Source organism: Chromatiaceae bacterium, assembly GCA_024235395.1.
Lineage (GTDB): Bacteria > Pseudomonadota > Gammaproteobacteria > Chromatiales > Chromatiaceae > Thiosocius.
The window spans coordinates 920,384-1,151,069 of sequence record JACKMK010000001.1; the positions used below are offsets into that span (position 1 = coordinate 920,384).

Sequence of the window (230,686 nt, forward strand, 5' to 3'; positions counted from 1 at the left end):
GCGGCAGGTTCAGCTCGGCCGTCTCGTAGGTCGTGAAACGCTCCTTGCAGACCATGCACTCACGACGTCGCCTGACCTGATCGCCGTCACCGTGGAGGCGCGAGTCGACGACCTTGGTATCCTGGGCGCCGCAGAATGGACAGCGCATGGATCAGCCCCCCCGGGCGCGGTGCGCACCACGCCGGCTGAATCGGAAGCAGGCAACGCGACCGCCGGGGCCGCCTACCTGCTGAACAGACGAGATTCGCCGCACAATGCCGTCCCAAGTGACCTGCCTGCCCGCAGCTCCCGTTATTTATAGACCGGATTCCTGGCGCAGACGTCCAGCACCTTGGCCCGGATGCCCTCGATCACCGCGGTATCACCGCGCGCATCGATCACGTCGCACATCCAGCCGGCCAGATCGGCGCACATCTGCTGATCGAAACCGCGGGTCGTGACCGCCGGAGTGCCGACCCGTATGCCGGACGTCACGAACGGTGACTGCGGGTCGTTGGGCACGGCGTTTTTGTTCACCGTGATGTTCGCGGCACCGAGCCAGGCGTCGACATCCTTGCCGGTCAGTCCCGCCTCGATGAAACTGACCAGGAACAGATGGTCGTCGGTCCCCTTGGACACGACGTCGTAGCCGCGCGCCATGAACACCTGGGCCATCGTCTGGGCATTCCTGACAACCTGCTTCTGATACTCCACAAATGCCGGCTCCATCGCCTCCTTGAATGCGACCGCCTTGGCGGCAATCACGTGCATCAGCGGTCCGCCCTGGCCACCGGGGAACACCGCGGAATTGAGCTTCTTCTCGATCTCCTCGTTGGCCTTCGCCAGGATCAGACCGGCACGTGGTCCGCGCAGCGTCTTGTGGGTCGTGGTCGTCGTGACATCGGCGATCTGCACCGGATTCGGATAGACGCCCGCAGCGACAAGGCCGGCGACATGGGCCATGTCGACGAACAGATAGGCACCGACCGCGTCGGCGATGTCGCGAAAACGCTGCCAGTCGACGATCCGTGAGTAGGCGGAGAAACCGGCCACGACCATCTTCGGCTTGTGCTCGTGCGCCAGCCGTTCCACCTCGTCGTAATCAATCTCGCCCGTGTCCGGGTTCAGGCCGTACTGCACCGCGTGATAGATCTTTCCGGAGAAATTCGGCTTCGCACCGTGGGTGAGATGCCCGCCATGCGCCAGGCTCATTCCCAGTACGGTATCACCCGGCTGGCACAGTGCCATGTACACCGCGGAGTTGGCCTGCGATCCGGAGTGCGGCTGCACGTTCGCATAGTCGGCACCGAACAGCTGCTTGGCGCGCTCGATCGCCAGCTGCTCGGCCTTGTCGACGTACTCGCAGCCGCCGTAGTAGCGCTTTGCCGGGTAACCCTCGGCGTACTTGTTGGTCAGCACCGAACCCTGCGCCTGCATCACCCGCGGGCTGGTGTAGTTCTCGGAGGCAATCAGCTCGATATGCTCCTCCTGGCGCCGCTCCTCCGCCTGGATGGCGGCGAACAGCTCGTCATCGTAACCCTCGATACGCATCTCTTTGCTGAACATCAGCCACCTCTGAACGCCTGGAAATACAAATGCAAACGGCCCCTGTTCGGGGCCGCCGGCCGGGACAGCCTGAAAGGCCCCGGAAAAGACTGGGAAGTCTGCTGGACGCGCGTGTCAGCGTCAAGCCGCCAGCGCGCTGCCGGACGGACCCCCGAAACGAAAAAAGGACAAGTGGCGCGCTTCGGCCACTTGTCCTTTTGCGAATATGGGGTGGACGATGGGGCTCGAACCCACGACCACTGGTGCCACAAACCAGGGCTCTACCGACTGAGCTACGTCCACCATTGCGACCGGTTCAACACCACGTCGATGCCCAGTACCGATCCGACTGGACCTCGTCTCGCCCCGCGGCGGATTTGGCGCCCCGAGGAGGATTCGAACCCCCGACCTACGGATTAGAAGTCCGTTGCTCTATCCAACTGAGCTATCGGGGCCGAACTCAGAAATCTTCCCGCATTTGGTCGGGGTAGAGAGATTCGAACTCCCGACATCCTGCTCCCAAAGCAGGCGCGCTACCAGACTGCGCTATACCCCGGTACAGTTTCCGCCAATTTGCGAAGGCGCTGAATGATACGTGGCGCGATCAATTCGGTCAATTAACCCCGGCGGTTTTGCTATCATCGCCGCTCGCCGCACGGCCAGCACTCCAGGAATCCCATGAGCGCACAGATCCTCGATGGCAAGGCGATCGCCGCCGAACTCCGTAACACCATAAAAGACCGGGTCGACGCGCGGCTCGCCGCGGGACAGCGCCCGCCCGGGCTGGTGGTCGTACTGGTGGGCGAGAATCCCGCGTCGCAGGTCTACGTGCGCAACAAACAGAACGCCTGCCGGCAGGTCGGTTTCCATTCCGAGCTGTTGCAGCTCCCCGCCGAGACCCGGCAGGAAGAGCTATTGGCGCTGATCGACCGCCTGAACGCGCGCGACGACGTCGACGGTATCCTGGTGCAGCTGCCGCTGCCCGACCAGATCGACGCGGAAGCGGTCACCGAACGCATTCTGCCCAGCAAGGACGTCGACGGCTTCCACCCGTACAACATCGGCCGACTGGTACTTCGCCAACCCCTGTTGCGGCCCTGCACCCCCAAGGGCGTGATGACGATGCTTGCGCATACCGGTATCGACCTGGTCGGCAAGGATGCGGTGATCATCGGTCAATCGAATATCGTCGGCCGGCCCATGTTCCTCGAGCTGTTGATGGCGCGCTGCACGGTGACGATCTGCCACAGCAAGACCAGGGATCTGCCGGACAAGGCGCGCTCAGCCGATATCCTGGTCGTCGCGGTCGGTGTCGCAGAACTCGTCAAGGCGGATTGGGTCAAGCCAGGGTCGATCGTGATCGACGTCGGGATGAACCGCCGCGAGGACGGCGGCCTGTGTGGCGACGTCGACACCGCAGCGGTCGCCGAGGTCGCGAGCTGGATCACGCCGGTCCCCGGCGGCGTCGGCCCCATGACGGTCGCCACCCTGCTGGAGAATACGCTGCTCGCGACGGAACTGCGCGACAGCGGTGGCGATCAGGCGACCACCTGACCGGGCACACTGCCGGCCGCAAGCTGTTGATTGCTGGTCGCCCTGTCGGTCAATTGCTCGACCGGCTCACCGAGCTTGCGCACTGCGATCCCCATATGCGTCGATACCTTGATCGCATCACCGCGCCAGTCCAGCTGTTCGCTGTGCAACAGGGTGCTCAACCGTCGGCAGAACGCCGCCGCCTGCTCGGCATCCTCGCAGTGCAGAAACACCGAGAACCCCTGTGCATCCGGCTCGACCGGAAGGTCACAGTCGCGCGTCTGGCTGGCGATATGCCGGCCGGCCGCCGCCAGGACCTTGTCGGCCGCCGCCGCGCCGTAACGCCGCCGCACGTCCTCGATCGAGTCCAGTCCCACCCGAACCAACGCCAGCTGGCTGCGGCCATTACGGTCGTCACGCGCCATCAGACGCGGCAGCGCCTCGTCGACATAGGCCGCGGTGAACAGGCCGCTGAGCGGGTCGCGCAGCGCCGACTGCGGCGCCTTGCGGCGCGATCGCCACGACAGCGAGACCGCCAATGCGACCGACAACGTCGCGAGGACCAGGGTGATCGGCGTCGCGATGGACTGGCCGATCGGTGCCGGACCGTAGATCGCTGACCCCGCGGCCTTGTCGGGCGAACCTGCGAACCACCCGCCGACCAGGTAGCCGACCAGGCCGATCCCGGCGAACGCCAGCAGGAGTGCAGGCCGGGAGACCGGCAGGGGGCGAGTAGCGGCGCGATTTTCCACTGTGAGGTCCTGTGAACGTCTCGGTCGGTTCACGACCGATGCCCGATCTAGCGGCGCGTGCGGCTTTTTCTAAACCTCTGGCAGTCTGTGTACAATCGCGGCCTCGCAAAACACGCAGCACCCGGCAGGCAGCAATGGCCCAGTACATTTTCACCATGAACCGCGTCAGCAAGATCGTGCCGCCGAAACGGCAGATCCTGCGCGATATCTCGTTGTCGTTCTTTCCGGGTGCCAAGATCGGCGTGCTCGGCCTGAACGGCTCGGGCAAGTCTTCGCTGTTGCGCATCATGGCCGGCGTCGACACCGAGATAGACGGCGAGGCCCGCCCGCAACCGGGCATCAACATCGGTTACCTGCCGCAGGAACCGCAGCTCGACGCGAGCAAGGACGTGCGCGGAAACGTCGAGGAGGCCCTGGGCCACATCAAGTCGGCGATGACCGAGCTCGACCAGGTGTACGCCGCCTATGCGGAACCGGACGCCGACTTCGACGCCCTGGCCAAACGTCAGGCGGAACTCGAAAACATCCTGCAGGCCAGCGACGGCCACAACCTCGAACGCCAGCTGGAGGTCGCCGCCGATGCACTGCGCCTGCCGCCCTGGGATGCCGATGTGAACACCCTGTCGGGCGGCGAACGCCGGCGAGTCGCGTTGTGCAAGTTGCTGCTGTCGAAACCGGACATGCTGCTGCTGGACGAACCGACCAACCACCTGGACGCCGAGTCGGTGGCCTGGCTGGAGCGCTTTCTGCACGACTATCCGGGCACCGTCGTCGCGGTCACCCACGACCGCTACTTCCTCGACAACGTCGCCGGCTGGATCCTGGAACTCGACCGCGGCCATGGGATCCCCTGGGAAGGCAACTACTCGTCGTGGCTGGAGCAGAAGGAGAACCGCCTCGAGCAGGAGCAGAAGCAGGAAGCGGCCCGTATCAAGGCGATGAAGGAAGAACTCGAGTGGGTGCGGCAGAACCCGAAGGGTCGCCAGGCCAAGAGCAAGGCGCGTCTGGCCCGTTTCGAGGAACTGCAAAGCAGCGACTTCCAAGCGCGCAACGAGACCAACGAGATCTATATCCCGCCCGGCGAACGCCTCGGCGACCTGGTGATCGAGGCCAACGCCCTGGTGAAGGGCTACGGCGAGCGCCTGCTGTACGACGGCCTCAGCTTCAACCTGCCGAAAGGCGGGATCGTCGGCGTGATCGGTCCGAACGGCGCCGGCAAGACCACGCTGTTCCGGCTGCTGACCGGCCAGGAGCAACCGGACGGCGGCGAACTGCGTGTCGGACCCACCGTGCAACTGGCGTACGTCGACCAGAGCCGCGATGCGCTCGACGGCAGCGAGACCGTGTGGGAGGAGATCTCCGACGGCCAGGAGATCATCACGGTCGGCAGGTTCCAGATGCCGTCGCGTGCCTACTGCTCGCGTTTCAACTTCCGTGGTTCGGATCAGCAGAAGAAAGTCGGCGACCTCTCGGGCGGCGAACGCAACCGCGTGCACCTGGCCAAGCTGCTCAAGTCCGGCGGTAATGTCCTGCTGCTCGACGAACCGACCAACGACCTCGACGTAGAGACGCTGCGCGCCCTCGAAGAGGCGCTGCTCGCGTTCCCGGGATGCGCCGTGGTGATCTCGCACGATCGTTGGTTCCTCGACCGCATCGCGACCCATATCCTGGCCTTCGAGGGCGACTCGCAGGTAGTCTGGTACGAAGGAAACTTCGCCGACTACGAAGAGGACAAGAAGCGCCGCCTCGGTGAAGACGCGGTCAATCCGCATCGGATCAAATACCGGCGAATCCACGCCTGAGCGCGTCGACGCGTCGGCATCCCACAAGAGCAGATCGCGCACCCTGGCGGTTCGAGCGACCGCCGCAGCCGCGCGGGATTGAATCAGTAAAGGAGGTTCCAGTGAGACCGTCTCGGCCGGCCTGGCTTTGGATCGTGCCGTGGCTGTTGGGCACCGGCTGTGTCGCGGCAACGGAACCATCCGCCGGGGACAGCGCGGATTGGCAGCCGCGATTCGTACCGCGCGGCGAGGTGCATGCACAGCAGCCCGGCAACCTGCATCTGGTCAGCGTGCTGGCGCCCGACGGCGCGCCCTACCCCGGCACCCAGTTCAGCGTGCTGCGCGAGGAGCCCGATGCGTTCGGCAAGACGCGGTTCCGCGTAATGGCCGCGTCCGGGCCACACGACCAGGCCGCATTCGACCTGGCCCCGGGGCGGTACACGGTGCAGGCGCGCAACGGCGCGGTGACCGTGGAGCACAAGGTCGAGATCCCCCCCACCGGCGGTCTCTCCGCTCAGGTGGTGCTGAATGCCGGCGAACTGCATCTGGGTGCCTTGCTGGCGCCCGACGGGCCGGCGGCCGCGGAGACCTGGTTCCGCGTGTCGCGCGACGAACTCGACGCCTACGGGCGCCAGACACGGGTGCAGATCGCAGGCAACGGCTATGCCCAGACGTCGAGTTTCGTCTTGCCGGCCGGCGTTTACACCGCCGAGGCCCGCTACGGCGATGCGCTGGTCGAGGCACAGGTAGAGGTCGCGGCCGGCCAGGTGGTGACCCGGGAACTGGTCCTGAATGCCGGGCGCCTGGATCTGAGCAGCGCGCTGACCGAGCACACCATCGCACCTCGACCGACGCACTATACGATCTATCGCATCGGAGACGCGGGTGAGGCGTTGCGCAGTGTGACCGATGCCGACGCCAGCGAGCCGATCGGTTTCGTATTGCCGGCCGGCCGCTATGTGGTGCGCGCCTCGGTCGATCTGGCATCGGTCGAGGTGCCGGTGACGATCGACGCCGGCGAGACGACGATGGCCGACCTGTCGCTGAACGCCGGCGAACTGCTGGTCTATGCGATCCTCGCCGGCGACACCGATCCCTTGCTGAACGCCTGGTTCATGATCGAAGCGGCCGACAGCCCACCTGGATCGCGAACGGGCGCGGACGAGGTGCGCGGACCGGCGCACAACGCGAGCTTTGTGGTACCGGCCGGCCGTTACCGGGTCAAGGCCGGGATCGGCGAGAGCGAAGGGACCGAGGAGGTGGTGATCGAGCCCGGCGGTCGGCACAGTCTTGCGATCAGCCTGGATGCGGCGCGCGTCGTCCTGCGCCTGTCGTCGCCATCGGACCCTGCGCCGATGCCGTACACCTGGTTCTCGGTATACCGGATCGAACGCGACGCACGGGGTGCCGAGTGGCGTCGGCGCGTCTACAACGCCGGCTACTTCCCGGAAACCGAGATCGTATTGCCGGCCGGCAACTACCTCGCAGTGGCGCGCAGTTACACGGGCCGCGGTGAACGGACGTTTCGGGTGGCCCCGGGCGAGACCCTGGAACTGGGGATCACCGCCGATACACCTGACCGTGAGGAGCTCGCGACGCGCGCCGATTGACGCGATGGCGCGGATCCGAGCAGCGACCTACCGGGCGCTACCGGTCCGCACGGCGGTCGCGTTGTCACTCCGCGGCCCGCGGCACCAGATCCGGCGGCATATAGCCATAGGGGGCGGCGTAGTACGGGATGTGACTGTTGTACCCGTAACCACTGCCATAGCCATTGCCGTAACCGTTGCCATAGCCACGCCCTTCGCCGCGGAATCGCGCGGTCATGTTGAAGTCGAACGTGAAATCGGCCTCGGCGTCCCCACTGCCGACCGTGTCGGCATATCCGTTGCCGTAGCCATTGCCGGCGCCGTAGTTCGAGCTGTCGTTCCAGCCCCAGAACGCGCTCGCCTGGGCCGAGGCGATCAGCGCCGCGATTGCGATTATTTTTTTCATGCTTAAATCCCCGAATCAGTTTGCCAGTGGCGACCGTCCAGGGGTCGCTGTCAGATGTTTCAAGTATATAAGCATTTACTAAAATTGCAACCCTTTTAGTGCGCCGCAGCATCGCGGCCGGCAGCCGTCATCAACATGGCAGCGAGATTGACAAATGACTGAACAAAAAGATTTTTTTTCCCGCGCCAACCGATTGCTCGAGCGTTGGGAGGCGCTCCAGGCAGGCCATGCGACTCCGCCCGATTGGGCGCATCAGGCATTCCGCTGGCGACACGACCACTACGGCATGCGGCTGCTCCCGGTCCGACATCCGCACCGCGTACAACTCGACGACCTGCTGTGCATCGACCGGCAAAAGGCCGAGGTGGTCCGCAACACGCTGCAGTTCGTGCAACGGCGGCCGGCAAACAACGTGCTGTTGTGGGGTGCGCGCGGGACCGGTAAATCAACCCTGATCAAGGCCGTCTTCAATGCGTTCGTCGAGCGCGGTCTGCGCCTGATCGAGGTCGAAAAAGAACACCTGGTGGACCTCGTGGAGATCGTGGATCTGCTCGAGGGACGCGAGGAACGCTTCCTGCTGTACTGTGACGACCTGTCGTTCGAGGCCGACGATGCCGGATACAAGGCACTCAAGGCGGTCCTCGAGGGTTCGATCGCCGCGCCGGCCGACAACGTGCTGATCTACGCGAGTTCGAACCGTCGCCACCTGCTGCCGGAGATGAAGGCGGAGAACCAGGACGTGCACCTCGTAGACGGCGAGATCCATCCGGGCGAGGCGATCGAGGAAAAAGTCTCGTTGTCGGAGCGCTTCGGACTGTGGCTGTCGTTCTACCCCTACACGCAGGACGACTACCTGACGATCGTCGAACACTGGTTGCAGAAACTCCACGCGGGTAGCTGCAGTGACGAGCAGATGCGGCTTGCGGCGCTGCGCTGGGCGGGCCAGCGCGGCTCGCGCAGCGGCCGGGTGGCCCGCCAGTTCGCGGTCGATCAGGCGGGGCGCCATGCCTGAGTCGCCACTCGTCGTGCGCCGGGTGGACTTCGCCGATCCGCACGACACCCGTGACTACCTCCATCTGCTGGATGCCTATGCGCGCGACCCGATGGGAGGCGGTGCGGCACTCAGCGACACCGTGCTCGAACGCCTGCCACGGGACCTGCGCCGGCATCCCGGGGCCTATTGCCTGATGGCCGAACAGGACGGGGAGGCGGTCGGATTCGCGACCTGTTTTCTGGGGTACTCGACGTTTCTCGCCCGGCCCCTGTTGAATATCCACGATATCGCGGTATTGCCCGAATGGCGCAGGCTCGGCGCCGCACGGCACCTGATCGCGGGTATCGAAACCCTGGCACGGGAACTCGACTGCTGTCGGATCACGCTCGAGGTCCGTGAAGACAACGCTGCCGCGCGCCGCCTTTACCAGGCCACCGGGTTCGAACCCGCCGAATGCAACCAGTTCATGCAAAAGCCGTTGTGAGCCGGTCGCAGACAAACAAACGCCCCGCATAGCGGGGCGTTACTCCATCCTCCTCTGGACTTGTTCTTACGCTGGCCAGTCCATGAGTGGCATGGAGTATAGACGGCGATTTTTAATCAAAAAAATTAGCGAGCATTAATAGGCCGCCCGTTCCACCCGACGCGCGTGAGCAGCCTGGGACGCCAACGTACGGCGAGCAGCAGCGCGAGGATACCCGCGTAGATCAGGGGCTCCAGCAGATCGGCTTTGACCAGCCAGATGTAGTGCAACACCCCGAGCACGCCGGCGGCGTACACGGCGCGGTGCAACGTCTTCCAGCGTCGCCCCAGTCGACGCATCATGCCGCGGGTCGAGGTCAGCGCCAAGGGCACCAACAACAGCCAGGCGATGAAGCCGACCGTGACGTAGGGGCGCTTCGCGATGTCGGCCACCATGTTGCTCCAGACGAGTTCCTGATCCAGCCAGATCCAGACAACGAAATGCAGACTCGCGTAGAAGAACGCAAACAGGCCGAACATGCGTCGGAAGCGGATCCATGCGGCGCTGCCGGTGAGCAGCCGCAACGGCGTCATCGCCAAAGTGACAAGCAGCATGCGTAACGCCCAATCGCCGGTCGCATGGGTCACGTGCTCCAGCGGGTTGGCGCCCAGATCTCCCTCGACCGCACCCCACAACAGCCATGCAAAGGGCGCAAGGGACAGTATGAACACCACCGGCTTGGCCACGAAGCGCAGCCAGGTTTCTCGTTTCTCCGCCATGGCTGTCAATAGAATTTGTGCAGGTCCATGCCCTTGTACAGGCCCGCCACCTGTTCGGCATAGCCGTTGAACATCAGCGTCGGATGTTTGCTCGCGAACAGGCCTTCGCCGATATGGCGCTCCCGTGCCTGGCTCCAGCGCGGGTGGTCGACCTCGGGATTCACGTTCGCATAGAACCCGTACTCGTCGGGCGCCATCTTCCACCAGGTCGTCTCGGGGATGGTGCGCGTGAAGCTGATGCGCACGATCGACTTGATGCTCTTGAACCCGTACTTCCACGGCACCACGAGCCGCAAAGGCGCGCCGTTCTGGTTCGGCAACAGTTCCCCGTACAGGCCGGTCGCCAGGATTGCCAGCGGATGCATCGCCTCGTCGATGCGCAGGCCCTCGCGGTACGGCCAATCGAGCACCGCGCGCCGCTGTCCCGGCATCTGTTTCGGGTCGTAGAGCGTCTCGAATGCGACATATTTCGCACTGGACGTCGGTTTGAACCGTTTGAGTAGCTCACCGAGCGGGAAACCCACCCACGGCACCACCATGGCCCAGGCCTCGACGCAACGCAGTCGGTAGATACGTTCCTCCTGCGGCAGTGTCTTGAGGATGTCTTCGATGCCGATCTCGCCAGGTGCCTCGCACTCACCGTCGACGACCACCGACCAGGGGCGGGTGCGCAGCGTGTGGGCGTTGTCTGCCGGATCACCCTTGCCGGTACCGAACTCGTAGAAATTGTTGTAGCCGGTGACGTACTCGTATTCGGTGGGCTGCATGCCCTCGCCGATCCCGCTCTTCACGAGGTCCTTGATCGGCGTGCCATGCGCCTCGCTTTTCGCCAGTGCCGAGGCGGGCCCGGCGACGGCGCCGAGCCCCAGTGCAGCGGCCGCCTGCAGGAACTCGCGGCGCTTCAGGTAGATGCCGCGGTCGGTAATCTCGGAGGGTCGAATGTCGCTCGGTTTCTTGATCAGCATCGTTTCGCATCCAGTGGGCACTGTCAGTTTAGACCGGCCATCCACGGCAGGCATTTCATCGCTTGTCCTTGGTTTGCTCACGGTTATGTCGGCTGGATACGAGAATCGGGACCATCGCGGCGACGAAGGTCGCCACCATCGACGCATCGCGCGAGCCACCGTACGCCAGCACCGCAAAGCCGGCACTGCCCCCAAGTAGCACCGACAGCAAAGCTACCCGCAGCGTTCGACAAGACCTGCAGCGATTCATCGGCCTGGTCCCCGACTTGAGCCATCCGTCCCGTCATAATAAAAAGGACGTATGGAAGATTGCACCGGTGTCGCCACCGAGCGCTGTTTCGGCCAGCGCATGTTCAACCCGTTTCGGGGCGTGATGCACACGGTCACTACCCGGTGGGCGGATGCGGTGACCACAGACGGGCGCAACTGGACGCTGTATGTGCGCGGCGAGTGTCTGTATGACGATCCGACGGCGCTCGAACAGGCCGAGATCAAGGTCCCCGATGTGAAATTCGCGACCTGGTCGACCGAGACCGGGCTGCGGCGCGCACCGATCCGTTTGCCGACCTTCGATGCCCGCGTCCGTGCAGAGGGCGAACACCTGCTGGCGGCCGTGATGCGCCGCGCCCCGGAACTGCCGTTCCCGCTCGCCGACCGTTTCGAGCTATGGCTCACCCATGCCGGCACCGGCCTGCCCCTGGCGCTGATCGGCAGCCATTGCGCGGGTGATCCGCACGAGCCGCCCGTGGCGGCGCGCTGGACGCCCGGCCGCGCCTGCCTGGCGCAGCTGCCGGAGGCCCGGCAGCTGCACGCCGCGATCACAGCGCTCGCCGGACGGGAGCCACGCGCTGTGTGGTTCGAACGCCATGCCGATGGCAGCGGCCGTGCCCTGACAGCGGAAGCACTACAGCCGGGGAGCGGCGATGCGCAGCGGCTGCCTGATGGACGTTTTGCGACGCTGTTCGTCGACCCCGAGGCACTGATGCCGGAGCAAAGGGAGTGGCTCACCGCGGTCCACCACTGGCAGGCGCCTGCACTGCTGCAGTTGCCGGGTCTCGCCATGGCGCAGCGCGCCGCGTTGGAACGGGAGGCCTGTCGCCATGCCGAGCGCGTCGCCGAACAGCTGCCGCTGTATCCGCAGGTGCTGGACCGTGCGGCGATCACCGCGGCCCTGGTCGAGGCGCGGCTGCGCCGCACCGGCGGCCGTCCTTCAGCAAAGATCGCCGACGACAACAACTGGTCGCCGGATTATCTCGAGATCCCCGAATAACGCCGGACATGCGCGGTCCCGATCCGCCCCCATGCCGATCACTGGCCCAGGCCGCTGGTGAACAGCAGGGAGATCAGACGTTCCACGGGTGCATTGTCATCGGTGAGCAACGGTATCGCGTCCAGTGCGGCGTCGTTCGAGGCCAGGCGGTCGGTGATCCGCGTCCAACTGCGCGCCGGCCGGGTCACCGCGCGCAATCGGTCGCGTGGTCCCTCGCGGTCGACAGAATGATTGGTGGCGCTGATCACGTAGGTCACCCGGGTCGGCCGCAGCGGCACCTCGTGCAGCCATACATCGACCTGCGTAAATGCCGTGCGCAGGGTCTTGAGCAACGCCTGCGCCAATCGCCCGTCGGGATACACGTCGACCAGGTTCAGCACGTAGATCCCGTCGTCGTGCAGACGACGCCGGACCAGGTCTGCGAACTCCGCGGTCAACAGATGATAGGGCGCCGAGATATCGTGGAATGCGTCGCCGACGATCACATCGAATCGCTGCTGTTCCGGCAGCCGGCGCAGAATGGCACGCGCGTCACCGTGCACGACGTGCATGTCCTGGTCATCGAGAAACAGCCGCTCGCGTGCGGTTTCGGTCACGACGGGATCCAGTTCGGCAACCGTGATGTCCACCGCCATCGACGACAACCACAGCGCGCGCGGCTGGGTGTAGGCGCCGCCACCGACGAAGAAGGCGCTGAGACTCGCCTTGTCATGATGATGGCGGCACATCAGTTCCTGCATCAGCTGCACATAGGGCGCCTCGAGGAAGGTGCCGTCGTTCTCGACATTGGTGCCATGCATCAGATGGTCGAGCACCAGGCTGCGCATCCGACCGAGTGCCGGGTGCTCGCCCTCTTCGATCGTTCGGATGCAGAAATAGCTGCTCTCACGCTCACAGGGTGACGCCAGCGCCGGGTGCAGCAGGGTGCCGATACACAAAGCAGCGGCCAGCAGCAGCGCAAGCAGGCTCAGCACCCCCTCGCGCGGGTTGTGCCGGGGCCGGACGAACACGAGTCCGCTGATCAGCAGGGCCACGCCGCTGACCAGCACCACGTTGCGTGAGCCCAGCGTCGGGATGAGCCACCAGGCGGCGGCGAAGGTGCCGACAATGCTGCCAGTCGCACTGAGCGCATGCATCATGCCGACGATATGGCCGGGCTGGGTACTGTGCGCGAGCGCCAGCGTGGTGAGCAATGGCGTGACGATACCGATCAACAGCGCCGGGACCAGGAACAACGCCAGCACCAGCACTAGGCTCGAACTCATGATCGACAGGGTGAACTGCTGAAGGGCGCCGGCGGTCAACCACAGCAACAAGGGGATCAGCAGCGCGGATAGCCCGGCCATGATCAATACACCACCGGCTGCCGCGGCGCTCGCCCTGCGGTCCGCCCAGACCCCGCCGAGCGCGTTGCCGATCGACAGCCCGGCCAACACGATGCCGATGACCGCCGACCAGGTATACAGCGACACACCGACATGCGGGGCGATCAGACGCGCCGCGACGATCTCGAGGATCAGCAGCAAAGCCGAGCTGATGAATACGACCGCCGCATAGACGGCGATGCGTCTGCGATCGGCGTTCACGGCCGGGCCCGGCGAATCGCTGCACGACGCCGGCGCGCCGATTCAATAGTGTGGCGGCGTTTCGTCATGCGCATTGGCATCGAGCAGTGCCGGCCGCAGTTCGCGCAGTAGTTGCTTGACCTGCGCCAGTTCGGCCTGCAGGTCCGCGATCACCCGGTCCTGGCGCACGACGCTCTCGTGCAGCGCCTCGATGGCCAGTTCCTGGTGAGTGATACGTTCCTGCAGATCCTCGACCTGGTCCGGCTTCATCCGATCCACCGCCGCGCATTGCGGAACAACCGGCGCCAGGGCGCATCCTCCAGCCAGCCGTCCGGGTGCCAGGAGTTCTGCACCGCGCGCACGACGCGTTCGGGGTGCGGCATCATGATCGTGACGCGGCCATCTGCGCTGCACAGGCCGGTGATGCCGCCAGGCGAGCCGTTGGGATTGGCCGGGTAACGCACGGCAGATTCGCCGTTGTTCTCGATATAGCGCAACGCAACCTGGGGCACGACCGAACCGAGTTGCTCTGCGCTGGCAAACTCGGCCCGCCCCTCGCCATGCGCGACCACGATCGGCAGACGCGAGCCCGCCATGCCCTCGAGCAGGATCGAAGGTGTCGGCTCGACCTCGACCATCACAAAGCGCGCCTCGAACTGCTCGGAACGGTTGCGCACGAAATGCGGCCAGTGCTGCGCCCCCGGGATCAGCGACTTCAGGTTCGACAGCATCTGGCAGCCATTGCACACCCCCAGGGTGAAGGTGTCTTCACGCTCGAAGAAGGCACTGAACTGATCACGTGCGCGGTCGTTGAACAGGATCGACTTGGCCCAGCCCTCCCCCGCACCCAGCACATCGCCGTAGCTGAAGCCGCCGCACGCCGCCATGCCCTGGAAACCGTCCAGGCTGACCCGGCCGCTCAGGATGTCCGACATATGCACATCGACGCATTCGAAGCCCGCCTTGTTGAACGAAGCGGCCATTTCCACCTGCCCGTTCACGCCCTGCTCACGCAGGATCGCCACCCGCGGGTGACGCGATTCGGCGAACGGCGCAGCGATGTCGTCGTTGTGATCGAAGCTGAGAGACACCGACAGCCCAGGATCCGGCGCGGCGATACGCGCGTGCTCCTGCGCGGCGCATTCCGGGTCATCGCGCAATGCCTGCATGCGCGAGGTGGTTTCCGACCAGGCCTGATGCAAGGTCACGCGGCTCGCTGCAAACACCTCACGCTCGGCATGCGCGATGCGGATGTCGGCGCCGTCGTTCACCGTGCCAATGAGCTGACAGCATGCACCCAGTCCGGCACGCTCGAGCAGATTCAGCACATCATCGCTGTCGCTGTGGCGCACCTGCAGCACTGCGCCGAGTTCCTCGTTGAACAGCACGGACAGGTCGTCCCGGGCCAAGCCTGCCAGGTCGATATCCAGGCCACAGCGACCAGCGAACGCCATTTCGCACAGGGTCGCGAGCAAGCCGCCGTCAGACCGGTCGTGGTACGCGAGGATCAGTCCGTCGCGATTGAGGTCCTGAAGTGCGGCAAACAGGGCCTTGAGCAACGCGGCGTCATCCACATCGGGCGGTATGTCACCGATCTGTCGATAGACCTGCGCCAGCGCCGAACCCCCGAGGCGGTTTCTGCCCCGTCCCAGGTCGATCAGCACCAGATCGGTATCGCCGGCATCTGTGCGCAGCTGCGGCGTCAGGGTCCGGCGCACATCGACCACGGGCGCGAACGCCGAGACGATCAGCGACAACGGGGCACTCATCTCGCGCCGCTCACCCTGGTGCTGCCATACCGTCTTCATCGACATCGAATCCTTTCCGACCGGGATCGCGATGCCCAGTGCCGGGCAGAGTTCCATGCCGACGGCATGCACGGTCTCGTACAGGCGTGCATCCTCACCGGGGTGGCCGGCCGCCGCCATCCAGTTGGCCGACAGCTTCACATCGGCGAGACGCCCGATCGCCGCCGCAGCGATGTTGGTCAAAGCCTCGCCGATCGCCATGCGGCCGGACGCGGCAGCATCCAGCAGTGCCAGCGGCGTGCGCTCACCCATGCTCATCGCCTCGCCGCGATAGCCGTCGAAATCGGCCACGGTAACCGCGACGTCGGCCACCGGCACCTGCCAGGGACCCACCATCTGGTCGCGCGCCACCATCCCGGTGATGCTGCGATCACCGATCGACACCAGGAAGGTCTTGTTGGCAACCGTCGGCAACCGCAACACCCGCCCTACCGCCTCAGCGACAGTGACACCGTCCAGTCGCAGTGCCTGCAGTGACGGCTGGCTGCGCGCGACGTCACGCTGCATGCGCGGCGGCTTGCCGAACAGCAAGGACATCGGCATATCGATCGGGTTGGCGGCGAAGTGCCGGTCACCCAGTACCAGGTGCTGTTCATCGCTCGCCTCGCCGACCACCGCATACGGGCAGCGTTCGCGTTCGCAGATCGCCTCGAAGGCCGCGAGGCGGTCACGCGCCACGGCCAGCACGTAGCGCTCCTGCGATTCGTTGCACCAGATTTCCATCGGTGACATGCCGAGATCGTCGTTGGGCACCTCGCGCAGTTCGAAACGCCCGCCGCGTTCACCATCGTGCACCAGCTCGGGCAGCGCATTCGACAGCCCGCCGGCCCCGACGTCGTGGATAAACAGGATCGGGTTGTCGCCACCGTGCTGCCAGCAGCGATCGATGACCTCCTGGCAGCGTCTCTCCATCTCCGGGTTGGCGCGCTGCACCGAGGCGAAATCCAGGTCCTCTGCCGAGGTACCGGAGGCCATCGACGACGCGGCACCGCCGCCGAGCCCGATCAGCATCGCCGGACCGCCAAGGACGATCAGCGGTGTGCCGGCGGGAAACGCCTTCTTTTCGACATGACCCGCCCGGATATTGCCGAGACCGCCGGCAAGCATGATCGGCTTGTGATAACCACGCAGTTCATCACCCTGAGCCGCAGGCACTTTTTCTTCGAAGGTACGGAAGTATCCAAGCAGGTTGGGACGGCCGAACTCGTTGTTGAATGCCGCCGCACCGATCGGGCCTTCGAGCATGATGTCGAGCGCGCTGACGATCCGGCCCGGCTTGCCGAAGTCCTCTTCCCACGGCTGCACAGCGCCGGGGATGCGCAGGTTGGAAACCGAGAAGCCGCACAGCCCGGCCTTGGGTTTGGCGCCGACCCCGGTCGCACCCTCGTCACGAATCTCGCCGCCTGCGCCGGTCGCCGCACCCGGGTCGGGCGAGATCGCGGTCGGGTGATTGTGGGTCTCGACCTTCATCAGGATATGGATATCCTCGTCATGCCGACCGTACGCCCCGGTGAGGGGATCCGGGTAGAAGCGGTAGCCTTCGCTGCCGCGGATCACCGCCGCGTTGTCCTTGTATGCCGACAGCACATCGTCGGGCGACTTCTCGGTGGTATTGCGGATCATCGCGAACAGCGAATGCGGTTGCGCCTCACCGTCGATGGTCCAGCTCGCGTTGAAGATCTTGTGCCGGCAATGCTCCGAGTTGGCCTGCGCAAACATCATCAGTTCGACGTCGCTGGGATTGCGGTGCAGCGCACTGAAACTCTCGACCAGGTAGTCGACCTCGTCATCCGACAAGGCCAGCCCCAGCTCGCTATTGGCCGCCAGCAGGGCGGTACGCCCCCCCTGCAACACATCGACCTGCCGGAAAGGCCGCGGTTCGGCGTGCCTGAACAGTACGGCAGCCGAGTCCAGGTCCTGCAGCACCACCTGGGTCATACGGTCGTGAAGCTGCGCGGCGATCGCGGCTCCGCCCACATGGTCGCCCGCGTCGACCCAGTAGGCGATACCACGCTCGATCCGGCGGATCTCGCTCAGACCGCAATTGTGTGCGATATCCGTGGCCTTGCTCGACCAGGGAGAGATCGTGCCGGGCCTTGGCACCACCAGAAACAGCTGTCCGTCTTCACCCGGCTCACCATGTGCCGGACCGTATTCGAGCAGACGCTGCAGAACGCCGGCCGCGGCGTCGCCCAGATCGGCATCGACGTCCACGAAATGCACGAACTCGGCACTGACACGCACACCGGGTCCTGCCACCGGCACCAGGCGGTTCAGGATCTTCTGCAAACGGAAATCGGAGAGAGCGGGCGCGCCGCGCAGTATCAGCATGGGAACCCCAGAAACTTCAGCCAGGATGGCAAGCCTAAAATGATACTGCAGCGCGATCGACGCGTCAGGACGAGATCGCGAACCAACCGCTGGCCTGATCCTGGATCAGCAGGCTGAGACAGGCACCAAGATCCGCGGACACGCCCTCCAGTGCCTGCCGCGCCAGTTCCGGCGAGTTGTTCCTCTCGCTCAGGTGCGCCGCCACCAGGTGGCGCAGCCGGCCGTGGTTGATGCGGCGCAGAAAATCCGCCGCCTGGGTGTTGTTGAGATGACCGTACAGGCCGCCGACACGGGCCTGCAGGCTGGGCGGATACGGACCGCTGGCCAGCATTTCCAGGTCGTGATTGCATTCGAGCAGCAGGGCGTCGACCCCATCAAATGCCTCAACCACGCGCGGGGTGATGCTGCCCAGGTCGGTCAACAGGCCGAGACGCTGGCCGGCATGGTCGAATACATACTGTGTGGGCTCACGTGCATCATGCGGCACCGGGACCGGCGTGATGGCCAACTCGCCGATCCGGAACCCACCAGCATGGCCGGCAAACAGATTGAGACTGCTGATGGCGCCGAAATCCGCCGCACGCCAGGTACCGTGGGTCATCCACACCGGGATCCCGAAACGTCGCGCGACCGCACCGACGCCACGCATGTGGTCGCCGTGCTCATGGGTTACCAGGATCGCGGTCAGAGCGGTCGGGTCGAAATCAAGCCGGTGGCATCGCGACACGAATTCGCGTGCCGCGAAACCACAATCCACCAACACCCGAGTCGTCCCCGCCTCGATGACCGTCGCGTTACCGCGACTGCCGCTGCCCAGCGAGGCAAAGCGAAACGCCATCCGGGATCAGCGTATCTGCTCGTTCAACAGTGTAAGGATGCGAATCGATGTGGGCGACGCGTCCGGCTCACCCTTGTCGTTGGCCACGGTCACCACGGTGCGATCGCCATTGTCGCCGACCTTCACCTGATAGCGGTTGACCTTGTCCACATCCTTGTCGTCGCCCCAGAACTTGAGACTCGACAGCCAGCCCTCGTCGGCGTCCTCTTTCGAGGGGTCGTTGTAACGCACGTAGTAGATGCCTGCCGAGCGATCACGGTCCTCGACTGCAAAGCCGCCCCGGTCGAGTGCCAGACCGACCAGGCGCCAGGAGCGGCTGAAGGTGTCGTCGATCAGCAGCTGCGTGCCGGTGCGCGTATTAAGCAGCTGAGAACGGGTCTGCTGGCGCTGACCGCCTGCAGCCAGTTGGGCCTGGGCCCGCTCATCCAGCGCACCGAGGTACACCATCAGGCGACGCAGCATCTCGGCCTCGAGCTGCGGATCACGTTCACGCGGCACCCAGACGGTGCGTTCGGTGGTTCCACCCGAGCCCTGGATAACCTGCTCTTCCATACCGAAATGGGTCATATAGACCTCGGTCCGGCCATCCGTCGAACGCTCGAGGCGCACCCGGTACTGGTCGCGAAAACCGGTCTCGTAGAGGCCATCAAGAGTCTTGCGTATTGCGTCGGTAACGAAATCCCGACTGATATTCGCCCGGTTCTCAATCCACGCAGTGCGCATGATGCCCACGGTCGGATCCTGTTCGAGCATCAGGATGCCGGCTTCCTGCCAGAAATCGACCACGCGTTGCCAGACTTCTTCGACCGAGCCGGTAACCACCAACCACCGAGAATCACCGTCACGCCGGACTTCAATGTCCTTGACCGCCGGCAGCACACTGCCCGCCACCGCCACACGTGTGGCGTCGTCGGCACCACGCAGCTTGCGATCGGTCAGGTACTCGGAATAACTGGTCGACACGCCGCCGATGCTGTCTGGCACGCTCATGCGGTCATTGATCCGGTCAGATGTCAGGTCGGGTGGCAGTTCGAGGTTGCGATCGGCCTGGGTCTCGCGCTTGTATTCAACCGCCTTGTCCGGCAATACGTCATCGACGTTGACGCTGCTGCAGGCAGCGATGCCGACAGCAAACAGGGCCAGAAGCGAGTTACGAGACAACTTTTTCATCATTATCAAGGATCCTGCAGCGCCAGCCCGGAGCGGCGCGCGTTCGACGCAGTCTAAAGGATACCGGCCTGCTGCATGGCTGCACGCAGTTGCCCGTGGAAGCTTTCTGAGAACCAGGTCAGCGGCAGGCGAATACCGCGTTCGATCAGGCCCATCTCGGCCAACGCCCATTTGACCGGGATCGGATTGGCCTCGAGAAACAGGTCCCTGTGCAGGCCCGCCAGGGGTGCATCCAGCTGCTCCGCCCGGGCACTGTCCCCGGCGAGTGCGGCCGCGCACATCGCGTGCATGGCGGCCGGTGCGATGTTCGCAGTGACCGAGATGTCACCATCGGCGCCCAGCAGGATGGCCTCGCGGGCCGTGGCATCGTCACCGCTGTAGACCGCGAAACCGGGTGGCGTCAGCTCTCGCAGGCGGGTGATCCTGTCGAGCTGTCCCGTCGCCTCCTTGACCCCGACGACGTTGTCGACCTGGGCGATGCGCGCGACCGTTTCGGGGAGCATGTCGACCGCGGTGCGCCCGGGCACGTTGTACAGGATCTGCGGGATGTCGACCGCCTCGGCGACTGCCTTGTGATGCAGGAAAAGCCCTTCCTGGGTCGGCTTGTTGTAATACGGCGTGACCAGCAGGCAGGCATCCGCACCGGCAGCCTTGGCACATCGGGTCAGTGCAATGGCCTCGCTGGTGGAGTTGGCCCCGGTACCGGCGATGACCGGGATACGGCCTCCGGCCTGATCCACCGCAACGGCGATGGCGGCACAATGTTCGTCTTCATCGAGGGTGGCCGACTCGCCCGTGGTGCCGACAGCGACGATCGCGTCGGTACCCTGCGCCACATGCCAGTCGATCAGGCGCCGGAACGCCTGCTCATCGACCCCGCCGTCGGCGTGCATTGGGGTAACAATCGCGACCAGACTGCCCTGGATCATCCGCTGGCTCCGATGGAAATCAAGCGTTTGATTCTATCGCGGCGCGTTTTGGCGTGCCAAGAAACATTCAGCCGCGGCGGCGATTCGATGCCCCCATTAATATGGTCAGCTTGAGGGTGGCCGCCCGTGCCAGTAGAAACGAGCGATCAGCAACGGAGATTTGAATCGGCATGAGCGAATCCGGCGAAAACGTACGCGAAATCAGGATCAACCCCATAGTCCCGACCGAGTCGGTGCTGGTCGCCACCGCCCGCGGCATGCGCCCGAAAAACGCCGAGAAACGTGTCGAACGCGATACCCGCGCGGTCGTAGAGACCTGCCCGTTCTGCCGTGGCAACGAGGAACGCACCCCACCACAGATCAAATCCTACCCGGAGGGGGATGAATGGGCGATCCGGATCGTGCCGAACCTCTATCCCGTTCTGGGTGACGACCGCGCACAGTCGAACATCGCCTTCGGCCTGCAGCAGGTGATCGACGGCTATGGCCGACACGAGGTGGTGATCGACAACGCCAGCCACGGGATCGCCCTGCACGAGATGACTCAGGCGCACCTGGCGGACCTTTTCTCGGTCTACCAGCAACGCATGGCCGAGTTGTACGCGTCTGACCGCCGCCTGAAATATGTCTTGGTGTTCAAGAACTTCGGCGCTGCCGCCGGGGCCAGCATCGCGCACACGCACAGCCAGATCATCGCCACACCGGTGGTGCCCGAAAACGTGCAGAACGAGGTCCAGCACAGCCGCGAATACCACAGGAAGCTGAACCACTGCGTGTTCTGCTCATTGATCGACGAGGCCCTGACCTACGAGGCGACGATCTACGATCGAGATTCCGGGCAGATCCGGCGCAAGATCAATGTCGGGCAATACGTCGTCGAGCGTGGCAAGCACTTCGTTGCGATCAAACCTTTTGCCAGTCGCTTCGAGTGGGAGATCCATATACTCCCGCTGCAGCATCAGGCCGACTTTCTCAAGGCCAACCGTGACGATCTCGACGATTTCGCCCGCGTGCTGCGCCGTACGATGGCCCGTCTCGACAAGGTGGTCGGTGGCGTGCAGTACAACTTCTTCCTCCACTCGGTGCCGCATGGCAGCGAGTACGACGACTGCCAGGACAGCTATCACTGGCACCTGGAGATCTGCCCACGCACCAGTATCCCTACCGGGTTCGAACTGGGGTCGGGCCTGTTCGTCAGCACGGTCAGCCCTGAAGCAGCGGCCCAGGCCCTGCGCGACGCCGATATCGGAGACGCCTGAGGTCCACAAGCGCTTCCGCTACCACGAGGCGAGACAAGGGGCGAACGCAGCAGTACACTGGCGCCCTTCCACTTTCAGCACGCCACCCTTTGCCTGCCATGCCTGTCAAAAACAGTCACCTCGTCATTTCAGCCCTGGGAAAAGACCGTCCGGGCATCGTCAATCAGCTTTCAAAGGCGATTTACGAACTCGACTGCAACATCACCGACAGCCGCATGACGGTTCTGGGCGGTGAGTTTGCGATCCTGCTGCTGGTCTGTGGGCCCTGGAATCGCCTGGCGAAACTGGAGGACCAGGTGCCGGAACTCCAGGAACGCCTGGACCTCACGATCAACACCAAACGCACCGAGGAACGGACGGGCAACGCCAATCTCCTGCCCTACGGTGTGGACGTGGTATCGCTGGATCACCCGGGGATCGTGTACAGCCTGGCCAGTTTCTTCTCGGAAAAGAACATCAATATCGAAGATATGACCACCAGTTCCTATGCGGCCGCACATACCGGAACACCGATGTTTTCGGTACGAATGAGTATCGGCATCCCGGCCGACATCCACATCGCGGCACTGCGTGACGAGTTCATGGATTTCTGTGACAGCATGAACATCGACGCGGTGCTCGAACCGATCAAGGGCTGAAACGCACAGGAGGCCTGACATCCATGGCTGACGCCGTTGTTGGCAAGAAGGTACCCGACCTGACACTCCATCTGACCGGAGATCGACGGGTGAAGCTCTCCGATTTCGCCGGCAAGCCCCTGGTGTTGTACTTCTACCCGAAGGCGAGCACACCGGGCTGCACTCAGGAAGGGCTCGACTTCAGCGCCGCGATCGCGAAGTTCAGACGGCAGTCCTGCGCAATCCTCGGCGCCTCGCGCGACAGCCTCAAGGCACAGGATAACTTCAAGGCCAAACAGTCGTTTGCGTTCGACTTGGTATCGGACGGCGATGAAGCGCTGTGCAACGCCTTTGGCGTCATCAAAATGAAAAACATGTATGGCAAACAGGTGCGCGGCATCGAACGCAGCACCTTTCTGATCGGCGCCGACGGTGTGTTGCGCCAGGAATGGCGTGGCGTGAAGGTCAAGGGTCACGTCGAGCAGGTGCTCGATGCCGTCAAGGCCCTGAACAAGTAACCCTTCGGATTCCACCCTGCGGAGCACCATGGGCATCAAATCGCGCCACGACAAGAAGATCTTCATTCTCGACACCAACGTGCTGATGCACGACCCGACCTCGATCTTTCGCTTCGCCGAACACGATATCTTCATCCCGATGGTGGTCCTCGAGGAACTGGACCGGGCCAAGAAGGGCACGTCGGAGGTTGCGCGCAACTCGCGCCAGGTCAGCCGCTTCCTCGACGAACTGATGACCTCTGCGTCCAAGCAGGACATCGACTCCGGACTGCCCCTGCCGTGTACCGCGAAGTTCCGCAACGACGTGGTCGACGCCGATTGCGGCCACCTGTTCTTCCAGACCCAACTGCAGCCCAAGCAGCTGCCACAGACCCTGCCCGGCAATACGCCGGACAACAACATCCTCGGCACCGCCCTGGCACTGGCCGAGATGGCGCCGAAGCGCCATGTCACCCTGGTATCGAAGGACATCAACCTGCGAATCAAGGCGGCGGTGATCGGCATCCACACCGAGGATTACCACAACGACCAGGTCCTCGACGACGTCAACCTGCTGTACAGCGGCGAATCGGAGCTGCCTGGTGATTTCTGGGAGAGTCACAGCAAGGACATTGACTCGTGGCAGGAGGACGGACACACCTACTACCGGGTCAAGGGGCCTGACACGGCCAAGTGGTATGTCAATCAGTGCCTGTACATGGAGGGCGAACAGCCGTTCGAGGCGGTCGTCCGCAGCAAGGACGGCGACGACGCAATCATAGAGATCGTCAAGGATTTCCGCTCCAGCAAACACGCGGTCTGGGGCATCAGTGCACGCAATCGCGAGCAGAACTTCGCGCTCAACCTGCTGATGGACCCATCGATCGATTTCGTCACCCTGCTCGGTACCGCGGGTACCGGCAAGACGCTGCTTGCGCTGGCGGCTGGCCTTGCCCAGGTCCTCGACAAGAACCGCTTCCGCGAGATCATCATGACCCGTGTCACCGTGCCGGTCGGCGAAGACATCGGCTTCCTGCCAGGTACCGAGGAGGAAAAGATGACGCCGTGGATGGGAGCCCTGATGGACAATCTCGAGGTCCTGACGCAGACAGAGGGTGGCGAGTGGGGCCGCGCGGCCACCGACGACCTGTTGCGCTCACGGATCAGGATTCACTCCCTGAACTTCATGCGCGGACGCACCTTCCTGAACAAATACATCATTCTCGATGAGGCGCAGAACCTCACGCCGAAACAGATGAAGACGTTGATCACGCGCGCCGGGCCGGGGACCAAGATCGTGTGCCTGGGCAACGTCGCACAGATTGACACGCCTTACCTGACAGAGACCACGTCGGGCCTCACCTATGTGGTGGACAGATTCAAGAACTGGCCGCACGGCGGACATATCACGCTGCTGCGCGGTGAGCGCTCGCGTCTGGCCGATTTCGCCTCGGAGGCACTGTAAGACACGAGACGCTGTCCGGCGTCAGGCAGCCGAGGCGTTGGCGACGTGCTCCCTGAGCGCCTGTTCGGCGACCTGATAGGCAGCTTCGACGGCGCGGAACGCAGCCGACGCTTCAGACAGGTTGCCACCCCGCGCCAGTCGCTCCGCCTCGCGCGCCAGCTCCGAAAGTTGCATGGCACCGACATTGGCGCTGCTGGATTTGAGTGAATGCACCGGGTTGACCAGCGCCTCGACGCTGCCCCGGTCGATCGCCGCGTGCCCATCAGCAAGCAGTTTCGGCGCATTGCGCAGATAGGTGCGCAGCAGACTCAGATAGTCGTCTTCCATGATCTCCTGCAGTTCACGCAGTACGCCCTCGTCGAGAACCGGATTCATCACCTTCTCCTGCTCCTGTTTGACCGGTGCATTCAGGGCCGCCCGCTGAGGCAGCTTCGCCGCTGCTGTGATCCAGCCGGCAACACAGTTACGCAATTCGTCGAGACTGACCGGCTTTGCCAGGTAGTCATCCATACCCGCATCGATGCACTTCTCGCGGTCGCCCTCCATCGCGTTCGCCGTCATTGCGATGATCGGCGTCGGCGCACGGCCCTCGCCTTTCTCACGCTGCCGGATCCTGCGCGTGGCCTCGTAACCATCCATCACCGGCATCTGGCAGTCCATGAAAATGATATCGAAGCGCTGGCTGTCGAACTGTGACAAAGCCTCGCTGCCATCAGTCGCAGACACGCAACCCAGGCCCAGCTTCGACAGGGCCTTGCGCACCACACCCAGGTTCACCGGATTGTCCTCGACCAGCAGCACCTGGCCGGAAAACTCGCCGCCCCTCACCACTTCAGGCATCTCGTCGAGAGAGACGTCCCACGCCGAGACGTTCAGGTCATCATAGATCTCTTCCGGCCGGAGTTCCGGATTCCCAAAATGGCGACTCTCGACATCGAACAGGCGGTGCAATACGCGCCGCAGCGGCTCTGGACGCAGCGCATCGGTCAGCACCAGTACGCCGAATTCACGTTTGATCTTCTGCGCCAGCGCGTCCGAGCGCACGGCAACGACAATGTTGATGCGTTTGAGGGCATCGACACTGCGTATCTCGGCCAACAAGCCGGGTAAACGATGTTCGATACCGGTGCCATCGATCAACACCAACTCGTAGACCCAGCTGTCACCCAGCATTGCCGAGGAGCGCAGCTTGGATACCGCATCCGCAGGTTCAATCGTGGCCTCTTCGACCACCCCCCAACTGCGCAGATTCTGTGCAACGCGCGCTGCATTCTCGGCATCCGCTATCAGGGTAAGGATACGTACCCCCTGCAGGTTGCGACGTGCCGAAGGCACCTCCATCACCGATTTGCGCAACGGCACCAGGAACCAGAACGTCGAACCCTGCCCAGGGGTCGAGCGCACACCGATTTTGCCGCCCATCAGTTCGACCAGGCGCTTGCAGATGACCAGCCCGAGACCGGTACCACCATGCTTGCGCGTGGTCGAGGCATCCGCCTGGGTGAACGACTGAAACAGACGATCGGCGGTCTCCATCGACATACCGATGCCGGTGTCGGCCACCGCAAACAGCAACTCGACCTCCTTCTGGCTCGTCTGACCACGTGACACCTCCACCCGGATGCCGCCTTCCTCAGTGAACTTGATCGCGTTGCTCACCAGGTTGATCAGGATCTGCCGCAGGCGAATCGGGTCGCCGCGCACCACGTGAGGCACGCTTTCGGCGACACTCGCACTCAGCTTCAGGTTGTGATTGCGCGCACTGCCGCTCATCAGCTCTGTTACCGAGCCGACCAGATCGCGGACATCGATCTCAATCGACTCCAGCTGCAGCTTGCCGGACTCGACCTTGGCGAAGTCGAGGATGTCGTTGATGATGCGCAACAGGTGGCGCGACGAACTCTGCGCCGTGCGCACGAACTTCTGCTGCTCGCCGTTCAATGGCGTGTCGCGCAGCATTTCCAGAATCGGCAGGATACCGTTCAGCGGGGTGCGGATTTCGTGGCTCATCGTCGCCAGGAACTCGGTCTTGGCACGGCTGGCGTCCTCGGCGAGGTTGAGTATCTCGGCGAGTTCGGCCTCCAGGGTCACCCGCCGGCCTTCGGCCTCACGCAGGCGGGCCTCATCGTCGTCGAGACGGCGCTGCAGTTCGGACGCCTCGAACCGCTGGTAATGGAGGTCCGCCGCCGTCAACTGTATACGCCGCGCGTAGAGGGCCGCCATGCCGGCCAACAGTGCCAGCGCCCCCCACACACCGGCGGCGAGTATCAGCTCCTGGAGCGGTTGGCCGGAAACGAACACCAGACCGAGCGCGAATGCCAATTGCACCAGCAGTTGCGTGATCAGACACGACACACTCGACAGGTTCGGCAGCAGCGAGATCGCCAACGCCAGGCAGACGATCGCCAGCAGCCGGCCTTCGAGGGGATCGAAGGTCATCGAAACCGCAAGCGCGAACGCCCAGGCGGCACTGCTGAGCGCCATTACTGCGGTCACGAACATTCGCCAACGGGCCACCGAATGGCGACTCAGCAAGCGCCGGCCGAGTACCGGCCCCCCGAAGGCGGCGAGTAGCGCGGGTGCCGTCGCCCATCCCAGCCAATAACTGTCCAGCCGCGTCTCGGCAGTACCCAGCCATGCAACCAAGGCGGTGAGAATCAGCAGGGCGCCGCCGGCAAAACCAGCCAGCCAGGCCGCACTTCTGAGGCTGTCCACGTCCAGCAGACCGCGCAGGGCCTGGGCGCCGATCTCGGCTTCTGTCGGGTCTCGTTCTGGCGCCACGCTGGTCTGTCGACCTCCCCGGCCGGGCAAATGGGATAGGCGCCATTGTGCAATCTAAACAGCGCTTTAGCAGGAATGATTGTGGCAGACTATGCACAGATAGCATATCGTTGAACGAAAGCCGCCGATGCACCCGGGGAGGTCCCGGCGCAACCCAAGCTCAGCGTGCAGGAGAATCGAATTCGATGGCGCCACCGCCGGACGTAACACCAGGCAGTCACGAGGTGGGGCGCGACGCGTTCGTCCAACAGTTGCCGAAACGTATCGCCGCGGTCGAAGATATCTGGTCCAGGCTCGAGACGGGACCCTGGGACGCGAGCCAGCTCACGGCGCTGTACGAGCGGGTACGCGAGATCTCCGAGTCGAGCCGTCTCTATTCGCTGTTTCAGCTGAACGAGAGCGTTTTCTCGCTCGAGGTCTACCTGAGTTCTTTCGTCGGCTCGGATATTCGGCCCGGTGCGGCCCAGATGGACGCGATCGCCGGGCTCGTTCGCGCGCTCAAGACCTCGGCCAACGTGACCACCGCGGTGGAACATCGCGCGGACGCCTCTCCGGGCGAGGCCGCGATCTACGTGCTCGGCGACGCCGAAGGCATCACTACCGGGCTGGCGACGGCACTGCGTGGCCTGGGATGCGACGTCCAGTACTTCTCGGACACCGCGGCGCTGGTCAGCCAGCTGCAGCCACGCCTGCCGAAACTGATCGTCGCCGACACGGCGATGCTGCCCAAGATGCAGCCGCTGTCCGCAGAGTTGATCCGTCTGCGCACCCACATGTCGGTCGAGATTCCACTGATATTCATCAGCGATTCCAGCGCCCTGCAGCTGCGTGTCGATGCGATCCGCGCCGGCGGCGATGGCTATTTCGTAACGCCGTTGGATACCGATGCGGTCGCATTGCGACTGCGCGAAATGGCAGTGCCGAGCGACCAGCGGGCATTCCGTGTCGTGGTGGTCGAGGACGACCCGACGCAGGCCGACTTCGCCGCATCCATATTGCGCAAGGCCGGCGTGGAGGTGCTGCAGGTTACCGAGCCGGTCAAGGTCATCGACAGCCTGCGGACCTTCCGGCCCGACCTGATCCTGATGGACATCTATATGCCGGAGGTCAACGGCATTGAACTGACGACGATCATCCGCGACCACAAGGAATTCGTCGCCGTACCGATCGTGTTCTTGTCCGGTGAGCAGAACACCGACAAACAGCTGGATGCGCTGAGCGTCGGCGGTGACGATTTCATCGCCAAGCCGATCCGTCCAAAACATCTGCTGGGCATAGTGCAGACCCGGATCCGCCGCGCACGCCAGATGTTGAGTGCGACGGGCCAGCCGCGCAAGCATGACCGCGTCACGGGACTGTTCTCCCGACAACACCTGCTCGATCGGACCGCCAGCCTGATAGATGCCGGCGTACATCGTCCCCCTGCAGCGGTGATCGTCGTGCAGCCCGACGACCTCCAGCGCCTGCAGGAAAGCATCGGTGTAGGCGGCGTCGACCACCTGATGTCGGAGATCGGCGCTGTGATCGCCGACGAGTCGGACGACACCGATCTCGCCGCACGCATCGACGAACACAGTTTCGCCGTGCTCAGCAAGCGCGATGACGACGACGCTATCGTAGAGCTCGCCGAGCGCATCCTGCTGCGGATCGCCGAGCATGAGTTCGCCGATCATGCGAACAAGACGGCCAGCGCCGGCGTGTGTTTCATCGATGACCGGCTGGAAGACGCAAATGGCGTCGTCAACCGCGCCAAGACGGCTTGCGAAGAGGCCGCCGTGCATGGCGGCAACAGAGTCCACACCCACCGTACGGAGAGTGACAGTCAGGAGATCCTGGCGATCCCGGAAAACGACATCGCGCTGCGGGTCAAGGCTGCGCTGCGCGACGAAGGGTTCATCGTCCAGTACCAACCGCTGCTGGACCTGCAGACCCGCGGAAGCGAGAACTACGAGATCGTGCTGCGCCTGCAGAATGCGCAAGGTGATCTGATCGGCGATCAACAGCTGGTGGAAGCCGCGGAAATCGCGGGCGTCTGCGAACAGCTCGACCAATGGATTCTGGAACGCGCCATCGACTTGCTGAAACAGCGTCGGGATACCGGCCGGCGCACGCGGATATTCGTCCGCCAGTCGGCACGCAGCGCGCTCGATGCCAACATGCCCGTTCAGCTGGAAGGGCGTTTGCGAACCAAGCAGATGGTCGGCACCGGTTTGGTGATCGATTTTCGCCTGCCCGATCTTTCCCACGACCTCAAAGTCGCCCAGCAAAACATCAAAGCCCTTCGCCAGATGGATGTCGAAGTCTCGTTGTCACACTTTCCCGAGAAAGACGCCGCATTCAAAGTGCTGCGGTTTCTGCAGGCACGCTACATCAACATCGCCCCCCGGCTGCTGAAGGCCGACCGGGAAACGATAAGCAGCGTCATTCGGCAGGCCCACCAGGCCGCGGCGAAAGTGATCGTCTCCAACGTCGACGACCCGCGCAGCATCGATCTGCACTGGTCGTCCGGTGCGGATTTCCTGCAGGGCAACTTCATCCAGCGCCCGCTGGAAAACATGGACTACGACTTCAGCCAGGTGGTGATCTGATGTCCGTCCAGGCGCATCACCGGGCCTCCGGCTTGCGCCATTGGCGGATCATGCGGCCCGTGCGTGAGGCATGCAGGCTGCAGCACCGTTCCGCGAGGCAGTACAACTGCAAGTCGGGACGCTGAGGCGTGCTCGACCCGCGTACCATCGCAGTGCTCGAGCGGCAGTACCCGCAGATCGCCGCAGACCCCGATCTCCTGCACGAGTGCGCCACTTTCGGCAGCTTGATACGACTGCCGAAGGGCCACAACATCTGCCACGAGGGCGACCGCTGCAGTCATCTCGCTTTGCTCACCCTCGGCTCGGCGAGGGTGTTCAAGCTGGCCGAATCGGGGCGTGAGATCACGCTGTATCGCATAGAACCCGGCGAGTGCTGCATCCTCACGGCGTCGTGCATGCTCAGCGGCCGCGACTTTCCCGCGAACGCGAGTGCGGAATCCGAGGTCGAGGCGGTCGTCCTGCCGGAGACCCAGGTTCACCGCTGGATGAACTCATCGGAATCCTGGCGTCGCTTCCTCTGGAACCTGTTGGCGGTGCGGCTCGGCGAGGTGATCGGCCTGGTCGAGGAGGTTGCGTTCCGCCGGATCGACCAACGCCTGGGCGAGTACCTGACCAACCTGGCTGGCGAGAAAGGCGGCGTCATTCAGGCGACCCACAGCCAGATCGCGGCGGATCTCGGCACCTCGCGCGAGGTGGTCAGCCGAGTGCTCAAGGACTTCGAGATGCGCGGTCTGCTGCGTCTCGCCCGCGGGCGCATCGAACTCGAAGATCCAAGGACGCTACGCACCGGCCTCGGGTCTTTGTGACTATGTCACTGACGGAAAGGGTCGATCGCCCTAATCTAGCGACACAATCGCAAATCCGTGACGTCAGGAGGTCACTATGGGCAAGAACGTGGGTACTGTGGATCGCATCATTCGGGCGGTGGTCGGTATCGCGCTGATCGCGTGGGGCTATACCACGCAGAATTGGCTTGGCGCGATCGGTCTGGTGCCGCTGTTCACCGCACTGGTCGGCTGGTGCCCGGCCTACCTGCCATTCGGCATCAAGACCAACAAGTCTTGAGTCACCTGGCGTGACCCTCGGCGGCAAAGGCCGCCGCGGGTTGCGTTGCGTCAGGCAGGGCTCGCCACCGACCGCGTTGCCGGCCAGGCGCGCAACACCGCGTTCACCAGGGTCGCCAGCGGGATTGCGAAAAACACCCCCCAGAAACCCCACAGGCCGCCGAACACCAGGATCGCAACGATGATCGCGATCGGGTGTAGGTTCACGACCTCACCGAACAACAGCGGCACCAACACGTTGCCGTCGAGCGCCTGGATCACGAGATAGGCGACACTCACCCAGATGAAGTCGGATCCCCACCCCCACTGGAACCAGGCCACCAGCACGACCGGGAAAGTCACCACCGTGGCACCGACATACGGCACGACCACCGAAAGACCGACCAGCACCGACAGCAACATCGTGTACTGCAGGCCGAAGAACGAGAATGCCAGCAGCGTTGCCGCCCAGACGATGATGATCTCCCAGAACTTGCCGCGCACGTAGTTGGCGATCTGGCGGTCCACCTCGCGCCACACCATGTCGGCCAGGTGTCGCTCGCCCGGCATGAATCCACCGATCCAGCGCATGATGATGTCCTTGTCCTTCAGAAAGAAGAACACCAGCATCGGCATCAACACGAGATACACGACAATCGTCAGCACGCCGACCACCGACGATACCGACATGCTGAGCACCTCCTGACCGTAACTGCCGATCTCCCGGCGAGCCGCGTCGAGAATCTCTTGTGCCTGCTGCGGCGACAGCACCTCCGGGAAGCGCTCCGGCAGCGCCATCAATGCCTTCTGGCCGACACCGATCATCGCCGGCAACTGCTGTATCAACTCCGTCACCTGGCGCGACAACAGCGGCAGCAGGCCGAACAGGATCAGGGTCACGAACAGCATGAACGCGAAGAACACCAGGGTCACTGCGATCCACCGCGGCACTCCCCGATCCTCGAATACGACGACCAGGCCCTCGAGCAGATAGGCGATGATCGCACTGGCGATCACCGGGGCAAGCATGTCGCCCATTGTCAGCACGACCGCGAACCCGATCACCAGGACCAGGGTCAGGAACACGATCTGCGGGTCGGAGAAGGTTCGGCGGAACCAGTCAGTGATCAATCGCATGCGCTTGCTCTGTGCGGGGCTTCGAATCCACCCGGTTGACTTCCACGGCAATCATTGCCGAGCGGTGCCGTCCGCAGGTACCACAGGCGCCTGTCATCGGCTGGTGAGCGACTCACCTTCAGGACGATTTTACGCGTTCGTAGTGTCGACGGAAAACGACCTCGAGTTCATCGATCACCTCGACCGCCGGCCTGCCCTGCATCACATGGGCGGTCATCAATGACGACGTCTCATGCAGCAAAGCATCCTTGTCCAGCATCGGGAAGCTGGCCGACAGGCGGCGGATCGCCGCGATCACGCTCTCCGATGCGGGTCGCGGTATCTCCTGTGGCTGCGCTTCCGGCGGTTGCTCCACCGCTCCGTCTGGAGCGCGTTGGGCGAGAAACTCGGCATAGCTCAGCAGCCCCTGGCGGTCGGCGTCACTCAGTTTGCGAAATAGATTCAGCAAATGCTGCTGTTCAGCAGGCAACTGGAGCTTGGGTGGAAGCATGCGCCTTGGGCCGGTCTGCGCGGAACGCTCAATCGTCCCGGTGCGCCTTGCAGTAGGCGCGTGCAAACTCGAGCAGTTCTTCCATCACGCGCACGCGGAACTTCTGCTTTTGATGGACGAACGAAAACGGCCGTTCCAGCGGCGGATCGAGGTCGATCGCCACCAGGGTGCCGAGACGCAGCTCTTTCTGTATGGTCGCATTGGAGACGACCGAGATGCCCATGCCGGCCTCGACCGCACCTTTGACCGCCTCCGGACTGCCCAGCTCCATCGCAACGTCCATGCAGGTCTGGCAACGCGAAAGGCGACTCATGTACTCGGCGATGACCTCGCGCGTTCCCGATCCCTCCTCCCGGCAGATGAACGGGTATTCGAGGAGTTCCTCGAGCGTGATGGTCTCGAGACTGGACTTGGGGTGGCCCGGCGGCACGATGGCGACGAGGTTGTCCCGCCGGCACTCGTCGACCACCAGGTTCTTGTTGCTGACGGGGGCCTCGACGACCCCCAGATCGATGGTGTTGTTCTCGACCATCGACACGATGCCGTCGGTGTTCGACACCTTCAGGTGGATGCTGACATCCGGATATTTGGCGCGGAAGTCGCCGAGCAGCGCAGGCAGCATGTATTCGGCGATCGTGGTGCTCGCCCCGATGGTCAGCGAGCCGCTGATCTCGCCGGTCATTTCGCGGACCGCATTCTCCATCTCACCGTACAGCTCGAAGATCTTGTCCGAGTACTCGTATACGCGGGCTCCCGCTTCGGTCAGGCTGATGCGGTTGTGAGTACGATCGAACAGGCGCGTGTTGAAATACTCCTCCAGCTGGCGCACCTGGAAGGTCACCGCCGGTTGGGTCATGTGCAGGGTCTCGGCCGCCTTGGTAAAGCTCAACAGACGGGCCACAGTATGGAAAACTTGCAACCGGCGGTCGGCCATGACTCAAGTGCTCTCAGTGGATGAATAAGCGAGTTTTATATTATAGCCAGTTAATACTTCAAAGTCTGCGGCGCCAGACGATACCTGTCGCAGCGATCCAAAACCCGACCCGCTGCCGAATTCCGGCGCACCTGTATGGCATTTGCCCGCCTTATCGCCTAGCCTCTCGCGTTGAGCAGGCAGCCGGCTCTAGGGATTAAGACCTGCCAGTCACTTTCATCGGAGGGTAGAAGATAATGTTGCAGAGGTTTCCAGTCAGGCCCGCCGCAGGTCCTTTGTTCACCACGGCGCTGGTCGCACTGGCCGGCAGCCAAGGACTATACGCCGCTGGGTTTGCGCTGATCGAGCAGAGTGTCCCGGGGATGGGTACCGCCTATGCAGGTGCTGCCGCGAGCGCCGATACGGTGGATACGCTGTATTTCAACCCGGCGGGCATGACCCGGCTACCGGGCACCCAGGCGGGTGCCGGGGTTCACCTGGTGCTGACGAACAACGAGTTCAAGAACGAAGGCAGCACCTTCTCGCCGCTGGTCGGCGGCGCCCCGATCAACGGCGACAATGGCGGCAACGCCGGCACATCGGCAGGCATCCCGCACCTGTATCTGACCCACGAACTGAACGACAGGGTGTGGCTGGGCATGGCGATCAACGTCCCGTTCGGCCTGGCAACCGAGTACGACGACGACTGGGTCGGTCGCTATCACGCGATCCACTCGGAGGTCGAGACGATCAACCTGAACCCCTCGATCGCATTCAAGGCGACCGATCAACTGAGTCTCGCGATCGGCGTCAGCGCGATGTATCTCAAGGGCGAATTCACCAATGCGATCGATTTCGGCACGCTGAACCAGATCCCGGTCTCGCTGGGTGGACTCGGCGGTCTGCTCGGACCGGCCGGCCCCGGACAGTTCGACGGCAATATCAAGATCGAAGGCGATAGCTGGGGCTGGGGCTACAATGCGGGTCTGCTGTACGAGTTTTCGCCCGGGACCCGGGTTGGCCTGCACTACCGCTCCGAGGTGACCCAGGATATCAAGGGCGACGCCCATTTCGGGCTTCCGAACCCGGCGCTGGGCGCCGTGTTCTCCAACACCGATGTCGAAGCCAGCGTGGACCTGCCGGCCTCCGCGTCGTTGAGCGCCTACCATGAGCTGAACAACGAGTGGGCACTGTTGGCCGACTATACCTGGACCGGCTGGAGCAGCATCCCGGAACTTCGATTCGACTTCGACAACAACCTGCCGGACGGTGTCACCACCTTCAAATGGAAAGACACCAGCCGCGTTTCGCTCGGCATGACCTATCATCCGGGCGGCGGGCGCCTGATCTACCGATTCGGTGCGGCCTATGACGAATCGCCGGTCCGCAGCGCACAGGACCGTTCGCCGCGCCTGCCGGACGCCGACCGGCTGTGGGTGGCACTGGGCGCCAGTTACCAGGCGACCGACAATCTCGCGATCGACGTCGGTTACGCGCACCTGTTCGTCAACGATCCGCGCATCTCGAAGACCGGCACCGAGCCCGAGGACGTGACCCGTGGTGCCTTGCGTGGCAGCTACGACTCGAGTGTGGACATCCTCTCGGTCGAGGCGCGTTACATGTTCTGAGGAAACCACCGCCACCTGGCCGGCGGCGTAGCAGCGCCGCCCCCGTCGGCCAATCGGTGCAACACACAAACGAAGACCCCCGCCTTACGGCGGGGGTCTTTGTGCGATCGGGTCCCGCGGCTGGGCGCGGTCAGGCTCGATCAGATGTAAAGGCAGATGTCCGACTGTCCGGCGAACTCGAAGAAACGTGCGGCGCCGGCAAACTCTACGCCTTCGATGAACGCCGAAGGATCCATGTCGAAGAGATCGACAGTCATCTGGCAGGCAATCAGCCTCACCTCGGCCTCCTGACAGAGCTCGCGCAGCTCCTCCAGGCTGGCCACGCCTTTGCTGGCCATCTTCTTCTTCATCATCGAAGTCATCATCGCTTCCATGCCCGGCAAAGCCGTCAGCAGGGTCGGGAACCACTTGTCCATGCCCATCGGCATCGGCATGCCCGGATTGCCCAGCGGTGTCACCTTGAGATCAAGGTCTTTCTTCAGCAGTTGAAGACCGTAGAAGGTGAAAAAGATTTCGGTCTCGTAGCCCAGTGCGGCTGCGGTCGAAGCGAGAATAAACGGCGGATACGCCCAATCCAGAGAACCCTTGGTGGCGATGATGGCGAGTTTCTTTTCATCCATCTGTACACCCTCCTAACGTCGGGAAATTTGATCTGCCCCAGAGCCTGGGATCAGGCCTTTTTGATGAGGAACTGGAATTTGCCGCCCTCTTCCTTGGATTCCATCAACTCGTTTCCGGTCTGACGGGCGAATGCCTCGAAGTCTTTTACCGAACCCGGGTCAGTCGCGATGATGTGCAAAACCTTGCCCGACTCCATGCCGGCCAGGGTCTTCTTCGCACGCAAGATCGGCAGCGGGCAGTTCAGGCCGCTTGCGTCCAGTTCTTCGTCGAAATCAGCCATGGGCAACCTCCAGGATGCTCTGTTGTCGTTGTCTTGAAAAAGCGGTTGATCCTTATATTCGAACCGACTAAGAAACGCAAGGATCCTGTCAGCCCCGCGCCCCGCGGCCGAACATCAAATCATGTGCGCACGCGGCTGATGCTGCGGTGCAGCGATATCGAAGCCGAGACGCGCCCAGGCGATGATGCCGCCACGCAGATTGACGACATTGCCGACACCCTGTTGACCGAGGAAGTTACAGGCATGATAGGAGCGTGCGCCGCTGCGGCAGTACAGCACGACATCTTTGTCTTTCGGCAGATCGTGCATCCGCAAAGGAATAAGATGCATAGCGAGATGCTCGGAATTCGGCAACACGCCCTGCGCTACCTCGGCGTCGCTGCGGATATCGATCAGCGCGATATCTTCTCCGGCATCGATGCGCGCCTTGAGATCCGCTGCATCAATTTCTTTAACAAACATCGCGACCTCGCAAGATTGTTGGGGGTCAAATGATCGATGTAGTATATTAATGAATCCTCATATAGTCAATCCGACGCACGCCGGACGACATTAACCGTGACGTAGCCAGGCCACTATGCAACATCTACCCATATTCCTGTCCGTGCGCGATCAGCGCTGCGTGGTGATCGGCGGCGGCGAGATTGCGACCCGCAAGGTCGTGCAGCTGATGCGCTCCGGAGCAACGGTGCACGTCATCGCCCCGCAGTTGTGCCCGAGCCTGGCCAAGTTTGCCGGCGAAGGACGCCTGGAACACGTCGCGCGCGCCTACCGCGAGGGCGACCTCGACGGTGCCTACCTCGCATTCGCCGCGACAGACGACGAGACGGTCAATCAGGCGGTCGCCGTGGAAGGCGAACAACGCCGGGTGCCGGTCAACGTCGTCGACAACCCCGAACACGGCAGTTTCATCATGCCCTCGGTCATCGATCGGTCGCCCGTCGTCGCCGCGGTGTCCACCGGCGGTGCATCGCCGGTGCTGGCCCGCTTGATCCGGTCACGCCTCGAATCGGTGATCCCGGCCGGCTACGGCCGTCTCGCCGAACTCGCCGGCCGTTTCCGCGATCGCGTCAAACAGATGATCGCCGACCCCGCCGATCGCCGGCGTTTCTGGGACTGCATCCTGCAGGGTGGGGTCGCCGAGCGGGTGTTCTCCGGTCATATGCACGAGGCCGAGTTGCTGCTCGAGCGGGAACTCGACCAGGCCCGGGAGCATGCGGGCATGGGCGAGGTCTACCTCGTCGGCGGCGGACCGGGCGACCCCGACCTGCTCACGTTCCGCGCGCTGCGCCTGATGCAGCAGGCCGATGTCGTCGTCTACGACCGCCTGGTTGCCAAGGCCGTGCTCGAGATGACACGCAGCGACGCGGAGCGCATCTACGTCGGTAAGGAACGCGACAACCACGCGATGCGCCAGGAAGAGATCAACCAGCTCCTGGCCGACCTCGCGAAGCAAGGCAAGCGCGTCGTCCGGCTGAAAGGCGGCGACCCGTTCATCTTCGGACGCGGCGGCGAAGAGATCGATACCCTGGCCAGCCAGGGTGTGCCCTTCCAGGTGGTGCCCGGCATCACCGCGGCATCCGGCTGTGCAAGCTATGCCGGCATCCCGTTGACGCACCGGGACTATGCGCAATCGGTGACCTTCGTGACCGGCCACCTCAAAGACAACACCATGAACCTGAACTGGCCGCAGCTGGTGCAGCCGAATCAGACCGTGGTGTTCTACATGGGCCTGAAAGGGCTCCCGGTGATCAGCCGTGAACTGCAGGCCCACGGCATGCCGGGGGACACGCCCGCGGCACTGGTCGAACAGGGCACGACCCATCAGCAGCGCGTGTACACCGCAACGGTCGAGACCTTGCCGGGTCTGGTGGAGCGGGCGAAACCGAAACCGCCGACGCTGATCATCGTAGGCGAGGTCGTACAACTGCACGGCAAGCTCGCGTGGTACAAGGCACCGGAACGCTCGGAACTCGGTGCGACGACGCCGATCACTCCGGGAACGGAGCTCTGATCCAGCGAATCATCCGCCGGGCAAGGTGTTTCATTTCCCCCGCCAGCCCGCTGGCCGCAGCTGGTCGGTACGCAACTTGGGTGTGAAATAGACGTCTGCATTGTCGAGATCGACATCTGTACCAGCATCATCGACCAGCGGTTGTTCGTAGTCCTTCCAGCCGCGCAGCCCGGTCTTCAACGACGACACATTGGTGTAACCCAACAGCTGCATCGAATGTGCCGCGAGCACGCTGCGGTATCCGGAGCGGCACACCACCACGACTTCCCGCGAGCGCGCTTCGACCAACTCGGGTTCGGTCTCTTCGTAGTCCCATTCACAGGCCGATTCCAGAATGCCGCGCGGGACATTGAGCGAACCGGCGATGTGCATCGCCTGGTACTCGTATGGCTCGCGAACATCGACGATCAGCAGATCCGGATTCTCCTGCAGGCGTTCCTCGAGATCCCACGGCATGATCTCCCTGACCTCGGTCAGGCAGTCACTGACAAGTTCCAGAAAGTGTTTCATTTATCGCTCCAGACAGCGGAGTGCCGCGGGTCAGCTGGATTCACCGCCACGACCACAGATGTTTTGTTCCACGGCAATCACGGCCGCCTCGACACGCGAATGCACGTCGAGCTTGCGCAGTATTGCCTTGACGTGCAGTTTCACGGTGCCGTCCGAGATGCCGAGATTGCGCGCGATGACCTTGTTGCTCTGCCCTTCGGCGAGGTGGCACAGGATCTCGAGTTCACGCGGTGTCAGCTCGGCCAGTGAGCGCTGATTCGGTTCGTCCGCAGCCTCGCCCTGCACCGCCTTGGCGAGCACGATCGTCAGTTCGGGAGCCACCACCGTCTGTCCGGCGACGATGTCGTTCATCGCCTTTATCAGATCATCGGGTTCCATGTCCTTCAGCAGGTACCCGCGCGCTCCGCTCTGCAGGGCGCTGACCACGTCCGCCTCCTCGCGACTGGTGGTCAGGATCACCACCGGCATCGAAACCTGACGGCGGCGCAGTTCCTGCAGCACCTCGAGGCCGGACATCGTGGGCATGCGCATGTCCAGCAGCACCACATCCGGTGTCTTCTCCTCGACCCATTTGATGCCCTGTTCACAATCGCCGACCGCAGCGACCACCTCGATCCCGCGTCGTTCGAGCAACTCGCTCAGCCCCATGCGAAAAAGCGCGTGATCGTCGATCATCAAGACGCGCATCAGCTTATCCAACGTTGCTCGGCCGGCTGCCGGTTGGGCTTGGGCTGATAGAACAGTTCCACGCGGGTTCCCTCTCCCACCTCGCTTTCGATGCGCAGATTACCACCCAGGCGACGCGCCCGCTCCTCCATGATCGACAGGCCGATGTGCTCGCCCGGGCGGCCGCGTTTCGCCGCGTCTTCGAATCCGACGCCATCATCTTCGACCAACAGGCTGTAGGGCCCGCCACTGCGACAGCTGAACAACACCCGCACCGTATGGGCCTGGGCATGCTTGCGGATATTCGCCAGACATTCCTGGGCGATGCGCAGAACCTGCATCTCCTCGGCAGACGACAGGTTGGGTTCGCGACATTCGTTCTGGAACAGCACGTGGATTCCGGTCTCCCTGCCGAAACGATCGACCTGCTTTTCCAGTGCCGAGATCAGACCGCGTTGATCGATCGGTGCACGGAAGCTGTTCAACAGCTCCCGCAGTTCGGTATGCGCCTCGTCCAGTCCCGCACGGATGCGTTGCGCATCCTTGGACGCTGCCTGGCTGCCGCCGTCCTGGTGCAACAGGTCCTCGAGCAGACGCACCTGAAACCGCAGGCTGGCCAGGGTCTGCGCCAGGGAATCGTGCAGCTCGTGGGCGAGCGTCGTACGCTCCTCCATGATCGACAGGCGGCGTGCCTCCTGGTCGGAGCGCTGTTTCGCGACCGCCATGCCGAGGTGGCTACCGACCGTCTGCAGCAGCTCGAGTATGTCCTCGCGACCGGAGATACCCGGCCGGTGTACGAAGACGTTGTACATGCCGAGCAGCTCACCGTGGTAGTCGAGCGGCACCGACAGCAGCTCGATCTCGGCGGCACCGAACATCGCGCGTTTGAGCTGCCGCACGCAGTGCCGCGCCGGATTGTCGCATAGCACGTCACCGGCGGAGAGCGCCTTGCCGCATACGCACAGGGTCAGTGGCAACATCTCGCGCTCGCGCAACACTTCGTTGTTGACGCCGATCGATCCGATCACGCGCATGCTGCCATCGCCCTGTTCCAGGCGCACGGTGGCGGCCACACCGTTGACCATCTCTTTCAGAACCCGCAGGTAGCGCAGCAGCAGGTCCTCCAGATCATGCGCCTGGTTGATGCTCGCGGCGACCTCGTAGAGGATCTTCAAGGACGCCGTCTTTTGCGCCAGACGCGTGGTGTGCCGCGAGACACGGTTGTCCATGTCCTCGTAAAGCTCACTGAGTTCTTCGTTGAGACTGTCGATGTCGCTGACCATGGTCCCCAGGACGCCGCTGCCGTCGAGCGACAGACTGGCCCCGGGTTCTCCGGCGCACACGCGCGACACGGCTTCCTCGAGGCGTGCGAGCGGTTCGATCAAGTCGCCGCGCAGGCGGTGCAACCCGACCAGGAATGCGAGGCATGCGACGACCACCGCGATCGCCAGTGCGCCGAGCGACAGGCGCGTGTCGCCGATCCCGGCCGACAGGGCCACCGTCGCCAGCAACGCGAGCCCCAGGGCGCTGCCCAGTACGACCAGTGGAGCCAGTAGGCGGGCACCACTGAATATCCGCTGGATACGCCCGCCTATGCTCGCGCCGCGCGGGGGTTCGGTCACGTCTGCCGCGGGCTCTGCGTTGGTATTCATTCTCACGACAGTTCTCACGTTAGCAGGCCCGCACGCTGCAGCGCTGTGCGCATCGCGGCGCGGCGCGCGAGCGCGAGCGCGGACCCCAGCGCCTTGCCGCTCAGCCCCGGTTCGGCCAGGTCTTCCCGCCTGACCGCGCGTGCCGCCACGAACGCCGTACGCAGCATCGCACCGAGCCGCGGATCGTCGAAGCGCGCCTCGCACACCAGGATCTCGGCCGCATTGTCGGCCTGTCCGTCCAGAGCGCGCCATTGCCGCGCCAGGTCGAACAGCGCATCGATGTCGGCATCCCGCGCCGCCGCACAGGCATCACGGGCCACCACGCTGCGCCGCAGAAGCTGCGTGGTGACACGATCGGCACAGATGCCGGTGGCCAGCGACTGCGCATCGCTGTCGGTATCGACGCACTCCGCCAGTGTCGCGGCAAGCCGCACACCCGGGTCGGCGCTACGCGCTGCGATGCGTTTCAACGTCGCCACCGGCGCGCTGTCCGGCGCCGCAGCATGCGCTACCGTCTCACCCAATGTCGCCGCGAGCCGGGGGATCAACACCCCCAGCGCGCCACAGCGGTGCAGTACCTCGAAGAACCGCCAGGGCTGCGCGGTCTGCATCGCCTTGAACATCTCGCGCCAGAGTCGCTCGCTGGTCAGTTGCCGCATGTCGCCCCTTTCCACCATCTGGCACATCAGACGATGCGTCGAATGCGCGACGTGGAAACCGAACTGTCCCAGCTTCGCGGCAAACCGGGCGATGCGCAACACCCGCAACGGATCCTCGACGAACGCCGGAGACACATGCCGCAACAACCCGGCTGCGAGATCCTCGCGCCCGCCGAACGGATCGACGACGTCACCCTGTTCGTCCTGCGCGATCGCGTTTACCGTCAGGTCGCGCCGGCGCAGGTCCTCTTCGAGGGTGACGTCCGGGCCCGCCTCGACGGAGAAACCACGATAGCCGGCACCGGTCTTGGTCTCGCGACGCGCCAGCGCGTACTCCTCGCCGGTCTGGGGGTGGCGATACACCGGAAAGTCCGGGTCGGCGGCGACATAGCCGGCCGCCCGCATCGCCGTCGCGTCGGCACCCATCACAACCCAGTCGCGCTCCACCACCGGCAGACCCAGCAGACCGTCGCGCACCGCACCACCGACGAGGTAGACCTTCACAACCGGCCTCCGCCGGCCACCCGGTCGCCCGGCCGCCGGTCGGCATTACACGCCAGAAACGACCTCGCACCCGGACTCACGACGCCTCCGTGGCAGGGTTCAACACGGCCTCTTCCCGCTCACGGCGCTGCAGTTCCCACATCTCCCGGTAGACCCCGTGTGCGGCCAGCAGCTGGGCATGGCTGCCACGTTCGATCACATGCCCGCCCGACATCACCAGGATCTGGTCCGCGTCGACCACGGTGGAGAGACGGTGCGCGATCACCAGCGTGGTGTGCCGCGCCGCCACCTCGGCCAGGGTCTCCTGGATCGCCTGCTCGGTGCGTGTATCGAGCGATGAGGTCGCCTCGTCGAAGATCAGGATCTGCGGCTGCTTGAGTATCGCGCGCGCTATCGCGACGCGCTGCTTTTCGCCGCCGGACAGCTTCAAGCCCCGTTCGCCGACCACGCTGTCCCAGCCGTCCGGCAACCCCTCGATGAAATCGAGGATATGCGCCATCTTGGCGGCATGGCGCACCTCCTCTCGGCTCGCACCCGGTCTTCCGTAGGCGATGTTGTAATAGATGCTCTCATTGAACAGCACGGTATCCTGCGGGACTATCCCAATCGCCGCGCGCAGGCTGTCCTGGGTCACCTCGCGCACATCCTGTCCGTCGATCGTTACTGCACCGGCGTTGACGTCATAGAAGCGGTAGATCAAACGGGCCAGGGTCGATTTGCCCGCTCCGCTGTGTCCGACAACCGCCACTTTTTTGCCCGCAGGCACCTCCAGATCGAGGCCGTGCAGGATCCGCCGTTCCGGCTGGTAGCCGAAATCGACCCCGTCGAATCGGATACTGCCACCGCTGACGACCAGGTCCCGTGCGCTCGGCGCGTCGGTGATCTCGGGTGCGCGCTCCAGCAGTTTGAAGATCAGATCCATGTCCGCCAGCGAATACTTGATCTGCCGATACACGATGCCCAGGAAGCCGAGCGGAATGAACAGCTGCAGCAGGAACGCATTCAACAGCACCAGGTCACCGATGCTGATCTCACCGGCGACCACGCCGCGCATTGCCAGATACATCACCAGGGTCACCCCGAGCGCGATCACCGCTCCCTGGCCGAAGTTGAGGATCGACATCGAGGTCTGGCTCTTGACCGCCCAGCCCTCCCAATCCGCGAGGGTGCCGTCATAGCGGGCCAGTTCCATGCGCTCGTTGCCGAAGTACTTGACGGTCTCGTAGTTGATCAGGCTGTCGAACGCCTGGGTGTTGGCCTGCGAATCCAGCCGGTTCATGAAATGCCTGAAATCCATGCGCCACTCGGTGATCGCAAAGGTCACGAGCACGTACACCACGACCGAGCCGAACATCGCCAGCGCAAAGGCCGGCGCATAGTCACGCAACAGTATGAACGCCACCAGAGTGAACTCGACGAGGATGGGAAGTACGCTGAACGCCATATAGTTCAGGATCTGGCTGACCGATCGGGTGCCGCGCTCGAGGTCTCGGCTGACTGCGCCGGTCTTGCGATCGAGATGGAAGCGCAGCGACAGCCGGTGCAGGTGTTCCAGCACCCGGGTCGAGAGGCGGCGCATCGCCCGGTAACGCACTTTCGCAAACACCACGTCGCGCAGTTCGTTGAACAGCGACGCACTGAGCTTCAGGGCGCCGTAGGCGACCAGCAGGGACACCGGCAGCACCGCGGCGAGTACCGCAGGGTCGTCCTTGGCGTGTTCGAAATGCTCGACGATGTGCTTGAGCACGACCGGCACCCCGACATTGGCCACCTTCGACAGTATCAGGCAGCCCAGGGCGAACAGTGCGCGGCCGCGAAACTCCCACAGAAACGGCAGCATCCCCTTGAGGTTGTGCCAATCCCGGCGATCCTTGTGGACTTGAGGCGCACTGCCCCCCATATTCATCATGATAGAATTCTCAGCAATTTCAGAAGGTTCGCGCCGGGCGCAACCAGCTTAGCAGAGTCACCGGGATGCAAAAGCCTCCAATCAACGACCCTTTGAGCAGCTGCAGCAGCTCCGAACCCTTCGCGCTGCAGGTGATCGGCGACAGCATGGAACCGGAGTTTCCGGACGCCTGCATCGTCGTGATCGAACCCACCGACTGGTGTCAGCACGGCATGTTCATCATGGCGCTGGTCGAGGGCGTACGCTGGTTCCGCCAGTACCTGAAGGATGCCGGGGGCGAACGCCTGGTGGCCCTCAACGACCTCTACCCGCCGATCGACCTGACCGGCCTGGATTGGAAGGTCGAAGGCATCATCATGCAGCGCACGCTGCGCCGCCACCAGACACCGTCCGGCCGACGCGAGGTCAAACACTATAAATACGCCTGAGCGATGCCCGCCACCACGCCGGCCGCGGAAGCGAATTGCCGATGCCGATGCCGATGCCGATGCCGAAATCAGACCCGGCGCGAGCGACGCAGCGCCCTGGGAACCTAAACATCTTCAAAACAGCGCCTCGTTCGTGCGAGCATTGTCCGGCACAACCAGATCCGGAGTGATGATGCCGTTTCGCAAGATCGTGCTTTTCGCCGCTTTGGCAGGTACCCAGGTCGCCGCTGCCGACATCTCCGCAGTGACCTCGGATGGTCGCGCCGTCACGCTGCGCGCCGACGGCACCTGGTCCTTCGTGACCGAACCCGGGGCACCTGCAGTGGATGGCCAGCACCTGGCCAAGCTGACCCTGGAACACAAGGTGAACCTCGCGCGCGGCTGTCGCCTCGGGCTGCGTCTGCAAAACGACCTGTCCGACCAGATCCGCACCATGGTGCTGCGTTTCACCGCTTTCAAGGAAGACCAGATCGCGTTCGAGACGGTCAGCCGCGGCTATTCCTATATCAAGCCGACCGCGTCTCAATACCAGGAGATCAGTTTCCGCGGAATCGACTGCGACGAGATACGTGCCGTCGAGGTCAGCGCCGCCCGCAACTGCCATGTCGGCGATCTGACCAAGTACACCGCCACCGCCGAGCACTGCCTCAAGTTGATCGACGTCGCACCCAGCTCGATGCTGCCGATCCACAAGGAAAAGGGCGAATGAGCCTAGTGCGCCGCTTCCAGCCGACGGCAAAGTAGATCGATCAACCTCGGATGCTCGCCGATCAACGGCGAGATCACGATGCGCAGTCCGGGATGTTCCGACTGCGCGTCGGCACAGATCTCGGCGACGTCACCACCGGGACCGGCGTGGCGTCCCGGGCCCAGGAACATCATCGCAACGACCACCGCCGCTTCGGGTTCGGCGGTGGCGATGTCCCTGAGCAGATGGCCCAACAGCGGCCCGTTGAAATCGTACTCCGCACCCGGACGGCGTTCCATGACCGCCTCGGCCAGCCGCACCCCGCGCGGGAGACGCGTGCACAACTGCGACGCGGTTATGTTACGAACCGCGGTGACGTCGGGCGACGGAGAACCATGGTCGACGAGCACGACGTGGGTCGGGTCGTCACCCAGCCGGGCACCGGCCTCCGCGATATGTTGTTCGAGTATCTCGACCAACAGCGGTTCACCCTCGGGCAACGGCACCAGTTCGTCCGCGACACGCAGGTCGAAGGCACCGAATTCCCCGGTCAGTTCTGCGACCAGCTGGGGTACGTAAGCGGTGAGTGCACGGCTCTTGCCGAACAACAGCGGGAGCAGGATGAAGTCGCGGCGCCCAGCAACCAGCCGATCGCGCAGCACGCCAGCCAACAGCTGCGCCGGCCGCCCTTCCAGGTCCGCAGGGGGAATCTTGTCCGCGTGCTGCAAGGACACCGCGTGGACGGGCTCACCACAGGCCGTACTCAAAGCGTTCGCGATCGCACGCAGGCGGAGTGTCGCCGCCGCACGCTTCGAACCGTTGTCGACCAGCAGGATATCAGCTTGGGACATGCCTCCTCCAAGACCAGGCCGTCGAACCGGCACGCGATACACCGACCAGCGGGTGCCGACCGGCCCGATTGTCCGCCATGCACCCCGCGACGTTTAACCCGCAATGCACAATGTTGTATCGCATGCAGACCCGGCACGGGACGGTAAAATGCCGAAAATTTTGTTTTGGAAAGGACCATGACACAGCAAGAGACGTACACCCGCGCGGTCGCGCTGATCGATGCCGCGAATGCCCAGGATCCGAATTCGGAGTCGGCCGAGGGACGCGACTGGCCAAAGGAGCTGTTGTACTCGATGCGCATGTCCGAAATGCTCGAGCGCTATGCACCGGATGCCGACGACGCACAGAAGCTGGCGATCCGCGCGCAGCATATCCAGCGCTGGAAATCTCCCCGCAGCGACTTCCCGGAAGGTCGCCAGGGCTACCTGCAGTGGCGCACCGGCCTCTACAAATTTCACGCCGAGACCGCGGCCACGTTGCTCGCCGAGGCCGGTTACGACGAGCAGACGATCGAGCGGGTGCGCCAGGCCGTCGGCAAACGCGCACTGAAGGTCAACCGGGACACGCAGCTGCTGGAAGATGTCACGGACCTGGTGTTCATCGAGCACTACATGCTCGCGTTCGCCCAGAAACACCCGGAGTACGACGAGGCCAAGTGGCTCGACATCGTACGCAAGACCTGGAAGAAGATGTCGGAAGCTGCACAGCAGTTCGCGTTGTCGGGCAAGATCCGCCTACCCGAACCCCTGATACCGCTGATCCAGAAGGCGGTCTCAGGCGCCTGAGTCGGGCGTGCCGCGGCGCACGCGGCACCGGGGTCGCTGTCAGCCGAGGCTGGCCAAAGGTGCTGCGATCACCAGCAGCAGTGCGATTACGACAAAGCCGCTGGCTGCACCCAACACGCGTTTCGGATTGATCGGGCCGCTGTGTGACCGCCATGCCAGGACCATCGCGAGCAATGCGATGGCGATGCCGATGGCGTCGGTGCGCGAAGACAGCAGGGACGCGGCCAATGCGCCGAGAAACACAATGAACAGCCAGCGCGCAACCCGTACGGTACGCGCCGCGCCGAAACGGACCGCGAACGACAACTTGCCAGCGGACCGGTCGGTATCGATCTGCGGCGGTTGGTGCGACAGCAGCAGGGCCACCGCGAGCGCCGCGAATGCGAGCATGCCCGCGACCATCTCCGTTCCGACCCCCAGTCCACCCACCAGCCACAGGCAGCCGAACACACCCGGACCGTAGCAGATACCGGTCACCCACTCGCCGAGATGGGTGTACGACAACGGCCGTGGACCGGCGTTGTACAGGTAGCCTAGCCCCACCAGCGGCAACGCCACCCACAACAGCCACCACTGCTCGCGCAACCACAACACCGCCAGGCCGAGCAGGCCACCCGCGAGCAGGCTCGCCGCACCGTGCCACGATGCGACACTCGGACGCCCCCGATGCACGCGAACCCAGGAGTCGTGTTTTTCGACATCGGCACCAAGCCGCCAGTCGGCGGCATCGTTGAACAGGTTGATGGCGTGCTGCAGCAGGACCACGGCGACCGTGGCAAGCGCGACACCGAGGGGATCCGGCACCGACCATTGCGCGAGCAGCGGCACACCCAGACCCGGCAGTACCGAGACGAGGTAGATCGGTGGGTTCAATGCCAGGCGCCACGAGACGACCGGCGGCGCCGCCCGCTCGGCCGACATCTCAGGCATCACCGCCCCCGTGCGTCATTCCCGACCCAGGCTCTTGGTCGCAATCTCGTAGACATCCTTGGACACCCTGGCCGCGACGATGCGTTCCAGCACCGCGCGCATGCGGGCCTGGCGGGCCTCGTCGTAGCGTTGCCAACGCGCCATGGCACGCAGCAGGCGCGCAGCGATCTGCGGGTTGGCAGAATCCAGGGCCAGGACCTGCTCGCCGAGGAATTCATAACCGCTGCCGTCGGCGGCATGGAAGCGAACCGGGTTGGCGCCGGTGAAACTCCCGATCAGCGCGCGCACCTTGTTCGGATTGCGCATCGAAAAAGCCGGATGTTGCATCAAGTGGTTTACCTCGGTGAGCACATCCGGACGGTCGGCCATCGCCTGTACCGCGAACCACTTGTCCATCACCAGCGGGTCGTTGCGCCAGCGCGCCTCGAAATCCGCGAGGACCCCGTCGCGCGCGGGATGGCCGCTGTCGGCGAGCAAACCCATCGCCGCCATCACGTCGGTCATGTTGTGCTGTCGCCGGTACTGCGCTTCACACAGATCACCACCGGCGGTGCCGCCGGCCGCAACCAGATAGCCGAGTGCACGGTTCTTCAGGCTACGCCGACCGATCTGCTCGGGCACCGGCCGATACGGCTCGTTGTCCTCGAGACGCCGGTAGAGTGCGAGCAGTTCGCTACCCAGGCGTGTTCCGACCGCGACACGCAGGGTTTCGCGCGCCAGGTGCAGCGCATCGATGTCCACCACCGGCATGAAGTCACCGAGATAGCCGATCGAGGGCAGGCTCAGGACCTCCGCGATCAGCGCGGGCTCGGCATCCTGACTGGACAACGCAGCGTGGATCGCGGCGACCAAGCCGTCCGCGACATCCATTTCGGTGCCTTCACGGTAGTCCTGGACCATGCGCAGTATCACCCGCCGGATCAGGGTCTGAGCCGCATCCCAGCGATTGAAGCCGTCGCCGTCATGCGCCATCAGGAACATCAGCTGCTCGTCGCTGTAGTCATAGTCGAGCTTGACCGGCGCGCTGAAACCACGCAGCAGCGACGGCACGGGCAGTTCGTTTACCCCGTGAAACACGAAACGCTGGCGTCCCTCGGTGAGTTGCAGCGTGTGTTCCGTCGAAGTCTGCTGCGGGTCGCCGAGATGAACGGCGAGGTCGTGTCCGTCGGCACCGACCAGCGCGGTCACGACCGGCACCAGAAACGGTGGCTTGTCGTGCTGGCCCGGCGTATCCGGAACCGATTGTTCAATGTCCAGCGTGTAGGTAGCGGCCTGCGCATCGTAGGCCGTCTGCACACGCAGCTGAGGCGTTCCGGCATAGTCGTACCAATGCTGGATCTGCGCGAGGTCGCGACCCGAGGCATCCGCCATGCAACGCACGAAATCCTCGGTCGTTACCGCCTGACCGTCGTGCCGCTCGAAATACAGATCGGTGGCCTTGCGGAAATCGGCGGGCCCCAGCAGATTGGCCTGCATGCGCACGACCTCGGCGCCTTTTTCGTACACCGTCACGGTGTAGAAGTTGTTGATCTCGATATACGCAGCCGGCCGTATCGGATGCGCCATCGGCCCGGCGTCTTCGGCGAACTGATGCGCACGCAACAGCCGTACGTCTTCGATGCGCTTGACGCCGCGCGCACCCATATCGGCCGAGAACTCCTGGTCGCGATATACGGTGAAGCCCTCTTTCAACGACAACTGGAACCAATCGCGGCAGGTGATGCGGTTGCCGGTCCAGTTGTGGAAGTACTCGTGCGCTATCACGCCTTCGATGCCGAGAAAGTCCTGGTCGGTCGCCGTGTCCGGGCGTGCAAGCACGAACTTCGAATTGAAGATGTTGAGCCCCTTGTTCTCCATGGCCCCCATGTTGAAATCGTTGACCGCAACGATGTTGTACACGTCGAGATCGTATTCGCGCCCGTACTTCTCCTCGTCCCAACGCATCGCATTGCCCAGCGAGCGCAGCGCGTGCTCGCAACGATCGATGTTTTCCGGTTCGACATATACGCGCAGCCGCACTGCGTGTCCCGAAGGTGTCTCGTGACGGCCCTCGACAAAACGCAGGTCGCCGGCGACCAGGGCGAACAGATAGCTGGGTTTCGGAAACGGATCGTCCCATTCCGCATAGTGCCGGCCGTCCGGCAGCTCGCCCGCCTCGCGCGGATTGCCGTTCGACAACAGCACCGGGAATGCAGTCTTGTCCGCCTCGATGCGCACCGTGTAGCGCGCCATTACGTCGGGCCGGTCGATGAACCACGTGATCTTGCGAAAACCTTCCGGCTCGCATTGGGTGCAGAAGATTCCGCCGGACCGATACAGTCCCTCGAGCGCGGTATTGCGCTCGGGCGCGATGCGCACCTCGGTTTCCAGCACGCAGGCCTCTGGCGGATCGAACAGTGTCAGGGACTCGCCATCGATCCGATAACGCTGGGTCGACAGCTCGCTGCCGTCAAGGCGCACCCAGACCGGTTCGAGGCCCTCGCCGTCCAGGCGCAGCGGCCCCCCCGGTCCCAGTGGATTACGCCGCAATGCCAGGCGGGCAACCACCCGGGTACCCTGTTCACGCAGGTCGAACGTGAGATCCGCGGTATCGACCAGGTAGGACGGCGGCTGATACTCGGACAGTTTGATGGTGCGCGGCGAGGCCTCTTTCATCTCGATTCCAGTCTAATGAATTGGGTCGACCGATCGATGATAACGACCGGCCTGCAAGCGGCCAAATGCCGCCAACCCCTGACATGGGATGGGTAAAGACCCCGGTTTCACGGCCGGGCGCCGATTGTTACGATGCACCATCAGCCAAAGGAGGACACAGCATGCCGGAGATCATCATGTACACGACCGGGATGTGCCCTTACTGTGTGCGGGCCAAGATGTTGTTGCAGCGCAAGGGCATGAACTGGGAAGAGAAGCGCATCGATCTCGACCACAGCCTCATGGGGGAAATGATGCAGCGCAGCAAACGCCGCACCGTGCCTCAGATCTTCATCGACGACTACCACGTTGGCGGCTACGACGACATGGCGGAGATGGACGCGATGGGCCGGCTAGACCCGATGCTCGGCCTGGCGCCGGCAGGCCTGCCCGGTGATGCCGCACATACCCTGGACGCGTCCGAGGACGCACCTACCTGAATCCCTGGACGAGCGGGCGCATGCCAGACAACGGCGAAAAGATGCGCCTCGACAAATGGCTCTGGGCGGCCCGGTTCTACAAGACGCGTTCGCTGGCCGCGGAGGCCGTGGATGGCGGCAAGGTGCATCTCAACGGGCAGCGCAGCAAGCCCGGCAAGGAGGTGCGGATCGGCAGTCGGTTGACGATCAGCAAGGACGGCCTGGAATGGCAGATCGAAGTCGCCGTCCTCCCCACGCAGCGCCGCCCCGCCGCCGAGGCACGCGATTTCTACATCGAGACCGACCAAAGCCGGCGCAATCGCGAACTGGCCAGCGAGGCACTGAGGGCGGCCCGCCTCGCCACGCCTCTGCAGACCGCGACCAAACCCAGCAAACGGGACCGCCGGTTGATCCACCGCTTCAAACAGGATCGCCAGTGAAGACCGCGGCATGGTGCTGCGCCGGGCGCGGCGGGTACGACCCGCACGCAGAGATCAACCGTCATCCACGCCCGTTTCAACGGCAATCCCGGCCTCGTGCCTGACCCCGATGGATCAGGATGCCTTTCGCCAGACCTACCGCGAAGTCAACGAGGTGTATTGCGCGTTCGAAAAGAGCGTGCTGACCAACGAGTGCGGCTGCCATTGCGCCGAGCGGTTCTGTATCGCGGAACGTGAAGGTGTGCATTGCCGCTGCGCACCGAGCCAGGCGCGCTGTCTGCGCTGGCTGGAACTGCTGCGCGAACAGGCGCGCTTCGCGTTGCGCACAGAGGAAGAACGCAGGATGTTGCCGCACGGCAAGGCGATCCGCCTGCAGGTGGGCGGGATGCGGGGCCTGCTGCGACTGCTGGACGACTCGGTGGAACACACCATCGGCGACATCGATGCCGTGCTGGGCGCGGCGGCTTCCCGCTACGGCGCCTTGGAGAAGGTACCGTTCTCGGAGATCATGCGTGACGTCGTGGCCTACCAGGTGCGCAGACGCTCACGACGGCGCCGGTGAATCCGGGCGTCCCGGTCATCCCTGACCGGGCCACGGAGGTGTAGGACGCCGGTCTATTTCGACAGCGACGTGAAGGTATTGCCGACCAGCGGCTGTGCATCGATCTGCGGCACGTGGCACTGGGTGCAGAAGTGGCGACTTCCGGCCGGATGGTCGAGTTTCTTGCCGTCGCGATCGACGAAATGCGACTCGCCCATCTCAACCGACTTGGCCTTGTCCTTGCCGGGCTGCTTCATGTGGCAGTCGAGGCACTTGTTTTCCTTCAGGTTGATCGTGTAGTCGTCGTTCCTGTGCGGGATCAGCGGCGGCTGCTGCTTGAAGGTCCGGTCGATGTTCTCTTTGTCGTTGATGAACCGCTCCATCTCCGGTGGCGGTGGTTCTCCTCCGGGTATGGCCGCAGCACCACGCAGTGAAGCGATTTCAGCCGTCGCCTGACCGGCGAGTCCGGCCAGAAAGACCGAGAACAGGAAAACAAGATAGACAGACCGCTTCATGACGACACCTCACTTTTATGGTTCACGCCGGTTACCGCTTGGCTTGCGTTGTTGGAAAATCGCGTACTGAATGCAAAGACATCACGCGCGCAGACATCGATGCAGCGACCGCAGTTGGTACAGTGGCCCGACAGGATCACGGGCCCGTTGCCCTTTTCCGCACCCTTCAGTGCCGGTCGGATCACCTGGTGTTCCGGGCATACCGCGAAACAGTCCATGCAGTCGTCGCACTGCTCGCGTTTCAGCGCCGTGACGCGCAGCACCGCGCCTTCGCCGAGCAGTCCGTAGAAGGCACCGACCGGACACAGATGGCCGCACCAGGCCCGTCGGCCGACAAACAGATCGAGCAGGAAGACCGCGGCCACAATGCCCCACGCGAGGCCCATACCGAATACCAGGCCGCGGTAGACCATCGACACCGGGTTGATCAGCTCCCAGGCGATGCTGCCGCTGATCCAGGAGACGACCAGGACCGCACCGAGCAACCAGTAACGGGTCTTCTCCGTGAAGTGCGCCCCGCCCTTGATGCGCAGTTTGCGCCGCAACCATTCCGCAGCGTCGGTGACGATGTTCACCGGGCACACCCAGCTGCAATACACGCGCCCGCCCACCACCAGGTAGAACAGCAGAACGATCAATCCGCCTATCAACGCGGCACTGGCCGGCATGTGTCCGCTGAACAGCGACTGAAGCAATACCAGGGGGTCGGAAAGCGGCAGGGTGTCCAGCGTCAGGCTCGATGCGAGGTTGCCCTTGACGATCCAGGTACCAAACCAGGGCCCGGCCAGAAACAGCGCCAGGATCAACAGCTGGGACAGGCGTCGCAGGATCAGAAAACGATGCGCCTTCCACCAGCCGTTGACCTTGATCGCCTCGGCGCCTGGGTTGCCGCCGGGTTCCATCAGAGGCCTCCCTTGCGGTTCAGCGTATCCAGCGGATTGGCTGAAAACGGCGAGGCCGGCGGTTCTGGCGCCATCGGACGCGGCGGCGGCGACGGCATCGCCGGTCCCTCACCCACGATCAGCCCACGACCGCCATGCTCGTAACGCACGCCGCCGGGCAGGTTGTACTCGTGCGGCAGGTCCGGCGTGACCAATGCCTTGCCGGCCTCGGCCTTCTGCTCCCAGCCCAGCCTGTAATGGCGACCCAGCATGCCCTTCGCGAGGGCGATCGGAAATACCTTGATGGCCGCCTCTTCGAGGATGCAGGCCTTTTCGCATTTGCCGCAGCCGGTGCAGGCGGCCGAATGCACGACCGGAATGAAGAACGCGTGCTTGCCGCTGCGTGTGTTGTGCTGGTAGTCGAGCGTGATCGCCTCGCCCCGCACCGGGCAGACATTGAAACAGACCTCGCAACGCAGGCCCTGGAATGCGATGCAGGCCTCGTGGTCGACGACGACCGCGAGGCCCATACGCGCTTCGTTGATATCCCGCAGTGCTGGATCGAGCGCGCCGGTCGGACATGCCTTGACGCACGGGATGTCGTCGCACATCTCGCACGGCACCTCGCGGGCCTCGAAATACGGCGTGCCGAGTGCGACGTCGTCGCCCAGTTCGGCCAGTTTCAAGGTGTCGTAGGGGCAGTCGCGGACGCACAGGCCGCAACGGACACAGGCCGCCTGGAACGACTGTTCGTCGGCGGCGCCGGGTGGCCGGATTGCGGTGGCCGGCAGTGCCCGCGCCTGCCGCTGATAGACACCCAGGGTGACGGCAACCAGTCCGACGCCCACGGCGGTGCGCAGCGTATCGGCGAGGAACCGCCGACGCGCCGTATTCACGCCACTGGTGTCTTTGTCGCTCGTGCTCATCGCGTCACCCCCACACCGGTTCGGGGCCGCGCCGGCGGCCTCCGAACCCTGCGCATACCGCTCAGGCCGGCATCACCTTCACCGCGGTCTTTTTGAAGTCCGTTTCTTTAGACAGCGGGTCGGTCGCATCCAGCACCAGCTTGTTGACCAGGCGGCCGGCATCGAAGAAGGGAACGAACACCATACCTTCCGGCATCTTGTTACGCCCCTTGGTCTCCACGCGACACACGATCTCACCGCGCCGGCTGACGATCTTCGCCGCGTCGCCGCGCTTCAGGCCGCGCTTCTCGGCGTCTGCCGGGTTCATGTAGACCAGCGCGTCCGGAGCTGCGCGGTACAGCTCGGGAACGCGACGCGTCATCGAGCCGGAATGCCAGTGCTCCAGGATGCGACCTGTGCCCATCCACATGTCGTACTCGGCGTCCGGGGCCTCCGCCGGCGGCTCGTAAGGTGCCGAGATGATATTGGCCCGTCCGTCCGCATTGCCGTAGAACGCGACCTTGGCGCCCTTGGGCACGAACGGGTCATAGCCCTCGCGGTAACGCCACAGCGTTTCCTTGCCGTCTACCACAGGCCAGCGCAGGCCGCGCGCCTTGTGATACTGGTCGAACTCGGCGAGGTCGTGGCCCTTCTTGGGCCCCTGGGTACCGAAGATCCGGTACTCCTCGTACAGACCCTTGTGCAGATAGAAGCCGAAATGCGCCATCTCGTCGTTTTCGTAGACGTTGCCGCGGTCGTCGGTCACCTTCTGCGTCGGATACTTGTTGACCACGCCATTCGCATACAGCACGTCGAACAGGGTCTTGCCGCGGTACTCGGGCATTTTCGCCAGCAGTTCTTCAGGCCAGACCTCCTCCGTCTTGAAGCGCTTCGAGAACTCCACGAACTGCCACAGGTCGGAACGTGACTCGCCCGGCGCCCTGGTCTGCTGGCGCCAGAACTGGGTGCGTCGCTCGGCATTGCCGAATGCACCCTCCTTCTCGGCCCACATCGCGACCGGCAGGATCAGGTCGGCCGCCATCGCCGACACGGTCGGATAGGCCTCCGACACGACGACGAAGTTGGCCGGGTTGCGCCAGCCAGGGTACATCTCTTCGTTGACGTTGGGTCCGGCCTGCATGTTGTTGTTGGTGGTCACCCAGTAGCAGTTCAGCTTGCCGTCTTTCAGCATGCGGCTCTGCAGTACCGCGTGGTAACCGACCTTGCCCGGCAGCGTACCCTCGGGCAGCTTCCAGACCTTCTCGGAGAAATCACGGTGGGGCTTTTTCGCGACCACCAGGTCGGCCGGCAAACGGTGCGCAAAGGTGCCGACCTCGCGCGCGGTACCGCACGCGGACGGCTGACCGGTCAGGGAGAACGGGCCGTTGCCCGGCTCGGAGATCTTGCCGGTCAACAGATGCACGTTGTACATCAGGCCGTTGACCCAGACGCCGCGCACGTGCTGGTTGAAGCCCATGGTCCAGTACGACACGATCTTTTTGCTCGGATCGGCATACAGCTTGGCGAGCCGCTCGAGGTTCTCGACCGGCACACCCGAAAGCTCCGACACGTACTCGGCGGTGTAGGGTTCCAGGTCTTTCTTGTACTGCTCGAAATCGATCTTCGCGAGCTTGCCCTTGCCGGCGTTCTTCGCCGCCTGCTCACGCGGGTCGTTCGGGCGCAGACCGTAGCCGATGTCGGTCGGGGTCTTGGTGAAATTGACGTGTGCGTTGACGAAGTCCCAGTTCACCGCATCGTGCTGAACGATGTAGTTCGCGATGTAGTTGAGGATCGCCAGGTCGGTCTGTGGCTTGAAGATCACACCGTGATCGGCCAGTTCGAAGCTGCGATGTTCGAAGGTCGACAGTACGTGCACCTCACAGCCCGGCTTGGTCAGGCGCGTGTCGGTCAGGCGCGACCACAGCACCGGATGGTTCTCGGCCATGTTCGAGCCCCACAATACGAAGGCGTCGGCGTGTTCCAGGTCGTCGTAGCAGCCCATCGGCTCGTCGGAACCGAAGGCACGGATAAAGGCACCCACCGCCGAGGCCATGCAATGCCGCGCGTTCGGGTCGATGTTGTTGGAGCGGAAGCCGGCCTTGTACAGCTTCGACGCCGCATAGCCCTCGAACACGGTCCACTGGCCGGAACCGAACATGCCGACGCGCGAGGTGATCTCCTCCGGCGGCTTGCCCTTGTTTTCTTCCATGCTCTGCTTGATCGCGGCCTTCCACTTGTCGGCCATGACATCGAACGCCTCGTCCCAAGATACCGGCTCGAAATCACCCTCCTTGTCGTACTTGCCGTTCTTCTTGCGCAACAGCGGCTGGGTCAGGCGGTCCTCGCCGTACATGATCTTCGACAGGAAGTAACCCTTGATGCAGTTCAGTCCGCGGTTGACCGGCGCGTCCGGGTCGCCCTGGGTCGCGACGACACGGCCGTCCTTGGTGCCCACCAACACCGAACAACCCGTGCCACAGAAGCGACATGGTGCCTTGTCCCAGCGTACGCCGCTGTCGTCGTCCGTTTTGGCGATCGCCTGAACCCCGGGGATCGTGATGCCGGCGGCGGCCGCCGTGGCGGCAATGGCGTTGGTCTTGATGAAATCGCGACGTGACTGTTTCATTGTACGGACTCCTCCGGCACGGATTCTGTGTCGATATGGTGGTAGACGAGAGACGACGAAGCGACGCCGTCGAGGGTGGCCAATTCGTTCATGCGGTCGGCACATTCACGATATTCGCTGCCCTCGATGGTGACGACCATGCGGCCGCCGTCGTTAGCATGCAGTTCTACGCCGGCCATGCCGCCGATCGCGTGCGCGACCTTGGCGACATGTTCCGGACGGGACATCAGCAACACGCCGCAGACGTGGTACTCGTTCATGCCGCCTCCTGGATCTGGATGACATGGGTTGGACAGATGGCGATACAGCTGCCGCAGCCGTTGCACAGCGCCGGATCGATCTTCGGCACTGCCCGCCCCCCGGGCTGCAGCTGAAAACGGATGGCACGCGCCTCGCATTCGTCGCCGCAGGCACGGCACGTGATTCCCTGTACGCTCAGGCACGTCTCGTCGATCGCCGCCCGCAAACGCCATGGCGGGTCGAGTCGCCGGTCCAGGGCACCGTATTCGCAGGCATCGACACAGGCGCCGCACCAGCTGCAGCCGCCCCGTTCGAAATCGACTGTCGGAAATCCACCATCACCGGCCACGAGGATTTTTTCCTCGCAGACCTTGATGCACGCGTCACAACGGCGACAGCGTTCGTCGAACGCCGCAACTGCCCACGGCATCCGATTCTCGATGGTTCGACGACTGTATTTAAAAAAAGCCCTTCGCGCGGCGTTGATTGTTGTCATCGCGTTCGTCAGACGGTGTCTGCCCGCTAGCAGGGACCCACAGCCTAGACCCGGGGCCGCGCAGGAAACTTGATGACGGTCAAGTTTGGCCTTCGGCTTTTTGACCACCGTCAAGTCGACACGATTTATGTCGGCCCGGCTTTTTCCCGTCCGACTGGGACGCGCGTCAGAAATCGGGTGGCTGCAGGCAGGTCTCGGCCACCACACTCAGTGCGTCGCGGTCCCGGATGGTCACCCGGCTGCCGGCCACCCGGATCATCCCGCCATCGGTCAGCGACTTGATGATCCGTGAGAAGGTCTCGGGTTTCACCGACAGCCGCGACGCGACAATCTGTTTGGCAACCGGCAGATCGAAGCTGTCCGCATCCATCGGCGCGTGCTGCACCAGGTAGGCGGCGACACGGCAGGTCGCGCTGTGCAGGCTCAACTCGTCGATCTCGCGCAGCTGCGCCCTCAGGCGCTGACTCATGCTGCCCATCAACACGAAACAGGTCTTGACCGAATCCTTCAGCATGTTCGCAAAGTCGACCGCGTCGATGCTGACGACCGTGCTCGACTGCAGCGCCTCGGCACCCACCGGATAATGTGGCCGCTCCAGGAACATGAGCGCCTCGGCGAAGGTGTTGCCTGGAGTGACCACATCGATCACCTTCTCGTTGCCTGCCGGCGACAGCCGGAACAGCTTGATCTGCCCGGACGTCACCAGATAGAAGCGGTCGGCGACGTCACCCTGTTGGAACAACGCATCCCCCTCGCCGAGCCGGATGCGCACCGCATGCGCGTCGACGCGTCGCAGTTGCTCTTCGTCGAGGTCCGCAAACAGAAAGCAGGTTCTCAATTCGTCGATCACGGGCACACTCCGCCGCATCCGGGTTTCAAGGGTCCGACATTGCTCGAGGTTAACATCCCGCCGCCGGCCGTGGGACAGGTACCCGACCCTCGACCGGCACCGGGGCTCAGCCCGTGTTGCCGGCCGCCCCGTCCAACCGACGGATCACCGACTGCCGAAGCCTCGCGGCACCGAAAAGGGCGTGCGCCAACAGGGCGGCACAGGCGATCAGAAAGCCCCCGCCGAGGTGCGCCGACAACGGCAGCACCGCCCCCATCGAAACCGCGACCAGGGCGGCCGTGAGCGAGATCGCGATCGCGTACGCCAACCCGTCCGGCAGCAAGTCGCGCAGACGCGGCAAGGCCACCTGGGAATGCCCGCCTGCGAGGCGGCGCTGCTGCAGGTCCAGCCAACTCAGGAACGGTACGATTTTGACCAAGGAACCGATCACGAAACTCAAGGCCCCGCCGAGCAACAGCACACCGACGACGCTTTGCGCGTCACCGAGCAACCAGACCACGAATGCCGCATAGACCGCGACGTGGCCCAACTGCCAAAGCCACAGGCTCGCATCGCGGCGCTGCCGCAGGCGCCGCTGTTCATGCCACATCGCGCCGATGTTGAACGACAGATGGACGAGGAACAGGGCGCCGACCGCAATGCGCAACCACGATGGCGCCTGCAGCAGCAACCCGAGGCCGGTCATCAACAACAGCCCAAACACGCCGAGCGACAGCAGTCGCTTGGTCCCGCTTTTGAAGGCTGGAGCGACGTAGAACAGCGGGATGATCTCCATCCCGATGCCGGCCAACAGCAGACCCAGCCACCCGGCCAGGCCCCAGGTGGCATGGGTATCGACCCAGAGTGGGTAGTCCGGCACCGCCAGCAGGCCAAAACGTGCCGCGACGAGCGTCAGCCCCATCCCGACGGTCACCGCCAACGCGAGTACCGCGAGACGCACAGTCCACAACGTCGGCGATCGGCCGGCGGCGCCTGCCAGTGCATGCAGCGATGCCGCCAGAAACACCAGCAGCCCGGTACCCGCCACCAGGCCGCCGCCGAGCAGCAGGCCCCGACCATCGAACAGGAAACCGCTGCCGACCAGCAGGCTGCCGAATCCGAGGCATCCCACGGTAACGCCCGCGGTCAGGCCCGGGCGTGAATAAGGGGCACCCAGCAACACTGGAGCGATCTGCAGAAGCGCGCCGCACATCACCGGCGCCAGGGCACCGAGGACGACGAAGTGAGTTGCCGCCAGCGCGGCCGGATTCCAACGCGAACTCAAGACTTGGTCCCCGTGCCAGGCGAGGGCCAGCCCGGCAAGGCCGAGGAACACCGGCATCAGGTAGAACAGGCCCAGCGGCGCCTCGATCGGTGGTGACTTGTCGGGCGCCAGTCCGGCGAGATTCACTGCCCGACCCCGCCTGCCTCCGCGCCGCCGGGTGCCGGCATGTCGGCCGGCCAGATCACGATCTCGATCTCCCCCGGCGCCAGGTGCGCCGTCTCCCAGCGATAGCCCATGTCCCGCAGCATCGGATAAAGCGGTACCGGGTCGCGACGATGTCTGACCTTCAACCAGTCACCCGGTGCGAGGTCCGCCAATGTATCGAGGATCTGTTCAAGCGGCTCGGGTGGTTCCAGTGCGCTGACATCGATCACCTGTTCCATCACATCTGCTCCTTTTCCAAACCCTTCCCGATCAGGCGTTCGTGCGAAAGCACCTGGTCGGCGATCGGGTAGAGTACGTTTTCTTCTTTGGCGTTGTGCTGCTGCAACAGCAGCAGGATGATGTCGACGGCCTCCGCGACGCCATTCGCATCGCGCTGATCGAGCGCATCGCGAAACTGGGCGAACAGCTCGCGCAACTGCTTGTGCTCACTGCGCATCACGTCGATCGGCGCCGCCGCGCCGGGCTGCGCCTCGGCGAGGGCCGGAAACAGCGTCAGCTCCTCGAATCCGAAATGGGCCTCGGTGTCGTCGACAAAGCGTTGTGCACGCTGCGTGGCAGCCGCCCAGTCACCCCGTTGCACCGCACGCTCCGCCTCGACCAACCGCGCATCGCAGGCGCGATGCTGTGCACCCAGGGTTTCACGGAACGACATGGCAATCTCCGGATCATTGCGACCCCGCACATCGTCCACAGTGGCCACTGCACCTCCTTGACTTCGGTCATGTCGACACCCTGCTTGCGCCGAAATCCCGCGCGACATGACCTGGATCGAGGCGGATTCCGGCGATCTCCCGCAGACTTTCATCAGGCGAGTATTCGGCGGAGGTGACGACCATGACTGCGGGCCGCCTGCTGGTGTTGTTTTGCGGTGTCCTGTGCGGCCTGCCACCGATCGCCGCAGCGTCGCCGCCGGTGGCGACCACATTGCGCTTCGCGACGGCCTGTGCGCATTGTCACGAGGGCGAATGCAGTGGACGCCTGAGCTTCGCACGGCGTCCCGAGACGGCCTACACGCATATCCGCCAGTACGCCGGCCCGGTCGACGACGCCTTTGCCGGATCGCTGTACGCGGCCCTGGAGCGGATGAAGGCGGACTGTAGCTACCCACCGGTGCCCGTCCCGACGCTCGTGCAGACGCTGACCGGCGACGATCTGCTGGCCTATCGCGACAGATGGAGCGCCGACTACTTCCTGCCGCTGGGCGACCTGCCCGCCGGTCGGTACCGGCTGCGTCTGGACCTCGACGGGTCGGGGTCGGTCAGGGTCGAACTGATCGACGCCGAATTCGACCCACTGCTCGATCAGTGCATGAGTGCCACCGGCCACGGGCTGGAAACCACCCTGAACCTGACCACCCGGCATCCGCATTTCCTGCGGCTGCGGCCACGCGCGACGCTGCAGATTCTCGGCCTGCAGATCTCCCCAGACGGGCCGGACGAACCGCCGCGGGATCCGTCGACGCCTTAGCCCGGTCGACCGTCGATGCGCATACGCAACAACATCGGCACGTGCGCATAGGCGAACAGCGCGAAAGCGATCACCCACAGCGTGCTCGACAGATCGACCCACATCGCGTAGCCGGACGCGAACCAGGCGGTACCGAACACCCGCATCAGGGCCGCGACATTGGCCGCGACGAAAGCGGCGACGACCGGTCGGTCGACGTCGATCGGGCGACCGGTATGGCCGCGTGTCACACGCGCCATCATGCCGAGCGTAAAGACTCCGATCGCCCCGGCGGTCAGCGCATGCAACGCCGAACTGCCTGGAAAGGCACCGAAACCGCTCAGACCGACGAGCGCCGCGCCGAGTGCCAGCCAGGCATACCCGAGATGCAGTACCCACAGCACCGGGATCTTGAATACCCGCCGATCGAACCAGCCACCCAGCCGGATCGCCTGAAGCGACGCGACCGACAACCAGAGCGCACCCAGCGCGGCCGCCGGTACAAGCGCCGACGCCTCGCCGGCGGCGATCAGGCCGAGGCCGACGAAGGTCAGCGTCTCCACCCAGGCATATCGCTTCGGCTTGAACCCGGGGACCACGTTTTGCGTGAAAAACGGCATCACCCGGCCGCCGACCAGGGCAATCAACAGCAGGACGAGTTCCACCATCACCCGGCGCATGTCGCCGATGCCTTCGACCACGCCGAGCAACTGCAGATGCGAAAACAGGTTGGCCAGCGCCATCGACAGCAACAGGGGCACGAATACCCGGTTGACCTTGTTCTGCCCCTGCCACAGCGGCGCATACAGACTCCAGGCGACCAGCGGCAGGAACGCGACGTCGACCAGGGGCACGACCCAGGTCGGCACACCACCCAGCCACGGCAGCAACCTTCCCAACAACCAGAGCACGGCCAGCAGACCGAGCCGTCCACCGGTCCAGGTCGGCGCACCGGTCCAGTTGCGCACGGCCGTCAGCAGGAACCCGGCAATCACCGCCGCCGCGTAGCCGAACAGCATCTCGTGGCCATGCCAGGCGACCGCTCCGTAGTACGCGGGGGCGCTGACCCTTTGGTGCCAGATGCCGCCCCACAACAGCATCAACAGCACTGCCGCGACGCCGGCCAACAGGAAGAATGGCCGGAAGCCCAGCGCAAGTGGCGCCCAGCCATTGACCGGCACGGGTCGAGGCGGCGTTTGTTTGAGCATATCCATGGCGGAGAGCTTGCGCAGACCGGGTCACGGCCTCCTTGACTATCGTCAATAGCGCGGCGGTCGGCTCAGGCGGTCAACTGCGCGTACAGCAGTGGCAGGCGTTTGGGCAGCTCGGATGGCTTTCGTATCACCACATAGCCGGCGTTGCCAAACAGGTGCGGCAGGTAGTCGTTGCCCTTGGCGTCGATCGTCACGCAGAACGGCTGCAGACCGAGGTGGCGCGCCTCGCGCACGGCCTCAAGGGTGTCCTCGATCCCGTAGCGCCCTTCGTACTTGTCGAGATCGTTCGGCTTGCCGTCGGTCAACAACAACAGCAAGCGCCGGCCGGCCGGTTGTTCGGCCAGCAGCGAGCTGGCATAGCGGATCGCCGCCCCCATGCGGGTGTAGTAACCGGGTTTGATCGCCTCGATCCGGCCACGCACCCGGTCGCCATAGCGCTCGTCGAACGCCTTCAGCGTATGCACACGCACCGGATCGCGGCGGCGGGACGAAAAGCCGTAGACGCCGAACCGGTCACCGGTCGCATCGAGCGCCTCGGAAAACAGGTATAGGCTGTCACGGATCACATCGATCACCCGGTGGTGGTCGTTCACCCAGGTATCGGTCGACAGCGACAGGTCGGCCATCAACAGGCACGCGAGATCACGCGCGCCGCTGCGCATGTCGCGGTACAGCGCATCCCCGCCGGTCGGGCTGCCGGCGCGTCGATCCGCGGCGAATCGCAGGTAGGCGTCGAGATCGACCTCCTGTCCATCCGGCTGGGCGCGCCGCCAGACGCGGGCAGGCGCCAATGCCTGAAACTGACTGCGCAGCCGACGCGCTATGCGACCCAGGCGTTCAGGCAGGGCACGTGGCGGCGCATCGGCGGCGAGCATCGGGACGATACGGCACTGATCGGCCAGCAGCGCCTGCCGCTTCCAGTCCCATTCCGGCAGGCGTATCCCCTCGCCGATCACCAGATCGTCCTCGGCCTCGGCCGGAAGATCGAGATCGAACCTGAGCGTCGCCGCGGCGCGCCGTGCATCGCGGCTGACCGCGATCCGGTCGATGTCGCGCGCCACCGCCTCGGCGCGATCGAGATCGTCCTCGTCCTCCGAACCGCGGTCGACGTTGACGAACTCACCCAGGGTGAAGATGTTTTCCATGCGTACCGTGATCAGGCCACGATCGCTCTCCGGTGTCGCGACCCGTTCACCCTGGCGACGCAGTTGATCGACATCGCGGCGTTGCTGCGGGTCACCGCCGTCGCTGCGGTCGGGGCCGTCCGGCGCGCCGGCCATGGCCCCCGGCGACTGCGGATGCAACCACAAGGGCACCGCGGCCGGCGGCCGGCGTGCCGAAGGCAGTTCGGCGACACTCCCGGGTGCGCGCAGCGCCGCCCGTACCGCCCGCTCCGCCGCCGCCTCGGCCGCCGGCAGGGAATCCGGAGACGGACGGGTATCGATATGCGCCTCGGCCAACCGTTGGTAGCGTGCGGCCAGGCCGGGATAGCGCTGCAGCGCCGATCGCGCACGCTGCTGGTTGGCGTGGAACCAGTCGCCCCGGTCGCCCTCCTCGGCGACCGCCATTGCGGCGAGCCACAGGTACAACTCGCGATTGAGCGTGCGCGCCGGCAGCCAGTCGATACGTGCCGGCAGGCGCAGGTAGCGCTCGTCGCGCCATGCCAACGCGAGCTTGCGGTGACTGCCCGCGAGGCGTTGCAGGAAGCCGCGCCGGGCGCGGTTTTCGATCTGTTCTGCGGTCGTGACCTGCAGGCCGCCGTCACCGCCAAGCGCGCGGAAGAGTACACCCACGGTGCGTTCCACCTCCCGCAACTCCACCGCGGCCTCCGGGAAGCTGCGGTCTGCCAGGCGGGTAACCAGGCGGTGCCAGAGTTCGCCGACGTGCTCTTCCAATCAGCGTTCCTCCACCGCGATCCTGCGTGTCGCGTGCCGTGGCCCGCCGTCAGGTACACGCGGAGCACTCGCCGATGCCGGCCGTCCGGTGACCACCGGCAGGGCCTCGTGTCCATCGACCCAACGCAGCAGACTGGCATCGGCGTCCCCCCCCTGCACCGTCGCACAGGCCGAAATGCATTGTGCGCACTCGGTGCAGGTGAACATGCGGCGCTTGATGGTGCGCGGCTTCAGGCGCATGGGACAGACGTTGTCACAGGCGTTGTTGCACTCCCGGCACAGGGTCGCGCGTCCGGCGTCGAAACCGACCACCATCGCGCGGTCGTTGGCCATCCACGACAGGCTCTGGAACAACCCGACCGCACAGCCGAAACGGCAGAACAGGTGTCGCGCCAGCAGAAATTCGATGCTCAGTGCGATGCTGGCGGCACCGATGAACAATCCCTGGCGCAGCGTCAGCTCGCCGTGCACCAGGTTGCGATACACCTCGGCGGGCGGCAGCAGATAGGTCAACAGCACAACCGCCCACAGCAGCGCAAAGCCGAACACCGCCAGCAGTGTAGGCAACCAGTACCAGGCATTCGGCACCTCGCGCGCACCGTCGGGCTGGACCTGTGGCAGCGGTCGACGCTCCCAGACACTGGGCCGGCCACTGGCGCGGCGCATCAGTCCGTTGATCATCTCGACCACCGAGAAATGCGGACACAGCCAACCGCAGTACAGGCGGCCATAACGCCAGGCGATCCACAGGAACAAGGCAGCCCCGCCAAACAGCGGCAGGAAGCCGCGCCAGAACAGGTTGAACGCGGCCCCGAGCGGGCTGCCGACGCCGCCGATGAATGCGTCGATACCAAGGGTCCAGTCCATACCCAGCAGGATTGCGTGCCCGCGGTGCAGGTCGATACGCAGGATGTCGAGCGGCGGCGCCAGTACGAACAACAGAAAAAAGCCGACCTGGAACGCCAGACGGCGACGTTGCAGACCACTGCGCCGCATGCCCGTGTTACCGCGTCACGCACGCGGTCGGCAGCGGACGGCCAACCAATGGAAAACGCCAGCACTGTCCGGACATCGCCTTCGCCAGACCGAAGGCCCCGAACATCACCAGCATCGAGTGAAACAGGGTGAAATAGATGATCACGATGACCCAGAGATGCGGTCCCTGGTAGCCGCCCAGCAGCAGGATCAGACCGTTCACGACAACCAGCAGGATACCCGCCCAGACGCTACCCGAGAGGGTCTGTGCCAGGTGGGCCGCCGCCAGCGGCGGCGTCGAGCCACGGTTGCTCCACCACAGCCATACCAGGGCGGCAAAACCGAGTCCGGGGGCCAGCAACAGGTTGACCAGGTACAGGCTCTCCGCGGCGACCGCGATGCCGACGCCCTCGGTCAGCTCAGCCGAGGCTGGCATCGATCACCTCCATCAGTGCGCCCAAGGTCTCATCGTCGTCGCTCAGTGGCTCGACCAGCGCCGCGCGACACGCCTCGCGCACGTCGAATCCACCTTTGATGAGCGTTGCCGCATACACCAGCAGGCGCGTCGAGGCGGCCTCTTCGAGATCGTGGTCTTTGAGCGCCCGCAGCGCACCGGCCAGGCGTACCAGCTGCTCGGCATGGGTGGCGTCGATGCCGCTCTCGCCGATCAGTACCTCGCGTTCGAGCGCGGGTTCGGGAAAATCGAAGCTCATCGCCAGAAAGCGTTGCCGGGTGGATGGCTTCATCCCCTTGAGCAGGTTCTGGTAGCCCGGGTTGTACGACACCACCAGCATGAACTCCGGTGGCGCACGCAGCGTCTCGCCGGTGCGTTCGAGCGGCAGGATGCGTCGGTCGTCAGTCAGGGGATGCAGCACGACCGTGGTGTCCTTGCGCGCCTCCACGACCTCGTCCAGATAGCAGATCGCCCCCTCGCGCACCGCACGGGTAAGCGGTCCATCGCACCAATAGGTACCGTGATCGCCGATCAGATGACGCCCGACCAGATCCGCCGCGGTCAGATCGTCGTGGCAGGCGACGGTGTAGAGCGGTCGCCCGAGACGGGCCGCCATGTGCTGCACGAAGCGGGTCTTGCCACAACCGGTCGGCCCCTTGATCAATACCGGCAGCTGGTTGCGCCAGGCCTGCTCGAACAACGCCATCTCGTTGCGCTGCGGTCGATAGAACGGCAGCTCGACGTCGTCCGGACTTTCCACTCTGGTTTGCATATCCACAATCCTAGCCCCGATAGCTCAATACGAAAGCCAGCGTGATCAGCGCTCCCGGAATCACCAGCCAGATCACCACGACCCAACGCCACACGCCGCGAAGGCCGCGCAGCCCCATGAACCAGTCCGCCAGCAGATGCCCCTTGAACAATGCGAACGCCAGCACCATCAGCGCCAGGCCGAGCCCACCCAGACCGGCCCGGCCTATCCCCCAGGTGATGCACGTCAGCACGACGAGGACCGCGTAGACGGCAGTGCAGGGTCGAATCAGCCGACGCGGAGAAGATCCGGTATTCATCGCATCACGTAGACCAGCGGGAACAGAATCAGCCAGACCAGGTCGACCATGTGCCAGTAGCTCGCACCGGTCTCCACCCCGGTATGCTCGTGTCGACTGTAGCCGCCGCGGCGCGCCTTCACCGCCACCGCGGCGAGAATCACCATGCCCAGGATCACATGCATGAAATGAAAAAACGTCAGCGATAGATAAAACATGTAGAAGGTGTTGGTGCTCAGATTGACACCGGCGGCGATGTGATGGGCATACTCGGCGCTCTTGACGACCAGGAACAGCCCACCCATACCAACCGCCGCCCACAACCAGCGGGCGCACAGCTTGTTGTCGCCCTCGCGTGCCGCAACCACACCACGCACCACGAAGTAGCTCGACGTCAACAGCGCCAGCGTATTGATCAGGGCGGCATCGCGGTTCAGCGTCGACTGATAGTGGTTGAACAACTCGACATGCTGCAACCGCGTGAACGCATAGGATGCGAAAAACACCGCGAAGACCAGCAATTCCGCGAGGATGAATATCCAGATGGCGAGGTCGCCGGGTGGATATCGCGTGCCGGTCGCCTCGTCGGGTGACGACAACTCACTCACCTCTTGCGGTTTGATCGGGTCTTCCGCTGAAGACATTGCCCAGGCCTTGAAAAAAAGCCAGCCTCGCGGCGTCGACTGCTCGGCTGGCATCAGGAGACGGGTGTAGAACACCACTTGAGGAACACATTTCCCACAGGGCGGGCATCTCGCGACACCCGCCCCGTGTCGGTCAGGCGGCCGCCTCGGCCCCCAGCGTTGCGGCTTCGGGCTCTTTCGCACCCACGAAGAAGCTCATGATGTACACGACCAGGCCAATCAGGAAGATCACGCCAGCCAACTCGCGCATCCAGTAGAACAGGGCGATCTTGTCCTGGACCACCATGAACGGCAACGGATCACCACTGAAGCGCTGCAGATAGACCTGCAAAATCCCGGCGGCCGTGAGGAACAGGGTGATGAACACGATCGACACTGTCATCAACCAGAACGACCACATCTCGAGCACCTGCGAACGCTCGCTGTTCGCGGCCGTTCGCCCACGCAGCATCGGCATCGCATACGAGATCATCGTCAGGACGATCATCACGTAGGCGCCATAGAACGCCATATGCCCGTGCGCCGCGGTGATCTGGGTACCGTGCGTGTAGAAGTTGACCGGCGACAGAGTGTGCAGGAAACCCCAGACGCCTGCGCCCAGAAACGCCATCACCGCAGTGCCCAGGGCCCACAGGACCGCGGCCTTGTTGGGATGATTGCGACGCCGGCGGTTCACCATATTGAACGCAAACACGGTCATCATGAAGAACGGAATCGGCTCGAGCGCGGAGAAGATCGATCCCCACCACTGCCAGTACTCGGGCGCACCGATCCAGTAGAAATGGTGACCCGTTCCGATGATGCCGGTGATCAGGGTCATCGCGATGATCACGTACAACCACTTTTCGATCACCTCGCGGTCCACCCCCGTGGTCTTGATGAGTACGAATGCCAGGATGGAACCGAGAATCAGCTCCCATACGCCTTCGACCCAGAGATGCACCACCCACCACCAATAGTACTTGTCCTTGGCGAGGTTGTCCGGGTTATAGAACGCAAACAGGAACAGCAACGCGAGGCCGGTCAATCCGATCAGCAGGACCAAGCTGACAACCGTCTTGCGGCCCTTCAGTATCGTCAGGCCGACGTTGAACAGGAACGCCAGGGCGACGACCACGATGCCGAGCTTGGTGATGGTCGGCTGCTCCAGGAATTCGCGGCCCATCGTCGGCAACAGGCTGTTGCCGGTCAGTTCCGCAAGCCCGGCGTACGGTACCAGCAGATAGCCCAATATGGTCAGGGCACCGGCGATCAGAAAGATCCAGAACATCAGGATCGCCAGCCCGGGACTGACCAACTCGCGCTCGGCCTCTTCAGGTACCAGATAGTACGAGGCGCCCATGAAGCCGAACAGCAACCATACGATCAGCAGGTTGGTGTGCACCATGCGTGCAACGTTGAACGGAATCTCGGGGAACAGAAAATCCCCGACCACATATTGCAGACCGATGATCAGGCCAAACAGGATCTGACCAACGAACAGGCCAATGGCTGCAATGAAATACGGTTTGGCGACCGCTTGTGACTTGTATTGCATCGTTACATGAACTCCCCGTTGATCAACCCTGAATGTTCGGCGGCCAGTTGGCCGTGTTGATCTCTGATACGTATTTCAGGAACTCGGCGATCGCGTCCAGTTCTTCGTCGGTGAAGTTGAACTGCGGCATGCTGCGACGTCCGGGGATACCGTCTTTCGGTCGACTCATGATGAACGCCTTGACACCTTCCTTGCCGCCGTAGCGCTTGTGGACGTTGCCCAGCTCCGGCGCGAAATAGGCGCCCTCGCCCAGCAGCGTGTGGCAACCAATGCAGTTGTTCTCCTCCCACAGGCGTTTGCCCTCAGAGACCTTTTCGGTCAGGTTCTGGCGGTTGTCACGCTCGGGCCAGGCCGTGTGCGTGTCGAACGTCAACGCGAGAAATAGCAAGATGAAAAACGCGCTTCCACCGTAAAAGATGTTGCGCGCCATGGCTTTGGTGAAAGCCTGGGACATGACATGGACCTCCGCTCAATGTGACCACGTGGCGCCATTTCAGGAGGCGGAGGCGCATCCGACCTTGATATTGGTCAAGCGCGACACCAGACATTGCTTCAGATCAACTGTGGAGGTCTAATAGCGGCAATTGCGACACACTTTTCGGCGTCCGCGCACAGGTGTTGAAAACCGATCTGCAGAAAGGCTTTATGTTCGCGCGTCTCGACGACGACCAGCTCGAGCGGGTCGCTAGCCGTGCCCGCCGGGTACACCTGGACGAAGGCGAGATACTGTTCCAGCAGGGCGACCCCGCAAACCGCTTCTTCATGTTGCTCAGCGGTCAGGTGAAACTGTTCCGCCTCAGCCCGCGCGGCAACGAGAAGGTGATCGAGATCGTCACGCCTTGCAGCACCTTCGCCGAGGCGTTGATGTTCCTGGATCGACCGAATTTCCCGGTCGGCGCGCAGGCATTGCAGCCGGCCAACTTGATCAGCGTCGACAACATCGACTTTGCGCGGATGTTGCGGGAATCGGTCGATACCTGCTTCATGCTGCTGGGCGACATGAGTCAGCGTCTGCGTGGCCTGATCAGGGAGATCGACGACCTCAGCCTGAGCAGCGCGACCTGCCGAGTGGCCGGCTACCTGCTGACCAAGTCGGAACCGAATGACGGGACCTTCGATCTCGCGGTCCCGAAACAGACGCTGGCATCGCGACTCTCGGTGAAACCCGAGACTTTTTCCCGGATAGTGCGCAATCTCAGCGATCAGGGACTGTTGGCGGTACGGGGAAGCCGGGTCGAGATCAGCGATCGAATCCGCCTGCAGGAGATCGCCGAGGTCTGCGGGCAGACCGACGACTCCCTGGCCGACACCTTCCACTACCCGTGTCCGCCGGCGAAACCGCGCAGCTGACCGATGTCGTGCCGCTGACCTGAGCCCCTGCCGCATGTCGACACCCGCCAGTCCGTTCGACCTCTCCGACGATCGTGCCTACCGCGCCTGGCGCGAACGCAAGCTGGCCGGTGCGCCGCAGACGATCGACGACCTGGTTGTCGAGGTCGGCGACCCGCGCCGGCTCAGCGCCGCCGAGCACGGCGCGCTGCTGCAACGCTGCCGGCAAGCCAACATGGCGATCTACGCGAGCCGCCTGGGCGCACGTGAAGGCACCGATATCGCGCGCGGCTGCGGCGAACAGTTCGGGCTGAGACGACTCGATCACAACCGTGGTGCCGAGGCCGACGCAGTGACCGCGCTGACCGTGCAGGACGATGCCCTGCACACCCCGTACATCCCCTATTCGAACCGCGCGATCCACTGGCACACCGACGGCTACTACAACCGCCTCGACCGGCAGGACCACGCGCTGCTGCTGCACTGCGTGCGCCCAGCGATGCAAGGTGGCGAAAACGCCCTGATGGATCACGAGATGGCCTACCTGCTGATGCGCGATGCCGAGCCTGGCCACGTCCGGGCGCTGATGCAGGAAGACGCGATGACGATCCCGAAACACGTGCTGGACGGCGTCGAACTGCGCCCGGACCGCACCGGGCCGGTATTCATGGTGACCGCAGACGGACACCTGCACATGCGCTACACGATGCGCAAGCGCCATGTCGTGTGGAAGGATGACCCCGAGGTCCGGGCCGCCGCCGCCTGGCTCCAGGCACTGCTCAACGGCGATTCACCGTACGTCTATCGCGCGACGCTTCAATCGGGTTGGGGACTGCTCAGCAACAATGTGCTGCACGATCGCTCCGCGTTCGAGGACCACCCGGAGCCGTCCGGGAAGCGGCTGCTGTACCGCGCACGCTACTTCGACCGCATCGCCGGGACCTGAGCCGTCGGCACCGGTCACGCGCTACGGCGCTCCGGTGCCGGACGTTCGCAGAAGGGCCCCTCAGAACTCTTCCCAGTCCTCGCCGTCATCCACGGCGGACGCGGGCGCCGGTTTTGCGGTCGCGACGCGTGTGGCCGGCGGCTTCGGTTTGTGGGCCGTAGCCGGCCGCTTGGTCGATACCTGCGGCCGCGGCTCGGCCGCTGCCCGTGCCTTGGGCGCCGCCACCGGCTCGGTACGCGCCGACGAGCCACGCGTGCGGAAGAAGCCGATCAACGACTGCATTTCGCGTGCCTTCTCGTCCAGGGATCCAGCGGCCGCGGAGGTCTGCTCGGCGAGTGCCGCGTTCTGTTGCGTCACCTCGTCCATGCTGTTCACGGCCTTGTTGATCTGGTCGATGCCGGACGACTGCTCGACGCTGGAACTGGAGATCTCGGCGACCACGTCGGCGACCTTCTTGATGCTCAGCGCGATCTCTGCGAGCGTATTGCCCGACTGGTCGACCAGCTCGGTACCTCCGTGGATCTTGTTCACGGAATCGTTGATCAGATCCTTGATCTCGCGCGCCGATTGCGCCGATCGCGAGGCCAGGTTGCGCACTTCGGTCGCGACGACCGCGAACCCGCGCCCCTGTTCACCGGCCCGTGCCGCCTCGACCGAGGCGTTCAACGCGAGCAGGTTGGTCTGGAACGCGATCTCGTCGATCACCCCGATGATCTCGGCGATCTTGTTCGAGGAACTGTTGATTTCGCGCATCGCGCTGATCGCCCTGCCGACCACCTCGCCGCCATCCTCGGCCTGTTCGCGCGCGGTATGCGCCGCCGTGTTCGCCTGCTGGGCGTGGTCGGCGTTGGTGCGCACCGCCGCCGCCAGCTGTTCGACACTCGCTGCCGTTTCCTCGAGACTGGCCGCATTCTGCTCGGTGCGCTGCGACAGATTGCTGTTGCCCGAAGAGATCTCGCCCGCGGCGGTCGATACGCTGTCGACCGATTCGCGCAGATTGCCGATGATCTCCTCGAGGCGTGCAATAGTGCCGTTGATACCCTCTTTGACCTTGCCGAAACTGCCCTGCAGGTCGCGGCTGATCGAGTGGGTCAGATCGCCCTGCGCCAGCCTGTCCATCACCTCCGCGATGTCTTCGAACGAAGTATCGACCGCTTCGATCAACTCGTTGACACCCTCGGAAAGGCGCCGGAAGAACCCATGCTTGCCGTCGATCACGATGCGCCGGCCCAGGTCGCCGCGGCTCGCCGCCGCGACGATGTCGTCGATCTCGTTCTCCACCGAAACCTCTTCGGTGCGATCCATCCATTCGACCGCGATGCCGAGTTTCTCGCGCCGGTCGTTGTGGACCGGGTTGGCGATGACCTTGATCGTCCGTTGCCCGTACTCGACGACCGCCTCGTTCCTGCGATCGAGAGAGCCGAGCAGCCGCTGCTGATTGACCTGCGCGTTACAGAAGCGCGTAACCGGATTGCCGACGATCCGCGCACTGTCGAAGCCCGGCAGCACCGCACGCAGGTCGCCCTGCAAGTCGTCGAACAGGCGATGCGCGGCCTGGTTCAGGTAGACCACGTTGAGTTCCGTGTCGGCCATCATCACGCAGCTCGAGACGTTGTCGAGTGCGTTCTTGATGCGGGTGTTCTGCGCCGCGAGCACCCTTTCCTCTGCGAGGTGTTCGCGTTCACGCTCGGCCGCAGCCAGCTGCTCGGTGAGGTCGGTCCACTCGATCGCGGTACCCAGACGCCCACCACTCGCATCCGTGACCGGATTCACCACTGCGCGGAAAGTACGCCTGCCGGCCTCGACCTGGGACTCGTGCGTCTGGCCATCGCGGCCCAGCACGCCGCCACCGCCAGTGCGGGTCTGCAGGATGCCGTCGACCGGCCGTCCCATCAGCGCCTTCGCATCGAACCCCGGGATCACCTCGCGCAGATCCGGTGCCGCGTCACCGAACATCCGCTCGACCGATTCGTTCAGGTAGATCACCTTGCCACCGTCGTCGGCCACCATCACGCTGGTGCTGACGCAGTCGAGCGCGGTCTTGATGCGCAGGGTCTCCTGGGCGGCCTTGCGGTCGGCGGCGATCCGCGCACGCAGATTGTCGCGCATCGACACGATACTCGCATAGATCCCGGTGCGGCGTTTGCTGCCCTCGTCCTTCAGACGGGCATCGAGCTCACCGTGCGAGATCTGATCGGCGATCTGGGCGATGTACAGCGGGTCCCCGCCGAGCTGGCGCAGGATGTTGCGCGCCAGGACCCAACCGATCAACAGCGTGATCGCGATCCCGAGGACCGAGATCGAAAGGTTCACCGCCAGCGATGCCGCAGCGGTTCTCGAGATCGCCGCGGCGGCGCCCTCGAGATCGGCCGCCAAACGGTCTTCGACCTGTTTCAGCAGGTTGATCTTGGCGGTCTGCATCTTGAACCAGTACACCGCGTCGGTCGCGAAGCCACCGGTCTCCGCGTTGCCGGTCGCGACCTGGCGCATGCGCTCGGTCTCGCTGACGGCTTCCCCGGTCAGGGTGTCACGCAGGAACTGTTTGTGGTCGTCGCTGGCCAACGACAGGAACACGTTCATGTAGTTGTCCTGGGTCGTCTGCAGCCCGAGGAACCGGTGGAACATACCGGGTGCGAAACGGTCCTGGGCGAAGGTGTTTGACAACACGGCACGTTCGATTCCCGCGCGTTCCTTGGACTGCAGGAAGTTGGCGTATGCGACCGTCATCACCGCGAGGTGCTCATCCGGGCTGACTTTCGACATCTCCGAGATCAGGTCGAGAAAGTGCCCGTTCATCCCGGTGTAGTAACCGAGCGCGTCGGCGAGCGGCAGTTCCAACCGGTCGATCAGCTCACGTTTCGCGGCAATCTGGCCGAGTTCCAGCAACACCGCTTCCAGTCCCTGCTGCAGGCGGCTGCCGTGTACCTGTGCGTCGAACCCGTTCAGGTACTGTTCGAGCACGCCGATCTTCGCGTCGGTGTGCGTGCGCTGTTCCGCCAGCTCCTTGCCGAACTTCGCACCCCTGCTACCCAGGAACCCGGCACTCGCACCCCGCTCCTTCTGCAACTCGTGGACCAGCGCGCTGACACGCGTCCCCAGCGCGGCCAACTCGGACAACCGCTCCGCACTGCCGCGCAGTTCCCAGGAGGCACGCGTCTGGGTGATCGAGAAATAGCTGACCATGAGCAGCGGTACCAGCACCAGCACGAACAGCTTTTGATTGAGCTTCAACTTTTCCAGGAACTGCACCGGTGTCCTCCAGGGTGGTCAAACGGGTGTCTTGCACGGACCACCGGGATAGCGGCGGCGGCGGGGATTTTTTGAGCGCGACGAAGCCACCGAGGTACGCGAGCGCGTGACTCCACGGTGGCGTCGAACGGCGTTCCGAACGCCGCCCGTTCGGGGGACGGATGGGCCATGCGGAAGCAACTTGATCCAGATCAAAAACGACAAAAAGAGGCGGTACACTCGACGCGCTGGGTGCTATAAGAATCCCCACTCAACTGCGGTATCTCCAGACCATGCAATCGCCTTCAAGCCGTCGTCTGCAACCACGTCGGCGGTGCCGGTGACCACCCGGCAGACCACCACCGCCGCGGACCTTTCGTGCAGCGACGACTGCGGGCTCTGCTCGCGCTATGACAGCTGCCTGCTCGCAAGGCTGCCGCGCGACGCCGAGAAACGGTGCGGCGCTGCGATTCGGCGGCGTTTCGGACTCGACTGCGGCGGTCGGCTGTACCGACGCGGTACGCCGTTCGATTCGTTGTTTCAGGTCTGCAGCGGCTCCATCAAGACGCAGCGCGAGACGCCCGACGGCAACCTGGTGGTCACCGGCTTCTACCTGCCCGGCGACCTGGTCGGTATAGAAGCGATCGCCGATGGCCATTACCCGAGCGATGCGCTGGCGACCCACAACACGGTCGTGTGCCAGCTGAACTTCCGGCATCTGATGTCGGAATGCTCCCATGCGCCCGATCTGCAGCACTGGTTGATATCGCGCATCGCCTACCACGTGCGTTTGCGGGACAACGATCTGTCCTGGGCCGTCGGACTGCAGACCCAACAGCGGGTATTGCGTTTCTTTATCGATCTCTCGAACCGGATCGGCAGCGATGCGTCGACGCCGCGAAAGGCGATCAGCCTGCCGATGAAAAAACAGGACATCGCCCGCTATCTGCATATCACGCCCGAGACCCTGAGTCGCAGCCTGGCGCAGCTGCGCGAAGAAGGCCTGCTGGAGCTGGATCGCGAACGCTACCAGCTGCCCGATCGCGACCGGGCACTGCGCGCGACCCAGATCTGATACCGGTCCGGCCGCGCTACCCCATGGCGCCGCCACCCCTTGCTTTCGCACCCGCGCGGCGCAACAAGCAATAGACGAACGACTGGACCTCGCCCGCCGGCGTGCGATGCATCTCGCGCTCGCTGCCGAGCAGGTCGAACCCGCTGGCGAATTGCGCGGCGAGTTCCTCGGCGCTATAGCGCATCACCGGCAGACCACTGCAACGCCGGGGGCCATCTTCGGCAAACGTCGCGATGATCAGGTGACCACCCGGTGCGACCGCGTCCCATGCCTGCGCGACATACGCGGCCCGTTTCCCCGGATCGGTCAGAAAATGAAACACCGCGCGGTCGTGCCAGACGGCGAAGTACGCCGATGGGAGTGCGACGCTGCATGCATCGCCTGCGACGAAGTGCACCCGCGCAGCGTCCTCGCCCAGCGACGTACGCGACAGATCCAGTGCCGCCGTCGAGAGGTCGAGCAGCCACAACTCACGAAACCCGCGCGCGAGCAGGTCCGCCGCGAGGGGGCTGGTGCCGCCGCCCACATCGATCAGTGGCGCGTCAGACGCCGTACCGCTCGCGTCGATCAATCCCAGCGAGCGTCGCGCATGCGCCTGGTACCAGCTGAGCCCGTCGGGCTCACGGCCCTGGTAAACCGCGTTCCAATGTCCGCTTTCGTCCATGCGAGACAGCCTAGTCCGCATCACGCCAGGGTGCACCCGGACCGGCGGTCGAGATACGCAGGCGCGCGGGCCCTGCCCAGGTAGGCGGGTCGCCTGCCAGCTCGGCGTCCAGTACCTGCTCGGTACGACAACGCTGCAGCGTCACCTCGGCCACCCCCGCGTGGTTCAGCTCGTCGATCAACTGGTCGAGCCGCTCCGCCGGCAACAACCGCCCCGGCACCGTGACCCGGACCTCGTGCTCGACACCGCTGGCCTGTAACCATCGCAGACTCTGCCAGGCACGCTCGCCGCTGCCCTGCACGCCGGTCAGTGCCGGGTAGTCGGGCACCGCAGCCTTGATATCCAAACCCACCCAATCCACCAGTGGCAGCACGGCGCCCAGCCGCTCGGGGTAGCAGCCGGCAGAGTGGAGACCGACCTTGAAGCCCATCGCACGCACACTGCGGATCGCATCGGCGAGCGCTCGCTGTGCGGTCGGCTCCCCACCGGAGAACACCACCGCGTCAAGCAGACCGCGACGCCGCTCGAGAAATCCGGTCACGGCGGACCAGTCGATCAGCGTCGTGTCGTCGGCCTCGAGCAGATGACCATTGTGGCAGTAGCGGCAGCGCCATGGACAACCCTGACAGAACAGCACCGCTGCGAGCTCGCCCGGATAGTCGATCGTGGTGAACGGCGTGATGCCGCCCACCCGCAGCGTGCCGATCATTCGGTGCCCGTATGCGATTCCGGCACGGTGAAACAGCGACGCTCGGCATGCTCCGACTGCTTGCCCGGATTCCACGCCGCGACCGGCCTGTGATAGCCCATCACCCGGGTCCAGACCTCGCAGCGGGTGCGTTCCTCGTCTTTCAGTTCCATGTCGGCATTAAGCGTTTGCATGACTTGCCTCGTGTTGTTTGCGTGCGATGAGTTCGGCATCGCACTTGGGACAGAACTCGTATTCACCGCTCAGGTAACCGTGGCTCGGACAGATCGAGAACGTCGGCGAGATCGTGATATACGGCAGGCGGAACCTGCCGAGCGCACGCTGCACGAGTCGCCTGCACGCCTCGGCACTGGACAACTGTTCCGGCAGGTACAGATGCAACACCGTGCCACCGGTGTACTTGCGCTGCAGACCGTCCTGACGCGCCAGCGCCTCGAAGGGGTCGTCGGTGAACCCTACCGGCAACTGTGAACTGTTGGTGTAGTACGGCGCCTGCGCGCTGCCGGCCTGGAGGATGTCGGGATACCGCTTGAGATCCTCTTTGGCGAAGCGGTAGGTCGTCCCCTCCGCCGGGGTCGCCTCGAGGTTGTACAGGTGCCCGGTCTCCTCCTGAAATTCGACCATGCGTGCACGCACGTGATCGAGCATCCGTTCGGCCAGCGCATAGCCGTCCGCGGTGGTAATGTCATCGGCGTCACGGCTGAAATTGCGGACCATCTCGTTGATGCCGTTCACACCGATGGTAGAGAAGTGATTGCGCAATGTCCCCAGGTAGCGCTTGGTGTACGGAAACAGCCCCGCATCCATCAGCCGCTGGATCACCTTGCGTTTGATCTCCAGGCTGTTGCGCCCGATCTCGAGCAGCCGGTCAAGACGCGCGAACAGCGCCTGCTCGTCGCCGCGGTGCAGATACCCCAGTCGCGCACAGTTGATCGTCACCACGCCGAGCGAACCGGTCTGCTCGGCCGAGCCGAACAGACCGTTGCCGCGTTTCAACAGCTCGCGCAGATCGAGCTGCAGGCGACAGCACATGCTACGGATCATGTTCGGTTTGAGTTCGGAGTTCAGGAAGTTCTGGAAGTACGGCAGACCGTATTTCGCGGTCATCGAGAACAGGCGTTCGGCGTTGTCGCTCTCCCAGGGAAAATCGGGCGTGATGTTGTAGGTCGGGATCGGAAAGGTGAACACCCGGCCTTTGGCGTCACCGGCTGTCATCACCTCGATGTAGGCACGATTGATCATGTCCATCTCGGACTGCAGCTCGCCGTAGCAGAACGGCATCTCTTCGCCGGCGATCACCGGGACCTGGTCGCGCAGGTCCTCCGGGCATACCCAGTCGAAGGTGAGATTGGTGAACGGCGTCTGGGTACCCCAGCGCGACGGCACATTGAGGTTGTAGATCAGCTCCTGGATGTATTGCCTGACCTGCGCATAGTCGAGACCGTCCTTGCGTACGAACGGCGCCATGTAGGTGTCGAACGAGCTGAACGCCTGGGCACCGGCCCACTCGTTTTGCAGGGTTCCGAGAAAATTGACTATCTGCCCCACCGCCGACGACAGGTGCTTGGGCGGCCCCGATTCGACCTTTCCCGGTACGCCGTTCAGTCCCTCGTGCAACAGCGTGCGTAACGACCAGCCGGCGCAGTAACCGGCCAGCATGTCGAGGTCGTGGATATGGATGTCGGCTTCACGGTGCGCGGCACCGATCTCCGGCGGATAGACGTGCGAAAGCCAGTAGTTGGCGACCACCTTGCCGGAGGTGTTCAGTATCAGTCCGCCCAGTGAGTAGCCCTGATTCGCGTTCGCACTGACCCGCCAGTCGGCGCGGTCGAGGTACTCGTTGATCGAGCTGGCGACGTCCACCAGCGTTCGGCGATCGTCGCGCAGGCGCCGGTGCTGGTCGCGGTAACTGATATACGCCCGCGCCGTGGCCAGATGATTGGCCGAGATCAGGGTTTGTTCGACAACGTCCTGCACACGTTCGACATCCGGCACGCCGTCGGCGAAATGGCCATGGCTCAGTACCTTGACCACCTGGGCGGTCAGCAGGCGCGCCTCGTCGGCGGCAAATTCGCCGGTCGCCTCGCCGGCGCGGCGTATCGCATTGGCGATCCGGTCACTGTCAAAAGCGGTCTCTGACCCGTCGCGCCGGCGTATGCGCACCGGCAACCGGGCCAACCCCATCGCGGGTGAAGCCATGGCATCCTCGTCTGGTGGTGGTCACAACACAACATGTTGTAGTCGTATAATCTACTAACACCAAGATGTTGTGTTTGATCCATTGATCTGGATCAACATCGACCGGACAATCCCCACCCGGTTGACCAGGATCAAAGCGGCCGCCGCGGTGCAGTGGCACAAACGCCGTTCCTCCAGTTCGAGCCGCCGATGTCCAGTCCGTTACCGCAACTCGTCAACACCTTTGGCCAGGACCTGCTGCACCGCTACGGACGGCGGGTACACAAGATAGCGATCAATGCGGGTTTTACCTGCCCCAACCGCGACGGCAGCAAGGGCCGAGGCGGCTGCAGCTTCTGCAACAACGTGTCGTTCAGCCCGCACGCGCGGCGCGAACCCAGTGTCAGCGAGCAGATCGACGCCGGACGTGCCGTGATCCGGAAACGCACGGGCGCGCAGCGCTTCATCGCGTATTTCCAGGCGTATACGAACACCTACGCGGACGTCACCCAACTCGATCGACTGTACCGGGAAGCACTGCAGGCGACCGACGTGATCGGCCTGTCGATCGGCACCCGCCCGGACTGCGTGCCGCCCGCGGTGCTCGACCTGCTGGCGGGCTATCAGGCCGAGGGCAAAGAGGTGTGGCTGGAACTCGGCCTGCAGTCGGCATTCGACGACACCCTCGCCCTGGTCAATCGCGGCCACTACTTCAGCGAATATATCGACGCGGTCCACGAAGCGCGGGCGCGCGGACTCAAGGTCTGCACGCACTTGATCGTCGGCCTGCCCGGCGAGGGACCACAGCACGCCAAGACCACGCTGGCACGCGTGCTCGAACTGGGCGTCGACGGCCTGAAACTCCACCCGCTGCACGTCGTGAAGGGGACCCTGTTGGCCAACCAGTGGCGGCGCGGCGGGTACCGACCCTGGGCGCTCGACGATTACCTGGAAACGGCCGCCGACCTGGTGGAACTGACGCCACCGCATGTCGTCTACCACCGCCTGACCGGGACTGCATCACCCCGCATTCTGCTCGCCCCCGAGTGGTGTCGTCACAAGTGGCGGGTGATCGACGGCATCGCCGAAACGCTTGCGCGCCGCGGCACCTGCCAGGGCAGCGCACTCACCCAACAACCCTGCATGGGAGGTCTGTAGCGCCATGGAACTCGTCTGTCCTGCCGGCAACCTGGCGTCTTTGAAGGCCGCGGTGGACGGCGGTGCCGACGCCGTCTACCTCGGTTTTCGCGATGCGACGAACGCACGCAATTTCGAAGGCCTGAACTTCGATGAACGCGGTATGCAAGACGGCATCAGCTACGCGCGCGCACGCGGTTGCAGGGTGTTTCTGGCGCTCAACACCCATCCACAGCCGGCCGGCTGGCATGCCTGGGAACATGCGGTCGACCGCGCCGCGGTGCTGGGCGTCGACGCACTGATCGCCGCCGACATCGGGGTGCTCGACTATGCCCGCGAGCACCACCCGGATCTGGCATTGCATCTGTCTGTACAGGGATCTGCGACCAGCTACGAGGCGCTGCGTTTCTACCACGAACGGTTTGGCGTGCGGCGCGCTGTGCTACCGCGCGTGCTGTCGCTGGCGCAGGTCTGTCAGGTCATCGAACACAGCCCGATACAGATCGAGGTGTTCGGATTCGGCAGCCTGTGCGTGATGGTCGAAGGCCGTTGCCTGCTGTCGTCGTACGCGACCGGCAAGTCACCGAACACCCACGGCGTGTGTTCGCCCGCCGCGTCGGTGCAGTGGATCGAGACCCCCCGAGGTCTCGAGACCCGGCTGGGCGAGGTCCTGGTGGACCGCGTCGGTGCCGGCGCCCCGGCCGGTTACCCGACCCTGTGCAAGGGGCGCTACCAGGTTGGCAGCAACACCTATTACGCCATCGAGGAACCCACCAGCCTGAACACGCTCGACCTGCTGCCACAGCTGGTTGAGGCCGGCGTAGCCGCGATCAAACTGGAGGGCCGGCAGCGCAGTCCGACCTACGTTCGTCAGGTGACCCACGTATGGCGGGCCGCGATCGACAGTTGCCTTCGGGACCGGGCCAACTACCGACCCTTGCCCGAATGGCAGCAGACATTGAACCGTGTCAGCGAGGGCCAACAGACGACGCTCGGCGCCTATGCCCGCCCCTGGCAATGAATCACGACGGAGCCACGCCCATGAACTCACCACGTCTCGCAGTTGGCCCCGTGCTGTATTACTGGTCGCGCGACGACCTGATGGCCTTTTACCGCGACATCGCCGAATCACCCGTCGACACCGTGTACCTCGGTGAGACGGTATGCGCGAAGCGCCGCAGCCTGCGTCTCGACGACTGGCTGGCGATTGCCGCCGGACTTGCCGATGCGGGCAAGGAAGTGGTGCTGTCGAGCCTCGCGCTGATCGAGGCCGAATCCGAGCTCAAGAGCCTTCGACGCCTGTGCGCCAACGGCCGGTTCATGGTCGAAGCGAACGACATGGCCGCGGTGCAACTGCTTGCGGGCCAGGCGCCTTTCGTGGCCGGCCCCTTCGTCAACATCTATAACGCGCGCACCCTGCGCAGCTTGGCGGCGCTGGGTATGCGCCGGTGGGTGATGCCGGTCGAACTGTCGAGGGACACCCTGGTGCAGATGCAGGCCGAGCGGCCAGCCGACGTGGAGACGGAACTGTTTGCTTTCGGTCGCCTGCCATTGGCGTTGTCGGCGCGCTGCTTCACCGCGCGTGCCCATCGCCTGCCCAAGGACGACTGCCAGTTCCGCTGCATCGACTACCCTGACGGGATGCTGCTGTCGACCCAGGAGGACCGTCATTTTCTGGCATTGAACGGCATTCAGACCCAGTCTGCGCAGACCTACAGCCTGCAGCGCGAACTCGACGATGCCCGCATGTTGGACGTCGACGTGCTGCGCATCAGCCCCCAGTCACGACACACAGGCGCGATCATCCGGGCGTTCGCCGAGGTGCTGCGAGGCAGACGCGGTGCCGACGACGCGCAACACGAACTGGCAAGCTACATGCCGGCAGGACCGTGCGACGGTTACTGGAATGGGCGCGCAGGATTGAGCTGGTCGGGTTGAACCGATGTCGTGCCACTGCGGCAATAACGCGGGTACAAATCGGTGAGCCCGTTGAGCAGGCGGTGAACCACCGCCGGCAACGGCGGTTCGCCCAACGCATCGATGAAGTTTTTCAGGTGCAGGCCGGTCACCGTATCCCCCTCGATGCGCAAGCGACGCTGGAAGAACAGGCTGTCCGCGTCTTCCCACTGGGTGGCGAGCAAAAGGAAAGTCTGCAGTTCGCCAATGAAGCGCAGGTCGTCTTCGAGGCCATCCGGACGCGCGGCGAAACCGTTATCGCCAAGCTGCAGGCGATAGCCGACGCCCAGGTCAGTAACCAGCAGCGCGACCCTTTTGCCGCGCATGAAATCCAGCTCGCCATCCTTCAAGGGCACAGCCAGTACGCGATTCAACAGCAACGCCAGACTGTGCGCATGCAGACGCGGTGGTAACCAGCGCAGCGGCCCGAACAACAGACTGCAGGGATTGGGAAGTGGCATGTGCGTATCGTGTGGCCAGGGGGATGGCGGTGCAGTCTCGCAGCGATCGCCGCTAGCGACCATGACCCCCGTCAACCCGGGCACGCGCGGCAACCGGGCCAGCACCTCGCCGGGACACCGTATTCGCCGGTACCGACGGCCATTCGGTACCGCCGATCGGGGACGCGGCGATCAGAGCGCGCCGTTCACCCGGCGCAATCGCGACATGGCGCGACATGGCGCGACAAGCGCCATCGAAGGGGCCGCGCCAGCGTGACGCGACCCGTCCGCGTCTATCAGGAGGCATCCCATTCGCGGGCCAGGCAGCAGCTCTCGCCGCGCGGCGCCTGTACCGCCTGTTCCGGACCCGACGGCTGGCCCGCCTCCGCCCGCCATTCAGCGGCGAGGCAGCAGAACTGCTCGCTCGATTGCGCCGCCGGAGGAGCAACGTCGAGGATCCACTCCGCGGCCAGGCAGCAAGCATCGCCGACTTCCATTTGCGGAGCCGCCGCGGCCGAACCCAGACCGGCCACCAGCAGGCCTGCAACCAACAACGATTTGAAACGCTTTTTCATGACACATTACCTCTTGGTCATTCGTGTTAAGTGTTAGTATATTAGCTGATACTAATTTTCACTTGACCTCAGTCAAGTGCGCCCGGCCGCCGCCAGGTTGCCCAACACCCATGCCGACCGGGACGATGCGCTATGAACCGTGTCGGTACGCGCCTGAGCAGGCCGCGTCGCGGCCACAGGCGCGAAAAACCAGGTGGCAGAGTTCGACCCGGTTGGGCGCATGGAACAGCCCCCCTCCCGGCGGTCGATGTGCACCCGGACAAACAACGCCCGCAGACGCGCCGCCGTGAACGGCAGATGGAAGTCCGGCCCGGAGACTCCGGCGGCCAATGGATCAGCGCGACCCGTCGCTGCTGAAAATGCACCATTGGCGTTCCGCCGTTCGCCTCAATCAACCCGCCTGCGGGCAGCCGTGCAGTACCGAAAGGCGGCGCACCGGCGACCCCGGGGCGCCTTCATGGACGGCCGTCGGACTCGCCGGCAGGACGCTTTTCCTGGATCAGGTCCGCCCGGGACACGCCAAGCCACAGCGCGAGCGGACTCGCGACATAGATCGACGACACGGTACCGACCACTATCCCAACGATCAGCGCGAGGGAAAAGCCGTGCACCACGGCTCCGCCGACGACATACAGTGCAATGACGACCAACAGCGTCGTGAAGCTGGTCATGATGGTACGCGACAGCGTCTGGTTGATCGCCGCGTTCATGACGTCTGCAACCCTGCCGGTTCGCATACGCCGGAAATTCTCACGTATGCGGTCGAACACGACGATCGTGTCGTTCAGGGAATAGCCAATCACGGCCAGCACGGCGGCCAGCACGGTCAGGTCGAATTCGACCCTGAACAGCGAGAAAAATCCGAGCGTGAAGATCGTGTCGTGCACCGTTGCCAGCACGGCGCCCAACGCAAATCGCCATTCGAAGCGCATGGCCACATAGATGAGAATGCCGAACAGGGCCACGAGTACCGCCAAAGCGCCCTGCTCGGTGAGTTCCTCACCGACCTGTGCACCGACGAACTCGACGCGTCGCACGCTGACCTCGTCGCGTCGCTGGCCTCTCAGCGCGTCGAGTACCTTGGCACTCAGCACTTCGTTGTCTTCGCCAGCCCGCGGCGCCAGCCTGACCATCACATCGCGCGCTGAGCCATAGCTCTGAACGACGGCCTCACCATAGCCCGCCTTCACCAGCGACGCCCGCACCTCGCCCAGATCGACCGGTGCGGCGTAGCCCAGTTCCATCAGTACGCCGCCGGTCAGATCGAGGCCGAGGACCAGCCCGCGAAACGCCAGTGACGCAATACTGGTGGCGATCAACAGTGCGAGCACGACGGCCATGACACGCCGCCAACCCATGAAATCGATTCGCGAATTTGCCTTGAAGAGTTCCACAGAGATACCTACGCCGGGGTGACGCAGTACGAGACCTGCTTTGCAACGGGGGGCAGTCGCTGAACGCGAATGCCGGAGAGGAAAACGACGTTTACGCTACGCCTGTTCCAGATGGTTGGCAATAGCCGGATCGCGGCCGGAGACAGGTCAGAATCCGCATCGCGCTCACGGCGTGCGCCTCACGGCATGCACCCCCGCCCGACAGAACCTGCTGACGCCAACCGCCCCAAAGCGAAACCTGTTTTCCGCCGGACTATTCGTACGGCGTCACCAGCGCATCGTCGATGCGATACCCCGCCTCGGCCAACTCGCTGGACAGCCGTTCGACGTGGATCGTCCCTGTCACCCAGACGACGTCGAAAAGCTCTCCCTGATAATCCTTGCCGTCCCGCAAGACGACGTAAATGGTCTGATTCGCCGGCGGTGGGGGCACATGGATGCAGGCCCCGTAGTACGGCACCAACAACAACTGATCGATCTTTTTTCGCTCGTCCACCTCCAGGGGAACGACGAAACCGGGGATCTTTACGCGCCGGCCTTCGAGTTCATGCACAACCGGTGCATCCTTCCACAAGGCTTTCAGCTTGCTCAGCAGTTCCTGCGCGCGGGGATCGGCATCGTCGAGTTCGTCTTCACTGTATTCGGCCATCAGCTTTTCCGGCTGCCAGTCCGCAGGGACCAGCGCGTCCCACTCGATCTCGGCCGCCTCCACGCCATCCGCGTCGGATTGCGGCACGGTGGACTGTGTCTCGGTCGCGGCTGCCGGTACCGGGTCGGCCTGAACGGCGGCCGTCGCTGCAGGCGCAGCCCGTTCCTGTTGACCGCCCGGCCTGTCGCAGGCCGCACAAAGGCCGAGGGTGGTTATGCATAACAGCAAGAGATGTCGATGGATCATATGGACTCACTAGATGCGCAATGACAGGCCGTCTGCCAGCGACAGCCTATAGGCCCGGTAACTTGGAATACTGCCGACCAGGAATCCGGCCGCAATGACGGCCACGAGGAGTATTCCTTCATGGCCGGACAGGCCGCCGATGCTGATGAAAATGCCAAAGCGGCTTTCAACGAGCGGTTGGCCCAGCACCAACAGCAGATAGAGCAAGGCGAGACCGAGCATCACCCCAAGCAGCGTGAGAACACCCGCCTCGCCCATGATCAACGCGAACACGTGGCCCGGGCGTGCCCCGACAGAACGCAGGATTGCCATCTCGCGCCGCCGCTCGTTCAGGCTGGTCAACAGCGCGGTCAGCATGCCGAAAAGCCCAACGACCACGACGAACACGGAAACGATCAACAAGGCGTTCTCCGCGATGCCAATCAGACCCCAAAGCTGACTGAGCGCAACACCGGGAAGAATCGCCGACAGTGGCTCGTTCGGATATTCGTTGACATAACGCTGATACTGAAAGGTGCCGATCTTCGACTTCAGGCCGACCAATGCCGCGGTGATCGCCTTGGGTGTCAGGTTCAACTTCCGTACGTGCTCCGCTGACATCGTGACACCCGGTGTCGGGACACCGCTCTGCCAGTCGGCGTGGATTGCCTCGATCGACTCGAGGCTGACGTGAACGGTTCGGTCGACCGGCGTCCCGGTGCGTGCGAGGATCCCCGCCACCCGGAACGGTTTGTCTTCGTGGCGCGCAAAGCTCACGTCACCGGCGCCGTGCGCGACCACGATCGGGTCGCCCAGCTTGTAACCCAGCTTCTCCGCGACCTCGGCACCCAACACGGCGTCGTACAGGTCCCTGAACTCCTCGCCTTGCGCCACCGCCAGTCCGCGGTTCCTTGCATAACGGTAGTGCCGGAAATAATCCGTATTGGTACCGAGCACACGGAATCCGCGATGTGAGTCTCCGAGCGAGATTGGCACACTCCATGCCACCTTGGGGTTGCGAGCGACGTCCTGGTAGCTCGTCCACGAAATGTTGTTGGTGGCGTCACCGATGCGGAATACCGCGTACAACAGCAGTTGTACCGGCCCGCTGCGCGCACCGACGATCAAATCCGTACCGGAGATGGTGCTGGCGAAACTCGTCCGTGCCTCGGTGCGCAGTCGTTCGACCCCGACCAGCAGGGTGACGCTGAATGCCACGGAGATCACCGTCAATAGGGCGGTGAAGCGCCGGTTGCGCAGACTGTTCCATGCAAGAGAAAGGATCGGCATCGGCTATGTCCCTGTCGCGGCCGCGCCGAGCGGATCATCCGTAAGCCGTTGGCAGTCGGTGAGCTTTACCGTACGGTCGAACATGCGTTCCAGCGACGCATCGTGACTGACGAACACCAGGGTCGACTCCGCATCCCGGCATTCGTCGAACAACAGCCGGACGAACGTTTCGCGCCGGTTGGCATCGAGCGCCGATGTCGGCTCATCGGCGATCAACAGCTCCGGTGAACCCATCAGCGCCCGTGCCGCGGCCACACGCTGCTGCTGCCCGACGCTCAAGGTCGTGACGGGACGGTGCAGCAGTTGCGGATGTGCCATGTCGAGATGTTCCAGCAGGCGCATCGCCTCGCGTTGCAGGCTTCCACCCCGAGCGATGGCCCTTTCCCGACGCTGCGCAGAGAAGCGACAGGACAACAGCACATTCTCGACGATCGAAAGGTAGGGAATCAGGTTGAACATCTGAAAGATGTATCCGACATGGTTGGCGCGGAAGTGATCGCGCTCGACACTGCCAAGCCGTTCCATCCTCTTGCCCAGTACCTGAACCGATCCGTGGCGCGTCGTGATGACACCCGCCAGCAGGCTCAGCAAGGTGCTCTTGCCACTACCGCTGGGTCCCTCGATGAACAGGCGTTCTCCCGGTTCGACCGAGAGCGAATCGATCGCCAGCACCACCGGTCCATCGCTGGTCCAGCGGTAGTGGAGATCAGAGATCCCTATGATCAAAGTGCGCACTCCTCTCAGTCGATCGCGCGTTCGGGTCGAACGGACGACGCCAGGTCCGACGACCGTCACATCGCATTTCAGAACGTCAAGACGGGGTTCGAGGCATCGAGTGTTGCCGCGCCCTGCCGACCGGCAAAGATGAACTGCACGTCCAGGCGCTCCGTTGCCGGGAACGCCGTGAACAGGTCGACGCCGAGCCGATCGATCCCGTCCGGTCCACGGCATTCGAAGCGATATACGGCATCGATGTCCGCATGTTCACCCGCATGCGGTTCAGGCGTGGATTCATGCGCTTGTGGCGGTGTTTCCTGTTCGTGATGTCGCCCGATCATCGCGGATTCGACATCGGCATGAACCAATCGGCAGTCGGCGGCCTTAGGAAAACGGAACAGCCGATCGCCATCGCGCAGCAGGGCGATGGCCCGCTCCAGGACGGTGTGGTCTTGCTCAGATGAGGCGGCGTGCTCGAAACCGACGATATTCGCAGCCGGGCTTTCGAGTTCGATATCGACCTCGCCACCATCGACGACCAGATTGAGTTTGCCGACACCATGGACGTGCGCCCCATGCTGACGATGTTCCTGGGCAGCGTCGGCGGCGACGCCGCCTGCCAGCACAGTGGCAACGATGACAAGCGCAATACGGCTCATTTTCAGTGACATGACGGGTGCTCCATAACGGGTGACCAATGGGAAACGACCTGCGGCAAAGCGTGCTACGGATGCTGCCTCGCAACCGCAGCGGAATCTCGCCGACGAAGTTGCGACGACACACCGGGACCGCGGAGATCGTTGGCCGGTCCAGATGGCCGCGTCGTCAGCGCGCGTTAACCGGGAAGCAGGGCGGGCGGTGCCCGTGCACGGAAGACGTGCTGGTCACATCGGAATACGGAGGGAGGAAGGCAATGGACGACAAGGTCGTGGCCAATCGGTGGATACGACAGCGAAGCAGCCGCGAGCGGGCCGGCGCTGGTGTGTTCACCGATCAGGCACAGACTGCAGGCATCGTTGTCTGCATGCAGCGCATGTTCGAGATGATGCAGGTACAGCGCCGACTGACCCAGCAGGAGCCCGCACAGCAGCAGCCACGCGGTAGCGCGATTGCGCAGACTGCGTCTGGCCAGCTCAAGCCATGTACGGTCTGGGTTCACCGGATGCCCGTCGTGGAACGAAGACGCCGCCATGCTAGCGTGGCCCCTTCGATGCGCGCAAGCGGCGGTCCTGGCCACCACTGGACTCGCGGAGCCCGCTTGCCGGACCGGCACGTTCAGTCGCAACCGGAGCGGTGAACGCGGGTTGCCGAAACGACGCCCACAGCCGGCGCGTCCGACACGCTTTGTCTCAGGCGACCTGCATGCTTTCCATCGACGCAAACACCGCCTGGCCCTCGGAGCCTGGATCTATCACCAGCTCCAGTACCGCTACCGTGGGCAGGTCGACCCGATGATCCTCGATCTCGACGGTCGCACCGCTCGGGCTGAAGTTCCATTGCTGGCGAACGATCTCCCGGCACGGCTGGTTGCGCTCCGGGGACCACAGCAACGCGTACTCCTGCCTGCGCGCGACCGACGTCTCCTCGAAATGCAACCGAATCCGCGTCACCCGTTGTGCAGGCGAAAACAGCAGCCGGATCACCTGCCGGCCGGGCTTGCCTGCACGCCAGCCCGTTTCGTGACCGGGTACCAGGGCCGCCTCGATCGGATATGCGGGATCCTCTGAACTGATCTCGACCTCCGCCAGTGCGCCGAGATCGAGCCAGTCACCATCTTCATCGGGAGATGGCGTGCCTTCGATCGGTACAATTCTTTTTCGCACCTTCAATATCCTCCCTTCGCGCTCAACCCGCGATCGACCGCCGCCGCAGCGACCAACCGCCTCGAACAAGCATAGACGCCGGCTTGGGCCCGCTACCCGTGCATCGCATCCTGCGACTATCGAGACGGCATCGGCCTCCAAAGGACCGGCCGATTCGGCGCGTCGTCTACACCGGGACCGCGTACCGATAACCCGAAACCGGGTGACGATCGATACTCAACGCACATTTCCCGAAACGGGGCGAGCCGGTCGACGTGGCCGCCGCTTGCGTGCGGCGTTTGGAGCATCGGCGCCGGCCGGGTGATTACGGCCGCTGCCCGGTTTGGCGTGCCGTGGCTGGCCGCCTGCGCGTTTGCGGGCCTGCTGCGCCTGCGGCTTCTGCTCCGGTGCCAGCGGCTTGGGCTCGAACTTCGGCATGGGTGCCACCGGGATCTGCTTTTTCAGCAGGCGCTCGATGTCCGCGAGCAGTTTGACCTCGTCACCGCTCACCAACGACAGCGCGGCACCCTGTTCGCCGGCGCGACCGGTTCGTCCGATGCGGTGCACATAGTCTTCCGGCACGTTGGGCAGCTCATAGTTCACCACGTGCGGAAGCCGGTCGATATCCAGCCCGCGTGCGGCGATATCCGTGGCCACGAGGACCCGCAGACTGCGGTCCTTGAAACCGGCCAACGCCTTGGTGCGCGCGCCCTGGCTCTTGTTGCCATGGATCGCTGCCGCCTCGATGCCGGCCCGATTGAGCTGCTCGGCAAGTCGGTTGGCGCCATGCTTGGTACGGCTGAACACGAGTACCTGGAACCACTGCCCCTCGTCGATCAGGTGGATCAACAGGTCGCGCTTGGCGTCCTTGTGCACCCGATACACATGCTGGGTCACGGTCTCCGCGGCGGTATTGCGCTGCGCCACCTCGACCATCGCCGGGTTGTGCAGCAGACCGTCGGCAAGCCGCTTTATCTCGTTGGAATAGGTCGCCGAGAACAGCAGGTTCTGACGCCGTCTCGGCAGAAGCGCAAGCACTTTGCGGATGTCGTGGATAAAGCCCATATCCAACATCCGGTCGGCCTCGTCCAACACCAGGATCTCGACCGCCGAAAGGTCCACCGTGCGCTGACCGGCATGGTCGAGCAACCGGCCCGGGGTGGCCACCAGGATGTCGACGCCGCGGCGCAACGCGTCCTTCTGCGGATTGATATTCACACCGCCGAACACCACCGTGCTCTTGAGTGGCAGATGGGCGCCATAGGTGGCGACACTCTCGCCGACCTGCGCGGCCAACTCGCGGGTTGGCGCAAGCACCAGCGCGCGGGGCGCATTGTCGGCGCACGTCTTTGGGTGGCCGCGGCGGGTCAGCAGCTGCAACATGGGCAGTGTGAACGCAGCGGTCTTGCCGGTACCGGTCTGGGCACCGGCAAGCACGTCACGACCCTTGAGAATCAAGGGGATACCCTGCTCCTGGATCGGCGTGGGACGCTCGTAACCCTGCGCCGAAACGGCACGCTGAAGTTCGGCCATCAGGCCGAGTTTGTTAAATGGCATGGTTGCTCCTGTTCCAGCCTAGCCGTGTTGGTCACGGCGCCGGTCGTAGGCGGAGCTGAAAATCGTTCGGGAGGGTCTTTCGTGGAGGGAGACGATCGCGAGACAGGGGCACCGACCGGAATGTGCGACTGGCCGGGAGGATACGCAGTTTGACGGAAATTTCAATGGCTACTTTTTACCGACCGGCACACCCGCGGCTCACATCGGACGTTACCGCATCGCGTTAATGCGACCCGGATCACCCCGCAATCGTTTCGCGCCGCACGGAACCACCCTGATCGCTCCCTGGTCTTATTCACCATCGGAACTAAAGTTTTTGCAGGTGGCGGCCGAATATGGTTCATAGGGCCACCACCCGGATACCCCGTAACACGAGCGATCTCATGAAAGAGCTGGAAGACCTGGCGCGCAAATGCCTTGAACAACACTTCTTCGTCGGCAGCGATGGGCTTCTGCACACGCCTCTGGGCCGCACCGCACGCAGCACGATACGCGTCGGACGTACCGTCTACCCGGCCACCCACGTGATCGCGGAAATGCGCCGGCAGGCCCAGTTTCTCGGTTGATCGGTCGCGGGAACCTGACATACAGACACGCGAAGTGACCGATTGATCCCCAACCCGCCGCGGTAGCGGTCTTGCTGCCCCCTGCATCGCAGCCCGCGGTGTAGCCGCAAAGCCTGTGTTATCCCCGACGTTGCGAACGACGCTAGTCCTCGAGCAACTCGCGCAACCGTGCCGCGACCTCGGTGGCCGGGAGACCGTGTGCGAACTTGGTGACGAACTCGCCTTGCCGACCGAGTACGAACAGGCTCGCGGTGTGGTCCATCGTGTAACGATCGGGATCGCCGCTGTCGGATGCGACCCGTTCGTAGCGGGCGCGGAACAGCTCCGCAACACGCTGGGTCGCCTCCGGGCTCCCCGACAGACCCAGCATCCGCGGATCGAAATAGGCCACGTATCGACCCAACACCCCGGGCGTATCACGTAACGGATCGATAGTGATGAAAATCGGTTGCACCTGTTCGGCCTGGTCACCGAGGATCTTGAGTGCCTGCGTCATCACCGTGAGCGATGTCGGGCAGACATCCGGGCAAAAGGTGTAGCCGAAATAGATCAGTTGCAGCCGATTGGGAAAGTCCTCGTTCGAGACGCTGCGGCCATATTGATCCATCAAGAGATAGCGCGGTTGGTAGCGACCCGGCGAACGCGCAAGGTCGGGTCCTGCGAAAACCGCGCTGTGCGAGTCGGCCGGTCGCTGGCGACGAATGCATTGCGACAACGCCGCGAAATTGCGCCGCATCAGTTCGACATACAGATCCGCACCGGCCGGCAGATGGGTGCCGAAGGAATCGAGCTCGACCACTGTCGCATCGGTGTCCTCGCGCAGGAGGTCCAGATGGGGTTCCTCGAGACCCGTTTCGATGAACAGGCAAGAGGGACCGGCGGACAGCATCGCACTGCGCACCTGCAACAGTGAAGCGGTGTCGGTCTGTTCTCCTCCGGCCAGGTGCACGACCGCACCTGCGACATGCATCGCATAGGCCTGCGCAAAATAGCGGTGGGTGTCGTGATAAAAGAACACCGGGACGCCACTGACGTCGCGGTAGCCGAACTCCAGTGCCCGGTCGATCTCGGAGAGCGACGCGGCCGCAAGCTGCCAGTTGCGTTCGTAGGCCGAACGTCGGTCGGGATCCAGTGCAACCAGGCGCTCGCCGAAGCGATCCAGCAGGATCAGCATGTTGCGCGTGTCCAGCCAGTAAAAGGGGTCACGAAGTCCCTCGTCGTCGCGCACCGGCAGCACCTTCAGACGATCGCTGCCCAACACCTCGAACACGCCACCCGGCGCAGCACGCCTGGAAATCGGCGCCGCCAGCCCCGGTTCCAGCTCGGGCCCGGTCCACACCACCAGATCGGCGTTGCGAATCGCCTCCTCCTGCGCACTGTCCGGCGCGAAGCGCCAAGGCGCCGTCTCACCATCGATCAACAGCTGCGGTTCTGCAACTCCCTGCATCAGTTGCGCGAAAAGACTGTGCAGCGGCTTGCTGCTCACCACGACCCGCGGCACCTCGGACGCAGACACACCACGCCATGGCAGTAACGCCGCCAGCAATGCCAATGTGAGCCAGGGGTTTCGGGCAAGCGGTGCGATCACACCGTCGACTGTCTTCATCGTGATACCGGAACGCGCAATCGTTCAGCGCGCCGCAAAGGCCTCCGCAAGCCGGTCGATCTGATGTCCAACCTTGCGTTCCAGGCCGTCGTGGGACGGGCATACATCGTTGTTCCTGGCGAAGGCGAGAAACGCATCATTGGTGGCCTGATCGAACGCCAGGCCAAAACTGCGCTCTTTGGGGGCATGCTCGACCACCGCCGCCTTCATGCGCCTGACCTGATCCAGATACTTGCACTGCAAGGCGACACCATTGAGCTCCCCAAGGCCGGCGACCGCCAGGTAACGCGGGTCGTCGTCGGCATTCACGGGAACTGCCGCCGAAAATGCGAGCACAAACAGCGCGCTGCAGATCGTTTTCCGATTGTTCAATGGCTGGTCCCCGAGGAACGCGTTATCTTGTTGTGGACATTGTACTTGCCGGATGGTTTCACCATCGGCAGTCGCTTGACCGGTTTCAGGGTCGCCGCATCATATACGATCACCGCGCCGTCCATGTCCCAGATGCTGAGCAGCGCATGCCGGCCGTCCTTGTCGAATTCCACATGGGCCGCCGTCTTGCCGGGTTCCGGCTGCAGGGTCTCGACGATCTCCAGCGTGCGTTTGTCGATGATGTGCACCTTATCCTTGTTGGGGCCGAAGAATACGTCTACCCAGGCGTACGGGGTGTTCTCATGGCTGCGCATGAAGAACCCCGGCCCTTCGGTCGGGATACGCTTTATCGTCTTCCAGGTCGTCATGTCGATAATGCTGACCTCGCTCTTCTTCAGATTCGGCGATGCCAACACGGTACGCCCCTGGTACTCCCAGGTAATCCCAGAACCGAGGTGTGGCAGGCCGTCGAGTTCGAGTTCGGCGATCTTGCGGCCGACATCCATCTGTACAACCTGGCCGTTCTTCGCATTGCGCGCCGCGCCGATCAGCAAGCGGTAGGACTGATCGAAGAAGAAATCATCCAGGTAATCGTCCAGCTTGATCCTGCGCACCGGGAAACGACCCTGCTGGCGTGCGACGCCCTCGCCCATCCGGTAGTCGTGCATCGGGCCGTTGTAGACAGGCAGCGGGTCGTCGGCGTACAGGACCTCCCAGACCTCGGGGATGTCCTTCAGCGCGGCGACGAAACTGTGCCTCGGCCCGGCATCATAGACCGCACTGACACGTGAGCTGTTGCCGTTGTCGTCCTGTACCGGAATCACCTTGATCGGATGCAGATCGGCGGTGTCCAGGAGTACCAGGTTGTGCGGCAGGTAGTTGGCGACCATCGCATAGCGACCGTCCGACGACACCGCGAGGTTGCGCGTATTGATACCGGCTCGCACCTCGGCCACCAGCTGCAGGCTCCACATATCGAACTTGCTGACCCACCCGTCGCGTGATGCGAAGTACACGAACCGGCCGTCGGGGGAGTACTTGGGTCCACCATGCAGCGCGAAACGCGTCTTGATCCGGGTCAACGGCTCGAACGTGTCGCCGTCGAGAATCGTCGCATGATGATCGCCGAGTTCCACGACCACGAACATGTTCATCGGGTCGGCGCCATGTACCGGCCTGTCCGGCAGGTCATCCGGCGCGATCAGCACCGTGCGACTCGCTTCGATCTGGTCGACACCCCACGACGGCACCTCGGCCAGCGGCGTGTAGACGTAGTCCACCAGGTCGATGATCTGTTGCCGGTCGAGCAGCTGGCCGAACGGCGGCATCTGGGTCGCGGCACGCCCGTTGGTGACCGTCTCGATCGCGGCGGCCTTCTTCAGTCTGGTCAGGTTCTCCGGCAGCAATGCCGGCCCCATCAGACCGAGGCGGTCGGCGCCGTGACACTGGGCACAGTGCTTGAGAAACAGGCCCGGCGCATCATCAGCCAGCGCCGCACCCCCTGCGAACATCAGCACGAGCCCGCAGGCCGCGCGCCAGGCGTACTTCATGGTTGCTCCAGATCGATACGATAGGTCGCGTGGCACGCGGTACAGTTCTGCAGCAAAGTCGACAGCTCACCCAATACCTGGGAGGTATCCCCGAACTGTTCGGTATCCAGGGCCAGCTGATCGAACCGACCATGGGTGTCGAAACCAAGGCGTTTGAACTCGATTGGCAATTTGCCGACCAGGCTGGCCGGGACGCCGTGCTGTGCCTCGGCACCAACCCGGCGTGCCGCCACCGTGACGGCCCCTGCGTCCTGATCCACGACTGCCTGCACGATCGCCTGCACAGCGACCAGAAAGCCACGCATCTCGCCCAGGACGAGATCCCTCTCGCCGGGCGACAACTGGATGGCCATACGCCAGTCACTGGCGGGCAGCACGCTGCCGCGCACCACGAAAAGGTACACCAGCAGCGCGGTGGTACCCGCGAACACGGCCGCCAGGACCCAGCCCAGGCGCTGCACCTCAGTTACGCCCGGTCGCCGCGCGGCCGCGGTGCCGATAAGGGGTCACTTCCACGCGACCATTCGTCGAGATCACGCCGATCTCGTCGTCGTCGAGGTAGCAGCCGGGGTCCTCCGCCCACGGATTGCCGGTCAGCTGCCAGGCCCGGGTGCGGCTGTTACCACGACACAGCTTGAGATAGCGGCATTGTGCGCAACGGCCCTCGACGGGGCGCTGCGCGAGCTTGAGACCGCCCATCAACGGGTCGGAGACGTCCTCCCAGATCGCGGAGAACGGTCGTTGCTTGACACTGCCCAAGGTGTAGTCCCACCACATGGTATCCGGGTGCACGTTGCCAAGGTTGTCGATGTTCGCGATGTTGACGCCGGAGGCGTTGCCGCCCCAGCGCTCGAGCATCGCGTAGACACGGTCGCGTTGTTCCGGCAGGTTGCGCTCGATCCATTGCAACAGGTAGGCGCCGTCGGCATCGTTGTTGCCGGTCACGAACTCTTTTGGGCGACCACCGCGAATCGCGTTCCAGCAGGTATCGAACAGCAGATCCATCGCCGCCCGGGTCATCTTGTGATGGGCGTCGTCGCCGCGATTCTTGTTGCCACGACCGGCATAGTTGAGATGCGAGAGATAGAACTTGTCGAGCCCCTCGTCGTCGAGCAGCTTCAGCAGCGCCGGCAGGTCGCGGGCATTGTCGCGGGTCAGCGTAAACCGCAGCCCGACTTTGATACCCACGTCCCTGCAAAGCCGGATGCCGTCGAGTGACTCGTCGAACGCACCTTCACGGCGGCGGAACCGGTCATGCACTTCGCGCATGCCGTCCAGACTGACACCGACATAGTCATAACCGACCTCGGCAATGCGCTCGATGTTGTCTCGGGTGATCAATGTCCCGTTGCTCGACAGTCCGACGTAGAACCCCATCGACTTGGCGCGTTGCGATATCGCAAAGATGTCCGGGTGCATCAACGGCTCGCCGCCGGACAGGATCAACACCGGCACCCCGTAGGCCTTCAGGTCGTCCATCACTTCGTAGATCTGCCCGGTCGACAGTTCGCCCGGGAAGTCCTTGTCGGCCGAGGTCGCGTAACAGTGTTTGCAGGTCAGGTTGCAGCGCCGGATCAGGTTCCAGATCACGACCGGACCGGTAGGCGGAGCGACCTGGGGCCGCCGGGACGCTGCGCTTGGATCGGCCAGGGCCTGCAGATAACGGGTCAGACGAAACATCGAATCGACCTCACGCGGCTAAACGCAGTCCGGTCTTTTTCAACACCTGGCTGCTGAACAATACGTCGTGCGCACGGCAGTGCGGCGCCAGAATCTGCTCGATTCGGTCGGCCTTGCGCCGCACCTCGTCGCGATTGCGCCCGTGCACCATGGCGAACAGGTTGTAGGGCCACACGCCGGCATACCGCGGCCGCAGATAGGCATGGCTGACAAAGTCGAGGGCACCGACACGTTCACCGAGTTCGACTGCAAGCGTGTCCGGTACATCCCAGACCGTCATACCGTTGGCCTTCAGTCCGACTTTGTAGTGATTGGGTACGGCGCCGATACGGCGAATCACGCCGTTCGCCAATAATTGCTCCAGACCTTGCATCACCGCTTCGACGGAAGATCCGAGTTGGTCTGCAACCCGCGCGAACGGCTCGACGACCGGCGGCAGACCGGCCTGCGTCGCTGCGATCAGGTCTCGTTCAAAAGCCGTGATCCGGAAATCGCCGGAAACCGCCGGGGCTTGAGGTACGGGCACCGTGGCCACGCCACCGTCTGCGTCGAGAGCGAGCCACAACCCAAGGTAGAACTCACGCAGTTTTGGGAAGTCATATACCCGCTGCCCGGTGATACGCTCTATGTCGGCGAGACAACTTTCCACGCCGGAATGTCGATCACTCGCGACCACGAACCACATGTTCAGCGGATGCTCGCGCCGATAGTTGTGCGCGACGGCCGGCAGACCGTTCACCTGGCCGGCGATCCGGTCGAATTCCGCAGGCGGCGCGGCCAACGCTGCGAGCGTGACATGGCCACCCAGCCGAGCGGCATCGTACAGCGGCCCGAAACGGCTGAGCACGCCATCGTCGAGCAGCTGCCGAACAGTCTGGATCAGGACGGTCTCTGTCATGCCAAGCTTTGCCGCGACACTTTGAAAAGGTCGCTCGACAATCGGGAAACCGCCCTGAAAACCGTTGATGAAGGCGCGCGCTTCTGCGGTCAGCGCAATCATCCTGCGACCTCTACGGGCGTTGCATCGCCCGGGGGCGCCGGTGGACCGATGTAGCGGGCACCGCGCTGTTTGAAACACTGGCGGCTGAACAGCACGCGGTGTACCACCGACTCCAGGCGTGCATCGCGTACCAGCTCGGCGACGCGCGCCAGCACTTGTTCGCGATCACGGCCGTGGATCATCGTAAACAGGTTGTACCGCCAATCCGGCAGCCTGCGTGGCCGCCTGTAGCACAACGTGACGTAGCTCTTTCCCCCGAGCAGGCGGCCAACCTCGCCTACACGCACGTCCGGAACATCCCAGACCACCATGGCGTTCGCGTCGTAACCCAGTTCACGATGCCGCACGACCACGCCCAGTCGCTTGATGACACCCTGCTCGAGAAGTGACTGGATCGAACGGATCACCTCACGCTCGCTCAGACCGATCTGCTCGCCAATCGCTGCGTAGGGGCGTGCGACCATCGGCAAACCGCGCTGGATCGCCTCGATCAACGCGCGCTGTTGCGGATCGTTGAGCGACGGGTGTGGCGTGACGGTCATGTCCATTGCAGACGGAACCCCAGGTCGATGAAGTAGTCTTCGAGCAGCGGCAGATTGAGCGGCTGCAGGCCGGTCGCGGTCGCGATCGCCTGCAGCACCCGTTCCAGATGGGCGGCATCGCGCGCGGTGACAACGAACCAGAGGTTGTAGTCGTGCTCGCGCTCGTAATTGTGATTGACCTCGGCGAACGCATTGACGATCGCCGCGACGTCAGCCAGCGACTCGCGCGGAACGGCGAGCGCAGCGAGCGTGCTGACACCCACCCGGTTGGGACGAAACACCGGACCCACACGGCTGACTACCGCGTTTTCCTGCAGGTGCCCCAGCGCGTCCAGGACCTGTTGTTCACTGACGCCCAATGCCTGTGCTATTCGCGCGAACGGACGCGGCTCGAGCGGAAAGTCCCGCTGGTAGTCATCCAACAGCCGACGTTCGGTTTCGGTCAATGTGATCGTTGCCCTGCCCATCGCCGATCTTCAGAGACCGATCCGCTGCGCGCGCGCAGTCATGAAAATGCCACTTGGTTTTTCCGCCGGCAGCTGCGCCGTACGCTCGAGGGTCGCGGTGTCATAGACCTGAACCTGATCCGCATCGCGCACCGAGATCCACACTTCCTCGCCGCGCGGCTCAAACTCCATGTGCAGCACCCCCGGGCCGGGTTTTAGCGTGTGTACGATTTTCTGACTGGGGACGTCGATTATCTGGACCGTATCGTTGTCCGGCACCGCGAAATTGACCCACACCTGCCGGCCATCGGGACGCGCCATGACGAACACCGGCTGACCGTGTACCGGGATGCGACCGACCTGGTGCCAGGTCAGCATATCGATCACCAGCACCTCGTGATGCCCGACCGCCGGAACGAATGCCAAGGTGCCTGCGACCGCCCATCCCTCGAGATGCGGCATCTTGTACACCGGCAGTTTGGCGTCACCCTTGCCGTACTCGGCAAGGATACGTTTGACACCGGCCTCGGGCTGCCACAGGTCGAGCAGCGCCAGGCCGTCTTCGCCAAACAGGCCGGCGATGTAGTAGCGTCCATCCGGGGTGATCAATGCATCGTAGGGATTCCGGCCGATGTCGGTGAACCTGTCGACCTTCGGTGACCTGGGATCGCTCATATCGGCGATCCAGATCTGGCCGGCGTCCCACAGGCTGAACACGAAGCGCTGTCCAGGCGCATCGACGAGACCGATGACCTTGGACAGTTGACCCGGTGCGTACTCGGCCGGGATGTCGGCGACCAGCGCGAGCGTCTCGGTATCGAACACCTTGACGCCGCCCGGCGTGTAGTTGGACACCGCGACCAGGCGGCCATCCTGTGAAATGGCGCCACCGATACTGTTGCCGGCCTGAACGGTGCGCGCGACCAGTCGGGCGGTCAGCAGGTCGACCTTGCTGAGCCCACCGTCGCGGCCGAAGACGAATGCATAACGGCCGTCGCGTGAATACACCGCCGAGGCATGCGAGAGGTCACCCAGGCCCTCGACCTCGCCGATCGCCCTGTTGTGCGTCGTATCGAGGATCTGCACCTTGCCGCTGGCGCGCTCGACCACGATTGCGAGATCACCGGTACCACGCAGGTCGTCGGCCGCCGCCTGAGCGATCACCGACCCGAGCAGACCGGCAAGCAGGGCCAGCGCGAGCAGTACCGTCTTCAGCTCGGCGCGCAACGGTATCTCGCGGTCCGGCAGGTCCTCCACGAACACTCGACCACTCATTGCGCAACCCCTCCATTCAGCAACTGCTGGACCAGCCATGCGGCGTCGGATTCGCTGATCAGCGGCCGCCATGGAGGCATGGCGGTACCCGGACGTCCATTGAGGATGGTGCTTTCCAGGAATGCGGCCGGTTTGCCCGCCAGGTCACCTGGCAACAGCGCCGGTCCCAGGCCACCGCGGAGGGTCAACCCATGGCAGGAGCCACAGTCCTGTTTCAACAGTCGACCCAGTTCGACCTGACGCGCCGCGTCCGGTCCGGCCAGCGCACCGGCGCTAAGCAAGCACAAGACGATCCAGCGCACCGTCGCGGTCCTCCGCATGGGGTTGAAACCAGTCGAGCTCGCCCGCCAGTGCGACGGTACGTCCAACGATGATCAACAACGGCGAGCCCAGTCGGGTCGCCACCACCCGTTCCGGCAGCGTCAGCAGATCACCGAACACCCGACGTTGGTTCGGCGTCGTGCCGTCCTGAACGGCAAGCGCAGGCGTTGCCGGGTCCAGGCCGGCCGCGACCAGCTCGGCGCAAATGCGGGGCAATGCCGACTTGCCCATGTAGATCACCAGCGTGGCATCAGCGTCGGCCAACGCACGCCAATCCAGATCGATCGGGTCATCGTTCTTGAAGTGACCGGTGACCAGACGCACGCCACGGCTGACGCCACGGTGGGTCAAGGGCACGCCGGCATAGGCACTGCACGCCGCGGCCGCCGTCACACCCGGCACCACCTCGAACTCGATCCCTTGATTACGCAGATACAGCGCCTCTTCACTGCCACGTCCGAAAATGAAGGGGTCCCCTCCCTTGAGGCGCACCACGCTGCGACGACGGCGCGCGAGACTGGCCAGCAAGGCGTTGATCTCGTCCTGCGGCATACTGTGGCGCCCGGCCGCCTTGCCGGCGTCGATACGCGACACACCGGGCGGGATCAGGTCCAAGATCCCCTTTGCGATCAGGCGGTCGTAGACCACGACGTCGGCGGTGCGCATCAACCGTAGCGCCTTGACCGTCAGCAGGTCCGGATCGCCCGGCCCCGCCCCTACCAAATAGACTTTGCCTTGGAATTGCATCTTTGTTCCCGTCCGGCAACGGCACAACGCCGGGTGCGGGGGATAACCGCACCCGGCCGGACATCAATAGATGTCGTGCATCGTGTTGTATACGTTGAACTTGCCGGTTGGCGTGATCAGGCGATCATCCTTGATGACCGTCTTGACCTTACGGGTATTGTCATCCAACACGACGATCGCGGACTTCTGAGTCTTGCCGTTCCAGACCGAGAACCAGACCTCGTCACCCGCCTTGTTGTACTCGGGCTGCACGACGCGCTTCGGACCTTCGCCAAGCTCGGCCCACTCAGCGATCGGCAAAACGTCATAGCCCTTTTCGAGGTTGTTGATGTCGAACACCGCGACCGTCTGGCTGATCGTCTCGACCGGGTTGAGCGCCGTATCGACATACAGGTTCTTGGATTTCGGATGGGTCTTGATGAACAGCGAGCCGCCGCCCTGCCCGTTGATGGATTCGACCATCTTCCAGGCCTGGTCCGGGTGACCTGTCGGATCGGTACCGATCAAGGCGATGGTCTGGTCCCCGAGGTGGCTGGTCGCCCACACCGGTCCGTACTTCGGATGGGTGAAGTTGGCACCGCGACCCGGGTGAGGGATCTGGCCCACATCGACCAACGCGGTCAACTTGTCTTCCTTGGAGTCGACCACCGCAATCTTGTTCGATTTGTTTGCCGCGGTCAGGAAGTAACGTTGCGTCGCGTCCCATCCACCGTCATGCAGGAATCGTGCGGCCTCGATCTCCGTGACCTTGAGGTTCTTCAGATCCTCGTAGTTCACCATCAGGATCTTGCCGGTTTCCTTGACGTTGACGATGAACTCCGGATGCTCGTGCGACGCGACAATTGCCGCCACGCGCGGCTCCGGGTGGAATTCCTGCGTATCGACCGTCATGCCACGTGTTCCCACGACCTTCATGGGCTCCAGGGTCTCGCCGTCCATTACCACGTACTGCGGCGGCCAATAGGTACCCGCGATCGCGTACTTGTCTTCCCAGCCCTTGTACTTCGAGGTCTCGACCGAACGCGCCTCCATACCGACCTTGATCTCCGCCACGGTATCGGGCTTTTCCATCCACAGGTCGATCATGTTGATCTTGGCATCGCGGCCGATCACGAACAGGTAGCGCCCAGACGCGGAAAGCCGCGAGATGTGCACCGCGTAACCGGTCTTGACGATGTTGACGATCTTCTTGGTGTCGCCATCGATGATCGCAACCTGGCCGCTGTCGCGCAGGGTCACAGAGAAGACGTTCTCCAGGTTGATGTTGTTCATCTGCTTGGTCGGGCGCTTCTCAGGTGGCACCACGACCTTCCAGGTCGCCTTCATCTCCTTCATGCCGTACTCGGGCGGCTGCGGCGGTTCGTGCTGCAGGTAACGCGCCATCAGATCGACCTGGTCGGTGTTCAGTTCGCCCGAAGCACCCCAGTTGGGCATACCCGCCGGCGAACCGTAGGTGATGAAGGCCTTCAGGTATTCCGTACCACGCTGCCGCGTGATATCTGGGGTCAACGGCTTGCCCGTCGCACCTTTGCGCAGCACGCCGTGGCAACCCGCACAACGCTCGAAGAAGATCTGCTTGGCCTGATCGAACTCGGCCTTCGTCATCGGAGGGCCTTCACCACCGATCAGGTCTTTGGTCAACGAAGGATCCGTGGCGATCGGCGCCCCTTCGTAGGCCATGCTCTCCTTTGGCGTACCCGGATGGCCGCTGGTGGCCGCGCTGGCCTGGGTCACTGCCAGCATCAAGGCGGACAGCGCGAAGGCACCACCAATGGCTTTTCTGCTAATCATCAGACGTTTCTCCTACTCTTTAGTCAGGGCGTCGAATCGAGAGACTGTGTCGCGGCAGATGTCATGCTAGGCAGGCACCGTTCGACCACCTTGATGAATATCAAGCCGGTCGAAAACGCTGTCTTCTGTTGACGTGCATCAAACCGTCCGGTTTTTCGCCAGGCGTTCCTTAAGTTCGGCCTTCTTGCGGCGTTCGACCAGCGGCGGACAGCGTCGATCGTTCCAGTAGGTCACCTGGCAGTCCAGGCAGTAGTGGCACTCGGTCTCGACGATCTCGCCGGTGGGGCGGATCGCCTGCACCTCGCACTCCCGCGCGCACGTCTGACAAGGCCGGCCACACTCCTTGCGCCGGCGCAGCCAGTCGAAGATGCGGAAACGCGACGGAAAGGTGAGCGCGGCGCCGAGCGGACAAAGGTAGCGACAAAACGCCTTGCGGATCACCAGCCCAATGAGCAGCAACACCGCCGCGTAGACGACGAATGGCCAGTCGCGCAGAAAATGCAGGACGAACACCGTTTTGAACGGTTCAACCTCGGCGAAACGTTCCGCGGTCGCGAGGGATTGCAGCGACAGGCCGACCAGACCGAGCAGCAGGATATATTTCAACGCCAACAGGCGTTCGTGAACGACGCTGGGCAACTCCCTGCCCTGGATGCCGAGCCGCTGACCGAAGCGGTACAGCAACTCCTGCAGGGCGCCGAACGGGCACAGCCAGCCGCAATAGACACCCCGCCCCCACAACAGGATCGTGACCGCGACGAAAGACCACAGCAGAAACATCATCGGGTCGATGAGAAAGCTTTCCCACTGAAATCCGCCGAACAGCGCGCTAACGAATGTCAGTACGTTGACGACCGAGAGTTGGGCAAACCCGTAGACGCCGATGAACAACAGCGTGAACAACAGATAGAGCGTGCGGACCCGGATCAGAAAGGTCGGATGACGGGCCAGCCAATCCTGGAACAACAGGATCAATAGCAGCATCGCGAGGCCGAGGCACAGTACCGCTATCTCCACGGCGCGGTCCTGCCACAGCGTCAACCAGAGCGGCTGGGGAGGTGCGAAGCGACGGCCGTTGGCGTCGTCGATCAGCAGACCGCGGGCCGCAGCCGTCTGTTGAACACTCTGCACGACAGTCCGGTTGACCACCATGGCGGTGATCGTCGCACCGCTGATGCCGTCGATGACCTGTCTACCGGGCGCCGGATCACCACCGATCCTGACCTCGTCGGCGAGCGGAAGGTCAAGGTATTGCGCGACGAACCTGGCCAGGTCGGCATCCGATATCCCGACCACCAGGATAGGCTCCTCGTGCGCGACGATGCGCACGCCGCGAATCCGGCCGGCGGTGTCGAACGCGACCAGCGTGTCGATGGGTTTGCCGGAATAGGCGGGGATCGGCGCGACATCCGTGGTCAACAGCGCATAACCGAGCACTTGGCCATCGCTGTAGACGGCCACGGATGGCGGCGTGCCCTCAGGTTCTCCGATCCGCTGGAGATCGGGAAAGATTGCGCGCAGTTCCGCTTCGTAGGCACCGGCGCCGGCCGTATCCACGCCTGCGATGCCCACCCCGCCGACCAGCAACAGGCCGAGCAGGACAACCCACCAGCCACCGCGGGCGGCACGAAACGGATGCGACATCATGGTGCCGCAAACTGCGGCATACTGGAGCCACCCGCCTTGATCGTGATCAAGCGCGGCCTTGTCGTCACACCAGGCGACTCGGCATCAGAATGACCGGGACACCGACCATGCCCACACAGACCATCAGCTACGAAATCGGCGACAGTCTGTACCTGAACATCACCGACCGCTGCACGCTGCGCTGCGCGTTCTGCCCCAAACACAATGGCTCCCACCGGGTGCGCGCGTACGACCTGACACTGGACCACCGCCCAAGCACCCAGGAAATCATCGCGTCGATCGACGAGCCCGGACGCTATGCCGAGGTGGTGTTCTGCGGATTCGGCGAGCCCACCCTGCGCCTCAAGGTACTGCTCGCGGTGGCGGCTCACGTCAAGGCGCACGGCGGACGCGTGCGCGTGAACACCGATGGGCTGGCCAACCTGGTCCACAAACGCAACGTGCTGCCCGAACTCGCGCCGGTGGTCGACGCACTTTCGATATCGCTGAACGCGCAGGATGCCGCGGTCTACGACCGACACTGCCTGCCGCAGCTGCGGGGTTCCTTCGCCGCGGTGCTGGACTTTCTCAGCCTGGCGCCGGGATACGTCGACGACGTCACCGCGACCGCGATCGACGGCCTGGAGGGCGTCGACATCGGCGCGTGCCGGGCACTGGCCGAGGCGCGCGGCGCGAAATTTCGACGCCGCGAACTCGATGTGGTCGGCTGACACCGCCCGCAAAGTCGGCGCCCGCATGGCCCACTATGGCCGGTCCAGCCGGGTGTGACGGATCTGCGATGCCGGCACGTCCGCGGCGTAGAGAAAATCCCGCGCGACGCGCAGTGCGTCCTCGGGCAACGCCAGGTACCAGTCATGATCGGCCAACAGTGCATGCACCCGAACGACGCGATCGAGCACGTCGTCGATGCGCTCTTCGCCGGCCGGCGCCAGGTCGATCGAGTGATAGCGGAAATCATCCAGCACATCCTGCCAGGCACGGCAGTAGTTCGACAGATAGTGCCCGCGTTCGATCGCCGACAGCCAGTAGAGATCGATCGAGCGGTTCTCGTCCTTCTGGATCGCATGATCGATCAGGCTGCTGATCGCGGCAAACCCGCTCTCCCACGCGACGAATACCAGCGGGCGCTCGGACTCCTCGTCCAACGTGAAACTGCCGAGCGGCCCGCGCAGGCTGACCTCGTGCCCACGGCGCAACCCATCGAACGCCAAGGTGCTGAACGGATCATCCGGTTCGCGACGGAGGTGGAAACGCAGCTGCACGCCATCGCACGGACAACTGGCGATCGCCAGGGTGCGCGCACGCCCGCCTTCGAGTGCCAGCGACACAGTCTGCCCGGCGAGGAAGTGCAGCGCGTTGCTGCGCGGCGCGCGAATCGTCAGCTGCATCACGTCGTCCTGCAGTTGCTCGATCCGGCTGACCTTGGCACGGATGAACTGCTCGGCGATCTCGCCGGCACTGCCGACCTCGTGTGCCTCGAGCTCGACATCCCCGAGCGCACGGGTGCTGCACATCAGCAGCCAGCCCTGGCCGCGCTGCGTCTCGCTGAAGCGGTAATCGTGGTGGCGCGCCGGTTCGACCCTGCCGCGCAGCAGGCGCGCATGGCAGGCACCGCAGCTGCCGTTGGCGCAGGCGTGGTCCAGGTTCAGGCCTGCGCGCAGGCCCGCCTCCAGCAGCGTCTCGCTGGGTTCTGCCGCGAATTGGTGGCCCGAGGGCCGGACGGTGATCCGATACGCCATTTACCGCCGACACTAGCGCCTGTTGCGACGCCCGCCAAGCGGCGCGCGCCATCGGGTGGCCGGTGCGCCGGAATCAGCGGGTTTCGCGCAGCTTCAGCTGGTTCATGAACCAGCCGACCAGGGTGCCGAGCATCATCGCCTGGCGGGCGTCGCACTGCTCCTGCAGCTGCAACAAGCGCTCCTCGGTCTCGGTGGTCAGCTGACGATAGCTCTGCAGCGTGTCCTGCAGACGCTCGATCTCGACCCGGGCCCGCTGCAACTCGGTCGCGAGGTGTTCCGGATTCGGACGCGCATCGTGCATGGTCTTGTACACCGCCGCCTCGCGTATCCGGCTCACCTTTTCGAGCATCCCCGAGCGATCGCCATCGGCCTGCGGATAGGCCTTGTGCAGCTCCGACATGCGAATGTGTCCCTCGAAGGCCTCGATCCGTCCTTCCTGGATATGCTGTTGCAGCAGGCGACGCGGTACCCCAACCATGCGGGCGGCCTGAGAAAGACTGAGCAAGCGGTCCATGATTTCTCCCGATCCTTATCCCAAATGGGATATATGACCGAGAGTATAGCGGGCAAATACCAGAGCAAAAAGGTCAGTTATTACCGCATTCCGGTATGTGGAAACCATCGCGGCGGCTGGCCCGGCGACCGGGGCGGGCCTCCAAGCCACTGTTAAGTAGGGCTATTTTTTGTCCGACAGCCGACCGAGTTCGGTCAGCAGCGGGGTCAGGACCGGCTGCAGCTTGCGACGCATCAGACTGCCGATCGCGGTGCTGTCGCCGAACACCGGCCGCACGACCCCGTACCCCAGTCCGGACATCACCCGCAGCACGCGCAGCAGACCGGTGTCTATATGCGGCACCGCCGCCAGCGCCCGTGCCGCCGGATCCCGGGTCAGCCAGGCATCCGCCTCCGCGATCAACGCCTCCAGCGGCGCATCGGGACGCCCCTCGGGTCGGGCAGCGGCAAAATACCCGGCGACATAGTCGAGCGCGAGGTTGACGACATCCTGGTTGGACGGCTTGTCGAAGATGCGAAACACGGTGTCGACGAACACCTGACCGGGTGCCGATAGCACGCGATGCAGCAGCGCGGCGACCGGATTGCCGCCCCGGGCGAGCTTCTGCAGCGCCGGGCCGAGGTCGGCGAGTGCGGGATGCGCGCCGCCCGCGCCGGGCAGGTCGTCCGGACACGCGCCGATGAAGCCGACGTAATACGCCGGCTTGCGTTGCGCCTTGCGCCACAGGCCGAGCGTGGCGTCTTCGTCGAGCAAACCGGGTTGCAGCACCAGGCGCACCGTCTCGATCTGCTGCTCCGGCTCGCTCTCGAACGGCAGGTGTTCGACGAGATAGTCGGCAAGCACGCGGCCCATCGCACCCTCGACGACCGCGGCCTTGGCCAGCATATGGCGCGCGTTGGACGCGTCTTCCATGGCCCACCAGGCGCGGCGTGCCAGCTCGTCAGTCAACCCCTGGGCCGAAACGGCAGCCACCACCGCCTCGGGTTCACCCAGCAGCAGCAATTGCTCGAGGCTGTCGTCGCGCATCTGTCCCATGCGCGTCCAACGCTGCAGATACACCGGGTAGCCGCCCGGCGAGCCGAGCACGTGCCCGGACAACAGTTCCTTGACGCGTTTGAGATACTGGTCATGGCGACCGGAAGGATTGAGCTGAACCTGCGCCTCACCCTTCTCTGACAGCCCGAACACCGTCATCGTCGATTCGTTGATGCGAATCGCCTGCGGGCGATTCGCCAACAACACGTTGAGCCGCAGGGTGTCTTGCTGGGAAAGTTCTATTGCAGTCATCTACCGATCGCCCGCCGTCGCGGGCCAGCCCGATCAGTTCTCAGCCGGAGGGACGTAATTGGGGTCTTTCGGGTTCAGAAAGATGAACTGTGCCTCGCCAGGCTGGAGTTCGACGAAATCCAGCGTCGCCGCATCCAGCAACGGGACGTACTCGGGGGCCATCACGATCTGCACCCCCTCGGTGCTGAAACGTATATCGTCCTCGGTGGCCTCGTCGAAACCCATGCGGTAGTCGATACTGCCGTCCGCACGCTGCTGCGCCGCCAGACGCAACGCCATTCCGACCGTACCGCCCTGCTCGGCGGCGACCTTGACCTGCTTCGCCGCCTGCGGCGTCACTTTAAACATACCGTCACCTCTCAGTCGATCAACCGTCGCAGCACGTCAGACACCGCCGCCGCGGGATCGGACAAACTCGACGAAGCGCCGCGCCCAGGGGTGCGAACGGGTGTCGCGCCGGTGCGCATAACTGGCCAGAAGATTCCTGTAGACGATGCCGTCGTGTATCCCGTCGAGGCCGACACCCCGGTCGACCCGGTATGCAAACCGCAGACCGTCCGGTACGTTCGCCAACGCCGAGTAATGAAACTCGTGGCCGGGAATCGGCTCGCCTTCCCCCGGCGAACCCGGCCACGGGTGGTCGGCCGTCTCGCGCAGCTGGACATAACCCCGCCCCTGCGGCTTGGCATGCATCACGACTTCGCCCGGCAGTACGCCGGCCATATTACGCGTCTTTCCTGCCCAGGTCAGGCGTTCGCACAGGTACATCAATCCACCGCACTCGGCATAGGCCGGACCACCCCGTTCGATGAAACCGGCAACTGCGGCGCGCATGTCGGCGTTGCGCTCGAGCTGCTCCATATGGGTCTCGGGGAAGCCCCCACCGAGAAACAGCGCGTCGCACGCGGGCAACTGCCGATCGCGCAGGGGACTGAACGGCACCAGGTCGGCGCCGGCAGCACCGAGTGCCGCCAGATCACCTGCGTAGTAGAAACCGAACGCCGAATCGCTCGCGTAACCGATGCGCACGCGCGGGCCGCCAGCGGGCGATATGGGTACCGTTCGAGCCCCGGGCACGCCGCCCTGCTCGGACATCGCCAGCAGGGTGTCAAGGTCGACCTGGTCGCGGATTACCTGCGCCATGCGTTCGATGTGCGCTTCGCTGTCGCCGCGTTCGTTGCTTGGCACCAGACCGAGATGCCGCTCGTTGATCAGCAATGCGTCGCTGCGCTGCACCGCACCCAGCACGCGCACGTCGGTGTAGTGCTCGATCACTGCACGGAGCTTCGCCTCGTGCCGACTGCCGCCGACCTTGTTCAGGATCACACCTACGATGTTGATCGCCGGTTCGAACGCCTGATAGCCCAGGATCAGCGGAGCGACTCCGCGGGTCATTCCCTGGCTGTCGAGCACCAACACGATCGGCGAACCGAGCTGCGCGGCGAGCGCGGCATTGCTGTTGCTGCCGTCCAGCGCAAGGCCATCGTAGAGTCCTTTGTTGCCCTCGATGATACCGATGTCCGCGCCCTGCATCTCGGTCGCAAAAAGATCGTCGATCTCCGCACGCTGCATGGTGTAGAAATCGAGGTTGTGGCACGGACGGCCCGCGGCCTGGCCGAGCCACAGAGGATCGATGTAGTCGGGCCCTTTCTTGAAGGGCTGCACCGTCTTGCCGGCGGCGCGCAATGCCGCACACAGACCGATGCTGAGCGTGGTCTTGCCGGACGACTTGTGCGCGGCGGATATGTAGACGTGACCCATCATGCGACCGCAAACGAAAAACGGGGCGACTATAACAGCCGCCCCGTCTCCCTTTCAGCCTGGTTTTTTCGCGTCAATTCGCGGAATGCGGGTCGACCGCTTCGTCGGACAGCGACGCCGGAAGGAACTGCAGCAGACGCACGCCCACGAAGGTCGCCAGTATGGCCAGCGCAAATCCGCCGATTCCGAGCAGGAACTCGGGCAGCGACGGGGAGTAGTGACGCGCGGCACCATTCACACCGTCGAAGTATCCCGACTCGATGATGGTGTGACCGGGGAACATGTTGAGCGGGAACGCCTGACCGCCGATCACGATCACGTAGATCGCGGACAGGCCGCCCAGCACGACCAGCAGTGCCGCGATCGTGATCGCACCCCGCTGGGTACCGAGCGCCGGATGGAACAGGATACCCATCGGGACCAGCATTCCGAGCAACACCCAACCGATCCAGAACGTCCAGGTATAGACGCCGCCGTCCCGCAGGATGAACGCCTCGAACTCGTGGTTCTCGGTGCCATAGAGGTTGGTCAGGTGGTACACCAGCGTGAAGTAGAATACCGCCGCGACGAACACGCCGAGCAGATTCTTGAGACGGCGCAACACCTTGTCACCCAATGGACGACCTTCGCTGTTGAACGCGAACATCAGTACCAGCAGGTACAACGCCAACCCGTAGGCAAACGACATGATGATGAACATCGGCGCCATGATGGCCGCATCGTAACCCTGGCGAGCGACGAGAAAACCGAAGATCGACCCGGTACCGGTGGTCAACGCGAGGCGCCAGATGAATGCCACGACGCCCAAGCCCTTGCTGTAGTCGTTCGCCTTGCGTTCCATCATCGTGAACAGGTAGACCGCAACGATCGCGATGAACCCCACGTACAGATAGATGTTCCAGGCAAATATCGATTTGAAGTTGTACGTGGTCATCGCCACGATCAGGCGACCCGGCTGACCGAGGTCCAGCACCAACACGATCAGACCGCCGACCAGCAGCGTGATCGCCATCAGGCCGGAAAGTCGCGCCAGCGGCTTGTACATCTTCTGGCCGAACACCGAACCGATCGACGCCACGTTCAGCGCGCCAGAAGCCGCGACGATCAGGAAGATCGCGAACACGTGCGGCGTGCCCCACACGATCTGATTGGTCATGCCGGTGACCCAGTGGCCCTCGTGCTCCATGTAGAGCGTCGCAAAGCCGCCGACCGCGACAATCGCCGCCAATACCGCGAGCAGTCCCCAGTAGCGTGGACTCTCGATATCCCATTCGCGGTAGTGAATCTTTTTCATTGCCGAAATTCTCTCCGGAAAACGCTCAGACGTCGGTGTAACGGACGCCGGTATTCAGCTTCAGATCGGCGCGGATCTCCACGTTCGGATACTTCGCCAGGGCCTGGGAAACCGCACTGTTCGGATCCTTGAGATCACCGAAAACGATCGCGCCGTGCTGACATGCGTCCTGGCACGCGGTGGTCGTGCCACCGTTGTCGCGCCGCTGCACGCAGAAATTGCAGCTCTCGACGCAACCCTTGCCGCGCGGCGCAACGGTCGGCTTGAGCTCGACACTCTCGTGAATGAAGGTACGCGCGTTATAGGGACACGCCATCATGCAGTAGCGACAGCCGATACAGGTATGCCGGTCGACCATCACGATACCGTCCGCGCGGCGGAACGAAGCACCGGTCGGACAAACGTCCACGCACGGCGGTTTCTCGCAATGCTGGCACATCATCGGCAGCGTCGTGACACGCCCGGTGAGATTGTTCTGCAGCTTCACCTGGCGGATCCAACGCGGACGCTGCATTTCCCACACCGCGTCATCTGCGCCTTCCGGCTTGCCGATCATGTCCAAGCCGTTTTCCTTGTCACACGCATCGACGCAATCCTTGCATCCATCCGCACACTTGGTGGTATCGATCAACATGCCGTAACGCACGTCGTCAGTGACGGCGGTGGCGCGTGGCGCGGCATTCGCCACCGACTGCAGGAACACGCCGGGGGCGACCGCGGTCGCCGCCGCGACACCGGTCGCGCCGGTCAGGAAGTCACGACGCCCCTTGTTGGGCGACTGATCGGTCGGTTGACTCATACTTCAGTTCCCCGTGGGCCTGGTGGCATGGCAGGTGAAGCAGTCCAGCGACGCACCTGCGAACTCGTGGCAGGCCGAGCAGAACTCGCCCGGTGCGTTGACCGGAACGTGATTGCCCTGCGCATCCTTGCGGACGTGGCAATCGACGCAACCCGCCAGACTGTTGTCGGTCTTGCGGATGCCTTCATGCACCGTGATATCGCGCTGATGCTCGATCAGCTCGAAGTGGTTGCGGCGCATAAACGCGGTCGGCGCCACGCAAGCGTCCAGCTTGTCGGCCCTTGCCGTCCCTTCCACACCCTGTGCAGCATGCACAGTGCCGAACGCGCCGAATGCGGCCAGACAAAACGTCAGCAGCAAACCGATGCCTAACTTACCTTTCATTGCCTTTTCGGCCCCTGCCTGATTATCCCTACCCGGTTTACTCACCGAGGCCCATCTTGATGTAGCCGGTCGGGCAGACATCCGAGCAAATATGACAACCGATACAACGTGCATAGTCGGTGGCCACGTAACGACCTGTGGTCGCCTCCTTCTTGTCGACGCGATAGACCGCATCCTGGGGACAGAAGATGACGCAGTTGTCGCATTCGAAGCACATACCGCAGCTCATGCACCGCTTGGCCTCATCCACGGCCTGTGCATCTTCCAGACCGATCAGACGCTCGTGGAAATGACCCAGTACATCGTCCGCTGACGGCACTTCCTCTTTCCGCGCGATACGCGGCGTGTATGCGAAGTGCGCGAGGAACAGTTCGTCGTGCGGAATGACCTCGGCGAACGAACGGTCCTCGTAGTTGTGAACCGCAAAGTTTTCACTCGAGGTACCGCGCAGATCACCGCGCTCACTGACGTCGAAATGCTCCGGTGCCAGGCCTGCCTCAACCAGCTTCTTGTCCAGGTTGAAGTGGTGCACGTCGACCTTGGGACGCTTCTTGTGATCCTTCTTCTGCAGGAACTCGTCGATCGAATCCGCTGCGACCGAAGCCTGACCGATCGCGGTCGTCAACAGGTGCGGACGGATGATGTCGCCGGCTACGAAATGCTTCTCACGGTCCGGGACCTGATAGAAGCTGTCGGCATTGATCAGGCCACGGCCGTTGTCGAGCACTTCGAGACCGCTCAGATCGCCACCCTGCCCGATCGCCGAGACGATCAGATCGGCCTCGAGCACCTGCTCGGTCCCTTCGATCGGAACCGGACGGCCACCGTCCATGGTGCACTTGGCGATCTTGAGACCGGTTGCACGGCCGTCAGCACCGAGGATCACCTCGACGGGCATCACCTCGTCGAGGATCGTGACACCCTCGTGCAACGCATCGTGCACCTCGTGCTCGGCTGCGGTCATGCTGCTCTTCGGGAACAGCGAGGTCAGCGTGACGATTGCACCTTGCGCAGCGGCGGTCACCGCGGAGTCGTGCGCTACGAAGCCGTCATGCACGACCAGTTCCGGACGATCGGTCGGGTTGGTCTGCTCGATGTGGCCGAGACGACGCGCGACCGAGACGACGTCGATCGAGGTGTCACCACCACCGACGCACACGACCTTGTCAGCCGTAACCTTCATGCGGCCTTCGTTGAACGCCTTGAGGAAGGCCACGCCGGACACGCAGTTCGGCGTACCGTCCCAACCCGGGACAGGCAGACCGCGACCGGTCCAGCAACCTACCGCCCAAAGCACGGCGTCGAAATCCTTCTCGAGTTGCTCGACAGTCACGTCTTCGCCGACGCGTGTGCTGGTGCGAGCCTCGATCTCACCCATATCGAGTATGCGCTGGATCTCGCCTGCCAGTTTGTCGCGCGGAATGCGGTAGTTCGGGATGCCGTAGCGCATCATGCCGCCGAGTTCCGGCTGCGATTCGAAGATGGTCACACCGTGGCCTTTACGGCGCAGTTGATAAGCAGCCGCCATGCCGGCCGGACCGCCGCCGATGATCGCGACCTTGCGGCCGGTGGTCGGACCGACTTCGAACTTGTAGCCCTTGGCCAAGGCGTTGTCGCCGATCCACTGCTCGACGGCGTTGATGCCGACGAAATCTTCGACTTCGTTACGGTTGCAACCGTCTTGGCAGGGCGCCGGGCAAACGCGGCCCATCATCGACGGGAACGGGTTGGCATCGGTCGAACGGCGGAAAGCGTATTCACCCATTTCCATTTCACCCGCCGGCTTCTCCTGGCCGCGAACGATCGCGAGCCAGCCGCGGATGTCCTCACCGGACGGGCAGCTGCCCTGGCAAGGAGGCGTCTTGTGCACATAGGTCGGGCATTTGTGCGACGTATCCTCCCGGAAGATCTTGTCCGTGAAGGAGTCCCACTGATTCTCGCCGTCTTCGAAACGGCGCCACGTCAGCTTGGTGTTCATCTCATCGCTAGGAGTTGCCATCAGAAAATCTCCTTACCTTTTGCCCAAGTGATCCCGTGGGATCTGTTGTATCTGTTTAGTCGGCCGCGCAACGCTCACGCTGCGTCGTCTTCTGCTTCTTCGTCGTCATCGCTGTCCTGGCCGGTCAGCACGATCGCATTCGATACCAGCTGGTGAACGCTGACGATCATGTCCATATCGAGTCCGTAGTACGGCAGGACCTTGGTGAACTGCGACTTACAGATCGCGCAGATCGCCGCCATGTTGGTCACACCGTTTTCCTCGATCACGTTCTTGAGCGCTTCCATACGCGGCTTGGCGCCCTTCACGCGCAGTTCCATCAGGTCGTCGGTCAACAGGCCGCCGCCCCCGCCGCAACAGAAGGTCTTCTCGTGGATCGTTTCCGGCGCCATGTCCACAAAATGGTTGCAAACCGCTTTGATCACGTTGCGCGGTATCGTGAACTGACCGCCGGGTTCGCTACCCATTCGCGACGCGCGTGCGACGTTGCACGAGTCGTGGAAGGTCACGACCATGTCGTCATTGGCCGACTTGTCGATGTTCAAGGTGCCCTTCTGGATCTCGCCCCAGGTGAACTCGAGAATGTGCTGCGGCACCGGGTATTTCGGATCGAGGAAGTCGAACGGTCCGGCCAGCGTGTTCAGGAAGCTGTACGCCACGCGCCACGCGTGTCCACATTCGCCGAAGATGATCCGCTTGACGCCGAGTTCCAACGCGGCCTCGCGGATGCGCAGCGACACGCGACGCATGTTCTCGTAAGAGCCGATGAACATACCGAAGTTGGCCGCCTCGGACGCTTTCGAACTCAGGGTCCAGGAAACCCCGGCCTCGTGAAACACCTTGCCGTAGCCGATCAATCCATCGACGTGCGGTTCGGCGAAGAAGTCGGCGGACGGAGTCACCAGGAGGATGTCTGCGCCTTTGACATCGAGCGGGTACTTGACCGCGACGCCCGTTTCATCTTCGACGTCCTCTTCGAGACCCTCCAGGGTATCGGCGAGTGCCATTTCCGGCAGACCCAGATTGTTGCCGATCTTGTAAACCTTGCCGATGATCTCGTTGCAGTACTTCTGGCCAACCCCGATGCGGTCCATGATCTCGCGCGCCGCCATCGAGATCTCGGCGGTGTCGATGCCATACGGGCAAAACACCGAGCAACGGCGACATTGCGAGCACTGGTGGAAATAGCTGTACCAGTCGTCCAGTACTTCCTTCGTGAGGTCTTCGGCACCCACCAGTTTCGGGAAGTACTTGCCCGCGAACGTGAAATAGCGCCGATAGACCTTGCGCAGCAGGTCCTGACGACCGACCGGCATGTTCTTCGGATCACTGGTGCCGAGGTAGTAATGACACTTGTCCGTGCAGGCGCCGCACTTCACGCAGGAGTCAAGATACACCTGAAGGGAGCGGTACTTGCCAAGCAGATCGCCCATCGCCTCGATGGCCTTATCCTGCCAACCGTCGACCAGCTCACCGGGAAAGTTCAGCGGCTCCTGGAACTCCGGTTTCGCGATATACGGATGACTGTGCGCCATCGTGCCCGGCACGACCGCGGGGACTTCCGGATATTCTTTCAGCTCGGGGATTTCAAAATCTGCTTTTGCCATGCTCGCTGACCTTGTTCCGACTTAGTGTTCCAGCTGGCGCGCCCAATCGGCGACGTGACGCTGCTCGCGGGGGTTGTCGACCTGATTCCGGGTCGGGCTGAAAAACACACCGGGCGCATGCAACAGCTTGCTGATCGGGAAGATGATCATGAGCAATGCAACCAGCGACAGATGCACGATGATGAACGGATCGGTCGGCAGATTCGGCATCTCACTGAAGTTGAAATACATCAGGCTGCGGAAGAATGCCTTCACCGCGACCACGTCGGTATGTGCGACGAACGTGGTCATCGCGCCGCTGATGCCAATCAACAGCAGCAGCAACAACATCAGATGGTCGGACGGTGCCGAGATGTACCGTACCCGGTCGACGAACAGCCGGCGTCCCCAAAGACCAAGCAGGCCGATGATCATTGCGAACGCCAGGTACTTGAACAAGGGTCCGACGAACGCGGTCAGGTCCATGAGCCATTCGATCTCGGTGAAATAGCGCAGATGGCGGAACAGCACCGCGAACAACGCCATGTGAAACACCCAGCCGAACAGCCAGGTCCACTTGGTCGACTTGAAAAGGCTTTCGAAAAACACCACTTCGCGGAACATGCGCAGCACGACGCCGCCTTGCGTTACCGGTGCCGGCGTAGTGGGGATCTTGAGCGGCGCTGGAGTCTTCCAGTACAGCAGGATGCGACGGGCCAGACCCACCACCAGCAAAACGGTGGCGGCGTAAAACAGCGCGGCAAATGCGATCGTCAGAAACGACATGTTTCCGAAAACCTCTCTTCGTTAGATGGACCGGGCGGATCCTGTGAGATCCGCCCGGAGGATCAGCAGCGGATCAGACGCAGCCGGTCGGCTTCGGCAGACCGGCGTAGCGGCATGCCTGCTTGCCCGGACCGTACGGGAACAGGCCGTACAGGTACTTGCTGTTGCCCTTGTCCTTGCCCATCTTCTTGCCGACGGCCTTGGTCAGAACACGGACCGCCGGTGCAATCTGGTATTCCTCGTAGTATTCGCGCAGGAAGTTGATGATGTCCCAGTGCTCATCGGTGAGCTCCAGTTCGTCTTCCTTCGCCATCACCTCGGCGACGCCGGGCTCCCACTCGTTGATGTTGGCCAGGTAACCTTCTTCGTCGGTTTCCAGGGTCTTACCATTCACTTCGATAGGCATGTCTATTTCCTCTCCGAAAGAGTTTGCTATGTCGACCCGGTTTTATAACCAGGCCTGTACCTTGTCGTTGGCTTCCACCAGATCGACGAATCCCGCGTAGTCGACCACCTCGATACCCTCGATGATGCGATCGTCTTTGATCGCGCGCGCCATCAGGTCGGACTTGAGGGCGTAGACTTTCTTGTCGCCCATTGCGCCCTTCACCATTGCCTCGGCAGTAGTGCCACGCATGGCGCCGTAGACGCCATCTTCGATCAAAAGGATCGAAGAACCAGCCAGCGAGCACTTGATCGCCGCTTCCAGCGAATTCTTCTCGAACGGCGACTTGTTTACAGTATGCAGATCAGCCATGGCGGCACCTCAGAAACTGAATGAGACTTCGGATTCGGCCAGCGCCTTGGCAACCTGGTCCGCATCCAGCACTTCGACAATGTTGTCGACTTCTTCTTCGGTCTCGAAGTCTTCCCAGGCAACCTCGATGAGATCGTCCTGCGACAAACCGCGTGCCTCCAGGGACGCCTTGTCGACATACAAGTGACGGACACCGTAGTCACCCAGCGTGCGGTAGGTCGGCATGAAATTCTTCATTTCCGACTCCGAGGTGTCGCTGCCCTTGACCAGCTGAAACACGCCGTCATCCATGAACATCAGGCTGACTTCCTGGTCGAATGCCGCGCCGATCAGCACCACTTCGAGCGATTCCCAGGCATAGATGGTGCCGTAGGGAGCACGACGGTTGAGATACATGAACTTCTTGATATCAGACATCGCGAATCTCTCCCTCAGTCACCGAACACAACCAGACGGTCGGCCTGGATGGCGGCCTCGATCAGCTGACCCAGGCCGGAAATCCGGAACTTGGGCGCGATGTTGGTTGCATCCTTACCGTTGCGCTGTGCCTCACCGTCGTCGACGAGGCCGCGGCGCTGAGCCGCGGCCACGCACAAGACCAGATCGAGGTCATACTTCTCTGCCAGCTCCACCCAGCGATTGACGATATTGCGATCGTCCTGCGGCGGCGTGGTCAGACGCGTGCCGTTGAGCACGCCGTCGTGATAGAAGAACACGCGGAACACTTCGTGGCCTTTTTCCAGCGCGGCCTTGGTGAAGTGGTAAGCCGAGTCGGTCGCCTGATGCTGGTAGGGACCCTCGTTCACCTGTACTGCCAGTTTCATAACGTCGTTTGACCTCGTCTGTAACCGCTATCAGAAGCGGATGTATGCGGAGGAGTTCAAGCTCTTACGGGCACCACGCCAGTTGTCGATGTGGTACTTGGTGAACGGCAGCTCGACTTCTTCGAAGAAACGCGGCCAACCGATACGCTCGATCCACTCGTTGATGCGCTCCCAATCGTGTGCGCCTTCTTTGTAGGCTTTGAGGATGCGCTTGACGATGGCGGTCGCTTCCGGCCAACGCGGCGGATTGTTCGGGATACCCGCTGCAACCAGCTTCTGGAAGGTCGGCTTGCCACGCGCATTCGAGTGGTTGCCACCGACCCAGATCGCCAATTTGGTGTGTTCGGCATCGTTGATCTGCATGGGCGGGCACGGCGGGAAGCAGGCACCGCAGCAGATGCACTTCTTCTCGTCGACTTCCAGCGACGGCTTGCCGTTGACCATGGCCGGGCGAATGGCCGCGACCGGGCAACGCGCGACGACCGACGGGCGCTCGCAGACGTTGGCGACCAGATCGTGGTTGATCTTCGGCGGCTTGGTGTGCTGCACGTTGATCGCGATGTCACCCTGGCCGCCGCAGTTGATCTGGCAGCACGAGGTGGTGATGTGTACACGGTTCGGCATGTTCGCGTTACGGAACTCGTCGATCAGTTCGTCCATCATCGACTTGACCACGCCCGATGCGTCGGTACCCGGGATGTCGCAGTGCAACCAACCCTGGGTATGCGAGATCATCGTGACGGAGTTCTGGGTACCACCGACGATGAAGCCCGCCTTTTCGATCGCGTCGATCAGCGGCTGAACCTTGGCTTCGTCGGTGACCATGTATTCGATGTTCGAACGGATGGTGAAGTGCACGTAGCCTTCGCCGTAGGTATCGCCGATGTCGCACAGGGTGCGCAGGGTGAACACGTCGAGGATACGCTGGGTACCGACACGGACGGTCCACACCTTGTCACCGTTTTTCGCGACGTGCAGCAGGACGCCCGGACGCGGATGCTCGTGGTAGGCCCACAAACCGAAGTTGCGACGCATAACCGGGTGCATGTACTGGAACGGGTCGGGACAGCCGGTCTCGATCGGTTCACGCATTTCTTTCGCCATTTTTCCCTCCAAAGAGCGGGGCTATTCGCGTAAAGCTTTCCCTGCGGGACGGCTGCCGATGCAGCCGTCTCGCGAGGTATGGGTTCGCTAACGAAGGACCTGGGTTAGGACGCTTCGGCCTGACGGTCAAACCACTTGATCGCCTCGTCGTCCCAGCCATCCATACGGACGTAGGAACACTCGCGCGGGTGGTTGACCATGTTCGGGTCGACGTCGACGCCGACGCCCTCCAGGAAGTTGACCAGGCCGATACGCTCGATCATCTCGCCGCAACGCTCGTGCTCGAGCGCGTTCTCTGCCCAGAAATCAATGATCTCTTCGGCGAGCTCGACCAGCGATTCCCAGTCTTCCTCGGTTTCGAGTTTCTTGAACGGCACCACGACGGTACCCATCAGGTCACCGATCTTCAGCGTACGCTTGCCGCCGATCAGGATCGTGACACCCTTGTCGTCGCCGGGATGCAACGCCTTCGGCACGACGTTCAGGCAGTGCATGCAGCGCACGCAGTCCTTGTTGTTGACTTCCAGCGAGTCGTCGTCCTTCAGCGAAAGTGCCTTGGTCGGGCAACGGCTGATGATGTTGTCGATGGTGTGCTGACGACCCTTGCGACCGACATAGGCCTTCCACTCTTCCTGGTTGACCTTCATGTCGTCGCGCCAGGTTCCGATCACAGCGAAGTCGGCACGCTCTATCGCGTTCTGGCAGTCGTTCGGGCAACCCGACACCTTGAACTTGAACTTGTACGGCAACGCCGGACGGTGCACGTCGTCGGTGAAGTTGTTGACCAGCAGGCGGTGCGCCTTCTGCTCGTTGGTACACGACATCTCGCAACGGGCCGCACCGACGCACGACATCGCGGTACGCACACAGGGGCCGGCACCACCCAGGTCCCAGCCATAGTCGTTGATCTCGTCGAAGAAGTGCTGGGTGTTCTCGGTCGTGGTACCGATGAACATGATGTTGCCGGTCTGACCGTGGAAGGTCACCAGGCCCGAACCCCACTTCTCCCAGCTGTCGGCGAGCTGACGCAGCATGCCGGTGCTGTAGTGGTTACCCGCCGGCGGCTGAACGCGCAGCGTGTGGAATTCTTTCGATTTGGGGAATGCCTTACCGACCTCGGAGAAGCGCGGAATGATGCCACCGCCGTAGCCGTACACCGAAACCGTACCGCCTTTCCAATATCCCTTGCGGGTCTCGTAGGAGTGCTCGAGCTGGCCGAGCAGTGAGTTGGTCATCTCGTTGATGCGCGCATCCGGATGCTGATCGCGCAGACGCTTGATGCCGCTGATAAAGCTGGGCCACGGACCTTCCTCGAGCTGATCGAGCATGGGTGTTGGATACTGGTCGATTGCCATGTCGCTGTTTCTCCTGACTAATCGTTCGTATTTGGCGGAATTCCGCAGTCGCCGAGCCGATTTCTTCGACCGAACGACGTGAACCTGGGTCACACACCGGATAGGAGGTCGGGTCGACACCAGGCCCTGGGCGCGAGTGGACGATGCGCGGGCGCAGGCCCCCTATCAACGGTGGCTAATATTAGGGGAGCATTGAATCCGTCCATACTCCACCATTGGGGGATAGAGGGTGTAAGTGACTATCCCTTTCGGGATATGCGGTTATTTGACCTGGATCAAACGCAGAATGCAGTGCCTTGAATCTACGAGGCTTATCCCACCGGTCGGTCCATTGGAATTAAAATATCAGGATAGTCTAATCTTAATGCCCCACGTACGCGCCCGGGTCACCCCGCCGAGGTCCGCCAATTGATGTCACAGCAACCGTCAACGACACCATTCGGATCGCCGTTCGCCCTCGACGACGACGCCGCGTACGTTCCTTGGCGCGCCGCCAAGCTCGACGCACCGCTGCCGGCGACGCCGATCCCGATCGAAGATCTCAACAACCTGCGCGAGGCGGAACGCCACGCACTGCTGTGCGCCTGCGCCACGCACAATTTTGCGCTGTTCCGCGCAGGCAAGGTGCCGCAGGCCCTCGAACCCGCGCTGCGGCGCTTCGGCCAACGGCTCGGCCTGAGCGAAATCGACCGCAATCTGTGCGCCGAAGACAGCGGCATCACGGCGATCACGGTCAAGGAGACCGCGACCGAGCACGTCTACATCCCCTATACCAACCGCCCGCTCGGCTGGCACACCGACGGCTATTACAACGCCACACAACACCAGGTGCGGGCCTGGATGTTGTTTTGTGCCCAGCCCGCAGACGAGGGCGGCAGCAACGAACTCCTCGACCACGAGATCGCCTTCATCCGCCTGCGCGACGCCAATCCGGCATGGGTCGCCGCACTGATGGCAACGGACGCCCTCACCATCCCCGGCAACGTCGAGGGCGGCGTGCAGATACGACCACACCACAGCGGCCCGGTATTCTCCGTGTCGCCTCTCGACGGCAAGCTGCACATGCGCTACTCGGCGCGGCAACGCAATGTCATCTGGAAGGACGATCCGGCGACCCGGGATGCGGCGGCATACCTGCTCGAGCTACTCGACTCGGACGACGACCATCGCCTGCGACACCGCCTGCAGGCCGGCGAGGGCATCGTGAGCAACAACGTGCTGCACCGTCGGGACGGCTTTCGCGACGCCGCCGAATCGGGCGCGAAGCGCCTGATCTACCGGGCCCGCTACCACCAGCGCCTTCCGGAACCCCAGGCATGCGATTGAGCGGGGCGCACAGGCAGCACGGTACTGCGCGGTTGTGTGATGCCCCGGCCGATCCCAGGGTTACCCTATGCCGTGTTCCAGGACAATACCGCCACCGAGCCAACGCCAAGGGAAGCCTGCAGACATGCTCTATCTGAGCCAGATACTGATCGCCAACCAGGAGATTCAGACGTTCGACGAACTCAAAGACGCGGTGAAGGAATTCGCCCGTCAGGGCGAGATGTTCCTCAGGTTCGACGTCAAACCGCCCTACCCGGACACGCCGGCCGACTGGGAAGACCAGCTCGAGGCGACCTTCAGCAGCAGGTACTGAGCAGATGATCGACTACTTCAACCCCGACCAGCTCGAAGACACCGCGGCCGAGTCGCTGCACAAGCAACTCGGCCAGCAGGCGCAGCTCGAAGGCGCGCTGGTGGAGTTGCGCACCCAGCTCGAACGCCTGCCGGAGAACGCGCCGCCCACGCAGCGCGCCGCGCTGCAACTGGAGATCGGTCGCGCGCTGCAGATCCTTGAACGCGGGTCCGAGGCCTGGCCGATCACCCAGACGGCATTCGGCATCTGCGTCGCCGAACGTAACTGGGCAGCGGCTGCCGATGCCTGCAACGTGATGTACGAATCTGACCAGCCGGACTCGCTGATCGCGCTCGGGCACGGCATCTGGCTCGGCGTGACCTTTCCGATCGATCCCGAAATCTCGGTCAACCTGCTGAGCCACGTGGTCGACGACACGCCCGACGACTCCGACGGCGCCGCGGTAGCGGCCGCGACCGCGTGTTTCATCGCCGACGTGCGTGCCGAGGAGGGCCCGGACCGCGACCGCCTGCTGTTCTTCGCCCAACAGCTGCTCGGGCGGGTTGCCCGTCGGCACAGCGAGATCGAGACGCAGGCGCAGTTCGATCTCTGGATCGAACGCCTCGAGCTGAACGATCCCGACAAGTTCCTGGTGCGGCTGCGCAACGTCGTCGACGTCCTGGTCCAGGACCAGTGGTGGTTCGACCGCGACGCCCTGCAGGCACAGATTCCGGAAAACTAAGCGCGGCCTTGCGCGGTCTAATTATCCAAAGTACCCGAGAGATACGCACGATGTTCTGGCAGGACGACGACAAACCGAAGGCATTCGAGATCACCGACGAGGTGATCGACCTGGTGTTCGATATCGAGTGCCGCGAGCTGCCGGTCGACCATGCGTACGATCTGTCCGCGGCGATCGCCGAGCACCTGCCCGAACTGGGAGCGGACCACAGGATCGCGGTGCACAACATCCACCTCGCCGGGTCGCAGAACGGCTGGGAGCGTCCGGACCCCAAGCTCGGTCAGAAACTGATCCTGTCGCGGCGCACCAAGCTGACCCTGCGGGTCACCAAGGACCGCCGCCAGGACGTCGAGGACGCCTTGCGTGGGGCACGGCTCGACGTCGCCGGCTGCTCGCTGACCGTCGGCAGGGCCAAGACGAAGATGTTGTCGAGCCAGGGAACGGTGTTTTCACGCAGCGTCGTGCTGGAACCCGGTGAAGACACCGACGAAAACGCCTTCCTGCATCGCATTGTCTCCTCACTGGCGGAGCGCGGCATCCGGGTCAAAAAGGCGCTGTGCGGAAAGACCTCGGAGATGAGCGGTCCGAACGGGCCGATCCTGACGCGCAGCATCATGATCGCGGACCTGACCGCGGACGAGGCGGTGCGCCTGCAGCAGGAAGGCATAGGTCCGCTGCGCCACATGGGCTGCGGCATCTTCCTCCCGCACAAGGGGATCGACGCGGTCAAGAAGGCCGAAGACGACCGCTGAACGCCCCTGCCCTGGCGCCGGTGTCCGGCTGCCCACCGCTCCAGCGGGCCCCGGGCCCGCCTTCCGTAGCCCGGTTTAACAAACGCTGATATTCAAATAGAATCGCCGACCGAAGATCGGGCCGCCGCGCTATGCGGCGGACGCAGGCCGGCCGCTCAGCGGTCGCGCCCCGGGCAGTTATGCGATAACACTCGCCATACAAGAGGAGCATACAGATGGCATTGGAAGTAAACGGCAAGACCGTCGAGACCGATGGGAATGGCAACCTGGTCGACCCGACCCAGTGGGACGAGGATGTCGCGAAGGCGCTGGCCGCAGCGGATGACACCATGGGCGAACTCACGCAGGAACACTGGGACGTGCTGAAGTACCTGCGCGACGAGTATTTCAACAACAACGGCAATCAGCCGATGGAACGCCAGATCAACAAGGACATGGGCAAGGTCTGGGGCAAGAAGGTCAGCAGCAAAGACCTGTACAACCTGTTTCCGGGTGCGCCGAGCAAGCAGGGCAATCGCATCGCCGGTCTGCCATACGTCGCCCGCAAGGGTGGTTATTGAGCGATCGGCTGTCGTGGGGTGACGACCCCGCGATGCAAGAAAAGGCAGCCTTCGGGCTGCTTTTTCGTTACCGGGCCGGTAAAGGCGCTCACTGGCGGGACGCCGGTTGTTGGCGCTGCGCGGCTGCCATCAGAAAGCGCTCGGCGGAGCGCACCCGCGATCCTTTTCTTTGCGTGCCCAAAGAAAAGGACCCAAAAGAAAGGGCACCCGACGACTTGCCCCTCGCCGTTGGCGAGGGGTGCCCTGTGCTTCTCGCGTCGGGCGGCGCTCGGGAACTCGCTCCCTGGCGGTCGCTCAGACACCCCTCGCTTGGTCCCGCCCGCCGCTGCGATGCTCGGCGGCGTCCACGGGGCTCTGGGAGACGATAGCCGGCTACGCAGCACCAGTTCCCCCTTGGTGCAGCCGAGCACCACAGGCGGAAAACGGATGAGCGCGAGGACTGTCTGACCGAGCGTAGCGAGGGAGTTCCGCAGCGCCCGTTTTGCGCCGAGGAGCGCAGGGTAGTCCGCGCACAGCGCGGGCCAAGCCTTGGGGGTGCCTTTTTCTTTGCCTTCTTTCTTTTGGGCAAGCAAAAGAAAGAAGGGCGGGTGCGCTCCGCCGAGCGCTTACAACAACCAGCTGCGCGCAGCGCGAACCCACCCGCGTCCGCGACGTCATCGAACCCATGCTTGATCTAGACGTCCGCCCACATCCGCAACAGGTTCACGTACGAACGGTCCACGTGCTTGGTCACGTCGCTCTCGGGATCGGTCTTCAGCAGATGCTCGCGCGCCTGGTCGAGTTCGAACAGCAGTTCACGCCGTGCGGCATCGCGCACGAAACTCTGGATCCAGGTCAGCGCGACCAGGCGTTCGCCACGCGTCACCTCGGCGACCCGGTGCACGCTGGCGGACGGGTATACCACCGCATGCCCGGCGGGCAACTTCACCTGCTGCTCACCGAACGGCGTGCGGATCACCAGTTCACCTCCCGTATAGCTCTCCGGAGGATTGAGGAAGATCGTCATCGAGACGTCGGTGCGGAACTTGGGCCCCTGCCCCATGATCGGATCGTCGACGTGGTCGCCGTAACGCATCCCCGGCTGGTAGCGCGCGAATATGAAATCCGCGACCTTGGCCGGCAGCGCGGCGCTACGAAAGATTGCGTTATGCCCGACACTGGCCATCACGATGCGGTACAAGCGTTGCAGCAGCGCGGGATCTGGTGCGAGTTCCTCGTTGCTCTTGACCTTGCTGGCCGCCATGCCGGCGGTCAGCCGCCCGTCTGCGAACTGCGCACCATCGAGCAGTTCGTGGATCTTGTCGAGTTGCGCAGCGTTGAGGAGTTCGGGGATCTCGATCAGCATCCGGTAGCCATCCTGGTTGGTGGGGGATATCCGCGGCGGGCAGCCGGGATTTCGCACCGCGATGCCCGTAAAATACGACCTCGCCACGCAGCCGCCCCGGACCGACGATGATACTGAAGGTAGTGATCGACGACCAATTGCTGGAACTCAATGTGCCCGAGACGTTCATCGCCCAGGCGCAGGATTTCTTCGCCAAGATGGATGCCGACATGGATCGCGGCTGGCAGGTCAACCGCGAATGGGTGGAGCGTCCCGACCAGCTGTTGCGCGCCCAGATCGCCGCGAACAAGCTGCTGACCGCACTGGACAATGAAGATCACAAGCTGGGTCGCCTGATGGCGGGCTACATCGTCGCGCGCCTGCCTCAGGTCGATCATGTCGAACTCAAGCCGGCCGGCGAGATCCGCGATCACCAGATCCACCTCAACGATACGCCGAACCCGGACGTTGCAGCGCCGGCCCCTTCCCGGGCGCACGAAGGCATACCGCAGGGTTTGTCGCGGATGGAGGCCCTGGCCCAGGCCGCAAAAGACGTCAGCCAGGTATTCAAGTCCGGCCGACACTTTCGTTTCTCGGTCTACAACCACGCAACCCAGCGCTGGGAGGAATCACCGGCAATCGCCGACAAGACGCAGGCCGAGGCGATGCGTGAACACGCGGTCAAGGCGCGGTTCGAGGCGCTGTGCGGTTGAAGCCGTGCCGGCCATCGATTCAGTCACCGCTCCGCTGGTAGTCCGCCACCCGGACGGCCACGAACACCTGGTAGCGGCATGCTTCACGCATCCGCTGGGCCTTCTGTATCTCGATCTCTACTGGCACCGCTCGACGCCGCGGGACGCCGCCCATCTGGTACGCGGCGAGATCACCGGTGAGGGTCCATGGCGGATCGGGGATGTACGCGTGCGCGTGCTTGGCTGCCAACATACCGACCCGCACCTGCAGGCCAGTTTCATCGCCTGGCAACAACACCTGGAGGAACCGGACACCGCGTATCCACCGCGCGCCCAGATCGTCGAGATCGCGCGCCGCCTCGGCGCCACGCCGCGTTGAACCTGTGACGGGCTGTCGCGGCGGACAGGTTGCTTGGGCAGAGCGAAAAGGGTTCGGTGAATCACACAAATTGTTGTGGAATTTCGCATCCGTCGCGCGGTCCTGCTGGTAGGATGAATTAAAAGAATGCCCAGGGAGGCGTTGTGTCCGAGGGCCTCAGACTCAAACCCCATTTTCTGTCCGCATGGCTGCGCAACCCGCTGCAGATGGGAGCGGTGGTCCCCAGCAGTGACGGATTGGCGTGGGCGATGGCGCGCCAGTTGCCTCTGAACCCGGGACGCACGCTCGAACTGGGCGCCGGTACCGGTGCGGTGACGCGCGCACTGCTGGCACGCGGCGTTGCATCGCTGGATCTGCTGTCGATCGAAAAAGACCCCGCACTGGCGCGCGAACTGGGGCGCAAGTTCCCGACGCTGCGGGTGCTGACCGGTGACGCGGCGCGGCTGACCGGCCTGCTGGAGGCATCGCACTTCCTACCGGTCGATACCGTGGTGTCCAGCCTGCCGTTGCTGAGTATGCGCAACTGGACGCGGACGCGGATACTCTCGCAGGTGTTCGCGGTACTGGCGCCCGGTGGCCAGCTGATCCAGTTCACCTATTCGCCGCGGCCACCGATTCCCGAAACCCTGGTGGCCGCGCTGGGCCTCGAGGGCGAGCGCGTGCAGCGCGTCCTCTGGAACCTGCCGCCGGCCAGCGTCTGGGTCTACCGACAAACACCGCACGGCCACCCGGGTCACGGCGTCCAGGCGCTGCTCGCCGCGGTGAACCACTAGTACCGATGGATTGACCCGGCGCACAACTCCCGCGGCGACGGGGCGAGAAGTTCTCAGGTCGACGTGCGGCGGTTCGACTGTGTCGCCGGGTGCCCGCTACCAAGCTGTTTCTCCAACGACCGGCGCAGGTTCTGACGGGCGCGCCACAGGCGGCTCATCACGGTGCCCACCGGCAGGTCCAGGATCCGCGCAGTATCGGCGTAACTGAACTCGGACAGGTCGACCAGCGCGATCACCTGGCGCTGCCCTTCGCTGAGCTGCCACAAGGCGTGGCGCGTGCGGCGGACCATGTCCTCGCGTTCGACCAGCTGTTCGGGCCCGTCGTCTTCGCTGACCAGTATCAGGTTCTCGGCCGATTCCGGTTCGGTGCGGCGGTACTGGTCACGGTAGAGATTGACCATGATGCGCGTGACCCAGACCTCGAGGCGCTCTTCGTCGCGCAGGCTTCCGAGCTTCGCGAGCGCCCGCGTCAGCGTCTCCTGGACAAGATCGTCGGCCAGAGCGGTCGACTGGCACCACGACCAGGCGATGCGCATCAGCCGTTCACGCTGATCGCAGAGCTGCGCGCGCAGTCGACACTGCTGGGCGAACTGGGTCACGCCGGTCACGATCCCGCCCACCGACGGCGCGCCCCGACGGCGCCAGGTACGCAGCACCCCCTGCCTGTACCTCGACCGCCCGCGCCGCACGACAACCGGACGGCCGGTCGTGTCGGCCGCACGCGGGCGAAGCAACCCGGAGCGATCAGCTCACACGGCTGTACCCCGGCGACCCGACCGCAGACCCCGGTTGGCCGAAAGACCGCACGGGGTGAAGCGGCGATCGGTGCCGGCGCGCAATGATGGCGGACACGGTTCAAGGGCGGGCTCCAGTCGGTGTTCGATACACACGACGGCACCCGCCAGGGTGCTGGCCGCGGCGCCGTTGTCACCTCGAGCAGCAAGCCCTATGCCATACGTAAATGTCCAGTTTTTCAGAGACTTATATATTTCATGCAAACACTGGATTGCAATTTGCAATCAGCGACCGATGCAAACCGCAATCGGCCGCGACGCTGCGGGCGTTGCTCAGGCGCCGCCCGCGGGGGCCGTGAGGGCTTCGCGGAGCACGGATTCCACAGCCTCGCTGCTGACCGGCAGGGGTAGTTTGGCGAACAACCGGAAGCGGGCCTCCAGCGCGGCCAGCTTGTCGGCCTGCTCGGGCAGGTGGAACACGACCACCTTCACCGAGGGATGGCGTTGCAGCACCGCCATCAGGGTCTCGAGGTTGGAGGTGCGGTCGCGGAAATCAGACTGGAAGATGTACTCGGCGACGATCACGTCGGGCACCGAACGTTTGAGCAGGTTGCGTGCCTTGCGCTGCGAGTTCACGACCTCGGCGTCGAAACCCAGCCGCTGGTACAGCGGGAGCAGGTTCGGATAGCCGCCCAGCTCGATGATCGCGAGCAGGCTGGGCATCTCAGCGGAACACCACCCAGGTCGTGGCGATGTACTTAACCCCGGCGTGCAAAGTCGCCGCGCGGTGTTCGTGAGTCCAGAACGGCGGAAACACGATCATCTTGCCCCGCTCTGGACGCACCTGGACGTCCTGGTACAGAAACTCGGTCTCGCCGCCCGGGCCCGGGACGTCGTTCAGATACCACAGCACGACCAGCTGACGCTGGCTGAACTCATGGCTGCCGCCGTCGATATGCCAGTGGTAGAACTCACCCGGCAGATAGCGCTGGATCTGGTAGCCCATGTCCTTGAACGGTCCCTTGAAGAACGGAAAGGTCTGACGCAGTTCCGACAGGGCGGCCCCGACGCAGCGAAAAAACAGCTGATCGATGTCCTTCCATTCCTCGCGACCGCTGACCACGAGGTCCATGGTCCGCTTGATCTCGCTGTCGAGGTCCTGCACCTGGCCGATGCGCCCCTGATTCTGTTGTTCCGGATGTGCCTCGAATCGACGGATCATCTCGTCGCACCAGTCGGCCGGAATCGTATTGGGACGCTCGAAGATGAAGCTACCCGGCTTGACCTCGCGAAAGGTCGAAAGAGGTGCCACGGTACGCTCGACTGGGAAAGGATTGGACATGCTGCCGTCCGCCGCTCAGTTCTTTGACATCAGCACATTATCCCGCCTGCCGCCGCGCCGGGCAAAAACGCCCGTCACAGGGTGGACTGTTCCACCAACGCGGCGATATTCCCGGCCGCACGCTCGCCGAACCGACGGTGCAGATCGAGCATCTGCAATGCCAGGCCGCGCCAGTGATCCGCGGCCCGCCCGGCGAGCGCACCCATCGGCGTCGTGTCGCCGCTGACCAGCCAGGTGTCGTAGGCCACCTCCAATGCCGGGAACAGCTGGCGACGCATCGCCCCGAGGTTGGCGATGAAGAAATGCAGCGAGGCCTCACGATCGTGCCCGAGCAGGGTCGGCAGGGTGTGGGTGCAGTCCGCGAGATGGTCGCGCACCGCCCGCGCCATGAGCTCGGCCGGCGTCATGCCGATATCCATCAACATCGACTCCCAGGCGTCGCCCAGATCCAGTCCCGCCTGATACTCGCCGCGCTCGTGGGCCTCGATGCTCGCCATCTCGGCCTCGGTCATCGCATCCAGCGCCTGGTCGAGTGCATGATCGAACGGATAGCACGCGACCGCGCGCGCCATCGCGTTCTTAGACCGGCTCCACAGCCACGATTCGTACTTTTCCCAGAGAAAACGGCGCAGCGACTCGCGGCGCAGAAAGATCGTCGAGCCACGGGTCATCGCCGGCGGCGCATTCAGGCAGCGTGCCAGTTCGCGCCCGGTGACGCGCAGGACGAATCCGCTCTCCGCGCGTCGCTCACCCTCCAACTCGGCGAGAAAGAAATGCGGACGCCCGCCGTGCACCAGACCGGCGCTGTACGCCAGTCGGCGACTGCCGAGCGCATCGTTCACCGCTTCCGCGTCGAACGGGTCGAGCGTCGCGCCATCGATCTCCAGCGTACGGAAATCGGCCTGTTCGAGCGCCTCGAGGTGCGCTTCCCGGGTGCTCAACCAGTCCCCGACCGCCTCGCGGCCCAGCGGTGCGCCCAACGGCAGGCCGCGCTCCCAACGGTAGCGCTCGCGCATCTTCAGCAGGTAGGTGCACATGCCGTAGTCGGTGCCGTGCCGTGCGTCGACAATGTCGCAGTTGTGCTGAACCGCATCGATCAGGGTCTGCATGGGGACTCCGGGCAGCCGTGCTGCAAGGCTGTTACCAAGTAAAATACTCGACTATTCGCCGCAAGCCAATCGCCGCCCCGCGCGCCAACCAGCGTGCATGCCATGGCAATTTGCGCACGACTTCGTGCGATAGTGAGCGGCATACCGAGTTTCCGATGGAGAGACCCCCGTGGCATTGAGGATCAAGAGCCGCTGGCACGACGATGCCGCCGAACGCTCACTCGACGAGATCGCCGGCGCGCTCGGGTTCATCGCGTGGCGCATCGCCAAAGACAAGGCGATCAACCTGCACGGCCAGGATTTCGTCTACGAATCCGACGAACAGCGCTTCGCGGTGATCATCGAGTACCTGATCTTCCAGGTGCAGATCGTCGACCGCCTCGCCCGGCAACAGCTCGGACTCGAAGATGAAGATCGCCGCCAGCTGGTGATCGCGGTCGCCAAGTCCCTCGCCGGACATCTGCACGACAACAGCGTCGATATCTTCGGCCCCGGCGACTATGTCGGACCTTTCGTGCAACGGCTCAACGAGCGCGGGACGGAATACGCCGAACTGAACTACACCGAACAGGGGCCGTCGTATCCGTTCATGCGGCACCTGGGCTTCGAAATTCAACAGGTGATGGGCGAATCGCAGGAAAACCGCTGGGTCATCGATCAGGTGATGGACCGCGACGGCATCGAGATCGATCGCGAGATCCGTCGCGCGGTCGCCAACCTGTTCGAATAGGCCCGCGCACACCCCGTCAGTCGGTTTCGATACGCGTCTGTGCGCCCCTGCAGGCAAGAAAAAAGGCGGGGATCACCCGCCTCTTTCGTCTTGAGAACCGGAAAAGCGATCAGCCCTTAACCCAGTCACCAAAATTGTCGGTGGTTTTTTCTTCACCGTCGCCGTAACCCGCCTCGTAGGCCTCGGTCACACGCTGTTCTTCGCGCTGCGGGTTACCCAGGAAGCCTGCCTGCCAACCCTGGATATACTCTTCGTCGACGCCCATCTCTTCCATCTTGGTGACCGCGTCGTAGTAGAACTGGTTCATGTCCGATCTCCGAATTAAGCCAACTTCTGTCGCCCCTCTCGCCAGCCTGCTCCACCGGCCGCACCCTGTGCGGCGCACATCGTTGACGGCAGGACTGGAGCCGGATTCTGCCCGGCGCAGCGGCTCTTATCTCAATCAAGAGGGGCATTAGAATACTCTGGTTTTCTAAACACTGACAAGGGGCTTTTCTGTTGCGCCCCGGGCGCGACGGTGCCGCGAACCCATTTCCGCGCGGGGGTTGACCTCGCGCGGCGCCGTTCCCATTCTTTGCGGCTGCCGCAGTAGCAGGAGTCCCGATGCGCCCCGCCCAGTTGCTCACCATTCTCGATCGCGAATTCCTCAGTACCCACGAAGGACACCACACCCCGGTGATGCTCTGGGGGCCGCCGGGCGTCGGAAAATCCGACATGATCCGCCAGACCGGAGAGCGTCACGCGGCCCCGGTGATCGACATCCGGCTGTCGCAGATGGAGCCCAGCGACCTGCGCGGCATCCCGTTTCGCAACGGCGAGTTCGTCGAATGGGCCGCGCCGGCGATCCTGCCCAATGCGGCCCGCCACGGCGAACACGGCATCCTGTTTCTCGACGAGATCACGTCGGCCCCGCCGAGCGTCTCGGCCGCCGCCTACCAGCTGATCCTCGATCGCCGGCTCGGCGAGTACGAGGTGCCTGCCGGATGGGCGATCTTCGCGGCCGGCAACCGCCAGGGCGATCGCGGGGTCACCTACACGATGCCCGCACCGCTGGCCAACCGCTTCTCGCATTTCGAGGTCGACACCCACCTCGACGACTGGGTCGCCTGGGCCTACCAGCATGCGATCGACGAACGGGTCATCGCATTCCTGCGCTTCCGCCCGGAGTTGTTGTTCGATTTCGACCCGGCACACAACCCGGTGGCGTTTCCGTCGCCGCGTTCCTGGGAATTCGCGCACCGCAGCCTGCAGAAGTTCGCCGACCACGGCAGCCTTCTGCAGGGCGCGCTGCAGGCGTGTGTCGGACCCGCCGCGGGCATCGAACTCACAGCGTTCGTCAACAGCCTGGACAAGATGCCCGACCTGGACGATATCGTCGCCGGTCGCGAGGTGCCGGTACCGGACGAGATCGACCTGCAGTACGCGGTGGCCGCCGCACTGGTGGGGCGCGCGATCCGTGCCGCCGAAACCCCCGACGCGGTCACGATCACGGGCCGCATTCTCGACTATGCGGGCCGGTTCCCGCAGCGCGAGATGGGCGTGATGCTGGTTTCCGACCTGCACCGGGCGATCGGCGAGTCGCTGTTTCAGGTGCCTGCATTCGCGACCTGGGCCAACGCCATCGCCGACGTCATGCTGTACGAGTGAGATCGGCGATGGATCTGCAGGCGATCGAGACCAAGCTCACCGCGGCGCGTGCCAAGCTGATTCTCGACAAACCCTTTCTCGGCGCCCTGGTGTTGCGCCTGCCGCTGGCCGCGGCCGATCCGAACTGGTGCCCGACCACCGCGACCGACGCACGCAAGTTTTATTTCAACGCCGATTACATCGCCTCGCTGTCGATGTCCCAGACCCAGTTCATGCTGGCCCACGAGGCCCTGCACTGCGCGCTGTCACATTTCGCGCGCCGCCAGCATCGTGTGCAACACCGCTGGGATCTCGCATGTGACTACGCGATCAACCCGCTGCTGCTGGAGGACGGACTCACGCCGCCCCCGAACTGCAACGTGATGCCACAGTACCTGGGCATGACCGCCGAAGAGATCTATCCGCTGATCGACGAGAACGATCAAACGGAGACCCTCGATCAGCACCTGTTCGACCAGGACAACCAGTCCGGCGGCGGGCAGCAGGGGCAGGCACCGGACAAGCCGGACAACGCCCAACAGGCGCCCGGCCGGGGGGGCGACAACAGCGAGCGCGAGGACGACCGCGACCATGGCGGAGACACCCCGCTCGACGAGCCTTCCGAGCAGCAGGACGGTGATGGCGCCAAGCCGCTCGAGGCCGACGCGTCGCGCACCGAGCAGCCACCGCGCGACGATGATCGCGACGGCCGTGGCGAACCTACCCCTCCGCCACTGAGCGCCGAGGAACGCCAGACGCTCGAGGTACAGTGGCAGCAAAGGCTCGCCGGGGCGGCCCAGCAGGCGATGCAGGCCGGCAAGATGGGCGGCAGCATGGCGCGCCTGGTCGATCACCTGCTGCAGCCGCAACTGCCCTGGCGCATGCTGTTGGCGCGCTACATGACGGCGATGGCGCGCGACGACTTCACCTACATGCGGCCGTCGCGTCGCGAGGGCGAGGCGATCCTGCCGTCACTGAAGAGTTCACAGGTGGAGATCGTCGTCGCGGTCGACACCAGCGGTTCGATCCGTGCGGGCGAGATGGACGAGTTCCTGTCCGAGGTGTCGGCCCTGAAAGGTCAGATGCGCGCCCGGGTAACCCTGTTGGCCTGCGACAGCGACCTGGCAGACGGCGCCCCCTGGGTATTCGAGCCGTGGGAAGACTTCCGCTGCCCGGCCGAGATCCACGGTGGCGGCGGCACCGATTTCCGTCCAGTATTCGAATGGCTGGACGAACAGGGCGGCAGACCCGAGTTGCTGGTGTACTTCACCGACGCGCAGGGGCGATTTCCGCAGCACGAACCGAACTATCCGGTGATCTGGCTGGTCAAGGGAAAAGATCCGGTTCCCTGGGGGCAACGGATTCAACTCAACTGACCGGCGACGACCGGTGCCGATGATCTGCATGAACAAACCAGTTAACGCATCCAAGGGCGCACGCATCGCGCTCAGCCTGTTGCTGCTGGCGGCGCCGGCGCCGCCTGCCATGGCGCTCGATACCGATCTGCCGGACCTGGGCAACTCGGCGGGCAGCCTGATGTCGCCGAAACGCGAGCGCGATCTCGGCAAGGCCTTCATGCGCGGCGTGCGACGATCCGAAAAGGTGATGGACGACCCGCTGCTCGCCGACTACATCGAACACCTTGGGCAGAAGCTGGTGGCCGCGAGCGACGTCAAGGGCACACCGTTCCACTTTTTCCTGATCGACGATCCGACGATCAACGCGTTCGCCGGTCCGGGTGGCCACATCGGGGTGTTCTCGGGACTCGTGATGACCACCGACACCGAGAGCGAGCTGGCGGCCGTGTTGGCGCACGAGATTGCACACGTCACCCAGCAGCACCTGATGCGCGCCTGGGAATCCACGAGCCAACTGAGTATCCCGAGTGCTGCAGTACTGCTCGCCGCGATCGTACTCGGGGCGACCGTCGGCGGTGACGCGGCGGCGGCCGCGGCGGTCGGCGGCCAGGCCGCACTCATCCAGCAACAGATCAACTTCACGCGTGCGAACGAACAGGAAGCCGACCGCGTCGGTATCGACATCCTCGCACACAGCGGCTTCGAACCGCGCGCGATGCCGTCGTTCTTCGATCGGATGGGAAAGGCGAACCGGATATACGCGAGCAAGCTGCCGGAATTCCTGATGACCCACCCGGTCACGACCAGCCGCACAGCGGACGCGCTCGGCCGCGCCGAACAGTTTGCGTATCGGCAGGCGCCCGAGGACCTCCGCTATCAGCTGGCACGCATCAATCTGGTGCAGCGTCAGATGGACCGGCCCGAAGAGGCAGTGCGCGAACTCGGCCTGATGCTCGAGGATGGCCGATTCCGCAACGAGGCGGCGCTGCGCTACGGGATCGCGCTCGCCCAGATACGCGCCGGACAATTCGACGATGCCGCCAAGACCCTCGACCGTCTGCTCGAACAGCATCCGGAGGTGGTCGAATTCGTCGTGTCCAGGGCGCAGATCGACGCGCAACAAGGCGCCACGGAGCGGGCGTTGAAACGCCTCGAACGCTCGCTGACTGCGGACCCTGGCAGCCTGGCACTCAATCTGACCTACGCCGAAACCGCGCTGGCGGCCGGCAAGCCGGCCGACGCCGAGACACGGCTGCAACGCTTCCTGGACTTCCGGGGAGAGGAACCGCGGATCTATCAGCTGCTCTCGCGGGCCGCCGGCGACCAGGACAAACGTGCCCTCGGGCACGAATATCTCGCCGAGTATTATTACCTTACGGGTGACGTGAAGGCGGCCATACTGCAACTGGAGATCGCGCTGAAGGTGCCGGGGCTGAACTTTTACGACGCGTCGAGACTCGAATCCAGACTGGTCGACCTGCGCGCCGAAGATGAAGAAAAGGACGACAAAGGACGGCCGAAACCGTAGTTTATTCCATCAGAAAATTTGCTGGAGTCTTATTCGAGGCAGATGTTTGCGAAAGCAAATCAATGCATTATTCTAGCTTCCCTACCCGGGTTGACGGGAAATCCGATGTGACGAGCCATGTCGGAGAGCAGCATCAGGCCGAACCGGATGTCGAAAACAACACCATAACGCTGCACGGCCCACTACACACCACGCAAAGATAACGATAGGAGGAAAGGCGATGCGGAAAACCGCAAGTTTCGCGACAGCGGCCATATCCCTGGCTGCATTGTTCGCCAGCGCAAGCATGCTGCCCACGGCAGCCGGGGCTGCCGATGCCGAGACCATCAAGATGGGCAAAGAGGTTGCCTTCGACCGCAGGAAGGGCAACTGCCTCGCCTGCCACATGATGGGCGACGGCGAAAGCCCGGGCGATATCGGACCGCCGCTGATCGCCATGAAGGCGCGGTTCCCGGATCCGGCCAAACTGCGCGCGCAGATCTGGGACCCGATGGTGGCCAATCCCGATACACGGATGCCGGCGTTCGGAAAGTACGAGGCGCTTTCGGGCAAAGAGATCGATGCCATCGTCGCCTATCTCTACACGCTTTAAAGCAAGTCACGAGTATCAACAAGGTTTAGTTAGGAGAAAGTTGATGACCATGAACATCAAACGTCGCGTATTCCTCAAGGGTTCGCTGGCGGCCGGGACCGTCGGTGTCGCAGTCGGTGCCGGCCTGCTGGCCCCGCAGGCGGTCGTCGCCGCGTGGAACGAAAAGGCCTTCCAGGCGAAGAGCGTCGACGAGGCACTTACCGACGCGCTCGGTGCGGCATCCAATACCGCATCCGATGCGATCAAGATCAAGGCCCCGGACATCGCCGAGAATGGCGCCGTGGTACCGGTATCGGTCGCCGCCGACATGGACGGTGTCGAGTCCATCGCGCTGCTCGCGGAAGGCAACAACACCCCCCTCGTGGCCACCTTCATGCTGGGTGCGGGCGCGGTGCCTGACGTATCGACGCGCATCAAGATGGGCAAGACCAGCGACGTGATCGCGGTAGTCAAGGCCGGTGGCAAGCTGCATTCGGCGCGCAAGAGCGTGAAGGTCACGATCGGCGGCTGCGGCGGTTGATCGGTACCGAACGACTAAATTCAGCAACAGCCAAAGAATTTTCGAGGTAAAGCTACATGGCCAACAGCATCAAAATCCGCGCCAAGATCAAAGGCGACACCACCGAGGTCAAATGCCTGATGACCCATCCGATGGAGACCGGTCTGCGCAAGGACAGCAAGACGGGCAAACTGGTACCGGCGCACTTCATCAACGAAGTGATGGCGGAATCGGGTGGCAAGACCGTGATGACTGCCGAGTGGAGCGGCGGTATCTCCAAGAACCCTTATCTGTCGTTCTCGTTCAAGGGCGCGGCGAAAGGTGACGAGGTGAAGATCACCTGGAAGGACAACAAAGGCGAGTCCGATTCGGAAACCGCGAAAATCAGCTAGTCAGGGCATACCGTGCGAGCAGACTCCGCCCGCTCGGAGTCTCCGCGACGGGCATCCACTCGGGAGGAGAGAAGATCTATGAAATCGACGAGACTGGCCCTGGCAGCCGTCTGCGCACTCAGTGCGACGGTGGCCTTTGCCAACAAGCAAGCAACCGACACCTCACCGTCCGAAGACCTCAAGGTCTATCGTGACTATTTCCAGAAGCGTTTTCCCGGCATTCCGCTGAATGAATTCAGCAACGGTGTCTATGCGCTGGATAAAGTGGCACGGGACAACTGGGAGGCGATCGAGGAATTCCCGCCTTATGAGCCGATGATCGAGGCCGGCGAGTCGATCTGGAACAAGCCGTTTGCCAACGGCAAGTCGTTCGGCAGCTGCTTCAACGACGACCCGGCGCAACGCAAGAACTACCCGCACTGGGATGCCAAGCGCAAGATGGTCGTGACGATGGAACTGGCGATCAACGAGTGCCTGGAGGCCAACGGCGAGAAGCCCATGGGTTACAACAAGGGCAAGATCGCCGATCTGGCGGCCTATATGGCGTACCAATCGCGCGGCCAGCAGACCAACGTCCAGATCCCGAACGATGCAGATGCACTGGCCGCATACAACGACGGCAAGGCATTCTATTTCGCGCGGCGTGGTCAGCTGAACTTCTCCTGCGCCCATTGCCACATGGAGAGTGCCGGGTTGCATGTCCGTACGGAGCTGCTCAGCCCGGCCCTCGGGCACACGTCGGGATGGCCGGTGTATCGCGCCAAATGGGGTGAGCTCGGCACGTTGCACCGTCGCTTCGGCGGCTGCAATGAGCAGGTGCGTGCGAAGAAGTTCAAGCCGCAGGGCAAGGAGTACCGTAACCTGGAGTACTTCCTGACCCACATGAGCAACGGTATCGAATACAACGGGCCATCAGCCCGCAAGTGAGATAACCGAGCTACAGGCAAAAAGCCCGGGGTTACCCGGGCTTTTTGTTGTCCGGAATATCCGGCGCTCTCACACTGTTCGTGTCAGGTGGGATCGACTTCGACTAGCGTTCCCCGGCCTTGGCGACCCCGTCGTCCTCCGACAACGTGTCTTCCGCGGCTGCAGTCTGGTTCTCGACATCCGTAACCATGCTGTCGAACAACGCTTCATCATCCGCAACCTCGACCAGGTCGGCCGGATCCGGCGCTGTGGCCGGCGCGCTGTCGGCCGCACCTCCTCCGGACTTGGCCGCCGCCGCATCGAGCAACGCATCCAATTCATCGTCGTCCATGACCGAGACGTCTTCCGGCGTTTCGGCATCGTCCGCCTGTTCGAGCATTTCGGACAACAGGCTATCCGGTACGTCCGCTTCGACCGCCTCGACCGCCTCGACCGCCTCGACCGCCTCGACCGCTTCGACCGCCTCGACCGCCTCGACCGCTTCGACCGCTTCGACCGCTTCGACCGCCTCGACCGCTTCGACCGCTTCGACCGCTTCGACCGCTTCGACCGCTTCGACCGCCTCGACCGCTTCGACCGCCTCGACCGCCTCGACCGCTTCGACCGCTTCGACCGCTTCAACCGCTTCGACTGATTCGAGCATCTCCTCGGTGGCCTCGCCTGGCGGCGACCCGGCCTTCTGCGGCAGCTCCTCGTCGTCCGGTGCGGCGGCAGCAGCACCACCCGGCGACGTCTTATCCTCCGCCACCGCGAACATCGTCGAGTACTCGCTCAACATCCGGCTCATCGCCTCCATCGTGACCCGGATCTCGTTCGACAGACGCTGGTTTTCTCCGCGCAGCTCCTCCAGCTCGCTGCTGTCCACGGCGGCCTCCCCGGCATCCGTCGCATCGCCCGCGACCAGCGTGGCCGGCAAGTCGTGATACAGATCGACCAGGGCCTGGGTGTCGATATCAAAGCGTGCGGCCGCCGCCGCATCACGCTGGTGGTAGATATCCGCAAATCGCTGCAGTAGCTGCACCTCGTTGCTCAACAAGGTGTGCTTGACCTGCTGCAGCGGCTTTCCCGAAAGCCCGGCCTTTTGCAGAAAGGCCTCGACGGCCGCCTCACGCTCGCCCTTTCCGTTACGGATACGCACCGCCAGGGCGCGCAGTGCCTTGGCGTCGCGCCGACGTTGCGCCTGGTTTCGGAACCAGGCGACAGACAACAGCACCACCAGCAGCAACACCAGTTCGACACCGAGCGCAGCACCCATCAACGGCATCATCTGGTTCACGCCGCGTGCTCCTCCGGGGCGTCCCCGGCGGGCTGCTTCGCCTCTCCACCGCCCCCGACGAGCTCGTCGAAATCGAATTCGTCATCCGTGCCCGCCCGGCGTCGCCGCAGGAACCACCAGGCACCTGCGCCACCCAGCAGCAGCAGGTTGAATCCGGCGAAGGCGAGTACCGGCATCAGCCAGCCCGCCTCCTCCGCTGCCGCTTCCTGCGGTGGCGGTTCGTCGACCGGTTCTACGGCCGGCGGCTGTTGCTCGACGGGCGCCGGCGCTTCGACCGGCGGTGTGGGTTCGGGTTCGGCTTCGGCTGCCGGCTGCGGTGGCGCCGGCGGCGGTACACCGGGCCGCATCAAAGGGCCACCGGTCCGGGTGACGAGATTACCCAGCCGGCTGCGCCCGGCGACCTTGAAGAACGCCGGCTGGTCGGCCTCGATCAGCGACGCCTGCCAGACACCGTCATCCGCGCTTTGCCCCTGCAGCACCGTCCGCGCACCGTCTGCGCCTTGCTGCCAAGCCTCGATCTGCAGGTCCGGCTGCAGGACCGCCGTCTCCGGACGCACCTTCAGTACAGCGCCGTCGGCGGTATCGACCACCTCGCCCACGGCCGCTTCGTGCACCGCCAACCTCAGCCGCTTCTCTCGCATGAAGGTCGGACTGTCGACCGAGACCAGCAGCTCGACGCTGTCCCTGGGGCGCGGTTCCGCGTAGCGCATCGTGAAACGTCCGTCACCGGCCGCCTCGTCATCCGCCTCGCCGCGATCGTTGAGGTCGATCGGCGCACGGCCTTCGTCGGTGGTGGCGTCGGCTCGCACCTCGAGCAGTCGCAGGAAGGCCGGGCGACTCACCAGCTCGCCCTTGTTGCTCAGGTGTGCCTCTATCCGCACCGGCTCATCGGCGGCGATATGGGCCGGCACCTCGGAAACCTGCAGCCTCAGGTCGGTCACGACCATGACCCGGTTGTCGGGATCGAGGTCGGCTCGCAGTCGCCACTCCCCCTTCGCCGGCGAAGCGATCGTGATGAGGTCATAACCCTGGTCGCGATACCAGGCCACCCCGGCGGTCAGGTCGCTGTCGGTGAATTCCTCTCCCGATGGCGAGAACAGCACGGGCGGCGGCGCGTCCGCTTTGCTGAACAACAACACCGTTGCCTCGCTGATGCTGGCATCGACGGTGAAGCGATTGTCTTCGAGTGGCAGGGCGTCCGGCGTCCCGACCGTCTCGAACATCCGTAAGAAAGCGCGTTGCAACTCCTCGGCCTGGGCGACCTGCTGGTACCAACCGCCGGTCTCACCGGCCAGGCGCTTCATCAGTTCGTGGTCCGCCCGCTCGGAAAGTGCGATCGTGTGAACGCGCACCTTTGCCGATTGCAGCCGAGGCAGGATCTCATCGATTATGCGTGCCCGCGACTGCGCATTCTCATCCGCTTGCTTGGAGACGTCGACCATACCGTCGGTCAGCAGGATCAGATGCCGTGCCTCGCCTTCGGCGGCGCCCTCCCAGTCCGCCGAGGCCTTCAGCAGGACCTCTTCGATGTTCGTGAACTGCCCTGGCGAGTTGATCTTCTTGGACAACGACTGGATGCGGGTCTTCCAGGCCGCGTCGACCTCGGCCACCGGCACCAGATTGTTGACCCATTTGGCGAAGGTCCAGACTCCGGCGCGGGTGTCCGGTTGCAGCAGGCCGGCGAGCATGCGCAGCGCCGGTCGGCGCAGATTGTCCGGATCGTTCTGCCGCATGCTGCCGGAGATATCGATCAGAATGCGCACATCCGTCCGTCCGTCCGGCCGGCTCGGCGACGGCAAGGTCCGCCGCCAGCATCCAGGCCAGCACAATACTCAGCAGTCGCAACACACCGCGCACCGACGATGGCGATTCGGGCATAACTAGTCCCTGACGAGAAACGTGTTCCTGTCGTGGTAACGGCCGCCGGCCGCGGCGCTTTAGAAAAGCCTCCCGATATCATTGACTTCGCCGGCTTTCGTCGATGCCGGGGAAGACCCCGGCGGCGTTAGCTGCGCACCCTGCGATAAGGGCTCAGGCGGCGATCGTCGGGCCGCTGGAAGCGACGGTAGGTCCATTGGTAGTGGTCGGGGTGGCTGCGTACGCAGCGCTCGATATCTCGGTTCAGCGCGGCAGCGGCCACCTCCGGCGAGCGGTCGCCGATCGCGGCTTCACCTTCGAAATGGTGTGCTCGGTAACGTCGTGTCGCGTGATCGTAGACCGCGCAACAGACCAGCACGGCCGCCTGATGGCGTCGCACGAGCCGATTGACCAGCGTCATCGTCAATGCGGGATGATCGAAAAACGGCGCGACGACTCCGGAGGCACCGGCTGTCTTGGGCACCTGGTCGGGCAGAATGCCGACGATCTCGCCACGCTGCAGCGCATCGTGCATGGCGCGCAGACCCTGTCGATCGATCGGCACCGGCACCAGCCCCGAGCGTTCGCGACCTGTCCGCATCAGGCCGTCCAACGCCGGCATCCGCGGCGGCCGGTAGAGCGCGGTTGCGGGTGCGACGCGGGTTGCGAGGTAAGCGATCAACTCCCAGTTGCCGAGGTGCGGCATCGCGATGATCAGTCCGTGACCGCGCGCCAGCAACGCCCTCGCCGCCTCGTAGAAGCCGTTGTCATCGACCATCGTCGTCCAGTCGCGCGGCTTGCCGCCCCAGACCTTCACCATCTGGGCCAGACTGCGTCCGGACTCGATGAGATTGCTGCGCACCAGGCGCTCGCGCGCCTGTTCGTCGAGCGCCGGAAAACACAACGCGACATTGACCCGCGCGTTGTCGACCTCGCGACCGCCGACGGCGTAGACGGCGCGTCCCGCCGCGGCGCCGGCTGCACCCACCCAGCCCCACGGCAACAGCGCCAACAGCTTGACCAGCAGTGTGACGAGTCGATCACGCATACCTTGATTGATCGGCGGACATCCCGGACGGCAGACCGCAATCTGCCCAATTGGTCTATAAAACCTACTTGCAAGGAATCGAGGGAATACGATGAGCAAGCAGGACCCGAGCGAATTATCACCCAAACAGGCACACCAGATGTTGCAGGACGATCCGCGCGCCTTGCTGGTCGATATACGCTCGACCATGGAGTTCCTGTTCGTCGGGCACCCGACGGGCGCTGTCCATGTCGCGTGGATCGACGAACCGGACTGGGAGATCAATCCGCACTTCGTGGCGGAGATCCGGAAATTGCTGCTTGGCGGCGCCGTATGCGACGCCCAGGAAGGATGCGCGCCGGTGATTCTCATCTGCCGCAGCGGCAAACGGTCGGCGGAGGCCGGTCGCGCCCTCATCGAGGCCGGATTGAAGAACGTATTTCACATCGACGAGGGTTTCGAGGGCGACCTGGACGACCATCACCAACGTGGCAATGTCGGCGGCTGGCGCTTCCACGGCCTGCCCTGGGAGCAATGCTGACCAACCAGGTCCGGCGTGTTAGGCTTGTTCCGGAAGCCCCCTGTTGTCATGTTACGCATGCCCGCTGCCGTCACCCTGTGTTCCCCGACCTTGCGCAGACCCCTCGCCCGCCTGCTTGCCGGCTACGGGTTACACATCGAACTCGTGGACGACTGCACCGTGATCCCGGGCTCTTACTGGGGCGAAAGCGAGGCGGGCCTGATCGGCGACCGGCTTTACGTGCGCTCGGACACGCCACTGCATTCGATCCTGCACGAGGCCTGTCATTTCATCTGCATGGATGACCAGCGACGTGCACAGTTGCACACCGATGCGGGCGGTACCGTTGGCGAAGAGAACGCGGTCTGTTACCTGCAGGGATTGCTCGCCGATCAGCTGCCTGGCTACGACCGCAGTCGCCTGTTCGCCGACATGGATGCCTGGGGCTACAGCTTTCGCCTGGGCTCAGCCAGGGCATGGTTCGAGCGGGACGCCGATGACGCGCGCTGCTGGCTGCTGGACCATGGCATCATCGACAACACGCAACGCCCGACCGGCGTACTGCGCAGACAGTGAATCACGACGGACCTGAACAATGATCGAAAAATGCCTGTTTCCCGCGGCCGGCTACGGCACGCGATTCCTGCCCGCAACCAAAGCCATGCCCAAAGAGATGCTGCCGATCGTCAGCAAGCCGTTGATTCAATATGGCGTCGAAGAGGCGATGGAAGCCGGGATGAACAACATCGGAATGGTCACCGGGCGCGGCAAACGCGCGCTGGAAGACCACTTCGATGTCAGCTACGAACTCGAACACCAGATCAGCGGTACCTCGAAAGAGAAATACCTTGCCGATATCCGCCGCATCATCAACGAGTGCACCTTCTCGTATACGCGGCAGACCGAGATGAAAGGCCTGGGCCACGCGATCCTGACCGGCGAAACCCTGATCGGACGCGAGCCTTTCGGCGTGATCCTCGCTGATGACCTGTGCGTCGGCGAAGACATCGGCGTACTGGCGCAGATGGCTGCGATCTATGCAAAGTATCGCTGCAGCATCGTCGCGATCGAGGAAGTGCCGCGCGACGAGGTCCACAAGTACGGGGTGATCGCCGGCTCTCCACTGGAGGATGGCGTGTTCGTGGTATCGAACATGGTCGAGAAACCGTCGCCGGAGGAGGCACCATCGAACCTTGCGATCATCGGCCGGTACATCCTGACACCCGACATCTTCGACGTCATCCGCGCCACCCCGCCGGGGCGCAACGGCGAGATCCAGATTACCGACGCGCTGCAGACCCAGGCGGTCAAGAACATGGTCCTCGCCTATCGGTTCAAGGGCCAACGCTTCGACTGCGGCAGTGTCGAGGGTTTCGTCAGTGCGACGAATTTCTTCTACGAGCAGTGGAAGGCCGAGCAGGACTGACAACCCCGCCACCGGGTCATCTGCGGTCGACCAGCTGCAGGAAGGCCGCAGCCTTGTCGAGCGACTCCTGGTACTCGTCGTCGCATACCGAATCGGCGACGATTCCACCGCCTGCCCAGTAGAACAGGTCCCCGTCGCGCAACAACGCGGTTCGAATCGCGATACTGCTGTCGAGCCGACCGTCGAAACCGAGGCGTAGGATGCTGCCGCAGTACGCCTCGCGCCGTTCCGGTTCCAGTTCATCGATGATCTGCATCGCACGGCGTTTGGGCGCACCGGTGACCGAGCCGCCGGGGAAACACGCGGAGACCAGGTCCAATGCATCGTGTCCCGGCGCCAACCGTCCTTGTACCGTGCTTACCAGGTGGTGCACCGTGGCGAACGACTCGACCTGAAACAGCGCCGGCACCTCGATCGAGCCGGGCGTGCAGACCTTGCCGAGATCGTTACGCAACAGGTCGACGATCATCAGGTTCTCGGCGCGGTCCTTGACGCTGTCGAGCAGCTGCGCGCGCAGACGCACGTCGTCCGCCGCCGTGGCGCCACGCGGCCTGGTCCCCTTGATCGGCCGGGTGGTGACCCGGTCGTTGTGCAGACCCAGGAACTGCTCCGGCGAGGAGCTCAGCAGCTGACCGAACGGCAACTCCAGCAGCGCACCGTACGGTGCGGGATTCTGTTCGCGCATGTACTGGTACAAGGACCAGGCGTCGTTGTCCGTGCGTGCACGAAAACGCTGCGCGAAATTGACCTGGTAACAGTCGCCATCGTGGATATAGCGCTGAATGCGCGCGAACCGATCACCATAGGCCGCCCGGTGCATGCCGGCATCCACCAGTTCGCCGCGCACCGCACCCACCCGAGGCGCCGCAGACCGGACCGCGAGCAGGCGGCGCAACGCCGACTGCCAGCCATGCTGTTGGCGCGGATCCCTGCCTTGACGGACGAACCAGCTGCGCTGGCGGGCGTGGTCAACGACCACCGCCCAGTCGTACAGACCGACCGCCATCGTCGGCCAACCGGGCATCCCCTCACGCGGTGGCAGGCCCGTCCAGGAACGCGCGAGATCGTAGCCGAGAAAGCCGATCGCACCGCCGCAGAACGGCAGGTCGCCGACCGCCTCGCTGCGTGGACCGAGGAGCGAACGCAGCAGCGCCAGTGGATCGTCGTGCACCCGAGACAGCGACCCGTCCGCGCTTGCGATCAGCGTCTCACCATCGTGCACGACCAGCGTCTGATAGGGGTCGGCGGCGATGACGTCGAAACGTCCACCGCCCGACGCGGGGTAGCCACTGTCCAGCCAGACCGGCCAGGGTAGCTCGCGCAGTTCGGCGTACAAAGCCCGGCTGTCGCGCCAGTAGGGCAGGCGTTCGATGTGTGGTGTATTCAATCGTCGACCGGGGCGCGAGACGCTCGCCGCGCTGCCACGCAACGTCGTCGACCGGAAACACAGACAGCACCGGGCGAATCCCCGGTGCCGTCTGTCAGGCGGGGCGGTGCGGCGCAAAAGGCCGCATCACGCACCCGCGGGGGGGACCGTGGTAGGGTCGATCAGAACAGATCGATGACCACTTCGACGCGACGGTTCGGCGCGAGGCAGGACAATGCAGCCGAGCCACGCATACCTTCGCAGGCGGCCAGCGGCTCCGACTCACCCTTGCCCGACACCTCGATCGCCTGCGGCGACACGCCGGCACGTTCGACCAGATAGTCGTTGACGGAGCCCGCGCGACGCAGCGACAGGTCGAGGTTGTATTCCTCGGTTCCGACTCGGTCCGCATGACCGGTCAGACGCACCGCCTTGATCGAACCCTGCGACTTCGCCTGGCTGACCAGGCTGTCGAGGGCCGCAGTCGCCTGGCTGTCCAGGTCGGCACGGTCGAACGCAAAGTTCACCGTGGCCTCGGCCGAGGTCATGGCCACCGGCTCAGGCGCGACCGGAGCCGCTTCGACCACCGGCATCGGAGCCGGCGGCGGCTCCGCGACTTTGCCGTCGCAGCCTACGATCGCCATGTCCGCATTCCAGAAATTGGTGTGCAGACACTCACCGCTGCCACTGCGCCACACGTCAGCGGCCTTGTCGTCCCAATAACCTTCGGCGGCCTGTATCTGCGAAGCGCCAACCAAAGCCGCCAACACGACAGCAACTTGAAGAATCCGGGTTTTCATTATCGACCTCCTCACAGATCGTCAGAGCCCATGAACTAGGGGGTTTCCCGCAGTTGATTAAGTATAGCCCCCAACGCATCCAGCACCATTAAGGGAATGCAAAGGCGTTTCGAGATAAAAATCACACTTGTGGGGAAAAACGTCTTAGATGTTAGACGAATGGTGCGCATGCTACAGCTATTCTGGTAGGCCGCGCCACAAAAGATTGATTTCGTCGATGATGTTCCATCTTGGTGCAATCCCGCCGTACGCCTGCACCAATCACGCCACCCGGCCATCCCGAGAGGCCCGACGAACGCCGGCCCGGCAGATCCGGGCGCCCGAAGCGGTGCTGGCGCGGTAATTGCTCCCCCAGTTGAATCCGGACTTGGCGTCGCAGGAGCCATGACCATTCAATCGGCACCCTCCACCGCAGGCACTGTGCCGCCCCTGTCGGAGCTACCGCCGGCGGCGCGCATCGAGGCCCGTCTCGCGTACCTGTATGGCGCAGACCGGGCTGCTGAGATCGCGCGCCGCATCACGCGCCTGATCAAGACCCACCGGCAGTTGCGTACCCGCGTGGTCCAGGGCGCCTACTGGTCGCACGCCGACACGGTATTGATCAGCTATGGCGATACGATCCAGTCGTCCACGCATCCGCCATTGCAGACACTGCACCGCTTTCTCGTCGAACACCTGCACGACGCGTTCAGCATGTTGCACATCCTGCCGTTCTTTCCGTGGAGTTCGGACGACGGTTTTGCGGTCACCGACTTCCGCGCGGTGAAACCCGACCTGGGTGGTTGGCAGGATATCCGCCGTATCGCCGAGGACTTCGACCTGGTCGTCGACCTGGTGTTGAACCATTGTTCGCGTGAGAACCTCTGGTTCGTCGATTTCATCTTCGGCGATGCGCCGGCGTGCAACTACTTCATCGAGATGCCGCCAACGACCAATGTATCGATGGTAACGCGCCCGCGCACCACACCGCTGCTCAGCGGCGTGCGGACACCGCAGGGACTGCGTCATGTCTGGACCACCTTCAGCAACGACCAGATCGACCTGAACTACGCGAACCCGGACGTCCTGGTCGAGTTCATCGACATCATGCTGTATTACATCCGCCGCGGTGCGCGGATGTTGCGGCTCGACGCTGTCGCGTATCTGTGGAAGGAACTGGGTACCCGCTGCATCCACCTGCCGCAGACCCACCAGGTCGTGAAACTGCTGCGCGACGTATTGGACCTGGTCGAGCCGGGCGCACTGATCATGACCGAGACGAACGTCCCGCATGCAGAGAACATCGCCTATTTCGGCACGGGCGACGAGGCGCACGTCATCTACCAGTTCAGCCTGCCGCCTCTGCTGCTACACGCCCTGCACAGCGGCAGCAGTCGCTACCTGAATGCCTGGGCCACCGACCTGGAGAGCAACCCTCCTCCGCCCAACTGCACCTATCTGAACTTTACCGCGTCGCACGACGGCGTCGGTCTGCGTCCGCTCGAAGGCCTGATCCCACCGGATGAAATCAATAACCTGCTCGACGCAATGCGCGAGCGCGGCGGCTACATCTCGACCAAGTCGAACGTCGACGGCAGCGAAAGCCCGTACGAGTTGAACATCAGCTATTTCGACGCATTCAGGGACCCGCTCGCCGATCAGACCCGGCAGATCGCAAGTTTCATGGTCTCTCAGTTGATCACGCTCGCGTTCCGTGGCATCCCCGCCGTGTATTTCCATTGCCTGACGGCAACGCCGAATGACTATCTGGGCGTCGAACGCACCGGCATGACCCGCTCGATCAACCGTCGCAAATGGGACGACGCCGAGCTTCGCTACCTGGTCTGCGATCCTGCGAGCACGACCGGCACGGTGTTTCCGCTCTACCAACGTGCACTCGTGATCCGTCGCCAGCAGGCTGCATTCCATCCCGACGCGGCGCAGACGATTCTCGAACTCGGTGATTCGGTGTTCGGCTTCGAGCGCGTCGCATTGGATGCTAGCCAGCACATTCTGGTAGTCGCCAACCTTACCGCGCAGCCGGTCATGATCGATCGCGAGCGGCTGCCAGGCGACCTGGCGCAGCGTATCGACCTGCTCGGGACAGATTCGACCGTCATCCAGGATGACCAGTTGCAGATACCGGGCCATGCGGTGCTCTGGTTGGCCGCCTCCTGAGACTCGCGGTCGGCCATGCCAGCGACGAATACGGCGACGCGCACACCTCCGGCGATCGTGTTCAGCGATCTGGACGGCTGTCTGCTCGATCACGATAGCTATCGATTCGATGCGGCCCGCCCTGCCCTGGCGGCAATCCGTCGGCGTGGAGTCCCGTTGATTCTGACGACCAGCAAGACGCTGGCGGAAACGATCGCGATCAGCCGCGCACTCGCGATCGAGCAGCCGCTGATCGTCGAAAACGGTTGTGCGCTGTGCCTACCTCGCAAACCTGCATACCCGTTCAGTCTACCCGCACACGAAGTGGTCGATGGATATGCCGTGGTGTATCTCGCGCCACGGTACGACCAGATCCGCGCGTTCATCGACAGCGAACGCACGTTGCATGGCTGGAAACTGCGAGGCTTCGGCGACATGCACTCTGATGAGGTCGCCCGGCTCACCGGGTTGCCGCCTGACGATGCGGCGAAGGCCCGACAGCGGCTGTGCAGCGAACCCTTCGTCTGGCAGGACGACCCAGAACGCCTGGACGCATTGCGCGAAGCCGCCGCGCACCACGGCCTGCGGGTCGTTCAGGGCGGACGCTTCTGGCATCTGCTCGGCAACACCGACAAGGCGATTGCGGTCCGCCGGCTTTGCGAACTGTTCGACGCGGCCGGATGGACGACCGCGTGGCGAATCGCCGTCGGCGACAGCGAGAACGACCGACGCATGCTCGAACAGGCCGATGTCGCGGTGATCGTGCAACGGAGCGACGGGTCGCATCTGGATGCACATGGCCGCCAGCTGACGGTGCGTTCCGAGTTGCCTGGCCCACCTGGCTGGAACGCCGCACTGCTGGCATTGATGACACTACCGGACACGGGCAGCCAGCCCGCTTGAGGAGGAGCGCTCGATGGATTTCTTCCAGAACGGCACCATCACGACCCTGCACCGCCTGTGCGATCGCCCGATCGAACAGATGGAGGCCGAACTGCACAGCTTCGCTGCCGACCGACCGATGGCGTTGATACTGCCCAGCCTGTATTCCGAGTTGCTCGGTCCGGCGCTACCTCGCATCGTCGAACAGCTCCGCCACGCGACCTACATCAGCGACGTGATCGTCGGGCTCGATCAGGCCGACGACAAGCAATTCGCACACGCAAGGGAATTCTTCGCAAAACTGCCGCAGACCGTCCACATCCTGTGGAATGACGGCCCCTGGCTGCGAGAGATCGACAGCCAGCTGCAGGCTCAACACCTCAGCCCGACGCAGCCTGGGAAGGGCCGCAACGCCTGGTACTGCATGGGTTATGCGTTGGCACTCGAAAGCTGTTCGGCAATTGCGCTGCACGACTGCGACATCCTGACTTACGACCGCGGCCTCCCTGCACGCCTGTTCTACCCGATCGCCAACCCCGCGTTCAGTTTTGCGTTCTGCAAGGGGTTCTATTCGCGCATCGATGGCGACCGGCTCAGCGGCCGGGTGACGCGTCTGTTCGTCACGCCGTTGATTCGCGCACTGCGCAAGGTGGTCGGGCAGATGGAATACCTGGAATTCATGGACAGCTTCCGTTATCCCTTGTCCGGCGAGTTCTCGCTGAGCCGTGAATTCGTGCGTACCCTGCGCATCCCGGCCGACTGGGGACTCGAGGTCGGCGTGCTATCCGAGGTGTATCGCACCTTGTCACGCAACAGTGTCTGCCAGGTCGATATCGCCGATCAGTACGATCACAAGCACCAGGCCTTGTCCGAAGACGATGCCACCGCCGGCCTGGCCCGAATGAGCATCGAGATCGCCAAGTCGTTCTACCGAAAGCTCGCCACCGAGGGCATCACGCTGTCCACAGAGGCCTTCCGTTCGATCAAGGCCGCGTACTACCGTATCGCTCTGGATGCGACCGAGCAGTATTTTTACGATGCGAAGATCAACGGCCTGCGTTACGACCGGCATAACGAAGAACGCAGCGTGGAGGTGTTTGCCCAGAGCATCATCGCGGCCGGCGAGACCTTTCTCAGCAACCCGATGGAATCGCCGTTCATTCCGAACTGGAACCGGGTGCACGACGCCTTCCCGGATATCTCGCGGCAGTTGCTGAGCGCCGTGCGCGGCGACGCCTGAACGCCTCGCCGGCGGCACACCGGTCAACCGCCGGGTGACTGGCTGCCGGCGGCCGAGTACTGCTGACGCATCGCGGTCCACTCGATCAACCGCATCTGGATGCGGCCATTGCAGCTGTCCGGTGGGTACAGCCCCTGCCCGTCGGGGTTGCCGGCCGGCATTCCGGTCAGCAAGGCCATCACCTGGTCGGCATGCTGTGCGGCAAAGACACTGAAACGTCCCGCGGCGACCGCGTCGCAGACGTCGTCGCGCAGCATCAGGTCGTGCGTGTTCGCGGCGGGTATCACGACACCCTGGCGGCCCGTCAGACCGCGCGCCTCGCAGATATCGAAAAAGCCCTCCACCTTCTCGTTGACACCGCCGACTGCCTGCACCTCGCCGTGCTGATTGACCGAACCGGTCACCGCGATCGACTGGTCGATCGACAGGTCGCCGATTGCCGAAAGCAGCGCGCACAGCTCGCCCAGAGACGCGCTGTCGCCTTCCACCCTGCCGTATGACTGCTCGAATACCAGGCTCGCGGCCACCGAAAGCGGCTGATGCCGAGCGTATCGGTTCGCGAGGTAGGCCGAGAGGATCATCACGCCCTTGCCGTGGATCGCACCACCCATTTCGGCCTCGCTCTCGATGTCGACCACCTCGCCATTGCCGATCCGTGCGGTGGCGCTGATCCGGGTCGGCGAGCCAAACATCTGATCGCCGGCCTGGATCACGACGAGACCGTTCACCCGACCGAGCTGGCGCCCGTCGGTATCGATCAGCAGGGTGTCACGCAGGATCGCCTCTTTCAGGCGACTGCGCAGCTGACCGGTTCGCTCGAGTTGGGCATCGATCGCCTGCTGAACGTGCGCGACGTCGATCGATGGGCTGTCCGCACGCGCGGCAAAGTGATCCGCCTCCTGCAGCAGCCGGGTGAGGCTGCCCAGGTGCAACGAAAGTTTGTCGCCGTCGCCGGCGTGACGTGCCGCCCAGTCGATCACCCGCGCGACACCGGTACGGGTGACTGCGCGCAGCGTCTCGCGCTTCTGCACTGTCGCGATCAGTTGCGCATACGCCATCTCACGCTGCGCATCACGCGGCACGTCTTCGTTGAAGTCGGCGACCACGTTGAACAGCGGGCCGAACTCCGGATCGTAGGCCTTCAACAGATAGTAGAGGTCGCGCTCGCCGAGCAGGGCGACCTTCACCTGCAGGGGAATCGGTTCCGGCTCCAGCGATACGGTCTCCATCAGGCCGAGCAGACGGCCCGCGGGCTCGATGCGTATCTGTTCGCCACGCAGCGCGCGTTTGAGGGCGCTCCATGCGAACGGATTGGGCAGCAGCTTGTCGACGTCGAGCAACAGGTAGCCGCCGTTGGCGCGATGCAGTGCACCGGGTTTGATCAACGTGAAATCAGTGGTCAGGGTACCGAGATGAGCGGTGTGCTCGATCCGTCCGGACAGGTTCTGATAGTTCGGGTTGCTTTCGTAGACCACCGGCGCGCCCTGACGCCCAGCGTGATCCACCATCAGGTTGACCCGATAGCGGGTGAAGCGTGCATCATCGGCGGACGGCCCGTCGGCACCCTCGTCCGGCAGGAACGCGTCGCCGTGCTCTATGACGTCCGTTCGCACCGTGCGCAGATAGTCGAGCACGCCGGACAGATCGCCGTATCGGCGTTCCAGCTCGACCATCAACTGGCCCACCGTCAGCTCGGTCACGTCGGCGTCAAGTTCGCGGAAGCGCTGGCGCATCTCGCGCTTCCACAGCGGAATCTGGCCGAGTGCGCTGCGCAACTCCTCCTTCATCGCCTCCATGGCCTTGCCGATGTTTTCCTTCTCGTCGTCGGCGAGCGCCTCGAACTCGGGCGGGCTGAGCACCTTGCCGTCCTTCAGCGGCAGCAGGTTGTAGCCGGCCGGGGTCGACACCAGGGCGATGCTGCGCTGCTCACCGACCTTCGCCAGCTTGGCGGCCATGGCATCTTCGCGTTGCTTGAACTCGTCACGGATCTCCTGCGCGCGACGCCGGTATTCCTCGCTCTGAAAGGCAGCGGGCAACGCCGAAAGCAGATCCTCGACCAGTTGACGCATATCGTGCTGCAACTGGGCACCGCGCCCGGCGGGCAGGGACAGGGCATGTGGCCGGTCTGGACGGGCGAAATCGGCCACATAGCAACAGTCGGCCGGTACCGGCGCGTGCGCGGCACGGTCGTCCAGCAACCGGTGCACCAGGCTGTGCTTCCCCACGCCCGGCGAGCCCATGACATAGAGGTTGTAACCACTGCGCTCGATGCCTGTTGCGAACTCGATGGCTGCGAGCGCGCGCTCCTGACCGAGTGCATTTTCGTGAGGCTGGATTTCAGTCGTATCGGCGAAGTCGAGCGCCTCGACATCACACCGCCGGGTGAGCCGGTCGACCGGCAAAGGCGTCAACGGTTTGCCACCCTCGCCACGGTTCCGGTGGGGAACATCGCCCGTCACAGAAACTCCGGTAGCTGCGCTCGAATGCGTTCCGCCGACTGCGTGGTCAATTCAGTCGCGATCTCGTCGCTGATCAGGCCGCGCAAAGGGTCCGACTGGTGCTTGCGCATCATCCCGAGAAACTGCGGTGCCGCCACCACGTACAACTTGCCGAACGCCCGGCTGTTGCGACCACGCTCGAGGTGTTTGCACACGGTCGCCGCGAAGCGATTGATGGTCTCGTCTTTCGCCGAGCTGCCGGCTCCGTAGCCGTGTCGGGCACCTTCGCCGGCGCTGATGCGCCCGCCGCGGTCGCTGACCAGGTCACCTTCGTGCAGGCGGCCTTCCGGGTTGCTCAGGGTCTCGACCTCGGTGAGACCATCAGCCGGTTTGCTGGCAGTGAAGATGCGCGCGCGGCTGGCATCGGCCACAACGACCCAGATCTTGCTCATGATTCGCGTCCTCCCAGTGTCGATAAGCGGCCCCTTGGAGACCGGTGGTGAGGCCTGACCGGCGGGGCACCCAGTGCACCCTTCAGTTTCACGCTACAGGTTTGCGAAGCGTCGCGGTAAGCGCAATCTCGAACTTGTTTGACAGCCGACAAGTGGGCGCCCGACCGTTTCCGGTGGACAACCCCGCGCGCCGTTGCGCAGCGTCGACTCCAGCCGAGTGTAGCCGGGCAAACCGGTCCGCCAGAACCCCACGGAAGGGCCCGGGGGCCCGGCTCACCCGGTTCGCCTCAGCCCTCAGTGGCAAGCGCTTGCGGGGCGGTCTTCAGCGCCTCGACCATACCATGAACGGCGATCGAACAGCCTGAATGGATAGGCAGCACCGATGCGCAATCGTGGATCAACAGACCGGCGGTCACCGCCGCGGCGACCGCCATCTCGCGGAACGACAGCCCGCTGGCCTGCATGATCTTGCGGCACCAGGGCTCGAGGGTCTGCTGGGTCTGCGCCAGCGACAGGCGTGCCAGCGACGTGCTCTCACGGGCGCCGCCGAGACCGTGTTCGTCGAGATCCGTATGCCCGAGCTGCCTCAGGGTGGCGAACATCGTCTGCATCAGTGCCGGACCCTGGCTGTCTGCCTCGTCCGATACCACCGGTGTCCCCGGCTCGATCTGTGCAAACTGCGGGGGAAACGAGCGAAACAGCATGGTCCCGGCCATGCGTGACGCGGCGGCGATGATGGTCTCGGCATGGATGCCGCCGTCGACCACCACGAGCTTGCGCAGCGCCTTGTTGAACAGGTCCGCCGCCTCGATGATCTTGTTTTGTTGTTGTTTGTCCATGGCTCCTCCGTGAGTCATAGTAGTTACGGGATGCGTGCCGCGCCAAGACAGGCGCGGTGTGTTGCGGACCGAGGGTTGGCTGTTTCCGCGCCTTCCGCAGGCCCACGGCCGATGCTAAGGGAAACGGGCGCTGCCGGTCCACGCCGACCGGCCTGTCGCCGCGCGAATTCCGAACCCGGTTCGTCTGCAAGGGATCCGGGTGCGCCGGGACGGAACCACTCCCGCAGCATCGGAGCTTGCCAAATGCACCATTTGCGATAGCTTGAAGAGACACTCCCGCGGGACATCGAACCCGCGATGGACCTTACAACAGAGAGGACCGAATCCATGTCGCGCACCACTGCCCCACTCGTATCCAGACTTCCATCGATTGGGGGGATCGTCTCAGCGATGCTGACCTGTTCCACTGCAGTGGCCGACATCGGTTTCGGCGAAGAGCAGTTCAAGCTCCAACTCGGCGGCTTTCTGAGCGACTTCGACAGCAACGTGAAACTTTCCGGGCCGAACGGCGGGACTTCGGTCAGTCTCGAGGACGCACTCGGTCTGGACGCCGACCAGACGACCTTCCGCGGCGAGCTGACCTGGCGTTTCGCGCCACGCCACCGCGTGATGCTCGGTTACTACAGCTTCAAGCGGGATGCGTCCGATATCAACGACCGCAGCTTTGTCGTCGACACCGAGGATGGCACCTATGAGTTCGATGCGGGCACGCGGATCGAAACCGAGTTCGACTGGACGCTGATACCGATCAGCTACGGCTATTCGTTCTACAAGACCGAACAGTTGGAGATTGCCGGTACCGTCGGCGTGCACTGGTTCGACACCCGGATCGGCTATGCAGGCAGTGCGGTGGTGACGCCGCCCGGTGGCTCGCCAAGCCCGGTGGCATCGGCCGCGGAGGCCGAAACCGCGTCCGGACCGCTGCCGGTATTCGGCATCCGCGCAGACTACGCGATCACACCGAAATGGTACGTGGGTGGTCACGCCCAGTACTTCGGACTCGACTACGACGACTACTCCGGCAGGCTGAGCGACTTTCGCATCCAGACGGATTACTGGCTGACCGACTACATCGGCGCCGGGCTCGGTTACACCTGGTACAACATCGACCTCAGCGTCGACAAGGGTCGTTACGAAGCCGCCGCGGAATATCGCTATAACGGCTTCGAGGCCTATCTGCAGTTCCGCTTCTGACTGTCCACCACGCGTCCGCCGACGCACTCGGGCCCCGGGGTGCGTCAGGCGGAATCGCCCGTTCGGCACCGCCGTGAAAAAGTCACATGGGGGGTGCGTCCTGGTTCAATGGGGGTTTTGCGGGCGGCCCCTAAGATTCTCTCCAACAGGCCGGCACTGACACCGACCTGAACTAACCAACCATCTGTTACCAGGAGAGAGACCATGTTCAAGAAAACCACCTTCGCCGCCGCTTTCGCCACCCTGTTCATCGCCGCTGGCGCCGCTCACTCGGCTTCCAACGTGATCGGCAGCGTGCAGACCGACGCCCGCATCAACAGCGCCAGCCAGACCCAGTCCGGCCTGCTCAACAAGCAGGAGGCCAACTTCGCCTCGGTCAGCGATTCCAACGTCATCGGCTCGGTCGAGACCCACGCCCGCATCAACCGCGCTGACCAGCGTCAGTCCGGCCTGCTCAACAAGCAGGAGCTCAACGCCGGCTCGGTCAAGGATTCCAACGTCATCGGCTCGGTCGAGACCCACAGCACCATCAACCGTGTCTCGCAGCGTCAGAGCGGCCTGCTCAACAAGCAGGAGTTCAACGCCGGCTCGGTCAAGGGCTCGAACGTGATCGGCTCGGTCGAGACGCATGCACGCGTCAACTCGGCCACCCAGACCCAGAGCGGCCTGCTCAACAAGCAGAAGGCCAACATCGCTTCGGTCGAGGGTTCCAACGTGATCGGCTCGGTCAACGCACACGCCACCGTCAACCGCATGAGCCAGTCGCAGTCCGGCCTGCTCAACAGCCAGAAACTCAGCGCCGGTTCGGTCGACTGATCCCATCCACCCCAACCAGGGCCGCTGTCAGGGACGACGGCGGCCCCTTTTTTGTCCGCGCAACACGCCTACGCAGTGCCGCGACCTTCCACTCAACCCTTGCGCGCCTTCGCGAACGCTGCCGCCAGAGCGCCCTGCGGCTGGCTGGGCCGCTCACGCGTGTCTCGCCGCGGCGTACGACGCGCGCCACGCGGCGCAGTGCGCGGCTCGGCAGCGCCGGGTTCGTCAGCGAGACGCATCGACAGCCCCACCCGCTTGCGTCCCAGGTCCACATCGATCACCTTGACCCTGACCACGTCGCCGGCCTTGACGACCTCACGCGGATCCTTCACGAACTTGTCGCTCAATGCCGAGATATGTACCAGACCGTCCTGATGCACGCCGATATCGACGAAGGCGCCGAAATTGGTCACATTGGTGATCACGCCTTCGAGCACCATCCCCGGCTTGAGATCGGCCAGTGTCTCGACCCCTTCCTGAAAGGCAGCGGTCTTGAACTCGGGTCGTGGATCCCGTCCAGGTTTCTCGAGTTCGGTGATGATGTCCTGAACGGTCGGTGCACCGAACCGCTCGTCGGTGTACTCGGTCACCTTGAGCCGGCGTAGAAAGGCACCGTCTCCGATCACCTGGCCGATCGCTCGCTCGTTGCGCTGCAGGATACGCTCGACCACCGGGTAGGCCTCGGGGTGCACCGCCGAGGCATCCAGGGGATTGCGACCACCCATCACGCGCAGGAATCCCGCCGCCTGCTCGAAGGTCTTGTCACCCAGCCGCGGCACCTGCCTGAGCTGTTGGCGGTCTGCGAATGCGCCATGTTGGTCGCGGAACTGCACGATATTGTCGGCCACCGTGGTCGACAGACCGGCGACCCGCGCGAGCAGCGCGGGCGAGGCGGTGTTCACATCCACTCCGACGGCGTTCACGCAATCCTCGACGACATTGTCCAGGCTGCGCGCGAGCTGCGTCTGGCCGACGTCGTGCTGATACTGGCCGACACCGATCGATTTCGGATCAATCTTGACCAGTTCGGCCAGCGGATCCTGCAGACGCCGCGCGATCGACACCGCGCCGCGCAGCGACACGTCCATGCCTGGCAGCTCGTTGGAGGCGAGTTCCGAGGCGGAATACACCGAGGCACCCGCCTCGCTGACCATGACCTTGCTCAGGCGCAGCTCAGGATGGCGCTTGATCAGGTCGGCCGCCAGCTTGTCGGTCTCGCGCGAGGCCGTGCCGTTGCCGATTGCGACCAGTTCGACCGCGTGCGTCTTGGCGAGCCTGGCGAGCGTCGCAACCGATGCGTCCCACTGATTCTTGGGCGCGTGCGGATAGATCGTGTCGGTCGCAACGACCTTGCCGGTCGCATCGGCCACCGCGACCTTGACCCCGGTACGCAGACCCGGATCCAGGCCCAGGGTCACGCGGGGACCGGCCGGCGCGGCCAGCAAAAGGTCGTGCAGATTCGCTGCGAACACCTTGATCGCCTCGATCTCGGCGGCCTCCCGCAGCCGGTTTTTCAACTCCAGATCGAGGCGGGTCAGCAGCTTGACGCGCCAGGTCATGCGCACGCTGTCGCGCAACCAGGGGTCTGCGGCGCGTCCTTCGTCACGGATACCGAAGCGCGCGGCGATCATGCGTTCAGGCTGACTGCGCCCGGTCTCGTCCTCGTCGATCGCCAGGTCGAGGAAGACCACGCCGGCGTTGCGCGCACGAAACAACGCCAGCGCGCGGTGCGACGGGATCGCCTTGATTGCCTGACTGAAATCGAAGTAATCGGAAAACTTTGCACCTTCCTGTTCCTTGCCTGGAATCACGCTGCTCTTCAGCTGTGCGTTGTCCCACAACCAGTCACGCACCTCGCCACTGAGTTCGGCGTCCTCGGCCCAGGTCTCCATCAGGATCTGGCGTGCCCCTTCGAGTACCGCCTTGACGTCGGCAAATCCCGCCTCGGCATTCAGGTAGTCACCTGCCAGCTGCGTCGGATCGCTTTCCGGATCGGCGAGTATCGCCTCTACCAGGGGCACTATGCCGGCCTCGCGCGCGATCTGCGCCTTGGTGCGCCGCTTCGGCTTGTACGGCAGGTAGATGTCCTCCAGGCGGGTCTTGGTATCGGCGGCGAGCACTTCGGCCTCGAGCGCCGCGGTCAGCTTGCCCTGTTCGTCGATGGATTTGAGGACAGTCGCGCGGCGTTCCTCCAATTCGCGCAGATAACCGAGTCGTTCCTGCAGAGTGCGTAGCTGCGCATCGTCCAGTCCGCCGGTGGCCTCCTTCCGGTAACGCGCGATGAACGGTACCGTTGCGCCGTCATCCAGCAGTGCGACAGCGGCCTCGACCTGAGGTGCCGCGACGGCGATTTCCTGGGCGATCCGTTCGGCGATGGGTGGCAGCACGCAGTTCTCCTCACTGGTGAAATCGGGGGCGCCAATCTACACCAAGCCGTGCGGAGGAAAAACCCGCCGATTCAACCGCGGGACCCCGGCGGGAGACGCCCCGCAGGTCGCGGCGCCCCCTGTGAAAAAGTCACACCGGGGGTGCGTCCTGGTTCAATGGGGGTTTTGCGGGGGCCCCCTAAGATTCTCTCCAACAGGCCGGCACTGACACCGACCTGAACTAACCAACCATCTGTTACCAGGAGAGAGACCATGTTCAAGAAAACCACCTTCGCCGCCGCTTTCGCCACCCTGTTCATCGCCGCTGGCGCCGCTCACTCGGCTTCCAACGTGATCGGCAGCGTGCAGACCGACGCCCGCATCAACAGCGCCAGCCAGACCCAGTCCGGCCTGCTCAACAAGCAGGAGGCCAACTTCGCCTCGGTCAGCGATTCCAACGTCATCGGCTCGGTCGAGACCCACGCCCGCATCAACCGCGCTGACCAGCGTCAGTCCGGCCTGCTCAACAAGCAGGAGCTCAACGCCGGCTCGGTCAAGGATTCCAACGTCATCGGCTCGGTCGAGACCCACAGCACCATCAACCGTGTCTCGCAGCGTCAGAGCGGCCTGCTCAACAAGCAGGAGTTCAACGCCGGCTCGGTCAAGGGCTCGAACGTGATCGGCTCGGTCGAGACGCATGCACGCGTCAACTCGGCTACCCAGACCCAGAGCGGCCTGCTCAACAAGCAGAAGGCCAACATCGCTTCGGTCGAGGGTTCCAACGTGATCGGCTCGGTCAACGCACACGCCACCGTCAACCGCATGAGCCAGTCGCAGTCCGGCCTGCTCAACAGCCAGAAACTCAGCGCCGGTTCGGTCGACTGATCCCATCCACCCCCACGCGGGCCGCTGTCAGGGACGACGGCGGCCCCTTTTTTGTCCGCGCAACACGCCTATGCAGTGCCGCGACCTCTCGGTCAGTCCGCGTCAACCGCGCTGCACCGTGCCGTGCAGCGTCATCTGCGGGAATGGGATCTCCCAGCCGAATTCGCTACAGGCATCGACGCAATAGCGCTGGATCGCGCGCCGCAAGCGGTTGAACAGATCCGCCAGTTCGGCCTTGAAGTCGGCGATCACCACCAGTTCGAGGGATGATTCCCCCGCGCGACAGAACTCGACCCGCAGGTTGACCAGCTGGTCCGCATAGCCTTCGTCCTTGAGGCGTGCCTGCACATATTCCTGCAGGCGCGACACCACGCTGCCGGTCGCCTCCTTCTGCAACGCATAACTGATACCGATGGCCTCCTTTATGCGGAAACTGGGAGACAGGTTGCGTGGCGACTCGGCGAGGAAGTCCGACGTCAGATAGGTCATCTTGGCGCCACCACGCTCGACCAGCTGGACCATCTCCGGCGAAATCCCCACGACTTTGCCTCTGACGCCGTCTTTCAGGATCACCCAGTCGCCCTTGCGGCACGGAAACCAGGGATCATCCGGTTTCACCGGTCGCGACTTCAACGACACCAGGTTCTGCAGGTGGAGGCGCTGCTGGATGTCCGCGACCGGGTTGTACAGCGTCGAGAAGATGTTGATTTCCTCGACCACCCACGGAATGCCGTCGAGATACAGCCGCTCGCCCTCGCGGACCGCACCGACATTCAGAAAGATCTGCATCTGTTGCCAATAGCGCGGGATCGTCTGGCGCAACGCGAGCGCGGCGCCGATCAGCAACAACAATCCCACGCTGAACAGCACCCAGTCCTCGACGACATAGAACACGACCATGGGGCCCACGATCACCAACAGGAAGGTCAGGGTGCGGTGGATCAACTCGATCAGGCGGATGCGAAAGCTGCGGTGCTTCGCACGGAATCCCGGCAGGTAGCGCCGCAGCGCCCGGTAGCTGTAGCGCGATGCGAGCAGAACGACGAAGACCGCCAACAGCGCCTCGGTCAGGTAGAGCCCGCGCTTCTGGAAGAACGACTTGAGGTAACCCTGGGAGGCCTCCGCGATCGAGGTCTCGGACTCGACCAGCTTGGCGAGCTGCAGCTGGGCGGTCTGCAACTCGCTGTTCATGAACGCATACTGCCGCTTCCAATCGCCCAGCACGCCGGCGATCGCCGTCGACAGCACCGCGTCCTCGGTCTGGGCTGCGAGCCGTTCCAGGTTGGCGATCGCCTGCTCGATGGTCGGCATGCGTTCGTTGTAGTAGGCGATCTTTTCCCGGAGGTCCGCCTTCTGGCGGACGTGCGCCGTCATCTCCTTCATCTCGTCGATCGCCGGACGCAACAGTGCGAACAGTTCCTTCTGGAAGTCGAACTCCTCGGCACTCGTGGAACGCAGTTTCCCCGCGTCCACGCCGGTCGCTATCGCCTCGAAGTTCCGCCGGACCGTCTGCAGGTCGGCCTCCTGCTTCTCCAGGCGCTTGTTGAGATCGGCACGTTCGAGTTCCGACTGGGCCTCGGCGATCGCCTTCTTCGTCGCGTTGATATCGGCCCGCAACTCGTCGCGCAGCGTCACCGTGTTCGTGAGCGTTCGCAGGGTGTCGGTCAGTGCATCTCCCGGCGCCCCGTTTTGCTGCGCCAGAACGCACGGCACCAGGCCGAGCCACAGCAGGTACAACGCTGCTGTCGGAAACCACCGCAGGTGCTTCATCGATACTCCGGTACGTACATCGCTTTCATCCCCGCGCAGCACATCTGCGCCTCCGACTGATCGGGAAACGGTAACACCGCATCGGACGGCTGTCTTCGGCGAACGCCGTGCCCGCGGTCGACCGGCGCGACCGGACGGCGCTTCGACCGAGCGGTCGCCGGCGCGGCACACGAAACATCTTGAAACATTCGTCCGGACCTCGGAAACACCCACGAAACAGCTGTGCGGCAAAGTGTTTTAAATACATCGAGTTGCACACCCGCCCCGTCGCCGAAGCCGGCGTACGGGTAACCGTCGGGCGACCCAACACCTCGCAAAGCTCAAGGAAACAACGATGAAGAAACTCCTAGTCGCAGGCCTGTTGACCGGCGCTATCGCCGCCTTCCCGGTATTCGCCCACCACCCCGCGGCGGATATCGTCGATCCCGAGGTCTACGAGATGATCGACGGTCTCGTGGCGGACACACCACATGCGGATATGACGTTCGACGACATGGGCAGCACAACCACCGAGACCGTGGTCAGCACCCGCTCGCTGCGCACACTCGAAAACATGATCGACGACGGCCTGCTCGAATACGCATCGATGCTCGACGGCGAGGTGGCGGTCGACATCACGTTCGACCCCAGCGGCGAGGTCTTCCTGACGATTACGCAACGCCGCTGACGGAAGCCACGGCCGACCGCCGCTGCGCGCTTCCGGCGCCGCGACGAACCGGCTGCAATCACCGGCCGCGACTGCTGTCGCCGCCCGCCCAGTCCCTTGGAGATCGCCTCAATGAGAATAACCACGCTGATCCTGTCCACCGCGCTTGCATTCGCTGTTTCCACAGCACAGGCGGCCGGTCCCAACCGTGCCCCCATCACGACCACCACACTCGACGCCGGCGAGATCGAGACCGCACGCTTCATGCGTGAAGAAGAGAAACTCGCACGCGACGTCTACCGGGCGATGTTCCTGGTCTGGGGACAGCGCATCTTCAGCAACATCGCACAGTCCGAACAGACGCACATGGACGCGATGGCCCGCCTGCTTGCCCAGTACGGGATTCCCGACCCGGTGACATCGGACGCGGTCGGTGATTTCCAGGATCCCGGGCTCGCCGACTGGTTCGTCACACTGACCGACACGGGCACCCGTTCGCTGGAGGACGCGCTGCGCGTGGGGGCGCTGATCGAAGAGACCGACATCCGTGACATCCAGGAGGCGATCGATGCCACGGACGAGACGGCGATGCAGGCCGTCTACCAACATCTGCTGCGTGGTTCACGCAATCACCTGCGTGCCTACGTCGGCCAACTCGAGCGACTCGGCGTGGTCTACGAGCCGCAGGTGCTCTCGCTTGCCGAGCTGTCGGAGATCGTGGACGCGCCGACCGAGCGCGGTACGCCGGGAGCGCGCAGGCTGCGCTGATTTGCGCCTTTCGGCCGCCGGCACGCGTTGATCGCGCCGGCGGCCAAACGAGCTCCTTGATCGCCGACCACCGGACCGGGATCAGTCCGAAGCGAACTCCACGGTCGACAACAGGCCTCCACCCGGTGCATCCGCAAGGACCAGTGTCCATCCGTACGCGGTGCACAGCTGATTGACGATCGCCAGGCCGAGACCCGACCCCCCTGTGTCCCGACTGCGCGAACTGTCCAAGCGGTGGAACGGCCGCAGCACGGCCTCGCGTTGGTCCGCCGGTATGCCCGGCCCGTGATCCCTTACGCTGACCACAGCCCGGCCAGGCCTGCATTCGACGGATACGCTCACCGGTTGGTCGGCCCCATACCGCAACGCATTGTCGATCAGGTTGCCCAGCACACGTTTGAACACCTTGGGTGGCACCAGCACCGGGCATTCCCGCGGCAGCGCCCAGCTCAGCGACTCGCCGGCACGCGCGTAGTCCTGCCGCAGAGACGCAGCGACTTCACCCAACAAACCATCGCTCGCCTCGCGCCGATCCAGCCCCCGGGCAAGTTCCAGGGTCCGCTGGATCAGGCTCTCCATCTCGTCCAGATCGCTGGCGAGTTGCTGCAGCAGGTCCGGCGCCGCTTGGCCCTCGAGCAACGCCAGCTCGAGTTGCATGCGTGCGATTGGTGTCCGCAGATCATGCGAGATCCCGGCCAGCAACGTGGTGCGGTTGGCGATCAGGTCGCGCACCTCGCGCTCCGCGCGATTGATCCGATGGGCCAACTGGGCCAGCTCCGTGGTGCCGGTCTCGGGCAGCGCATCGAACGACTCACCCCTTCCCAGGCGTCGGACCGCCTGCTGCAGCCGCGACAGCGGTCGCGTGACATGTCGCACGACGAGCAAGGTACTGAGCAGCACGAATGCCAACGCCGCACCGCCGAGCAGCAGCAGCGCGGTCGGGATGTGTTGTCGCAACCGCGATTGTTCGAATCCGAGCCGCAGCACCTGTCCACCGACTGGCAGATCGACCCAGTACCAACCCGGCCGGTCGGGGTCGACCATCAGCGTCAGCGGCTGTTCCACCCTGCGCGCCAGTGCCCCGGCCAACATCTCCAGGTATTCCGGCTGCTGCGACAGCGGCTGCAACGGGTCGATGGACGGCTGCACGAGCAGACCGTGCCGGGACTTCAGTTCCAGTTCGTAGTCGTTGCGTGTCCACGGTGGCAGCTCCACCCAGACCTTCGCCGAGAACTCGAGCAGTGCGGCGAGTTCCTCGGCGGCCCGTTCGGTCACCGGCTGGGTGACGTAATAGCGCACCACCAACAACGCAAACATCGAGAAGATGCCCAGTCCGAGCGCCAGCGTCAGGCCGGTGCGCTGAAACAGACTGAGCGATGGTCGCGTCACGTCGGACGTTGGTCACCGGCCGGGGTGAACATGTAACCCTTGCCCCAGACGGTCCGGATGAACTGCGGGTGCGCGGCGTCGTCCTCGATCTTGCGCCGCAGGCGCGTGACCCGCACGTCTATGCTGCGGTCGAAAGGCGAACGATCGTAGCCCTTGATCATGTCCACCAGCTGGTCGCGCGTCAGCACCCGGTTGGGATGTTGCGCAAGCACCTCCAGCAACGCGAAGTCACCGGCGGTCAGTTCGACCTCCTGGTCGCCGTGCAACAGGCGTCGCGCCGCCAGGTCGAGACGAAAGCCGGCAAAACTCAGGTAGGCATCGTGCGCGTCGTCCCGGGCATTGCCACCCGCATGCCGGCGCAGCACTGCCCGGATCCGGGCCAGCAGTTCGCGCGGGTTGAACGGTTTCGGCAGATAGTCATCGGCCCCCACCTCGAGCCCGACGATACGGTCCACGTCTTCACCGCGCGCCGACAGGATGACGATCGGCATACGGCTCGATGCACTCAGGCGCCGGGCGATCGACAGGCCGTCTTCGCCGGGCAGCATCAGATCCAGCACCAGCAGATCGAACCCGGAGCGCGCCAGCGCCGCGTCCATCTCCTGGGCGTTGCCAACCGCCGTGACGCGAAAACCCTCCTGCCCCAGGTAACGCGCCAGCAGGTCTCGCAGCTTCGGATCGTCGTCGACGATCAATATCGCGGTCTGCTCATCCATATCTTCCCTGGCCCTTCGCCCGGCCGTCCGGTGCAACGGCACGGGTTGGAAACATGTTGTTACATACTGGTCCAAACGTGAATTCGGCCTGAAACGCTTCTTTCATAGCATAACCCTCGGAACGAACAGGTTTGCTGAGGAGTATCAGACTATGAACACCCATTCTCCGATCATCACAGGACTGAGCGTGATCGCACTGGTCGGCGCGCTCGGCGTCGCACAGGCGGCTTCCGGGCCGAACCCCGGCTACAATCCGGAAGGCGTCGCCGGGACCGCATTGAGGCTGGGGGCCGGGGCACAGACCGGCCAGCCGGCGGCCAAGACGCGCGAACAGGAGCGTCTGCGGGTCAATCAGAACCCCGATGCGGCGGGTGCCGACAAACGCATGGAATACCGCTACCAGGAACGCCATGAAAACCGGCAGACGCCGTTTGGTGGCGGCTCGGGTAGCATGCAGGGGCGGGGACGCCGTTAAGACATAGACCGATGTGGTGGAAATTCGACAGATCCGGCCTGTTGCTCGGCAGCGCAATCGCACTCTCGGCGGCGTCGGTCGCCGCTGCGGACGCTGCCGGGCCGGGCACGCCGGCTCCGGCCGCGGGACCCTCGCTCGAGGACGACACCTCGTGGACCTGGTTCGGCATGGGCTACGAGAACCGCTACAACCGGCGTCGCCTGCAGGATAGCGGCAGCAACGCCGGGCAGGTCCCGACGGGCGCCCCGGGCAATGCGTCGCAGGGCGGCGGAAGCGCGTTCGGCGGCATTCCACAGAATGCGTCCGGTGGGATCGGCAGCGGACCGCAAGGTGGCAGTGGCGCATTCGGCAACCGCGGCAACACGACGGGACATCGTGGCGAATCCCGACCGCGTACCGGCACTGGCGTGAACCGCGCGGGCCCGGCTCAGAACGGCGGCAACGCGGCGGCTGGCGGCCGCGGTCGGTGAGATCACGCCCACCGGCGGTTGTCGTCGAACCTTGGATCAGCGATTGCCACTGACGCCCCACAGGGCGCCGAGCGTCAGCCACAGCTGGTTGCGGTCGAAGTCCAGGGCACTGCCGTATTCCGGTGGCGGCGCGCTTGCGTCGTCGACCCGGCGCTGTGTCCAGCCGTATTCGAGCGCCGCGAACACAGCCGGTGAAATGCTGTACTCGATACGCGCGCTCAACCCCTTCACCCGGTCGTCACGATCGACCTGCTGATAGTCGGATATCCCGTAGTAGGCGTTGCAACGCAACTGCCAACGATCGCTGAGGCGCACATCCAGGGTCAGATCGAGGTCGGTCTGCAGGTAGCCGGATGCGCCCGCCTGGGTGGTCTCCATCAGTTCGCGACGTACCTCGACCGACCAGTTGCCCAGCCGGCCGGCGCCCATCGACAGCGTCAACCCGAAATCGGCCGCATGGACATCGTCAAACGCGCTCGACGCATAGGACTGCGCGAGGTAACCCAGATAGGCCTCGATGGCGTCACCGTCATCTTGGCCCTGGCGAAAACCCAGTGCGACGCGGTATCCGTGAGAATCACGCGCATAGCCGTTGCTGTCGACCACCTGGACATAGTTGCGGACGTCGTACTGTGCCTGCGCGAATACCCGCCCGTTCGCCGACAGACCGTGTGCGAAGCGCACCCCGAGCCCGTAGTTGTCGCGGTTCCGGTCGCGGTTGATCAACACCCCGTCGACACGTGGGACATCGTCGAAGCGCAGCGACTCGACGGTACCGCCGACGCGCAGGCGATCGGCGCCGAGGCCGAACAGTGCGCCGAGGTCGGCATTGTGCGAGCGCCAGGTCGTGGGCTGTTCGCCACTTCGGTCGTCGTCGGGAGAGTCACGCTGTTCATGACCCTGACGCGTACCGATGCCGGCGAACAGATGAAACTGCCGATCGACCTTCAACCGCCCCTTGGCGGTCAGCCAGTAATCATCGAAGTCTTCACCCGGATTCGACTGGTGGCGACCGAAGTTGGCACCGAGGTCGGTCGTGATATCGAGATCGGCGCTGTGCAGCGCCATGTTCAACGCCGGCGTCAACAGCACGACCTGATCGGCGACTGTATCGCTCGGCGTGGCAAAGATGTTGTCGTCGTGCAGCCATGTCAGTTCGACGGAAGCGTCGATGCCTGCGGTCTGGTGCGCCTCGGGCGCTGTTTCGACCGAGGGATCTGCCTGTGCCGTGACCAGGCCCGGAAACACGCAGACCAGCATGATGATTCGGCGCGCGATCTTCACCGATACATCCTTGTGCATCGCTCGCCGTGCGGCGCTGCGCCGCCTTTGGCGTTCGGATGAGAGCGGAACGACATTGACCTTCCTGATTGCTTCGCGGTGTGCAGCGGCACTGCGGGGTCAGAGTCTCCCAGAAATCGAGCGTCCGGTCAGGTTGCATTTGCCCGGAAACGATCCCGCCGGACGCCGCGCCCCCCTGTGAAAAAGTCACACCGGGGGTGCGTCCTGGTTCAATGGGAGTTTTGCGGGCGGCCCCTAAGATTCTCTCCAACAGGCCGGCACTGACACCGACCTGAACTAACCAACCAATCGTTACCAGGAGAGAGACCATGTTCAAGAAAACCACCTTCGCCGCCGCTTTCGCCACCCTGTTCATCGCCGCTGGCGCCGCTCACTCGGCTTCCAACGTGATCGGCAGCGTGCAGACCGACGCCCGCATCAACAGCGCCAGCCAGACCCAGTCCGGCCTGCTCAACAAGCAGGAGGCCAACTTCGCCTCGGTCAGCGATTCCAACGTCATCGGCTCGGTCGAGACCCACGCCCGCATCAACCGCGCTGACCAGCGTCAGTCCGGCCTGCTCAACAAGCAGGAGCTCAACGCCGGCTCGGTCAAGGATTCCAACGTCATCGGCTCGGTCGAGACCCACAGCACCATCAACCGTGTCTCGCAGCGTCAGAGCGGCCTGCTCAACAAGCAGGAGTTCAACGCCGGCTCGGTCAAGGGCTCGAACGTGATCGGCTCGGTCGAGACGCATGCACGCGTCAACTCGGCTACCCAGACCCAGAGCGGCCTGCTCAACAAGCAGAAGGCCAACATCGCTTCGGTCGAGGGTTCCAACGTGATCGGCTCGGTCAACGCACACGCCACCGTCAACCGCATGAGCCAGTCGCAGTCCGGCCTGCTCAACAGCCAGAAGCTCAGCGCCGGTTCGGTCGACTGATCCCATCCACCCCCACGCGGGCCGCTGTCAGGGACGACGGCGGCCCCTTTTTTTGTCCGCGCGACACGCGCCGGTCCCGCGCGACGTGTACCGCACTGATCACGCGACGCACTCCCGACCCATCCTCGCGCCCGAAGCGCGCCACGCCCAATTGACGAACGTCAAAGCGAAGCGAATTTTCGTCGTCCCGAATGGCGACGCACCGACCAGCGACGGGGAAAATAGTGGCCCCGGCATCGGCTCGTCCGCGGCTTGCGGGCCCATAACCGGCCGGGGTCGGGCGCCCGATCGGGGGCGCAGTAGAGGTCAAGAAGGTTAATCGAGTGGACGCCGGCAACCCGACAACGACTGCTGCGCGGAAACCACCCGTGATCGGAGCAGGGCTGCGCAGCCTGCTCGGCGGGGTGTTCCTGCTGTTTGCGCTGTTGGTCGTCAACTCGTCCTATCTCGGCGCGATCACACTGCTCGAGTATCTGCGCGCGGAGACCTACCAGGACTTCTTCTACCTCAACATGTTCCTGGTGCACCTGGTGCTCGGGTTGCTCTCGATCCTGCCGTTTCTGCTGTTCGGTGCACTGCATCTGCGGCGCGCGATACACCACCCGAATCGCAACGCGGTCCGTGCCGGTGCTGCCCTGTTTGCCAGCGGCATCCTGGTGCTGGCGTCCGGTGTGCTGTTGACCCGGTTCGGGTTCTTGGAGGTCGATGACCCCGGCGCGCGTGGGGTGGCCTACTGGTTGCACGTCGGCTCCCCGTTCGCCGCAGTCTGGTTGTTCATCCTGCACCGCCTCGCCGGTCGTCGCATCCGCTGGGCAGCGGGCCGCCGCTGGGCGGGCGTCGCTGCGGGTTTTGCGGCCTGCATGGTCGCCTGGAAACTTCTCGCCACACCGCGGGTGGAACAACCCGCACAGCCGGCCTTTGCGAACACCCTGGTAGCGACGCCGGGCGGTCAACGGTTGGCGGCGCGGTCGCTGATGACCGATGATTTCTGCGCCGAGTGTCATGCGGACATCGCCTCCGGTTGGCGGACCAGTGCGCACCGCCTGAGTTCGTTCAACAACCCGTTCTACAGCTTCAGCGTCCAGGAGACGCGCCGGGTTTCCATGGAAAGCATCGGCAGCGTGGCCAAGGCACAGTTCTGCGCAGGCTGCCACGACCTGGTACCACTGCTGAGCGGCGCGTTCGATGACCCGGCGTTCGACATCCTCGGCGATCCGAGCGCACATGCCGGTGTCACCTGCACCAGCTGCCACGCGATCACCGCGGTCAACAGTGTGCGTGGCAATGCCGATTTCACGATCGCCGAGCCAGTGCGTTATCCCTTCGAAGACAGTGACAATCCGCTGCTCAAGGCGATCAATCGCCAACTGATTAAGGCCAAACCGGCACACCACAAGCAAGGCTTTCTCAAGCCGATGCACTCGACCGCGGAGTTCTGCGGCTCCTGCCACAAAGCGCACCTGCCGAGGGCGGTGAACGACTACAAGTGGCTGCGCGCACAGAATCACTTCGACAGTTTCATGCAGTCCGGCGTCCCGGGGCATCGGGTCGACAGCTTCTACTATCCGCCGCGCGCGACCACGGCCTGCGCGACCTGCCACATGCCACTCGAGGCGTCGGATGATCCGGCCGCTCGCGACTTCGACGGCAGCGGCACGCGCAAGATCCACAGTCACCTGTTCCCCGCGGCCAATACCGGATTGGCTCACACGCTCGGTCTGCCCGCGCAGACGATCGCTGCACACCGGCGGATGCTCGAAGGCGCCGCACGCATCGACATCTTCGGCGTGCGCGCTGCGGGCGTGATCGACGGCGAGTTACTCGCCCCACTCGACCGCTCCGGATCCACGCTCGAACCCGGCCAACGTTATCTGGTGGAGGCAGTGATACGTAACCTGCGCGTCGGGCACCATCTGACCCAGGGCACCGCGGACTCGAACGAATTGTGGGTCGACCTCAGCGTGCGCGCCGGCGACCGGATCATCGGTCGCAGCGGGGATCTCGGTCCCGATGGAGAGGTGGATCCGTGGTCGTATTTCGTCAACGCCTATGTACTCACCAAGGACGGCGAGCGGCTCGATCGACGTAACGGCCAGGACACCTTCGTGGCGCTGTACAACCACCAGATCCCTCCCGGTGCGGCGGCCGTCGTGCACTACCTGTTCGAGATCCCGGACGACGTGCGTGGACCGATCACGATCGATGCCGCGCTGCGTTACCGCAAGTTCGACACAACCTACCTGAAGCACGTGCAGGGCGTACGGTTCGAGGGCAACCATCTTCCCGTGGTCACACTGGCGTCGGACCGCGTTGTGGTAGCGACCGGTCCCGCCGCGGCCCCGACAGAAGCCTCGCGCGATGACCGGCCGCCACTGTGGGAACGCTGGAACGACTACGGCATCGGCCTGTTGCTTGCCGGGGAGGCGCAGCGCAGCGCGCTTCGTCAGGCCGAGCAGGCCTTCAAGCAGGTGGAGGCACTGGGACGAGCGGACGGACCGCTCAATCTCGCACGCGTCTATCTCAAGGAGGGTCGGATCGACGATGCTGCCGCGGCGCTCCAGCGCGCCGCAGAAGACCATCCCGATTTCCGGCCCTGGACGCGTGCCTGGCTGACCGCGTCCGTGGACCGCGAAAACGGCCACCTCGATCAGGCGATCGACACGCTGCGCGCATTGCTTGCTACGCGGTTTACCGAGGCCGCGGCGCGCGGCTTCGACTTCAGCTTCGACTATCGTGCGCGCAACATGCTTGGCCGAACGCTGTACGAACGCGCCCGCCAGGCGCGCGGCAGCGCCAATGCCGAACACCGACGGGCACTGCTCGGCGAGGCGCGCGACGAGTTCGAACGCGTGCTGACCCAGGATCCCGAGGATCTCAGTGCGCACGTCAACCTGGCACTGGTATACGCGGACATCGGCGATACCGGGCGCGCGAGCATGCATCGCGCGCGGGTCGAGGAGTACCGACCCGACGATCACGCCGTCGAACGTGCGGTGGCGAGCCACCGTCGCCGCCATCCGGCCGCCGACCATGCCGCCGACCCGGTCGCCATCTACGACCTGCAGCGCCCCGGCGCCTACGGTCTTGACGTACCCGCGCACTACGCCGTGCGGCCAGCCGGAACGCCCATGGGAACCAGCGATGCGCACGGAAGCTGAAGACCACGGCGGCGAGGCGCGGATCGCCCGTGCGTTCCGCCGGTCACTGGCGCTGATCGCGGCCGTCGCCATGATCGGCGCACTGGCGTGGTGGCTGGGGCGCGATACCCAGGCACCCGTCGCGGTCGAGGAGGCGATCATCGCCGCGCCGGTTCACGAGACCGCGGCAGGGCGAACACCAAGTACCCCGCCGGTCGTGCCGTTCACCGACATCACTGCCGCGGCCGGGATCGAGTTCGAACACGTCAACGGTGCCTACGGCGACAAGTTGATACCCGAGACCATGGGCAGCGGCCTGGCGTTCTTCGATTACGACAACGACGGGGATCCCGATCTCTACCTCGTAAACGCGACCTACTGGCCGGACAAGGCCGCGCATCGGACCACCAGCGGCCGCCTGTACCGCAACGACGGCAATGAACGTTTCACCGACGTGACCGTCGAGGCGGGACTCGAGTTCGACCAGTACGGCATGGGGGTCGCGGTCGGCGACTACGACAACGACGGCTGGCAGGACCTGTATCTGTCCAACCTGGGACCGAACCGGCTGCTGCACAACGAGCGCGGCCGTTTCGTCGACGTCACCGTGGCGACCGGCGTCGCCGGGAATCCCGAGGACTGGAGCACCGGTACCGCGTTCATCGACTACGACAACGATGGCGACCTCGACCTGTTCGTCGGCAACTACATCACCTGGACCCGCGCGATCGACCTCGAGATCGATTTCCGGCTGGCCGGTCTGGGTCGCGCCTATGGCGGCCCCGAACACCACACCGGCGCGCTGAACCGCTTGTATCGCAACGATGGGGATGGTCGCTTCAGCGAGGTGAGCCAGGCCGCGGGGATCGCACTCACAGAGGGCGACGACCGACATCCGGCGGGCAAGGCGCTGGCGGTCGGCATCGCCGATATCGACCGCAACGGCTGGGGCGACATCGTCGTCGCCAACGACACCACGCGCAATTTTCTCTACCAGAATCGCGGCGACGGACGCTTCGACGAGGTCAGCGTACTCGAGGGGATCGCGTTCGACCGCGAAGGCAAGGCGACCTCCGGCATGGGGATCGACATCGCGCGTTTTCGCAACGACGCCGACACCGGTATCGCGATCGGCAACTTCGCGAACGAGATGAGCTCGCTGTTCGTCACCCTGGACGGCCGCGGTCCTTTCGTCGACGAGGCGGTGCTCGAGGGCTTCGGACCGGATTCGCGCCAGGCGCTGACCTTCGCGGTATTGTTCCTCGACGTCGATCTCGACGGTCGTCTGGATCTGTTCCAGGCCAACGGACACCTCGAGAAGGAGATCAATCGCGTCCATCCCAGCCAGACCTATGCACAGCCGGCCCAGCTGTTCTGGAACTGTGGCAACGACTGCGCACAGCGATTCCAGTTGCTCGACAGTACCGCCGACCTGCGACAGGCGATGGTCGGACGTGGTGCGGCCTACGCCGACATCGATGGCGACGGTGATCTCGACCTCGCGATCGTACAGAACGGGCGGCGCGCGGTACTGCTGCGCAACGACCAGTTCACCGGCCATCACTGGTTGCGCGTCAAACTGGTCGGCACACGCGCCAACCGTGACGGTCTCGGTGCCGAGGTCGTGCTACGTGCGGCCGGGGTGACCCAGTACCGCTACCTCAATCCGAGCCGCGGCTATCTGAGCCAGGTCGAGCTGCCGCTCACCTTCGGTCTCGGCACGGCGACCTCGGTCGACGAACTCAGCGTGACCTGGCCGGGCGGCCAGGTGCAGCGGGTGCCGGTGACAGGCATCGATCGGCTGATGACCGTCACGCAGGAAGAGACACAATGAGGTGCATCGTCGCGGCACTGCTGCTGTTCGCTGCCACGGCGGCAGCCGCCGGTGCATTGACCGAGACCCCACGAACCTGGGCGGAGCTGTTGGTGCCGATTCCGGCGCAACGTCTCGACGAACTCGAAACGGCAGACGTCGAGCGCATCCGGGAGACGCGCGACCGGCTCGATCAGTTGCTGACAGCCACGGACACGGAAGCGGATGCGCTCGCCGCGATCTACGGTCGGCTCGGCGTGCTGTATGCGGCGCACCGCCTGTATGCCGGGGCCGAACTGGCGCTGAGCAACGCACGCGCCCTCGATCCGCAGAATCTCCGGTGGGCGTACTTTGCCGCCCACATCGCGCTCGAACAGGGCGAGGCGGCACAGGCGCTGGATCTGCTGACCGAGGCGGAGCGGATCGACCCCGACTTCCCCAGCCTGGCGCTGCGCCGTGGCGAGGCCCTGCTCGGCCTGAACAGGCTTGCCGAGGCACGCACCGCCTACACGAAGGCGGCCGACGATGCGGCGCTGCGTGCTGCCGCACTGTACGGCCTCGGCCAGATCGACCTGCTCGAGCGCCAATGGGGTGATGCCGCGGCGAGGTTCGACGAGGTCCTGCAGCTGCAACCCGATGCCGATGCGGTGCATTACCCGCTGGGCCAGGCCTTGATTGGGCTGGGCCGGCGCGACGCGGCACGCACGCACCTGGCACAGCGCGGCGCGATCAAGCCACGCTTCACGGATCCGCTGATCGAGGGCCTGCGCTCGTTACAGACCGGCGCACGATTCCAGTTTGAACGGGGTGTCGCCGCGGTCAAACGCCGCGACTATGCAGCGGCCGCAGCGGGGTTCGCCGCCGGACTTGACGCAGAGCCGGGCAACGTACGCGCACGCACTTCGTTTGCACGCGCACTGTGGCTCTCCGGCGAAAAAAAGGCGGCCGCTGATGCCCTGCACCGCGCGGTCGCCGAAGACCCGGACCAGACCCTGCCGCGGTTCCTGCTGGCGGTGATGCAGGACGCCGCCGGTGATACCGCAACGGCGGTCGCGAGTTACCGGGCCGTGTTGGCCAGCGATCCCGCACATGCGGGCGCATCGAGCTACCTGGCCGATCTGTATCTGCGACGCGGCGACTTCGGCGACGCCGCGCTGCATTTCGAACGCGCGATCGCCGCCGGCGCGACCGAGTTGCCGCTGTTGCTGCACTATTGGGGGGCGCTGCGCAATGCGGGCACGGACGATTCGCTGCTACGCGACAGGTTGGTCGCGTTCGACAGGCGTTTCCCCGAACCGCCGGTGTTTCGTTACCTGCTCGCCACCCTGTTGGCCACCTCGGACGACGCGGCGGTCGCCGACCCCGCTCGCGCAGTCGAGATCGCCACCACACTCAACACCGAGCAACCGATCCCGCCGCATGCCGAACTGCTGGCTTTGAGTCTGGCGGCGGCAGGCGACTTCGGAGAGGCACTGCAGGTGCAGCAGGGCCTGATCGAGTGGGCACGGATGACAGGCAACTGGGCCGAAGTGGCGGTGCTGCAACAGACCGCAGATGACTACCGGGCCGGGCGCCTGCCGGGTACGCCGTGGACGCGCTACGACCCGATGTTTCGGCCGGGGCCGGCCGACCCGGAACCGGTGATGCGCAACTACCCCGCCGGACAACCTTACTGAACATCTGCCCGGTGGTCAGGGACCCGCTGCGCTTTTCGCGCCGTCCGGTCCCCTGCCGGACGGCAGCGACCTTTCTCAACCCCTGCATGGCACTCATCGGTGGTCCGTCCGGCGCCCGCCGGTAAAGCGCCGGTGCAATTGGCCGTTAGAGAGATGGCCGTGCAGAATGCGCATGTCTCCAACTTGCAGGGCTGGCCAGCCAGGGGTGAAACAATGAACTTGCGAATACTCGTATCGGTGGCACTGGTGTCGCTGCTGACCGGATGTGGCCAGGACCAGCCGGCGTCTCATCAGGCATCCCAGCAACAGAAGTCCTTCGGCGGCCAGGTGGGCGACGCCTACAAGGGGATGCTCGACGAGGCCAAACAGGGCGCCGCAAACGCCAGTCAGCAAATGGAACGCACCGAGCGCTCGGTGCGTGAGCGCGACCGGTAGCGGGTCGCATCACCATGCCGGCGTAAACCCGGGCTCCGCGGCAGTCCAATTCACCGGCCGATCGCCCAGATATTCCGCCCCAACGAAAAGCCCCGCCGAAGCGGGGCCGTTACGCTGACATTCAGCGATTGTCAGATCGCCTGGCGCTTGCGCCGCTGGTAACCCAGCCCCACGAACCCGAGGCCAAGCAGGGCCAGCGCGGCCGGCTCGGGCACGTCCGCATCGGCAGCGACGTTGAATTGCACGTCGTCGATGACGGTGAACAAGGCAACGTCGGTGCCGTCTCCGTAGCGGATACTCACCTCGGTCACCAGCTCGTCGCTGTTGAACCCGATGAACTGGTCCACAAAGTCGTTGCCATTTGCCGTTACAGAGACACTGCCGATCAAACCGGTGGCATCGTAGATGTCCAGGAATGCGTCAAAGGTCCCAGCGCTGGGTTCGTCGTTGCCGAAGAACAGGCCTACCGATGAGGCGGGCGCGTCGAAGGTGATGTTGATCGGCTCAGGGAAACCGTTGGTCGTCAGCACGTTCACGCCAGAAGTCGTAACGCCCGATGAGGCCCCTCCGGAAGATACAGTGCGGATGCCGGAACCCGAACTGTAGGTCGCGCCGATACCGCCCGTGATGGTCTCAAAATCGTGCAGTCTGAACGGATCCGGGGACAGGCTGGCCGAGTCGAACACTTGAACGATGGCCGCTTGACACATCGAACTGACGCCCAGCGAAAGCACGGCGGAAAGAGTGACGAGAGATGTGCGAATGTCCACGGTACGCGCTCCTTGTCGACCGATTGTGATGCGAAAATCGGGTTTCGATATTATTAAAGCATTTTTCGCGCCAGACTAAAATTTTCTATATAAATCTTCTGCTTGCCAACAATTCTCATTTTTCTCGGAGCGCAAAACGTAAACATTATCGACACATTGGGGTTTTCAATCCTCAAAAATCCTTATCTTTGTTCCAAACCAGCATCGTAAGGGTGTGTGCAAAAAAAAAGCGCGCCCGCAGGCGCGCTTTTTTTGGCAAAACGTTCCAGTTACTTACTGGACTTGCTGCTGCTCGATTGCTTGCTGGTAGTCGTCGTCGGATAGCTGTAGGTCGCACCGTAGGGGTAACCACCCCAGCCGCCATAGCCAGGATAGTAACCGCCACCCCAACCACCGTAGTTCGGATAGCCGCCACCCCAGCCCCCGTAATACGGATAACCGCCGCCGTAACCCCAAGGGCCGCCACCCCAGCCGCCGGAGTACGGATACCCGCCGCCATAACCCCAGGGGCCACCGCCACCGTACCAGGGACCGCCGCCGGACCAGGGTCCGCCACCCCAATCGTTCCAGAAGGCACCGGCCGAACCGGCGAGCAGCGCACTGCCGGCAATGGCACCGGCGATCAATGTCTTGGCGAAGTCACGCATGGATATCCCTCCCTTTTCTATCGAAACGCTGTGGTCAGAATCCGGGTCGATGTCCACCTTCGCACCGCCCTTCATACGCGAAGTTTATTTTGCCGCCAATGCACCGTGTCGATCTGACCAAAGTCAAAGGAATCGCACGTGACCGGTGCGAATACCGCTCCGGAAAAGGCACCGTGCGCGAACCTGCGCTGCCGCGCAGGAGCGGATTCACATGACGGCGCCCGCCTCCCCGCAACTTCACCGCTGGCGCCGCCGACCGCAAAAGGTGCCGTCGGCCGGTCGACAACGACACACCGAGGACGTGAATACGCCACAAGCGGTGACAATGCGACCCGGTACGCTGAATGTCGTTAACCCAGGCGGAGAAACGGACATGACCAGCGTGTTCATCAGTTATCGCCGCAGCGACACGAGCGGCTATGCCGGTCGGTTGTACGACCGGTTGGCGTCGCACTTCGGTGCGCCGCAGGTATTCATCGACGTCGACCATATCGAACCGGGCGACGATTTCGCGCGCACGATCGACGCCCGCATCCACACCGCAGACGTCGTGCTGGTGCTGATCGGTCCAGGCTGGCTCGACGCCGCCGACGCCCATGGTCGCCCGCGACTCCACCTCGACGACGACTATGTACGCATCGAGATCGCGACCGCACTGCAGCAGGGCAAGACCGTTATCCCGGTGCTGTTCCGGCGTGCGTCGATGCCGGTTCGCGGCCGCCTGCCGCTCGATCTGCAGGCACTGGCGACCCGCCAGGCGTTCAGCTGCAGCGACGAACGCTTTCATGCGGATGTCGACGTGCTGGTCGCGGCACTCGAGCGCAAACCAGGAAGGCGCTGGAGAAAGGCGGCGACGGGCGACGGTGGCTGGCGCCGGTATTCGCGGTCGGTGAGCTGGCTGCGGCGGATCGCGGTCGTGTCGGCAATCGGCAGCGCCGGACTCGCCGGCCTGGCGCAGATCGCCGACAGCGGCTCGACGACCGGCGGCGATTTCGCTCGCCCGCGGACCACCTCGACATCGCAGACGCCCCCGGCACGGGTGCGCGTCGACACCCCGAGCGCGTCACGGCTGGTCGAGTCCCAATCGACGCTGACCCGGGTGCGCCCCGCCCAGCTGCCGCCCAGGGAGGTCATCGACCGGTACAACCGAACGGCACGCAACATCATTGACTCGCTCGGCCGGTGACCCTGGGCATTCCGGTCTCGCGTGACGGCGAACCGGGCGCGTCGTGTCGCCCCCTTGTGCATGCCGCAACAACGCGGTGATCCGTTCAGCGGCCCATGGGACCGCGATCTGCGATGCCACGGGGACTGCAGTCGATCGCCGACGCCGTCAGGCCAGCCCCCCCATACACAGGTACTTGATCTCGACGAACTCGTCGATGCCGTAGTACGAACCCTCGCGGCCGAGCCCGGATTCCTTGACCCCGCCGAACGGCGCCAGCTCGGTGGAAATGATCCCCTCGTTGATGCCGACCATGCCGTACTCCAGCGCCTCGGCGACACGCCAGACCCGGCCGATATCGCGGCTGTAGAAATACGCGGCGAGGCCATACTCGGTGTCGTTGGCCATGCTCACCGCTTCCTCTTCGCTGTGAAACCTGAACAAAGGTGCCACGGGTCCGAAGGTCTCTTCGCTGGCGACCCGCATCTGCGATGTGACATCGGCGAGGATGGTCGGCTGGAAAAAGGTCCCACCGATCGCATGCCGTTGTCCGCCGCACAGGACCCGTGCGCCCTTGTCCACGGCATCGGCGATATGCGCCTCGACCTTGCGGACCGCTGCCTCGTTGATCAGCGGTCCCTGGTGGGTTCCCTCGGCCATGCCGTCGCCGACCTGCAGCCCATCGACCGCGTCGGCCAGCTTGCGGGCAAAGGCGTCATAGATGCCGTCTTGCACCAACAGCCGGTTGGCGCACACGCAGGTCTGACCGGCGTTGCGGTACTTGGAGGCCATGGCGCCTGCCACCGCCGCGTCGAGGTCGGCATCGTCGAACACGATGAACGGCGCGTTGCCACCCAGTTCCAGCGACACCTTCTTCACGGTGTCCGCACAATCGCGATACAGGCGCTTGCCGACCGCGGTCGAGCCGGTGAAGGACAGCTTGCGCACGACCGGGCTTGCGGTCAGCACGCCACCGACCGTCGCGGCGTCCGTGGTGGTGATCACATTGAACACACCGTTCGGAATGCCGGCCTGCTGCGCGAGTTCGGCCAGCGCCAGTGCGCACAACGGCGTGAGTTCCGACGGCTTCACCACCACGGTGCAGCCCGCCGCCAGGGCCGGTGCGCATTTGCGGGTGATCATCGCGATCGGGAAGTTCCAAGGCGTAATCGCCGCCACGACACCGACCGGCTGCTTGACCACCAGGTAACGCCGGTCAGAGATCGCGGCCGGGATCACGTCGCCGTAGATGCGCTTGGCCTCCTCGGCAAACCATTCGACAAAAGACGCGCCATAGGTGACCTCGCCGCGTGCCTCGGCGAGCGGCTTGCCCTGCTCCGCGGTCATCAGGTGCGCGAGGTCCTCGCGATGCACGCTGATCAGATCGAACCAACGCCGCAGGATCGCTCCCCGCTCCTTGCCGGTGAGGGCACGCCAACCCGGCCAGGCGGCATTGGCGACCTCGATCGCGGCGAGTGTCTCGCGCTCACCGAGATCCGCGACCCGGGCGAGCTCTGCGCCGTCCGCGGGATTGAGCACGGCGAAACGTGCCCCGCTGTCGGCCGCGGCCCACTGGCCGTCGATGAATGCGGCATCGCGCAGCAGCGCGGTATCTTGAAGCCATTCGGTGGTCATTTCGGTTCATCCCCCTCGTGCACAATCGCGCGCCGTACGTCCTACCCGACCTGCGCGCGTCGGTCGTTCGGCCGCCTCGCGGTTCATCGGGCCCGGACGGGCTGGCGGACCGATGCGCGGATCAGTCGCGCGGCATGCCGGGCGATGATCAGTTCCTCGTTGGTCGGGATCACCCAGGCCTTGAGATGGCTGTTCGGCGTCGTGATCAGTGGACCGCCGGCCGCGTTCGCGGCCGCATCGCAGTCCAACCCCAGCCAGGTCAACTGGGCGCAGACCTTGTCGCGAACCGCCGCGGCGTGCTCACCGATACCGCCGGTGAAGACCATCGCGTCGACGCCGCCCAGCGCCGCCGCCATCGAACCGACCGCGCGCACCAGCGTGTAACAGAACAGATCGACCGCTGTTGCGGCCGCCGGCTCGTCGCTGCCGAGCAGTACCTGCATATCGGCACTGATGCCGGACACGCCGAGCAGGCCGCTCTCGTTGTACAGCAGGTGTGACAGTGCCGCCTCGTCCATGCCCTGCTCACGCATCAGATGCAACAACACGCCCGGGTCGATGCCGCCACAGCGGGTCCCCATCAACAACCCGTCCAGCGTCGAGAACCCCATCGACGTGGCGACCGACCGGCCGTCGTGGATCGCACACAGGCTGGCGCCGTTGCCCAGATGGGCGACGATCAGGCGCCCTGGCAGGACACCGCCGTTATAGGCCGGAACCGCAGCGGTGATGAATTCATAGGACAGGCCATGGAAGCCGTACCTTTGCAGCCCCTGGTCGCGCAGCGGGCGTGGCAACGGCAACAAGCGCGCGACCGGGTCCTGTGAGGCATGGAATGCCGTGTCGAAACAGGCCACCTGTGGCAGGTCCGGCGCCGATTCGGCAACCGCGCGGATCGCGGCCAGATTGTGCGGCTGGTGATGCGGCGCCAGGGGCGACAGCGCGTCGAGTTCCTGCAGCAGCCGCGGTGTCACCAGGGCCGGCTGACGCCGGTCCGGACCGCCGTGCACGACACGATGGCCGACACCGATCAGGTCGAGACCGTCGGCATGCGCATCGACCCAACCGAGCGCGACCGAGATCGCCTGCTGATGGTCGGCGATCTCCCCGAGGTTCGCGGGGGGCGGCCCGCTGTCCGCCTGCGCACCGTTGACCGCGGCGCTGAACACCGGCTTGGAACCGATACCGGCCACCTGGCCACGCATCAGCGCTGCATCAGCATCCGCCTGTTCACCGATCCGAAACACCGCAAACTTGAGGCTCGATGAGCCGGCGTTCAGAACCAAGACCCCGCTGTCCGCCATTCGTCTCCTCCGTCGCTTTGCCCCTGGTGGAAACTAGCACCCCGCCCCGGTCCATCGAAAAAAAAGGGAACCCCGGGGGACGAGGTTCCCGACAAGCCTTCCTTAAAGGAGGATCGAGGGAATCGTACGGCTCGCGCCTGGACTCAGACGAAGTCCTTGTATTTCTCCAGGTAACGGACCGGCTTGCTGAGTGCGTCGCGGCGGAACGGGTCGCCGAGTTCGCGCGTACACATGATCTCGAGGATGCAGGTCTTGCCGGCGTTCATCTGCATGTCGACCGCACGCTGCAACGCCGGACCGACGTCTTCGAGCCGATCGACGCGGATGCCCTCGGCGCCCATCGCCTGCCCGATCTTTGCCCAGCTTTCGTTCTCGAGTTCGGCGGCGACGAAGCGACGGTTGTAGAAGTCGACCTGGTTCTTCTTCTCCGCGCCCCACTGGCGGTTGTGAAACACCACCGCGGTCACCGGTATGTCGTGGCGCACACAGGTCAGCGTCTCCTGCATGCTCATGCCCCAGGCGCCGTCACCCGCGTACGAGATCGCCGGACGGTCGGGTGCGGCGACCTTGGCGCCGATGATCGTCGGGAAGGCGTAACCGCAGTTACCCCAGCTCATCGCCGCGAAGAAGCTGCGCGGCCGCTCGAACCGCAGGTAGCTGTTGGCGACCGAGTTGATGTTGCCGATATCGGTCGACACCATCACGTCAGCCGGCATCGCCTTTTCCAGCTCGCGCAGCACCTGGCGCGGATGCAGGTAGTTGCCGGGTTCGGCCTCTTGTTCGGCGATCATGTCGAGGCTGAACGGGTCTTTCTCATGCGTCCATTCGTCCAGCTCTTTTTCCCATGCAGCCTTCTCGGCCGTGATCTCGCTGGAACGGGCATCGCGTGTCGCATCGCAGGCCAGGGTGCGGTCGGCAAGCCGCGCGCTCAGCGCCTTCGCGGCCTCACCGGCGTCGCCACAGATGCCGACCGAGATCTTTTTCACCAGGCCGAGCATCTTGTGGTCCGCATCGACCTGGATGATCTTGGCGTTCTTCGGCCAGTAGTCCATGCCGTGCTGCGGCAGCGTGCCGAACGGACCGAGGCGTGAGCCGAGCGCAAGCACCACGTCGGCCTTGGCGATCAGTTTCATCGCCGCCTTCGAGCCCTGATATCCCAGCGGGCCACACCACAGGGGATGGCTGGCCGGGAACGAATCATTGTGCAGATAGCTGTTGACGACGGGCGCGCCCAGGCGCTCCGCCAGTGCCTTGCACTCCTCGACCGCGTCAGCCATCACGACGCCGCCACCGGAGATGATGACCGGGAACTCGGCCTTGGCCAGCAGGTCGGCGGCTTCGGTCAGGCTCTTGTCTCCGCCCGGCCCCCGGTCGAGACGCTGCGGCTGCGGGATCTCGACATCGATGTCGCCGTAGAAAAAGTCACGCGGAATATTCAGCTGGGTCGGCCCCATCTCGGCCATCGCGCGGTCGAAACAGCGGCCTGTGAACTCGGCCATGCGCCGCGGGTTGCAGACATGGCCCTGGTACTTGGTGAACTCCTGGAACATCGGCAACTGATTGGCCTCCTGGAAACCACCCAGGCCGATGCCCATGGTGCCGGCCTCCGGGGTGATCAGCACCACCGGGCTGTGCGCCCAGTAGGCCGCGGCGATCGCGGTCACGCAGTTGCTGATGCCGGGACCGTTCTGGCCGATGGTCACGCCATGACGCCCGCTGACACGCGAATAGCCGTCCGCCATGTGCGCGGCGCCCTGCTCGTGCACCACCGGGATCAGGCGGATGCCGGCCGGGGCGAAGATGTCCATCGCGTCCATGAACGCCGATCCCATGATGCCGAACATGTCGGTGACACCGTTGGCGGCCAAGGTTTCGACGAATGCTTCACTCGGGGTCATTCGGGCCATTGGACTCTCTCCTCATCCGAAAAAAGCGCCCTTGTACGGGGCGCTATAATTTTGTGTTTATGAGATTAGTTGTCTCATTTTTAATGTCAAGTCATTTTTCCAGGGATGAATGAAGCGAAATTCAAGATCAATCGTTTCTTTATCCGACGGGTCGCTAAACCTCATTGAGTGCCGATACGCACGCACCGCGGATCCATCGCGCCACGGCCGGCTTGCGGTCTCGGCGACCGCCCCCTGGCAGGAAAGGCGGCGGTCAGTGGATCTCATTTTTTGGCACCAACCAGCAAATTCTCTTCAATTTCTAAAAAAATCAGGACTTTTTGTATCTTTTATGCTTGTATTGTCGTGGTTGATGGCCGAGCGCACCCGGCCCCCGCCGCCCTTGGCAGTGGCATACCGGGTAACGCGACGGCGCCGGTTCCCGAGGGAAGCAGAAAGGCATGAAAGACAGTGGCACCCAGTCCACGCTGATCCGCGGTTTTGCCATCGTCGAAAAGATCGTCGAGGCCGACCGGCCGGTGTCGAGTGCCTTCCTGGCCGAGGAACTCGACCTGCCCAAGGCCACCGTGCACCGCATCTGCCAACAACTCGAAGAGGAAGGGCTGCTGCAACGCGAACCGGGCGGCAAGCGTTTCACCGGCGGCAAGCGGCTGCGTCGGCTGGCGATGTCGACGATGTCGAACTCGGTGCTGGGGGCCGGCCGTCGCTCGATCCTGCAGGACCTGTCCAAGGAAGTCGGTGAGACCTGCAACCTGACGATGCTCGACGGCAACGAGATCGTCTACCTCGACCGCATCGAGACCAACTGGCCCTACCGCATCCATCTGCCGGTGGGTTCTCACCTGCCGCTGTACTGCACCGCGACCGGCAAGCTGTTTCTCGCCAGCATGAAGCCGGCCGCACGCCGACGCCTGCTCGACAGCCTGACGCTGCAACGGCATACGGACCTGACGATCACCGACAGCGAACTCCTGGAGGCTCAACTGAAGCGGATTGCCGACGAAGGCGTCGGGTACGACAGCGGCGAATACCTCGAGGGCATGGTAGCCATCGCGGTACCGGTCATCGGCGAAGACAACCAGGTGTGTTTCGCGATCGCGATCCACGCGCCGTCGGTGCGCAAGTCACTCGACGAGTTGCGTCAATACCTGCCGACCTTGCGCCGTGCGGCCGCGCGGATGGCTGCATCCGAATGCCAGCAGCGCGACGAGGAAGACGCCGCCTGAACGGTGGTGCGACGGGATGGGCGACCCCAGCACGCAGCTGTTTCCGGTCCTCGACGTCATTGCCCTGGTCGCATTCGTCGGTAGCTGGACGTCGTACGTCGTTTACACCAAGCGACGCAACATCAATGACCGGCGCGGCCTGCTAGCGGCCATGAACCGGGTGCGCGAGCAGTGGACGGCGTCGATCCTCGAGCGCGACAACCGTATCGTCGACAGCCAGGTCATCAACGGCCTGGTACGCAAAGAGACCTTTTTTGCATCGACCACGCTGCTGATACTCGCCAGTACGGTCGCGCTGCTCGGCACGGGCGATCAGGTCAACCAGCTGTTCCGGGAGATTCCGTTTGCCCGCGAGATGCCGCTCGCGCTGTGGGAACTCAAGGTGGCGGTGCTCGCGATGATCTTTGTCTACGCGTTCTTCAAGTTCACCTGGTCGATCCGGCAACATTCGTACTGCGCCATCCTGGTAGCGGCGATCCCGATGCCGGACAAGGTCGCCGAGAGGAATGGCCGCCAGCAGGCCGAGCGCCTCGCACGGCTGAGCAATCTTGCGGCGCGCCACTTCAACGACGGCATGCGCGCCTATTATTTTGCCCTCGCCGAGTTGAGCTGGTTCTTCAACACCTGGGTGTTCCTGCTGGCGATCGTCTGGGTGATCGTGGTGCTCTATCGCCGCGAGTTTCATTCCAAGGCCCTGTCGATCCTGAGCTGACGGTATGCAGACCGTGCAGATGCGACGCCTCGCTGCCCACTGTTTTCCGCGTGGAGAGCCGATGACGGCGTGGCTTTCTGCCGGGTGCCGAAACAAGACACCCCGTTCGCTGGCGTGATACCGGCGAACGCCGCGCGATGACAAACCCACAGACCGAACGCCTGAAGGTCCTCTCGGCCGGCATCATCAGCCTGGTGCTGATGCTCGGCATTGCGCGCTTCGCGTATACGCCACTGCTGCCGCTGATGCAGCAACAGGCAGGACTCGGCGTTGCCGAGGGCGGCTGGCTGGCGGCGATCAACTACATGGGTTACCTGAGCGGCGCCGTCATCGCCTCATTGATCAGCGACGTAGTGCTCAAGGACAGGCTGTACCGCATCGGGCTGATCGTCGCACTGCTGACGACGCTGGGCATGGCGCTCGCCCAGAACCTGTGGTTGTGGTCTGCCATGCGCTTCTTCGCCGGACTGAGCAGCGCCGCGGGCCTGCTGCTCGGCTCGGGGCTGATCCTGCACTGGCTGATCCGCCACGATCACCGCAGCGAACTCGGCATCCACTTCGCCGGCGTCGGCCTCGGCATCGCCTTCTGTGCCGTTGCCGTCGAACTGATGCACCCGACGTTCGACTGGCGCGAGCAGTGGATGCTGCTCACCGCGATCGGCGCACTGCTGGCGGTCCCGGCGTGGGCCTGGCTACCCCGCCCGGAGAGCCTGTCTGTCACCCGCAAAGGCACCATCATGGTCGACCGTCCGCCGAGCGCGGCCTTCGTACGACTGTTCATGGCGGCGTATTTCTGCGCCGGGGTCGGTTACGTGGTCAGCGCAACCTTCATCGTCGCGATCGTCGACGACCTGCCGGGCATGCAGGGCAAGGGGGCCTGGACCTTCATGGTGCTCGGGCTCGCCGCTGCGCCTGCCTGCATCGTCTGGGACCTGATCGCGCGACGCAGCGGCGAGATCAACGCGATGATCTGGGCCTTCGCATTGCAGATCGCCGGCATCCTGCTGCCGGTGCTGACACCGAACCTCGGCATGACACTTGTCGGCGCCGTGTTGTTCGGCGGGACCTTCATCGGCATCGTCAGCCTGGTACTGACGATGGCGGGGCGTTTCTACCCGACCCGGCCGGCCAAGATGATGGGCAAGATGACGATCTCCTACGGGGTCGCCCAGATCGCCGCACCGGCAATCACCGGCCAGCTCGCCAAAGGCGATGGAAGCTATGCCGACGGACTGTACCTGGCGGCATTCGTGATGCTGTTGGGCACCGCGTGCATGCTGCTGTTGAAGTCGCGCCACGCCGAAGAGTTGCAGACCCCGGGCGGCGTACCCAGATAGCCCAGGCGCCGGTCGAACCGCACTGACCGGCCCTGCGGGGCCTGGTCGTCACCGCCGTCGCCGCCCGCATGGTCGCGCCGGCGGAAAGCAATGCGACACGGGCGCGCCCTACGATTGGGGGCTCATTGTCGAGCGGCATCCTCGAGGATCATGTCGGAGGCCTTTTCCGCGATCATGATGGTCGGGGCATTGGTATTGCCGGAGACGATCTCCGGCATGATCGACGCATCAACGACACGCAGGCCGTGGACGCCGTGTACGCGCAGCCGGTCGTCGACCACGGCCATCTCGTCGTGTCCCATCTTGCAGGTACTCGTCGGATGGTAGATCGTCTGACTGTATCGGCGCGCGGCCTCGAGCAACTCCTCGTCGGTCTGATACTGTCTGCCCGGCACGTATTCATCGATGATGTGCGGTGCCAGCGCGGGTGCCTCCGAGATCCGTCTGGCGACCCTGATGCTGTCGACCGCGACCTGTTGATCGCGTCGATCCGACAGGTAATTGGGGTGGATCGCCGGATGCTCCAATGGATCCTTTGATTTGATCTCGATGTACCCACGGCTGTGCGGGCGCAGTTGGCAGACCGACGAGGTGAAAGCGGAGAACTTGTGTGCGCCGTCGCCCGGCTTGTCCGCGCTCAGGGGCTGCATGTGGAACTGGATGTCCGGGCGTTCCACATCCGGCTTCGAACGGGTGAAGATCGCCACCTGGCTTGCCGCCAGCGTCAGCGGCCCGGTTCGGCTGACGATGTATTGCAGGCCTACCCAGGCCCGCTTGAAGATGTTGTTGACCTCGTCGTTCAAGGTGCGCTGACTCGTCTTGAACACGAGCCGGATCTGCAGGTGATCCTGGAGGTTGCGACCGACTCCTGGGAGGTCCTTCACGACGGGCACGCCCACCCTGTCCAGCAGAGCCTTCGGACCGACACCCGAGAGCTGCAGTATCTGCGGTGAACCGATCGCACCCGTCGAAAGGACCACCTCGCGGTCCGCCCTGGCCTGCTGAAGCCGGCCGCCTTTGAGGTACTCGATACCGATCGCCCTGTCGCCGTCGAACAGCACCCGCGTGGTCTGTGCCCGGGTCAGCACCGTCAGGTTGGTCCGCTGGCGCGCCGGGCGCAGAAACCCCTTGGCGGTGCTCCAGCGAAAACCTTTGTGGGCGGTCTGCTGGAAATAGCTCACGCCTTCCTGCGTGGCGCCGTTGTAATCCCTGTTGTAAGGAATACCGACCTGCGTCGCCGCCTTGATGAAGAAATCGGCGATGGGTCGTCGCAGGCGCAGGTCCGCGACCTTCAGGGGACCACCCACACCGTGATACTCGTCGGCGCCGCGCTCCTGGTCCTCGGACTTCTTGAAGTAGGGCAGCACGTCCGCGTACGACCAGCCCCTGTTGCCCAGGTCCGCCCAGCGGTCGTAGTCCGCAGGCTGGCCGCGCACGTACAGCAGACCGTTGAGCGAACTTGAACCTCCCAGCACCTTGCCGCGCGGCCATTGCAGCCGCCGACCGGCGATCCCAATGTCCGGTTCGGTCATGTAGCACCAGTCGGTTGCCGGATGGTGCATCGTCTTGAAATACCCCACCGGGATATGGATCCACGGATTGATATCCGATCCCCCGGCCTCGACGAGCAACACACGGTTGGCCGGATCCGCGGACAGGCGGTTGGCCAGGACGCAGCCAGCCGAACCCGCGCCGACCACGATGTAATCGTACCGCTGTTCAGTGCTGCTCATATCGCTCCTCGCGTAGCTGCAGGCCGACCCGATCGGTCCCCGACAGGCATCGGACCACCGGCCCCGTCACGGCCCGCTGCGCACGGACGGATCGGGGTGATAACAGTTTTTGAGCCTAGTTGAATCATTTTTTTGCGTCAAGCATTGCTTTCAACCCATATAGCAACTATAACTGAGCCTCATGGATTCACTTTTAAGGCCTTCCCCGTGGGGTCGGCCTGGTGTCGCCCACCTTTTTCGGGAAGCGGCGTAGTGCGGACCGAGTCCCGATGTGATCCATACCGAAAGCCACCGGCCGTCGTCCGAGCACTGCAAAAGGCCACACAAGAACAATCACCGACGGCACGGTGCCCCACCAACAACTGAGGAGTGAACACAATGACCGACGAGTCCAAGCAGTTTTCACGGCGTGACTTCATGAAGGTGTCCGCGCACTTCGGCATGACCTCGACGCTGCTGGCAGCGGGGACCCTCGGAGCCGGCGCGACGCTGTCACAACTGGCGAGCGCCGCCGAGAGCACCGCCAGTAAGCGTGCCGCCGTCAAACCAAAGTTCGAGCTGAAGTTTGGCGCATCCGGGTTCAACGAGAAGAACCTGGATATCCAGAAATCCGCCCAGCTGTTCTTCGCCAAGGATCTCGAGGACCGCACCAACGGTGCGATTCGCGTCGAGTTCATCGGCAGCAACCAGATCTGTGGACAGACGAACTGTGTCAAGAAGACCCAACAGGGTATCGTCGACATCTACTCGGCATCGACCCAGAACTCCGCGGGCGGCGCGCCCTACCTGAACGTGCTGGACTATGCCTACATGTTTCCGTCGCGCGCCGCGCAGTTCCACTTCTTCTACAGCCCGAAGAGCGAGGCGCTGCTGCGCGAACCGCTACGCCAGCGCCACAAGCTGCAGTTCCTGTTCACGCACTGCGAACTGCGCGGCATCCAGCTGGGCCTGAAGTGGAAAGACAAGCCGACCATCACCTCGGTGGAACAGCTGGCCGGCACCAAGAACCGCGTCACCGGCACGCAGCTCGGCCGCATCGCGATGGAACTGATGAACCTCAACCCGGTGCCGATCGCCTGGGAAGAGACGCTCGACGGACTCAAGCAGGGCCTGATCGACGGCGCCGAGACCTGGATGGGTGCCGTGGCCTACGCGGGCATGGCACCCGTCGTCTCGCAGTGCGTCGACCTGCAGTTCTTCTGTGGCACCGAGCATACGTCGATGAGCCTGCCGGTGTTCGACAAGCTCGGTTCCGACCTGCAGGACGACGTGATGGAGTCCGCCTACCTCGCACAGATCTACACCCAGGGCATGAACGAGGCGGCGCTGTACGAGGTGGTCGGTGCAACCAACCCGCAGAAACCCGGCACCATCTTTGCCGAGAACAACGTCCGCGTCGCCACACTGTCGGACGCCGAGCTGCGCAAGGCCGAGGAGATGTGCTCTCCCGAATTCAATCCGAAACCGTGGGAGGAATGGCGCGAGCGTCTGAACAAGTGGTCGGGTGGACACGACACCTACAAAGAGATCTACGACGTCGCCCGCGAGATCCCGAAAGACCTGCCCGCCGTCAACGTCCCGCCGCGCCGGTGGTGGAAGGCGTAAGCCGCCGCGGTCGTCCGGCAGGCGGGCACCCGCCTGCCGGTGACGTTGACGCGTTCACGGCCGGGTACCGGCCGGTGACACCCCGATCATCGCCGACCGCCCCGATGATCACCTCTCGTCGCAACGGGGGAAGACCATGACGTTTCTCAAAGCACTGCTCGGATGGCTCGACAGAAACACGGAGAAGACCATCATCCTGATCTCCTACACCGGCATGGCCGGCATCATCTTCGTCGAGGTGATAAGACGCTTCCTGTTCAACGAGCAGGTCGCATGGAGCACCACGGTCCCGGTCCTGCTGTTTCTCTGGGTCACCTGGTTCGGTGCCTCGTACAACGTGCGCAAGCGCAATCACCTGGCCCTGACCGAGGTGCGCTCGCGCCTTCCCTACAAGGCCCAGTTCGCCTGTCTCCTGCTGGACGCCGTCTTGTGGGTGGTGTTCGGCTGCATCGTCGTGTACTTCACCTACGAGCAGACCTGGCTCGCCTACGACAACTTCGCGATCGTCGGTGGCACCGACAACGTCATGGAGTGGTGGTTCTACCTCGCGACCCCGCTCGCCTGGGGGCTGATCATCCTGCGCGTGATGCAGAACCTGGCAGAGGACTTCCGGCGATTCCGCCGGCACGAACCCTTCATCCTGCAGGCCTCGCTGCTGGACTAGGAGAGCGGACATGGACAACGGTACTCTGATCGCACTCATTTCCATCGGCGTCACCCTGCTGTTCATCCTCGGCGTACCCATCTTCCTGGTGATCGGATTCTGGGTGGTCGGCTGCAGCCTGGTGATCGACTTCACGCTGGCCAACGTCGGCGTGACGCTGTTCGAGGGTTTGAACTTCTTCGGCCTGCTGGCGCTGCCACTGTTCATCCTCACGGGTGACCTGATCAACGCCGCCGGGATCGCCAAGCGGATGTCGGACTTCGCACACCTGATGCTCGGCTGGGTGCGTGGCGGTCTCGGCATGGCGACCATCGGCGCCAGCGGCATGTTCGCCGCGATCTCCGGCTCCAATGCGGGCACCACCGCCACGATCGGCTCCATCATGCAGCCGGAAATGGCCAGGAACGGTTACGATCCGCGCTTTGCCGCCGCCACGGCCGCCGCCGGCGGCACGGTCGGCATCATCATTCCACCGAGCATCATCTTCATCGTCTACGGCTTTCTGCTCGACCTGCCGATCAGCGACCTGTTCATCGGCGGCATGCTGCCCGGCATCCTGATGGTCATCGCGATGCAGGGTGCATGCTTTTATGCGTGCCGGAAGCGGCAGTGGGGCCACCTGATCCCGTTCGAGCCCGGCAAGATCATGAAGGCGGGCGTGAAGGCCTATCTTGGCTTCATCGCCATCGCGATCGTCGTCTACGGGATTTATTCGGGTGCCTTCTCGCCGACCGAGGCGGCCGGTGTCACGGTGGGATTCTGCCTGATCGCCGGCGTTCTCATCACCCGCGAAATCAAGCTCAAGGCGTTGCCGGACGTGCTGATGCGTTCGGGGCAGATCAACGGCATGCTGGCCCCGCTGATCGCCGTGTCGGTGGTCATGCAGCAGTTGCTCTCGCTGCTCGGCGCCGGCGAGGTGGTGAATGGCTGGATGGCCAATCTGGGCGACCCGGTGTTCGTGCTCCTGGCCTGCATGTTCATGGTGCTGGCCGCCGGCACCGTGCTGGAGAGCCTCCCCAACACCATCATCCTGGCGCCGATCCTTGCGCCCATCGCCTACAGCGCAGGTGTCGACCCGATCCATTTCGCGGTAATCTTCCTCGTTGGCGATGCCATCGGCTTTATCACGCCGCCTTACGGCCTCAACCTGTATGTGGCGAGCGGCATCACCGGAATACCCTATTTCACGATCGTCCGCTTCGTGCTGCCCTACCTGTTCGCGCTGCTCGCGGCATGGATGATCATTGCGTTCTGGCCGCCGCTGTCGACCTTCTTGCTGCAGTTCGGCGGGACGGGCTGAGTACATGAAAGCGGTTGACCCGATGACAACAGAGAAGAGCGGCCACCCCACCATCCTGCGCGGCCTGATCGTGCTGGAAAAGGTCGTGCAGGCGCTGCGTCCGATATCGGCCACGGACCTGATCGCAGAGCTCGGGCTGCCGAAACCCACCGTCAACCGCATCCTTCAGCAGCTGGAGGAGGAAGGCCTGCTGCAGCGCGAACCCATGCACCGGCGCTACCTGCCCGGCCCGCGCGCCCGCGACATGGCGCTGAACCTGATCTCGAACAGGGCGCTCGGGGCTCCGCGCCATGCCATTCTCCGGGCGCTGTCCGAGGAGGTCGGCGAGACCTGCAACTGCACGATGCTCGACGGTGATCACACGGTCTATTTCGACCGTGTCGAAGCCAACTGGCCGTTCCGTATCCAGCTACCCGTCGGCTCGCAGCTGCCCCTGCATTGCACCGCCAGCGGCAAGCTGTTCCTCGCCCACATGCCGGCAGCGCAGCGCCGCCGCCTGATCGGCGCAGCGCCGCTGAAACGCTTTACCGACCGCACGATCACCGATCCCGACCTGTTGATGCAGGAGCTGCAGCGCATCGAGAAAGACGGTGTCGGAATCGACAACGAGGAATTCATGGCGGGCATGGCCGCAGTCGCCGTACCCGTGTTCAACGCCGCCAACCGGATCTGCTTCACGATCGCGGTACATGCGCCGACCGTGCGCAAACCGCTCGAGGCACTGCGTCAGTACGTGCCTTCCCTGCGCCAGGCAGCGGCGGCGATGGCGGCGAGCTACTGCGGCACGGACGACGACCCGGCCTGATCGCTCCGACCCGCCGCATCCCACCGCAACCGGACACTCGCATTGGATACGCCGTCGCTGCTGATGTTCCTGGGTCTCGTGGCGCTGGGCAGCTATATCCAGACGGTGTCCGGTTTTGCGATCGCGATGATCGTGACCGGCGGTGCGACCGCGCTGGGACTGGCCCCGGTGGCGTTCTCCGCCAACGTGGTGAGTTTCCTGGCACTGGCCAACACCGCGGTCGCAGTGCATCGCCAGCACGCGCACGTCGATATCAGGATCCTGGTGTACGCCTCACTCGGCGTGTTCACCGTGGTCGGCATCGGACTGGCGATACTCCACCACCTCAGCAACCAGTCGATCGACCTGCTGGAGATGCTTCTGGGTATCGTGATACTCGGCAGTGGTGCGCTGTTGATGATCCATCCGCATCCATTGCCAAAGGTCTCACCGAACTACGTGCATTTCATCGCCGGCGGCTTCGCCGGCCTGCTCAGCGGTCTGTTTGGTGCGGGCGGCCCGCCGCTGGTGATCCACCTCTACCGTCAGCCACTGGCGTTCGCCGTCGTGCGTACGACTTTGCTGGCAATCCTGGGCATCATGCCGCTGACCCGCATCGCGATCGAAACCTACAACGGCAACATCTCCGGACTGGTGCTTCAGCTGAGCCTGATCAGCATACCGATCACCGTGATTGCGACGATCATCGCGCGCCGCTTTCCACCACCGGTGTCCGATCAGACGATGCGCCGCTTCGCTTTCGCGCTGCTGTGCGTGCTCGGTGTGTCGCTGATCGTCGGAAAACTCTGATCGCGTCAGAACGGCATCGCAGAGCGGTCCCCGCGGATCCTGTCAACCGCGCCCGACGAATGGCTGGCCCTGGTGCATCACCGTCGCCTCGAGCAGATTCACATGATCGGGCAATTGACAGACGCTCAACACCACCGTGGCGAATTCGTCGACGGACATCGCGGGTTCGTCGCAGCCATCCAGATGGACGCGTTCGACACTGACCCTGCCGGGATTGATGCAGGTGCAGTTCACGCGGTGCGGCCGGCCCTCCAGCGCCAGCGACTGGGTGAGCCCCCAGATACCGTGTTTGGCCGCCGAGTATGCGATCGCATCGGGCCTGACCCGTTTCGCGGAGGTCGAACCGATGTTGATGATCCGGCCACTGCGTTGACGCTGCATCCGCCTGAAGGCCTCGCGCGCGCACAGAAACGGTGCCGTCAATGTCGAGGCGATGACGCGATCCCAGGTCTCCAGCGTCATCTCCGTCACCGGGCGATAGGCGAACACGCCGGTCGAGTTGACCAGCACATCGAGCCGTGGCGAGAAACGGTCGACTTCCGCGAATGCGCGTTCGACCTGGGGCTCGTCGGCGAGGTCGGCGACGATCGCGATCGACCGGGCACCCAATGCTACGAGTTCGTCCCGGGTCGCATCGAGGCGCGCGCCGGTCCTGCCCAGCACGGCGACCGCGTAGCCCGCCTGCGCACACGCCCGGGCGACCGCCTTGCCGATACCGGAACCACCGCCGGCGACCACCACTGTCTTCTGCTCATCCACCCGTCACCTCTCCGTCGACCGGATCATGCCCGGCGAGTCACCGTGAACCGACCCCACCCCAGCGTCAGCGCCTGGCGTCTCGGCGCCCTGCCAACAACGCAACCGTCTCTGCCACTGCGCTGTTGGTGAGTCCCTTCGACAGGTCCAGTGCCAGGCAGCGGCGGTAGTAGCGACTGAGGTCCAGGCCCACTCCAAGACCGATGATCTCGATCTCGGCCTCGCGTTCGCGGCGCGCGACAACGGCCTGCAGATGCCGTTCGAGATACAGGGGGTCGTTGGCGAGGCCAGTCGCCGCATCCATCGGGCAGCCGTCCGAGACGACGATCAGGATGCGTCGCGACGCCGCTCGCCGACCCATGCGGCCGCAGGCCCAGTCGACCGCCTCGCCGTCCATGCCCTCGCGGAACAGGTCGGGCTTCAGCATCGCGGCCAGCGCAGGACGCGCGGTGCGCCAACAGCTGTCCGCATCCTTGTACACGATGTGGCGCGCCTCGTTGAGCCGTCCCGGCCGCGCCGGCCGCCCGCTGGCCAGCCAGTCGCGCTGCGCACGCCCACCGTTCCAGGCCCCGGTCGTGAACCCGAGGACCTCGACCCCGACACCGGCCTGCGACAAGGCCCGGCCGAACACATCCACGAACACCGCAACCGGCTCGATATGTGCCTTCATCGAGCCGGAACAGTCGATCAGCAGGCTTACCTGGGCGCGTGGCCGGGGCTGCCAGTGCTCACCGCGGAACAGGCGTCGTTCCGCAGGCGAGCTGACGAGCTGGGCGAGTCGCCGGCCGTCGATCCGACCCTCCTCCTCACCGAAGGTCCAGCCGTCGCGCGCCGGTTCTGCGAACACGGCCGCCAGTTGCCGTGCCAGACGCAGCACATTGATCCGCTGCGCGCGGACCCGCTGGTCCAGTCGAGCGCGCAGTTCCCCCAGCATGGCGGGGCGTACCAGGGTCGCGGCGTCGACCTCGGTATCGTATCGGGACGTGAACACGCGATAACCGTCGTCGCCCGACTGCGACGGGCTGCGCCGGCCATCGGTGACCGCCGCGGAATCCGCAGCGTCGCTGTCTTCGAAATCGAGCAGCAACCTGAGACGGCTGCGCAGTCGCCTGTCGTCGGGCGGCGTGACCACGGCGTCGCGCGCGGTGCCACCGGCGGCGCCGATCAGTGCGTCCACGGTGCGTGCAATCGACAGTGCCGCGTCGGCGTACGCTGCCTGATCTCGAAGGTGGCGCTTCAACGCCGCCAGGTCGTGGCCGATCAGCGGCACGATGCCGGCGCGCGTGGCCTCGATGAAATCCGCGGTCTCTTCGAGTACCGGTCGGGCGTTGAGCCGCGCCCAGCAGACCTGCGCCACCGTGTACAGCAGGTTGCCAAGCGCGGTGTCACTCAGGCCTGCATGATGAAACGCCCGCGACCAGTCACTGAACCGCCGTACCAGGTTCTGTGCCATGCCCGGCAGATGCGCGGGTACCAATGCCTCGACGCGCAGTTGCTCGAGCAGTTCGAACACCAGTCGCTGAACGGGTGCCGCCGGCTGGTGTGCACGATGCAGCTGCCAGTCGGAAAGACACCAGCGCAATGCCATGCCGTCGGCGATACCGCGCCGACCGACCGGGTCGTCGTGCGCCGGCGGCGTCGACAGATGCGGCGCGTGCAGCGCGAGGCGAGCCTGACCCCGGTACAGGGCGCGGGCGCGCACATCCAGCGCCGGCTCGCCGGTGAGTGCGCGTACCGCGGCACCGCACAGCGCCTCCCAGTGCCGCTGTTCGCGTACGCGTTGCTGTACCGCATCCATCCCGGTGCGACCGCGACCGACGCTAACCGTTGACCGCCTGCAGACTCCGGACCTGCACCGGGGCCAGCTCGCGATCGAAGCAACGCTGAAAATACTCTGCAACGATCGGGTGCTCGGCCTCGTCGCACTTGTTCAGGTACGACAGCCGAAACGCCAGCACGGGGTCTTCGAAGATCTCGCAGTTCTCGGCCCAGGTGATCAGGGTGCGCGGAGACATGAGCACCGAGACGTCACCGGCGGCAAATCCGTTGCGGGTCAGTTCCGCGAGCGCGACCATGGCCTCGAGCAGCGCACGGTCGGTCATGCCGGGCACGCGCGCCTGGATGATCGCGATCTCTTCGTCGCGCGGCAGATAGTTCAGCGTGGCGACGATGTTCCAGCGATCGATCTGCGCATGGTTGAGCAGCTGGGTGCCATGGTAGAGACCGTTCAGATTCCCGAGACCCACGGTGTTCGACGTCGCGAACAGTCGGAAAAACGGGTTCGGTCGAATGACCTTGTTCTGATCGAGCAGCGTGAACTTGCCGTCACGCTCTAGGATGCGCTGGATCACGAACATCACGTCCGGGCGACCGGCGTCGTATTCGTCGAAGATCAGCGCAACCGGCCGCTGCAGGGCCCAGGGCACGATGCCTTCCTGGAACTCGGTGACCGGCTTGTCGTCGCGCAGCACGATCGCATCGCGACCGACCAGATCGAGGCGCGAGATATGGCCGTCGAGATTGATCCGTACACAGGGCCAGTTGAGACGCGCGGCGACCTGCTCGATGTGGGTCGACTTCCCGGTCCCGTGCAGGCCCTGCACCATCACCCGCCGGTCGCGCATGAACCCGGCCAGGATCGCCAGGGTCACGTCGGCGTTGAAGCGGTACGCCGGGTCGACCTCCGGCACGTGTTCGTCGCGCTCGCTGAATGCCGGCACCTGCAGATCGGTATCGATGCCGAACACCTCGCGCACCGGGACCCGGACATCGGGCCGGAGTTCGGAGATCGCCGTCACGCTGCACCTCGCTGTGATTCGCTGACCTGGTCCAGCGGCGGTGCCACACGCGGATGCCGTTGGACTTCGCGGAAAGCATAGACAATAATCGAGACGATTTATATCATTTTTAATGCCAATGTCCACAGAAGACGGGCTGGACCGGGCCCATGCGACCGCACTGCAGCGCTGGCAGGCGCCTTTCCCGGATTTCGCGTCCGGCCACGACCGCCGCACCAGCGACGCCGGACTGCTCGAGCTGTTCTACGGCGGCCTGCTTCACGCCGCGGCCCACGACTGGCTGAACGCCGGCCGCCGGCTGATCGACAAGACCTATGTGGACATGCTCTGGCACGTCCAGCGGCTGACCCGGATGCGCGCCTGCGGCGCTGAGCAGATCGCCGCGGCGCTGGATGACTTCATCCGCGGCGAGGTCGCCCTGCGCTGGACGACCCTGGGGCAGCTGACAGCCGACGACCGGGCCGCACTTGCCAGGGCCTGGGTGGAACACCTCGCGACCCATGGATTCGGCTCGATGCACAGCGAGGCCGCGGCGAGTCGGCTGTTGTTCTACCTGTGTCCGACGCTGCCGGTGTTCAACCTGTCCAGCGGTCATCTGCTCGCCCTGCGGCAACTCGACCACCCGGCGCCGAGTCAGCGCTACGGTGACTACGCGGCGCACGCGGCGGCGGCCTACCGCGAGCGTCTTCCGGCGCTGCTGGATCGCGCGACACCGGTAAGCACCGACGGCGATGCCGCACGGCAGGTGCTCGCCGAGACCGACTGGTGGCCGCGGCGACTCTTCGATCAGCTGCTGCGCGAACAGGTCCGCGAGGGTGATGCGACGCTGTTCGCGTGTGACGACGCCGGCCAACTGGTCGTCGGCCGGCGGCCACCCGGCTGAACGCCCGTCGCAGCGGCAGGCAGCGCGTCGAGCACGTCAGGTCAGCGCCCGTCGGATCAGGTTCGCGCCGAGCAGGAACAAGGCGACCGTCACCAGCCGTCGAAACGGGCCTTGCGCTATGCGGCCGCGCAGCCGGCTGCCGACCCACAGGCCGATACCGACCGGCAGACAGGCGGCCAACGACCAGGCGAACCGCTCGCCGACCAGGATGCCGGCCCGATTGAACGCAACGATCAGGGCCAGCGAACCGAAGGTCCAGATCGCGCCGATCGCGGCGATGAACGCCGCCTTGTCGAGGCGCAGCGCCGTCAGGTACATGATCAACAGGGGGCCGAACGCGGTCGACACACCGCCGAGCAGGCCGCCGACCAGGCCGGCTGCGACACCGACACTGCGTTCCCGCGCCGGGGAGACCGGCAACACCAGCCGGAACTGCTCCGCCAGCGCGAACCCGATCACCACCAGGCCGATGATCATCGAGAACGCCTCTTGGGGCAGCGCACCCAGGCTGTGCGCACCGAGCATGATGCCGACACACAGCGCCACGATGGCCGGCCAGAAACGGCGCAGCGACGGTAGAAAAAGACGCCCCTCGACACCGAGGAACAGATTGCTGAGGACGACCGGCAGGATCATCAATGCCAGTGCCCACTCCTTGCTCAGGAACTGCATCAGGATCGACACCGCGACCAGCGGCAGACCGAAGCCGATCGTGCCCTTGACGACGCCGGCCACCATCAGCACGCCGAACAGCAGCGCGATCGTCGCCGGATCGCCGTTCACTATCGATCAGCCGGGTGCCAGCGCGCGACAGGGCCGCGCATCGCCCATCACTTGACGATCATCACCGGGCACGGTGCAGCAACGCTGACCTTGTGTGCGACGCTGCCCATCGCGATCTCGCGCAGGCCGGTCAGGCCGCGTGTGCCGACCACGATCAGGTCGACCGGCGACGCGCGTACCGCGGCGAGCAGGGCCTTGACCGGGTCACCCTCGCCGATCAACCGTTCGATGCGTTCGACGCCGGCCGCCCGCACCCTGGTCTCCGCGTCCTGCATGATCGACTCGGCCTGATCACGACCGATCTTGCGGTACACCTCGCGCGCCGATTCGATCACGCGGATGTCGTAGTCGCTGCGGAAGGCGCTGACCTCGACCGCGTGAAACAACACCAGGGTCGCATCGCAACGTCGGCTCAGGCCGGCCGCCATGTCCAGCGCACGGGCCGCGTGCTCCGACCCGTCGAGTGCCACCAGCACCTTGTCAAACATCGGCGTCTCCGTTGATCAGTCGGTCAGTTGGCTCAACGCCGCGCATCGGGACCGGCGGTGCGCGAACCCTGGCGCAGGATTGCGAGCTGCCCCTGGATCATGTCGGCCAGTTTGAGCCGTTGGATCTTGCCCGAAGGGCCCTTCGGCAGCTCGTCGAGGATGAACACCCGTTTCGGTGACTTGAACGCGCCCAGGCGCGCCTGGGTCAGTTCGGTCAACTCCCGCTCGCTGCACGACACCCCCGGCTTGAGCGCGACACAGGCCATCACCTCCTGGCCGTACATGGTATCCGGCATGCCGAACCCGGCCGCCTCGAGTACCGCGGGATGCTCGTACAACACCTCGTCGATCTCGCGCGGCGCGATGTTCTCGCCGCCCTTGATGATCAGCTCCTTGATCCGCCCGGTGATGAAGAAGAAGCCGTCCGGGTCCTTTACCGCGACATCGCCGGTGTGCAGCCAGCCGTCCGGCTCGATCGCCTCCGCGGTGGCCTCCGGGTTCTTGTAGTAACCGCGGGTCACGTTGTCGCCGCGGATCACCAGTTCACCTGGACAGTTCGGCGGACACTCGTTGCCGTGTTCGTCGATGATCTTCGCCTCGTTGCCGACCGCCACGCCCGGCGAACCGTACTTCGGCCTGGCCGGTGGCATCGGGTTGGACAGGATCTGCGCCGCGGTCTCGGTCAACCCCATGGTCTCGACGATCGGTATCCCGAAGCGCTCCTCGAACGCACGGTGCATCTCCGGTGCCAGCGGCGCGGACGCGGAACGGCCGAAACGCAGATACGGCAGGCCGCCGAGTGCATCGCGATCGAAACCCTCGCGCTCGGCGTGTTCGAGCAGATAGGCGATGATCGTCGGCACGACGCTGAACCAGGTGCAGGCATAGCGCGCCGCGGTCTGCCAGAACGCGGAGGTGCTGAAACGCTGCGGCATCACGACACTGCCGCCGCTGACCAGCGGGCCCATCACCGTGACCATCTCGGCATTTATGTGATACAGCGGCAACACGCACAGCGCACGGTCGGTCTCGCCGAGTTGATGGGCGAGCATGGTGTTGCGGCCGCCGGCAACGGCATTGCGATGGTTCAGCAGGACGCCCTTCGGCCGGCCGGTGGTGCCCGAGGTGTAGATCAGCAGTGCATCCGTCTCTTCGTCCGGCGGCAGCGGGTCGGCGGGCGCGAGCGTTCCATCCGGCCATTCCGGCCCCGTATTCACCGAGGTGTGGATCAGCTGCACGGCCTCGGGCCGGTCGTCCAGCACTCTGGCCAGCTTGCCGGCATAACTGTCGTCGACGAACAGGGCGCGACAGTCGGAATGCTCGATCACGTACGACAACGCGGCGTCACCGGACACGGCGTTCAATGGCACCACCACGCGACCGCTGTACATCACGCCGACGAACAAGGCGCAGGTCCAGTACCCGTTCGGCAGCAGGAAGGCAACCTTTTCACCGCGCGCCACGCCGAGTGCGTCGAGATGAGCGGCGATGCTCCGTGCGTGTTCACGCAGCGCCGCGTAACTCATCGACCTGTTGATCTCCGGCGCGACCAGGAACGTCTTGCCCGGCTGCGCGTCCGCATATCGATCGACGAAATGATTCACGGTGTTCATCGCGCTTTCCTCATGCATCGTCGGCGCCGGGTTCGACACCGAACTTTCGCCAGTAGTCACCGAAGATGTCGTCGAGCGTCGGTTCGTCCGGCGGAATGGTTCGCGCGATGCGCGTGGTGTTCAGAAAATGGCGGTAGTTCATGTTGTCCGAGATGTTGTTGCCGCCCCAGGTACCACAACCCATCGACAGCGAAAACGGCAGACCGTTGTCGAACGCGCCACCGGTGGCGAAGCAGTGCGCCTGATTCACGATCACGCGGCACACCGGCAGCTTCAGGCCGAGTTCGAGCGGTCTCCGGTCGTCCTCGGTGTGCACACCGACCGAGTGTCCCTTGCCCTTGATCTCGAGCACCGCCGCCGCGATGTCGCCGGCCGCGGTGAAGTCGCGCGCTCGATATACCGTCAACACCGGACTGAGCTTCTCGTCGCTGAACTTGCTACGGCGATCGGGTACCGCCTCCTCGACCAGGATCGCAGTGACCGACCGGCCATGACGATCGATGCCGGCGAGGTCGAGGATCTCGTCCGCCGACTTCGCGGTGACCTGCGCGGTCAGCCGGCCATCGACCCACATCACCTCGCGCAGCCGTTCCTTCTCGTCTGCGTCCAGCAGGCGGGCGCCGCCCGCCCGGAGCGCATCCAACATCGGCGCATACACCGGGTCGACGACGATCAGGCTGTTTTCCGACGAACAGCTGGTCGCATTGTCGAACGTCTTCGACGCAATGATCTTCGCGGCCGCGGCATCCAGGTCGGCGGTCTCGTCGACGATGCTCGGCACATTGCCGGCACCGACACCGATCGCCGGCGTACCGCTGGTATAGGCCGCACGCACGTTGCTCTGCGAACCGGTCACGACCACCAGGTCGACCTGACGCATCATCGCGTGCGTTGCGGCCTTGGACACAGGCCCCGGCAGTTTCTGCACCAGGTCCCCCGGGGCACCGACCCGCAACAGGGCGCCGCGCATCAGTGCGACGATCTCGTCGCACACCGCGTTGCCCTTGGGCGAGGGTGCCAGGATCACCGCGTTGCCGCCCTTGAGCGCATTCAGCGTCTTGTTGTACGGCGTCGCCACCGGGTTGGTCGACGGCACGACCGCGCCGACCACACCGACCGGTCGGGCGATCTCGATCAGTCCCTGCTCCGGGTACTCCGCGACCACACCGACGCTGCGGGCGCGCTTCAGGTCGCGCAGCAGACCCAGCGTCTTGCGATGGTTCTTGGTGATCTTGTCCGCTACCCGACCGAGCCCGGTGTCGGCAACCGCCTGTTCGGCAAGTCGCCGATTGTTGGCCGGCTCGAGCAGGGTCCAGGCAACCGCGGTGACGACCTCGTCGACCGCGGCCTGGTCGTATCCGGCATACACCGCCTGGGCGGTACGCGCCCGCGCGACCAGTTCCGCAACGGTCTTTTCCACCTGTTCCTGCTCGGCGTCCGCCGGTCGCAATGTCGCATTCGTCGGCATGCTTCGATTCCCTGGCTGGACCCTATGCCTGTCGCACACCGGGCCCGCGATAAAACGTTACTGCTGCATCGATCGACGCGGTGGGGGGCGAACCGCGCAGCCTGGGTTCGTCCCCCGCACCGGGTCAATTTTCCTGACGCAGATCCTTGAGCAGGTCGGTCAGGTAGGCCTGACGCTCCTTCCACATCTTCTGCACCTGCGCCCTGTTCATCACCCGCATCGGCGAGCCACCCTCTTTCATCTTGCCGATCACCTTGCTGTCCTGAAACATCGCCGGCACCTTGTCGGCGAGCATCGTCAGCACCGGTTCGGGCGTTCCGCCCGGCGCCATGATGCCGCGGAAGTTCACGCTGCTGTCGTCGACGTCGACGCCCTGCTCCTTGAAGGTGGGCACGTCGGGCAGGAACTCGTTCCGTTCGAGATCGGCGATCGCAAGTATCTTCAGGCGATCGCGGTTGCGGTACGCATCCGAGAGGTTGTTGAAGCCGGCCATCGTCTGGCCACCCAGCACGAACTGCATTGCCTTGACGCCACCACCGGAGGGTACGTACTTGGTCTCGACCCCCGCCGCCTTGTCCAGCTGCAGGTTGGCGATGTGATGCCCGACATACAGACCGGCGCCCGATACCGTGAGCTTGCCCGGGTTGGCCTTCGCGTAGTCGAGGTAGTCCTTGAGCGAGTTGAACGGGCTGTCCTTGTTGACGATCAGCACCGCGGGATCCGCACCCCAGTTCGCGATCGGCTCCAGGTTGTCGATGTTGTACTTGACCTTCTTGGGAAACACGATCGACTGGGCAATGAAATGCGGCACGTTGTAAGCGGCCAGTTCGTAGCCGTCGGCCTTTGCCTGCTGTACGAACTTGTTCCAGCCAACCTGCCCGCCCGCGCCCGGCCGGTTGACGATCACCATCGGCTGGCCGTTCAGGTAGACCCCCTTGCCGTCCTTGTCCTCCTTGGCCGACATCATCGTCACGATGCGTGCCTGGAAGTCGGTCGCGCCACCGGCGCCATAAGATACGATCACGCTGATCGGCCGGTCGGGATACTCCGCCATCGCGGACCCGGCCGCGAACGAGACACCGGCAACCACGGCGGCCGCACTCACGGCGAGTTTCTGAACAAATCGTTTCATCTACGTTCCTCCTCACTGATTTATCGTCGCCCCCTGCGGCGGGGGCTTGTTATGCGACCGAACGACGCCGGCCCGCACCTCCGGACTGCAGGCCGTTCAGATCAGCCAACCTCTCGGCACCTGCACCTTCAGCAGTAGCGAAAAAAGCCCATACATCGCCAACGTGAAACCGACGGCCATCGCCAGGCTGTGCAGCGCGCGTCGGGCGCCCTGCTCCTGTGGCGAGTACCAATAGGTCACCAGCAGCAGCACCAGGAAGGTCGTCGCGTACATGCCCAGCGTCTCGATCAGCGCCACGCCAGCCGCCATCATCAGGATGGCCGGCCACTGGCGCCCGAACGGAAACGGTTGGAAATCGTCGACGCACAGGTTGAACGCCTCGCGCGCCAGCGACACCAGGCTGAACGCCAGCATCGCGCCCGCGACCACCGCAGGAAACAGATAGGCCTCGGCGTTGTCCTGAAAATAGCTGACCTTGAAGATCAGCCCGGCGACCAGCGTCACCAGCGCGGCGACCAGCAGCCGTCGTCCGTAAACGATCATGCGCCCGCCTCCTGTCGCCGGCGGCGAATCTGTTTGCGTTCACTGACGATGCTGTAGGCGATCGAGACGAAGCACAACGCGATCACGATCTTGTTGATCGGACCGGCGAAGAAATAGCTCCACGCCTCGTCGCCGGCGATCATGCGGCCCTGCAGGAAATTGGTCTCGGTGAGCTGACCGAGGATCAGGCCCAGCACCAGCGGCGCGGCACTGAAACCGATCCGCGACGCGAAGTACATCGACACGCCGAGGACCAGCATCACGATCACATCGGACACGCTGTTCTGCACGCTATAGGTGCCGAAGATCGCGAGCACGATCACCGCCGCGGCCATCATGTGTTTCGGGATGCGTGTGACGAACACGCTGTAGCGGGCGATCATCAGCCCGAACACCATCATCAGCACCTGGCCCACCAACAACGAGTCGATGAAGGTCCAGGTGACCCGGCCGTGGGTGCTGAACAGATCCGGACCGGGAAACAGGCCGTTGATGAGCAGGCCGCCGAGCAATACCGCGGCGGTCGGGCTACCCGGAATGCCGAGCGTCAACAACGGCACCAACGACGGTCCGACCATCGCATTGTTCGCGCTCTCGGCGGCGATCACGCCGTCCGGTTCGCCCTTGCCGAAGGCGCTCGGATCACGGCTCATCTTCTTGGTCTGGTCGTAGGCGACCAGGCCGGCGATCTGGCCGCCGGCGCCGGGGATCACACCGACGATGCTGCCGACCACCGAGCCGATGGTCAGCGCCTTGACGCGGCGGATGTTGTAGGCGAACGAGCGCCAGACGCTGTGGTTCGAGAGGTCGGCGTACTCGACCTTGCCGCGCGACGCGCTGGCGCCGGCGACCAGGGTCAGCACCTCGGGGATCGCGAACAGCCCGATCAACGCGGCAATCACGTGGATGCCGCCGGCGAGATGCTCGGAGAACACGAACCGCTCGGTGCCGAGCACCGGGTTGTAGCCGATCGTCGACAGCCACAGACCGACCGCACCGGCGATCAGGCCCTTGATCACCGAGCCGCCGCCGATCGACGCGATGATGGTCACGCCGAAGATCGCGATCCAGAACAGCTCCGCGGGTCCGAAGCGCAGCGCCAGTTCCGCCAACGGCGGGGTGAAGAAGATCAGCAGGATCACGCCGATCACTCCGCCGATCAGCGAGCTGATGAAACAGTAGTGCAGGGCCTCGGTCGCACGTCCCTGTCGGGCCATCGGATAGCCATCCATCACGGTCGCGATGTTCGCCGGTGCGCCGGGGATGTTGACCAGGATGCCGCTGACCGCACCGCCGGCGACCGTCGCGGTGTATACCGCTCCGAGCATGATCAGCGACGCGGCCGGTTCCATCTGGAAGGTGAACGGGATCAGCAGCGCGACCGCCATCGTCGGACTCAGGCCCGGGGTCGCGCCGAGCAACAGCCCGCCAATGGTGCCGAACACCAGGATCAGGAAATTCACCGGCGTGAAGACATCACCGAAGTAGTGGATGAATTCCACACCCCCTCCTCTCTGCCCGCCGGCGGCTGCGCCATGCATCGCCGGCTTCTTATATAGGTCATATACATGACCTATTTGTAGGGGAAGGGTTTAGCCCCGTGCCGATGCACTGTCAAGGAATTCTTCGGCCGAATCATCTAGATCACCTATACTATTGCGACGCAGCATTTCCGCTAATGCCGTGATTCGTCGCCGTTTTCCGACCGGAGGAGCTACTGGGGTGAATGTGCCTATGGGCCGGGGCCGAACGGCCAAACCGCTCTATCAGGTGGTCGAGGACCACATCCGCGGACTGATCGACAGCGGCACCCTGGTGCCCGGCGATCTGATCCCGTCCGAACCGCAGCTGGCCCGACAACTCGACGTCAGCCAGGGCACGGTCAAGAAAGCGATCGACAACCTCGTCTGGGAACGCCGTCTGTACCGCCACCAAGGCAAGGGCACCTACGTGTCCAACATCGATTTCAACAACAGCCTGTTTCGCTTCACCACCTACGGCGACGCAGACGGCATACCGACCCGCATCCACAAGGAGACCACGGCGCGGCACATCGAACAGGCCTCGAACGCGCTGCGCGCCAAGCTGCAAGTGTCCGCCGATACCCAGGTGCTGTACATCGAACGCGTCGGTTACGTCGACGACCAGCCGGTGATGGTCGAATACTCGCATTGGCGCGCCGACATCGTGCCCGGCCTCGAGGACGAGGCGCTGCATATCCCCGACCTGCTGTATGCGCTGATCGTCGAGAAGTTTCAGGTGCCCGTGGTGCGTGCCGAGGAGACCCTGACCGCCGGCGCCGCCGACAAGCAGACCGCGCGCCACCTCGAGATCAGCCCGGGCACCCCGGTACTGGTGCTCAACCGCACGACCTACACACGCGACAACCAGATCATCGAGGTGCGCACCTCCAAAGGGCGCGCGGACCGGTTCAGTTACAAGACCGAGATCCGCTGAACCGCACCGCAGTGTCGGGTTCACCCCATCGCGGGAAGTATCCGGGTTGGGTTCGCTCCGCGTTGCGAGGCCGCATGCCCTGCCGGATCTCCGGTATGCTGGTGACCAGCCACGGGGCGCGTCGGCCGCGCCATTCGGCGACCCGCAGACCACCGAACGGCCCGACATGCACGACATCTTCATCAGCTACGCCCATGAAGACCGCGCCTACGCGCACCGACTCGCCGAACTGCTCGGTCAGGCGGGCCTCGACGTCTGGTGGGACCCCGAACTGCGCGCCGGCCAGAAATTCGCCCGGGTCATCGAACAGACGCTGCAACAGGTGCACGGCGTGGTCGTGTTGTGGTCGAGAGCCTCGCTGCAATCCGACTGGGTCGACGCCGAGGCCAGCGAGGGCCTGCGGCTGAACAAACTGATCCCGGTGGTGCTGGACGATTCCACGCCACCGCTGATCTACCGCGGCCTGCACACGCTGTGGCTGGGCGAGGCCGACCTCTACGCGGGTTCCGACAAACTGCAGCGGCTGGTCGACGACATCCGGGCACAGATCACGGCGGCGGGCGGTGCTGCGCCCGGGGCGACCGCGGCCGCGAATCGTCGTCCAGTGGTGCCTCGGGCATGGCGGGTCGCGGCCGGATTGACGTTGCTGGCCGTGCTCGCCGCGGGATCGGGCGGATGGGCCGCCCGGCTCGTCGATCTGTCGAGCGGATGGCTGGCGACCTCCGCGCTGGCGATCCCGCCGTTGTTCGGCGAGGCCCTGGTCACACTGCTCGCCGCACTGGGTGGCGCGATCGCCGCGCTGCGTTATCGACGGCGCCGCATCTGGCTGTGGCTGGGCTGCGCCCTGTTCTTCGCCGCCGGTGTTCACGGCTATGCTTGGGTAGAGCGCACGCTACGGGACACCCAGGACCACCTCTACGGCCGGGTACTCAGCGACGACTGGACCGATATGCAGGTAGTCGCACTCGATGCGGTCGGCCGCGAGGTATCCCTTCAACCGATGCGCGTGCAGACGGACGGCGGCACCTTCGGGATGCGGCTGAAACCGGTATTCGCGGACCGGCCCTACTGGCTGCGGGTGCAAAGGCCGGGCTGCCGCGCACGGCAGGTCCGGATTCCCTGGCCGGTGTGGCGGGAGCGGCAGGATTTCGACGTCGAATTCAGGTGTGACTGAGATGCGGACCGGACACTGGTTGGCCGGCTTGACGGGGCTGGGGATCGCCCTGATGACGATGCCGCTGTGTGCGGAGGTCGTCAGCGGCCGGATACTGACCGGCACGCCGGAACAACCGCTCGCCGGGGTCGGCATCGAGGTCCAGGCCAGTGGTACGACCCGACGACTCGACCAGGCATCCTCGGCGGACGGCGCCTTCCGCTTCGATCTCGACACCCTGTTCACGCCACAGGCGCTGGATACCGAGATCCTCAACGTCATCTTCAGCAAACCGGGCTTCCGGTCATACGTGTTCAGCCGGCGCACGCGCCAACGCGGCGTATTCTCGATCGGTGCGTTGCAGATCCGGATGGAGGCGATCAACGCGGAACCGGCACCAGGCCCCGGGACCGGCGACGCCGACGGCGAACAGCTGCGGCGCATCTTCCACGGCGACTATGCGCTGTTCGGGGAAGACGACAGCCCCGAACGCCTGCTCGAGCAGCTCAACGAAAGGCTGCCACGCCACCTGCGTCGTGGCATCGTGACGCACCTGCAACGGCTGCACCTGCCGGCCGACGTCACGATCGACGCGCTGCCCGGCGAACTGCAATCGGCGGACTCGGTCGCGATGCGCCGATTCGCCCGTGAGCAGAACGCCCTCGCGGTCATCCAGGGCGAGGCCGAGCTGGTCGGCGCCGACGGCGACGGCGTGATCGAGATGGCATCGGAGTTCAGCGTCATCCCCGACCTGCCCGAGTTCCACCCGGGCACGCTGCACATCGATGACGTGATCCCCGCCGACGAGATCCGGCCCACGCGATTGTCGAAGCAGCTTAGCGAGACCTGGGGCGGCTCGACGGTGTTCGCGATGGCACTCGACGAGACACGCCGGGCGATCCACGAGACCGACCCGGCGAAACGGCGCGAACGCCTGCAGCGCGCCGAACAGTTCCTCAAGGCGCAGCAGCGCGATCTGCCGGCGGACGACATCCTGAAGCAACAGATCGAGGACCTGGTCGCGTTCATCACACGGGCCCGGCAACCATGAGCCGGCGATCCTGGCTCGCTGCGATCTGCCTGGTGGGCGCGTTGTGCGCGCCGGCCCACGCCGGCGAGCGGGTGATGGCGGAGTTTTTCGACGCCTCGGAGGGACGCAATCAGCGCACCCCCGAGGTGCTGCCGCATGTGCCGCTCAAGGCGATCGTCGCCGAGTTTCTCGACCCGCTCGACGTGGGCCTGGGCAAGTCGCTCAGCTATCTGGTCTGGCGCGAGACCCTGACCGCGATCAGCGACCAGGCCGGTGCCGGCGTGATCCTCGCCGAGGCGCCACCGGGCGAACGCCTGGTCGACATGCTGGAACGCGACTACCACCTCGCCGCCGAGCGCATCGCGCGCCACCAGCACGGCCGCATGGCGCTGTGGGGTGCGGTCGAACCCGAGGGCGATGCGCTGATCATCGAACCCTATCTGTCGATCCAGGACGTCAAGGGTGACAGCGCGCTGCGACTGGCCCTCGAGGGCAAGGTGGTGACAGGGCCGCGCAGGTCGGCACAGGCTGAGCGGCAGCCGCTGATCAGCGCCGCGATCCGCCGCAACCGGTTCAATTTCGCCCCCGTGTCGAGGACCCGCAGCGAACTGTTCGAACGGCCGATCGTGATCACATCCCGGGTCGCGGTACGCGGCGCACCGCAGGCCGACGCAGCGGTACTCGAACAGGTGCCGGCCGGTCGCGTGCTGCACGCCGTCGACATGCAGGACGCCTGGTTCGAGGTCGAACTGCCGGATGGCCGTCACGGTTTCGTGCACGCAGGCACGTTCGGCAACCTGCAGCTACCACCGCGCCAGGTCATCGCCGACCTCGGGCAGGTCAACCTGCGCGGTGGGCCCGGCACCGACCACCCGGTCGTCGCCAAGCGGGATCTCAAGGGCGCGTTCCGCGTACTCGACATGCGCTATCGCGAAGGCAAGGGCCTGTGGTACCGGATCGACACCGGTGCCGGCGACACCTGGGTTGCCGGCTGGCTGGTCAGGCCGCGCTTCTCCCTGCCGGTGGTGCATTTCCTCGCCGGTCTCTACCGCTACTACGGGAATCGCCCACAGGACGGCATCACTGCCTTCGAAGATTTCATTCGTGCCGCCGGTGACGCGGAAGACCACATCGTGTTGGCGACCGGCTACCAACTGCTCGGTGCCTGCCGCCTTCTGAGCAACCCCAAGGCACGTCGCGGTTATGACGATTTCACGCAGGCGCTGCGCCATACACCCTACGATCCCGATGCCTACCTGCTGCGCAGCGTCGCGGCGCTGGGCAACAGGCAGGCGGGTAAAGCGCTGGACGATCTGGACCGGGCCTTGCAGCTCGACGCCAGCTATCCACCGGCACGTGAGCTGGCGGCGACCTTGGCCGCCGTCGCCGGTCAGGGGGGCGTGACCCCGCTGGCGGTGGCCACCGGGCTGATGAATGCGACACGCGCAACCACCCGGCTGGTCGAGAAGTACGGCATCCAGGTGGATACGCCGTCCCGGCCCGGTGGGCGACGATACCGCTGAGCGCGGGGCGGACGGGATCGGACCCGGCACGCCGGCCGCACACGCGCTGCTATGCTTCGAGGCATCCTCTCGCAATGGTGAAGGCCGATGACCCTGGTGCTTTCCTCGGACGCTTTTGTCGACGGCGGTGCGATTCCGCGTATCCATACCTGTGAAGGCGACGACATCGCGCCGGCGCTGGCGTGGTCGGGATTGCCTGCCGAAACGCAGAGTCTCGTGCTGATCGTCGACGATCCGGATGCACCGGATCCGGCAGCGCCCAGGATGACCTGGGTGCACTGGGTCCTCTACAACATACCGCCGGACGCCGGCGGTCTCGCCGAGGGCGTCACCGCGCAGGGACTTCCGCCAGGCACGGAACAAGGGCTCAACGACTGGAAAAGGACCGGCTACGGCGGCCCCTGTCCGCCGATCGGCCGGCATCGCTATTTCCACAAGCTGTATGCGCTGGACACGGTGCTTGCAGACCTCCGGCATCCGACCAAGCCGCAGGTCGAGGCCGCGATGCGCGGCCACATCATTGCCGAGGCTCAACTGGTCGGCACCTACGCGAAGGCGTGAGCCGCGGACGGCGATGCCGTCGACCGGCTGCCGCGCCGACTGAACGGATCCGAAGGCTCACCGCCGTCACACGCTCCGGACCGCCCTGACCCACACCGGACACGGAGTCACCGCTCAACGATTGGCACTAGCGGCCGTTAAGACCAAAGGCGGTCGTGCGACGCCGAACGAACGGCCCGGGACGCCGATGCGCCCGCGGACCGGGCACGCCGACCGGCACCGCCGGGACACCGCTGGATGTCCGCTTCGAGAACACCCGACCGTCGGTCACCGCAATGGCGATGAACAGAGAGACACAGCCCCTACCGGATACGCCACCCAACCTCGAGGTCGGCTCCGGCGTCAGCGACGGCGAAACCGGTCGCGAGGCCGGTCGGCGCGCCGCCGCGGACGCGATGCGCGGCGTCCTTGCGCACCGCGTGTCGACCGTGCTGGTCTATTGCTCGGTCGAACACGCATTGGACGAGGTCTTGCACGGCGTCGGGGAGGTGGTGGGCGACGCGCCGGTGCTCGGCTGCACGACTGCCGGTGAGCTGGCCAACGGCATGCACCACGGGCGGGTCGCCGTCGTGGTGATCGCGTCGCCCTATCTCCAGGTGCATGCCGCCGTTGGTCGAAACGTGTCCGGGGATTGGCAGGCAGCGGTCGACGAAGCCGCCCGTTCCCCGGCGCTGCAACCGTTCCTCGATGCCACCGCGGAATTACGCGGGCGGCGTCTGCGCGAAGGCAAGCGCCTGTTCGCCCTGTTGTTCTCACCCGGCAACACCCGCCACGCGACGTCCAGCAGCTTCGAGATCCTGAACGCGATCAAGTCGTATACCCTCGGCGATGTACCGATCTTCGCAGGCAGCAGCGCGGATGACTGGAAACTGGAGAGCAACGCGGTGCTGTTCGGGCGACAGGTCTACCCGGATGGCCTGTTGCTGGCGGTGTTCGAGACCAGTCTGAATTTCGGCCTGGCGCTGGGCCACGGCTTCGCGCCGACCGAGTCCCGCATGCGGGTGAGCGCCGTCGACGGGCACGAGATCGTCAGCCTGGACGAACAGCCGGCCGCCGACATGATCGCGCGTCAGCTCGGGCGTCCATCAGGCGACCTGGCGGGCAGGCACATCACCTTGAGTACCGGCAACACCTTTGGGGTGCCCCGCCTGATGGGGCAGTACTCGGTCAACGTGGCGACCTTCCGGACCGAGCGCGGCGGTGTGCAGATGGCACAACCCGTCGCGGTGGGCGACGAGCTGGTGATCATGGACAGCAACGCCGACTCGGCGGTGGCTTGTGGCAGCGACACCCTGCGCAAGGCATTGCTGCGCGCTGACACCAGCGATGCCGCGGTCATCATTTGCAACTACTGCGCCCTGCGTCCGCGACTGATGGGCGATATCCGCTCGCACAACGAGATCGACGGCATCCTGTCGATGGCTGCCGGTACCCCATTGGTGGGGTTCTCGAGCTTCGGCGAAGGCGGACTGACCGACGACGGCGTCAGCATCCAGAACAATGCGTCGGTCAGCGTGCTCGCAATCAGCAACGAGCTTTCCGCACTGGCCCAGGCGGCACAGGAAAACGAGCGCCTGAGGAGCGAGGTCTCGACCTACGCCGACCAGCTCGAAAGCCTGGTCGAGGAACGCACCTCGGAATTGAAGAATGTCCTGGAGGGCACCAATGCGGGCTCATGGGACTGGGACGTGGCCACCGACGAGATCCGCGTCAACGACCGCACGGCGGCGCTCGTCGGACTGACGCCGGACGCATCCGGGGTGATCAGCAGCAGACTGTGGAACGACCGGATTCATCCGGACGACCTGGGCCGGGTGACCGCACAGATGGAGCGCCTGTTCGAAAACACACGCGATTTCTTCGATGCCGAGTACCGCGTACGTGGTGGCAGCGGCCACTGGTTCTGGTTGAACTCGCGCGGCAAGGTCGTCAGCCGGGATGCGGCCGGCCGGCCGCTGCGCGTCAGCGGCACCCATCTGGATATCTCGCAGCGCAAACTGATCGAGCTGGAGAGAGAGGAGGCCCGGGAGGCCACCGAGTCGGCACGACAGATGCTGCAGCTGGTGCTCGATACGATCCCGGTACGGGTGTTCTGGAAGGACCTCGACCTCCGCTACCTGGGGTGCAATCGCCTGTTCGCCGAGGACGCGGGTTACCACCTGCCCGAACAGTTGATCGGCCGCGACGATTTCGAGATGGGCTGGCGCGACCAGGCGGACCTCTACCGCGCGGACGACAAGCGGGTCATGGACGGCGGTCGGCCACTGGTCGGCTACGAGGAGCCGCAGACCACGCCTGACGGCAAGACGATCTGGTTGCACACCTCGAAGATCCCGTTGCGCGATGCGCACAGCGGGAAGGTGTTCGGCATCCTGGGTTGCTACGAGGACGTCACGACCAGGAAACAGGCCGAGATCGACATACGCAACGCCCAGGAGCAGGCAGAGCAGGCGACGCGTACCAAGAGCGCGTTTCTCGCCAACATGAGTCACGAGATCCGCACGCCGCTCAACGCCATCACCGGTATGGCGCACCTGATACGCCGCGGCGGACTGACACCGCGCCAGACCGGCCAGATGGAGAAACTCGAGGCGGCCGGCCAGCACCTGCTGAACACCATCAACGCGATACTCGAGCTGTCCAAGATCGAAGCCGGCAAATTCGTACTCGACGAGCGCGACCTCAGCGTGATGGGTTTGGTCGACAACGTGATGGCGATGCTGCAGGAACAGGCGCGGACCAAGGGATTGCGGTTGAGCACGGAGGTCGGACCGCTGCCGCAGAACCTGACAGGCGACGCGACACGTCTGCAGCAGGCCTTGCTCAACTACGCCAGCAACGCGCTGAAGTTCACCGAAACCGGAACGGTCACCGTTCGGGTGCGGCTCGTCGAGGAGGATGCGGAAAGCGCGCTGCTCCGCTTCGAGGTCGTGGACACCGGCATCGGTATCGACGAGCCCACGCTCGCGCGTCTGTTCGGGGTGTTCGAACAGGCCGATGGCAGCACCACGCGCCGCTATGGCGGCAGCGGACTGGGACTGGCCATTACGCGCAAGCTTGCCGAACTGATGGGTGGCGATGCCGGCGCGCAGAGTACCCGCGGTGTCGGCAGCACCTTCTGGTTCACGGTGCGCCTGAGAAAAGGCAACGTGTCCAACAATGCCGAAACGCCGTTCTCAGCGGCTGACGTCGAAGCGCGGATACGCGAGGCCCACGCCGGCCGCCGTGTGCTGCTGGCCGAGGACGAGCCGGTCAATCGGGAGATCGGTTCACAGCTGCTCGAAGACGTCGGGCTCAGTGCGGACGTTGCGGTCGACGGTGCCGAGGCGTTGAAGCGTGCCGCGGAACAACGTTACGACCTGATCCTGATGGATGTTCAGATGCCGAACATGGACGGCCTGGATGCGACGCAAGCGATTCGCCGCCTGCCCGGCTACGCGGACACCCCGATCCTCGCGATCACCGCGAACGCCTTTGCCGAGGACAGGGAGATGTGTCTGCGGGCGGGGATGAACGACTTCATCGCCAAACCGATCCAACCGGATGCCCTGTTCGCCGGGCTGCTGCGGTGGTTGGAGTCGACCGGCCACCGCTGACCGGCGTCTGCCCAGCCCATTAGAGCCCGTCCCTGTTGCCGTCGAACAAGGCGGTCATGGAAGAAAGGTGTCTGCCGTTCTTCACCATCCGGTAGGTCCCGTCCGACTGCCGGTCGACCACGAAGCACAGCGGTTTGATCCTGCCATCCCAGAGAATGCAGAGCCGATCGGCATCGTCGAGAAACCAGCGCCCGTCCTTGCGGTCTTCAGGGTCCGCCAACACCTGTACCACCCTGCCTTCGTCGGAAAAAAATGTGACGCACTGGCTCTGGTCCTTTTCTTTCCGGCACTCCGCCGTCTTGCCCGACACCAACGTCTCCAGCTCCTCCGCTGTCAGCGGAGGTGATTCTTCGCCAGCCGACACGACGGATGCCGCGAGCAGTGCGAGCGGCGCCACGATCGACCACCGCCGAATCGCCGATGCCGGCTTCAGCGCAGGCCACCGATCGCTGGCGCGGTTGCGACCTTCCGGTTGCAGTGAGTGTTGCTTGCTTGCGTACGGTTTTGACACAACGGTGAACCTCCAGATGCAATTGCACGTTCTCGGTGAATGATGGGACGTCCAAGTGTCCGGTCCGACGCATCAATCTACCAGGAACCCATCGACATGTATGCCGAGGCCACCAACGAAGATGCCAGGGCGCCCAGCAGGAACATGATCGCCGCGGTGAGTCGATCGTTACGTCGCCTGCGCGGCCGGCGGGCCACCCATCGGGCCTTGGCCACCGTCGACGCCGTACCGACCGCTCCACGCCGCGGCATCCCCGGTCACTCTTTCGGCACAGGCGCAGCGTAGTAGGCAACGAGCGCTTCGATCTCCTCGTCGGTGAGTTGTTTCGCGATGTACCGCATCCGACCATAGTGGTCGTTCTGCCGCTCACCTTCCTTGAACTCGGTCAGGGTGGTCATCAGGTATTCATTCGACTGGCCGGCCAGCGCAGGTACTTCGGCACCCAGCCCCTCACCCTGCTTGCCGTGACACACATCGCACGGGAGCAACAATCGGCCCATGTCGCCGGCCGTCACCATCCGCGGCGCCGCGGTCTCGCCAGCCGGCGTTGCCGGCGTCTGCGCTGCATAGAACGCAGCAAGGTCCGCCATGTCTTCGGGCGTAAGCTTCCGCGCGATCTTTTCCATCTGCCGCTCGTTGCGGGTGCCGTTCTTGTAGTCCATCAACTGTTTGAACTGATAGGCGGCGATCTGACCGGCGATACTCGGCGTATCCGACTCGTCGCTCACACCGGTGTCACCATGACACTTTTGGCAGCGGTGCTTGTCCGCGACCTCGGCGCCCTGTTCCTTGTTACCCGATGCGATCAATGCCAGGGTCTGTCTGGACCATTTGAAATGCGGCTCTTCGGCCACGGCGACCGACGTGACGCACCCGGCCGCGACACCGATCCCGACGCAGAAGGTGATTGCTTTGCTGGTTGTCATTCTCTGAATCCTCCCCGCTGTCTGTTAATGCCCAGCGTCGCTGGCATCGGCCACGGTCAGTTCACTGACCGGGTAGCGCTGTTCGAGTGAAACCATCTCGACCGATGGGACCTTGATCGCGTCTTTGCCGAGCAGGAGGTCGGCGAGCTTCTGGCTGAACGATCGGTAGTGGAGCCTGGCGATCACCTTGATCTCCTTGGCGTCGTCGGGGAGGTTGAAGTAGTACTTGCCGTACTTGTAACCCTTCGGCGGGATCGTGTTGACGTCTACGAAGCGCACGATCTCCCAGGGCAGATGCGTGTCCTGTCCGTTTTCATCCACCGCATGGGCGTTGAAGATCACGGTGTCCTTGGGCAACAGGTTGTGTTCGTCGAGCGTGCCCGAGCGCATCAGCTCGCGACCCTGGTCGTCGGTCACGACGACCTCGAGCCAGACCTCGCGCACCTCGGTCAGGCTGGTCGGCAGGTTGTGACCCGCGCGCTCGTTGGTGACCTTGATCTTCAGTTGGTGCATCGGACCCGACTTGGGCGCGACAGCGATGTCCAGCGATGCGGCACTCTGCAGCCGCGCGATCGCTTCCTGGTAGTTGGACTGGGCGCCGAAGGTCTCTTCGTTGCCGGCGTCCCAGGTGTTCAACGCCGCGGTGACCACGGCGTTGCCGCCGACGAAGCCGTGCTTGTGGACGACCTTGCGCCAGGGCCCGCCCAGGCCCGCGAAGCCCTCCAGCGAGGGATCGTCCAGCTCCTCCGGACGCTTCAGGGTGTCTGCGACCTTCTTCGCCACCTCGACCGGCACCATGTGACAGTCCTGGCACTGGACGCCGTTCTGCGCGTAGATGGAGTACTTCCACTCGTCGTAGGTACGCTCGATCGGAAAGTTGTTCCCCGGATGGAAGATGTTGTGGCAGTTGCCGCAGAAGTCGGACTTCGCGTGGTGTTCGGAATACTCGGTCTCGTGGTACGGCGACTTCGCATCTTCCAGCGTCGCCCGCTTGGTATTGCCGGGCGACATGACGAACGACGCATTGCCGTGTTCGAGCACCGCCGTCTTGGTCAGGTTGGTGCCGGAGATCGTATGACAGACATCGCACGACACGCCCTTGGCCGCGACGCCCGGCGCACTGAACCTGCCGTGCAGGCCGGCATCCGGGTCGAAGGTGATGGTGTTTGTGCTCACCCCGATCGGGGTATGGCAGGCCCCACAATGATTGCGCAACTTCGGATCGGCCTTTTCCGCGAGCGCCCACAGCGCCTGGAATACCGGGTCCTTGAACGCATTGGAGTGCATCGACCCGTTCCATCCCTCGTACTGGCGCGTATGGCACTGACCGCACACCCGTGGGTCCGTCCACTGCTCGGGGGTGACGTCCTTGTGCTCCTCGACGGTGATGTACGAAGGCGGGAACCGACGACTGTCGCCCGGGCTGCTGTCCCTGGCAAAGGCGGTATTGGCCAGCAGTGCCAAGACGGCCAGTGCGACCACTGCCGACTTCAGGTTTCGGCCTCGCACTTGCGCTGTGCTGTGCATTTCGATCCTCCTCGGAGACTCTCAGCTACTTGTTGGTCAGGTGCATGCAGACGCTGGCGCCACCCGCTGGGCCTGCCTGTCTTCGCCCCCTGCTGCGCGGTTCCTCGATCCGGTCGACACGCTGCAAGCCGTAACGGCTGAAACGGTGAACGCACCTTGTATCGGTCGCCCTTAAAGGGCCGACTCGCGCAGCAGGGGGGATAGCAAGACGCGGGCCACCCCGGCAGCTCGACGAATCAATACCTTGCGAGCGCGCTGTGCGCTGCGATCGTTGCAACGTTGCGTCGATGCGCAACAGCTGCAGCGGTCTCGAAGCCCCCCCGACGCCTTGGTCGGGTTTCCGGCACTCGGGTGCCGGCCGGCCGGGTCGCCAACGGCGTCCCGGTATCCCTGGGCCGACCGGGTGACGCCGAACCCGCCAAAAAAAAGGGCCCCGAAGGGCCCAGAGGAGATCGGAGCCGAGAGCCCCTAGCGAACACTCGGCCCGGCTCTCTTGCTCGTCGTGCGCGAACGCCTCGTCGGTACCCCGTACTTTGCGGGACCTCGGCTACCGGGTTCGCGTCGTCACCGGGGATCACCCGGTGACACGATTCGAGCGATGCCGGATGGTCCCGCTACCGGGTGAACGGCATCATGATCGTTTCCGGTCGTGTGAACTTGTTGATATCGAATGCCATCTTGGCCATGTTCCCGTCCATCCGCTGCATCGCGTGATTCATCGCGCCCATCGACTGGTTCATCACCGCGATCGCACCGGTCATCGCCGAGATGTTCTGACTCAGGTCGGCCATGTCGCCCGCCATCTTGGACATGTCGCCGGTCATCATCTCCATGCCGACCCGCACCCGCGCAAAGTCTTCCGACATGCCCTTTTGCCCATCGACCATGCTCTTCGCCATCACCGTCATTCGGTCGGTCATCATGCGCATGTCGCCGGCCATGCTGGAGACGTCTTCGCCCATGTGCGAGACCGCCGTGGTCATCGTGCTCATATCGCGCCCCATGTTGAACATGAACAGGCCCATCCCCAGCATGCCGGCGCACATCGCGAGCACGATCACGATAACCAGGAACGACCTCCCGAACCTCGCGCCGCCCGAATCCGCGACATTCGACGGTGTACCGCTTGCTGACCCCATGGCGCCCCCTTCTCGGTTTGAATTGCTGGTGCTGGCAGCACGCTGTCGGTCGAGACGGGCCTCGTCCGACTCGGCGCACCCCAGCGGCGAGCGTTCCAGCGCACTGCCTACCTTATAACCGTAGCGGGGCCAAAGATGGCGCGGGTCGTGCTTATCGTTTGGCAACGAAGGTCAGCAAGTTCGATGCCAAGCACCCAAACGCAGATAATCAATGGGTTAAGAGCGGACGCTGCTCGCTATAGTGTTGCAACGTTGCGTTGCAGCCGGGCGGATGCAACGCGCATCAAGCCCCTGTACAGAGGCCTCCGATATAGGTGCAGCTGCGAAATGTATGCGCTAAGCGACATCCTCAACCTGTTTGAGCCGGTGCTCGAGCCGATCGAAGAAGGCGTGATCATCTGCAGCCAGGAAGGCTCGATTTTGAGCATGAATCACGCGACCCTGCGACTGCTCGACCTCGATCCCTCCACGGTGCCGCCGTCGCTATCCAATCTGGGCGGACACAATCTGCGCGCCTCGCTGATCCGCGCCGGTCTCGCCCAGGAGGACGGCACGCACCATCACTGCGAGATGTCGATGGAGTTCGACGAAGAGATCCGCCTCAACGGTGAATCGCGGTGGTTCCGCATCAACTCCTGCCTGCTCGACCTCCCGGACCAGCCCAAGGCATTGCGCATGATCGTGATGCGCAACATCACCGCCGAAAAACGCCTGTTTGCCGTGATGGCGGACAAGGACGCCTGCGGCGTTGCGACCGAAGATCCCGACATGCTGCGACTGGTGCACCGGCTGTCCACGGTCGCCGCCTCCGAGGCATCGGTACTGCTGCAGGGGGAGTCCGGGACCGGCAAGACGGAACTGGCGCGGCTGGTACACCGACGCAGCCAGCGGCACAACCGGCCTTTCGTGGAGATCAACTGTGGCGCGATCCCTGCGACCCTGATCGAGACCGAGCTGTTCGGACACGTCAAAGGTGCGTTCACCGGCGCCGTGAAGGACCGCGAGGGTCGTTTCAAGGCGGCTGACGGAGGCACGCTGTTTTTGGACGAGATCGGCGAGTTGCCGCGCGAGTTGCAGCCAAAGCTGTTGCGCGTCCTGCAGGACGGCCTGTATGAGCCGGTCGGATCCGACAAGACCGTCCAGGTCGATGTCCGCCTTGTCTGCGCATCCAATCAGGATCTGCGTGAACTCGTCGACCGTGGCCTGTTCCGCGCCGACCTGTATTACCGGATCGCCGTGGTGCCGCTGCAGGTCCCGCCGTTGCGCGAGCGGCCCGGGGACATCGCGCTGTTGACCAACGTCATCCACAAGCGACTCACGATGCGCGGTTATGCGGCAGACATCGCGTTCGGCGATGACGCCATGCGCGCCATCATGAACTATCCATGGCCCGGGAACGTGCGCGAACTCGCCAATGCGATCGAGCATTGCATCATCTGCGCCGAGGACGGCGTGGTGACCAAAGAAAGCCTGCCCGACACGATTCGCTACTACTGCGAAAGCCGCAACAGTTCGACCGCCCAGGAACCCGACGCCTCGCCCGAGGACGCGCGCCTGGAGATCGAAAATGCGCTGCGCAAGGCCAAGGGCAACAAGACCCTGGCGGCGCAGTATCTCGGCGTCGATCGCACCACGCTGTGGCGACGCATGCAGCGACTGGGGGTCGATTGAATAAACTGTCTTCCCTGGTCACCGATCGCTACAGGCGATGGCCGAAGCAGTGGCGACCATGCCCCTCTGCACAATCCTGAACAAAGGAGGAATCAACGATGAAAATGTCCATGATCGTCGCGGCAGCTCTGAGTGCCGCCCTTTTTGCCGGCGCAAGCCTGGCGGCGCCGCCCAAGTTCGACAAGGCCGACAGCAACGGCGATGGCTTCGTCGACGCGACCGAGTTCGCGGCGTCGGGGGTCCAGAAGAAGCTCGAGAAACTCGACAAGGACGGTGACGGCAAACTCAACAAGAAAGAGTATTCGGCGGCACTCGACGAAGACTGCGAATAACGACACCCGCAGCCCGGTGTTCAACACCGGGCGTGCGTGAATGCCGTCGACCGCGGTCGCACTATGCCGACGCCCACCGGATCAATCGGCCGCCTGCCTGATCTTCAGCGCCACCCCACTCAATGCCCGCTTCAGGTCGTCCGCCTTGTTGTCGGTCGGCAACATCCTGACGAGGAAATCGAACTGGTCAGCCGCTGAATCGTGTTCTCGGGCGCTGCCGATGCGCCGCATCACGTCGAGGTAGACCGTCGCCAGTCTGGCGGCCACCGCGGTATTGGTGATGGCCTCTTTGTCGCGCCCGTCGTAACAGGCCCACAAGGCGTCGATGCGCTGTGCCTCGGCATCGGCGAGCGCATTGAAGAAGTCGCGGCTCTCGACAAGCTTGCGCTGGGCATCCGCCCGACCCGCCTGCAGCAGATCCGGCAACTGGCCGGCGCGCGCGTCGAACGTCTTGCGATCGTTCCATGCCGCGGCCAGGAAATCGCCGTCCAGCGCATTGAACAAGGGATAGTAGTGCCACTCGCCGGTGCGTTGGCGCGCGTACTCCGCGGCGTCCCAGTACGCCTCCCGCATATGTCCCAGGTGACCTTTGACACGACCGCGATTGCCGCGCGCGCGCTCAGCGCGCGCCCGCCGTTTCCAATACGAACCGAGCAGCGAGTAACGCTCGACGGTCGGCGCGATCGCGATCAACTGTTTCAGACGTTCGTACGCCGTTTTCAGGTACTCGCTGCCGAGCGCGTATCTGCCGGTCGCGGTGTCCTCCAGCAGTCGCGCACCGTAGCGGGTCTCCTGGTTCGCCAGCTGCTCCAGCGCCTTCAGGCTGAAGGCGGCATCCTCCATGCCGAGCGCGGCACGGTAATGGTTGATCGCACGCTCCATCTCGCCCAGTTCCGCCCACGCCGCCGCGAGCTTTTCGCGCACGCCGGCGTTCTGGAACACCGATACGCGCGCGAGCTGTTCGATCTTTTCGATCTGCCTGTAGTAGTAGCCGTGCTTCTCCTTGTCCGTGGCACCCTGCAGGCGCGCGGCATACATGTCGAGATCGGCGATCAGCCGGCTGGCATTGACGTACTCGTCCGCTTGCTCTTCGCTCCAGGCGGTGTCGGCAAAGCGGTAGAGTTCGTCACCGTACGCCTGGTAGGCGCCCCAGGTGTTGCTCTGCCGATAACGCCGGAAGGTGGCATCGCGCGCCCGCCGCACGGCTTCGCCAAACCGCTGGCCGTCGAGCATCGCCTCGTAGAAGACTTCCGCGAACAGATTCGCGGCGTTGTCGTCGACTGCCCAGCCGGCCGCGATCACCGCCTTGCAGCCCATCTCGATGAACTGCGTCGCCAGATTGGCGGCCAGCCGTCCCCAGCGCGGCTGGGCGTCGTCCTTGGTGCTGCCGAGATAGCAGCAGTTGATGAACACGAACTCCGGGACATGCCTGAGCTTGCTCACCTGCGCCGGCGTCAGGTAGGTGTGCGGACCCAGTACCATCCCGGTGAGACCGTTCTCACCCTCGCGGACCACGCCGTGACCGGCCAGGTGCATGATGCGGTAGCGGCCGTTGAACAGGCCGTCGAACACCAGCTGCGGGCTGGCACGCAACAGCAGGTTGACCGTCTGGTAATCCTTGTGCCGGAAGGCCGCCGCGACGATCTCCGCCTCCTTCTGCGCACCCTTGAGTTCGACCATCCCGGACTGCGTATCGCCGACGATGAAGATGCTCGCCTCGGTGACCGTCGGCACCCGGCCGCGACCATGTGCCGATGCCAGCTGGCGCACCAGCTCGACGCGCGTCGACAGGGGGCCGTCGTCCGAGGGATCGCTGTCGCGCATCAGCTCCCAGGGATAAGACGCGGCCTTCGCGTCGACCGACATCATCAGGGAACGCACCTGGGCCACCGCCTCTTTCATGCCGTTCGGCACCAGGAGTTCGAACAGGGCCCGCGACAGGCCCGGCTGATCGCGGGTGGCACCCGTGATCGAGTCGATCAGGCCGTCCACCGCCTGGCGCTGGTCCGGCTCGATCGCCACCTCGTTGCGCGCCCGGTCGGTGATGACGGTGAAACGCAGGCTGCCGTTTTCGTCGACCACCAGCACCCGATAGGCGCCCGATGGCGCGGCACTCGACGTACAACGTCCCCGGTAACCGCCGGCCGCGATATGCAGGCGCCCGTCGGTCTGTGCGACATGCTCGAACTGCGCGTCGCGCAGGAGCTCACGGAAGCTCTCGACCACGGCGACCGCACGGTCTTCCGCCTCCTCGTAGACCCTGAGCCGGCCGATGCGCACCCGCGAGTCGATGCGGCGCAGCGCCTCGTTCGCGAGCCGCAGCGCATCCAGCAGGCAACGGCTGCCGACCTCGATCGTCAGACCGGTGAAGCCGGTGCCGACAAGCAATGCACACACCACGAGGCGCGTCGAACCGGGCTCGCCCGAGGATTGGCACTGCTCCTGATTGCGCGCGAACTCCAGCAGGCCGTTGGTCAGCGCCCGTGTCAACATCCCCGGCAGCAGGTCGCCGAGGGTTCCCAGACCCACGACGATCGCGCCGCTCGGTTTGCCGCCGGGCTCCGGATTCATGAAGACCATCGCGTCGCCGGGTTCCGACGGGTAGCGCCCGAGATCGAAGGTACGCTGCAACTGCCCACCGAGATGGGCGTCCAGGACCTTGGCGCTGCCGCGCAGGCTGTCGTTGGCATAGGCACCGATCAGCACCGGCGCCTCGGCGCTCGCCAGGCTGCCATGGAAGACCTCGAGCATCGCCAACGGCTCCCTGGCCACAACCGGCCGCAGGCTCGGTCGCGTCCCGCCGACGGCCGCGGCGAGCACCTCGTCGACGCTCGGATACAGCGCGTGTGCATCCAGGCCGCGCGCCTGGAACACCGGGACGCTGTCGCCGCGCGACACCGGCGGTGTACGCGTCAGCGCGCCCTGGCGGGTATCGCCGGTGTTCAGCAGGTCGAGGTACGCCTGGAAGGCCGGCTCGTGGTTGGCCAGGTCGCCGTGTGACGCATCGACATACCAGACCGGCACCCCGGCCGGGATCCCGGTCTTCCATGGCACCCGCCCGTCGCCTTCGTTGATGGTGCCGATCTCGACCCGCCCATCGACCACGCGGACCGCGTTCGGCGTCGGCGCGTGTCCGGCGACGTAGAGCGTGCACTCCGGATCGAGTGCAGCGGCCTGCAACGTGCCGATCGCCTTGCGCGCATCTCCCAGCGGGTCCTTCTGCGGCGGCAGCCAGCTGCTGTCTCGCTTCGGATCCCCGTCCTGCTCATACCAGGCCTTCCACAGCCCCGCGTCGAAATAATCGACACCATCGCCGGCCCTGCCGTCCTCGCCCGGCCACGGCAGGAGTTCCAGCACGCCCGGAAAGTCGCGCACGATCTCCAGGAACTCGCGCATGTTGTGCTTCCAGTCGAACCAGCGCTCGATCAGCTGCACGAAGTCGTCGCGCGCCATCAGCACCGCCGCGATCGAATGCGAACCCCGGTTCGGCGTGCCGAGCTGCAGCAGGCGGCTGCCCGGTATCGCCTTGAAGCGATCCCACTGGTCCTGCAGCGCCAGCCGCGCGACCAGGCCACCCATCGAGTGCGCGACGATGCGCAGCGGCTGGCGGCGCGACTCGGCTTCGTCCATCGCATCGGCGAGCACCTTGCCAAACTTGCGTGCGGCATCGGTGATCGACAGGCGCCAGTCGTAGGCAAAGGGCCGCACCTCGTGGGTATCGGCGAGGAACCGCGCGAGGTCTTCGTAGCTGCGATCCATCCAGCCGTCGGCCGACACCTCGCCGCCCGCACCGATGCGCAGTCGCTCCATCTCGCCCGACCACATGCTGATCGGCTCGAACCAGATGCGGTTGCGGCCGAGCTGGATGTGGCTGCCCATGATGCCGGGCAGGATGCACACGATCGGCGCGTCCTTCTTGGGCTTGGGCTTCCTGCCACCGCGGCTGATCGCGGCACGCGAGGGCCCCTGCAGGAGTTCGAAGGGGCTGTCGTCGCCGTGCAGTGCCCCGAGCAATGGCAGGGCGCTCTCGTCGTTCTCGAAATAACTGAAATGGGTCACCTGCGGGCCGCTGGTCGGCTTCAGGTAGATGCCCTGGACACGCGCCGCACCGCCGCTCATGGACGGTGTGTTCACCACGAGGTCGGTCTGACCGCCGTAGAAGACCTCGGTCAGACAGTCACCGAGCCACGCCAGCAGGCCATCGCCCTGGTAGTCCCCGGCCACCACATGTACCGGATTCAGTACATTGACGTCCGGCGCGTTGAGCAGGCCGACCAGCGGCGAATCGGGCATCATCGCCTCGATGCCCGGCAGGATGCGCGCGTCGGTACGCTGACCGACGACCGCGAGCAGGAACTGCTTCAACAGGCCGTAACCCTTGGCGACCGGTACCATGCCAGGGATGATGTTGCCGGCGGCATCGAAGCCCCTGCCCAGCAGGTTCAGCATGACGCTCGCCCAGCGGTCGAGCCGGCCGGAAGCCAGTGTCGTGCCGCGCGCCGGACAGGCGACCCGCACGAAACGTTCGACGACGATCTTGCGTGAGCGCAACGCCTGGTTGAGTTCGCGCAGGCGCCTGGCGTCCGCTTCGAAGGCAGAGCTGTCCCTGCGGGCCCGCCCGGCGTGTTGTACGAAGCGCTCGACCTCGTCGTCGGTGAAGGGCTCCAGGTCGACGCGATTGGCGCGTGCCAGCAACTCACCGATCATGCCGCCACGCGAATGGCTGACCAGGTGTACACGTGCGCCGACCGGCAGTCTCTCGACCAGCGCGAGGGCGTTGGCGATCGGACTCTCGGTCAGGCTGCGGTGCTCGAACGCGTAGATGCGCGCGCCATAGCCCTTCACGAGACTGCCGAGGTAGTCCGGATTGGCCCAGAGGTCCCTGAAACTTCCCTCGGTGGACGATGCCGTGCCATGGATGAAGATCAACGCGGCCTCGTCCGACTTCGGCAGTGCATCGACCCGGGTCAGGCGAAACCCATCCGTGGCGCACCGGTACAGGCCATCACGATCGTCGAGCTGTGCATCCTGGAAGGCACCCGCGGCAATCAGTGCGGTCATCGCCGCGGGGCCACGGCGGAAGATCTTCAGACCCTTCAGGACCCAGGCACCGAGACCGTCGCGCGAGACGCCTTGAGGGAGGCGCGTACCGGAAAAACGCAGCACCTGGCCAATCTCGAGCGCCTCGCCGACGTCGCCACCGCGATCGACGGGTTCACCCAGGTAACGTCCGGCATCGGCCGCGGCGACCAGGATGCGGTTGCCGTTGGCCAGCTCGAGTTCCAGCACCGCGTCCGGCTCGATGGCATCGAGCTTGACCCGCTCCGCCTCGCCCCGTGCCAGTCCATCGATCTCGTAGACGGTGGCGTTCCAGTCACCCAGCGCCTCCGTGCCTCGTTGCACACCGTCAATGAGCACCTTGATGCTGTCGTCGTCTTTGCTCATGTCCCTCTCCCCATGGCGTATGCAGCAGCGGAATAGATCAGGGTCGGTCGCTCGGGTCGAGCGTCAAACCGATTGCGCGACGCCTCTCGCGGGCACAGTGCGCCGCGTCGGTCGCCGGGGTATCGATGTGACGGGCGCAGCGATCGGCCGATTGCATGACAGGATGAAAACGACATCGCGATCCCTGCGTGAGGGCCTACCTGTCCCTTGGTGCGACGCGCCGGCATGCCGATTTACGAACGCCCGCACCCGACAAGATCGAGTATAGGCAACAACCGTTCTAGCGTTTTGCGTCGAGGTTGTGTCGCAATGCCAGCAGTGCACGCAGCAGCAGCGCCTGCGTCCACAACAGCGGGGTCGCGTCGCTGGTCTCGTGGCGGCCGTCTTGCAGATGGTACAACTCGGGGCAGCGCAACGCCGGGATCGCGGACGTCGCAGCGGTGAGGTGACCGAGCGAACGGTTCAGGTGGAATGTCTGACGTTCGAGGTCCGCGATCGCGCCGGTGCGCCGATACCGCGTGCCGGCGATCAGCGACAGGACCGGATCGAACAGGCACCACTCGGCCTCCTCGCCAGGGCCCGCCAGGGCGTTGCGTGTCGCCAGGTCCCTGCTCCAGTCGCGTGTGCGCTGGTCCCGCGCCAGCTTGCTCCGGTAGTCGGTGCACCAGAACGAATCACCGGGATACCGCCGTACGCCGATGTCACCTGACAGGTGTTCGAGCACATCCTCCACGATCCTGTCCGCCATTGCGTCGTCGACCACGTCGAGCGGATGGATCAGGAACAGCAGTGCGGCATCGTAGCGACGATGCTTGTCCGGGTCGGGCTGCACGCACTCGGCCGGCAGAATGCCACCGAGCGCGTCGCTGCCCTGAGCAATCAGCTGTTCGATGAGATCGGCCCCCAGCGCGGCGCTGTGTCGCGCCGGTATGGCCTGTGCCGCCGCATCGCCGATCAGCGCCAGCAACGCTCTCAGTCCGGCCACCACGGTACCGATGCTCGATGCCGAGACCTTCGGCGTCTCCTCCCAGTGGCCGCTGTCCTCATCCTGCCAGTACGCAATGGCGCGGAGGTAGGGCGGGAACAGCGCCAGCACATCCCAGTCGATGGACCGCCCCGCCGCCATTCGCTCCCGCGCCAGACGCGCATACAGCCACAGGAAATACCCCAGGGCATCGTTCTGTGCATTCGGCCAGTCCTGGTCGGGCACCAGGGTCTCCGGACGAAAGCGGATCGCCGGGCGCATGCCGTGCTCAGCGGGATCCGACTCGCCGTCGCTGATCGCCACGAACCGTCCCGCCTGCCCGCGAAAAAACCTCGCCAGCGCATCGACTGTGGCATATGCCTGCTCGACCAGGCCGCAGGCATGCAGTGCAGCGGCGATGTGCACATTGTCGCGCACCCAGACGCGTCCATAACCGGTATGGCGAGACCCCTCCGTCACCGGCGATGCGGGATAGAGGCCATTCGGGAACGCGGGAAAATCGAAGGTCCCGTGGCTACGCAGCCACGCGACCAGGCGGTCGATGTCCGCGGCCGAGTAGCACGTCCTGATGAAGCCGCGCACCTCCTCGTTGAGCACCATCAGCATGGGGCGTCGTGCCCTCCGTCGGGCAAGGCCGTGCACAGGCGCATCGCCGAGATCTCCAGCTCGCCGGCGCCGGCACCGGGTCGGCTGCCCCCGGGCGTTCCGACCTCGATCACGACCGCCGAGATCACCGTGAACCTGGGTTTGTCCGCCGCGTAGTGGTAGTTGCCGTCCGACTCGAACAGCTCCCAGTCTCCGCGCAGGTCCAGCGCGATGCGCGTCCACGCATCGGAAACCGGAATCCTGAACACCTGACGCATGTCCCTGTTCCCGTAGGTCCATTGGGTCGCCTGCCCGTCGATCAGACGAAACGCCACGCCAAGTGCCGGCTCACGCCCGTCGTTGCCTCCGCCGGAAAGCGGTGCACGCAGGTCGATCTCCAGGAATCGCTGCCGGCGCGCCACCGCGATGGCACGGAAACCGAGCGGACGGATCGTCACGTCACCCGGCACGCTGCCCTTGTGATTCGTGAAGCGCACCCGGATCACCTGTCGGTCGTCGCCGCGGCTCAACGTCGCCCGGATGCTGTTGTCGAACGCCGGGTCGGCCCACAGGCGCATCACGTTCGTGATATCGACGGGCAAGGCATCGCCTTCCAGCGCGACGGGTTTGGCGTCCTGGCCGAGAAAGGTGTGCAACCGGACGTCCGGATCGCGGCGCGCCTTCATCCGCTCGTGGAGTCGCTGCATCGACCGCGGCAGCAGCGGTGGCGCCTTGGTGACCCGTGAGAGCTTCTTCTCGAGCCGCTTCATTGTGTCGACGACGAGTGCGAAATCCGCTTCGGGCTTGGCGACCCCGAGCGTGTCCGAGAGCGAGGCATACAGGCTTTCGAACCCCTCTGGCCGGTTGGCCACGACGCCATGCAGCAGGTTGAAGGGCGTCGGCAGTTTCTTCGGGATCATCCCGGAATGACAGAAGGGAACCACGGGGATCCTGCGAACCCAGCCACCCCCTGCCTCGAACTGGACCCAGGGCCGGCTCACCGACGCGGGGCTGCACACGACGATCACCGCCACCGCATCGCGCAATGCCTTCTCCACCGCGTTCAGCCAGATCTCACCCGCCTTGATAGAGACCAGGTCGGATGACACGAACACTTTGACCGCCTGCCCGAAATCCGCTTGCAGCCGGTCCTGCAATGCGAGTGCGATCTCGCGCTCGGCACCGGTGTGGCTGATGAAGACCTTTCGTTGCCGTTCGTCCATGTCGAGCACTCCTGCCTGTCTGCGTCATCCGCCCACTGCGTGAGCGGCCCGCCGGAGCGCGCCGGCGTCGGGCCGTTCACTCGTCAACAACATTAGCCAATCGCGGCCCTGTTGGCGGGTTTTACTTGGCTATCGCTCGACTCCCGACCCAGGGCGGCACGGCAAATGCCCGGGACTCGTCCGCACCACCCGGTTCCATGAAATCGTGGATTGACTCATCGGTGAAGTAACGCCAGAACCGTTCCGCGACGATCGGATCGCGGATCTCGAACGCGCCTGCCGCCTGCCGTTGTTCGAAGAAGCGCCGGTAGGCGTCCAACGGCTCGGGGCCGAGCTGCTGATAGATGATGCGCCCACCGTAGCTTTCGTACAGTGCCTTGTTGATCTTCCATTGACGGATGATCGAACGCGCCATCTGACGACGCATCACGTCGAGCGCCGCGGCGTCTTCGGCGGTCAAGCCGGTGTCGGCCGTCAGTCCCTCTGCGGCCATGCCATGGCGCAGATTGTCGACAAAGGCATCGATCTCCGCCGGCTCGGCTGCTATGCCCTGTTCCGCGGCATACTGATCGAACAGGCGCGTGATGATGGCGGCCTGCACCTCTTCGACATCCGTGGTGTGGACCGCTTCACCCAACACCGTGGCCACCGCTGGCGCGTCGTCGACGGGTTCGAACTCGATGATGGCGCCATCGGCCATGGTGGCGAGGAACAGATGCCCGTCCCTGCGCACGTAACTGCGCACCCATTCGAACTGGGCGAGGTATTTTTCAGACAGCGATCCGGGCGGGCACATGGCACGGGTCGCCGCGACGGGGCCGAACCGCAGCTGTCCGGACGCCTCCGAATGCCAGGACCCCTGCCCGCGATTGCAGTCGGCCTTCATCCTTGCGGTGCCGTCCGGCTCGAAGGCGAGCGTGTACCGTGCCCGGTCGTCCGCGGCATAGACAGCGTCGTCCATCGACTGGATCCGGACCAGCTGCCACGCGGTGCCCGCCAGCTCGGAGGCGACTGCCGCTGCGGCCCACAGGGTCGCGATTGCCAGGACGGAAAAGCATCGCAGGCGATTCATCGTGTAGGCCCTTCTCAATCGCGATACGCGGGAAGACCACTATAGAACACTCGGTTCGGCAGTCTCAGCGATTCGGGTACCCGCGCCGACCAAGACAGGGGCGACAGACGAACCTGCGATTCAACCCGTCGTTCGCTTAAGATCCGGGAGTTCGCGTCGATGTTTTCGAAACGGGACTCAACGGCGTTGAAAGCAAAGGGATCAACAGTCTCGAATTGAGGAAGCAGTGAATACCACGAAGATTGTTCTTGCAGCGGCGTGCTGCCTGATGGCGGCACAGGGTCACGCAAACCCCTATCCCAACGCCGGTTCGCTCTACCGTGACGTGCACGACGATGCGATGCGCCGCCTGCCGCCACAGCGGCAGGCCGAGCCCGAGATCAGTGCGCCCGAGTCGGCCCCGGTGGTGGGGGGCCTCGACGAGCTCCAGGTGTCGCACTTCGTCGTCTACGGCAACCACGAGCTGGCACCCGAGACGCTGACGCAGATCCTGGAACCATTCTCGCACCGCACGCTGAGCGCCAGCGATCTCACCCTTGCGGCAACCACGCTGCGAGCGGCCTATCGTGAACGCGGCCTGTTCGCTGCGGAAGTCTATGTGCCGCCGCAGGCGATCGTCGATGGCGTCGTCACGCTGCACGTCTACGAAGGGGTCCTGGAACAGCACGGGGTATTCCTCACCAACAACGGCGAGCACGTCCACGACGGGACGGTGAACGCCATCCTGCAATCGAACCTGGCCACCGGCGCAGTGATGCGCAGCGACGAGTTCGAGCGCACCCTGCTGCTGATCGACGACCTGCCGGGCGTAACCGGGCAAGGCCTGCTCTATCCCGGTAGCGAACCCGGCGAGGCGCGGTTCCTGGTACAGATCGACGACACCCCGCTGGTCACCGGCAACGTCGACGTCGACAACTTCGGCAACTATTACACCGGCAAGACGCGCGTCGGTACCACGCTGTACGTCAACAGCCCCGCAAGGATCGGCGACCAGCTGACCCTGCGTGCCGTGACCAGCGGTGCGGATTATCACTACCTTTTCCTCGACTACAGTGTCCCGATCGGTGGCAGCGGCCTTCGCCTCGGCGGCAATGTGGATTACCTCGATTACGAGCTCGGAAAGGAGTTCCGCGACACGGGCAGCGGCGACGCGACCTCGCTGCGACTGTTCGCGAGCTACCCCTTCGTGCGTGCACGCCACCACAACCTGACGGGCCGGCTGGAATATGCCCACCTGGACGTCGAGGACGATCACGACAACTCGGCGCTGCGCGCGGAACGGCGAATCGACACGATCACGGCCGGCATCCGTGGCGACTACGATGACAACCTGTTCGGCAACGGGATCAACTATTTCGTCGCCAGCGTGACGGCGGGTTCGCTGGACATCCTGGGTAGCCAGGCCTATGTCGATTTCGACGACGCGAACGTCGGCGCGCAGGGCGGTTTCACCCTGGCCAATCTCGACCTCTCGCGCCTGCAATACCTCGGCGGTGACTGGTCTGCGTTCGCCAGCCTGGCCGGCCAGTTCTCCAGCGGCAACCTCGACGCGGCGCAGAAGTTCTACATCGGAGGTCCCTTCAGCGTGCCGGGCTACCCGACAGGCGAAGCCGGCGGCGACAGCGGCTTCCGTCTCTACGCCGACATCCGCCGCGATTTCCGCCAGATGCCCTGGGGCGGCGACTTTCAGTTGTCGCTGTTCTACGC

218 protein-coding genes, 3 tRNA genes and 1 pseudogene (2 of these 222 cut by a window edge) are annotated in these 230,686 nt (G+C 64.2%); 83 read left to right on the forward strand and 139 right to left on the reverse strand.

Annotated features, from left to right (window positions below):
- The 5 genes from nrdR to H6955_04305 form a co-directional block, all read right to left on the reverse strand.
- Positions 1-148, reverse strand: partial view of a transcriptional repressor NrdR gene (gene nrdR, locus H6955_04285; protein ID MCP5312750.1) — the beginning only. 356 nt of this gene lie to the left of the window's left edge; only the first 148 of its 504 coding nucleotides appear in the window; the start codon lies at positions 146-148; the stop codon falls past the left edge of the window.
- Positions 149-291: 143 nt separating this feature from the next.
- Positions 292-1,545, reverse strand: coding sequence for a serine hydroxymethyltransferase (locus H6955_04290; GenBank protein MCP5312751.1), 1,254 nt, complete (start codon positions 1,543-1,545; stop codon positions 292-294).
- 206 nt (positions 1,546-1,751) lie between these two features.
- Positions 1,752-1,827 (reverse strand) — tRNA-His (locus H6955_04295).
- 75 nt (positions 1,828-1,902) lie between these two features.
- Positions 1,903-1,979: transfer RNA gene (locus H6955_04300), tRNA-Arg, on the reverse strand.
- Positions 1,980-2,003: 24 nt separating this feature from the next.
- Positions 2,004-2,080 (reverse strand) — tRNA-Pro (locus H6955_04305).
- 122 nt (positions 2,081-2,202) lie between these two features.
- Between H6955_04305 and folD the strand changes: the two genes are divergently transcribed.
- Positions 2,203-3,078 (forward strand): bifunctional methylenetetrahydrofolate dehydrogenase/methenyltetrahydrofolate cyclohydrolase FolD, encoded by an 876-nt coding sequence (folD, locus tag H6955_04310; GenBank protein ID MCP5312752.1) that lies wholly within the window; start codon positions 2,203-2,205, stop codon positions 3,076-3,078.
- On the opposite strand, the gene H6955_04315 is transcribed toward folD, so the two are convergent.
- A complete protein-coding gene (locus tag H6955_04315; protein MCP5312753.1) occupies positions 3,063-3,809 on the reverse strand; it encodes a GGDEF domain-containing protein in 747 nt (248 codons plus the stop codon). The genes folD and H6955_04315 overlap by 16 nt on opposite strands.
- A 134-nt stretch (positions 3,810-3,943) precedes the next feature.
- On the opposite strand from H6955_04315, the gene ettA reads away from it, so the two are divergent.
- Together ettA and H6955_04325 are read left to right on the forward strand one after the other, a co-directional pair.
- Entirely contained in the window at positions 3,944-5,611 is a 1,668-nt protein-coding gene (gene ettA / locus H6955_04320) for an energy-dependent translational throttle protein EttA (protein ID MCP5312754.1), read from the forward strand.
- A gap of 101 nt (positions 5,612-5,712) precedes the next feature.
- Positions 5,713-7,200, forward strand: coding sequence for a hypothetical protein (locus H6955_04325; protein MCP5312755.1), 1,488 nt, complete (start codon positions 5,713-5,715; stop codon positions 7,198-7,200).
- A 64-nt stretch (positions 7,201-7,264) separates the two neighbouring features.
- Here the strand turns inward: H6955_04325 and H6955_04330 are convergent, their stop codons facing one another.
- Positions 7,265-7,585 carry a sulfur globule protein CV1 gene (locus tag H6955_04330; GenBank protein MCP5312756.1) on the reverse strand — a complete coding sequence of 107 codons (321 nt, stop codon included), beginning with the start codon at positions 7,583-7,585 and terminating at the stop codon, positions 7,265-7,267.
- A 154-nt stretch (positions 7,586-7,739) separates the two neighbouring features.
- Here H6955_04330 and H6955_04335 point away from each other — a divergent pair, with 154 nt between their 5' ends.
- A complete protein-coding gene (locus H6955_04335; protein MCP5312757.1) occupies positions 7,740-8,597 on the forward strand; it encodes an ATP-binding protein in 858 nt (285 codons plus the stop codon).
- Positions 8,590-9,063: a GNAT family N-acetyltransferase gene (locus H6955_04340; protein MCP5312758.1), complete on the forward strand. Its 474-nt coding sequence runs from the start codon at positions 8,590-8,592 to the stop codon at positions 9,061-9,063. Before H6955_04335 ends, H6955_04340 begins: the two co-directional genes overlap by 8 nt.
- Before the next feature lie 125 nt (positions 9,064-9,188).
- Here H6955_04340 and H6955_04345 read toward each other — a convergent pair whose 3' ends face one another.
- From H6955_04345 to H6955_04355, 3 genes are read right to left on the reverse strand one after another with little or no spacing between them, the layout of a single operon-like run.
- Positions 9,189-9,821, reverse strand: coding sequence for a sulfoxide reductase heme-binding subunit YedZ (locus tag H6955_04345; protein ID MCP5312759.1), 633 nt, complete (start codon positions 9,819-9,821; stop codon positions 9,189-9,191).
- A 5-nt stretch (positions 9,822-9,826) separates the two neighbouring features.
- A complete protein-coding gene (msrP, locus tag H6955_04350) occupies positions 9,827-10,786 on the reverse strand; it encodes a protein-methionine-sulfoxide reductase catalytic subunit MsrP (protein MCP5312760.1) in 960 nt (319 codons plus the stop codon).
- Positions 10,787-10,841: 55 nt separating this feature from the next.
- Positions 10,842-11,036, reverse strand: a complete 195-nt coding sequence (locus H6955_04355; GenBank protein ID MCP5312761.1) for a hypothetical protein — start codon at positions 11,034-11,036, stop codon at positions 10,842-10,844.
- A 51-nt stretch (positions 11,037-11,087) separates the two neighbouring features.
- Here H6955_04355 and H6955_04360 point away from each other — a divergent pair, with 51 nt between their 5' ends.
- Positions 11,088-12,056, forward strand: a complete 969-nt coding sequence (locus tag H6955_04360) for a hypothetical protein (GenBank protein ID MCP5312762.1) — start codon at positions 11,088-11,090, stop codon at positions 12,054-12,056.
- 38 nt (positions 12,057-12,094) lie between these two features.
- Here H6955_04360 and H6955_04365 read toward each other — a convergent pair whose 3' ends face one another.
- From H6955_04365 to H6955_04390, 6 genes are all read right to left on the reverse strand, one after another.
- On the reverse strand, positions 12,095-13,642 hold the full coding sequence (locus H6955_04365) for a fused MFS/spermidine synthase (protein MCP5312763.1): 1,548 nt from the start codon (positions 13,640-13,642) through the stop codon (positions 12,095-12,097).
- Positions 13,643-13,684: 42 nt separating this feature from the next.
- Positions 13,685-13,891 carry a SlyX family protein gene (locus H6955_04370; GenBank protein ID MCP5312764.1) on the reverse strand — a complete coding sequence of 69 codons (207 nt, stop codon included), beginning with the start codon at positions 13,889-13,891 and terminating at the stop codon, positions 13,685-13,687.
- A complete protein-coding gene (gene purL / locus H6955_04375) occupies positions 13,888-17,760 on the reverse strand; it encodes a phosphoribosylformylglycinamidine synthase (protein ID MCP5312765.1) in 3,873 nt (1,290 codons plus the stop codon). The genes H6955_04370 and purL overlap by 4 nt, the downstream gene beginning before the upstream one ends.
- Positions 17,761-17,824: 64 nt before the next feature.
- The gene (locus H6955_04380) at positions 17,825-18,598 is read right to left on the reverse strand and encodes an MBL fold metallo-hydrolase (GenBank protein MCP5312766.1); all 774 of its coding nucleotides are present in this window, start codon (positions 18,596-18,598) and stop codon (positions 17,825-17,827) included.
- Between the two features lie 6 nt (positions 18,599-18,604).
- Positions 18,605-19,768, reverse strand: a complete 1,164-nt coding sequence (gene bamC, locus H6955_04385) for an outer membrane protein assembly factor BamC (protein MCP5312767.1) — start codon at positions 19,766-19,768, stop codon at positions 18,605-18,607.
- 53 nt (positions 19,769-19,821) lie between these two features.
- Positions 19,822-20,697: a 4-hydroxy-tetrahydrodipicolinate synthase gene (locus H6955_04390; GenBank protein ID MCP5312768.1), complete on the reverse strand. Its 876-nt coding sequence runs from the start codon at positions 20,695-20,697 to the stop codon at positions 19,822-19,824.
- 170 nt (positions 20,698-20,867) lie between these two features.
- Here H6955_04390 and H6955_04395 point away from each other — a divergent pair, with 170 nt between their 5' ends.
- From H6955_04395 to H6955_04410, 4 genes are all read left to right on the forward strand, one after another.
- Positions 20,868-21,956, forward strand: coding sequence for a DUF4921 family protein (locus tag H6955_04395; GenBank protein MCP5312769.1), 1,089 nt, complete (start codon positions 20,868-20,870; stop codon positions 21,954-21,956).
- Between the two features lie 98 nt (positions 21,957-22,054).
- Positions 22,055-22,594 carry a glycine cleavage system protein R gene (locus tag H6955_04400; GenBank protein ID MCP5312770.1) on the forward strand — a complete coding sequence of 180 codons (540 nt, stop codon included), beginning with the start codon at positions 22,055-22,057 and terminating at the stop codon, positions 22,592-22,594.
- A 23-nt stretch (positions 22,595-22,617) separates the two neighbouring features.
- Positions 22,618-23,091: a peroxiredoxin gene (locus tag H6955_04405; protein ID MCP5312771.1), complete on the forward strand. Its 474-nt coding sequence runs from the start codon at positions 22,618-22,620 to the stop codon at positions 23,089-23,091.
- 28 nt (positions 23,092-23,119) lie between these two features.
- Positions 23,120-24,535: a PhoH family protein gene (locus H6955_04410; protein MCP5312772.1), complete on the forward strand. Its 1,416-nt coding sequence runs from the start codon at positions 23,120-23,122 to the stop codon at positions 24,533-24,535.
- Between the two features lie 21 nt (positions 24,536-24,556).
- On the opposite strand, the gene H6955_04415 is transcribed toward H6955_04410, so the two are convergent.
- Positions 24,557-27,316 carry a response regulator gene (locus tag H6955_04415; protein ID MCP5312773.1) on the reverse strand — a complete coding sequence of 920 codons (2,760 nt, stop codon included), beginning with the start codon at positions 27,314-27,316 and terminating at the stop codon, positions 24,557-24,559.
- 185 nt (positions 27,317-27,501) lie between these two features.
- On the opposite strand from H6955_04415, the gene H6955_04420 reads away from it, so the two are divergent.
- From H6955_04420 to H6955_04430, 3 genes are all read left to right on the forward strand, one after another.
- Entirely contained in the window at positions 27,502-29,904 is a 2,403-nt protein-coding gene (locus H6955_04420; GenBank protein MCP5312774.1) for an EAL domain-containing protein, read from the forward strand.
- A 128-nt stretch (positions 29,905-30,032) separates the two neighbouring features.
- A complete protein-coding gene (locus H6955_04425) occupies positions 30,033-30,710 on the forward strand; it encodes a Crp/Fnr family transcriptional regulator (GenBank protein ID MCP5312775.1) in 678 nt (225 codons plus the stop codon).
- A gap of 76 nt (positions 30,711-30,786) precedes the next feature.
- Complete coding sequence (locus H6955_04430) at positions 30,787-30,969, forward strand: DUF2892 domain-containing protein (protein ID MCP5312776.1); 183 nt, start codon at positions 30,787-30,789, stop codon at positions 30,967-30,969.
- 50 nt (positions 30,970-31,019) lie between these two features.
- On the opposite strand, the gene H6955_04435 is transcribed toward H6955_04430, so the two are convergent.
- The 3 genes from H6955_04435 to H6955_04445 form a co-directional block, all read right to left on the reverse strand.
- Entirely contained in the window at positions 31,020-32,084 is a 1,065-nt protein-coding gene (locus tag H6955_04435; protein ID MCP5312777.1) for an AI-2E family transporter, read from the reverse strand.
- A gap of 118 nt (positions 32,085-32,202) precedes the next feature.
- On the reverse strand, positions 32,203-32,574 hold the full coding sequence (locus H6955_04440) for a Crp/Fnr family transcriptional regulator (GenBank protein ID MCP5312778.1): 372 nt from the start codon (positions 32,572-32,574) through the stop codon (positions 32,203-32,205).
- A gap of 28 nt (positions 32,575-32,602) precedes the next feature.
- Positions 32,603-33,508 (reverse strand): LysR family transcriptional regulator, encoded by a 906-nt coding sequence (locus tag H6955_04445; protein MCP5312779.1) that lies wholly within the window; start codon positions 33,506-33,508, stop codon positions 32,603-32,605.
- Between the two features lie 236 nt (positions 33,509-33,744).
- Between H6955_04445 and H6955_04450 the strand changes: the two genes are divergently transcribed.
- Complete coding sequence (locus tag H6955_04450) at positions 33,745-35,115, forward strand: outer membrane protein transport protein (protein MCP5312780.1); 1,371 nt, start codon at positions 33,745-33,747, stop codon at positions 35,113-35,115.
- Between the two features lie 140 nt (positions 35,116-35,255).
- Here H6955_04450 and H6955_04455 read toward each other — a convergent pair whose 3' ends face one another.
- The 3 genes from H6955_04455 to H6955_04465 all read right to left on the reverse strand — a co-directional run bounded on the left by H6955_04455 (position 35,256) and on the right by H6955_04465 (position 36,478).
- Positions 35,256-35,735: a DsrE/DsrF/DrsH-like family protein gene (locus H6955_04455; GenBank protein ID MCP5312781.1), complete on the reverse strand. Its 480-nt coding sequence runs from the start codon at positions 35,733-35,735 to the stop codon at positions 35,256-35,258.
- A gap of 50 nt (positions 35,736-35,785) precedes the next feature.
- Entirely contained in the window at positions 35,786-36,016 is a 231-nt protein-coding gene (locus tag H6955_04460) for a sulfurtransferase TusA family protein (GenBank protein ID MCP5312782.1), read from the reverse strand.
- Positions 36,017-36,130: 114 nt separating this feature from the next.
- Positions 36,131-36,478 (reverse strand): rhodanese-like domain-containing protein, encoded by a 348-nt coding sequence (locus tag H6955_04465; GenBank protein ID MCP5312783.1) that lies wholly within the window; start codon positions 36,476-36,478, stop codon positions 36,131-36,133.
- Positions 36,479-36,593: 115 nt separating this feature from the next.
- Here H6955_04465 and cobA (H6955_04470) point away from each other — a divergent pair, with 115 nt between their 5' ends.
- Positions 36,594-38,030, forward strand: coding sequence for a uroporphyrinogen-III C-methyltransferase (gene cobA / locus H6955_04470; protein MCP5312784.1), 1,437 nt, complete (start codon positions 36,594-36,596; stop codon positions 38,028-38,030).
- A 30-nt stretch (positions 38,031-38,060) separates the two neighbouring features.
- On the opposite strand, the gene H6955_04475 is transcribed toward cobA (H6955_04470), so the two are convergent.
- From H6955_04475 to H6955_04495, 5 genes and pseudogenes are all read right to left on the reverse strand, one after another.
- On the reverse strand, positions 38,061-38,540 hold the full coding sequence (locus tag H6955_04475; protein ID MCP5312785.1) for a rhodanese-like domain-containing protein: 480 nt from the start codon (positions 38,538-38,540) through the stop codon (positions 38,061-38,063).
- Positions 38,541-38,570: 30 nt separating this feature from the next.
- Positions 38,571-39,227: a response regulator gene (locus H6955_04480; GenBank protein ID MCP5312786.1), complete on the reverse strand. Its 657-nt coding sequence runs from the start codon at positions 39,225-39,227 to the stop codon at positions 38,571-38,573.
- Entirely contained in the window at positions 39,227-40,858 is a 1,632-nt protein-coding gene (locus tag H6955_04485; GenBank protein ID MCP5312787.1) for a GAF domain-containing protein, read from the reverse strand. The genes H6955_04480 and H6955_04485 overlap by 1 nt, the downstream gene beginning before the upstream one ends.
- 14 nt (positions 40,859-40,872) lie before the next feature.
- A pseudogene (locus H6955_04490) lies at positions 40,873-42,021 on the reverse strand (rhodanese).
- Between the two features lie 76 nt (positions 42,022-42,097).
- Positions 42,098-43,930 (reverse strand): ABC transporter ATP-binding protein/permease, encoded by a 1,833-nt coding sequence (locus H6955_04495; protein ID MCP5312788.1) that lies wholly within the window; start codon positions 43,928-43,930, stop codon positions 42,098-42,100.
- A gap of 65 nt (positions 43,931-43,995) precedes the next feature.
- Here H6955_04495 and H6955_04500 point away from each other — a divergent pair, with 65 nt between their 5' ends.
- Entirely contained in the window at positions 43,996-44,358 is a 363-nt protein-coding gene (locus H6955_04500) for a S24 family peptidase (GenBank protein ID MCP5312789.1), read from the forward strand.
- A 172-nt stretch (positions 44,359-44,530) separates the two neighbouring features.
- On the forward strand, positions 44,531-45,067 hold the full coding sequence (locus H6955_04505) for a hypothetical protein (GenBank protein MCP5312790.1): 537 nt from the start codon (positions 44,531-44,533) through the stop codon (positions 45,065-45,067).
- A 2-nt stretch (positions 45,068-45,069) separates the two neighbouring features.
- On the opposite strand, the gene H6955_04510 is transcribed toward H6955_04505, so the two are convergent.
- Positions 45,070-45,897, reverse strand: coding sequence for a cobalamin biosynthesis protein CbiX (locus tag H6955_04510; protein MCP5312791.1), 828 nt, complete (start codon positions 45,895-45,897; stop codon positions 45,070-45,072).
- A gap of 177 nt (positions 45,898-46,074) precedes the next feature.
- On the opposite strand from H6955_04510, the gene H6955_04515 reads away from it, so the two are divergent.
- On the forward strand, positions 46,075-46,683 hold the full coding sequence (locus H6955_04515) for a DUF4202 domain-containing protein (GenBank protein MCP5312792.1): 609 nt from the start codon (positions 46,075-46,077) through the stop codon (positions 46,681-46,683).
- 39 nt (positions 46,684-46,722) lie between these two features.
- On the opposite strand, the gene H6955_04520 is transcribed toward H6955_04515, so the two are convergent.
- Together H6955_04520 and pepN are read right to left on the reverse strand one after the other, a co-directional pair.
- Complete coding sequence (locus tag H6955_04520) at positions 46,723-47,613, reverse strand: prenyltransferase (protein MCP5312793.1); 891 nt, start codon at positions 47,611-47,613, stop codon at positions 46,723-46,725.
- A gap of 15 nt (positions 47,614-47,628) precedes the next feature.
- Positions 47,629-50,268 carry an aminopeptidase N gene (gene pepN / locus H6955_04525; protein MCP5312794.1) on the reverse strand — a complete coding sequence of 880 codons (2,640 nt, stop codon included), beginning with the start codon at positions 50,266-50,268 and terminating at the stop codon, positions 47,629-47,631.
- Positions 50,269-50,429: 161 nt separating this feature from the next.
- Here pepN and grxC point away from each other — a divergent pair, with 161 nt between their 5' ends.
- From grxC to H6955_04540, 3 genes are all read left to right on the forward strand, one after another.
- Positions 50,430-50,747 carry a glutaredoxin 3 gene (gene grxC / locus H6955_04530; GenBank protein ID MCP5312795.1) on the forward strand — a complete coding sequence of 106 codons (318 nt, stop codon included), beginning with the start codon at positions 50,430-50,432 and terminating at the stop codon, positions 50,745-50,747.
- Between the two features lie 41 nt (positions 50,748-50,788).
- Entirely contained in the window at positions 50,789-51,166 is a 378-nt protein-coding gene (locus H6955_04535; GenBank protein ID MCP5312796.1) for an RNA-binding S4 domain-containing protein, read from the forward strand.
- Between the two features lie 109 nt (positions 51,167-51,275).
- A complete protein-coding gene (locus H6955_04540; protein MCP5312797.1) occupies positions 51,276-51,728 on the forward strand; it encodes a hypothetical protein in 453 nt (150 codons plus the stop codon).
- A 53-nt stretch (positions 51,729-51,781) separates the two neighbouring features.
- Here the strand turns inward: H6955_04540 and H6955_04545 are convergent, their stop codons facing one another.
- From H6955_04545 to H6955_04590, 10 genes are all read right to left on the reverse strand, one after another.
- The gene (locus tag H6955_04545) at positions 51,782-52,222 is read right to left on the reverse strand and encodes a nitrate reductase cytochrome c-type subunit (protein MCP5312798.1); all 441 of its coding nucleotides are present in this window, start codon (positions 52,220-52,222) and stop codon (positions 51,782-51,784) included.
- Complete coding sequence (gene napH / locus H6955_04550; protein MCP5312799.1) at positions 52,219-53,124, reverse strand: quinol dehydrogenase ferredoxin subunit NapH; 906 nt, start codon at positions 53,122-53,124, stop codon at positions 52,219-52,221. The genes H6955_04545 and napH overlap by 4 nt, the downstream gene beginning before the upstream one ends.
- Positions 53,124-54,029 (reverse strand): ferredoxin-type protein NapG, encoded by a 906-nt coding sequence (napG, locus tag H6955_04555; protein MCP5312800.1) that lies wholly within the window; start codon positions 54,027-54,029, stop codon positions 53,124-53,126. Before napG ends, napH begins: the two co-directional genes overlap by 1 nt.
- Positions 54,030-54,090: 61 nt before the next feature.
- On the reverse strand, positions 54,091-56,634 hold the full coding sequence (napA, locus tag H6955_04560; GenBank protein ID MCP5312801.1) for a nitrate reductase catalytic subunit NapA: 2,544 nt from the start codon (positions 56,632-56,634) through the stop codon (positions 54,091-54,093).
- On the reverse strand, positions 56,631-56,894 hold the full coding sequence (locus H6955_04565) for a chaperone NapD (GenBank protein MCP5312802.1): 264 nt from the start codon (positions 56,892-56,894) through the stop codon (positions 56,631-56,633). The genes napA and H6955_04565 overlap by 4 nt, the downstream gene beginning before the upstream one ends.
- Positions 56,891-57,304: a ferredoxin-type protein NapF gene (gene napF / locus H6955_04570; GenBank protein MCP5312803.1), complete on the reverse strand. Its 414-nt coding sequence runs from the start codon at positions 57,302-57,304 to the stop codon at positions 56,891-56,893. The genes H6955_04565 and napF overlap by 4 nt, the downstream gene beginning before the upstream one ends.
- A 232-nt stretch (positions 57,305-57,536) precedes the next feature.
- On the reverse strand, positions 57,537-58,226 hold the full coding sequence (locus H6955_04575; protein ID MCP5312804.1) for a Crp/Fnr family transcriptional regulator: 690 nt from the start codon (positions 58,224-58,226) through the stop codon (positions 57,537-57,539).
- 100 nt (positions 58,227-58,326) lie between these two features.
- On the reverse strand, positions 58,327-59,610 hold the full coding sequence (locus H6955_04580) for a hypothetical protein (GenBank protein MCP5312805.1): 1,284 nt from the start codon (positions 59,608-59,610) through the stop codon (positions 58,327-58,329).
- Positions 59,607-59,867 carry a DUF2249 domain-containing protein gene (locus H6955_04585; GenBank protein MCP5312806.1) on the reverse strand — a complete coding sequence of 87 codons (261 nt, stop codon included), beginning with the start codon at positions 59,865-59,867 and terminating at the stop codon, positions 59,607-59,609. Before H6955_04585 ends, H6955_04580 begins: the two co-directional genes overlap by 4 nt.
- Positions 59,867-60,301: a hemerythrin domain-containing protein gene (locus tag H6955_04590; protein MCP5312807.1), complete on the reverse strand. Its 435-nt coding sequence runs from the start codon at positions 60,299-60,301 to the stop codon at positions 59,867-59,869. The genes H6955_04585 and H6955_04590 overlap by 1 nt, the downstream gene beginning before the upstream one ends.
- Positions 60,302-60,483: 182 nt before the next feature.
- Here H6955_04590 and H6955_04595 point away from each other — a divergent pair, with 182 nt between their 5' ends.
- A complete protein-coding gene (locus tag H6955_04595; protein ID MCP5312808.1) occupies positions 60,484-61,116 on the forward strand; it encodes a hypothetical protein in 633 nt (210 codons plus the stop codon).
- Here H6955_04595 and H6955_04600 read toward each other — a convergent pair.
- The 9 genes from H6955_04600 to H6955_04640 all read right to left on the reverse strand — a co-directional run bounded on the left by H6955_04600 (position 61,113) and on the right by H6955_04640 (position 69,317).
- Positions 61,113-62,303, reverse strand: a complete 1,191-nt coding sequence (locus H6955_04600; protein MCP5312809.1) for an NnrS family protein — start codon at positions 62,301-62,303, stop codon at positions 61,113-61,115. The genes H6955_04595 and H6955_04600 overlap by 4 nt on opposite strands.
- A 71-nt stretch (positions 62,304-62,374) precedes the next feature.
- Entirely contained in the window at positions 62,375-64,204 is a 1,830-nt protein-coding gene (locus H6955_04605) for a VWA domain-containing protein (protein ID MCP5312810.1), read from the reverse strand.
- Positions 64,205-65,200: a 4Fe-4S binding protein gene (locus tag H6955_04610; protein MCP5312811.1), complete on the reverse strand. Its 996-nt coding sequence runs from the start codon at positions 65,198-65,200 to the stop codon at positions 64,205-64,207. It abuts the gene before it with no gap.
- Positions 65,201-65,207: 7 nt separating this feature from the next.
- The gene (locus H6955_04615) at positions 65,208-65,615 is read right to left on the reverse strand and encodes a hypothetical protein (GenBank protein MCP5312812.1); all 408 of its coding nucleotides are present in this window, start codon (positions 65,613-65,615) and stop codon (positions 65,208-65,210) included.
- Positions 65,599-66,405 carry a CbbQ/NirQ/NorQ/GpvN family protein gene (locus tag H6955_04620; protein MCP5312813.1) on the reverse strand — a complete coding sequence of 269 codons (807 nt, stop codon included), beginning with the start codon at positions 66,403-66,405 and terminating at the stop codon, positions 65,599-65,601. Before H6955_04620 ends, H6955_04615 begins: the two co-directional genes overlap by 17 nt.
- A gap of 10 nt (positions 66,406-66,415) precedes the next feature.
- Positions 66,416-66,703 (reverse strand): cytochrome C oxidase subunit IV family protein, encoded by a 288-nt coding sequence (locus tag H6955_04625; GenBank protein MCP5312814.1) that lies wholly within the window; start codon positions 66,701-66,703, stop codon positions 66,416-66,418.
- Positions 66,700-67,326 (reverse strand): cytochrome c oxidase subunit 3 family protein, encoded by a 627-nt coding sequence (locus H6955_04630; GenBank protein ID MCP5312815.1) that lies wholly within the window; start codon positions 67,324-67,326, stop codon positions 66,700-66,702. Before H6955_04630 ends, H6955_04625 begins: the two co-directional genes overlap by 4 nt.
- 133 nt (positions 67,327-67,459) lie before the next feature.
- On the reverse strand, positions 67,460-68,863 hold the full coding sequence (locus tag H6955_04635; protein ID MCP5312816.1) for a cbb3-type cytochrome c oxidase subunit I: 1,404 nt from the start codon (positions 68,861-68,863) through the stop codon (positions 67,460-67,462).
- A gap of 22 nt (positions 68,864-68,885) precedes the next feature.
- A complete protein-coding gene (locus H6955_04640; GenBank protein MCP5312817.1) occupies positions 68,886-69,317 on the reverse strand; it encodes a cytochrome c in 432 nt (143 codons plus the stop codon).
- Between the two features lie 191 nt (positions 69,318-69,508).
- Here H6955_04640 and H6955_04645 point away from each other — a divergent pair, with 191 nt between their 5' ends.
- Positions 69,509-70,213 (forward strand): Crp/Fnr family transcriptional regulator, encoded by a 705-nt coding sequence (locus H6955_04645; GenBank protein ID MCP5312818.1) that lies wholly within the window; start codon positions 69,509-69,511, stop codon positions 70,211-70,213.
- A 34-nt stretch (positions 70,214-70,247) separates the two neighbouring features.
- Complete coding sequence (locus H6955_04650; protein MCP5312819.1) at positions 70,248-71,138, forward strand: TauD/TfdA family dioxygenase; 891 nt, start codon at positions 70,248-70,250, stop codon at positions 71,136-71,138.
- Between the two features lie 60 nt (positions 71,139-71,198).
- Here the strand turns inward: H6955_04650 and H6955_04655 are convergent, their stop codons facing one another.
- Entirely contained in the window at positions 71,199-74,387 is a 3,189-nt protein-coding gene (locus tag H6955_04655; GenBank protein MCP5312820.1) for a nitrate- and nitrite sensing domain-containing protein, read from the reverse strand.
- 319 nt (positions 74,388-74,706) lie between these two features.
- Between H6955_04655 and H6955_04660 the strand changes: the two genes are divergently transcribed.
- Positions 74,707-75,441, forward strand: coding sequence for a Crp/Fnr family transcriptional regulator (locus H6955_04660; protein MCP5312821.1), 735 nt, complete (start codon positions 74,707-74,709; stop codon positions 75,439-75,441).
- A gap of 16 nt (positions 75,442-75,457) precedes the next feature.
- Here H6955_04660 and H6955_04665 read toward each other — a convergent pair whose 3' ends face one another.
- Genes H6955_04665 through H6955_04680 form a run of 4 tightly spaced genes read right to left on the reverse strand, consistent with a single transcriptional unit; the run spans position 75,458 to position 79,013 of the window.
- The gene (locus H6955_04665; GenBank protein ID MCP5312822.1) at positions 75,458-76,105 is read right to left on the reverse strand and encodes a class I SAM-dependent methyltransferase; all 648 of its coding nucleotides are present in this window, start codon (positions 76,103-76,105) and stop codon (positions 75,458-75,460) included.
- A 10-nt stretch (positions 76,106-76,115) separates the two neighbouring features.
- Complete coding sequence (locus H6955_04670; GenBank protein MCP5312823.1) at positions 76,116-76,814, reverse strand: anaerobic ribonucleoside-triphosphate reductase activating protein; 699 nt, start codon at positions 76,812-76,814, stop codon at positions 76,116-76,118.
- A complete protein-coding gene (locus H6955_04675) occupies positions 76,811-76,987 on the reverse strand; it encodes a hypothetical protein (GenBank protein MCP5312824.1) in 177 nt (58 codons plus the stop codon). The genes H6955_04670 and H6955_04675 overlap by 4 nt, the downstream gene beginning before the upstream one ends.
- Complete coding sequence (locus H6955_04680) at positions 76,974-79,013, reverse strand: ribonucleoside triphosphate reductase (protein MCP5312825.1); 2,040 nt, start codon at positions 79,011-79,013, stop codon at positions 76,974-76,976. Before H6955_04680 ends, H6955_04675 begins: the two co-directional genes overlap by 14 nt.
- A gap of 189 nt (positions 79,014-79,202) precedes the next feature.
- On the opposite strand from H6955_04680, the gene H6955_04685 reads away from it, so the two are divergent.
- Genes H6955_04685 through H6955_04695 form a run of 3 tightly spaced genes read left to right on the forward strand, consistent with a single transcriptional unit; the run spans position 79,203 to position 82,067 of the window.
- Positions 79,203-80,150, forward strand: coding sequence for a TIGR01212 family radical SAM protein (locus H6955_04685; protein ID MCP5312826.1), 948 nt, complete (start codon positions 79,203-79,205; stop codon positions 80,148-80,150).
- 4 nt (positions 80,151-80,154) lie between these two features.
- The gene (locus H6955_04690; protein ID MCP5312827.1) at positions 80,155-81,150 is read left to right on the forward strand and encodes a U32 family peptidase; all 996 of its coding nucleotides are present in this window, start codon (positions 80,155-80,157) and stop codon (positions 81,148-81,150) included.
- 20 nt (positions 81,151-81,170) lie between these two features.
- Positions 81,171-82,067, forward strand: a complete 897-nt coding sequence (locus H6955_04695) for a U32 family peptidase (protein MCP5312828.1) — start codon at positions 81,171-81,173, stop codon at positions 82,065-82,067.
- Here the strand turns inward: H6955_04695 and H6955_04700 are convergent.
- The 10 genes from H6955_04700 to H6955_04745 all read right to left on the reverse strand — a co-directional run bounded on the left by H6955_04700 (position 82,028) and on the right by H6955_04745 (position 90,734).
- Entirely contained in the window at positions 82,028-82,546 is a 519-nt protein-coding gene (locus H6955_04700; GenBank protein ID MCP5312829.1) for an SCP2 sterol-binding domain-containing protein, read from the reverse strand. The genes H6955_04695 and H6955_04700 overlap by 40 nt on opposite strands.
- Positions 82,547-82,821: 275 nt before the next feature.
- Positions 82,822-83,100 (reverse strand): hypothetical protein, encoded by a 279-nt coding sequence (locus tag H6955_04705; GenBank protein MCP5312830.1) that lies wholly within the window; start codon positions 83,098-83,100, stop codon positions 82,822-82,824.
- Between the two features lie 455 nt (positions 83,101-83,555).
- Positions 83,556-84,494 (reverse strand): protein translocase subunit SecF, encoded by a 939-nt coding sequence (gene secF / locus H6955_04710; GenBank protein ID MCP5312831.1) that lies wholly within the window; start codon positions 84,492-84,494, stop codon positions 83,556-83,558.
- A gap of 253 nt (positions 84,495-84,747) precedes the next feature.
- Positions 84,748-85,389 (reverse strand): DUF3299 domain-containing protein, encoded by a 642-nt coding sequence (locus H6955_04715; protein MCP5312832.1) that lies wholly within the window; start codon positions 85,387-85,389, stop codon positions 84,748-84,750.
- Positions 85,390-85,398: 9 nt separating this feature from the next.
- Positions 85,399-86,658, reverse strand: a complete 1,260-nt coding sequence (locus H6955_04720) for an ABC transporter permease (GenBank protein MCP5312833.1) — start codon at positions 86,656-86,658, stop codon at positions 85,399-85,401.
- 3 nt (positions 86,659-86,661) lie between these two features.
- The gene (locus H6955_04725; GenBank protein ID MCP5312834.1) at positions 86,662-87,384 is read right to left on the reverse strand and encodes an ABC transporter ATP-binding protein; all 723 of its coding nucleotides are present in this window, start codon (positions 87,382-87,384) and stop codon (positions 86,662-86,664) included.
- 77 nt (positions 87,385-87,461) lie between these two features.
- Entirely contained in the window at positions 87,462-88,046 is a 585-nt protein-coding gene (locus H6955_04730) for a DUF2796 domain-containing protein (GenBank protein ID MCP5312835.1), read from the reverse strand.
- Positions 88,047-88,210: 164 nt separating this feature from the next.
- Positions 88,211-88,567 (reverse strand): hypothetical protein, encoded by a 357-nt coding sequence (locus H6955_04735; protein ID MCP5312836.1) that lies wholly within the window; start codon positions 88,565-88,567, stop codon positions 88,211-88,213.
- A gap of 157 nt (positions 88,568-88,724) precedes the next feature.
- The gene (locus H6955_04740; GenBank protein MCP5312837.1) at positions 88,725-89,198 is read right to left on the reverse strand and encodes a carbohydrate-binding protein; all 474 of its coding nucleotides are present in this window, start codon (positions 89,196-89,198) and stop codon (positions 88,725-88,727) included.
- A 216-nt stretch (positions 89,199-89,414) separates the two neighbouring features.
- Positions 89,415-90,734 carry a DEAD/DEAH box helicase gene (locus H6955_04745; protein MCP5312838.1) on the reverse strand — a complete coding sequence of 440 codons (1,320 nt, stop codon included), beginning with the start codon at positions 90,732-90,734 and terminating at the stop codon, positions 89,415-89,417.
- Positions 90,735-91,117: 383 nt separating this feature from the next.
- Between H6955_04745 and H6955_04750 the strand changes: the two genes are divergently transcribed.
- The gene (locus H6955_04750; GenBank protein MCP5312839.1) at positions 91,118-91,300 is read left to right on the forward strand and encodes a hypothetical protein; all 183 of its coding nucleotides are present in this window, start codon (positions 91,118-91,120) and stop codon (positions 91,298-91,300) included.
- 142 nt (positions 91,301-91,442) lie between these two features.
- Here H6955_04750 and H6955_04755 read toward each other — a convergent pair whose 3' ends face one another.
- From H6955_04755 to H6955_04815, 13 genes are all read right to left on the reverse strand, one after another.
- On the reverse strand, positions 91,443-92,906 hold the full coding sequence (locus H6955_04755; protein ID MCP5312840.1) for an SCO family protein: 1,464 nt from the start codon (positions 92,904-92,906) through the stop codon (positions 91,443-91,445).
- 24 nt (positions 92,907-92,930) lie between these two features.
- Positions 92,931-93,278 (reverse strand): hypothetical protein, encoded by a 348-nt coding sequence (locus H6955_04760; protein MCP5312841.1) that lies wholly within the window; start codon positions 93,276-93,278, stop codon positions 92,931-92,933.
- The gene (locus H6955_04765; GenBank protein MCP5312842.1) at positions 93,275-94,828 is read right to left on the reverse strand and encodes a c-type cytochrome; all 1,554 of its coding nucleotides are present in this window, start codon (positions 94,826-94,828) and stop codon (positions 93,275-93,277) included. The genes H6955_04760 and H6955_04765 overlap by 4 nt, the downstream gene beginning before the upstream one ends.
- Positions 94,825-95,289, reverse strand: coding sequence for a hypothetical protein (locus H6955_04770; GenBank protein MCP5312843.1), 465 nt, complete (start codon positions 95,287-95,289; stop codon positions 94,825-94,827). The genes H6955_04765 and H6955_04770 overlap by 4 nt, the downstream gene beginning before the upstream one ends.
- 1 nt (position 95,290) lies before the next feature.
- A complete protein-coding gene (gene nirJ / locus H6955_04775) occupies positions 95,291-96,508 on the reverse strand; it encodes a heme d1 biosynthesis radical SAM protein NirJ (GenBank protein ID MCP5312844.1) in 1,218 nt (405 codons plus the stop codon).
- Positions 96,509-96,518: 10 nt separating this feature from the next.
- Positions 96,519-97,508 carry an Lrp/AsnC family transcriptional regulator gene (locus H6955_04780; GenBank protein MCP5312845.1) on the reverse strand — a complete coding sequence of 330 codons (990 nt, stop codon included), beginning with the start codon at positions 97,506-97,508 and terminating at the stop codon, positions 96,519-96,521.
- Entirely contained in the window at positions 97,505-98,050 is a 546-nt protein-coding gene (locus H6955_04785; GenBank protein ID MCP5312846.1) for an Lrp/AsnC family transcriptional regulator, read from the reverse strand. The genes H6955_04780 and H6955_04785 overlap by 4 nt, the downstream gene beginning before the upstream one ends.
- A complete protein-coding gene (locus tag H6955_04790; protein MCP5312847.1) occupies positions 98,047-98,517 on the reverse strand; it encodes an Lrp/AsnC family transcriptional regulator in 471 nt (156 codons plus the stop codon). Before H6955_04790 ends, H6955_04785 begins: the two co-directional genes overlap by 4 nt.
- A 9-nt stretch (positions 98,518-98,526) precedes the next feature.
- Complete coding sequence (locus tag H6955_04795) at positions 98,527-99,771, reverse strand: protein nirF (GenBank protein ID MCP5312848.1); 1,245 nt, start codon at positions 99,769-99,771, stop codon at positions 98,527-98,529.
- A complete protein-coding gene (locus H6955_04800) occupies positions 99,768-100,091 on the reverse strand; it encodes a cytochrome c (protein MCP5312849.1) in 324 nt (107 codons plus the stop codon). The genes H6955_04795 and H6955_04800 overlap by 4 nt, the downstream gene beginning before the upstream one ends.
- A complete protein-coding gene (gene cobA / locus H6955_04805; GenBank protein ID MCP5312850.1) occupies positions 100,045-100,839 on the reverse strand; it encodes a uroporphyrinogen-III C-methyltransferase in 795 nt (264 codons plus the stop codon). The genes H6955_04800 and cobA (H6955_04805) overlap by 47 nt, the downstream gene beginning before the upstream one ends.
- 63 nt (positions 100,840-100,902) lie before the next feature.
- Positions 100,903-102,630, reverse strand: coding sequence for a c-type cytochrome (locus tag H6955_04810; GenBank protein ID MCP5312851.1), 1,728 nt, complete (start codon positions 102,628-102,630; stop codon positions 100,903-100,905).
- Between the two features lie 138 nt (positions 102,631-102,768).
- A complete protein-coding gene (locus H6955_04815; protein MCP5312852.1) occupies positions 102,769-104,091 on the reverse strand; it encodes a 4Fe-4S binding protein in 1,323 nt (440 codons plus the stop codon).
- Between the two features lie 293 nt (positions 104,092-104,384).
- Here H6955_04815 and H6955_04820 point away from each other — a divergent pair, with 293 nt between their 5' ends.
- Positions 104,385-104,987: a radical SAM protein gene (locus H6955_04820; protein ID MCP5312853.1), complete on the forward strand. Its 603-nt coding sequence runs from the start codon at positions 104,385-104,387 to the stop codon at positions 104,985-104,987.
- A gap of 33 nt (positions 104,988-105,020) precedes the next feature.
- On the opposite strand, the gene H6955_04825 is transcribed toward H6955_04820, so the two are convergent.
- From H6955_04825 to dsrA, 17 genes are all read right to left on the reverse strand, one after another.
- Positions 105,021-106,016: a 2Fe-2S iron-sulfur cluster binding domain-containing protein gene (locus H6955_04825; protein ID MCP5312854.1), complete on the reverse strand. Its 996-nt coding sequence runs from the start codon at positions 106,014-106,016 to the stop codon at positions 105,021-105,023.
- Positions 106,017-106,089: 73 nt separating this feature from the next.
- Positions 106,090-106,530: a hypothetical protein gene (locus tag H6955_04830; protein MCP5312855.1), complete on the reverse strand. Its 441-nt coding sequence runs from the start codon at positions 106,528-106,530 to the stop codon at positions 106,090-106,092.
- A 162-nt stretch (positions 106,531-106,692) separates the two neighbouring features.
- Positions 106,693-107,808 (reverse strand): sulfur reduction protein DsrS, encoded by a 1,116-nt coding sequence (locus tag H6955_04835; GenBank protein ID MCP5312856.1) that lies wholly within the window; start codon positions 107,806-107,808, stop codon positions 106,693-106,695.
- A 42-nt stretch (positions 107,809-107,850) separates the two neighbouring features.
- Entirely contained in the window at positions 107,851-108,165 is a 315-nt protein-coding gene (locus H6955_04840; GenBank protein MCP5312857.1) for an iron-sulfur cluster assembly accessory protein, read from the reverse strand.
- A gap of 36 nt (positions 108,166-108,201) precedes the next feature.
- On the reverse strand, positions 108,202-109,578 hold the full coding sequence (locus H6955_04845; GenBank protein MCP5312858.1) for a cobyrinate a,c-diamide synthase: 1,377 nt from the start codon (positions 109,576-109,578) through the stop codon (positions 108,202-108,204).
- 73 nt (positions 109,579-109,651) lie between these two features.
- On the reverse strand, positions 109,652-110,872 hold the full coding sequence (gene nrfD / locus H6955_04850) for a polysulfide reductase NrfD (GenBank protein MCP5312859.1): 1,221 nt from the start codon (positions 110,870-110,872) through the stop codon (positions 109,652-109,654).
- 25 nt (positions 110,873-110,897) lie between these two features.
- Positions 110,898-111,671, reverse strand: coding sequence for a 4Fe-4S dicluster domain-containing protein (locus tag H6955_04855; GenBank protein ID MCP5312860.1), 774 nt, complete (start codon positions 111,669-111,671; stop codon positions 110,898-110,900).
- A gap of 3 nt (positions 111,672-111,674) precedes the next feature.
- Entirely contained in the window at positions 111,675-112,100 is a 426-nt protein-coding gene (locus tag H6955_04860) for a sulfur reduction protein DsrJ (GenBank protein MCP5312861.1), read from the reverse strand.
- The gene (locus tag H6955_04865; protein ID MCP5312862.1) at positions 112,093-114,054 is read right to left on the reverse strand and encodes an NAD(P)-binding protein; all 1,962 of its coding nucleotides are present in this window, start codon (positions 114,052-114,054) and stop codon (positions 112,093-112,095) included. Before H6955_04865 ends, H6955_04860 begins: the two co-directional genes overlap by 8 nt.
- 74 nt (positions 114,055-114,128) lie before the next feature.
- Positions 114,129-115,661, reverse strand: a complete 1,533-nt coding sequence (locus H6955_04870; protein ID MCP5312863.1) for a (Fe-S)-binding protein — start codon at positions 115,659-115,661, stop codon at positions 114,129-114,131.
- 21 nt (positions 115,662-115,682) lie between these two features.
- Entirely contained in the window at positions 115,683-116,426 is a 744-nt protein-coding gene (locus H6955_04875) for a respiratory nitrate reductase subunit gamma (protein ID MCP5312864.1), read from the reverse strand.
- A gap of 73 nt (positions 116,427-116,499) precedes the next feature.
- On the reverse strand, positions 116,500-116,832 hold the full coding sequence (locus H6955_04880) for a TusE/DsrC/DsvC family sulfur relay protein (GenBank protein MCP5312865.1): 333 nt from the start codon (positions 116,830-116,832) through the stop codon (positions 116,500-116,502).
- A gap of 42 nt (positions 116,833-116,874) precedes the next feature.
- Positions 116,875-117,183, reverse strand: a complete 309-nt coding sequence (dsrH, locus tag H6955_04885; protein ID MCP5312866.1) for a sulfurtransferase complex subunit TusB — start codon at positions 117,181-117,183, stop codon at positions 116,875-116,877.
- Positions 117,184-117,192: 9 nt separating this feature from the next.
- On the reverse strand, positions 117,193-117,600 hold the full coding sequence (gene tusC / locus H6955_04890) for a sulfurtransferase complex subunit TusC (GenBank protein ID MCP5312867.1): 408 nt from the start codon (positions 117,598-117,600) through the stop codon (positions 117,193-117,195).
- 14 nt (positions 117,601-117,614) lie between these two features.
- The gene (gene tusD, locus H6955_04895; protein ID MCP5312868.1) at positions 117,615-118,007 is read right to left on the reverse strand and encodes a sulfurtransferase complex subunit TusD; all 393 of its coding nucleotides are present in this window, start codon (positions 118,005-118,007) and stop codon (positions 117,615-117,617) included.
- A 30-nt stretch (positions 118,008-118,037) separates the two neighbouring features.
- Positions 118,038-119,111, reverse strand: a complete 1,074-nt coding sequence (gene dsrB / locus H6955_04900; GenBank protein MCP5312869.1) for a dissimilatory-type sulfite reductase subunit beta — start codon at positions 119,109-119,111, stop codon at positions 118,038-118,040.
- A 104-nt stretch (positions 119,112-119,215) separates the two neighbouring features.
- Positions 119,216-120,466, reverse strand: coding sequence for a dissimilatory-type sulfite reductase subunit alpha (gene dsrA / locus H6955_04905; GenBank protein MCP5312870.1), 1,251 nt, complete (start codon positions 120,464-120,466; stop codon positions 119,216-119,218).
- Positions 120,467-120,877: 411 nt separating this feature from the next.
- Here dsrA and H6955_04910 point away from each other — a divergent pair, with 411 nt between their 5' ends.
- The 5 genes from H6955_04910 to H6955_04930 all read left to right on the forward strand — a co-directional run bounded on the left by H6955_04910 (position 120,878) and on the right by H6955_04930 (position 124,138).
- On the forward strand, positions 120,878-121,792 hold the full coding sequence (locus tag H6955_04910; GenBank protein ID MCP5312871.1) for a TauD/TfdA family dioxygenase: 915 nt from the start codon (positions 120,878-120,880) through the stop codon (positions 121,790-121,792).
- Positions 121,793-121,916: 124 nt separating this feature from the next.
- Positions 121,917-122,105 carry a sulfur relay protein DsrC gene (locus tag H6955_04915; protein ID MCP5312872.1) on the forward strand — a complete coding sequence of 63 codons (189 nt, stop codon included), beginning with the start codon at positions 121,917-121,919 and terminating at the stop codon, positions 122,103-122,105.
- 4 nt (positions 122,106-122,109) lie between these two features.
- The gene (locus tag H6955_04920; GenBank protein ID MCP5312873.1) at positions 122,110-122,826 is read left to right on the forward strand and encodes a hypothetical protein; all 717 of its coding nucleotides are present in this window, start codon (positions 122,110-122,112) and stop codon (positions 122,824-122,826) included.
- Between the two features lie 50 nt (positions 122,827-122,876).
- A complete protein-coding gene (gene cas6, locus H6955_04925; protein MCP5312874.1) occupies positions 122,877-123,578 on the forward strand; it encodes a type I-MYXAN CRISPR-associated protein Cas6/Cmx6 in 702 nt (233 codons plus the stop codon).
- Between the two features lie 215 nt (positions 123,579-123,793).
- Positions 123,794-124,138: a TusE/DsrC/DsvC family sulfur relay protein gene (locus tag H6955_04930; GenBank protein ID MCP5312875.1), complete on the forward strand. Its 345-nt coding sequence runs from the start codon at positions 123,794-123,796 to the stop codon at positions 124,136-124,138.
- A gap of 673 nt (positions 124,139-124,811) precedes the next feature.
- Here the strand turns inward: H6955_04930 and H6955_04935 are convergent.
- The gene (locus tag H6955_04935; protein ID MCP5312876.1) at positions 124,812-125,483 is read right to left on the reverse strand and encodes a Fe2+-dependent dioxygenase; all 672 of its coding nucleotides are present in this window, start codon (positions 125,481-125,483) and stop codon (positions 124,812-124,814) included.
- A 107-nt stretch (positions 125,484-125,590) separates the two neighbouring features.
- On the opposite strand from H6955_04935, the gene H6955_04940 reads away from it, so the two are divergent.
- The 3 genes from H6955_04940 to H6955_04950 all read left to right on the forward strand — a co-directional run bounded on the left by H6955_04940 (position 125,591) and on the right by H6955_04950 (position 127,306).
- Positions 125,591-126,175, forward strand: coding sequence for a hypothetical protein (locus H6955_04940; protein MCP5312877.1), 585 nt, complete (start codon positions 125,591-125,593; stop codon positions 126,173-126,175).
- A gap of 4 nt (positions 126,176-126,179) precedes the next feature.
- Positions 126,180-126,533: a hypothetical protein gene (locus H6955_04945; GenBank protein MCP5312878.1), complete on the forward strand. Its 354-nt coding sequence runs from the start codon at positions 126,180-126,182 to the stop codon at positions 126,531-126,533.
- A 143-nt stretch (positions 126,534-126,676) separates the two neighbouring features.
- Positions 126,677-127,306 carry a methyltransferase domain-containing protein gene (locus H6955_04950; protein MCP5312879.1) on the forward strand — a complete coding sequence of 210 codons (630 nt, stop codon included), beginning with the start codon at positions 126,677-126,679 and terminating at the stop codon, positions 127,304-127,306.
- A gap of 53 nt (positions 127,307-127,359) precedes the next feature.
- On the opposite strand, the gene H6955_04955 is transcribed toward H6955_04950, so the two are convergent.
- The 4 genes from H6955_04955 to H6955_04970 all read right to left on the reverse strand — a co-directional run bounded on the left by H6955_04955 (position 127,360) and on the right by H6955_04970 (position 130,491).
- Positions 127,360-127,914: an RNA polymerase sigma factor gene (locus H6955_04955; protein MCP5312880.1), complete on the reverse strand. Its 555-nt coding sequence runs from the start codon at positions 127,912-127,914 to the stop codon at positions 127,360-127,362.
- A gap of 459 nt (positions 127,915-128,373) precedes the next feature.
- Positions 128,374-128,763 carry a hypothetical protein gene (locus H6955_04960; GenBank protein ID MCP5312881.1) on the reverse strand — a complete coding sequence of 130 codons (390 nt, stop codon included), beginning with the start codon at positions 128,761-128,763 and terminating at the stop codon, positions 128,374-128,376.
- A 1-nt stretch (position 128,764) separates the two neighbouring features.
- Entirely contained in the window at positions 128,765-129,382 is a 618-nt protein-coding gene (locus H6955_04965) for a 2OG-Fe(II) oxygenase (protein ID MCP5312882.1), read from the reverse strand.
- A 74-nt stretch (positions 129,383-129,456) separates the two neighbouring features.
- Positions 129,457-130,491: a hypothetical protein gene (locus H6955_04970; protein MCP5312883.1), complete on the reverse strand. Its 1,035-nt coding sequence runs from the start codon at positions 130,489-130,491 to the stop codon at positions 129,457-129,459.
- A gap of 169 nt (positions 130,492-130,660) precedes the next feature.
- Between H6955_04970 and H6955_04975 the strand changes: the two genes are divergently transcribed.
- Complete coding sequence (locus tag H6955_04975) at positions 130,661-131,221, forward strand: hypothetical protein (GenBank protein ID MCP5312884.1); 561 nt, start codon at positions 130,661-130,663, stop codon at positions 131,219-131,221.
- 109 nt (positions 131,222-131,330) lie between these two features.
- On the opposite strand, the gene H6955_04980 is transcribed toward H6955_04975, so the two are convergent.
- Positions 131,331-131,528, reverse strand: coding sequence for a hypothetical protein (locus H6955_04980; protein ID MCP5312885.1), 198 nt, complete (start codon positions 131,526-131,528; stop codon positions 131,331-131,333).
- A 296-nt stretch (positions 131,529-131,824) separates the two neighbouring features.
- Here H6955_04980 and H6955_04985 point away from each other — a divergent pair, with 296 nt between their 5' ends.
- From H6955_04985 to soxA, 7 genes are all read left to right on the forward strand, one after another.
- On the forward strand, positions 131,825-132,868 hold the full coding sequence (locus H6955_04985; protein ID MCP5312886.1) for a MoxR family ATPase: 1,044 nt from the start codon (positions 131,825-131,827) through the stop codon (positions 132,866-132,868).
- An 8-nt stretch (positions 132,869-132,876) separates the two neighbouring features.
- Positions 132,877-134,223 carry a hypothetical protein gene (locus tag H6955_04990; GenBank protein ID MCP5312887.1) on the forward strand — a complete coding sequence of 449 codons (1,347 nt, stop codon included), beginning with the start codon at positions 132,877-132,879 and terminating at the stop codon, positions 134,221-134,223.
- 28 nt (positions 134,224-134,251) lie between these two features.
- Positions 134,252-135,733 (forward strand): M48 family metallopeptidase, encoded by a 1,482-nt coding sequence (locus tag H6955_04995; GenBank protein ID MCP5312888.1) that lies wholly within the window; start codon positions 134,252-134,254, stop codon positions 135,731-135,733.
- A 220-nt stretch (positions 135,734-135,953) separates the two neighbouring features.
- Positions 135,954-136,325 carry a sulfur oxidation c-type cytochrome SoxX gene (soxX, locus tag H6955_05000; GenBank protein ID MCP5312889.1) on the forward strand — a complete coding sequence of 124 codons (372 nt, stop codon included), beginning with the start codon at positions 135,954-135,956 and terminating at the stop codon, positions 136,323-136,325.
- A 49-nt stretch (positions 136,326-136,374) separates the two neighbouring features.
- Positions 136,375-136,845: a thiosulfate oxidation carrier protein SoxY gene (gene soxY, locus H6955_05005; GenBank protein MCP5312890.1), complete on the forward strand. Its 471-nt coding sequence runs from the start codon at positions 136,375-136,377 to the stop codon at positions 136,843-136,845.
- A gap of 56 nt (positions 136,846-136,901) precedes the next feature.
- The gene (soxZ, locus tag H6955_05010) at positions 136,902-137,216 is read left to right on the forward strand and encodes a thiosulfate oxidation carrier complex protein SoxZ (protein ID MCP5312891.1); all 315 of its coding nucleotides are present in this window, start codon (positions 136,902-136,904) and stop codon (positions 137,214-137,216) included.
- 78 nt (positions 137,217-137,294) lie between these two features.
- Positions 137,295-138,143, forward strand: a complete 849-nt coding sequence (gene soxA, locus H6955_05015; protein ID MCP5312892.1) for a sulfur oxidation c-type cytochrome SoxA — start codon at positions 137,295-137,297, stop codon at positions 138,141-138,143.
- 103 nt (positions 138,144-138,246) lie between these two features.
- On the opposite strand, the gene H6955_05020 is transcribed toward soxA, so the two are convergent.
- The 3 genes from H6955_05020 to H6955_05030 all read right to left on the reverse strand — a co-directional run bounded on the left by H6955_05020 (position 138,247) and on the right by H6955_05030 (position 142,324).
- Positions 138,247-139,419 carry a hypothetical protein gene (locus H6955_05020; GenBank protein ID MCP5312893.1) on the reverse strand — a complete coding sequence of 391 codons (1,173 nt, stop codon included), beginning with the start codon at positions 139,417-139,419 and terminating at the stop codon, positions 138,247-138,249.
- Entirely contained in the window at positions 139,416-141,182 is a 1,767-nt protein-coding gene (locus tag H6955_05025; protein ID MCP5312894.1) for a VWA domain-containing protein, read from the reverse strand. Before H6955_05025 ends, H6955_05020 begins: the two co-directional genes overlap by 4 nt.
- 242 nt (positions 141,183-141,424) lie before the next feature.
- A complete protein-coding gene (locus H6955_05030) occupies positions 141,425-142,324 on the reverse strand; it encodes a lysophospholipid acyltransferase family protein (GenBank protein MCP5312895.1) in 900 nt (299 codons plus the stop codon).
- A gap of 91 nt (positions 142,325-142,415) precedes the next feature.
- On the opposite strand from H6955_05030, the gene H6955_05035 reads away from it, so the two are divergent.
- Genes H6955_05035 through galU form a run of 3 tightly spaced genes read left to right on the forward strand, consistent with a single transcriptional unit; the run spans position 142,416 to position 144,249 of the window.
- Positions 142,416-142,844: a rhodanese-like domain-containing protein gene (locus tag H6955_05035; GenBank protein MCP5312896.1), complete on the forward strand. Its 429-nt coding sequence runs from the start codon at positions 142,416-142,418 to the stop codon at positions 142,842-142,844.
- Between the two features lie 57 nt (positions 142,845-142,901).
- On the forward strand, positions 142,902-143,399 hold the full coding sequence (locus tag H6955_05040) for a hypothetical protein (protein MCP5312897.1): 498 nt from the start codon (positions 142,902-142,904) through the stop codon (positions 143,397-143,399).
- Positions 143,400-143,418: 19 nt separating this feature from the next.
- Entirely contained in the window at positions 143,419-144,249 is an 831-nt protein-coding gene (galU, locus tag H6955_05045; GenBank protein ID MCP5312898.1) for a UTP--glucose-1-phosphate uridylyltransferase GalU, read from the forward strand.
- Between the two features lie 16 nt (positions 144,250-144,265).
- Here the strand turns inward: galU and pabB are convergent, their stop codons facing one another.
- Together pabB and H6955_05055 are read right to left on the reverse strand one after the other, a co-directional pair.
- Positions 144,266-145,636 (reverse strand): aminodeoxychorismate synthase component I, encoded by a 1,371-nt coding sequence (gene pabB, locus H6955_05050; GenBank protein MCP5312899.1) that lies wholly within the window; start codon positions 145,634-145,636, stop codon positions 144,266-144,268.
- A 161-nt stretch (positions 145,637-145,797) separates the two neighbouring features.
- Complete coding sequence (locus tag H6955_05055) at positions 145,798-146,415, reverse strand: OmpA family protein (protein ID MCP5312900.1); 618 nt, start codon at positions 146,413-146,415, stop codon at positions 145,798-145,800.
- Between the two features lie 429 nt (positions 146,416-146,844).
- Between H6955_05055 and H6955_05060 the strand changes: the two genes are divergently transcribed.
- The 3 genes from H6955_05060 to H6955_05070 are packed head-to-tail and all read left to right on the forward strand — an operon-like array spanning position 146,845 to position 150,673.
- Entirely contained in the window at positions 146,845-148,572 is a 1,728-nt protein-coding gene (locus H6955_05060) for an alpha-amylase (protein ID MCP5312901.1), read from the forward strand.
- A 15-nt stretch (positions 148,573-148,587) separates the two neighbouring features.
- The gene (locus tag H6955_05065) at positions 148,588-149,454 is read left to right on the forward strand and encodes an HAD-IIB family hydrolase (protein MCP5312902.1); all 867 of its coding nucleotides are present in this window, start codon (positions 148,588-148,590) and stop codon (positions 149,452-149,454) included.
- Between the two features lie 13 nt (positions 149,455-149,467).
- The gene (locus H6955_05070) at positions 149,468-150,673 is read left to right on the forward strand and encodes a glycosyl transferase (protein MCP5312903.1); all 1,206 of its coding nucleotides are present in this window, start codon (positions 149,468-149,470) and stop codon (positions 150,671-150,673) included.
- 23 nt (positions 150,674-150,696) lie between these two features.
- Here the strand turns inward: H6955_05070 and H6955_05075 are convergent, their stop codons facing one another.
- The 3 genes from H6955_05075 to H6955_05085 all read right to left on the reverse strand — a co-directional run bounded on the left by H6955_05075 (position 150,697) and on the right by H6955_05085 (position 154,402).
- Positions 150,697-153,084 (reverse strand): AAA family ATPase, encoded by a 2,388-nt coding sequence (locus H6955_05075; protein MCP5312904.1) that lies wholly within the window; start codon positions 153,082-153,084, stop codon positions 150,697-150,699.
- 44 nt (positions 153,085-153,128) lie between these two features.
- Positions 153,129-153,563: a host attachment protein gene (locus H6955_05080; protein ID MCP5312905.1), complete on the reverse strand. Its 435-nt coding sequence runs from the start codon at positions 153,561-153,563 to the stop codon at positions 153,129-153,131.
- A gap of 287 nt (positions 153,564-153,850) precedes the next feature.
- Positions 153,851-154,402 carry a hypothetical protein gene (locus H6955_05085; protein ID MCP5312906.1) on the reverse strand — a complete coding sequence of 184 codons (552 nt, stop codon included), beginning with the start codon at positions 154,400-154,402 and terminating at the stop codon, positions 153,851-153,853.
- Between the two features lie 390 nt (positions 154,403-154,792).
- Between H6955_05085 and H6955_05090 the strand changes: the two genes are divergently transcribed.
- Together H6955_05090 and H6955_05095 are read left to right on the forward strand one after the other, a co-directional pair.
- A complete protein-coding gene (locus H6955_05090; protein ID MCP5312907.1) occupies positions 154,793-155,596 on the forward strand; it encodes an outer membrane beta-barrel protein in 804 nt (267 codons plus the stop codon).
- Between the two features lie 204 nt (positions 155,597-155,800).
- Positions 155,801-156,412 carry a hypothetical protein gene (locus tag H6955_05095; protein ID MCP5312908.1) on the forward strand — a complete coding sequence of 204 codons (612 nt, stop codon included), beginning with the start codon at positions 155,801-155,803 and terminating at the stop codon, positions 156,410-156,412.
- A 92-nt stretch (positions 156,413-156,504) separates the two neighbouring features.
- On the opposite strand, the gene H6955_05100 is transcribed toward H6955_05095, so the two are convergent.
- The gene (locus tag H6955_05100; GenBank protein MCP5312909.1) at positions 156,505-158,799 is read right to left on the reverse strand and encodes an RNA-binding transcriptional accessory protein; all 2,295 of its coding nucleotides are present in this window, start codon (positions 158,797-158,799) and stop codon (positions 156,505-156,507) included.
- 252 nt (positions 158,800-159,051) lie between these two features.
- Here H6955_05100 and H6955_05105 point away from each other — a divergent pair, with 252 nt between their 5' ends.
- A complete protein-coding gene (locus tag H6955_05105) occupies positions 159,052-159,663 on the forward strand; it encodes a hypothetical protein (protein MCP5312910.1) in 612 nt (203 codons plus the stop codon).
- A gap of 102 nt (positions 159,664-159,765) precedes the next feature.
- Here the strand turns inward: H6955_05105 and H6955_05110 are convergent, their stop codons facing one another.
- Positions 159,766-161,433, reverse strand: coding sequence for a hypothetical protein (locus tag H6955_05110; GenBank protein MCP5312911.1), 1,668 nt, complete (start codon positions 161,431-161,433; stop codon positions 159,766-159,768).
- Positions 161,434-161,767: 334 nt separating this feature from the next.
- On the opposite strand from H6955_05110, the gene H6955_05115 reads away from it, so the two are divergent.
- Both H6955_05115 and H6955_05120 read left to right on the forward strand, forming a co-directional pair.
- Positions 161,768-162,100 (forward strand): hypothetical protein, encoded by a 333-nt coding sequence (locus H6955_05115; GenBank protein MCP5312912.1) that lies wholly within the window; start codon positions 161,768-161,770, stop codon positions 162,098-162,100.
- 111 nt (positions 162,101-162,211) lie between these two features.
- Positions 162,212-162,847: a DUF2202 domain-containing protein gene (locus H6955_05120; protein ID MCP5312913.1), complete on the forward strand. Its 636-nt coding sequence runs from the start codon at positions 162,212-162,214 to the stop codon at positions 162,845-162,847.
- 81 nt (positions 162,848-162,928) lie between these two features.
- Here H6955_05120 and H6955_05125 read toward each other — a convergent pair whose 3' ends face one another.
- Entirely contained in the window at positions 162,929-164,236 is a 1,308-nt protein-coding gene (locus tag H6955_05125) for a HAMP domain-containing protein (GenBank protein MCP5312914.1), read from the reverse strand.
- Entirely contained in the window at positions 164,233-164,952 is a 720-nt protein-coding gene (locus H6955_05130; protein ID MCP5312915.1) for a response regulator, read from the reverse strand. Before H6955_05130 ends, H6955_05125 begins: the two co-directional genes overlap by 4 nt.
- 151 nt (positions 164,953-165,103) lie before the next feature.
- Here H6955_05130 and H6955_05135 point away from each other — a divergent pair, with 151 nt between their 5' ends.
- Positions 165,104-165,427: a hypothetical protein gene (locus H6955_05135; protein MCP5312916.1), complete on the forward strand. Its 324-nt coding sequence runs from the start codon at positions 165,104-165,106 to the stop codon at positions 165,425-165,427.
- Between the two features lie 11 nt (positions 165,428-165,438).
- Positions 165,439-165,897, forward strand: coding sequence for a hypothetical protein (locus tag H6955_05140; protein MCP5312917.1), 459 nt, complete (start codon positions 165,439-165,441; stop codon positions 165,895-165,897).
- A gap of 36 nt (positions 165,898-165,933) precedes the next feature.
- On the opposite strand, the gene H6955_05145 is transcribed toward H6955_05140, so the two are convergent.
- Positions 165,934-167,181: an outer membrane beta-barrel protein gene (locus H6955_05145; protein MCP5312918.1), complete on the reverse strand. Its 1,248-nt coding sequence runs from the start codon at positions 167,179-167,181 to the stop codon at positions 165,934-165,936.
- A gap of 326 nt (positions 167,182-167,507) precedes the next feature.
- Between H6955_05145 and H6955_05150 the strand changes: the two genes are divergently transcribed.
- From H6955_05150 to H6955_05170, 5 genes are all read left to right on the forward strand, one after another.
- Entirely contained in the window at positions 167,508-168,119 is a 612-nt protein-coding gene (locus H6955_05150; protein ID MCP5312919.1) for a hypothetical protein, read from the forward strand.
- A 368-nt stretch (positions 168,120-168,487) separates the two neighbouring features.
- The gene (locus tag H6955_05155; protein ID MCP5312920.1) at positions 168,488-171,277 is read left to right on the forward strand and encodes an aspartate phosphatase; all 2,790 of its coding nucleotides are present in this window, start codon (positions 168,488-168,490) and stop codon (positions 171,275-171,277) included.
- Positions 171,261-173,090: a CRTAC1 family protein gene (locus H6955_05160; protein ID MCP5312921.1), complete on the forward strand. Its 1,830-nt coding sequence runs from the start codon at positions 171,261-171,263 to the stop codon at positions 173,088-173,090. The genes H6955_05155 and H6955_05160 overlap by 17 nt, the downstream gene beginning before the upstream one ends.
- Positions 173,087-174,745 (forward strand): tetratricopeptide repeat protein, encoded by a 1,659-nt coding sequence (locus H6955_05165; protein MCP5312922.1) that lies wholly within the window; start codon positions 173,087-173,089, stop codon positions 174,743-174,745. The genes H6955_05160 and H6955_05165 overlap by 4 nt, the downstream gene beginning before the upstream one ends.
- Before the next feature lie 213 nt (positions 174,746-174,958).
- On the forward strand, positions 174,959-175,180 hold the full coding sequence (locus H6955_05170; protein ID MCP5312923.1) for a hypothetical protein: 222 nt from the start codon (positions 174,959-174,961) through the stop codon (positions 175,178-175,180).
- 131 nt (positions 175,181-175,311) lie between these two features.
- Here the strand turns inward: H6955_05170 and H6955_05175 are convergent, their stop codons facing one another.
- A complete protein-coding gene (locus H6955_05175; protein MCP5312924.1) occupies positions 175,312-175,950 on the reverse strand; it encodes a PEP-CTERM sorting domain-containing protein in 639 nt (212 codons plus the stop codon).
- Between the two features lie 269 nt (positions 175,951-176,219).
- Positions 176,220-176,597: a hypothetical protein gene (locus H6955_05180; protein MCP5312925.1), complete on the reverse strand. Its 378-nt coding sequence runs from the start codon at positions 176,595-176,597 to the stop codon at positions 176,220-176,222.
- Positions 176,598-176,970: 373 nt separating this feature from the next.
- Between H6955_05180 and H6955_05185 the strand changes: the two genes are divergently transcribed.
- Positions 176,971-177,783: a toll/interleukin-1 receptor domain-containing protein gene (locus H6955_05185; GenBank protein MCP5312926.1), complete on the forward strand. Its 813-nt coding sequence runs from the start codon at positions 176,971-176,973 to the stop codon at positions 177,781-177,783.
- A 147-nt stretch (positions 177,784-177,930) separates the two neighbouring features.
- Here H6955_05185 and H6955_05190 read toward each other — a convergent pair whose 3' ends face one another.
- The 3 genes from H6955_05190 to xsc all read right to left on the reverse strand — a co-directional run bounded on the left by H6955_05190 (position 177,931) and on the right by xsc (position 182,599).
- The gene (locus H6955_05190; protein MCP5312927.1) at positions 177,931-179,397 is read right to left on the reverse strand and encodes an NAD-dependent succinate-semialdehyde dehydrogenase; all 1,467 of its coding nucleotides are present in this window, start codon (positions 179,395-179,397) and stop codon (positions 177,931-177,933) included.
- 83 nt (positions 179,398-179,480) lie between these two features.
- Positions 179,481-180,701, reverse strand: a complete 1,221-nt coding sequence (locus H6955_05195; GenBank protein MCP5312928.1) for an acetate/propionate family kinase — start codon at positions 180,699-180,701, stop codon at positions 179,481-179,483.
- Positions 180,702-180,844: 143 nt separating this feature from the next.
- Positions 180,845-182,599 (reverse strand): sulfoacetaldehyde acetyltransferase, encoded by a 1,755-nt coding sequence (gene xsc, locus H6955_05200; GenBank protein MCP5312929.1) that lies wholly within the window; start codon positions 182,597-182,599, stop codon positions 180,845-180,847.
- Between the two features lie 449 nt (positions 182,600-183,048).
- Between xsc and H6955_05205 the strand changes: the two genes are divergently transcribed.
- From H6955_05205 to H6955_05215, 3 genes are all read left to right on the forward strand, one after another.
- Positions 183,049-183,834 carry an IclR family transcriptional regulator gene (locus H6955_05205; GenBank protein MCP5312930.1) on the forward strand — a complete coding sequence of 262 codons (786 nt, stop codon included), beginning with the start codon at positions 183,049-183,051 and terminating at the stop codon, positions 183,832-183,834.
- A 16-nt stretch (positions 183,835-183,850) separates the two neighbouring features.
- Positions 183,851-184,546: a DUF599 domain-containing protein gene (locus H6955_05210; protein MCP5312931.1), complete on the forward strand. Its 696-nt coding sequence runs from the start codon at positions 183,851-183,853 to the stop codon at positions 184,544-184,546.
- A gap of 137 nt (positions 184,547-184,683) precedes the next feature.
- Entirely contained in the window at positions 184,684-185,883 is a 1,200-nt protein-coding gene (locus tag H6955_05215; protein ID MCP5312932.1) for a YbfB/YjiJ family MFS transporter, read from the forward strand.
- A 122-nt stretch (positions 185,884-186,005) separates the two neighbouring features.
- Here the strand turns inward: H6955_05215 and H6955_05220 are convergent, their stop codons facing one another.
- Positions 186,006-187,616 (reverse strand): choline dehydrogenase, encoded by a 1,611-nt coding sequence (locus H6955_05220; GenBank protein MCP5312933.1) that lies wholly within the window; start codon positions 187,614-187,616, stop codon positions 186,006-186,008.
- A 378-nt stretch (positions 187,617-187,994) separates the two neighbouring features.
- Here H6955_05220 and dctP point away from each other — a divergent pair, with 378 nt between their 5' ends.
- The 5 genes from dctP to H6955_05245 all read left to right on the forward strand — a co-directional run bounded on the left by dctP (position 187,995) and on the right by H6955_05245 (position 192,779).
- Positions 187,995-189,221 (forward strand): TRAP transporter substrate-binding protein DctP, encoded by a 1,227-nt coding sequence (dctP, locus tag H6955_05225; protein MCP5312934.1) that lies wholly within the window; start codon positions 187,995-187,997, stop codon positions 189,219-189,221.
- A 136-nt stretch (positions 189,222-189,357) separates the two neighbouring features.
- Positions 189,358-189,885, forward strand: a complete 528-nt coding sequence (locus tag H6955_05230; protein MCP5312935.1) for a TRAP transporter small permease — start codon at positions 189,358-189,360, stop codon at positions 189,883-189,885.
- Between the two features lie 10 nt (positions 189,886-189,895).
- On the forward strand, positions 189,896-191,185 hold the full coding sequence (locus H6955_05235) for a TRAP transporter large permease (protein ID MCP5312936.1): 1,290 nt from the start codon (positions 189,896-189,898) through the stop codon (positions 191,183-191,185).
- Between the two features lie 22 nt (positions 191,186-191,207).
- On the forward strand, positions 191,208-191,990 hold the full coding sequence (locus H6955_05240) for an IclR family transcriptional regulator (GenBank protein MCP5312937.1): 783 nt from the start codon (positions 191,208-191,210) through the stop codon (positions 191,988-191,990).
- Positions 191,991-192,032: 42 nt separating this feature from the next.
- Complete coding sequence (locus tag H6955_05245) at positions 192,033-192,779, forward strand: sulfite exporter TauE/SafE family protein (GenBank protein MCP5312938.1); 747 nt, start codon at positions 192,033-192,035, stop codon at positions 192,777-192,779.
- 42 nt (positions 192,780-192,821) lie between these two features.
- Here the strand turns inward: H6955_05245 and H6955_05250 are convergent, their stop codons facing one another.
- The 3 genes from H6955_05250 to H6955_05260 all read right to left on the reverse strand — a co-directional run bounded on the left by H6955_05250 (position 192,822) and on the right by H6955_05260 (position 196,333).
- Positions 192,822-193,538, reverse strand: a complete 717-nt coding sequence (locus H6955_05250; GenBank protein MCP5312939.1) for an SDR family oxidoreductase — start codon at positions 193,536-193,538, stop codon at positions 192,822-192,824.
- Positions 193,539-193,602: 64 nt separating this feature from the next.
- Positions 193,603-195,333 carry a cobalt chelatase gene (locus tag H6955_05255; GenBank protein MCP5312940.1) on the reverse strand — a complete coding sequence of 577 codons (1,731 nt, stop codon included), beginning with the start codon at positions 195,331-195,333 and terminating at the stop codon, positions 193,603-193,605.
- Between the two features lie 22 nt (positions 195,334-195,355).
- Positions 195,356-196,333, reverse strand: coding sequence for an AAA family ATPase (locus H6955_05260; protein ID MCP5312941.1), 978 nt, complete (start codon positions 196,331-196,333; stop codon positions 195,356-195,358).
- 118 nt (positions 196,334-196,451) lie between these two features.
- Between H6955_05260 and H6955_05265 the strand changes: the two genes are divergently transcribed.
- Positions 196,452-197,216, forward strand: coding sequence for a hypothetical protein (locus H6955_05265; GenBank protein ID MCP5312942.1), 765 nt, complete (start codon positions 196,452-196,454; stop codon positions 197,214-197,216).
- A 36-nt stretch (positions 197,217-197,252) separates the two neighbouring features.
- On the opposite strand, the gene H6955_05270 is transcribed toward H6955_05265, so the two are convergent.
- The 7 genes from H6955_05270 to H6955_05300 all read right to left on the reverse strand — a co-directional run bounded on the left by H6955_05270 (position 197,253) and on the right by H6955_05300 (position 204,745).
- The gene (locus H6955_05270) at positions 197,253-197,999 is read right to left on the reverse strand and encodes a sulfite exporter TauE/SafE family protein (protein ID MCP5312943.1); all 747 of its coding nucleotides are present in this window, start codon (positions 197,997-197,999) and stop codon (positions 197,253-197,255) included.
- 47 nt (positions 198,000-198,046) lie between these two features.
- Positions 198,047-198,487, reverse strand: coding sequence for a universal stress protein (locus H6955_05275; protein ID MCP5312944.1), 441 nt, complete (start codon positions 198,485-198,487; stop codon positions 198,047-198,049).
- A gap of 32 nt (positions 198,488-198,519) precedes the next feature.
- The gene (locus H6955_05280) at positions 198,520-200,118 is read right to left on the reverse strand and encodes an AMP-binding protein (protein ID MCP5312945.1); all 1,599 of its coding nucleotides are present in this window, start codon (positions 200,116-200,118) and stop codon (positions 198,520-198,522) included.
- Positions 200,111-201,568: an aldehyde dehydrogenase family protein gene (locus H6955_05285; protein ID MCP5312946.1), complete on the reverse strand. Its 1,458-nt coding sequence runs from the start codon at positions 201,566-201,568 to the stop codon at positions 200,111-200,113. The genes H6955_05280 and H6955_05285 overlap by 8 nt, the downstream gene beginning before the upstream one ends.
- Before the next feature lie 124 nt (positions 201,569-201,692).
- Entirely contained in the window at positions 201,693-202,700 is a 1,008-nt protein-coding gene (locus H6955_05290; GenBank protein MCP5312947.1) for a tripartite tricarboxylate transporter substrate binding protein, read from the reverse strand.
- Between the two features lie 96 nt (positions 202,701-202,796).
- Positions 202,797-203,243 carry a tripartite tricarboxylate transporter TctB family protein gene (locus H6955_05295; protein MCP5312948.1) on the reverse strand — a complete coding sequence of 149 codons (447 nt, stop codon included), beginning with the start codon at positions 203,241-203,243 and terminating at the stop codon, positions 202,797-202,799.
- Positions 203,240-204,745: a tripartite tricarboxylate transporter permease gene (locus H6955_05300; GenBank protein MCP5312949.1), complete on the reverse strand. Its 1,506-nt coding sequence runs from the start codon at positions 204,743-204,745 to the stop codon at positions 203,240-203,242. Before H6955_05300 ends, H6955_05295 begins: the two co-directional genes overlap by 4 nt.
- Positions 204,746-204,977: 232 nt before the next feature.
- On the opposite strand from H6955_05300, the gene H6955_05305 reads away from it, so the two are divergent.
- From H6955_05305 to H6955_05330, 6 genes are all read left to right on the forward strand, one after another.
- Positions 204,978-205,700, forward strand: a complete 723-nt coding sequence (locus H6955_05305; GenBank protein MCP5312950.1) for a GntR family transcriptional regulator — start codon at positions 204,978-204,980, stop codon at positions 205,698-205,700.
- A 166-nt stretch (positions 205,701-205,866) separates the two neighbouring features.
- The gene (locus H6955_05310) at positions 205,867-206,874 is read left to right on the forward strand and encodes a toll/interleukin-1 receptor domain-containing protein (GenBank protein ID MCP5312951.1); all 1,008 of its coding nucleotides are present in this window, start codon (positions 205,867-205,869) and stop codon (positions 206,872-206,874) included.
- Positions 206,867-207,904: a carboxypeptidase regulatory-like domain-containing protein gene (locus H6955_05315; GenBank protein MCP5312952.1), complete on the forward strand. Its 1,038-nt coding sequence runs from the start codon at positions 206,867-206,869 to the stop codon at positions 207,902-207,904. Before H6955_05310 ends, H6955_05315 begins: the two co-directional genes overlap by 8 nt.
- Positions 207,901-209,406, forward strand: a complete 1,506-nt coding sequence (locus H6955_05320; GenBank protein MCP5312953.1) for a hypothetical protein — start codon at positions 207,901-207,903, stop codon at positions 209,404-209,406. Before H6955_05315 ends, H6955_05320 begins: the two co-directional genes overlap by 4 nt.
- An 87-nt stretch (positions 209,407-209,493) precedes the next feature.
- Entirely contained in the window at positions 209,494-209,967 is a 474-nt protein-coding gene (locus H6955_05325) for a YbhB/YbcL family Raf kinase inhibitor-like protein (protein MCP5312954.1), read from the forward strand.
- 281 nt (positions 209,968-210,248) lie between these two features.
- Positions 210,249-213,563, forward strand: a complete 3,315-nt coding sequence (locus H6955_05330; protein MCP5312955.1) for a response regulator — start codon at positions 210,249-210,251, stop codon at positions 213,561-213,563.
- A gap of 19 nt (positions 213,564-213,582) precedes the next feature.
- Here H6955_05330 and H6955_05335 read toward each other — a convergent pair whose 3' ends face one another.
- The 5 genes from H6955_05335 to H6955_05355 all read right to left on the reverse strand — a co-directional run bounded on the left by H6955_05335 (position 213,583) and on the right by H6955_05355 (position 217,573).
- Complete coding sequence (locus H6955_05335) at positions 213,583-213,960, reverse strand: hypothetical protein (protein ID MCP5312956.1); 378 nt, start codon at positions 213,958-213,960, stop codon at positions 213,583-213,585.
- A gap of 191 nt (positions 213,961-214,151) precedes the next feature.
- Positions 214,152-214,325: a hypothetical protein gene (locus H6955_05340; protein MCP5312957.1), complete on the reverse strand. Its 174-nt coding sequence runs from the start codon at positions 214,323-214,325 to the stop codon at positions 214,152-214,154.
- Positions 214,326-214,331: 6 nt separating this feature from the next.
- The gene (locus tag H6955_05345; protein MCP5312958.1) at positions 214,332-215,000 is read right to left on the reverse strand and encodes a cytochrome c4; all 669 of its coding nucleotides are present in this window, start codon (positions 214,998-215,000) and stop codon (positions 214,332-214,334) included.
- 24 nt (positions 215,001-215,024) lie between these two features.
- Complete coding sequence (locus H6955_05350; GenBank protein MCP5312959.1) at positions 215,025-216,527, reverse strand: cytochrome c family protein; 1,503 nt, start codon at positions 216,525-216,527, stop codon at positions 215,025-215,027.
- A 614-nt stretch (positions 216,528-217,141) separates the two neighbouring features.
- Positions 217,142-217,573, reverse strand: a complete 432-nt coding sequence (locus H6955_05355; protein ID MCP5312960.1) for an LPXTG cell wall surface anchor family - like protein — start codon at positions 217,571-217,573, stop codon at positions 217,142-217,144.
- A 420-nt stretch (positions 217,574-217,993) separates the two neighbouring features.
- Between H6955_05355 and H6955_05360 the strand changes: the two genes are divergently transcribed.
- Positions 217,994-219,337, forward strand: coding sequence for a sigma 54-interacting transcriptional regulator (locus H6955_05360; protein MCP5312961.1), 1,344 nt, complete (start codon positions 217,994-217,996; stop codon positions 219,335-219,337).
- Between the two features lie 98 nt (positions 219,338-219,435).
- On the forward strand, positions 219,436-219,669 hold the full coding sequence (locus H6955_05365) for an EF-hand domain-containing protein (protein MCP5312962.1): 234 nt from the start codon (positions 219,436-219,438) through the stop codon (positions 219,667-219,669).
- 81 nt (positions 219,670-219,750) lie between these two features.
- Here H6955_05365 and H6955_05370 read toward each other — a convergent pair whose 3' ends face one another.
- The 4 genes from H6955_05370 to H6955_05385 all read right to left on the reverse strand — a co-directional run bounded on the left by H6955_05370 (position 219,751) and on the right by H6955_05385 (position 228,979).
- On the reverse strand, positions 219,751-225,114 hold the full coding sequence (locus H6955_05370; protein MCP5312963.1) for a CHAT domain-containing protein: 5,364 nt from the start codon (positions 225,112-225,114) through the stop codon (positions 219,751-219,753).
- Positions 225,115-225,394: 280 nt separating this feature from the next.
- Positions 225,395-226,705: a phosphorylase kinase gene (locus H6955_05375; protein ID MCP5312964.1), complete on the reverse strand. Its 1,311-nt coding sequence runs from the start codon at positions 226,703-226,705 to the stop codon at positions 225,395-225,397.
- The gene (locus tag H6955_05380; protein MCP5312965.1) at positions 226,699-227,907 is read right to left on the reverse strand and encodes a toll/interleukin-1 receptor domain-containing protein; all 1,209 of its coding nucleotides are present in this window, start codon (positions 227,905-227,907) and stop codon (positions 226,699-226,701) included. Before H6955_05380 ends, H6955_05375 begins: the two co-directional genes overlap by 7 nt.
- A 121-nt stretch (positions 227,908-228,028) precedes the next feature.
- Positions 228,029-228,979 (reverse strand): META domain-containing protein, encoded by a 951-nt coding sequence (locus H6955_05385; GenBank protein MCP5312966.1) that lies wholly within the window; start codon positions 228,977-228,979, stop codon positions 228,029-228,031.
- A 226-nt stretch (positions 228,980-229,205) separates the two neighbouring features.
- On the opposite strand from H6955_05385, the gene H6955_05390 reads away from it, so the two are divergent.
- On the forward strand, positions 229,206-230,686 hold the 5' portion of the coding sequence (locus H6955_05390; protein ID MCP5312967.1) for a ShlB/FhaC/HecB family hemolysin secretion/activation protein. The gene runs 253 nt beyond the window's last position; 1,481 of the gene's 1,734 nt are visible here — the first part of the coding sequence; its start codon is at positions 229,206-229,208; its stop codon lies beyond the right edge, outside the window.

What these genes read in the sequence shown, in the direction of transcription:
- H6955_04340 (MCP5312758.1), top strand. Translation starts at nt 8,590, where the DNA reads ATGCCTGAGTCGCCACTCGTCGTGCGCCGGGTGGACTTCGCCGATCCG.
- H6955_04920 (MCP5312873.1), top strand. Translation starts at nt 122,110, where the DNA reads ATGATCGACTACTTCAACCCCGACCAGCTCGAAGACACCGCGGCCGAG.
- H6955_05385 (MCP5312966.1), bottom strand. Translation starts at nt 228,979, where the DNA reads ATGAATCGCCTGCGATGCTTTTCCGTCCTGGCAATCGCGACCCTGTGG.
- H6955_04685 (MCP5312826.1), top strand. Translation starts at nt 79,203, where the DNA reads ATGTCCAGTCCGTTACCGCAACTCGTCAACACCTTTGGCCAGGACCTG.
- H6955_04705 (MCP5312830.1), bottom strand. Translation starts at nt 83,100, where the DNA reads ATGAAAAAGCGTTTCAAATCGTTGTTGGTTGCAGGCCTGCTGGTGGCC.
- H6955_04480 (MCP5312786.1), bottom strand. Translation starts at nt 39,227, where the DNA reads ATGCGCGTCTTGATGATCGACGATCACGCGCTTTTTCGCATGGGGCTG.
- H6955_05360 (MCP5312961.1), top strand. Translation starts at nt 217,994, where the DNA reads ATGTATGCGCTAAGCGACATCCTCAACCTGTTTGAGCCGGTGCTCGAG.
- H6955_04935 (MCP5312876.1), bottom strand. Translation starts at nt 125,483, where the DNA reads ATGCTGATCGAGATCCCCGAACTCCTCAACGCTGCGCAACTCGACAAG.
- H6955_04430 (MCP5312776.1), top strand. Translation starts at nt 30,787, where the DNA reads ATGGGCAAGAACGTGGGTACTGTGGATCGCATCATTCGGGCGGTGGTC.
- H6955_04445 (MCP5312779.1), bottom strand. Translation starts at nt 33,508, where the DNA reads ATGGCCGACCGCCGGTTGCAAGTTTTCCATACTGTGGCCCGTCTGTTG.
- H6955_04995 (MCP5312888.1), top strand. Translation starts at nt 134,252, where the DNA reads ATGAACAAACCAGTTAACGCATCCAAGGGCGCACGCATCGCGCTCAGC.
- H6955_05035 (MCP5312896.1), top strand. Translation starts at nt 142,416, where the DNA reads ATGAGCAAGCAGGACCCGAGCGAATTATCACCCAAACAGGCACACCAG.
- ettA (MCP5312754.1), top strand. Translation starts at nt 3,944, where the DNA reads ATGGCCCAGTACATTTTCACCATGAACCGCGTCAGCAAGATCGTGCCG.
- H6955_04455 (MCP5312781.1), bottom strand. Translation starts at nt 35,735, where the DNA reads ATGGATGAAAAGAAACTCGCCATCATCGCCACCAAGGGTTCTCTGGAT.
- napF (MCP5312803.1), bottom strand. Translation starts at nt 57,304, where the DNA reads ATGCCGTGGGCAGTTGCGGCGTTCGACGAACGCTGTCGCCGTTGTGAC.
- H6955_04495 (MCP5312788.1), bottom strand. Translation starts at nt 43,930, where the DNA reads ATGATGAATATGGGGGGCAGTGCGCCTCAAGTCCACAAGGATCGCCGG.
- H6955_05105 (MCP5312910.1), top strand. Translation starts at nt 159,052, where the DNA reads ATGTTCAAGAAAACCACCTTCGCCGCCGCTTTCGCCACCCTGTTCATC.
- H6955_04780 (MCP5312845.1), bottom strand. Translation starts at nt 97,508, where the DNA reads ATGATTGCGCTGACCGCAGAAGCGCGCGCCTTCATCAACGGTTTTCAG.
- cobA (MCP5312850.1), bottom strand. Translation starts at nt 100,839, where the DNA reads ATGCAATTCCAAGGCAAAGTCTATTTGGTAGGGGCGGGGCCGGGCGAT.
- grxC (MCP5312795.1), top strand. Translation starts at nt 50,430, where the DNA reads ATGCCGGAGATCATCATGTACACGACCGGGATGTGCCCTTACTGTGTG.
- H6955_04990 (MCP5312887.1), top strand. Translation starts at nt 132,877, where the DNA reads ATGGATCTGCAGGCGATCGAGACCAAGCTCACCGCGGCGCGTGCCAAG.
- H6955_05065 (MCP5312902.1), top strand. Translation starts at nt 148,588, where the DNA reads ATGCCAGCGACGAATACGGCGACGCGCACACCTCCGGCGATCGTGTTC.
- H6955_05180 (MCP5312925.1), bottom strand. Translation starts at nt 176,597, where the DNA reads ATGCGTGACTTCGCCAAGACATTGATCGCCGGTGCCATTGCCGGCAGT.
- H6955_05365 (MCP5312962.1), top strand. Translation starts at nt 219,436, where the DNA reads ATGAAAATGTCCATGATCGTCGCGGCAGCTCTGAGTGCCGCCCTTTTT.
- H6955_05255 (MCP5312940.1), bottom strand. Translation starts at nt 195,333, where the DNA reads ATGGATGCGGTACAGCAACGCGTACGCGAACAGCGGCACTGGGAGGCG.
- H6955_04630 (MCP5312815.1), bottom strand. Translation starts at nt 67,326, where the DNA reads ATGTCTTCAGCGGAAGACCCGATCAAACCGCAAGAGGTGAGTGAGTTG.
- H6955_04865 (MCP5312862.1), bottom strand. Translation starts at nt 114,054, where the DNA reads ATGGCAACTCCTAGCGATGAGATGAACACCAAGCTGACGTGGCGCCGT.
- H6955_04330 (MCP5312756.1), bottom strand. Translation starts at nt 7,585, where the DNA reads ATGAAAAAAATAATCGCAATCGCGGCGCTGATCGCCTCGGCCCAGGCG.
- H6955_04650 (MCP5312819.1), top strand. Translation starts at nt 70,248, where the DNA reads ATGTCGACACCCGCCAGTCCGTTCGACCTCTCCGACGATCGTGCCTAC.
- H6955_04635 (MCP5312816.1), bottom strand. Translation starts at nt 68,863, where the DNA reads ATGCAATACAAGTCACAAGCGGTCGCCAAACCGTATTTCATTGCAGCC.
- H6955_04730 (MCP5312835.1), bottom strand. Translation starts at nt 88,046, where the DNA reads ATGTCACTGAAAATGAGCCGTATTGCGCTTGTCATCGTTGCCACTGTG.
- H6955_05305 (MCP5312950.1), top strand. Translation starts at nt 204,978, where the DNA reads ATGGGCCGGGGCCGAACGGCCAAACCGCTCTATCAGGTGGTCGAGGAC.
- H6955_05055 (MCP5312900.1), bottom strand. Translation starts at nt 146,415, where the DNA reads ATGAAAACCCGGATTCTTCAAGTTGCTGTCGTGTTGGCGGCTTTGGTT.
- H6955_04370 (MCP5312764.1), bottom strand. Translation starts at nt 13,891, where the DNA reads ATGAAGCCGGACCAGGTCGAGGATCTGCAGGAACGTATCACTCACCAG.
- H6955_04665 (MCP5312822.1), bottom strand. Translation starts at nt 76,105, where the DNA reads ATGGACGAAAGCGGACATTGGAACGCGGTTTACCAGGGCCGTGAGCCC.
- H6955_04870 (MCP5312863.1), bottom strand. Translation starts at nt 115,661, where the DNA reads ATGGCAAAAGCAGATTTTGAAATCCCCGAGCTGAAAGAATATCCGGAA.
- H6955_04615 (MCP5312812.1), bottom strand. Translation starts at nt 65,615, where the DNA reads ATGCCAGCCTCGGCTGAGCTGACCGAGGGCGTCGGCATCGCGGTCGCC.
- H6955_04565 (MCP5312802.1), bottom strand. Translation starts at nt 56,894, where the DNA reads ATGAACGAGTACCACGTCTGCGGCGTGTTGCTGATGTCCCGTCCGGAA.
- H6955_05135 (MCP5312916.1), top strand. Translation starts at nt 165,104, where the DNA reads ATGAACACCCATTCTCCGATCATCACAGGACTGAGCGTGATCGCACTG.
- msrP (MCP5312760.1), bottom strand. Translation starts at nt 10,786, where the DNA reads ATGCTGATCAAGAAACCGAGCGACATTCGACCCTCCGAGATTACCGAC.
- H6955_04755 (MCP5312840.1), bottom strand. Translation starts at nt 92,906, where the DNA reads ATGAAGACAGTCGACGGTGTGATCGCACCGCTTGCCCGAAACCCCTGG.
- H6955_05235 (MCP5312936.1), top strand. Translation starts at nt 189,896, where the DNA reads ATGGACAACGGTACTCTGATCGCACTCATTTCCATCGGCGTCACCCTG.
- H6955_05090 (MCP5312907.1), top strand. Translation starts at nt 154,793, where the DNA reads ATGCTGACCTGTTCCACTGCAGTGGCCGACATCGGTTTCGGCGAAGAG.
- H6955_04360 (MCP5312762.1), top strand. Translation starts at nt 11,088, where the DNA reads ATGGAAGATTGCACCGGTGTCGCCACCGAGCGCTGTTTCGGCCAGCGC.
- H6955_04855 (MCP5312860.1), bottom strand. Translation starts at nt 111,671, where the DNA reads ATGAGTCAACCGACCGATCAGTCGCCCAACAAGGGGCGTCGTGACTTC.
- H6955_04960 (MCP5312881.1), bottom strand. Translation starts at nt 128,763, where the DNA reads ATGCCCAGCCTGCTCGCGATCATCGAGCTGGGCGGCTATCCGAACCTG.
- H6955_04765 (MCP5312842.1), bottom strand. Translation starts at nt 94,828, where the DNA reads ATGAAGTACGCCTGGCGCGCGGCCTGCGGGCTCGTGCTGATGTTCGCA.
- H6955_04465 (MCP5312783.1), bottom strand. Translation starts at nt 36,478, where the DNA reads ATGTTTGTTAAAGAAATTGATGCAGCGGATCTCAAGGCGCGCATCGAT.
- H6955_05205 (MCP5312930.1), top strand. Translation starts at nt 183,049, where the DNA reads ATGAAAGACAGTGGCACCCAGTCCACGCTGATCCGCGGTTTTGCCATC.
- H6955_05085 (MCP5312906.1), bottom strand. Translation starts at nt 154,402, where the DNA reads ATGGACAAACAACAACAAAACAAGATCATCGAGGCGGCGGACCTGTTC.
- H6955_04680 (MCP5312825.1), bottom strand. Translation starts at nt 79,013, where the DNA reads ATGGCTTCACCCGCGATGGGGTTGGCCCGGTTGCCGGTGCGCATACGC.
- H6955_04390 (MCP5312768.1), bottom strand. Translation starts at nt 20,697, where the DNA reads ATGATCCAGGGCAGTCTGGTCGCGATTGTTACCCCAATGCACGCCGAC.
- H6955_05320 (MCP5312953.1), top strand. Translation starts at nt 207,901, where the DNA reads ATGAGCCGGCGATCCTGGCTCGCTGCGATCTGCCTGGTGGGCGCGTTG.
- H6955_04820 (MCP5312853.1), top strand. Translation starts at nt 104,385, where the DNA reads ATGCCCACACAGACCATCAGCTACGAAATCGGCGACAGTCTGTACCTG.
- H6955_04985 (MCP5312886.1), top strand. Translation starts at nt 131,825, where the DNA reads ATGCGCCCCGCCCAGTTGCTCACCATTCTCGATCGCGAATTCCTCAGT.
- H6955_04590 (MCP5312807.1), bottom strand. Translation starts at nt 60,301, where the DNA reads ATGTCGTTCCGTGAAACCCTGGGTGCACAGCATCGCGCCTGCGATGCG.
- H6955_05115 (MCP5312912.1), top strand. Translation starts at nt 161,768, where the DNA reads ATGAAGAAACTCCTAGTCGCAGGCCTGTTGACCGGCGCTATCGCCGCC.
- H6955_04335 (MCP5312757.1), top strand. Translation starts at nt 7,740, where the DNA reads ATGACTGAACAAAAAGATTTTTTTTCCCGCGCCAACCGATTGCTCGAG.
- H6955_05285 (MCP5312946.1), bottom strand. Translation starts at nt 201,568, where the DNA reads ATGCCGACGAATGCGACATTGCGACCGGCGGACGCCGAGCAGGAACAG.
- H6955_04620 (MCP5312813.1), bottom strand. Translation starts at nt 66,405, where the DNA reads ATGCAAACCAGAGTGGAAAGTCCGGACGACGTCGAGCTGCCGTTCTAT.
- H6955_04400 (MCP5312770.1), top strand. Translation starts at nt 22,055, where the DNA reads ATGCCTGTCAAAAACAGTCACCTCGTCATTTCAGCCCTGGGAAAAGAC.
- purL (MCP5312765.1), bottom strand. Translation starts at nt 17,760, where the DNA reads ATGCTGATACTGCGCGGCGCGCCCGCTCTCTCCGATTTCCGTTTGCAG.
- H6955_04420 (MCP5312774.1), top strand. Translation starts at nt 27,502, where the DNA reads ATGGCGCCACCGCCGGACGTAACACCAGGCAGTCACGAGGTGGGGCGC.
- soxX (MCP5312889.1), top strand. Translation starts at nt 135,954, where the DNA reads ATGCGGAAAACCGCAAGTTTCGCGACAGCGGCCATATCCCTGGCTGCA.
- H6955_04715 (MCP5312832.1), bottom strand. Translation starts at nt 85,389, where the DNA reads ATGATCCATCGACATCTCTTGCTGTTATGCATAACCACCCTCGGCCTT.
- H6955_04875 (MCP5312864.1), bottom strand. Translation starts at nt 116,426, where the DNA reads ATGTCGTTTCTGACGATCGCATTTGCCGCGCTGTTTTACGCCGCCACC.
- H6955_05230 (MCP5312935.1), top strand. Translation starts at nt 189,358, where the DNA reads ATGACGTTTCTCAAAGCACTGCTCGGATGGCTCGACAGAAACACGGAG.
- H6955_04475 (MCP5312785.1), bottom strand. Translation starts at nt 38,540, where the DNA reads ATGAAACACTTTCTGGAACTTGTCAGTGACTGCCTGACCGAGGTCAGG.
- tusC (MCP5312867.1), bottom strand. Translation starts at nt 117,600, where the DNA reads ATGTCTGATATCAAGAAGTTCATGTATCTCAACCGTCGTGCTCCCTAC.
- H6955_04735 (MCP5312836.1), bottom strand. Translation starts at nt 88,567, where the DNA reads ATGGCGGCGTCTTCGTTCCACGACGGGCATCCGGTGAACCCAGACCGT.
- H6955_04460 (MCP5312782.1), bottom strand. Translation starts at nt 36,016, where the DNA reads ATGGCTGATTTCGACGAAGAACTGGACGCAAGCGGCCTGAACTGCCCG.
- H6955_05310 (MCP5312951.1), top strand. Translation starts at nt 205,867, where the DNA reads ATGCACGACATCTTCATCAGCTACGCCCATGAAGACCGCGCCTACGCG.
- H6955_04640 (MCP5312817.1), bottom strand. Translation starts at nt 69,317, where the DNA reads ATGTCCCAGGCTTTCACCAAAGCCATGGCGCGCAACATCTTTTACGGT.
- H6955_04965 (MCP5312882.1), bottom strand. Translation starts at nt 129,382, where the DNA reads ATGTCCAATCCTTTCCCAGTCGAGCGTACCGTGGCACCTCTTTCGACC.
- H6955_04830 (MCP5312855.1), bottom strand. Translation starts at nt 106,530, where the DNA reads ATGGACCGCTTGCTCAGTCTTTCTCAGGCCGCCCGCATGGTTGGGGTA.
- H6955_05280 (MCP5312945.1), bottom strand. Translation starts at nt 200,118, where the DNA reads ATGCATGAGGAAAGCGCGATGAACACCGTGAATCATTTCGTCGATCGA.
- bamC (MCP5312767.1), bottom strand. Translation starts at nt 19,768, where the DNA reads ATGAAAAAGTTGTCTCGTAACTCGCTTCTGGCCCTGTTTGCTGTCGGC.
- soxZ (MCP5312891.1), top strand. Translation starts at nt 136,902, where the DNA reads ATGGCCAACAGCATCAAAATCCGCGCCAAGATCAAAGGCGACACCACC.
- H6955_04940 (MCP5312877.1), top strand. Translation starts at nt 125,591, where the DNA reads ATGATACTGAAGGTAGTGATCGACGACCAATTGCTGGAACTCAATGTG.
- H6955_05220 (MCP5312933.1), bottom strand. Translation starts at nt 187,616, where the DNA reads ATGAGCAGCACTGAACAGCGGTACGATTACATCGTGGTCGGCGCGGGT.
- H6955_04535 (MCP5312796.1), top strand. Translation starts at nt 50,789, where the DNA reads ATGCGCCTCGACAAATGGCTCTGGGCGGCCCGGTTCTACAAGACGCGT.
- H6955_05185 (MCP5312926.1), top strand. Translation starts at nt 176,971, where the DNA reads ATGACCAGCGTGTTCATCAGTTATCGCCGCAGCGACACGAGCGGCTAT.
- galU (MCP5312898.1), top strand. Translation starts at nt 143,419, where the DNA reads ATGATCGAAAAATGCCTGTTTCCCGCGGCCGGCTACGGCACGCGATTC.
- napG (MCP5312800.1), bottom strand. Translation starts at nt 54,029, where the DNA reads ATGAGCACGAGCGACAAAGACACCAGTGGCGTGAATACGGCGCGTCGG.
- H6955_04930 (MCP5312875.1), top strand. Translation starts at nt 123,794, where the DNA reads ATGGCATTGGAAGTAAACGGCAAGACCGTCGAGACCGATGGGAATGGC.
- H6955_05330 (MCP5312955.1), top strand. Translation starts at nt 210,249, where the DNA reads ATGAACAGAGAGACACAGCCCCTACCGGATACGCCACCCAACCTCGAG.
- H6955_04610 (MCP5312811.1), bottom strand. Translation starts at nt 65,200, where the DNA reads ATGCGGCGCAGTGGTCTGCAACGTCGCCGTCTGGCGTTCCAGGTCGGC.
- dsrB (MCP5312869.1), bottom strand. Translation starts at nt 119,111, where the DNA reads ATGGCGAAAGAAATGCGTGAACCGATCGAGACCGGCTGTCCCGACCCG.
- H6955_05110 (MCP5312911.1), bottom strand. Translation starts at nt 161,433, where the DNA reads ATGAAGCACCTGCGGTGGTTTCCGACAGCAGCGTTGTACCTGCTGTGG.
- H6955_04825 (MCP5312854.1), bottom strand. Translation starts at nt 106,016, where the DNA reads ATGGCGTATCGGATCACCGTCCGGCCCTCGGGCCACCAATTCGCGGCA.
- H6955_05370 (MCP5312963.1), bottom strand. Translation starts at nt 225,114, where the DNA reads ATGAGCAAAGACGACGACAGCATCAAGGTGCTCATTGACGGTGTGCAA.
- H6955_04585 (MCP5312806.1), bottom strand. Translation starts at nt 59,867, where the DNA reads ATGGAACAGGTGATCGATGTCAGCGCACTGGAACCACCCGAGCCGCTT.
- H6955_05375 (MCP5312964.1), bottom strand. Translation starts at nt 226,705, where the DNA reads ATGCTGATGGTGCTCAACGAGGAGGTGCGCGGCTTCATCAGGACGTGC.
- H6955_04840 (MCP5312857.1), bottom strand. Translation starts at nt 108,165, where the DNA reads ATGTTTAAAGTGACGCCGCAGGCGGCGAAGCAGGTCAAGGTCGCCGCC.
- nrfD (MCP5312859.1), bottom strand. Translation starts at nt 110,872, where the DNA reads ATGAAAAAGATTCACTACCGCGAATGGGATATCGAGAGTCCACGCTAC.
- H6955_05355 (MCP5312960.1), bottom strand. Translation starts at nt 217,573, where the DNA reads ATGTGCGCCGGCATGCTGGGGATGGGCCTGTTCATGTTCAACATGGGG.
- H6955_04405 (MCP5312771.1), top strand. Translation starts at nt 22,618, where the DNA reads ATGGCTGACGCCGTTGTTGGCAAGAAGGTACCCGACCTGACACTCCAT.
- H6955_04880 (MCP5312865.1), bottom strand. Translation starts at nt 116,832, where the DNA reads ATGCCTATCGAAGTGAATGGTAAGACCCTGGAAACCGACGAAGAAGGT.
- H6955_04790 (MCP5312847.1), bottom strand. Translation starts at nt 98,517, where the DNA reads ATGGGCAGGGCAACGATCACATTGACCGAAACCGAACGTCGGCTGTTG.
- H6955_05295 (MCP5312948.1), bottom strand. Translation starts at nt 203,243, where the DNA reads ATGATCGTTTACGGACGACGGCTGCTGGTCGCCGCGCTGGTGACGCTG.
- H6955_04520 (MCP5312793.1), bottom strand. Translation starts at nt 47,613, where the DNA reads ATGCCTGAGATGTCGGCCGAGCGGGCGGCGCCGCCGGTCGTCTCGTGG.
- soxY (MCP5312890.1), top strand. Translation starts at nt 136,375, where the DNA reads ATGAACATCAAACGTCGCGTATTCCTCAAGGGTTCGCTGGCGGCCGGG.
- H6955_04795 (MCP5312848.1), bottom strand. Translation starts at nt 99,771, where the DNA reads ATGAGTGGTCGAGTGTTCGTGGAGGACCTGCCGGACCGCGAGATACCG.
- H6955_04910 (MCP5312871.1), top strand. Translation starts at nt 120,878, where the DNA reads ATGTCACAGCAACCGTCAACGACACCATTCGGATCGCCGTTCGCCCTC.
- H6955_05165 (MCP5312922.1), top strand. Translation starts at nt 173,087, where the DNA reads ATGAGGTGCATCGTCGCGGCACTGCTGCTGTTCGCTGCCACGGCGGCA.
- H6955_05380 (MCP5312965.1), bottom strand. Translation starts at nt 227,907, where the DNA reads ATGGACGAACGGCAACGAAAGGTCTTCATCAGCCACACCGGTGCCGAG.
- H6955_04980 (MCP5312885.1), bottom strand. Translation starts at nt 131,528, where the DNA reads ATGAACCAGTTCTACTACGACGCGGTCACCAAGATGGAAGAGATGGGC.
- H6955_05070 (MCP5312903.1), top strand. Translation starts at nt 149,468, where the DNA reads ATGGATTTCTTCCAGAACGGCACCATCACGACCCTGCACCGCCTGTGC.
- H6955_04355 (MCP5312761.1), bottom strand. Translation starts at nt 11,036, where the DNA reads ATGAATCGCTGCAGGTCTTGTCGAACGCTGCGGGTAGCTTTGCTGTCG.
- H6955_04625 (MCP5312814.1), bottom strand. Translation starts at nt 66,703, where the DNA reads ATGAATACCGGATCTTCTCCGCGTCGGCTGATTCGACCCTGCACTGCC.
- H6955_04785 (MCP5312846.1), bottom strand. Translation starts at nt 98,050, where the DNA reads ATGACCGTCACGCCACACCCGTCGCTCAACGATCCGCAACAGCGCGCG.
- xsc (MCP5312929.1), bottom strand. Translation starts at nt 182,599, where the DNA reads ATGACCCCGAGTGAAGCATTCGTCGAAACCTTGGCCGCCAACGGTGTC.
- tusD (MCP5312868.1), bottom strand. Translation starts at nt 118,007, where the DNA reads ATGAAACTGGCAGTACAGGTGAACGAGGGTCCCTACCAGCATCAGGCG.
- H6955_05275 (MCP5312944.1), bottom strand. Translation starts at nt 198,487, where the DNA reads ATGTTTGACAAGGTGCTGGTGGCACTCGACGGGTCGGAGCACGCGGCC.
- H6955_05190 (MCP5312927.1), bottom strand. Translation starts at nt 179,397, where the DNA reads ATGACCACCGAATGGCTTCAAGATACCGCGCTGCTGCGCGATGCCGCA.
- H6955_05350 (MCP5312959.1), bottom strand. Translation starts at nt 216,527, where the DNA reads ATGCACAGCACAGCGCAAGTGCGAGGCCGAAACCTGAAGTCGGCAGTG.
- H6955_04915 (MCP5312872.1), top strand. Translation starts at nt 121,917, where the DNA reads ATGCTCTATCTGAGCCAGATACTGATCGCCAACCAGGAGATTCAGACG.
- H6955_05120 (MCP5312913.1), top strand. Translation starts at nt 162,212, where the DNA reads ATGAGAATAACCACGCTGATCCTGTCCACCGCGCTTGCATTCGCTGTT.
- H6955_04595 (MCP5312808.1), top strand. Translation starts at nt 60,484, where the DNA reads ATGACTGCGGGCCGCCTGCTGGTGTTGTTTTGCGGTGTCCTGTGCGGC.
- H6955_04750 (MCP5312839.1), top strand. Translation starts at nt 91,118, where the DNA reads ATGAAAGAGCTGGAAGACCTGGCGCGCAAATGCCTTGAACAACACTTC.
- H6955_04435 (MCP5312777.1), bottom strand. Translation starts at nt 32,084, where the DNA reads ATGCGATTGATCACTGACTGGTTCCGCCGAACCTTCTCCGACCCGCAG.
- nirJ (MCP5312844.1), bottom strand. Translation starts at nt 96,508, where the DNA reads ATGTTTCGTCTGACCCGTTATCTGCAGGCCCTGGCCGATCCAAGCGCA.
- cobA (MCP5312784.1), top strand. Translation starts at nt 36,594, where the DNA reads ATGCAACATCTACCCATATTCCTGTCCGTGCGCGATCAGCGCTGCGTG.
- H6955_05340 (MCP5312957.1), bottom strand. Translation starts at nt 214,325, where the DNA reads ATGCCGCGGCGTGGAGCGGTCGGTACGGCGTCGACGGTGGCCAAGGCC.
- H6955_04845 (MCP5312858.1), bottom strand. Translation starts at nt 109,578, where the DNA reads ATGGGTCACGTCTACATATCCGCCGCGCACAAGTCGTCCGGCAAGACC.
- H6955_05210 (MCP5312931.1), top strand. Translation starts at nt 183,851, where the DNA reads ATGGGCGACCCCAGCACGCAGCTGTTTCCGGTCCTCGACGTCATTGCC.
- H6955_04505 (MCP5312790.1), top strand. Translation starts at nt 44,531, where the DNA reads ATGCCGTTTCGCAAGATCGTGCTTTTCGCCGCTTTGGCAGGTACCCAG.
- H6955_04720 (MCP5312833.1), bottom strand. Translation starts at nt 86,658, where the DNA reads ATGCCGATCCTTTCTCTTGCATGGAACAGTCTGCGCAACCGGCGCTTC.
- H6955_04810 (MCP5312851.1), bottom strand. Translation starts at nt 102,630, where the DNA reads ATGATTAGCAGAAAAGCCATTGGTGGTGCCTTCGCGCTGTCCGCCTTG.
- dctP (MCP5312934.1), top strand. Translation starts at nt 187,995, where the DNA reads ATGACCGACGAGTCCAAGCAGTTTTCACGGCGTGACTTCATGAAGGTG.
- H6955_04290 (MCP5312751.1), bottom strand. Translation starts at nt 1,545, where the DNA reads ATGTTCAGCAAAGAGATGCGTATCGAGGGTTACGATGACGAGCTGTTC.
- H6955_04485 (MCP5312787.1), bottom strand. Translation starts at nt 40,858, where the DNA reads ATGAATACCAACGCAGAGCCCGCGGCAGACGTGACCGAACCCCCGCGC.
- H6955_04690 (MCP5312827.1), top strand. Translation starts at nt 80,155, where the DNA reads ATGGAACTCGTCTGTCCTGCCGGCAACCTGGCGTCTTTGAAGGCCGCG.
- H6955_05160 (MCP5312921.1), top strand. Translation starts at nt 171,261, where the DNA reads ATGCGCACGGAAGCTGAAGACCACGGCGGCGAGGCGCGGATCGCCCGT.
- H6955_04600 (MCP5312809.1), bottom strand. Translation starts at nt 62,303, where the DNA reads ATGCTCAAACAAACGCCGCCTCGACCCGTGCCGGTCAATGGCTGGGCG.
- H6955_04970 (MCP5312883.1), bottom strand. Translation starts at nt 130,491, where the DNA reads ATGCAGACCCTGATCGATGCGGTTCAGCACAACTGCGACATTGTCGAC.
- napA (MCP5312801.1), bottom strand. Translation starts at nt 56,634, where the DNA reads ATGAAACAGTCACGTCGCGATTTCATCAAGACCAACGCCATTGCCGCC.
- H6955_05345 (MCP5312958.1), bottom strand. Translation starts at nt 215,000, where the DNA reads ATGACAACCAGCAAAGCAATCACCTTCTGCGTCGGGATCGGTGTCGCG.
- H6955_05325 (MCP5312954.1), top strand. Translation starts at nt 209,494, where the DNA reads ATGACCCTGGTGCTTTCCTCGGACGCTTTTGTCGACGGCGGTGCGATT.
- H6955_05240 (MCP5312937.1), top strand. Translation starts at nt 191,208, where the DNA reads ATGACAACAGAGAAGAGCGGCCACCCCACCATCCTGCGCGGCCTGATC.
- soxA (MCP5312892.1), top strand. Translation starts at nt 137,295, where the DNA reads ATGAAATCGACGAGACTGGCCCTGGCAGCCGTCTGCGCACTCAGTGCG.
- cas6 (MCP5312874.1), top strand. Translation starts at nt 122,877, where the DNA reads ATGTTCTGGCAGGACGACGACAAACCGAAGGCATTCGAGATCACCGAC.
- pepN (MCP5312794.1), bottom strand. Translation starts at nt 50,268, where the DNA reads ATGAAAGAGGCCTCGCCGCGCACCATCAAACTGTCCGAGTATCAGCCG.
- H6955_05170 (MCP5312923.1), top strand. Translation starts at nt 174,959, where the DNA reads ATGAACTTGCGAATACTCGTATCGGTGGCACTGGTGTCGCTGCTGACC.
- H6955_05195 (MCP5312928.1), bottom strand. Translation starts at nt 180,701, where the DNA reads ATGGCGGACAGCGGGGTCTTGGTTCTGAACGCCGGCTCATCGAGCCTC.
- H6955_04510 (MCP5312791.1), bottom strand. Translation starts at nt 45,897, where the DNA reads ATGTCCCAAGCTGATATCCTGCTGGTCGACAACGGTTCGAAGCGTGCG.
- H6955_04410 (MCP5312772.1), top strand. Translation starts at nt 23,120, where the DNA reads ATGGGCATCAAATCGCGCCACGACAAGAAGATCTTCATTCTCGACACC.
- H6955_05150 (MCP5312919.1), top strand. Translation starts at nt 167,508, where the DNA reads ATGTTCAAGAAAACCACCTTCGCCGCCGCTTTCGCCACCCTGTTCATC.
- H6955_04675 (MCP5312824.1), bottom strand. Translation starts at nt 76,987, where the DNA reads ATGCAAACGCTTAATGCCGACATGGAACTGAAAGACGAGGAACGCACC.
- H6955_05215 (MCP5312932.1), top strand. Translation starts at nt 184,684, where the DNA reads ATGACAAACCCACAGACCGAACGCCTGAAGGTCCTCTCGGCCGGCATC.
- H6955_04695 (MCP5312828.1), top strand. Translation starts at nt 81,171, where the DNA reads ATGAACTCACCACGTCTCGCAGTTGGCCCCGTGCTGTATTACTGGTCG.
- H6955_04645 (MCP5312818.1), top strand. Translation starts at nt 69,509, where the DNA reads ATGTTCGCGCGTCTCGACGACGACCAGCTCGAGCGGGTCGCTAGCCGT.
- napH (MCP5312799.1), bottom strand. Translation starts at nt 53,124, where the DNA reads ATGGAACCCGGCGGCAACCCAGGCGCCGAGGCGATCAAGGTCAACGGC.
- H6955_05080 (MCP5312905.1), bottom strand. Translation starts at nt 153,563, where the DNA reads ATGAGCAAGATCTGGGTCGTTGTGGCCGATGCCAGCCGCGCGCGCATC.
- H6955_04380 (MCP5312766.1), bottom strand. Translation starts at nt 18,598, where the DNA reads ATGGCGTTTCGCTTTGCCTCGCTGGGCAGCGGCAGTCGCGGTAACGCG.
- H6955_04345 (MCP5312759.1), bottom strand. Translation starts at nt 9,821, where the DNA reads ATGGCGGAGAAACGAGAAACCTGGCTGCGCTTCGTGGCCAAGCCGGTG.
- H6955_04540 (MCP5312797.1), top strand. Translation starts at nt 51,276, where the DNA reads ATGGATCAGGATGCCTTTCGCCAGACCTACCGCGAAGTCAACGAGGTG.
- H6955_04745 (MCP5312838.1), bottom strand. Translation starts at nt 90,734, where the DNA reads ATGCCATTTAACAAACTCGGCCTGATGGCCGAACTTCAGCGTGCCGTT.
- H6955_05095 (MCP5312908.1), top strand. Translation starts at nt 155,801, where the DNA reads ATGTTCAAGAAAACCACCTTCGCCGCCGCTTTCGCCACCCTGTTCATC.
- dsrH (MCP5312866.1), bottom strand. Translation starts at nt 117,183, where the DNA reads ATGGCTGATCTGCATACTGTAAACAAGTCGCCGTTCGAGAAGAATTCG.
- H6955_04515 (MCP5312792.1), top strand. Translation starts at nt 46,075, where the DNA reads ATGACACAGCAAGAGACGTACACCCGCGCGGTCGCGCTGATCGATGCC.
- H6955_04440 (MCP5312778.1), bottom strand. Translation starts at nt 32,574, where the DNA reads ATGCTTCCACCCAAGCTCCAGTTGCCTGCTGAACAGCAGCATTTGCTG.
- H6955_05140 (MCP5312917.1), top strand. Translation starts at nt 165,439, where the DNA reads ATGTGGTGGAAATTCGACAGATCCGGCCTGTTGCTCGGCAGCGCAATC.
- H6955_05290 (MCP5312947.1), bottom strand. Translation starts at nt 202,700, where the DNA reads ATGAAACGATTTGTTCAGAAACTCGCCGTGAGTGCGGCCGCCGTGGTT.
- H6955_05265 (MCP5312942.1), top strand. Translation starts at nt 196,452, where the DNA reads ATGTCCACAGAAGACGGGCTGGACCGGGCCCATGCGACCGCACTGCAG.
- H6955_04700 (MCP5312829.1), bottom strand. Translation starts at nt 82,546, where the DNA reads ATGCCACTTCCCAATCCCTGCAGTCTGTTGTTCGGGCCGCTGCGCTGG.
- H6955_04395 (MCP5312769.1), top strand. Translation starts at nt 20,868, where the DNA reads ATGAGCGAATCCGGCGAAAACGTACGCGAAATCAGGATCAACCCCATA.
- H6955_05040 (MCP5312897.1), top strand. Translation starts at nt 142,902, where the DNA reads ATGCCCGCTGCCGTCACCCTGTGTTCCCCGACCTTGCGCAGACCCCTC.
- dsrA (MCP5312870.1), bottom strand. Translation starts at nt 120,466, where the DNA reads ATGGCAATCGACCAGTATCCAACACCCATGCTCGATCAGCTCGAGGAA.
- H6955_05130 (MCP5312915.1), bottom strand. Translation starts at nt 164,952, where the DNA reads ATGGATGAGCAGACCGCGATATTGATCGTCGACGACGATCCGAAGCTG.
- H6955_04500 (MCP5312789.1), top strand. Translation starts at nt 43,996, where the DNA reads ATGCAAAAGCCTCCAATCAACGACCCTTTGAGCAGCTGCAGCAGCTCC.
- H6955_04800 (MCP5312849.1), bottom strand. Translation starts at nt 100,091, where the DNA reads ATGCGGAGGACCGCGACGGTGCGCTGGATCGTCTTGTGCTTGCTTAGC.
- H6955_05030 (MCP5312895.1), bottom strand. Translation starts at nt 142,324, where the DNA reads ATGCGTGATCGACTCGTCACACTGCTGGTCAAGCTGTTGGCGCTGTTG.
- folD (MCP5312752.1), top strand. Translation starts at nt 2,203, where the DNA reads ATGAGCGCACAGATCCTCGATGGCAAGGCGATCGCCGCCGAACTCCGT.
- H6955_04545 (MCP5312798.1), bottom strand. Translation starts at nt 52,222, where the DNA reads ATGAAGCGGTCTGTCTATCTTGTTTTCCTGTTCTCGGTCTTTCTGGCC.
- H6955_04670 (MCP5312823.1), bottom strand. Translation starts at nt 76,814, where the DNA reads ATGATCGGCACGCTGCGGGTGGGCGGCATCACGCCGTTCACCACGATC.
- H6955_04450 (MCP5312780.1), top strand. Translation starts at nt 33,745, where the DNA reads ATGTTGCAGAGGTTTCCAGTCAGGCCCGCCGCAGGTCCTTTGTTCACC.